185 protein-coding genes, 5 pseudogenes and 2 riboswitches (1 of these 192 cut by a window edge) are annotated in these 230,686 nt (G+C 47.7%); of the genes and pseudogenes, 51 read left to right on the top strand and 139 right to left on the bottom strand.

Annotated elements, in window-relative coordinates; translation table 11 throughout:
* The 11 genes from A7K91_RS12465 to rfbH form a co-directional block, all read right to left on the bottom strand.
* Nucleotides 1-492: the 5' portion of a GAP family protein gene (locus tag A7K91_RS12465; RefSeq protein WP_211274524.1), read on the bottom strand. It extends 246 nt beyond the left edge of the window; 492 of the gene's 738 nt are visible here — the first part of the coding sequence; it begins with the start codon at nucleotides 490-492; the stop codon falls past the left edge of the window.
* 17 nt (nucleotides 493-509) lie between these two features.
* Nucleotides 510-983, bottom strand: a complete 474-nt coding sequence (locus A7K91_RS12460) for a hypothetical protein (RefSeq protein WP_068683104.1) — start codon at nucleotides 981-983, stop codon at nucleotides 510-512.
* A complete protein-coding gene (locus A7K91_RS12455; protein WP_068683102.1) occupies nucleotides 967-1,746 on the bottom strand; it encodes a MerR family transcriptional regulator in 780 nt (259 codons plus the stop codon). The genes A7K91_RS12460 and A7K91_RS12455 overlap by 17 nt, the downstream gene beginning before the upstream one ends.
* 111 nt (nucleotides 1,747-1,857) lie before the next feature.
* The gene (locus tag A7K91_RS12450; protein ID WP_068683100.1) at nucleotides 1,858-2,637 is read right to left on the bottom strand and encodes a hypothetical protein; all 780 of its coding nucleotides are present in this window, start codon (nucleotides 2,635-2,637) and stop codon (nucleotides 1,858-1,860) included.
* Nucleotides 2,638-2,659: 22 nt separating this feature from the next.
* Complete coding sequence (locus tag A7K91_RS12445; RefSeq protein WP_068683098.1) at nucleotides 2,660-3,265, bottom strand: TetR/AcrR family transcriptional regulator; 606 nt, start codon at nucleotides 3,263-3,265, stop codon at nucleotides 2,660-2,662.
* Nucleotides 3,266-3,482: 217 nt separating this feature from the next.
* Nucleotides 3,483-4,190, bottom strand: a complete 708-nt coding sequence (locus tag A7K91_RS12440) for a hypothetical protein (protein WP_068683096.1) — start codon at nucleotides 4,188-4,190, stop codon at nucleotides 3,483-3,485.
* Nucleotides 4,191-4,409: 219 nt separating this feature from the next.
* Nucleotides 4,410-6,710, bottom strand: coding sequence for a glycosyltransferase (locus A7K91_RS27380; protein WP_082967422.1), 2,301 nt, complete (start codon nucleotides 6,708-6,710; stop codon nucleotides 4,410-4,412).
* A 17-nt stretch (nucleotides 6,711-6,727) separates the two neighbouring features.
* Entirely contained in the window at nucleotides 6,728-8,503 is a 1,776-nt protein-coding gene (locus A7K91_RS12430) for a thiamine pyrophosphate-binding protein (protein WP_068683094.1), read from the bottom strand.
* Nucleotides 8,500-9,609 carry a CDP-glucose 4,6-dehydratase gene (rfbG, locus tag A7K91_RS12425; RefSeq protein WP_211274523.1) on the bottom strand — a complete coding sequence of 370 codons (1,110 nt, stop codon included), beginning with the start codon at nucleotides 9,607-9,609 and terminating at the stop codon, nucleotides 8,500-8,502. The genes A7K91_RS12430 and rfbG overlap by 4 nt, the downstream gene beginning before the upstream one ends.
* A gap of 3 nt (nucleotides 9,610-9,612) precedes the next feature.
* Nucleotides 9,613-10,395, bottom strand: a complete 783-nt coding sequence (gene rfbF / locus A7K91_RS12420; RefSeq protein WP_068683091.1) for a glucose-1-phosphate cytidylyltransferase — start codon at nucleotides 10,393-10,395, stop codon at nucleotides 9,613-9,615.
* Nucleotides 10,392-11,720, bottom strand: coding sequence for a lipopolysaccharide biosynthesis protein RfbH (gene rfbH / locus A7K91_RS12415; RefSeq protein WP_245697468.1), 1,329 nt, complete (start codon nucleotides 11,718-11,720; stop codon nucleotides 10,392-10,394). The genes rfbF and rfbH overlap by 4 nt, the downstream gene beginning before the upstream one ends.
* A gap of 244 nt (nucleotides 11,721-11,964) precedes the next feature.
* Between rfbH and A7K91_RS12410 the strand changes: the two genes are divergently transcribed.
* The 3 genes from A7K91_RS12410 to A7K91_RS12400 are packed head-to-tail and all read left to right on the top strand — an operon-like array spanning nucleotide 11,965 to nucleotide 15,805.
* Nucleotides 11,965-12,789 carry an aldo/keto reductase gene (locus A7K91_RS12410; RefSeq protein WP_068683089.1) on the top strand — a complete coding sequence of 275 codons (825 nt, stop codon included), beginning with the start codon at nucleotides 11,965-11,967 and terminating at the stop codon, nucleotides 12,787-12,789.
* Nucleotides 12,790-12,810: 21 nt separating this feature from the next.
* Nucleotides 12,811-14,295 (top strand): glycosyltransferase, encoded by a 1,485-nt coding sequence (locus tag A7K91_RS12405; RefSeq protein WP_068683087.1) that lies wholly within the window; start codon nucleotides 12,811-12,813, stop codon nucleotides 14,293-14,295.
* On the top strand, nucleotides 14,204-15,805 hold the full coding sequence (locus A7K91_RS12400; RefSeq protein WP_156739510.1) for a glycosyltransferase: 1,602 nt from the start codon (nucleotides 14,204-14,206) through the stop codon (nucleotides 15,803-15,805). Before A7K91_RS12405 ends, A7K91_RS12400 begins: the two co-directional genes overlap by 92 nt.
* 67 nt (nucleotides 15,806-15,872) lie before the next feature.
* Here the strand turns inward: A7K91_RS12400 and A7K91_RS12395 are convergent, their stop codons facing one another.
* The gene (locus A7K91_RS12395) at nucleotides 15,873-16,616 is read right to left on the bottom strand and encodes a sugar phosphate nucleotidyltransferase (RefSeq protein WP_068683083.1); all 744 of its coding nucleotides are present in this window, start codon (nucleotides 16,614-16,616) and stop codon (nucleotides 15,873-15,875) included.
* A 215-nt stretch (nucleotides 16,617-16,831) separates the two neighbouring features.
* On the opposite strand from A7K91_RS12395, the gene A7K91_RS26065 reads away from it, so the two are divergent.
* From A7K91_RS26065 to A7K91_RS26060, 3 genes and pseudogenes are all read left to right on the top strand, one after another.
* Nucleotides 16,832-16,972 (top strand): dTDP-4-dehydrorhamnose 3,5-epimerase family protein, encoded by a 141-nt coding sequence (locus A7K91_RS26065; RefSeq protein ID WP_082967420.1) that lies wholly within the window; start codon nucleotides 16,832-16,834, stop codon nucleotides 16,970-16,972.
* A pseudogene (locus A7K91_RS26445) lies at nucleotides 16,965-17,120 on the top strand (dTDP-glucose 4,6-dehydratase); the annotation flags it as partial. The gene A7K91_RS26065 and the pseudogene A7K91_RS26445, both read left to right, overlap by 8 nt.
* Before the next feature lie 100 nt (nucleotides 17,121-17,220).
* The gene (locus A7K91_RS26060) at nucleotides 17,221-17,688 is read left to right on the top strand and encodes an SDR family oxidoreductase (RefSeq protein WP_245697466.1); all 468 of its coding nucleotides are present in this window, start codon (nucleotides 17,221-17,223) and stop codon (nucleotides 17,686-17,688) included.
* A 69-nt stretch (nucleotides 17,689-17,757) separates the two neighbouring features.
* Here the strand turns inward: A7K91_RS26060 and A7K91_RS12390 are convergent, their stop codons facing one another.
* The 5 genes from A7K91_RS12390 to A7K91_RS12370 form a co-directional block, all read right to left on the bottom strand.
* Nucleotides 17,758-18,378 (bottom strand): DUF4652 domain-containing protein, encoded by a 621-nt coding sequence (locus tag A7K91_RS12390; protein WP_082967419.1) that lies wholly within the window; start codon nucleotides 18,376-18,378, stop codon nucleotides 17,758-17,760.
* 146 nt (nucleotides 18,379-18,524) lie between these two features.
* Nucleotides 18,525-19,862, bottom strand: a complete 1,338-nt coding sequence (locus A7K91_RS12385) for an alpha/beta hydrolase family protein (protein WP_068683178.1) — start codon at nucleotides 19,860-19,862, stop codon at nucleotides 18,525-18,527.
* 109 nt (nucleotides 19,863-19,971) lie between these two features.
* Nucleotides 19,972-20,403, bottom strand: coding sequence for a DUF3021 family protein (locus A7K91_RS12380; protein WP_068683079.1), 432 nt, complete (start codon nucleotides 20,401-20,403; stop codon nucleotides 19,972-19,974).
* Between the two features lie 15 nt (nucleotides 20,404-20,418).
* On the bottom strand, nucleotides 20,419-20,865 hold the full coding sequence (locus A7K91_RS12375; protein ID WP_245697464.1) for a LytTR family DNA-binding domain-containing protein: 447 nt from the start codon (nucleotides 20,863-20,865) through the stop codon (nucleotides 20,419-20,421).
* 227 nt (nucleotides 20,866-21,092) lie between these two features.
* Nucleotides 21,093-22,052, bottom strand: coding sequence for an alpha/beta hydrolase (locus A7K91_RS12370; protein WP_156739508.1), 960 nt, complete (start codon nucleotides 22,050-22,052; stop codon nucleotides 21,093-21,095).
* Between the two features lie 148 nt (nucleotides 22,053-22,200).
* On the opposite strand from A7K91_RS12370, the gene A7K91_RS12365 reads away from it, so the two are divergent.
* Nucleotides 22,201-23,070, top strand: coding sequence for a deoxyribonuclease IV (locus A7K91_RS12365; protein WP_068683075.1), 870 nt, complete (start codon nucleotides 22,201-22,203; stop codon nucleotides 23,068-23,070).
* A gap of 97 nt (nucleotides 23,071-23,167) precedes the next feature.
* Here the strand turns inward: A7K91_RS12365 and A7K91_RS12360 are convergent, their stop codons facing one another.
* Nucleotides 23,168-30,115 carry an immunoglobulin-like domain-containing protein gene (locus A7K91_RS12360; RefSeq protein WP_068683073.1) on the bottom strand — a complete coding sequence of 2,316 codons (6,948 nt, stop codon included), beginning with the start codon at nucleotides 30,113-30,115 and terminating at the stop codon, nucleotides 23,168-23,170.
* Between the two features lie 454 nt (nucleotides 30,116-30,569).
* On the opposite strand from A7K91_RS12360, the gene A7K91_RS12355 reads away from it, so the two are divergent.
* From A7K91_RS12355 to A7K91_RS12345, 3 genes are all read left to right on the top strand, one after another.
* The gene (locus A7K91_RS12355; RefSeq protein WP_068683071.1) at nucleotides 30,570-31,541 is read left to right on the top strand and encodes a WD40/YVTN/BNR-like repeat-containing protein; all 972 of its coding nucleotides are present in this window, start codon (nucleotides 30,570-30,572) and stop codon (nucleotides 31,539-31,541) included.
* Nucleotides 31,542-31,965: 424 nt separating this feature from the next.
* Nucleotides 31,966-34,704 carry a glycoside hydrolase family 9 protein gene (locus A7K91_RS12350; RefSeq protein ID WP_068683069.1) on the top strand — a complete coding sequence of 913 codons (2,739 nt, stop codon included), beginning with the start codon at nucleotides 31,966-31,968 and terminating at the stop codon, nucleotides 34,702-34,704.
* 14 nt (nucleotides 34,705-34,718) lie between these two features.
* Nucleotides 34,719-37,721 carry a glycoside hydrolase family 48 protein gene (locus A7K91_RS12345; protein WP_068683067.1) on the top strand — a complete coding sequence of 1,001 codons (3,003 nt, stop codon included), beginning with the start codon at nucleotides 34,719-34,721 and terminating at the stop codon, nucleotides 37,719-37,721.
* Between the two features lie 165 nt (nucleotides 37,722-37,886).
* On the opposite strand, the gene A7K91_RS12340 is transcribed toward A7K91_RS12345, so the two are convergent.
* On the bottom strand, nucleotides 37,887-38,600 hold the full coding sequence (locus A7K91_RS12340) for a hypothetical protein (RefSeq protein ID WP_068683065.1): 714 nt from the start codon (nucleotides 38,598-38,600) through the stop codon (nucleotides 37,887-37,889).
* A gap of 117 nt (nucleotides 38,601-38,717) precedes the next feature.
* Nucleotides 38,718-39,305 (bottom strand): TetR/AcrR family transcriptional regulator, encoded by a 588-nt coding sequence (locus tag A7K91_RS12335; protein ID WP_068683063.1) that lies wholly within the window; start codon nucleotides 39,303-39,305, stop codon nucleotides 38,718-38,720.
* Nucleotides 39,306-39,453: 148 nt separating this feature from the next.
* Between A7K91_RS12335 and A7K91_RS12330 the strand changes: the two genes are divergently transcribed.
* Complete coding sequence (locus tag A7K91_RS12330; RefSeq protein WP_068683061.1) at nucleotides 39,454-40,398, top strand: ketopantoate reductase family protein; 945 nt, start codon at nucleotides 39,454-39,456, stop codon at nucleotides 40,396-40,398.
* Between the two features lie 164 nt (nucleotides 40,399-40,562).
* On the opposite strand, the pseudogene tnpC reads toward A7K91_RS12330, so the two are convergent.
* From tnpC to A7K91_RS12255, 17 genes and pseudogenes are all read right to left on the bottom strand, one after another.
* Nucleotides 40,563-42,101: pseudogene (tnpC, locus tag A7K91_RS12325) on the bottom strand (IS66 family transposase).
* Between the two features lie 97 nt (nucleotides 42,102-42,198).
* Nucleotides 42,199-42,558, bottom strand: a complete 360-nt coding sequence (gene tnpB, locus A7K91_RS12320) for an IS66 family insertion sequence element accessory protein TnpB (RefSeq protein ID WP_068683174.1) — start codon at nucleotides 42,556-42,558, stop codon at nucleotides 42,199-42,201.
* Nucleotides 42,548-42,904 (bottom strand): IS66 family insertion sequence element accessory protein TnpA, encoded by a 357-nt coding sequence (gene tnpA, locus A7K91_RS27465; RefSeq protein ID WP_425415660.1) that lies wholly within the window; start codon nucleotides 42,902-42,904, stop codon nucleotides 42,548-42,550. Before tnpA ends, tnpB begins: the two co-directional genes overlap by 11 nt.
* Nucleotides 42,905-43,341: 437 nt before the next feature.
* On the bottom strand, nucleotides 43,342-45,615 hold the full coding sequence (locus A7K91_RS12315) for a hypothetical protein (protein ID WP_068683059.1): 2,274 nt from the start codon (nucleotides 45,613-45,615) through the stop codon (nucleotides 43,342-43,344).
* A 17-nt stretch (nucleotides 45,616-45,632) separates the two neighbouring features.
* Nucleotides 45,633-47,903, bottom strand: a complete 2,271-nt coding sequence (locus tag A7K91_RS12310) for an ATP-binding protein (protein WP_082967416.1) — start codon at nucleotides 47,901-47,903, stop codon at nucleotides 45,633-45,635.
* 189 nt (nucleotides 47,904-48,092) lie between these two features.
* Nucleotides 48,093-53,408, bottom strand: a complete 5,316-nt coding sequence (locus A7K91_RS12305; protein ID WP_068683055.1) for an FtsK/SpoIIIE domain-containing protein — start codon at nucleotides 53,406-53,408, stop codon at nucleotides 48,093-48,095.
* A complete protein-coding gene (locus tag A7K91_RS12300; RefSeq protein ID WP_068683053.1) occupies nucleotides 53,405-54,949 on the bottom strand; it encodes a methylation-associated defense system protein MAD7 family protein in 1,545 nt (514 codons plus the stop codon). Before A7K91_RS12300 ends, A7K91_RS12305 begins: the two co-directional genes overlap by 4 nt.
* On the bottom strand, nucleotides 54,942-56,780 hold the full coding sequence (locus A7K91_RS12295; protein ID WP_068683051.1) for a hypothetical protein: 1,839 nt from the start codon (nucleotides 56,778-56,780) through the stop codon (nucleotides 54,942-54,944). Before A7K91_RS12295 ends, A7K91_RS12300 begins: the two co-directional genes overlap by 8 nt.
* 139 nt (nucleotides 56,781-56,919) lie before the next feature.
* Nucleotides 56,920-57,228 (bottom strand): annotated as a pseudogene (locus A7K91_RS27055) (DUF6997 domain-containing protein); the annotation flags it as partial.
* 12 nt (nucleotides 57,229-57,240) lie between these two features.
* Nucleotides 57,241-57,804: a hypothetical protein gene (locus tag A7K91_RS27050; protein WP_245697460.1), complete on the bottom strand. Its 564-nt coding sequence runs from the start codon at nucleotides 57,802-57,804 to the stop codon at nucleotides 57,241-57,243.
* An 86-nt stretch (nucleotides 57,805-57,890) separates the two neighbouring features.
* Nucleotides 57,891-58,766, bottom strand: coding sequence for a hypothetical protein (locus tag A7K91_RS12285; protein WP_068683049.1), 876 nt, complete (start codon nucleotides 58,764-58,766; stop codon nucleotides 57,891-57,893).
* A gap of 4 nt (nucleotides 58,767-58,770) precedes the next feature.
* The gene (locus tag A7K91_RS12280; protein WP_068683047.1) at nucleotides 58,771-62,247 is read right to left on the bottom strand and encodes a hypothetical protein; all 3,477 of its coding nucleotides are present in this window, start codon (nucleotides 62,245-62,247) and stop codon (nucleotides 58,771-58,773) included.
* 10 nt (nucleotides 62,248-62,257) lie between these two features.
* The gene (locus A7K91_RS12275) at nucleotides 62,258-63,136 is read right to left on the bottom strand and encodes a DUF4007 family protein (RefSeq protein ID WP_068683045.1); all 879 of its coding nucleotides are present in this window, start codon (nucleotides 63,134-63,136) and stop codon (nucleotides 62,258-62,260) included.
* Between the two features lie 1,164 nt (nucleotides 63,137-64,300).
* Nucleotides 64,301-65,710 (bottom strand): 23S rRNA (uracil(1939)-C(5))-methyltransferase RlmD, encoded by a 1,410-nt coding sequence (gene rlmD / locus A7K91_RS12270; RefSeq protein WP_068683172.1) that lies wholly within the window; start codon nucleotides 65,708-65,710, stop codon nucleotides 64,301-64,303.
* Nucleotides 65,711-66,268: 558 nt separating this feature from the next.
* Complete coding sequence (locus tag A7K91_RS12265) at nucleotides 66,269-67,180, bottom strand: diacylglycerol kinase (RefSeq protein ID WP_068683170.1); 912 nt, start codon at nucleotides 67,178-67,180, stop codon at nucleotides 66,269-66,271.
* Nucleotides 67,181-67,199: 19 nt separating this feature from the next.
* Nucleotides 67,200-67,970 (bottom strand): sirohydrochlorin chelatase, encoded by a 771-nt coding sequence (locus tag A7K91_RS12260; RefSeq protein ID WP_068683043.1) that lies wholly within the window; start codon nucleotides 67,968-67,970, stop codon nucleotides 67,200-67,202.
* 12 nt (nucleotides 67,971-67,982) lie between these two features.
* Nucleotides 67,983-68,273: a YerC/YecD family TrpR-related protein gene (locus A7K91_RS12255; RefSeq protein ID WP_068683041.1), complete on the bottom strand. Its 291-nt coding sequence runs from the start codon at nucleotides 68,271-68,273 to the stop codon at nucleotides 67,983-67,985.
* A 198-nt stretch (nucleotides 68,274-68,471) separates the two neighbouring features.
* Here A7K91_RS12255 and A7K91_RS12250 point away from each other — a divergent pair, with 198 nt between their 5' ends.
* Nucleotides 68,472-69,215, top strand: coding sequence for a hypothetical protein (locus A7K91_RS12250; RefSeq protein WP_068683039.1), 744 nt, complete (start codon nucleotides 68,472-68,474; stop codon nucleotides 69,213-69,215).
* A gap of 118 nt (nucleotides 69,216-69,333) precedes the next feature.
* Here A7K91_RS12250 and A7K91_RS12245 read toward each other — a convergent pair whose 3' ends face one another.
* The 9 genes and pseudogenes from A7K91_RS12245 to A7K91_RS26045 form a co-directional block, all read right to left on the bottom strand.
* Nucleotides 69,334-70,332, bottom strand: a complete 999-nt coding sequence (locus A7K91_RS12245; RefSeq protein ID WP_068683037.1) for an inorganic phosphate transporter — start codon at nucleotides 70,330-70,332, stop codon at nucleotides 69,334-69,336.
* Between the two features lie 24 nt (nucleotides 70,333-70,356).
* Nucleotides 70,357-70,968: a DUF47 domain-containing protein gene (locus A7K91_RS12240; RefSeq protein ID WP_068683035.1), complete on the bottom strand. Its 612-nt coding sequence runs from the start codon at nucleotides 70,966-70,968 to the stop codon at nucleotides 70,357-70,359.
* 237 nt (nucleotides 70,969-71,205) lie between these two features.
* Nucleotides 71,206-72,312, bottom strand: coding sequence for a DUF3048 domain-containing protein (locus A7K91_RS12235; protein ID WP_068683033.1), 1,107 nt, complete (start codon nucleotides 72,310-72,312; stop codon nucleotides 71,206-71,208).
* A 243-nt stretch (nucleotides 72,313-72,555) separates the two neighbouring features.
* Nucleotides 72,556-73,371 carry an alpha/beta hydrolase gene (locus tag A7K91_RS12230; RefSeq protein WP_068683031.1) on the bottom strand — a complete coding sequence of 272 codons (816 nt, stop codon included), beginning with the start codon at nucleotides 73,369-73,371 and terminating at the stop codon, nucleotides 72,556-72,558.
* A 291-nt stretch (nucleotides 73,372-73,662) separates the two neighbouring features.
* On the bottom strand, nucleotides 73,663-75,069 hold the full coding sequence (locus A7K91_RS12225) for a sensor histidine kinase (RefSeq protein ID WP_068683029.1): 1,407 nt from the start codon (nucleotides 75,067-75,069) through the stop codon (nucleotides 73,663-73,665).
* Nucleotides 75,066-75,305 carry a winged helix-turn-helix domain-containing protein gene (locus A7K91_RS27460; protein WP_425415659.1) on the bottom strand — a complete coding sequence of 80 codons (240 nt, stop codon included), beginning with the start codon at nucleotides 75,303-75,305 and terminating at the stop codon, nucleotides 75,066-75,068. The genes A7K91_RS12225 and A7K91_RS27460 overlap by 4 nt, the downstream gene beginning before the upstream one ends.
* Nucleotides 75,306-75,623: 318 nt before the next feature.
* A pseudogene (locus A7K91_RS26840) lies at nucleotides 75,624-76,022 on the bottom strand (response regulator transcription factor); the annotation flags it as partial.
* Between the two features lie 20 nt (nucleotides 76,023-76,042).
* Complete coding sequence (locus A7K91_RS12210; protein ID WP_068683027.1) at nucleotides 76,043-77,500, bottom strand: FG-GAP repeat domain-containing protein; 1,458 nt, start codon at nucleotides 77,498-77,500, stop codon at nucleotides 76,043-76,045.
* Nucleotides 77,501-77,585: 85 nt separating this feature from the next.
* Nucleotides 77,586-78,713: a polysaccharide deacetylase family protein gene (locus tag A7K91_RS26045; protein WP_082967415.1), complete on the bottom strand. Its 1,128-nt coding sequence runs from the start codon at nucleotides 78,711-78,713 to the stop codon at nucleotides 77,586-77,588.
* A gap of 257 nt (nucleotides 78,714-78,970) precedes the next feature.
* Between A7K91_RS26045 and A7K91_RS12200 the strand changes: the two genes are divergently transcribed.
* Nucleotides 78,971-80,686 carry a sensor histidine kinase gene (locus A7K91_RS12200; RefSeq protein WP_068683025.1) on the top strand — a complete coding sequence of 572 codons (1,716 nt, stop codon included), beginning with the start codon at nucleotides 78,971-78,973 and terminating at the stop codon, nucleotides 80,684-80,686.
* On the top strand, nucleotides 80,664-82,277 hold the full coding sequence (locus A7K91_RS12195; RefSeq protein ID WP_068683023.1) for a response regulator: 1,614 nt from the start codon (nucleotides 80,664-80,666) through the stop codon (nucleotides 82,275-82,277). The genes A7K91_RS12200 and A7K91_RS12195 overlap by 23 nt, the downstream gene beginning before the upstream one ends.
* A gap of 186 nt (nucleotides 82,278-82,463) precedes the next feature.
* Here A7K91_RS12195 and A7K91_RS12190 read toward each other — a convergent pair whose 3' ends face one another.
* From A7K91_RS12190 to A7K91_RS12105, 17 genes are all read right to left on the bottom strand, one after another.
* Nucleotides 82,464-84,161, bottom strand: a complete 1,698-nt coding sequence (locus A7K91_RS12190) for an extracellular solute-binding protein (protein ID WP_068683021.1) — start codon at nucleotides 84,159-84,161, stop codon at nucleotides 82,464-82,466.
* 174 nt (nucleotides 84,162-84,335) lie between these two features.
* Nucleotides 84,336-85,214, bottom strand: a complete 879-nt coding sequence (locus A7K91_RS12185) for a carbohydrate ABC transporter permease (protein WP_068683019.1) — start codon at nucleotides 85,212-85,214, stop codon at nucleotides 84,336-84,338.
* Between the two features lie 18 nt (nucleotides 85,215-85,232).
* A complete protein-coding gene (locus A7K91_RS12180; RefSeq protein ID WP_068683167.1) occupies nucleotides 85,233-86,108 on the bottom strand; it encodes an ABC transporter permease in 876 nt (291 codons plus the stop codon).
* Nucleotides 86,109-86,506: 398 nt separating this feature from the next.
* A complete protein-coding gene (locus tag A7K91_RS12175; RefSeq protein ID WP_082967413.1) occupies nucleotides 86,507-87,664 on the bottom strand; it encodes a glycoside hydrolase family 5 protein in 1,158 nt (385 codons plus the stop codon).
* Between the two features lie 301 nt (nucleotides 87,665-87,965).
* The gene (gene purD / locus A7K91_RS12170; RefSeq protein ID WP_068683017.1) at nucleotides 87,966-89,228 is read right to left on the bottom strand and encodes a phosphoribosylamine--glycine ligase; all 1,263 of its coding nucleotides are present in this window, start codon (nucleotides 89,226-89,228) and stop codon (nucleotides 87,966-87,968) included.
* Nucleotides 89,229-89,850: 622 nt separating this feature from the next.
* Nucleotides 89,851-91,398, bottom strand: a complete 1,548-nt coding sequence (gene purH, locus A7K91_RS12165; protein ID WP_068683014.1) for a bifunctional phosphoribosylaminoimidazolecarboxamide formyltransferase/IMP cyclohydrolase — start codon at nucleotides 91,396-91,398, stop codon at nucleotides 89,851-89,853.
* Between the two features lie 704 nt (nucleotides 91,399-92,102).
* The gene (gene purN, locus A7K91_RS12160) at nucleotides 92,103-92,711 is read right to left on the bottom strand and encodes a phosphoribosylglycinamide formyltransferase (RefSeq protein WP_068683012.1); all 609 of its coding nucleotides are present in this window, start codon (nucleotides 92,709-92,711) and stop codon (nucleotides 92,103-92,105) included.
* The gene (purM, locus tag A7K91_RS12155) at nucleotides 92,711-93,754 is read right to left on the bottom strand and encodes a phosphoribosylformylglycinamidine cyclo-ligase (RefSeq protein WP_068683163.1); all 1,044 of its coding nucleotides are present in this window, start codon (nucleotides 93,752-93,754) and stop codon (nucleotides 92,711-92,713) included. Before purM ends, purN begins: the two co-directional genes overlap by 1 nt.
* Before the next feature lie 663 nt (nucleotides 93,755-94,417).
* Nucleotides 94,418-95,899, bottom strand: coding sequence for an amidophosphoribosyltransferase (gene purF / locus A7K91_RS12145; RefSeq protein WP_068683007.1), 1,482 nt, complete (start codon nucleotides 95,897-95,899; stop codon nucleotides 94,418-94,420).
* Nucleotides 95,884-98,127, bottom strand: a complete 2,244-nt coding sequence (purL, locus tag A7K91_RS12140) for a phosphoribosylformylglycinamidine synthase subunit PurL (protein WP_068683005.1) — start codon at nucleotides 98,125-98,127, stop codon at nucleotides 95,884-95,886. Before purL ends, purF begins: the two co-directional genes overlap by 16 nt.
* Entirely contained in the window at nucleotides 98,105-98,800 is a 696-nt protein-coding gene (gene purQ, locus A7K91_RS12135) for a phosphoribosylformylglycinamidine synthase subunit PurQ (protein ID WP_068683003.1), read from the bottom strand. Before purQ ends, purL begins: the two co-directional genes overlap by 23 nt.
* Nucleotides 98,801-98,804: 4 nt before the next feature.
* Nucleotides 98,805-99,050, bottom strand: coding sequence for a phosphoribosylformylglycinamidine synthase subunit PurS (gene purS, locus A7K91_RS12130; protein WP_211274525.1), 246 nt, complete (start codon nucleotides 99,048-99,050; stop codon nucleotides 98,805-98,807).
* A 55-nt stretch (nucleotides 99,051-99,105) separates the two neighbouring features.
* Complete coding sequence (locus tag A7K91_RS12125; protein WP_068682999.1) at nucleotides 99,106-100,002, bottom strand: phosphoribosylaminoimidazolesuccinocarboxamide synthase; 897 nt, start codon at nucleotides 100,000-100,002, stop codon at nucleotides 99,106-99,108.
* Between the two features lie 110 nt (nucleotides 100,003-100,112).
* Nucleotides 100,113-101,408, bottom strand: a complete 1,296-nt coding sequence (purB, locus tag A7K91_RS12120) for an adenylosuccinate lyase (protein ID WP_068682997.1) — start codon at nucleotides 101,406-101,408, stop codon at nucleotides 100,113-100,115.
* Between the two features lie 7 nt (nucleotides 101,409-101,415).
* On the bottom strand, nucleotides 101,416-102,705 hold the full coding sequence (purK, locus tag A7K91_RS12115; RefSeq protein ID WP_082967412.1) for a 5-(carboxyamino)imidazole ribonucleotide synthase: 1,290 nt from the start codon (nucleotides 102,703-102,705) through the stop codon (nucleotides 101,416-101,418).
* Complete coding sequence (gene purE, locus A7K91_RS12110; protein ID WP_068682995.1) at nucleotides 102,702-103,187, bottom strand: 5-(carboxyamino)imidazole ribonucleotide mutase; 486 nt, start codon at nucleotides 103,185-103,187, stop codon at nucleotides 102,702-102,704. Before purE ends, purK begins: the two co-directional genes overlap by 4 nt.
* A gap of 68 nt (nucleotides 103,188-103,255) precedes the next feature.
* A complete protein-coding gene (locus A7K91_RS12105; RefSeq protein WP_068682993.1) occupies nucleotides 103,256-103,468 on the bottom strand; it encodes a hypothetical protein in 213 nt (70 codons plus the stop codon).
* 144 nt (nucleotides 103,469-103,612) lie between these two features.
* A riboswitch (purine riboswitch) is annotated at nucleotides 103,613-103,711 on the bottom strand.
* A 357-nt stretch (nucleotides 103,712-104,068) separates the two neighbouring features.
* Here A7K91_RS12105 and A7K91_RS12095 point away from each other — a divergent pair.
* Nucleotides 104,069-105,352, top strand: a complete 1,284-nt coding sequence (locus A7K91_RS12095) for a LysM peptidoglycan-binding domain-containing protein (protein WP_068682990.1) — start codon at nucleotides 104,069-104,071, stop codon at nucleotides 105,350-105,352.
* A 394-nt stretch (nucleotides 105,353-105,746) separates the two neighbouring features.
* Here the strand turns inward: A7K91_RS12095 and A7K91_RS12085 are convergent, their stop codons facing one another.
* The 7 genes from A7K91_RS12085 to A7K91_RS12055 all read right to left on the bottom strand — a co-directional run bounded on the left by A7K91_RS12085 (nucleotide 105,747) and on the right by A7K91_RS12055 (nucleotide 110,945).
* Complete coding sequence (locus tag A7K91_RS12085) at nucleotides 105,747-105,953, bottom strand: hypothetical protein (protein WP_068682986.1); 207 nt, start codon at nucleotides 105,951-105,953, stop codon at nucleotides 105,747-105,749.
* Nucleotides 105,954-106,050: 97 nt separating this feature from the next.
* Entirely contained in the window at nucleotides 106,051-107,241 is a 1,191-nt protein-coding gene (locus A7K91_RS12080) for an IS701 family transposase (RefSeq protein WP_156739506.1), read from the bottom strand.
* 235 nt (nucleotides 107,242-107,476) lie between these two features.
* A complete protein-coding gene (locus A7K91_RS12075; protein ID WP_068682984.1) occupies nucleotides 107,477-108,061 on the bottom strand; it encodes a nitroreductase family protein in 585 nt (194 codons plus the stop codon).
* Between the two features lie 34 nt (nucleotides 108,062-108,095).
* On the bottom strand, nucleotides 108,096-108,506 hold the full coding sequence (locus tag A7K91_RS12070) for a YxeA family protein (protein WP_068683157.1): 411 nt from the start codon (nucleotides 108,504-108,506) through the stop codon (nucleotides 108,096-108,098).
* A gap of 31 nt (nucleotides 108,507-108,537) precedes the next feature.
* Complete coding sequence (locus A7K91_RS12065; protein WP_068682982.1) at nucleotides 108,538-109,266, bottom strand: ABC transporter permease; 729 nt, start codon at nucleotides 109,264-109,266, stop codon at nucleotides 108,538-108,540.
* Between the two features lie 12 nt (nucleotides 109,267-109,278).
* A complete protein-coding gene (locus A7K91_RS12060; RefSeq protein WP_068682980.1) occupies nucleotides 109,279-110,031 on the bottom strand; it encodes an ABC transporter permease in 753 nt (250 codons plus the stop codon).
* Nucleotides 110,028-110,945, bottom strand: coding sequence for an ABC transporter ATP-binding protein (locus tag A7K91_RS12055; protein WP_068682978.1), 918 nt, complete (start codon nucleotides 110,943-110,945; stop codon nucleotides 110,028-110,030). Before A7K91_RS12055 ends, A7K91_RS12060 begins: the two co-directional genes overlap by 4 nt.
* A 252-nt stretch (nucleotides 110,946-111,197) precedes the next feature.
* On the opposite strand from A7K91_RS12055, the gene A7K91_RS12050 reads away from it, so the two are divergent.
* On the top strand, nucleotides 111,198-111,911 hold the full coding sequence (locus A7K91_RS12050) for a response regulator transcription factor (protein ID WP_068682976.1): 714 nt from the start codon (nucleotides 111,198-111,200) through the stop codon (nucleotides 111,909-111,911).
* On the top strand, nucleotides 111,912-113,351 hold the full coding sequence (locus tag A7K91_RS12045; RefSeq protein ID WP_068682974.1) for a sensor histidine kinase: 1,440 nt from the start codon (nucleotides 111,912-111,914) through the stop codon (nucleotides 113,349-113,351).
* A gap of 172 nt (nucleotides 113,352-113,523) precedes the next feature.
* Here the strand turns inward: A7K91_RS12045 and msrB are convergent, their stop codons facing one another.
* The gene (gene msrB, locus A7K91_RS12040; protein WP_068682971.1) at nucleotides 113,524-114,495 is read right to left on the bottom strand and encodes a peptide-methionine (R)-S-oxide reductase MsrB; all 972 of its coding nucleotides are present in this window, start codon (nucleotides 114,493-114,495) and stop codon (nucleotides 113,524-113,526) included.
* Between the two features lie 305 nt (nucleotides 114,496-114,800).
* On the opposite strand from msrB, the gene A7K91_RS12035 reads away from it, so the two are divergent.
* The gene (locus A7K91_RS12035; protein WP_082967411.1) at nucleotides 114,801-116,021 is read left to right on the top strand and encodes an amidohydrolase; all 1,221 of its coding nucleotides are present in this window, start codon (nucleotides 114,801-114,803) and stop codon (nucleotides 116,019-116,021) included.
* A 277-nt stretch (nucleotides 116,022-116,298) separates the two neighbouring features.
* On the opposite strand, the gene A7K91_RS12025 is transcribed toward A7K91_RS12035, so the two are convergent.
* From A7K91_RS12025 to A7K91_RS11990, 8 genes are all read right to left on the bottom strand, one after another.
* The gene (locus A7K91_RS12025; protein WP_068682967.1) at nucleotides 116,299-116,820 is read right to left on the bottom strand and encodes a hypothetical protein; all 522 of its coding nucleotides are present in this window, start codon (nucleotides 116,818-116,820) and stop codon (nucleotides 116,299-116,301) included.
* Between the two features lie 47 nt (nucleotides 116,821-116,867).
* Nucleotides 116,868-117,626: a DUF4253 domain-containing protein gene (locus A7K91_RS12020; protein ID WP_169833403.1), complete on the bottom strand. Its 759-nt coding sequence runs from the start codon at nucleotides 117,624-117,626 to the stop codon at nucleotides 116,868-116,870.
* A gap of 49 nt (nucleotides 117,627-117,675) precedes the next feature.
* On the bottom strand, nucleotides 117,676-117,999 hold the full coding sequence (locus A7K91_RS12015) for a DUF5713 family protein (protein ID WP_068682965.1): 324 nt from the start codon (nucleotides 117,997-117,999) through the stop codon (nucleotides 117,676-117,678).
* A gap of 175 nt (nucleotides 118,000-118,174) precedes the next feature.
* A complete protein-coding gene (locus tag A7K91_RS12010; RefSeq protein WP_245697458.1) occupies nucleotides 118,175-119,206 on the bottom strand; it encodes a carbohydrate kinase family protein in 1,032 nt (343 codons plus the stop codon).
* A 3-nt stretch (nucleotides 119,207-119,209) separates the two neighbouring features.
* A complete protein-coding gene (locus tag A7K91_RS12005; protein WP_068682963.1) occupies nucleotides 119,210-120,682 on the bottom strand; it encodes a glycoside hydrolase family 32 protein in 1,473 nt (490 codons plus the stop codon).
* Between the two features lie 16 nt (nucleotides 120,683-120,698).
* Nucleotides 120,699-121,532 carry a carbohydrate ABC transporter permease gene (locus tag A7K91_RS12000; RefSeq protein WP_068682961.1) on the bottom strand — a complete coding sequence of 278 codons (834 nt, stop codon included), beginning with the start codon at nucleotides 121,530-121,532 and terminating at the stop codon, nucleotides 120,699-120,701.
* Nucleotides 121,529-122,419, bottom strand: coding sequence for a carbohydrate ABC transporter permease (locus A7K91_RS11995; RefSeq protein WP_068682959.1), 891 nt, complete (start codon nucleotides 122,417-122,419; stop codon nucleotides 121,529-121,531). The genes A7K91_RS12000 and A7K91_RS11995 overlap by 4 nt, the downstream gene beginning before the upstream one ends.
* A gap of 61 nt (nucleotides 122,420-122,480) precedes the next feature.
* Nucleotides 122,481-123,866 carry an ABC transporter substrate-binding protein gene (locus A7K91_RS11990; RefSeq protein WP_068682955.1) on the bottom strand — a complete coding sequence of 462 codons (1,386 nt, stop codon included), beginning with the start codon at nucleotides 123,864-123,866 and terminating at the stop codon, nucleotides 122,481-122,483.
* Nucleotides 123,867-124,050: 184 nt separating this feature from the next.
* Here A7K91_RS11990 and A7K91_RS11985 point away from each other — a divergent pair, with 184 nt between their 5' ends.
* Nucleotides 124,051-125,049, top strand: a complete 999-nt coding sequence (locus A7K91_RS11985) for a LacI family DNA-binding transcriptional regulator (protein ID WP_068682953.1) — start codon at nucleotides 124,051-124,053, stop codon at nucleotides 125,047-125,049.
* A 105-nt stretch (nucleotides 125,050-125,154) separates the two neighbouring features.
* Here A7K91_RS11985 and A7K91_RS11980 read toward each other — a convergent pair whose 3' ends face one another.
* From A7K91_RS11980 to A7K91_RS11970, 3 genes are read right to left on the bottom strand one after another with little or no spacing between them, the layout of a single operon-like run.
* Complete coding sequence (locus A7K91_RS11980; RefSeq protein WP_068682951.1) at nucleotides 125,155-127,080, bottom strand: AraC family transcriptional regulator; 1,926 nt, start codon at nucleotides 127,078-127,080, stop codon at nucleotides 125,155-125,157.
* A 59-nt stretch (nucleotides 127,081-127,139) separates the two neighbouring features.
* Nucleotides 127,140-128,000 carry an amidohydrolase family protein gene (locus tag A7K91_RS11975; RefSeq protein WP_068682949.1) on the bottom strand — a complete coding sequence of 287 codons (861 nt, stop codon included), beginning with the start codon at nucleotides 127,998-128,000 and terminating at the stop codon, nucleotides 127,140-127,142.
* Nucleotides 127,987-131,172, bottom strand: coding sequence for a GNAT family N-acetyltransferase (locus A7K91_RS11970; RefSeq protein ID WP_068682947.1), 3,186 nt, complete (start codon nucleotides 131,170-131,172; stop codon nucleotides 127,987-127,989). The genes A7K91_RS11975 and A7K91_RS11970 overlap by 14 nt, the downstream gene beginning before the upstream one ends.
* Before the next feature lie 172 nt (nucleotides 131,173-131,344).
* On the opposite strand from A7K91_RS11970, the gene A7K91_RS11965 reads away from it, so the two are divergent.
* Both A7K91_RS11965 and A7K91_RS11960 read left to right on the top strand, forming a co-directional pair.
* The gene (locus A7K91_RS11965; RefSeq protein WP_082967407.1) at nucleotides 131,345-131,776 is read left to right on the top strand and encodes a hypothetical protein; all 432 of its coding nucleotides are present in this window, start codon (nucleotides 131,345-131,347) and stop codon (nucleotides 131,774-131,776) included.
* Nucleotides 131,776-132,849, top strand: a complete 1,074-nt coding sequence (locus A7K91_RS11960; RefSeq protein WP_068682945.1) for a phosphodiester glycosidase family protein — start codon at nucleotides 131,776-131,778, stop codon at nucleotides 132,847-132,849. The genes A7K91_RS11965 and A7K91_RS11960 overlap by 1 nt, the downstream gene beginning before the upstream one ends.
* 21 nt (nucleotides 132,850-132,870) lie before the next feature.
* Here the strand turns inward: A7K91_RS11960 and A7K91_RS11955 are convergent, their stop codons facing one another.
* The 6 genes from A7K91_RS11955 to A7K91_RS11930 form a co-directional block, all read right to left on the bottom strand.
* Nucleotides 132,871-133,986 (bottom strand): TolB family protein, encoded by a 1,116-nt coding sequence (locus tag A7K91_RS11955; protein WP_068682943.1) that lies wholly within the window; start codon nucleotides 133,984-133,986, stop codon nucleotides 132,871-132,873.
* A gap of 124 nt (nucleotides 133,987-134,110) precedes the next feature.
* Entirely contained in the window at nucleotides 134,111-135,577 is a 1,467-nt protein-coding gene (locus A7K91_RS11950; RefSeq protein WP_068682941.1) for a sensor histidine kinase, read from the bottom strand.
* A gap of 1 nt (nucleotide 135,578) precedes the next feature.
* Complete coding sequence (locus A7K91_RS11945; protein WP_068682940.1) at nucleotides 135,579-136,268, bottom strand: response regulator transcription factor; 690 nt, start codon at nucleotides 136,266-136,268, stop codon at nucleotides 135,579-135,581.
* A complete protein-coding gene (locus A7K91_RS11940; RefSeq protein ID WP_068682939.1) occupies nucleotides 136,265-137,278 on the bottom strand; it encodes a 5-oxoprolinase subunit C family protein in 1,014 nt (337 codons plus the stop codon). Before A7K91_RS11940 ends, A7K91_RS11945 begins: the two co-directional genes overlap by 4 nt.
* A gap of 83 nt (nucleotides 137,279-137,361) precedes the next feature.
* Entirely contained in the window at nucleotides 137,362-138,114 is a 753-nt protein-coding gene (gene pxpB / locus A7K91_RS11935; protein ID WP_245697456.1) for a 5-oxoprolinase subunit PxpB, read from the bottom strand.
* A 47-nt stretch (nucleotides 138,115-138,161) separates the two neighbouring features.
* Entirely contained in the window at nucleotides 138,162-138,920 is a 759-nt protein-coding gene (locus A7K91_RS11930) for a LamB/YcsF family protein (RefSeq protein ID WP_068682937.1), read from the bottom strand.
* Between the two features lie 389 nt (nucleotides 138,921-139,309).
* Here A7K91_RS11930 and A7K91_RS11925 point away from each other — a divergent pair, with 389 nt between their 5' ends.
* The 4 genes from A7K91_RS11925 to A7K91_RS11910 are packed head-to-tail and all read left to right on the top strand — an operon-like array spanning nucleotide 139,310 to nucleotide 141,611.
* On the top strand, nucleotides 139,310-139,786 hold the full coding sequence (locus A7K91_RS11925; RefSeq protein ID WP_068682935.1) for an RNA polymerase sigma factor: 477 nt from the start codon (nucleotides 139,310-139,312) through the stop codon (nucleotides 139,784-139,786).
* A complete protein-coding gene (locus tag A7K91_RS11920) occupies nucleotides 139,783-140,112 on the top strand; it encodes a zf-HC2 domain-containing protein (RefSeq protein WP_068682933.1) in 330 nt (109 codons plus the stop codon). Before A7K91_RS11925 ends, A7K91_RS11920 begins: the two co-directional genes overlap by 4 nt.
* A gap of 18 nt (nucleotides 140,113-140,130) precedes the next feature.
* Complete coding sequence (locus A7K91_RS11915; RefSeq protein WP_068682931.1) at nucleotides 140,131-140,841, top strand: ABC transporter ATP-binding protein; 711 nt, start codon at nucleotides 140,131-140,133, stop codon at nucleotides 140,839-140,841.
* A complete protein-coding gene (locus tag A7K91_RS11910) occupies nucleotides 140,838-141,611 on the top strand; it encodes an ABC transporter permease (protein WP_068682929.1) in 774 nt (257 codons plus the stop codon). The genes A7K91_RS11915 and A7K91_RS11910 overlap by 4 nt, the downstream gene beginning before the upstream one ends.
* 683 nt (nucleotides 141,612-142,294) lie before the next feature.
* Here the strand turns inward: A7K91_RS11910 and A7K91_RS11905 are convergent.
* Nucleotides 142,295-143,680, bottom strand: coding sequence for an NCS2 family permease (locus tag A7K91_RS11905; RefSeq protein WP_068682927.1), 1,386 nt, complete (start codon nucleotides 143,678-143,680; stop codon nucleotides 142,295-142,297).
* 121 nt (nucleotides 143,681-143,801) lie between these two features.
* Nucleotides 143,802-143,902, bottom strand: a riboswitch (purine riboswitch).
* Nucleotides 143,903-144,215: 313 nt separating this feature from the next.
* Between A7K91_RS11905 and A7K91_RS11900 the strand changes: the two genes are divergently transcribed.
* Both A7K91_RS11900 and A7K91_RS11895 read left to right on the top strand, forming a co-directional pair.
* A complete protein-coding gene (locus A7K91_RS11900) occupies nucleotides 144,216-144,593 on the top strand; it encodes a BlaI/MecI/CopY family transcriptional regulator (RefSeq protein WP_068682925.1) in 378 nt (125 codons plus the stop codon).
* Complete coding sequence (locus A7K91_RS11895; protein ID WP_068682923.1) at nucleotides 144,590-146,887, top strand: M56 family metallopeptidase; 2,298 nt, start codon at nucleotides 144,590-144,592, stop codon at nucleotides 146,885-146,887. Before A7K91_RS11900 ends, A7K91_RS11895 begins: the two co-directional genes overlap by 4 nt.
* Before the next feature lie 69 nt (nucleotides 146,888-146,956).
* Here the strand turns inward: A7K91_RS11895 and A7K91_RS11890 are convergent, their stop codons facing one another.
* Entirely contained in the window at nucleotides 146,957-147,418 is a 462-nt protein-coding gene (locus A7K91_RS11890; RefSeq protein ID WP_068682921.1) for a hypothetical protein, read from the bottom strand.
* Nucleotides 147,419-147,583: 165 nt separating this feature from the next.
* Between A7K91_RS11890 and trhO the strand changes: the two genes are divergently transcribed.
* Both trhO and A7K91_RS11880 read left to right on the top strand, forming a co-directional pair.
* Nucleotides 147,584-148,477 (top strand): oxygen-dependent tRNA uridine(34) hydroxylase TrhO, encoded by an 894-nt coding sequence (trhO, locus tag A7K91_RS11885; protein WP_068682919.1) that lies wholly within the window; start codon nucleotides 147,584-147,586, stop codon nucleotides 148,475-148,477.
* A gap of 175 nt (nucleotides 148,478-148,652) precedes the next feature.
* Nucleotides 148,653-150,335: an S-layer homology domain-containing protein gene (locus tag A7K91_RS11880; RefSeq protein WP_068682917.1), complete on the top strand. Its 1,683-nt coding sequence runs from the start codon at nucleotides 148,653-148,655 to the stop codon at nucleotides 150,333-150,335.
* A gap of 87 nt (nucleotides 150,336-150,422) precedes the next feature.
* Here the strand turns inward: A7K91_RS11880 and A7K91_RS11875 are convergent, their stop codons facing one another.
* From A7K91_RS11875 to A7K91_RS11865, 3 genes are all read right to left on the bottom strand, one after another.
* Entirely contained in the window at nucleotides 150,423-151,682 is a 1,260-nt protein-coding gene (locus tag A7K91_RS11875) for an MFS transporter (RefSeq protein ID WP_068682915.1), read from the bottom strand.
* Between the two features lie 112 nt (nucleotides 151,683-151,794).
* Nucleotides 151,795-152,514: a FadR/GntR family transcriptional regulator gene (locus A7K91_RS11870; RefSeq protein WP_068682913.1), complete on the bottom strand. Its 720-nt coding sequence runs from the start codon at nucleotides 152,512-152,514 to the stop codon at nucleotides 151,795-151,797.
* 153 nt (nucleotides 152,515-152,667) lie between these two features.
* Complete coding sequence (locus A7K91_RS11865; protein WP_068682911.1) at nucleotides 152,668-153,048, bottom strand: VOC family protein; 381 nt, start codon at nucleotides 153,046-153,048, stop codon at nucleotides 152,668-152,670.
* A gap of 466 nt (nucleotides 153,049-153,514) precedes the next feature.
* Between A7K91_RS11865 and rsgA the strand changes: the two genes are divergently transcribed.
* Nucleotides 153,515-154,588 carry a ribosome small subunit-dependent GTPase A gene (gene rsgA / locus A7K91_RS11860; protein ID WP_068682909.1) on the top strand — a complete coding sequence of 358 codons (1,074 nt, stop codon included), beginning with the start codon at nucleotides 153,515-153,517 and terminating at the stop codon, nucleotides 154,586-154,588.
* The gene (locus tag A7K91_RS11855; RefSeq protein WP_068682907.1) at nucleotides 154,585-155,610 is read left to right on the top strand and encodes a phosphotransferase; all 1,026 of its coding nucleotides are present in this window, start codon (nucleotides 154,585-154,587) and stop codon (nucleotides 155,608-155,610) included. The genes rsgA and A7K91_RS11855 overlap by 4 nt, the downstream gene beginning before the upstream one ends.
* A 104-nt stretch (nucleotides 155,611-155,714) precedes the next feature.
* On the opposite strand, the gene A7K91_RS11850 is transcribed toward A7K91_RS11855, so the two are convergent.
* The 4 genes from A7K91_RS11850 to A7K91_RS11835 form a co-directional block, all read right to left on the bottom strand.
* Entirely contained in the window at nucleotides 155,715-156,374 is a 660-nt protein-coding gene (locus A7K91_RS11850) for a copper amine oxidase N-terminal domain-containing protein (RefSeq protein WP_068682905.1), read from the bottom strand.
* Nucleotides 156,375-156,405: 31 nt separating this feature from the next.
* Nucleotides 156,406-158,286 (bottom strand): M56 family metallopeptidase, encoded by a 1,881-nt coding sequence (locus tag A7K91_RS11845; protein WP_068682903.1) that lies wholly within the window; start codon nucleotides 158,284-158,286, stop codon nucleotides 156,406-156,408.
* Nucleotides 158,279-158,650, bottom strand: a complete 372-nt coding sequence (locus A7K91_RS11840) for a BlaI/MecI/CopY family transcriptional regulator (RefSeq protein ID WP_082967404.1) — start codon at nucleotides 158,648-158,650, stop codon at nucleotides 158,279-158,281. The genes A7K91_RS11845 and A7K91_RS11840 overlap by 8 nt, the downstream gene beginning before the upstream one ends.
* A 135-nt stretch (nucleotides 158,651-158,785) precedes the next feature.
* Nucleotides 158,786-159,286 (bottom strand): MarR family winged helix-turn-helix transcriptional regulator, encoded by a 501-nt coding sequence (locus A7K91_RS11835; RefSeq protein ID WP_068682901.1) that lies wholly within the window; start codon nucleotides 159,284-159,286, stop codon nucleotides 158,786-158,788.
* A gap of 97 nt (nucleotides 159,287-159,383) precedes the next feature.
* On the opposite strand from A7K91_RS11835, the gene A7K91_RS11830 reads away from it, so the two are divergent.
* From A7K91_RS11830 to A7K91_RS11805, 6 genes are all read left to right on the top strand, one after another.
* Complete coding sequence (locus A7K91_RS11830) at nucleotides 159,384-160,253, top strand: hypothetical protein (protein ID WP_211274522.1); 870 nt, start codon at nucleotides 159,384-159,386, stop codon at nucleotides 160,251-160,253.
* Nucleotides 160,254-160,412: 159 nt separating this feature from the next.
* Complete coding sequence (locus A7K91_RS11825; protein WP_068682899.1) at nucleotides 160,413-161,117, top strand: lantibiotic protection ABC transporter ATP-binding protein; 705 nt, start codon at nucleotides 160,413-160,415, stop codon at nucleotides 161,115-161,117.
* Nucleotides 161,118-161,852: a lantibiotic immunity ABC transporter MutE/EpiE family permease subunit gene (locus A7K91_RS11820; protein ID WP_068682897.1), complete on the top strand. Its 735-nt coding sequence runs from the start codon at nucleotides 161,118-161,120 to the stop codon at nucleotides 161,850-161,852.
* The gene (locus A7K91_RS11815; protein WP_068682895.1) at nucleotides 161,845-162,597 is read left to right on the top strand and encodes a lantibiotic immunity ABC transporter MutG family permease subunit; all 753 of its coding nucleotides are present in this window, start codon (nucleotides 161,845-161,847) and stop codon (nucleotides 162,595-162,597) included. The genes A7K91_RS11820 and A7K91_RS11815 overlap by 8 nt, the downstream gene beginning before the upstream one ends.
* A gap of 35 nt (nucleotides 162,598-162,632) precedes the next feature.
* Nucleotides 162,633-163,292: a response regulator transcription factor gene (locus tag A7K91_RS11810; RefSeq protein ID WP_068682893.1), complete on the top strand. Its 660-nt coding sequence runs from the start codon at nucleotides 162,633-162,635 to the stop codon at nucleotides 163,290-163,292.
* Complete coding sequence (locus tag A7K91_RS11805) at nucleotides 163,283-164,731, top strand: HAMP domain-containing sensor histidine kinase (protein WP_068682891.1); 1,449 nt, start codon at nucleotides 163,283-163,285, stop codon at nucleotides 164,729-164,731. The genes A7K91_RS11810 and A7K91_RS11805 overlap by 10 nt, the downstream gene beginning before the upstream one ends.
* A 98-nt stretch (nucleotides 164,732-164,829) precedes the next feature.
* On the opposite strand, the gene A7K91_RS11800 is transcribed toward A7K91_RS11805, so the two are convergent.
* The 5 genes and pseudogenes from A7K91_RS11800 to A7K91_RS11785 form a co-directional block, all read right to left on the bottom strand.
* Nucleotides 164,830-165,609, bottom strand: a complete 780-nt coding sequence (locus A7K91_RS11800; RefSeq protein ID WP_068682889.1) for a class B sortase — start codon at nucleotides 165,607-165,609, stop codon at nucleotides 164,830-164,832.
* 19 nt (nucleotides 165,610-165,628) lie between these two features.
* Nucleotides 165,629-173,308: a DUF7601 domain-containing protein gene (locus A7K91_RS11795; RefSeq protein WP_245697455.1), complete on the bottom strand. Its 7,680-nt coding sequence runs from the start codon at nucleotides 173,306-173,308 to the stop codon at nucleotides 165,629-165,631.
* A gap of 485 nt (nucleotides 173,309-173,793) precedes the next feature.
* Nucleotides 173,794-173,982, bottom strand: a pseudogene (locus A7K91_RS26040) (GMP synthase (glutamine-hydrolyzing)); the annotation flags it as partial.
* Nucleotides 173,983-174,132: 150 nt separating this feature from the next.
* Nucleotides 174,133-174,777 (bottom strand): TIR domain-containing protein, encoded by a 645-nt coding sequence (locus A7K91_RS11790; protein ID WP_068682887.1) that lies wholly within the window; start codon nucleotides 174,775-174,777, stop codon nucleotides 174,133-174,135.
* A gap of 16 nt (nucleotides 174,778-174,793) precedes the next feature.
* On the bottom strand, nucleotides 174,794-176,242 hold the full coding sequence (locus tag A7K91_RS11785) for an SIR2 family protein (protein WP_068682885.1): 1,449 nt from the start codon (nucleotides 176,240-176,242) through the stop codon (nucleotides 174,794-174,796).
* 466 nt (nucleotides 176,243-176,708) lie between these two features.
* Between A7K91_RS11785 and A7K91_RS11780 the strand changes: the two genes are divergently transcribed.
* The 3 genes from A7K91_RS11780 to A7K91_RS27450 all read left to right on the top strand — a co-directional run bounded on the left by A7K91_RS11780 (nucleotide 176,709) and on the right by A7K91_RS27450 (nucleotide 177,670).
* Nucleotides 176,709-176,903 carry a hypothetical protein gene (locus A7K91_RS11780; protein ID WP_156739501.1) on the top strand — a complete coding sequence of 65 codons (195 nt, stop codon included), beginning with the start codon at nucleotides 176,709-176,711 and terminating at the stop codon, nucleotides 176,901-176,903.
* A gap of 366 nt (nucleotides 176,904-177,269) precedes the next feature.
* Entirely contained in the window at nucleotides 177,270-177,515 is a 246-nt protein-coding gene (locus tag A7K91_RS27455; RefSeq protein ID WP_425415658.1) for a tyrosine-type recombinase/integrase, read from the top strand.
* Entirely contained in the window at nucleotides 177,512-177,670 is a 159-nt protein-coding gene (locus A7K91_RS27450) for a tyrosine-type recombinase/integrase (RefSeq protein WP_082967427.1), read from the top strand. The genes A7K91_RS27455 and A7K91_RS27450 overlap by 4 nt, the downstream gene beginning before the upstream one ends.
* A 5-nt stretch (nucleotides 177,671-177,675) precedes the next feature.
* Here the strand turns inward: A7K91_RS27450 and A7K91_RS11775 are convergent, their stop codons facing one another.
* The 7 genes from A7K91_RS11775 to guaA all read right to left on the bottom strand — a co-directional run bounded on the left by A7K91_RS11775 (nucleotide 177,676) and on the right by guaA (nucleotide 184,511).
* Nucleotides 177,676-178,533, bottom strand: a complete 858-nt coding sequence (locus A7K91_RS11775; RefSeq protein ID WP_068682881.1) for a hypothetical protein — start codon at nucleotides 178,531-178,533, stop codon at nucleotides 177,676-177,678.
* Nucleotides 178,496-180,418, bottom strand: coding sequence for a DUF2326 domain-containing protein (locus A7K91_RS11770; protein ID WP_068682878.1), 1,923 nt, complete (start codon nucleotides 180,416-180,418; stop codon nucleotides 178,496-178,498). Before A7K91_RS11770 ends, A7K91_RS11775 begins: the two co-directional genes overlap by 38 nt.
* Nucleotides 180,388-180,873: a hypothetical protein gene (locus A7K91_RS11765; RefSeq protein ID WP_068682876.1), complete on the bottom strand. Its 486-nt coding sequence runs from the start codon at nucleotides 180,871-180,873 to the stop codon at nucleotides 180,388-180,390. Before A7K91_RS11765 ends, A7K91_RS11770 begins: the two co-directional genes overlap by 31 nt.
* 45 nt (nucleotides 180,874-180,918) lie before the next feature.
* A complete protein-coding gene (locus A7K91_RS11760; protein WP_156739499.1) occupies nucleotides 180,919-181,650 on the bottom strand; it encodes a hypothetical protein in 732 nt (243 codons plus the stop codon).
* 362 nt (nucleotides 181,651-182,012) lie between these two features.
* Nucleotides 182,013-182,171 (bottom strand): hypothetical protein, encoded by a 159-nt coding sequence (locus A7K91_RS26435; RefSeq protein WP_156739497.1) that lies wholly within the window; start codon nucleotides 182,169-182,171, stop codon nucleotides 182,013-182,015.
* A 240-nt stretch (nucleotides 182,172-182,411) separates the two neighbouring features.
* Entirely contained in the window at nucleotides 182,412-182,699 is a 288-nt protein-coding gene (locus A7K91_RS11755) for a site-specific integrase (RefSeq protein WP_068682872.1), read from the bottom strand.
* Between the two features lie 273 nt (nucleotides 182,700-182,972).
* A complete protein-coding gene (gene guaA / locus A7K91_RS11750; protein WP_068682868.1) occupies nucleotides 182,973-184,511 on the bottom strand; it encodes a glutamine-hydrolyzing GMP synthase in 1,539 nt (512 codons plus the stop codon).
* Nucleotides 184,512-184,698: 187 nt separating this feature from the next.
* Here guaA and A7K91_RS26430 point away from each other — a divergent pair, with 187 nt between their 5' ends.
* On the top strand, nucleotides 184,699-184,860 hold the full coding sequence (locus A7K91_RS26430; RefSeq protein ID WP_156739495.1) for a hypothetical protein: 162 nt from the start codon (nucleotides 184,699-184,701) through the stop codon (nucleotides 184,858-184,860).
* Nucleotides 184,861-184,969: 109 nt separating this feature from the next.
* On the opposite strand, the gene A7K91_RS11745 is transcribed toward A7K91_RS26430, so the two are convergent.
* From A7K91_RS11745 to A7K91_RS11730, 4 genes are all read right to left on the bottom strand, one after another.
* Entirely contained in the window at nucleotides 184,970-188,251 is a 3,282-nt protein-coding gene (locus A7K91_RS11745; RefSeq protein ID WP_068682866.1) for a transglutaminase-like domain-containing protein, read from the bottom strand.
* Nucleotides 188,238-189,662, bottom strand: coding sequence for a DUF58 domain-containing protein (locus tag A7K91_RS11740; RefSeq protein ID WP_068682864.1), 1,425 nt, complete (start codon nucleotides 189,660-189,662; stop codon nucleotides 188,238-188,240). Before A7K91_RS11740 ends, A7K91_RS11745 begins: the two co-directional genes overlap by 14 nt.
* Nucleotides 189,659-190,774: an AAA family ATPase gene (locus tag A7K91_RS11735; protein WP_245697453.1), complete on the bottom strand. Its 1,116-nt coding sequence runs from the start codon at nucleotides 190,772-190,774 to the stop codon at nucleotides 189,659-189,661. Before A7K91_RS11735 ends, A7K91_RS11740 begins: the two co-directional genes overlap by 4 nt.
* Before the next feature lie 163 nt (nucleotides 190,775-190,937).
* Nucleotides 190,938-192,455, bottom strand: a complete 1,518-nt coding sequence (locus tag A7K91_RS11730; protein WP_068682862.1) for a polysaccharide deacetylase family protein — start codon at nucleotides 192,453-192,455, stop codon at nucleotides 190,938-190,940.
* A 263-nt stretch (nucleotides 192,456-192,718) separates the two neighbouring features.
* Between A7K91_RS11730 and A7K91_RS11720 the strand changes: the two genes are divergently transcribed.
* On the top strand, nucleotides 192,719-193,264 hold the full coding sequence (locus A7K91_RS11720) for a hypothetical protein (protein ID WP_068682857.1): 546 nt from the start codon (nucleotides 192,719-192,721) through the stop codon (nucleotides 193,262-193,264).
* A 140-nt stretch (nucleotides 193,265-193,404) separates the two neighbouring features.
* Here the strand turns inward: A7K91_RS11720 and bcp are convergent, their stop codons facing one another.
* From bcp to A7K91_RS11700, 4 genes are read right to left on the bottom strand one after another with little or no spacing between them, the layout of a single operon-like run.
* On the bottom strand, nucleotides 193,405-193,869 hold the full coding sequence (gene bcp, locus A7K91_RS11715) for a thioredoxin-dependent thiol peroxidase (protein WP_068682855.1): 465 nt from the start codon (nucleotides 193,867-193,869) through the stop codon (nucleotides 193,405-193,407).
* Nucleotides 193,870-193,926: 57 nt separating this feature from the next.
* On the bottom strand, nucleotides 193,927-194,718 hold the full coding sequence (locus tag A7K91_RS11710) for an ABC transporter permease (RefSeq protein ID WP_068682853.1): 792 nt from the start codon (nucleotides 194,716-194,718) through the stop codon (nucleotides 193,927-193,929).
* A 4-nt stretch (nucleotides 194,719-194,722) separates the two neighbouring features.
* On the bottom strand, nucleotides 194,723-195,517 hold the full coding sequence (locus tag A7K91_RS11705) for an ABC transporter permease (RefSeq protein WP_068682851.1): 795 nt from the start codon (nucleotides 195,515-195,517) through the stop codon (nucleotides 194,723-194,725).
* Nucleotides 195,514-196,548 (bottom strand): ABC transporter ATP-binding protein, encoded by a 1,035-nt coding sequence (locus A7K91_RS11700; protein ID WP_068682849.1) that lies wholly within the window; start codon nucleotides 196,546-196,548, stop codon nucleotides 195,514-195,516. The genes A7K91_RS11705 and A7K91_RS11700 overlap by 4 nt, the downstream gene beginning before the upstream one ends.
* A gap of 578 nt (nucleotides 196,549-197,126) precedes the next feature.
* On the opposite strand from A7K91_RS11700, the gene A7K91_RS11695 reads away from it, so the two are divergent.
* The 4 genes from A7K91_RS11695 (at nucleotide 197,127) to A7K91_RS11675 (ending at nucleotide 201,573) form a co-directional block, all read left to right on the top strand.
* The gene (locus A7K91_RS11695) at nucleotides 197,127-198,395 is read left to right on the top strand and encodes an LCP family protein (RefSeq protein ID WP_082967401.1); all 1,269 of its coding nucleotides are present in this window, start codon (nucleotides 197,127-197,129) and stop codon (nucleotides 198,393-198,395) included.
* Nucleotides 198,396-199,366: 971 nt separating this feature from the next.
* On the top strand, nucleotides 199,367-200,677 hold the full coding sequence (locus A7K91_RS11685) for a glutamate-1-semialdehyde 2,1-aminomutase (RefSeq protein ID WP_068683141.1): 1,311 nt from the start codon (nucleotides 199,367-199,369) through the stop codon (nucleotides 200,675-200,677).
* A 162-nt stretch (nucleotides 200,678-200,839) separates the two neighbouring features.
* A complete protein-coding gene (locus tag A7K91_RS11680; RefSeq protein WP_082967400.1) occupies nucleotides 200,840-201,349 on the top strand; it encodes a GNAT family N-acetyltransferase in 510 nt (169 codons plus the stop codon).
* A 5-nt stretch (nucleotides 201,350-201,354) separates the two neighbouring features.
* Nucleotides 201,355-201,573, top strand: a complete 219-nt coding sequence (locus A7K91_RS11675; protein WP_068682845.1) for a hypothetical protein — start codon at nucleotides 201,355-201,357, stop codon at nucleotides 201,571-201,573.
* A gap of 84 nt (nucleotides 201,574-201,657) precedes the next feature.
* Here the strand turns inward: A7K91_RS11675 and A7K91_RS11670 are convergent, their stop codons facing one another.
* The 10 genes from A7K91_RS11670 to A7K91_RS11625 all read right to left on the bottom strand — a co-directional run bounded on the left by A7K91_RS11670 (nucleotide 201,658) and on the right by A7K91_RS11625 (nucleotide 213,502).
* Nucleotides 201,658-202,668, bottom strand: coding sequence for a FecCD family ABC transporter permease (locus tag A7K91_RS11670; RefSeq protein WP_068682843.1), 1,011 nt, complete (start codon nucleotides 202,666-202,668; stop codon nucleotides 201,658-201,660).
* The gene (locus A7K91_RS11665; protein ID WP_068682841.1) at nucleotides 202,661-203,671 is read right to left on the bottom strand and encodes a FecCD family ABC transporter permease; all 1,011 of its coding nucleotides are present in this window, start codon (nucleotides 203,669-203,671) and stop codon (nucleotides 202,661-202,663) included. The genes A7K91_RS11670 and A7K91_RS11665 overlap by 8 nt, the downstream gene beginning before the upstream one ends.
* Nucleotides 203,671-205,614: an ABC transporter substrate-binding protein gene (locus tag A7K91_RS27375; RefSeq protein WP_082967399.1), complete on the bottom strand. Its 1,944-nt coding sequence runs from the start codon at nucleotides 205,612-205,614 to the stop codon at nucleotides 203,671-203,673. Before A7K91_RS27375 ends, A7K91_RS11665 begins: the two co-directional genes overlap by 1 nt.
* 138 nt (nucleotides 205,615-205,752) lie before the next feature.
* Nucleotides 205,753-206,994 carry a PQQ-dependent sugar dehydrogenase gene (locus A7K91_RS11655; RefSeq protein ID WP_068682839.1) on the bottom strand — a complete coding sequence of 414 codons (1,242 nt, stop codon included), beginning with the start codon at nucleotides 206,992-206,994 and terminating at the stop codon, nucleotides 205,753-205,755.
* A gap of 234 nt (nucleotides 206,995-207,228) precedes the next feature.
* Complete coding sequence (locus A7K91_RS11650) at nucleotides 207,229-208,083, bottom strand: inositol monophosphatase family protein (RefSeq protein WP_245697451.1); 855 nt, start codon at nucleotides 208,081-208,083, stop codon at nucleotides 207,229-207,231.
* A gap of 198 nt (nucleotides 208,084-208,281) precedes the next feature.
* A complete protein-coding gene (locus A7K91_RS11645) occupies nucleotides 208,282-209,100 on the bottom strand; it encodes a sulfite exporter TauE/SafE family protein (RefSeq protein ID WP_068682836.1) in 819 nt (272 codons plus the stop codon).
* A gap of 16 nt (nucleotides 209,101-209,116) precedes the next feature.
* Nucleotides 209,117-210,139, bottom strand: a complete 1,023-nt coding sequence (gene uvsE / locus A7K91_RS11640) for a UV DNA damage repair endonuclease UvsE (RefSeq protein WP_068682834.1) — start codon at nucleotides 210,137-210,139, stop codon at nucleotides 209,117-209,119.
* A gap of 3 nt (nucleotides 210,140-210,142) precedes the next feature.
* Nucleotides 210,143-210,460, bottom strand: coding sequence for a hypothetical protein (locus tag A7K91_RS11635; RefSeq protein WP_068682832.1), 318 nt, complete (start codon nucleotides 210,458-210,460; stop codon nucleotides 210,143-210,145).
* A 303-nt stretch (nucleotides 210,461-210,763) separates the two neighbouring features.
* Complete coding sequence (locus A7K91_RS11630) at nucleotides 210,764-211,960, bottom strand: D-alanine--D-alanine ligase (RefSeq protein WP_068682830.1); 1,197 nt, start codon at nucleotides 211,958-211,960, stop codon at nucleotides 210,764-210,766.
* Between the two features lie 141 nt (nucleotides 211,961-212,101).
* Nucleotides 212,102-213,502 (bottom strand): amidase domain-containing protein, encoded by a 1,401-nt coding sequence (locus tag A7K91_RS11625; RefSeq protein WP_245697445.1) that lies wholly within the window; start codon nucleotides 213,500-213,502, stop codon nucleotides 212,102-212,104.
* Between the two features lie 278 nt (nucleotides 213,503-213,780).
* On the opposite strand from A7K91_RS11625, the gene acnA reads away from it, so the two are divergent.
* The gene (acnA, locus tag A7K91_RS11620; RefSeq protein ID WP_068682828.1) at nucleotides 213,781-216,492 is read left to right on the top strand and encodes an aconitate hydratase AcnA; all 2,712 of its coding nucleotides are present in this window, start codon (nucleotides 213,781-213,783) and stop codon (nucleotides 216,490-216,492) included.
* Nucleotides 216,493-216,575: 83 nt separating this feature from the next.
* On the opposite strand, the gene A7K91_RS11615 is transcribed toward acnA, so the two are convergent.
* Entirely contained in the window at nucleotides 216,576-217,319 is a 744-nt protein-coding gene (locus A7K91_RS11615) for an IclR family transcriptional regulator (RefSeq protein WP_068682826.1), read from the bottom strand.
* Nucleotides 217,320-217,599: 280 nt separating this feature from the next.
* Here A7K91_RS11615 and A7K91_RS11610 point away from each other — a divergent pair, with 280 nt between their 5' ends.
* Nucleotides 217,600-218,643, top strand: a complete 1,044-nt coding sequence (locus A7K91_RS11610; protein WP_068682824.1) for an alpha/beta hydrolase — start codon at nucleotides 217,600-217,602, stop codon at nucleotides 218,641-218,643.
* Between the two features lie 72 nt (nucleotides 218,644-218,715).
* Here the strand turns inward: A7K91_RS11610 and A7K91_RS11605 are convergent, their stop codons facing one another.
* From A7K91_RS11605 to A7K91_RS11570, 8 genes are all read right to left on the bottom strand, one after another.
* Nucleotides 218,716-219,414, bottom strand: coding sequence for a metal-dependent hydrolase (locus A7K91_RS11605; protein ID WP_068682822.1), 699 nt, complete (start codon nucleotides 219,412-219,414; stop codon nucleotides 218,716-218,718).
* Between the two features lie 35 nt (nucleotides 219,415-219,449).
* Nucleotides 219,450-220,043 (bottom strand): GTP cyclohydrolase I FolE, encoded by a 594-nt coding sequence (folE, locus tag A7K91_RS11600; protein WP_068682820.1) that lies wholly within the window; start codon nucleotides 220,041-220,043, stop codon nucleotides 219,450-219,452.
* Nucleotides 220,044-220,078: 35 nt separating this feature from the next.
* Nucleotides 220,079-220,318, bottom strand: a complete 240-nt coding sequence (locus tag A7K91_RS11595; protein ID WP_068682819.1) for a YneF family protein — start codon at nucleotides 220,316-220,318, stop codon at nucleotides 220,079-220,081.
* Nucleotides 220,319-220,389: 71 nt separating this feature from the next.
* A complete protein-coding gene (gene queG / locus A7K91_RS11590) occupies nucleotides 220,390-221,553 on the bottom strand; it encodes a tRNA epoxyqueuosine(34) reductase QueG (RefSeq protein WP_068682817.1) in 1,164 nt (387 codons plus the stop codon).
* Nucleotides 221,554-221,555: 2 nt separating this feature from the next.
* Nucleotides 221,556-221,990 (bottom strand): ribonuclease HI, encoded by a 435-nt coding sequence (rnhA, locus tag A7K91_RS11585; protein ID WP_068682815.1) that lies wholly within the window; start codon nucleotides 221,988-221,990, stop codon nucleotides 221,556-221,558.
* A 49-nt stretch (nucleotides 221,991-222,039) separates the two neighbouring features.
* A complete protein-coding gene (gene lepB / locus A7K91_RS11580) occupies nucleotides 222,040-222,567 on the bottom strand; it encodes a signal peptidase I (protein WP_245697443.1) in 528 nt (175 codons plus the stop codon).
* The gene (locus tag A7K91_RS11575; protein ID WP_068682812.1) at nucleotides 222,564-223,121 is read right to left on the bottom strand and encodes a DUF402 domain-containing protein; all 558 of its coding nucleotides are present in this window, start codon (nucleotides 223,119-223,121) and stop codon (nucleotides 222,564-222,566) included. The genes lepB and A7K91_RS11575 overlap by 4 nt, the downstream gene beginning before the upstream one ends.
* A 118-nt stretch (nucleotides 223,122-223,239) precedes the next feature.
* Nucleotides 223,240-223,662 carry a GNAT family N-acetyltransferase gene (locus tag A7K91_RS11570; RefSeq protein ID WP_068682810.1) on the bottom strand — a complete coding sequence of 141 codons (423 nt, stop codon included), beginning with the start codon at nucleotides 223,660-223,662 and terminating at the stop codon, nucleotides 223,240-223,242.
* Between the two features lie 288 nt (nucleotides 223,663-223,950).
* Between A7K91_RS11570 and A7K91_RS11565 the strand changes: the two genes are divergently transcribed.
* From A7K91_RS11565 to A7K91_RS26835, 3 genes are all read left to right on the top strand, one after another.
* Nucleotides 223,951-224,475, top strand: a complete 525-nt coding sequence (locus A7K91_RS11565) for a tubby C-terminal domain-like protein (protein ID WP_068682807.1) — start codon at nucleotides 223,951-223,953, stop codon at nucleotides 224,473-224,475.
* Between the two features lie 96 nt (nucleotides 224,476-224,571).
* Nucleotides 224,572-225,183 (top strand): superoxide dismutase, encoded by a 612-nt coding sequence (locus A7K91_RS11560; protein ID WP_068682805.1) that lies wholly within the window; start codon nucleotides 224,572-224,574, stop codon nucleotides 225,181-225,183.
* A gap of 502 nt (nucleotides 225,184-225,685) precedes the next feature.
* On the top strand, nucleotides 225,686-226,756 hold the full coding sequence (locus tag A7K91_RS26835; protein WP_156739493.1) for a hypothetical protein: 1,071 nt from the start codon (nucleotides 225,686-225,688) through the stop codon (nucleotides 226,754-226,756).
* A 258-nt stretch (nucleotides 226,757-227,014) separates the two neighbouring features.
* Here A7K91_RS26835 and A7K91_RS11540 read toward each other — a convergent pair whose 3' ends face one another.
* From A7K91_RS11540 to A7K91_RS11530, 3 genes are read right to left on the bottom strand one after another with little or no spacing between them, the layout of a single operon-like run.
* Nucleotides 227,015-227,929 (bottom strand): phosphotransferase, encoded by a 915-nt coding sequence (locus A7K91_RS11540; RefSeq protein ID WP_068682797.1) that lies wholly within the window; start codon nucleotides 227,927-227,929, stop codon nucleotides 227,015-227,017.
* Nucleotides 227,930-227,963: 34 nt separating this feature from the next.
* The gene (locus A7K91_RS11535; RefSeq protein WP_068682795.1) at nucleotides 227,964-229,076 is read right to left on the bottom strand and encodes a S1C family serine protease; all 1,113 of its coding nucleotides are present in this window, start codon (nucleotides 229,074-229,076) and stop codon (nucleotides 227,964-227,966) included.
* 12 nt (nucleotides 229,077-229,088) lie between these two features.
* Nucleotides 229,089-230,378, bottom strand: a complete 1,290-nt coding sequence (locus A7K91_RS11530; protein ID WP_068682793.1) for an FxLYD domain-containing protein — start codon at nucleotides 230,376-230,378, stop codon at nucleotides 229,089-229,091.
* Between the last annotated feature and the right edge of the window lie 308 nt (nucleotides 230,379-230,686).

Raw genomic sequence — 230,686 nt, 5'->3', positions numbered from 1 at the left:
TATTAGACCAATTGCCGCCAGGTAAGGCAGCATTGTCCCTAGCTCCACTACAACTGCGGTTAATGCTAACCCAATAAGCATAGCCACAGAGCCACGATCAGAAGAATCTCCCATAATGCGGTTCCTCCACTTTAAGATACGTCCCTCCCCTCTTTCAGCACGTTCCGCAGCACGGGCACGAGCTTTTTTCGTGTCCATAAGCTGGCTAATTACCATTAGCACGATTCCTAAAGCGATTTGCCCATAAAGAAAGGCATTGGATTCCAGCACAAAATTGTATTTCCTCAGAATGGTGTCAGCACTTAACATAATGATCAAGCCTGCCAAAAAATAAAGTCCCGCAACCGTGGACAAATAAACAAAAAAGCTGCCTATTCGAACACGTGTAGAAGTCATAAGTAACCAAACGGGTATCAACAATGTGCCAAAACTGGTGGAATCAATAAGGGCCAGCACCACAAGGGTTGACAGCAAAACAGTAAATAGCATCATGATCCCTCCTATCTTTTTCAGCCAGGACCCAAGCGGAATTTTTTCTCACAAACAGCCTTTGCGCCATTTCCACGAGATTTATGAGTCGCTACTACTTCTCCGTCATAAAGAATGGTGCAGCTAATCCAACTGGCACCCTCAACTGCTTCTGCTTCGACACGAGTCGAGGTCAACGGAATAAACACGTCTTTTGGAATCATAAATTTTTCGTTAAAGGGAACTTCAATGGAATCCAAATAAACACTTTCCGGATTTTTTTTCGCATTTATGTCTGCCTCAAACCGAGTTGCCGAGTCTCCGTCGCTTTCGATTCGAACTTCTACAGTAATGACATCAGCATCCTTGCTCATTTCCTCTGACGAATTCTCACCCGTCATTCCATCGTTCTTTGCCATTCCGCAAGCTGACAATATTAGAAAAGCGCAAGTCAATACAGTTAGACGGCCTGCAAGCTTTCTCATTTCTTGTCTATTTTTATTTATAATGTCCACCCTCCCTTCCCTTTAGAAAAAAGCTGATCATTTCATCTATATAGTCCATAAATTCACTGTCCATTCCCATTACTATAGACTCCTCGCCATTAGCAGGCCGTATCAGTTCCCAGTATTTATCTAACAGCTTGTTATCTCCTTCAAATAGCTCTAATGTCTTCTCATACAAATGGCCAGCAATGACTTGAGCCTCTGGTGAGTAAGGCGATGAAGTCATCATACTGCTTGCTTGCTGAAGAATCGCCAATATTTCCTCCATCCGCTTATCCTTGCTTCCCAGAACAGGCAATCTGTTTAGAATACTCTTTTCCCGTGGAGTTAAGGGCAAATCTTCACTAAATTGGGCCGGAACTATACCTTCCACAAGAGGGCGGTCATTCATTGCCTGAATAATCTGCAACAAATCGTTTACGCCACTCGTTCCCTTCAACTGGATGGTATGAAGGGCCGATCTAAGGTAATATTGCTTGCGGCTTAGTTCCTCTTTTTTTTGTTCAATGAGCTTTATCTGCTCATTTAAAGAACTGATCCAGCTATCATTTTCATTGGTTTGATGCTGAAATAATTCCTTAATCTGCTCTAATGTATAACCAATGGATTTCATCAGCATAATTTTTTGAAGGTGTAATAAGGCATGCTCGTCATAGTAACGATAACCATTTTCCGAAACAAGTGTCGGGTGCAGCAATTCAATTTGTTCGTAGTAATAAAGCGTACGTTTGCTGATATTTGCTTTTTTTGCTAATTCACCAATGCGGATCATGACTCATTGCTCCTTCCTCTAAAACATTATAAACAATAACGTATACGTTATTGTAAAGCTATTTTCTTGCCAGCTATAATCTAACAAAACCAAAAAGCTGGACGGAGAACATTACGTTCTTCCGCCCAGCTTTTTATCAGATGGATTTTTTTGATAGCTGTTTTGAAATTCATCCTGAATGACATCTGCGATGCCATCAATGTGATAAGTGACATCCTCTTCCAGTACCCGCACCCGATAGATCCAGCCGTCCGGCAGGTCCAATCTTGATCCGAGATCATCTAGATCCGTCAGACTCAGCGTCTGGTCAACCTCGCGAGAAGCAGACTGCATCGTATACACCTCGTTCTGGTCAGACACCAGTTCATAAACCTTCTCGCCTTTTTTGAAGGTATACGTTGTTTTCCGGATAACCTGATGCAAACCGTAGGGAGTGCGATTGTTTAAATCTGAAAGAGAGAGATTTAATATGCCAGGCTGATTCATGCTGTAGCCGGCAATCGTTTTTTCAGTTCCATTGTAATAACCGGTAATTTCATCCATTACCCAAAACCTGGGCCCGTTCTTCAGCACCGCCATTGCGCCAAACTGCTTTTTTACCGCTTCAGTATCAATAGCGGCAAATGCCTCCTCGCTAATCAACGTCTTGCCGATATCGTTATACACGCCGGCTCTGATATGATTAAAGTATCTGTAAACGACGAGAATCTCGTTATACGTCTGCCCCCTGACCGCACGGGGCTCCGGGCGGCTAATCTCGGTCTGAGCAATACTGTTGTATTGCTCTTTCGTGTTTCCTCGTACCAGGGGAAACAAAAAGGCAAGAAGCACGCCTGCCGCAAGAAGTATGATCATTGCTTTAATTTTCTTGTTGCTTATCCTCATGTTCATCTCAGCCTTACCTCCTGTTATTTTACCCCACTGTACGTATTACCCGGATTCTCAAATCATAGACATCCATAATGGTTTCAATATCCATCGGACGAGAAATATAAAGCATAAGCAAATCTCTGTTGTTCAACTCCAGAATATTCATTAGCTCCTGAAAATAAGGGCCGTCATAGCCGGATTTTTGTTGCAGCTCATTCAAGCGGTATTCAAGCAATTCTCCCCGTATCGAGCTGAAGATCGCTTTTAACTTCTGCTGAAGACGATAATTCAAGCCAAAATACATATTTCTGAAAAAAGCCTTATACTCTCCATCGGATAACAGCTGAAGATTATAAACGAATAATGAGCGATATACAGAATAAATATCCTGTGGCTGAGACGCCATAAATTGCTTTAGAAACGTATAGGCCGTTGCTTTAATAATGCTCTGAATCGTAAAAAAATAAAGATCGTCTTTATCCTCAAAATATTGATAGAAGCTCCCCCTTGAAATATCCGCCTCCTTAATAATTTGATTAATGGAGGCATTATTGAACATTTGACGGGAAAACTCATTTATTGAAGCTTCCATAATGCGGCTTCTCTTTCCATCCGGTATGGAAAAAAACAAATCCTTGGGCATAATCATCTACCTTTCACCACTATAATGACAACCTGTCACTTTATAAAGAATTGTAAATGACAACATGTCACTTGTCAACGAACTCAAAAACATATCAATCCACACTCAAGGGAAAGCAGCCGTTTGACGCATCGCCTTGGCCAGAAAAACCAAAACAGGACAGCCCCCTTTGTAACAGGTGCTGTCCCGAAGCTGTTCAGTGCCACTGGATTTTGAAAAGCTTTTATTCTGACGCAATAAACCGTGCAGGCTGCTCGGTGAACTGTCCATCGACGAGCTTGTAAGGAATTTCAAGATCGCCTACAACCATTGCAGGGGAAACCTGTACCGAAAGCACAGCCACAATTTCGTCATCCTCAACACGGTAGGATAGGCTTTGGCCTACAACTGCTTTTTCAAACCATTCTATGGCATCCTCTTCCTTAAACGTAAACTGGCTGCTTTGCCCTTCTACGGTTATGGTGTAACTTCTTTCTTCGCCGTTTTGATCCAGCGAATCTTCTAGTTTGCTATGGGCATTATCTAGCGGATTAGGAAACGGTATTTCGGTAAAGTCTTTTTTGAGAACATGTACCTCGCTATCTTTTATGCCTGTCCCATATCCAGTCGTCAAAACGATGATTAACTCCTGCTCCTCATCATTATCCAAGTCCATGGCGATTAGCTCCGGATAATACGTTTCGTTGGATACATTTTCCCAGTTAAACGATTGATTGGTTTCGCCAATCTGTACAATAAGCGGTTCAATCATACCACTTGACGGCTGATTTACACCGGAAATTTTTATGTCCAATTCCTTATTTTCAACCAATACCAGCTGCTCATTTTCATTAGAAGATTTTTTCTCCGGACCCTTGTTTCCTTCCTGCACCGCACAAGCAGACAATACTAACACTCCAATCAGCAAAAGAAAAATGGTTACCCGCTTCATTCGACTTCCTCCCTCACGATACAAATAGTTTATTCAGCCTACATAATTAGACAGTAAAAGATCAAAAAATGTTCCACATCATTCAAAGTAATGAAGCTATTTCCATTATTGTTCTTCAGCAGCATGGCGGCACAATTTACAAAAAAAACCTCTACCGCTGCGCGGAGAGGTTAATAGGCCAGCGACGGCTTGCCGCTACGTTGATATGACCGTATTTTACTAAGGAACAGGTTTATACTCTATACGCTCCCCTAACTTAGTTTTAAAGTATTGCTTGTTAAAAAGCATACTGGGGTGTGTTGGATGATAGGATAAAGCCTTCTCATTATGCTCATTAGCCTTCTCGAATAATCCCATACGATCGTAGCACACACATAACTGCAAATGGGGATTCCAGGTATAATCCATTTGGTTTGCGGCACCCCTATGATTTTCGTCTTTCCCGCTTTTTATTGCTTCTGTAAACCAATATATGGCGTTTTCGTATTGCTTCTCTTCTAAAAAATATCCGCCTAGCGCACAACAAAATCCAGCTCTTGGCTTATCAAAAAGAAGAGTCATACACAAAGCTTCAACCCGCTTTTTCTTGTCGCCCAATCGCCCGTAGCATTCTCCCAGCCTCATGCAAGCCTGTATATTGTCCTCAACCGATCCCTGCTTGCCTTCCAGAAATTTTCTGTAATTTTGAATCGCATCTTCATAGCGAGCATGATCAAGGAGCTCGTTAGCAAAATGGTACAAATCCCTTGCCGTGAAAACTTCTCCTGCCTGCTCTCTCTTCAAGTACATTTGCAGGTTGCGGTCGGTAAAGGTTTTATTTTTGCTATTATTAATACTCACTTCACTGTGTCGAATAGTTCCCCATACAGCTAAATATTCATGAACGTTACCAATCCATTGAAAATTCCGATCTCTACGAACGAGGCGGTTTTGCCGCACGCTGGAGGTCACATTTCCTTTTTCATCAAAGGCGCGGTTATAGTGCATGGTAATACTATCAGCCTCAAAGTCGAGGGTTTTTTTGAGCTCCAGAAACAGCTGCCGATCCTTATCACTGATATAATCATCGGCGTCCAACCATAAAATATATTGTTGGGTTGCCTGACGAAATGCATAGTTGCGAGCAGCCGAAAAGTCATCGTTCCCCTTAAAATCCAATATACGGTCAGTAAATTGAGCGGCTATCTCTTTTGTGCGGTCCGTTGATCCTGTATCGACGATTACAATTTCGTCTGCAATGTCCTTAACAGATGACAGACATTTTTCCAACTCTTCTTCTTCATTTCGCACTATCATGCACAAGCTGATCGTAATCATTTTTCTGCTTATCCCCAACAATCCTTCATAACTCCGAAAGCCCGCTTCTCTTCTGAACATATAGCGTAATGGCGGAGCGTCACCAGCCTCTGCTTTTTCATCATCTGCCGTTCCTACATCAGGGCTTCTAAAGCTAATCAGATCCTGGCTCTCGTCCATTGAAAACCTCAAGCTATATAATTTTTTAATATCATGGATAGTTAAAACCTCGTCCTGCCGCATAAAAAACACATATTCTTTTGTTGCCTGATCCCATGCATATCTGTACGCTTGCAAAGCATCTTCCTGTTCAGCAATGCTGTATACATGAGGGGTGTACTGCTTAGCAATCTCCACCGTTTGATCGCAAGAACCTGTATCGATGATAATGATCTCATCAACATCATCCTTCACGGATGCGAGGGATTGTTTTAGAGTGCCTTCAGCATTCCTCACAATCATACATAAACTCATTGTTTTCCCTGGGGTATAAATAAGCTGATGAATGTCATTGCCCCACTTCTCGGATGCTTTCTGACGATTCTCAGCCAGCAGCTTATTCAGGTTGGATCGCTGCAGGGTGTGCATAGTCGCATGACCGACGTGGTGGATAAAAGAATCCAAGACTACCCGCAGCGAATAGCCGGCTCTCAGCGCTCGCAAGCAAAGGTCATCGTCTTCATAGTTGCCTAGACCGTATCGTTCATCAAAGCAACCAATCTCATCCAGCACCTTGCGTTTGACTAATAAGCAAAACCCGATCAGTCGGCGCACCTCAAGATAACGGCCTGCATTCTCCTGGAGATGATGTCGCGCGAACTCATCCAACCCGCTTATGTCGCTATAGGGAACCGGAATACATTGATGACCGCTAGAACGATTCGTAACAGGGCCAACCATGCCTACTCTTTCATTTTCATATAGAACACGCAGCAAATTCTCAAGCCAATGCGCTGCCACAATAGTATCATTATTTAAATAGAGGACATTATCGCCCCTAGACAGCTCGGTGCCTTGATTACACCCTTTGGCAAAGCCAAGGTTCTCTTTATTGATAACAACCGTCAAATCTGTCTGCGTTTCCAGGTAATCAACCGTACCGTCAGTCGATCCATTATCCACAACAATGATTTCATAATCTTTAGTATGCTTCCGAATGCTGTCTAAGCACTGTATCGTTAAAGGCAGCTGGTTATGTGTCAAAATCACAATACTTGTTAACACATGTTCACCCCTTTCATTTAAAAATCCGGATCCGCAAGCGGCTCTATAAGCATCGAGGCTTCCAGCTCACTCCGTTCGAGATGCGGCGACATGTCTTCAATCGGCCGGCCTACAGCAAGCTTGGGATGAACGTTTGTGTGAGTCTCCAGGTTAACCTCGACCAGGAAACAGCCCTTTGCTTGCAAAGCCATATCGATTTTGGATGATGCCTCATCATTCGTTTCAATTTTTAAAGCAGGTATATCAAAGGCAAGCGCCACCTTCACAAAGTCAGGACAGCCATACCCTTTCACTGTAGATTGCTGACGGCTGTCAAAATACATATCCTGAAACTGCCTTACCATCCCCAAATTATGATTATTCATGACGAAAATTTTAATGGGCAGACCCAATCGGGCAATCGTGTGAAGCTCCTGAAGATTCACCTGGATGCCTCCATCCCCCGCGATGACGATTACCTGGCGTTCCGGAGCCATCATGACGGCGCCGATGGCGGCTGGAAGGGCAAATCCCATTGCTCCCATCCCCCCGGCATTCAAGAGACGCTGACCCTCAAGCAGCCGGAACGATTGACTGGCCCACATTTGATGCTGACCTACATCAAGCACAATAATGTCGCCTTCGCCGCTGCGGGAAGATAACAGCTCCATGAAACGGTTTGGCTCAATGGCCTCAGGCTTTGAGGTCGTTCCCCCGCTAGGGTAAAGCTGCTTATACCGATGAATCACTTCATACCATGGCGTATAATCCGATAAGGTTTTTCCAGAAATAGCTTTGTTGATATCGGTGAGAAATCGCTTCACATCCACATGAATCGTTAAATCCGCTCGCACCTTGCCTATTTGCTCAACAGCCTCCACATCTACATGAACCTTCTTAGCTGCTCTTGCAAAAGATTCCGGCTTAGTGCCTGTCTGCCGGGTATCGAGTCTTGATCCTAATATGAGTAAAAAATCACAGTTCGCCAAAGCGAGGTTGCCGTAGCGGTTTCCATATGATCCGATGAGTCCCGTGCTTGAAGGATGAGCTGCCGGTAATACATCGAGACCCATTAACGAGCTTACTACCGGAATTTTTGTCATTTCTACAAATTCGCGTAATTCCTTGACGGCATCGGCAGCCCGAACTCCGCCACCGACGAGAATTAATGGGCGGTCGGCCTGTTCAAGAAAGCGGATGGTTTGCTCTATATCTTCCGATGCGCAAGGCTGCTTGTAATCGGTATACCCGCGAAATTCTTCACTGTCAAAAAAGCTCTCTAATGCGGCTGGTTCAATCTGAGTGCGCTGAATATTCATCGGGATATCTAACAACACGGGGCCGGGACGGCCATGCTGAGCCAGGAACACCGCTTTTTCCAAGGCATATCGTATTCGCTCTGCATCAATGATCATTTCGGCAAACTTTACAATCGGCTTTACAATACTAACGATGTCCGTTTCCTGAAAGCCAATCTGGCGCGCTGGCTTATCGAACTTATATTCATACGTATTTACCTGACCCGTAATGAACAAGCAAGGAACTGAATCAAAATAACAGCTCCCCACCCCGGTCAGCAGGTTAAGCGCTCCTGGACCGCTAGTCCCCATCGCAACACCGAGCTTGCCGTTGATCCGGCTGTAGCCTTCAGCGGCAAAGGCTGCTGATTGCTCATGATGAACGGAGACGCACGCGATATCTTTTCTGTCATAGGTTGAGTCCAGCAGATGGACGATGGCTCCACCCGTTAATTCAAATATATGCGCGACTCCCTGTTTACTTATAAAATCGATAACATAATCCGAAAGCTTCACCCGGATCCCCCCTGCTTTTCAGCACCAGTGAGCGAATACTCCGCCAATTGGTCTAAACAAACCTTTTTCATATCCGCTTGCTCTTGATAGTACCGGTACCATTCCACTGTTTTTTCGACTGCCTTTTCGACCTTCCAGTTGGGCTGCCAGCCCAGCTTTTCTCTAGCCTTAGAGCTGTCGAGCTTGAGATTAAACGCTTCATGGGGATGATTACCCTCTTCCAGCTCATAGTACTTATCCTCTCCCCAACAGCTGCCTATCGTCCTGACCAGCCATTCCACGCTTCGCGTGCCCTCCTCCAAGGGACCGAAATTCCATGCTTCCGCAAATTCCGCTCCCTGCTCTACCATCCGCTCAGCCAATAACAAATATCCTTGCAGGGGTTCGAGAACATGCTGCCACGGACGCGTTGCTGCGGGATTGCGTATGCGCAGCCTATTTCCTGAAAGCAAAGCCCGCATGCCATCGGGGACAATCCGGTCCTCCGACCAATCGCCGCCTCCGATTACATTGCCAGCTCTGGCCGTAGCTACGCTAAGCCCGTGAGAAGCATAAAGCTTCGGGTTAAAATAACTATTTCGGAATGATGATGTGACAAGCTCCGAGCATGCTTTGCTGCTTGAATAAGGATCCAGACCGCCAAGACGGTCAATTTCACGGTAGCCCCATAACCATTCCCGATTTTCATAACATTTGTCCGTCGTTACATTAAGCAAGGCCTTGATATGGATGCCCTCATCCAGGGCAATTCGAACCGCATCCAGAAGATTTACAGTTCCAAGGACGTTTACGCTAAACGTTTCTACCGGATTCAGATAGGAATACCTCACAAGTGGCTGGGCGGCCATATGGAAAATAACTTCAGGCTTTGTATCTCGTATGGCTTGGAGTAGAGATTCCTTATCCCCGATATCTCCTGTTATGGAACACATCGTTTGCTCTAGTCCACACAAGGTAAATAGATTCGGCTCGCAGGCAGGTTGAAGCGCATAACCGGTCACATCCGCTCCCATGGACTGAAGCCACAGGCTAAGCCAGCTCCCTTTGAAGCCTGTATGGCCAGTAATCATCACCCTTTTGTTACACCAGAAGACGCTGTTTGGCATTATTTATTCCCATTCCTTTTTCCAGGAGGCTTTTCCCGTCTTCCATAGCTCCTCCAGATAGTTTTTGTCACGAAGCGTATCCATTGGATGCCAAAACCCTTTATGCTTGTAAGCCATCAGTTGACCTGCCTTCGCAATATGCTCAAGCGGCTCTTTCTCCCATACGGTTGCATCACTTTTAATGTATTGAAACACATCGGGCTGCAAGACAAAAAATCCTCCATTTACCCATCCGCCGTCTCCTTGAGGCTTTTCTTCAAAACCAAGAACTTCACTATCGCCAGCCATTTGCAAAGAGCCAAATCGGCCAATTGGCTGAACGGCTGTTACCGTTGCCCATTTCCCATGAGATTGATGAAATTCGGCCAATTTTTTAATATTCACATTCGCAAGCCCGTCTCCATAAGTCAGCATAAAGGACTCATTTCCTATATACTCCTGAACTCGCTTCAATCTTCCGCCGGTCATCGTTTCTTGGCCTGTATCCACCAAGGTCACTTTCCAAGGAGCTTGATAGCGGTTATGAACCGTCGCTTCATTGGTTTCCTTGCCGAAATCGAATGTCACATCGGAGCCGTACAAATAATAGTGCGCAAAATATTCTTTGATCACGTTACCTTTATATCCAAGGCAAATAATAAACTCTCGAAACCCATAGCCGGAAAAAATATTCATGATATGCCAAAGCATCGGTTTGTCACCAATTTCAATCATGGGCTTGGGCTTCAAATAGGTCTCTTCACTAATTCTTGTGCCATACCCCCCGGCCAAAATGACAACTTTCATGATGAGGCACTCCCTCCCAAAAGCTTATGAAAAACATCTGCTACATATTTCAACATTTCCTGCGTAAGACCCGGATACACGCCAATCCAAAAAGTGTGGTTCATTATCCGATCCGAGTTATGCAGCTCCCCGACAATCCGGCACGTTATGTCTTTATACGCTGGCTGACGAAGGACATTTCCCGCGAATAATAACCGGGTACCCACGAGGTGTTGTTCCAGCGCCTGCACAAGCTCATTGCGTGTTAACGGCGAGTTTTCCTTGACCGTAATGGGAAATCCAAACCAGCTTGGATCGCTTCCGGGCGTAGCCTTAGGTAAGATAAGAAGGTTCTCCAGCGGCTTTAACGCTTCCTCCAGAAAGGCGAAATTTTGCTTGCGTTTGGCAATAAATCCATCCAATTTCTTTAACTGGGCAACACCTACGGCTGCTTGCATGTCCGTTACCTTCAAGTTGTAGCCTATATGGCTGTACGTATATTTATGGTCATAGCCTTGAGGAAGATCTCCTAGCTGCCACTTAAATCTTCTGCCGCATGAATTATCCTTGCCGGGATCGCACCAGCAATCTCTTCCCCAGTCGCGGAACGATTCCACTATTTTTTTGAGCCTTGGCGAAGAGGTTAACACTGCTCCTCCCTCTCCCATTGTGATATGATGCGCGGGGTAGAAGCTAACCGTTGCCAAATCACCGAAAGTTCCCACTCTTTTCCCTTGATGCATTGTACCTACCGCATCACACGTATCTTCAATTAACCATAGGCCATATTTGTCAGCAATTCGTTTGACCTCATCAACGCGGAACGAATTGCCCAGTGTATGCGCAATAATGATCGCTTTCGTTTTTTCACTAACAGCAGCTTCCAGCAAGGTGGTATCCACATTGTAAGTCGGGATATCGACATCTAAGAAAACAGGGACTAATCCGTGCTGGAGAATAGGATTAATCGTCGTGGGAAATCCGGCAGCCACTGTAATGACCTCATCTCCTGGTCGAAGCCTGCGCTCCCCTAATTGGGGAGAAGTAAGCGCCGAGACGGCCAATAGATTGGCGCTCGAACCAGAGTTTGTTAAAATCGCGTACCGGCAATTCATGAATGAGGCAAATTGGCTTTCGAACCGGCGGGAATAACGGTCTGCAGTCAATTGAAAATCAAGGGATGCATCAATTAAACAAGCTACCTCCTCTTGATCAAACACCTTCCCGCTGACGGGGATATAATCTACACCTGCTCGAAATTTTTTCTGATTCCACTTTTCCGAATAAAACGCCGCCGATAGCTCTAATATCTGATTTCTAAGATTTTTTTCGGATATATCCCTCAAGATGAAATCCTCCTGCTCTTACTTAATTTAATAAATAAATACAACTTTCCATCCCACCCAATTATCTGATGGCATCTATTGTAGTAGTTTAGTGATAAATCCGTAGACTTATTGACCCATTGCTCTATTTATATGCTCGCGGTAAAAAATGGTTAGCTCATTTTCAAAAAATGATGCATAAACATATTTAACGCTGAGCCCTATATATTTAGTAAAGAAATCAGGAAAAAGGATGGGACAACATATGATTACAAGCATGCTGGATAAAGCCTGTCTCAATAATGGAGTTGAAATGCCATGGTTGGGGTTAGGGGTATGGAAAGCCAAAGACGGGAATGAGGTTATTCATGCCGTTCAAACAGCGATTGCATCTGGTTATAGGAGTATTGATACGGCGGCTATTTATGATAATGAAGCTGGTGTGGGGAAAGCCATTAATGAATGCGGCGTGCCAAGAGATGAGCTTTTCATAACGACCAAGCTTTGGAATACGGATCATGGATATAAGCAAACCGTGGATGCATTTCACAAAAGCCTTCAAAAGCTGGGACTGGACTATCTTGATTTGTATTTAATTCATTGGCCGGTGAAAGACAAGTATAAAGAAACATGGGAAGCTTTCCTGGAGCTCCATGAGCAAGGAAAAGTTCGAGCGATCGGTGTTAGTAATTTTCAGGAACATCATCTCACTGAACTTGCTTCCTTCAGTGGCATTACCCCCGCGGTGAATCAGGTGGAGCTTCATCCGCTGATGACTCAAAAGCCGCTTTTGGCGTTTTGCCAGAATAGAGGTATTCAGATTGAGGCCTGGAGTCCGCTCATGCGAGGGCAATTTTTGGAGCATCGCCTATTAATTGAGCTAGCTGAACGGCATGTAAAATCTCCTGCCCAAATCATCCTTCGTTGGCATCTGCAAAATCATGTGGTGAGCATACCGAAATCGGTCACCAAGCAGCGGATCATAGAAAACACAAATATTTTTGATTTTGAGCTTTCTGTGGAAGAAATGACATCCATTGACGCCCTCAATCAAAATCGAAGATTCGGTGCTGACCCTGATAGCTTTTAACTATAAAAAGGAGGTTGTACCTTGACTTTATTTATCACACCGGAGCTGGCTGCCCGGTTTCAGCAATTTGGGAGAGACACCTATATTCAAAGCGGCGGTTACTTCAATTCCCCAGAGCAAATAGCGATTGGAAATGGTGTATTCATGCGCTCTCCCTATCAGTTTGATGTTATGCCAAGCGTTAAGGAGCCACCTGTAATTAGTGTCGACGATGGCTGTCAAATCAATCTTGGACTGAGGATAAAGGCAAAAAACAGAGTCAGATTGGAACGCAACGTCTTGATCGGACCTCATGTGTGCATTAGTGACGAGGTGGACCTTAAGCTTGATCTCATTCGGGATGAGTTCATTCCGGGCATAAACGCGGGAGAGGCTGGCGGCCAGGTAGTTATTGGGGAAGGCGCCTGGATTGGCGCAAACGCCATTATTCAAGGCAATGTACGTATCGGCAACGGCAGCATAGTAAAAGCGAACAGCGTTGTTTTAAGTCATGTCCCTGATTATTGCGCCGTATCGGGATGTCCTGCGAAAATCGTTCAAATTTACGAGCCGTCTTCATCTAGTTGGATCGATGTATCGAGCCCGGAGCAAGCCGCTGAGCTGCTAAGCGCTCGCCGTCTAAATCCTTTGCTGTCGATTTGCATTCCGACCTATAATCGCGCGAATCATCTGGAGCATTGTCTGGATTCGATCTACTCACAGATTGGGAATAATGAACTGTTTGAGGTCATCGTTTCTGACAATGCATCAACGGATGCAACACCCGAAATCGCCCAGCGTTATGCTGCTCGCTACTCTAATATGAAGTATATCCGCAACGCCAAAAATATCGGCGCCGACCCGAACATCTTCCAGGTCATGAAGCTTGCGCGGGGCAAATTTGTAAAAATACAAGGCGATGATGATTTCTATGTTGAAGGCACACTGTATCCTTTGCTTAATGTTGTGCATAGCCATGGAGATTGCGGGGTTATTCATATTTACGTAAGAAACGGGGATGGGAGAATTTGGACCGGGGAAGGAATGAGCGCTTACCTTGAAGCAACATCTATTTACGCAACCTTCATCACCTCCACCATTTTGAGGCGAGATGAGCTTGAGAAGATTAAAACACCTGATTTATTTCTCCAGTCTTCGTTCAATCAACTCTACCTCCAATACGCCATTATGGAGAATAATCCGCGATTCTGCGTTATGAACAGCTGTATGTTTACCTACGCCGGTATTTCTTCTGATGCTTACAATTTTGGAGAGGTGGTTCTCCGTAGCTATCAGTCGATCTTGCAGCATTTTGTAGGCAGAGGGTTAACGATGGATGACTTTCTTAAGGAAAAAAAACGAACGCTCTATAACTATGCCATTCCTTGGTTCAGGCAGATTATCACGACAAAAATGATTGCGGACACTGACAGATTTGAAGAAATTTATTCAGAGCTTTATAGAGACGAACCTTATTATGAAGATGCTTTGGCCATCATCGCCTCCGTTCGAAATTCCCAGCCATAGTATCGAAAGGAGAACTAATATGTCGTTATCCATTGACCCGCAAACAGCATCCACCTTTTATAGATATGGCGAGGATTCCTTTCTGGATGCAGGCGGCCAGTTTCACAACCAACAGGAAATATCGATTGGCAGCGGGGTAACCATTCAAGCGCCTTATTGGTTAAACATTATTGCTCCCGGCTCGGGCCATATCCCCAAAGTCATAATCGGCGACGGCTGCAAGTGTGATTATGGCTTCATTGTGTCCGCCCTGAACCGGATCGAACTAGAACGGAACGTGATCGTTGGCCCTAATGTGTATATTTCGGATACAGATCATGAATATCGAAGTGTTGGCAAGCCGGTATCAGCGCAAGGGCTTGCTTACACCTCCGGCGAGGTATTTATCGGTGAAGACGTTTCAATTGGTGCAGGTTCCGTTATTATTGGAAACATTCACATTGGAAGAGGGAGCATCATACGACCAGGCAGCGTGATTGAGCAAGACATTCCCGAGCGTTGTGTGGTTAGTGGTTCTCCGGCAACAATTGTGCAAACTTACGATGCGGCGCTAGAGCAATGGGTAAACGTAAGCAGCAAAGAAAATAGTCCCGCTCCGCTAGTAAAGCCGCAACAAGCTCCCCCGCTATTGTCCATATGTATTCCGACCTATAACCGTTCTTCCAATCTTGACCGCTGCTTAAGCGCCATCCTGACCCAATTGACAGATGATTCTTCAGTCGAAGTGCTAGTATCCGATAATGCTTCTACTGACGACACGCCGGAGGTTGTTAACCGATACGCCGCTCGTTATTCCTGTCTGAAATATTTTCGTAATGACGAAAATATAGGGGCAGACCGCAATATCTATCAAATAATGAGCCGAGCACAAGGGTCATTCATCAAATTGCAAGGAGATGACGACTACTTCGTAGAGGGTACACTTATGCCGCTCATCGAAATCGTGAACAATCATCGTGAATGCGGGATTATCCATATTCATGTTCATAATAATGACAGGCGTGTATATACGGCCGAAGGCATGCAAGCCTTTCTCCAAGCATCAACTATCATGTCCACATTTATTTCCGGGATGATTTTGCGAAAAGAAGATTTGGAACAGGTTGAGGAGCCTACCCGGTTTATTGAGTCGTCCTTTAATCAGACGTACCTGCAATATGCCATTTTATCGAAAAACCCCAAATTTTGTGTTGTCAATCAAAGTATTTTCTATTATGGCGGGAATCAGCCCAGCGGTTACAATTTTGGCGAGGTGGTCTTTCGAAGCTACCAATCCATCTTGCGTTTTTTTATTGGAAAAGGCCTGACCGAAGACGATATTCGCGCAGAAAAAAGTCGATCGTTATTCCAGTTTATCCTTCCTTGGTACAGAGGAATTATGGCAAATCGTTATAAAACAGATACATCTCGATTCGAGGAGATTTTCACCGAGCATTATCATGATGAACCTTACTATGAGCGGGTTCTGAATGAAATTCGCACCATTTCTGTTGAAGCCGGAAAGGGCTAACGATCTCACTGAAAATACCACCCGATCCATTAAAGGTCAGGTGGCATTTTCATCTTAAGGGGGATACCTACAATTTAAGCCTGCCAAATTCTTCCCCAAGATGTACATCCTTTGCCATTTCATTAGCTTGTAAGAGGGAATCATACGTCCCCGCATCCGTCCACCAACCAGATAAAATATCATACGTTAATTCATCAGAGGCGATATAAACATTGTTCACATCCGTTATTTCCAGTTCATTACGCAAAGAAGGCTTTAATGTACGGATAATGTCAAAAACTCGTCTGTCGTACATGTAGATTCCGGTTACCGCATAATTTGTTTTGGGTATTTTAGGTTTTTCTTCGATAGAAATGATTTTTTCACCTTGTAAATTGGGAACTCCGTAACGGTGTGGACATAGCACCTCACGAATCAATACTTTTGCACCGCTCCCTTGACTACGAAAGTTCTCAACAAAAAGAGAGAGATTGTCTTCAAATACATTATCGCCCAATATCACCACCATAGGCTCTTCATTTACAAACTGTTCTGCTAATCCAAGCGCCTGTGCGATACCGCCAGCTTCATCTTGCACCTTATAAGTAAACGTCAGATTCAAGTCATGTCCGCTGCCAAGAAGATTAACAACATCACCCATATGCTCTTTTCCTGTAATAATTAGAATATCTTTAATGCCCGCTTGCTTCAGCTTCGCTACCGAATGAAAAATCATCGGATATTTCCCAACTGGAAGCAAATGCTTATTGGTCACTTTAGTTAAAGGAAAAAGACGAGAACCAGTACCGCCCGCCAGAATAATTCCTTTCATCCATTCCCCTCCTGCTATCCCTGATCATTTTTGAAGGCATCTATTTATTCACTTTAAGCATATGCTACTAATTGACTATGATTAACCCTTACTGAAAAAAAGGGCTGCCTAAGCATATTTATAATGACGCTCAATATATTTTATATAATCGAATCCGTTTGATTGCTGTGGAATCCCGAGAACGCCTGATCAACAAAAAAAGGAGACTTCGATCGATGAAAATAACTAATACTACATTTAAAGAAGTACTCATTATTGAACCAGAGGTTCATGAAGATACACGCGGCTTTTTCATGGAAACGTATAATAAACAAGCCTTCAAAGAGTTTGGGCTTCCTGTTGTGATTTGGGCATGATCTCCGTTATGCTATTGATGCAACAAAGATTACAACAGAACTAAACTGGTCACCTAAATACACCTTCGAAACAGGCATAGAAGAAACAATAAAATGGTATATAGATAATCAATCTTGGTGGGAAACGCTTAAGGGGGGTAACCCATGAAAATTATGGTTACTGGGGCGAGCGGGCAATTAGGTACGGATCTTGTTTTCCAATTGAAAGCAAGTGGATTTTAAATGATGAAGCCTTTGCCGTTGACGGAATGGTGCATAAACCTTATGTGGAATCCGATACAGTTAATCCTCAGAGCATTTACGGTAAATCCAAGCTGGCGGGAGAGATGTTTGTCAGGCAATGGGTTCCTGAGCATTATATACTAAGAACGTCCTGGTTGTTCGGAAAGCATGGAGCTAACTTTGTTAAATCCATGCTTTCACTCGCCGAGCAACGAGACCGAATTAGTGTCGTTTGCGATCAATTTGGTTCTCCTACTTATACTGTTGATCTCTCAGAATTCATTGTGAGACTTCTGGATCAAAAGGTATATGGCACTTATCATGTATCCAATACTGGTTCATGCTCATGGTATGAATTTAGCAAGGAAATATTTAAGCAGTCTGCACCTAGACCGCCCTATTCAGTTATGGATCATATGGGGATTCGACTAAATGGTCTTCAAGATTTGAGAAATTGGAAAGAAGCTCTATCCGACTATCTTTTGAATTCATAAATTTCATTTCACAATGCGACTTTCAGTCCCTGGGATAACTGATAACTGCGCTTGCCAGAAATCACTTCTTTATTCGTTTGCAATGAAATCCCTAAAATCCAACGTCCTGCCTTCTGAATGATATTCTGTACTCTCTTCATTATAAGTTGCAATATCAAACGAAATGGTTTTATCATTGTTTATCTTTACATTGCGTATATCTTGACTATTTTCAACTTGTAATAGCTGCTGGAGTTTATTGTCTTCAATATTTAATAAATAAAGGGTATGGTTTGATGAAATTGTTCCAATTGTATATCCAATCAAGATAACCATGTGTTCGTTATCAACCCAATGGATATAGCTGGCAGAGCTGCCTTCTCCGGCTTGATCATGACTGAATATTTTCCTGTTTTCATCTTTTAATGCGTCATACAGCCATACGTCTCCGGCCATTTCAAATTCGTAAGGAGAAATAAATGCAAGCTTTGTTTTGTCAGCATTGATTTCCGGTTTAGACGGGTAATCATCTATCTTACTGATTTCCTCCCATTTACCTTCCCTTTTGATTTTAATAAAAGGAGGTTCATTCTCCGGATATAGAACGCTCTCATTTATAATGAGCTCTGACAATGGGTTAGTTGAGGGACCCTGACTACAGCCGGTTACAAACAAACTAATAAGGATACTGAGACAAAATAAACTTCGCATTAAAAATCACCTTCCCTAGAGAAAAGTTAAGATAGATTAAATGACAAAAGCCTGTCACTCAGCCTGCTTATTAGACGGGAAAAGGTCAAAAAAAGTTCCATTTGTTTCAAAGTAATAAAACGATATCCATCCTTTATTGCGGATAATTAATAGACCGCTTTTGGAGTAAACGAACCTTGATTTTTTAGGGCATGGTCAAAAAAACGGAGGATAAGTTCATTCTGCGTTTCAATCGCGTAATATTTATCGATACTGGCTTTTCTGCCTCCTTGCAGCAGGTTTGCCAATATAGGCGAAAATAAAGGCAGATCAGTTAAGCTCAAATGCTTCGCGCCTTTAAAATGAACGGTGTATGCCCCTTTAAACGCTTCATTTGAAAGCTGGTTTGCTGCATACACTGGACTGCTATCAAGCTGTATCCACACGTCGTCAGAATAAAGGTTAAGGAGCGAAATGGTGTAAGCTTCGGATTTGGCAGTTAATTCATCTGTAGCTTTATCATACTTAAGCTCGCTAAAAAACGGAGCATCTATATTGACTACGGCGTCAATATCATCGCGTTCCCTGCTCAGCGCTACGCTTGCCGATCCCCCCATGGAGTGGCCAAACACTCCTATTTTTTGTGTATCGATACGTTCATAAACAGAGTCTCTTTTTTGCTCGGAGTCGTTTTTTTGCCCGGCTTGCTCCAGAACCGTATCTATAACAAAATCCATATCGTCCGTTCGCACTTTCATCCATTTTTGAAAAAGCTCAAAAATATCGCCAAGGGAATAAATCCCTTCTTTATTTGCATTATTCACTTCTTTCATATAACCAGAATCAACCGTCACGACCTTTCCATCCCCGGAAACGGTATAAAACGAATGATAGGGATGGTCAATCGAAGCAACGACATAACCGTGGCTCGCAAGCTCTGTAAAGGTAGAAGCATTGCTGCTTTTGATCCCATATGCCCCATGAGAGAAAACAAGCAAAGGATAGGTGCCTTCAGCCTGCTCTGGATACCAGAATTCCACGTTAACAAACCGCTTTTCTCCCTGATCCGTAAATGCCTCAATACGATTTTTGTCTACATAGCTGTGTGTGGCGGTTGCAACTGGATACGGCCCCGTTACTTGCGGAAGCCTATGCTGCGGAAAAAGGATAGCCGGAATAAGGGTAATAACTACAGTCAATGCCAATAAAAGAGATTTCCATATCGTAGGAAAAGCCTTGTAACGCGGAGTGGAATTGAGATTGGGTTTGGGCTTGCGCAAGAGGATAACCATTTCCTTAGCCGCTAAAATAACGAGCAAACCTGCAAACAGCAGCCAGGTGTAGCTCCAGTCTACATATTTCACCAAAATCAGCAACAAGAATCCTATAAACATCGCTATTCTCGTCCAGCTCTTCAGCTTGCTTTGTCTTTGCTTGGTTACCATGGAATAAAGGGCAATCACCAGCTCGAGGGCCAATGCAACAACAAGTACTATCATCTCCATATGATTTTCCCGCTCCTTCGCCATCTTTTTATGAGCTCATCATAATCAATGGCAGAGCAGGTGTATATGGATAAACGATAAGCTGTAGCTGAGAGCCGATAAGTTGTATTTAAACTTCTTCTTTTTTTAATGCTTTTAGTCGTTCATTGATCCTTTGAGCTTCTTTTTGGTCATTTTTATACGCCAGCAGGCGAACGATAACGTAGGCTGCGGCAATTTGCAAAGCCAATACCAATATGCTGAAAAGACCGTTTACAAGCTTCAACAGGACCGCCAGAGATAGTAATAAGGCCTCCAGAAAAATGAAATGTAAAATCACTCGCAGACGCATTATGTTCTCGCTAATCGCTTCCGTTGGATATAACACAACTCCAGTCAAAGCGCCTACAAAAGAAAATGCCATAATGATAAAAACCGTCCTTAGCTCGAAGCTTTCATCCGGATCAAAGATTAGCCGCAAAACAGCGATAATGATTATGATGGAGGCAAATATGATTAAAAAATCTCTAACGATTTCTTTTATACGCTTGGAATCATTCATACTAGCTCCCCCTTCTTATAAATCAAGCATATGCTTAAGCGTTGGCACATACTGCCGCGATATAACTACCTTTTCCCCGTTATCCAATAAGGCTTGAAAGCGGCCGCTGATCGACGGATGGATGCTTTCGATTTTAGCTATATTCAGAATGGTTGACTTGGAGGCGCGAAAACAATGTTTTCCTTTGCAAAGCTCCTCCAGCTCGTAAAGCTTTTGTTTAACTTCATATACGCTGCTTTTGCCATAGGCAAATACCTTTCCGTCAACCGCTTCAAAATAATAAATATCGGAAAGCTTGATACGGCTGATTTGATCCTCCTGATAACCAAGTAGAATGAGCGTTTCAGTTTTGATTGTATGTACAAGCCTGTCTATTTCTTCGCCTGCCTGGTGACACCTGATTCGAATCTCCTCTTCTTCTGTTTTGTCTATTACTTCGATGGATATTTTGATCGAAATCACCCTCGGATATTCAAAATAATATATTCAATATAATCACTAGGCGCCTGTAACTCCAACGCTTATTTCCAATATACACTACGCATAAAAAGCACAAAAGCCCAAGCGCCAACTTCGCTTGAGCTTCCTATGGAAAAATACAGATACGGTTTTAAAAAAGTGCGAATCGTAGCCAAAAGAGAGCCAAAAGGGAGCTCTTACCTGAGCATTACTTCGCCTTCTTACTTTCCTCACTTGCTTTTGAACAAATAAGGAAGAAAATGATATAGAAATTGATAAACTGATTCATAGGAATGAACTTCATCTTTTTCATGAAGGAAATGGAAATTGCCCTTGGTATGGTCGTCATTATACACGAAAACCTCCGGGTACTTTTTCATTTCGTTTACCTGCATCGTCAGAGGTTCCGACGCAGCGTCTTTTGTGCCGGTTGCTACACGAATAAAAAATTCGTCCGTGCCATAGCCTGATTTAACTGCGCTTTCCCTTAATACCTTTACGGTTTCAACCGGCTTGCTTAAGCCACCCATTACTTCTATGGCCCAGCAATCTCCGCTTAATGGAACGAACTCCGAGAAATAATCCAGATGATTAATAAATGCGAACCACGTTGTACATCCGCCCATCGAAAAACCGCTTATGCCTCTATGCATTCTTGAAGCAATTAAAGCCTCTTTCGTCACATCTTCAGCATACGTATGATAAGCGCTTTCAACTGCGGGCAAGAGTTCCTCTACTAATTCATTTTGAAATAAAAGAACATTGTTTCTTTCCCGCTCCGCATCCGGCGCACCTGCCCTGGGAACTTTTTCTTTGTAGTATGAAGGAAATACAACAATTAAAGGCTGTACCTCTCCCCTGTCTATTGCATAATCGAGCATATTTTTAACCTTGCAGCAATCCAGCCAGGAATCCGGGTTTCCTGCACCGCCATGCATAACGTAAAGAATATTGTATTTTTTCTCCTTGTCAGCAGCGTCATAGCCATGCGGCAAATAGACGTTGGCATATTTATCGCGCGGCTCTCCTTCACGATTGGTTGTCACATAAGTTATCCTCTCTAGCGTACCTCTCATAAACACATCATGATACTGATGTCTTTTCATCTCGATACCTCCCGTTTCACGTTTGTTTTGCTTTCTTGGGCTACACTTTCCATCACAAATACTCAACGCTTTTTCCTTATTCAATTATAATACGAATATAGGAAAATTTAACCTGACAAGCTGTGGCGATTTTACCTGTCCATATTTATGTATAATCTGGTTTTCTCCCGCAAATGCTGAACTATACTCTGTTTTTTATTTTGTGAAATCGTCAGATTCGAGGGATCAATAAATGCTAATTGGCAGCCACGTATCGATGGGTGGGAAGGAAATGCTGCTCAAGGCCAGCAAAGAGGCCGCCTCCTACGGAGCCAACACTTTTTTGATATACACAGGCGCTCCGCAAAATACCAAACGTAAACCGATTTCTGATTACAATATTTTAGAAGGCCATGAGCATATGAAGAAACACGGGATCAGCAATATTGTCGTGCACGCTCCCTTTTTGGTCAATTTGGCCAATTCTATTAACAATCAAATCTTTAGCTACAGCATTGACTTTATGCATGACGAAATGGAACGAACGGCAGCGCTCGGTGCAGAGCAGCTTGTCATGCACCCGGGCGCGCATGTTGGCGCAGGCGTGGATGCAGGTATCAATAAAATTATAGAGGGACTTAATGAGCTGTTTACGCGAAATAAAGAGGTTCAAATTTCATTAGAGACGATGGCGGGAAAAGGAACGGAGTGCGGCGTTACGTTTGAAGAACTGGCTCGTATTCTGGATGGAGTCGTCTACAATGAATGCTTATCGATTTGCTTGGATACATGCCATGTTCATGATGCCGGATATGATATCGTCCATTGCTTTGACGATGTGCTTGATCATTTTAATCATATCATTGGACTTGATCGGCTAAAGGTGCTTCATATCAACGATTCCAAAAACGAGCGCGGCTCGCGAAGGGATCGGCATGAAAACATCGGACACGGATTTATCGGCTTGCAAGCGTTGGATTATATTGTTCACCATCCGCAGCTTTCCGGTATCCCCAAACTACTCGAAACCCCATCCATTGGCCCCATTAAATACAAAAATCCTCCTTACAAACATGAAATCGCATTACTAAAAAGAGAACGGACAGCGCCAATAGAAAAATAACAAAACAACCTTAACGTTCTTAGCTTGGCACGCCACACATTCAAAAGGCATCCTGCCTGTCCCCGAAGGACGGATAGGATGCCTTTTTCATTAGTGATTAAATGAGTTCAAGCTTCTTCAGCAGGTTATAAATAACGGAAGCTGCTTCGCCTCTTAACGTTGGTTTGCGAGGCGCAAATTTATTGCCGTCTCTACCGATCATTAGCTCCAGCTTTCTTGCCGCATATACATCTTCATATGCCCAAGCGCTAATGCTATCTGTATCTGCAAATTCAGCTATAGACTTAAGATCTTCATCGGTAAACGATACATCCTTATATTTCCTAAGCGTTCGAATAATGATTGCTGCCATCTCTTGTCTGGACACCACTCGCTCAGGCTCAAAGCTGCTATCGCTCACACCCTTAACAATTCCATATTGTTGAGCGGTCGTAATGTACGCTTCATACCACTCATCTGTTACATCGGCAAATTGACTTGCTGATTCATTAATTGGAAGATTTAGCATTCTTACAATTAGTGTAGAGAACTCAGCTCTCGTAATACCCATGTTAGGATTAAAGTTTCCTTCGCTGTCGCCTGCAATAATTTGTCTTGCTGCCAGGAATTCAACAATATCCTTTGCCCAATGTCCATCAAGATCTTTAAATGCCTTTTTGTTTTCCATTAAAGCGATTGATGCCGGGGAATCCAGTTTAATCGTAACCGTATGATTTTGAGCATCAATAATGCCGCCAACGGAGACCCAGCGTTGCTTAGCCTCATCGTACATGTAAACAGCAAGCTGGTTCAAGTTCGTAATCTCACTTGGAACGTACTTCATTTGTACAACGATTTGTCCAATCGGTGCATTGGAAGCCGCTTCGATTGTATAGACTTTACCCACAATATTCATTTGTGGTTCCTTCTTGGACACCATAGCTTGATCTTTGTTTTCCTTAATCAGGTAACGATCCTTCTGGCTATCCAAAATAACAACCGGCAATGCTGTCTCCCCTGCCGCTTCTTCAACGGGGCTAGCGAAGATAGGCGAGCTATAGGGATTATGGACAATAACCGTTCTTGTAACCTCAGACTGATTGCCATTTACATCCGTAATAAGATAACGCAGAATGTAGGTTCCATTTTGTGATGTATCTACAGAACCTATCAAAATAACTCGTCCAGTAATATTGCCATCCTGATCATCAGTAGCCGTTACACCTTGCTCAATATACGCGCTGCCTTTCGTTACATATACCGTACTAGGACCAGAAAGGGTAATGACTGGCTTCACGGTATCCGTAACAATTGCATTGTGCTTATCATTTACGCTCGAAATGACTTGCGCGCTAAGCGAAGGATACGTATAGCCGCCATTTGGCTTTTTATTAATGATGTCTTGAGCTACAGCGTCTTTATGAACATCCGTAAATGCATCGTACTTATTCATTGCTTCTTGTTCAAAGTCCATATCCGGATCTTCAATAATGCTGCGCACTTCCTGGATCGTAATAGGAGTTTTGTTCAAAATATGAGCCAGCTCTGCTTGCTTCTGAGCCTTAGTCGCACTCATAACCGAATAAATACTAAGATGATTGGTTAATAGTGTCATGTTGCCAGAAGCCCCATCATAGCTGCTTCTAATATACTCCCACTCTTCTGATGCTTCATTAAAGTAGAAGGTCATAAATTTCAGCTGCTCATTTATGTTCGTACCAACAGAAATCGTTAAAACGATATCCTCTGTTGTTTGGAAATTTTTAATATCCTCTGTACGAGTAACATTACCTTGAGAATCTTCTTCGATCACTCTCATCTTAAAGTCAAAAACCTTATTATCGTAAATTGCAAAATTCGCATTCATGTTTTGAATAGCGGTTACTAATACCTGGTTTTCTGCTTGAGCAACATCCACCTGCTCGATCACTAGCTCTAATCTTGAGTTTCCTGTGAATTGAGTTAAATCCAGATCGCGAATCGGTACAATAATGGAAGCATTGTCGGTACGAAGCTCCATTTTTGTATGCTGATCGTATGCTGTTTTTAGTTGATCCTTGCTAATGCTAACTTTCACAGGAGCACCATTTTCAACTGGCTCGTCAACAACAAGTACGATCTTGCCTGCCTTTTGCTTCCTGGCTTCTTCCAATGCATTTCTAACCTTATTGTCTGTAGAAGTTTGATCGCCATCTACTTGAATAATGGTGCTGGCCGGAACGGATGGTTTCACAACCGTAACAGTACGCTCTACTTGCGTTTGGTTACCCGCTTTGTCTGATACGGTATAGATTAATGTGTATACACCAATCGTTTTAGTATCGATAAATCCGCTCATAACCACTTTATCCGTAATGTTCCCGTCTATGTTGTCAACGGCTTGAACGCCCTGCTCCACATAGATTTGGCCTTGTTCTACAATGACGTTACTGCCGCCATTTAATGCGATAACAGGCTTGACCGGATCTGCCTTAACTAGCACAGTAAAGGTCTTTTCCAGCGTAAAATCGCCTTTAGTAATCTTGGCAGTTAAGGTTACTTCCGTATCGGCCGAAGGGGCTGTAACTTTGCCGTCATGCGATAAAATATCCTCGTGACTGCTTGTCCACTCGATTTCGCTATCGAAAAACCCTTTATCCCTCAGCGATATATCAGTCGATACCCATTCAGGATGATCACCTGGAGCAAAGTCTAGCTCTAGCGCAGCAGTGTCCTTATCAACCGATTCTTTGTCATAGTCTACTACAAACGTGATAACCGTACTATTGCCCGCAGCATCCGTTACAACAAGGGTATATTCCCCATTGGCTTCAATCCTGGCGCCGCTCTGGAATGGCACGCCGTTTAATGTAGCTGATGTAGCTGTGCCGTCTTCAAAGCTCACTGTCGGATATTCCTTGTAAATCTCATTATTCTCAATACCGTTTACCGCCGGAGGTATGTTGTCAACAGTTACCGTCGCCTCACTAGGTTCTGAAACATTGCCTGATTTGTCGATCACATAAATTTTATACTCTCCATCCAAAGCTGGCGTTACGATTCCGGTTGAACCACCAGAAGCTTTTGTCATGCTTTCGCTTTCAGTAAACCAGGTTGTTCCGGCTGGCGCTAACCAAATGGTATCTTCGCCATCACTGGAAGGTTGTATCGTAATCAACGTGTTGCCTTGAGCAACGACATCATCTGCAAGAACTTGATTTTGGTTGGTAGGCGCCGTCTTATCAATATTAATTACCTTTGTTGCAGTAACTTCATTGCCGGCCCTGTCTCTAACCATAATTTGAATGATGGTTGTTCCTTCCTGCGTAATATCAAATGCTCCCGTATATTCTACGTATTCATTCAAACCGAGGCTAGGAATTTTGTAGTAAACAACGGAATTTTCACCCTCGTCCTGATGCTGTTCATCAAATGTTTTGGTAATGGATACTGTTACATTCTCATTACTAAATGCTTTGTCAGGTGAAATACTTACCGTCGGGAATACCGTAAGCTCTCGATTAATGACAATCGTACGTACAGCAATATCGCTGACATTCCCTACATCGTCATAGCTTCTCGTTTCGATTGTGTACGTGCCATCCTCAGTAAGCACTAAAGCTTCAGCTTCATTGTATGGCGTCCAATTAACCTCAATAGCGCCTGTTATACGATATTCGGTATACGTTGCTTCTGTTACAGTGTCTTGACCAGGCGTGATTGAAATCGTGTAGTCACCGTTAAAGAAATCCCGATCAGGCTGAAGCTGTATAACAGGTGGAGTTGGCTTCTCCTTGTCAATATTGGAAATTTGGATAAGCTGAATGGTCACATTGCCCGCATGATCACGAACATAAACCGTATATTCGCCATTCGTATCAACTTCAAAGCTGTCGTCATTTACAGAGATACCATTTGCTATGAAATAGTTAGCCGTTTGATGGCCACTTGCATACTTCACTTCAGCAATTCCACTGCCATCGCTATCAGTAGCATCAACCGTTATGACAACCGAGTCATTCACCCAGTCTGTTGTATCTGGAATCAATGAATTAATCGTTGGCTCAATATTATCGACAACAATTGTGGCATTACTAGGCTCGGATACATTGCCTGCCGCATCCCTAATATAGACACGATAGGTTCCGTCAGTTGTTGGCGCATGGATTGATTCATAAGTTCCTGAAACACTCGTAATCGTAGTCCCATTTGCGATTAAATCTTCCCATGCTGTTCCATGGGGTGCTATAAAGATAGTCAAACCTTCACCGGCTGCTGCATCAAGCGTAATTACTGTGTTGCCTTTAACCGCTTGATTACTGGAAAGCACATCATCCTGGTTATTAGGCTTAACGGTAGCTTTTTGAACGTTTTGCTCGCGCTCTACACTTTCATTGCCTGCTTCATCAATGACTTTTACTATAACCGTAATTGCCCCATCAGCTACAGCGCTAATATCGCTAGGATCAATGCTCCATTCGCCATTTTCATTAGCATAGGTTGTAATAACGATTGTTTGTGATTGTTCATCTTTAAACGTTACTTCAACTTTTGCATCCTTTTCAGCTGTACCAGAAACGACGAGCTGTTTAACCTCGTAAGCGTTAATAACGTTGTCTCCGGCTATTGGTAATTGAATATCAGCCATATTAGGAGGCGTATTATCTACGATGACTGCATTTTCAGAAGCAGCGGATACTTTACCATAAGCATCCATGACATACAGGTAGTATGTTCCTTCTGCCAGAGGTGTCACAATAGTGTCACCAGAGCCATCGCCAGCTAATTTCGTCATTGTCGTGCCTTCTTGAAAACTTGTTGTACCACTCGGTGCTAACCAAGCTGTTAATCCTACAGCAGGCGCATCGGATGTAATTTTAATGCTTGAACCCGGTTTAACCGTTTGAGATTCTATACTCGGTCTATCTGGAGCTGGCCTTTCAACGACAGTAACCGTAAAGGTTTGCTGTACAGTCATATCGCCATCACTAGCTGACAATGTGATTGTGACATTGCCCGATTGTCCAAATATAGGCGTAATAGATACAACACGGTCCTTTCCATTGCCGGTAACAATGATATGTTCATTGGGAATAACGGCTGGATTAGAAGAGGCTCCTGTTACCGTTACACTATAAGGACCCGTTTCTTCATCTTTAACCTGGAACGGAATTTCTTTCGTTACTCCTTCAATAACCGTTTGACTGCCGATGCTGGAAATCTCAGGTTGACTGTTAGGAAGGATATTCAAAAAGCGACTAAAGGTTTCTGACCACGTACCACTTTGATTTTTTGTTCTTAGTGATATCTTATACGTACCAACGCCATTGCTAGTGAAATCAAGCTTAGGCGAGCTGCCTGTATAAACAACATCATTATTTTTAGTTACGGTCCATTCCTGCTCTGTCAGGTCCGCACTACGAGGATCATAGCTTGTATTTTCAATTTGTATCGTACTCTCCGGCCATATCAACCGGTTGGCGCTTAACTCAAAATCGGCGATTGGTTTTCCTGCGCCCGACTGTGTCGACTGATAACGTGAACGAGCCGTACTCCATGTGCCTTGATAGTCCTTAACCATAAGCTGAATGATGTAATCCTGATTAGGCACAAAGCTTGCAGGCTGGCCGCTTGTCCACTCTTCGTCAGTCGTAAGCTTCCACTTCCAGATGGCCTCCTGGATGCCATTATTTTGAGCCGGAGTATCGTGGTCATACGATAAATTCGTTAAGGTAACCTCGTTATTTCCGTTAACCTCAACATCAAAGCGGCTCACTGGTTTTCTGTGTACATATAGTGTTTTGACAAGCACATCTGAATAATAAATATCGTACCGTCCAACTTTATTGAAAGTTGGAAGGAAATCATCCAAGTATTCTCCGCTATACGGGACAACCCCTGTGTTATTAGCATAAACGCTTGGGTCATGCTGGATTCTCCATTTGCCTTGCGGCCAATTCTCATCCTTCGTATTCGTAAGCTCGGATGCTGGAGAAACAATTAAATCGTAATTTTGACCTAGCTCCAGATATTCATTGTTAGCTTCACTGCGCGAATTATCCGCAATATAATCAGCCATTGCATCTACTTGCTGCTGATAGGTAGAACCTGTGCGATTAACAAACGTGCCTTTATCGTTGTTTTTTCTAATAAAGGATTCTGCCTGATTTTGTGTTAAATCGCCCGCTCCTGCACCATCGCTGTCTTCGCCCCAGCCAATGTAATGGATTTGGTCGTTGTCCATTCTCGTCATAATTTCGCCCAGTGCAATGGAGTCGTCAAAATCCGGCACTGTCTGGTCATTCAGGTTAACGATGTATTTTCTAGCTGAAGGCCTCCAATCCGGTTCGCGAAGAACCTCCATGAAATCCTTTGAAATAACCTCTACCTCTTTACCTGGAAAAATGGAGCCATTATTAAAATGGAAGTCCCAAGAATCCTGGTTACGCTTAAAGCTGCCAAAATAAAATTTAGTGGTTACAAACCCAGAGTATTGAATGATTTCTTGTTTCACGTTGTTTACTGTTTTGTTCAAATACATCGTGGATGTGTCCGAACCTTCATATGGATTAATGTATACTTTAAGCTCCACAATATTAGCTGGAATTGTATCCAGACTTAACGTAATTATCTCACCGGTGCCGCCAACTCTATCATCATTGTTCAAAGTGCTGCCATATACGGCTAGCTTTCGATATGATAACTCATCTACTGCGCTTTCTGAACTCCAGAACTCAACGTGAGCATCCATATCTATATCTGGACCTGGCCAGTAAAGTTTAAGCTCAAACTTACCCTCTAAAATATTTGTTTCGTTAACTTGCACAGATTGAATGTTAAGATTGCTGGCATTTACGCCTCTAAGCTCTAATGCACTCTGAAGATCCTCTTTGTAGGTGTCAATATTTTGCGTGGAATTATCTACTGCCAGCACGACATCGACATCATAGGCCTTCTGTACATCGATTCCAATCTGAACCGCTTCTGCTGCACTAGAGTGAATTGGAAGTGCTGTCGAGATTAGCGATACAATCAAAGTAAAGCTAAGCATGGAAACTCCTAGCTTTTTCAGCCACCGTTTATTCACTGCTTTCCCCCCTGTTGTTTAGGTTTGCTAAAGCCATTCATTCCTTTATGACTTCTTTCCTAATACTAGCATTCAGCGCTAAACATATTCTAAACATTCCGATTTTTAGGCACATTTCAATTTAGGTCTAATGGACTATTTGAAACTGTTCTCAGTTAAAGCAAGCACAGGCCAAAATCAAATGGCTAGAAGTACAGGTAAACTTGCTTAAAAAGGGGGACGTTGCCCCTCTTTCCTTTTTCGCCAATACACTCCTACTTTAATTGTCCTTCTGCACCAACAGTGAGCAGCGCTCCACACATTTTGGTTCGACGCAACCTTTCCATCTTTTGGATCGTCATATTCGTGATGCCTAGTTGGAAATTATGCTCGTCATCAGATAAAATCGCTCCCATGCAGAAACCGAGTCATCGTTTTGGGCATTATCAACGAATTTAGGGGAGGTACGCATACGATGAGAAGGTTCAAATCCATCCTTGGTATGAAAAAGAAGCGAAATGGCCTTACGCTTTTTTGTTTCGTTGTCCTCGTGCTCGGCCTTTTGGCTGCTTGCGGCGCAAACGTTACGAACGGCAGCCCAAACGTTACAAACGGCAGCGCAGCATTTAAACCTGGAACGATCTATTCTATTAATTCCAGTGGGCGGCAAGTGCTTGTGAATGATACAGGTAATGCATATTCCATTGATAAGAAAGGTCATGTTTCCATCTCTTATCGGAATGGAGAAGTTACCGCGCAATCACCAATGAAATTAAATATGTCCAGGGATGCGTGGGACAGAGGAATAAGCAGTGGCGGATTTTTTATATCCGAGGATAAAACGGCCATCGTGTATAATCCCGAACCTGGAAACCTATCTCCACTCCATGTCCTGATAAGTGACGATATGGGAGAAACGTGGAATGATACGATCATTCAAGGGGCAAAAGGAGATGAATTGTTTATTGGTTTTACGTCCAAGACGGATGGCTGGATGACAAGCGGTGCTTCCCACGGCGTAGGAAAGGCATTGAATTATGTGTTTCAAACCGCTGATGGCGGGAAGACATGGAAAGAGGTAGGCAATCCGAATGACGTTTATTCAGAACATCTAACAGGGGCAGGCTTTTCAAACAAGGATATTGGCTTTTTGGGATTCCGCTACTATAGGGATGCCGGCCCTGAAATTTATTGGACCAAGGATCAGGGAGCTTCATGGAAAAAACTTGAGATCAAGCTGCCAGAAGAATTCAATGACTATAATAAGACGCCACTGTCCCCCATTTTCAACGGAAAAGAAGGACTTTATCCCATTCTGCTGACGAATCAAGAGAACGGTGCAACGGTAGGAATCATCTATTTTTACAGTAAAGACGAAGGATTAACATGGGATTATGACGGGAAGCTAGATAACTTCAAAACTACTAATTATGAAATAGAAAACTGAAAGCTATAGCCTTCTAGGGTGTGTCTGAAAACTCCGCAGGGAGCAGATGTTGCCGAATTTTTGTTTCCTGCAAGGGGCGAAAAGGCGGTAATAGATGCCCTTGAGCGAGTTTTCAGCACGCCCTAAGTATCCATTCGTCATTTCCACGCCACGCACCCCACCTGTGACGACTATCGACCGCTGAGCAAAAGGCCTAAATGAAGGCCTCTCAGCGGACGACAACACCAGACAACAATTTTTCCCCTCCTAAAAAATTTTGGATACTTTATGATATTGTTGTAAATTTTTATCAATATATGATATATTGTGAACAGGAGCCTCGCTCTGTAAATAGACACAATTCTGCTCCTCTACTTTTAACAGGGAGGTGAACAGAAGCTTTTGTCCGCATTTACTTTGCTATGAAAGGAGAAGGAAATCTACTATGGGTAAAAGATTCAAGAAAAGAAGTGTTTTTCTACTCAGCATTTTGTTAGCGCTTACAAGTGTTGGTTTTGGAACAATCTCAACTTCAGCTTCTACTTCAGGTTCTTTCTCGGCTTCTACTTACAACTACGCGGAGGCACTGCAAAAATCTATCTACTTCTATGAAGCGCAGCGTTCCGGGAAATTGCCCGAGGATAACAGGGTGGAATGGCGAGGCGATTCAGGGCTCCAGGATGGAGCGGACGTAGGAGTTGATTTAACCGGCGGGTGGTACGATGCAGGGGACCACGTAAAATTTGGTTTCCCGATGGCTGCAACAGCCACGATGCTTGCATGGTCTGTGTATGAGTATCGTGAGGGCTATGAAAATGCCGGACAGCTAGATGCAATACTCGATAATATTCGGTGGGCTACGGATTATTTCATCAAGGCGCACACAGCTCCTAATGAGCTATGGGGGCAAGTGGGGAATGGAACGGCCGACCATAACTGGTGGGGGCCTGCTGAAGTAATGCCAATGGCCCGGCCAGCCTATAAAATTGACGCAGCAAATCCCGGCTCGGATCTGGCTGGAGAAACAGCTGCAGCGCTTGCGTCCTCCTCGATTATTTTTGCTGATAGCGATCCGGCTTATTCGGCCTTGCTGCTCCAGCATGCCAAGGAGCTGTATCAGTTTGCAGATCAATATCGGGGAAAATATTCGGACAGCATCAGCGATGCTCAGGCCTTCTATAATTCCTGGAGCGGATATGCTGACGAATTAAGCTGGGCGGCTGTATGGCTTTATTTAGCTACAGAGGATGAGGATTATCTGGATGCTGCAATTGCCGCCAGTGATTATTGGGGAACCCTTCAGGGAGGCGGCTGGGATTACAAGTGGGCGCATGCCTGGGATGACAAGCATTATGGGGCCCAATTATTGCTTGCGCGAATTACTAATGATCCCCGTTTTGTTCAATCAACCGAAAAAAATATACAATACTGGACGACAGGAGTAGCCGGTACGGGAGAACGAATTAATTATACGCCTGGCGGACTGGCTTATCTGGATACATGGGGAGCGCTGCGCTATGCTGCCAATCAGTCCTTCCTCGCCTTCGTCTACTCCGACTGGGTTACTGATCCGGTGAAGAAGCAAACGGCTAAATCGTTTGCAGAAAGTCAGATTTTATACATGCTGGGGGATAATCCTAGGCAAAGCAGCTATGTGATTGGTTACGGCAACAACAGTCCTCAGCACCCGCATCATCGTACTTCTCATGGCTCATGGAGCGACAGTCAAACCAACCCGGCCAATCACCGGCATATTCTATACGGGGCGCTGGTTGGCGGACCATCGGTAAACGATAGCTATACGGACTCCATTAGCGATTTTGTATCCAATGAGGTAGCTACCGACTACAATGCCGGCTTCACCGGGGCGCTTGCCAAAATGATGATCGAGCATGGAGACGGCGACTTGCCGCTTGCCTCTTTCCCTGCACCGGAGGTACGGGACGATGAAATGTTTGTTGAAGCCTCCGTTAATGCCAGCGGCAGCAACTTTATCGAAATCAAGGCTTTGCTCAACAATCGTTCGGGCTGGCCGGCACGCTCCAGCAGCTCACTTTCTTTTAGATACTATGTTGATCTTGAAGAAGTAATAGCCGCAGGCTACGGTCCTGAAGATGTGACGGTGACTGCCGGAGGCTACAATCAGGGAGCTGTCGTATCCCAATTGATTCCGTTTGACGCAGCCAACCATATTTACTATACCGAAGCCGACTTTACGGGAACCTCAATCTATCCTGGCGGCCAATCTGCATTCCGTAAAGAAGTGCAATTCCGCATCTCTGCCCCACTCCAAACCTCCTTCTGGAATAACACAAATGATTTTTCCTATCAAGGTCTTCCGCCTTCAGGCTCCACACCAGTCAAAACGTCTTACATTCCTGTGTTTGAAGCAGGAACGCTTGTATTTGGAGAACAGCCGACAGGCACTCCTGGCGGTCCTGCCGTACCGGCAGCTCCCAAAAACGTATCGGCTATAGCCGGAGATGAGGTTGTTCAATTAACCTGGAGCGCTGTAAGCCAAGCAAATGAATATGCAGTGAAGCGTTCATTAACTAGCGGAGGCCCCTACACGGACATTGGAGTTACCTCCGGCACCTCCTATACGGACAGCGGTCTTACAAATGATACAACCTATTATTATGTGATTTCCGCTAAAAACACAATTGGAGAAGGCCCCAATTCCAGCCAGGTGAGCGCTAAGCCGAGGGAGCTTCCAGCTCCGGTGGAGGGTGATCTGGAGCTGCAATATCGCGTCAATGATACGCAGCCTGGAGATAATCAGATTCGGGCACAATTCCGTATTGTCAATCACGGAGAAGAAGCCATTCCCTTAGATCAAATCAAACTCCGCTACTATTATACGATTGACGGGGACAAGCCGCAGCAATTCCATTGCGACTATGCAGCGGTAGGAAGCGGCAATGTTGCAGGAACGTTTGTCAGCATGCCAGTCGCCGCCGGAGGCGCCGACTATTATGTGGAAGTGTCCTTTAGTGCAGGGGCTGGCAGTTTGGCTCCGGGCGCCAACACAGGCGACATTCAAATCCGGATGAATAAAAATGATTGGACTAACTACAATGAGCTTGATGATTACTCCTACGATGCCACTAAGACCAGCTATGCGACATGGGACAAAGTTACCATTTATCAAAATAATACCCTGGTATGGGGAATTGAACCTTAATTTATTTTGAGAGGATGATTAAATTGGTACTTTCGCGTTCGTTTAGGAAAACCGCTTCATTCCTGCTCTTGGTAGCGTTGGTATTTTCGGTCTCTACAGGAGGAGTGCTCGGAAATGGAGTTGAGCCGGTTAAGGCCGCCGCCTCCACGGAAGAGGCTCGTTTTCTTCAGCTATATGACCAGCTGAAAGACCCGGCCAACGGCTATTTTTCACCTGAGGGCATCCCCTATCACTCCATTGAGACGTTAATCAGCGAAGCTCCGGACTATGGCCATATGACAACCTCGGAGGCGTACAGCTATTGGATGTGGCTGGAGGCGCTATACGGGTATTACACCGATGATTGGTCTCAGCTTGAAGCAGCCTGGGACAACATGGAAAAGTATATTATCCCCGTCAATGAAGGCGACGGAAATCAAGAGCAGCCTACAATGAGCTATTACAATGCAAGCAGCCCTGCCACCTATGCCGCCGAGCATCCGCAGCCGGATTTATATCCAAGCCTGCTTAATGGTCAATACGCGGCAGGCAGCGATCCGCTTGATTCGGAATTGAAAGCGACCTATGGCAACAACGAGACGTATTTGATGCATTGGCTGGTGGATGTAGATAATTGGTATGGATTTGGCAACCTGCTTAATCCGTCGCATACCGCCACCTATGTCAATACGTTCCAAAGAGGCGAGCAGGAATCGGTATGGGAAGCTATCCCCCATCCTTCTCAAGATGATAAATCCTTTGGAAAAACAGGGGAAGGCTTTATGTCCTTGTTCACTAAAGAAACAAATACGCCTGCTCCTCAATGGCGTTATACCAACGCTACTGACGCAGACGCCCGTGCCATCCAGGCTCTGTATTGGGCCAAATCGTTAGGTTATGATAATGATGCCTATTTTGCAAAGGCCAAAAAAATGGGCGACTACTTGCGCTACGGCATGTATGATAAATATTTCCAGCAAATTGGAAGCGCAGCCGATGGAAGTCCTTCAGCAGGCACAGGCAAAAATGCCAGCCATTATTTGATGGGCTGGTATACTGCTTGGGGCGGCGGACTTGGCAGCACGGGGAATTGGGCTTGGCGTATTGGCTCCAGCCATGCTCATCAGGGCTATCAGAACGTAGTTGCTGCCTATGCGTTGTCTGATCCCAATGCAGGCTTAACTCCAAATTCACCAACAGCCGGCGATGACTGGGCGAATTCGCTTACTCGTCAATTGGAATTCTACACCTGGCTGCAATCCAATGAAGGAGCCATTGCCGGGGGAGCGACCAACAGCTACGATGGCTCCTACCATTCATATCCTGCAGGCACTAGCACCTTCTACGGCATGGCTTATGATGATGCTCCCGTATACCATGATCCTCCGTCCAATAACTGGTTTGGCATGCAGACTTGGGGCGTTGAACGTATCGCTGAGCTGTACTACATCCTGGCTGCTAGCGGCGATACGACTTCAGATAACTTCAAAATGGCCAAGCAGATTATCCAAAACTGGGTAGACTGGTCAATAGACTATGTGTTTGCCAACAGCCGCCCGGCAACGGATGCAGATGGTTTTTATCTGGATGGGTTAGGCAATCGAGTGCTGGGGGGCAACAACCCGCAAATTGCTACCGTATCCGCACCAGGCGAGTTCTGGGTTCCAGGCAATGTGGAATGGTCAGGACAGCCAAACACCTGGAACGGCTTCAACAATTCTACGGGCAACGCCAATCTGCATGCAGTAACAAGAAACCCCAATCAGGATATTGGCGTACTCGGCAGCTATATTAAAGCGCTTTCCTTCTTTGCGGCAGGAACAAAAGCAGAGTCAGGCAACTTCACAACACTTGGCACACAAGCCGAGCAGCTTGCCAAAGACCTGCTGGATGTAGCCTGGGGCTACAATGATGGCATTGGTCTTGTTACAGCCGAAGAACGTGGAGATTACAACCGCTTCTTTACAAAAGAGGTCTATTTCCCTGCCGGCTGGAGCGGCACGTTTGGTCAAGGCAATACCATTCCAGGCAGCAACACCATACCTTCCGATCCTTTAAAGGGCGGTAATGGGGTATACGCAAGCTATACCGATATTCGTCCGGACATTGTTAATGATCCGCAGTGGTCGTACCTGTTAAACAAATACAACACTTCATGGAATGAGCAAACCCAAACATGGGACGATGGAGCGCCGGAATTTGTTTACCATCGCTTCTGGTCACAAGTAGATATTGCCACAGCGTATGCGGAGTATGACCGCTTGATTCAAAATGGCGGAACGGGCCCTGTAGAGCCGGTTGCGCCTAAAGCCCCAACAAACGTTAAGGCTGTTGCCGGCGATGGCGTAGTTAACCTTAGCTGGAATAACGTCACTGGAGCCGATAGCTATACGGTGAAGCGTTCAGAAACGAGTGGCGGGCCTTACACAGATATCGCAACGGTAACAAGCAATGCGTATACCGATTTGAGCGTCATAAATGATACAACCTATTATTATGTCATTAGCGCAACCAATTCAGTCGGGACAGGCCCGAACTCTGCGGAAGTCAGTGCAACGCCAACAGATGTACCGATTCCAACAGGCGAGTTGAAGGTACAATATCGTACTGACGATACAAATGCCAATGACAATCAGATTAGAGCCCAATTCAAAATAGTGAACAATGGAACACAACCTGTTTCGCTAGATAATGTAAAAGTGCGTTATTACTATACGATTGATGGAGAAGTTGGCCAGCAATTCCATTGCGATTATGCTGCCGTAGGCAGCAGCAACGTCAGCGGCAGCTTCGTCAAGCTGAGCAATGCGGTACCTGGCGCGGATTATTATTATGAAATATCGTTTGGCTCGGGAGCTGGAGTTCTTCAGCCAGGAGCGGATACAGGCGATATTCAAATCCGGATCAACAAAACCGACTGGTCAAACTATGCAGAGGGCGATGACTATTCGCGCGACGCAACCAAATCCTCATATGCCGATTGGAACAAGGTAACTGCCTATCTCAATGGCACTCTGGTATGGGGAATGGAGCCTTAAATCGTTGAAATATGTTGAAACAGCAGCAGGTCCCGAGAATCGGGACCTGTTTGTTTGGTTTAGAAATTTGACAGGAAATACTGTATTGGTTTTAGAAGCTGCGACGATTTTTTTGCTTTCATTAAAATTGACTATGTACACTCCAGCGAAGATGCAAATTAGTAGTTAATGAACCGCGCTAATCTGGTGAATTGTGTACTTCCCTTCATCATCCAAAACTAGGATAAAGTCCGAATCTCCCGTATTGATTAATACTTCTGATCCGTTATTTCTAATTTCCTCAAAATAAATATGGTCATCATGTCTGTATAAAATTTCTGTTTTGTCGTCGTAAACAAATGCAGATTCCATCTGTTGTTGGCTTATTAGTGAAGTAAGCTCTACCTTGTTATCCTTAGTTATGGCTATACTGAACATTTGTATCCCTGTTATATTGGACACTCTATAATCAGTGGCATATACATAACAGACATCATTCGTTCTCTCTACCACATCGTCAATTTGCATGCTCCCGTTATGATCAAACTTTTCAACTACACCATTATAAAGAATAAAATGGTAACTAGCCTTGCTACTAGAGCCGTATATTTCTGGATTCTCCAGATACTCAACTATTTTAATTCCCTCAATCTCAAAAACATTAATGGAGCTAGATAATTCTTTTAATCGATCGGAAGAAATTCCAGGTTCTCTTGAAATAAAGTCCATTAATGCATTTATCGTCTTATTTTTTTGATTATCTGAAATTTCTTTATTATCCCAAGCATTCAGCATTACTCTCAAATCGGCATCAGTGATTTTTTCTTGGCTCATATATAGCCCAATTGCTGTCGCAATTACTGCTAAACAAGCTAACGCACCGGCATATCTTCTTTTCATATAAGACTAAAGCATCCTCTCTCTTGAGATTTCTTTTTCAAAAAAGTGCCCACACCCAAAATGAGTATTGGTAAATATCGATCTACCACTCCATTCATTCTCTTTCTTCTCGCCCCCTTACTTTTTATTCGAATCTAACCGCGGATTAACCTTGCCAAAGATATGATACGGTGTTATCCCATTTGCAAAAAGGCTATCTACCAGCTTGAGCAGCTCTTCCGACGATAGATCCTTGTCGTTACGTATCCAAAGGCGAAACATAGATATTAATGTCGATATGTAAAACTCAATAATGTATGGTGCTAAGACATCATCTGTTGGAAAGTCCACGATCAATCTCTCAAAGGCAATTTCTCGTTTCAGGCGTTCAACAAAATGAACAGAACCATAGTCGCCCAAAAGGGCTTTAAGAACTGAAATGTCCTCGGCATTTTCCAAGCATTGAAGTGCATCTTGAAAAGTATGTGTCGAAAACTCTCTGCTTGCCATTTCCTCGTTAATGGATTCCAAGACACGCCCTTCAATGCAATCCAACAACTCATAGATATCTGTAAAGTATTGATAAAAGGTACTGCGGTTATATCCTGACTTGTTAGCAATCTCTTTAATGGATATTTTATCAATTGGTTTTTGGCAGTATAAATCACAGAATACATGTATAAAGGTTTGCCTTGTTTTATCCGTCATTTCAGGTTGCTTGTTCATGATTTACCTCTTTTCTGTTCAAACGATTATCCGACAGATATTAAAAATCTGATGGTTGATGGCCGTATAGCTCATGCATACAATATCATTATACAACACGTTGTTGGATTATCGGCAAGGATTATCAACAATTTTCGGGAGGCTGACAATGAGAATTTTATTTTTCGGAAGAGGTGTAATAACGACCCAATATGCGTGGGCTTTTGAACAAGCAGGGCATACCGTTGAGTTTTACGTTAGAAAAGGAAGAAAAGAAACCTTCGGAAGCAGCATAGATCTGGAAATGTGGGACGCACGAGGAGGGAAAAAGCTGATAAAAGAAAGCTGGAACATCAAACTGCATGAGGAGATACTTCCAAAGTATGATCTCATTATTGTGAGCGTCAACACGGAACAGCTTCCGGAAGCAGCACAATTCCTGTCGACTGCTGCTGGAAACACCCCTGTCCTCATATTCAATAACATTTGGCAAGATTTGAAATCATCGATTGCACCCTTGTCTATGAGCAATGTTGTCTTTGGCTTCCCCGGAGCAGGAGGCGGCATAACGGAAAATAGGCTTAGAGGCGGCTTTTTGAAAATGGTATTTCTTGAAAAACCACGGGAAGGCACTGAGTCTATTAACAACAAGGTCAAAGAGCTATTTGAAAGTGCCCATTTTAAAATTAGCTGGGTAAGGGATATGCAAAATTGGCTATGGATTCACTTTGCCATGAATGCTGCAATGGAGGCCGAGGTGTTAAAACGGGGAAGTTTTCCAGCGCTCATGAACCATAGTGACTCATTCTCAACTGTTGGTAAGCATATGAGGGAAATGACCCCTTTACTTAATGCAAGAGGCGCAAAGAGTGATATGATTTTGCTACTGCTGACTAAGATTCCGCCGGCACTTCTCAGCATCCTTTTTAACAAGGTCATTTTTGCAAAAGGCAGCTTGGCACGACTTTTCGTGGAATACAACAATAGTAAAGCAGGTTTTGCGGTGCTTGAGGTTGTGAGAGAAGCAAAAAAGTTAGGTATACCCTTGCCACGTCTTACTGTGGCACTTGAAAGCACTGAATATTACAATGCTGTTGAAAATTCCATATCATAAAAATTGTGATGCGTATTCTGCCAATAACTATTGACATGCGTACTCCGTTTTGTATTACAACTGCTTGTAAATGCTAAAAAAACTGGGACTGTGCGTAAGCGTCTAATAACCAAGTGTATTAAAAAAGAAAAGTCCATGGTTCATGAGAATCCATAGGCTCTGCGTTATGTACAATGTTGCCTAACTGCTGGACTCCATGGAAGGTACTCATCAAGCAACTCCGGTTGCTGACGAAATGCAACCGCCGGTAACAACTGTTGCAACAGATAGACTAGATATTTGTACGGGTTCAATCCATTTGCCTTTGCGGTCTCTACGATGCTGTAGATCGCTGCACTTGCGGCTGCACCCCGTGGACTCCCGCTAAACAACCAATTTTTGGGACCAACTGTAAAGGAGCGAATGCTGTTCTCAGCTAGATTGTTCGAGATCACACAGTTCCCATCTTGTAAATAATTCATCAACTCTTGTTTATGGTTACGTGCATACCTCAGCGCTTCGCCTAGCTTGGATTAAGGAAGGATTTTACCTTTGGCTATTTCTACCCATGACCAAAAACCATCGAGTACAGGCTTTTCCTGCACCAGACGTTGCTCCTTTCGCTCTTCGGGAGGATGTGAGGCAAGCTGTGCCTCTAGCTCAAATAGCTTGTTGCAATAGGCTAACTCTTCCGTGGCAAGGGTCCCTTCCGGATTCTTCGCCTCCGCTGGCAATGCCTCAACAAACTTACGCCGGAGATGCGCCCAGCATAGGCATGAGATGGTTCCAGCTAGATTCGCATATCCAGAGTAGGCATCGCTATGTAAATATCCCTTGAATCCTTTCAGGAACGCTTGCGGGTATCTCGCCCCTCGTCCTGGTTGGTATTCAAAGATCCTTATGGGATGCGTACTATGCTGATCGCTGCTGTAGATCCACATGTAGGAGGAGGTCGTGTTCTTCCGCCCCTTCTCATTCATGACCTGCAAGGGTGTTTCATCCGCATGCAAATATCGCTCTTGTACAAGCAGTTCATGCAGTCGATTCACCAGTGGCTTCAGCCAGTCTCTCGTAGTCGCGATCATCCAGTTGGCCATCGTAGCCCGACTCAGATCCAGACCGATGCTCTTCCATTCCTTCTCCTGACGGTACAGCGGCATGCTGTTCACAAACTTCTGGTACATCACCCAGGCCACGGAGGAAGCGGAGGCTAACGAATGCTGGATGACCGGTGCTGGAGTGGTCGCCTTTTTCATCTAAGGCTTGTCCGCTTTCCGACAGGTCCGGCACTCTAAGGTTTCTCTGTAGATATCAATGGCTTGAACGCGGGCAGGGATAAACTCCACTTCCGTACGAACAAACTCTTCGCCTACCAAGACAAGCTCACTATGGCATACGTCGCAACAACGATCCTGAACCTGAAATAGCTGCTTTTCATGCGGAAGATCTTGAAGCAGCTCCGCTCGTTCGCCTACCTGCCTCTTTCGCTGGTAGCTTTGAATGTGCTCGATGGTTGGCTCCGGCGCAGTGCGTGAAGCTGCCGTTTCTGGCTCATCAAATAAAGACAGCTGCTCCACCCCTACTGGGAGGGAAGCTGTTTTCTCGGAGCTTTTGCCGTACAGCTTCTGCGTTAGAAACTGCACGGTTTCCTGTAGCCGTTTATTCTCTTTTTCCAAGTCGCCGATGCGACGCTCCATCTTTTGCAGCTGTTCCAAAGGGCTCATGAGATACCGTTCCTTCACTGTCTTCTATACCTATTATTATACCATAAAAGCAGGCATGAACCCAGGTTTTACAAGGGTTTTCGACTCCTTGTTCGGCTTACATAGAAGGGGTGAAAGCAAGCTTCTTGACCGCTTTCGACTGATGGAGCGACAGACCTTCCAGCAACCACCGAAACTCCTGGGGCGTGATCGAGAGTACGGCCTCGGCATCCATGGGCCACTGGTATTGACCGAATTCCAGTCGTTTGTACAACAGGACGAATCCATCACCTTCCCAGTACAAGGCTTTCATCAGATCACGCTTGCGACCGCAAAACAGAAACAAATGATTCTGAAACGGGTTCAAATGTAGCTGATGATGCTGCACCAAGTGAATCAGGCCGTCAATGGATTTTCGCATATCCGTATATCCACAGGCGATATACAGCTGATCGGCCTTCGAGATGTCACCGAACATACTGAAGGATGCGAAGCGTCTGTTCGAGAAGTACGGTAGACGCATGCTGATGAATTTCGATCGTAACGGCATCCGTACGAAGGATGATCGCCGCTTGTTCATGACTCGCTTCGGAACGTAAGGCGTTCGTCCGCAAAGATGGATGAACCGGTACGAGAGTTGGTTCATTCGGGGATGAGAAGGCGGGGAGAGATTCACAAGCAGCTTCACGAATTTTCCGAAGCCAGTAGTAATAGCTTTTCACACTAACTTCGTGATCGGAACACCAACGAACCACGGTCTGACCACTGGAACGGCAATCACGAATGATCTCCGTCCATTGCTGGAGTCGATAGCGATTTCTCATCTCTAAAGTTTGCAATTGAACACACACCCATTAGAGTTTTTCGAGTAGAGTCGAAAAACTCCAACGATTACTCTAACGGAATTGTCTCAAAAGCTAGACTGCGATGGAATACACCTTCTTGTTAGACGCTTACGACTGTGCGAAATACACATCCCAGTTATCCTCCAATAATATAATCCTGTTTATTTTGTCAGTAATCAGTCATTTATTTCCGAGCTTGAGATTAAAATTCTAATCCCAATTTCACTATCCCGCGCCAACAAAGCCACCGATTCAACGTGCACTGTATGCGGGAACATGTGAGGGTTGGTTGGGATCTGTACTAGTTGGTCAAAACCCTTGATTTATAAGGGTTTTGACCGTGGCATGTGGTTCTTTTTGTTTGTGTTTTGTTGCTTGTTGACGGTGTTCGTCAACAAGATCAAATTTAATCATTCCTACTGTTTTGCAGCTGCTGCTTCTTCTTCTCCTAACTTAGGACGAATAAAAAGTTTTGTACCTTGAATTTCAAAATTCATATCAGGGTGTTGGCTTGTTATTATATAGTATAGTCTGTTTTCCTTGTTTTTTATTGTAAGTACCTTTTCCTTTATTGTAGGATATCCCTCAACATCTTCTTTAGAGATATTAAACGTTATATCCTGAGCAGTGATCCTAACCGTACCAATTTGTGGTGGAATATCCTCATCTACTAAGATAATATTGCTGAAGTGCCCCAGAGTTACTTGTAAAAGCAGCAAGTTCTTATCAAAATTAAATCTGATATTATTCTTCTGAAGAAATTGATCAGTGTAAGTTGGTATTGTTGTTAAAGATAAAAGTTCTAACCCGGAAGAAGCATAATGAAGCGTTGTTAACTCATTCCTGAACATTAGCTCCTCAATAGTGTCATAGTTAGCGCAACCTTTATACAATGACAGAACAGATTGACGCAAAGAACTAATATCAACTGCTACTTCTGTCCTCGTTTCCTTATCAAATTTAGTATAGAATGAACAGTCAAACTCATGGCCGTGTATACTAAGCTTTCCCGGTTCCTTTACATAATCATCCATAAAGTTCACACTCATAGGTAAACCTATTCTACCGCTCCATGATTGTGAAATTTGTAAAATATTTAGTGCATATTGATTCTCCAATCTGGCAATCCTTTTTATTTTGAATCTGACTACTTTATTGTCATCCTCTGTTAAAACCTCGAATGGCACCCATACTCGATTTAATTCTATAATAGATTCATTGGATTCTAGCCTTACCTCAACGTCTTTTGCTAATGAATTTACGAGACTAACAATCCTCTTTGAATAACCCGAGCTCCAGTTTCGATTATTAGGAATTTGCTTAACAAGATTTTCACCTAGTGCAAAACCAGCTTTACCATCCTTATTAAGTGATACCAAGTCTAAAACATCCATTGGAAAACTTATATTATCGTCGAGATCAAACGTAATTTCGTCAAAATCCCAACATTGAATTGGCACACCAGATACTCTTCCTTTTTTTTCGTCATTTTGAACAGCTAACTGTGCTAGCTGCCCTGATCTATCCCCACTACCTCTAATAGCCAACGTACATGTTTGTGTTAATAGTATTGCACGTAAAATTTTATCTTCATACTCGATTTCAAACACATCACCAAAATCTACTGGGGCGTGTCTTCCGTTAACACCCTGATCCCACATATCCTCAGTTGCAATTTTCCTTATCTCAAAATCCTCGTGTAGTTCATGGAATATGCTTGACCATTTGTTGATCTGCTCCAAACCATCATTTACCTTTTCCCAGTTGGAATCAACGCGTAACGCATCTTTAGCGACACGACCAACTATCCAATTTAATAAAAAGGTTGGGTTTGACTCTCCTTCTTTGGATACTTTTCTTGATATTATTTCATTTAAAGATCTTGCATTTAACAACCTAAATCTATTTAGCACTTCATTACTGCTGGTATGTATTATGTCTTTTACTTCTTCAAGCAACGAATAAAACATTTTTCCGCCAATAAAGTTTTGCAACACATGAGTTAACTCATTAATAATTGAGTCTTTCTGGAGGAACTTTGATTTATGTATAAAATCATAAAGACAGTTTTTGTAGTCAGCCTCTTTTCTAAGCAAGCTAAAATACTTTGATTTCTCAAGAGGCTTTAGCATATCAAGAAAGAGCTCTTCTCCTTCCTTTTGTACACTAAACGTTTTATTGGTACTCATAAAAACTATGGACCAAGGATTCTTTACTACCTCATCACTAAATTTCTCGATACACTTTGAGTAATTTTCTGAATCTAAAGGACTTCCTTCTAACCTATAGTCCAAAAAAAGGATTTTGTCATTTTCAAATTTAAAATTTGAATCTACACTTTTTTTAATAATAACGTTATCAGAACCAAAAATATCGTTAAGAAGTTCTGTGAATAAAGATATATCTTGCTGAAACTTATCTTTAAAAGAAGTGACTCCCTGTAGAAATTGTATGATGCTTTCTATATCTTCGTCATCGACAACCATATCTATGGCTTCCTTTAGCGTATAGCCAGTTTGTTTTTCCAACTCTTCTCTAAGATCAAATTCCTCTGTATGATAGCTACTTTCATCCTCCAGAATTTTCAAAACAATATCATTCACTTTGTTTTCTACCTGGTCGTCAATCACAATGGCACCATTAATCCCATTTCTTTTAAACAAATCTGATAAACCATTAGTATCCGGCATTGACCTTTCCTCCAGTTTTAATTTATACGACAATTAGAAAAATCTAAGATGAATTTATATTTATTACCGTAATTATTCTTTTCTTCACTTAACGAAATCTCTGAATTATGAAAGGACATAATATCTGAGATTATATATAGTCCTAACCCTCTACCGTCTTTTTTTCTAGAGAAAAAAGGTTCAAATATAGCTTCCGAATCAATAGAGGGGATTCCCCTTCCGTTATCACTAAACTCCAAAATCCCAGATTGATATATATTAATATCAATTACCGGAAGAAAGTCTTCATCTTCTTTGCAGTATTGTATCAACCAAAAATGCGAATTATTTAATAGATTATCAAAAACTTGAACAAGCATACCTTGATTTACTTTTAGCCAAAGCTCCGCGTCAAATTTAAGATTTATATTTATTTCTCTAGTCCCTTCTTGCCTCCATACTTCTCTCTTGCTTGATACTAACTCCTCAATCAAATTCACTATACGTACTTTGCTTTTAGCTCTTCTTCTTGTTATAGCCTGAGCGTCCAATCTTGAAATAACAGAATCGATTGACTTCGTGTTACTAATCAATAATGAAATCATTTCCTTTTGAGAAGGAATTCTCTTCTGAAGATCATTTAGATAGCCAAGCATCCTATTAACATAACTTCTTAATTCATGTGCCACCGTTTCAGCCATTAGTCCTATACCAGCTAGATCTAGTACCATGCGTTGTTTTCCTTCAATTTCTACAACTCTCTTTTCAAGCTCATTAACGGCAGTCCTTACTTGATAGTAGCTGTTTTCAAATTCAATGTAATCATTATGTAGAGATTGAATTGTATTTTTAAAATCTTGTCCCTCAATGGTGGTATACTTCGTTATCCCATCGATATTGTTTTTTATACTTTCAAGTTTTGACTGTAGCGGAGAAAGTGCCTGGTTCACAGAATCCGTAGTTAAAGGTGCATTGTATTTATGACCTTTTGGGTAATACTGATCTATTTTAGCTTTAAAAGATTTTAAAACTGCTCTAAGGGCATCGTATAAATTGTTAAAAGCACTATTATGAATTAGACCTTCGCGATTAGTTTGATCCCGCAGATTGTAATTAAAGAGCGTCGTTATGAATATAGCGCCTACCGTCTGTATGGTGTTAAACCTTATCCCTTCAGAACGAAATTGATCTTCTTTATCCATATCAAGCCAATCATCCCCACGCTCAGCGTAGGGCAATACTCTAAAATTATCGCGGTAGATCATAATTCCGCCGCTGTATTGATCTAATAATTTCCTAATGTCGGTCACCTTTGTGTAACCTTTAATTTCTTTTAATCTATCCCCTCTTCTATTAAAAAAATAAAACTCAAAGTCTATTGGCCCAAAATCTTCCTCACCTACTAAATTGATACCCTGCAGATCACTTAGATAAGTGTTTAATTCTCCTTCAAACTCTCTTCCATCAGCACCTTTAATGTAGTATGAGCTTTTTAAATCTTTGCCTACAATTTTCCCGCTGAGCTTGTAGTGTGCTTGATCAAGCAATTTTCTATCCAGTGTTTCAGGCGTGAATCTGAAGAATTCACCACTCTCCGAGGTTATCTCTAATCTTATTTGGAACCCTTTATTGGGGCGAAATGGGTTCACATATTTCATAAAATGATCTCTATAAAAGGTTTCAAACTTTTTTCCATCCCATATTCTTTGATCGTAAAAATCCTTTATATCGTATAATTTAATTAGAGTAAACGAAGGAGTTATATCATCCCAATATCCTTTATTCTTTAATTCTTCCCCATTAATATCAAACAGGTGAACCCTTATCTCCTCAAGTGTTTTTGTAGAATCGTTCCTACATTGATTCCAATCCACCATAAGTAAAGCACCATCAGAAGATCTTTTTGACTTTGATACCATTAATAACTTTTCAGCCAATTTCATTGTTGCAAATCTTCCTAATCCCTTTTCTCCCAAAGGGATCCTAGACGACATCTTTTGTTGTATTTCTGATTCATTATTTGAAAGCTCTAGTTGTTTATATTCTTCTATTATGGACTTCTGTTCAATTAACCTATTATTTGTCCCTATAACTAAGAATTTTTCTCTTATGTCATTTTTAGACATCCCCTTGCCTCTATCTTTAATGACCATTGTTTTTTTCTTTTGATTTATACTAATCTCAACTTGCTTAGAGCCCGCATCATAAGAGTTTTTAATAAGTTCAAGAAGCGCTACTGCAGAACTACTAATTAATTGATCTCCTAAATGTGACAACAACCTGGCCATAGCTGTAAATGATTGCATCATCCCACCTCCACCTTATATTTTACTAGAAGCTTTGAAAGTCAGTCTAACACTATTCATGCGATAAGTGATTTTTTATACCTTTAACTTATTATGTAGTAACCCAGCATTTTTCTACAATATATGAAATTGTGTTATAGGAGATGAGCAAAATATATTCAAGGAAAGTGCATTACACACTTCCCTTGAGTTTTAAATATGCAGCAATTCGATCAAATTAGATAAGCTTGTGCTAGGGAGATACGGCACTTGACCAAAAATCAACCCTGACTCTCCCTGAAGTCTTGCAGCCAAATGCCCCTTACCAAGCAACTTCTCCGCACCCTTTTCCCCGAGAGAAATCTCAGAGGTCCCTACACTCTCGACCCGAAGTATTAACCGATTCCCCAAGTTATCCCTTAACTGGACCGGCAAAACGTTTGCGTCTGGACGCTGTGCTGCGAAGATCAAGTGAATTCCTGCCGCGCGTGCTTTTACCCCAAGACGCTGAACGATGGAGGAAACTGCGCTCTTATATTCATCGACGAGCATCCATTCAGCGAATTCGTCGTGTATTAGGAATATCAGTGGAAGCTTTTCGCTGTCGGATACCTTGGCATTATAATCTTTCAGGTTGTTTACTTTGATTTCTTTAAACTTTTGGTACCTGTCATTCATCTCAACGACAAGGTCCTCTAGTATCTGTGTTGCTTTATTCTGGTCGTCGATAATGCCTTCGACAAGGTGTGGTAATTCCTCAAGATGCATATAGTCGACACCATACTTGGGATCAATTAAATAAATGTGCGCAAGATCCTTGCTATTGGTTACACAGATATCAAGGATTAGATTTTGCAACAAAACAGATTTACCACTACCTGTTGCACCCGCGATGAGTGTGTGTGGAGCATGCTGAGCTCCGCCTTCAAACTCGCCACCTAAATTTAGGTAAAGTATTTCCCCATCACTTTCTTTAACACCAATAACAAAACTCATGTTTAACCCGGATGCATTGGTTTGAACTTCCCTTACCTTCCATATATCCACCAATGATATGATTTGCCTATTCGGGCGGGCCAAAGAAACAACAATCTCCCCAGGTTGGGCCATTATGTTTATGACATTAAGGGCATGTGTCGTAAGAAGAATAGATCTCCTCTTCTCGATATCATCAACTTTTAACTGGTCTGATCCCTTTAGCTTTATAACAACAGCATTTGGAGTCAATCGAAATCCAACCACTTTAGCTTGTAAGTTATAGCTGATTAAAGCCATTCTAAGTTTATTTACCGTTTCATTAACCCAGGATTGATCCTCATTGGTTTCTTCTGTGCTTTGTGCATTCTGTAATATCCATGTTGCTAACTGAGTATTCGCCCATGGAATTTCACTACTCATTTCCATGTTTGATTCTGCATCCTCACTATCGGCCACAGGAGGATCATACTCCTCATCCCTCCGTGTGACTTCATCCGGCTCAAAATCAAAATGCACCTGATTGTCGCTAGAAGAATTAGAACCATTACTTTGACCAACACTGAGCCCATTATTACTCGCGACAACAAAGTTGATTCTTGGAGCGGGTAATTTAGCATCACTTAATTCCCAAGGCTTACTATCGTCAAGCTTCTCCCTGACTTCGATAATGGGGTTCCCGTGATGATAGGCTAAGACTAGCTCTCTTACAAGCTCCCTAGTAAACACTTCTTGATAGGAGTTTTTAGCGTTAGTAATGGGATTTCTCTCACTATCTACAACTGTATCAGGTAACGAAGACATAAATACATGCGAGTAACCCTTGATCTCAACGGGAATTTCCCCTGCCCGAATACCCTCACGTAACTCTTCAACAGTAAACGGAGAATTCGGAGCTAATTCAATACCGTCATTTAACAAATCACTTAATCTAGATAGCCATAAATCACGGTCAAGTCGTCCTGGATCGCCAAAAAGTGCGTTATCCATTCTTGAGATGGTATCGCGCAACTGTTTTGAAGAATTTTTCCTTGCCTCAGATACACCTTTGGCATCAACATACTTTGCCTCAGAAACAAATACTTGAAGATGCGGCTTATTTTCGACCATTTTGGGTGCAAGCGCTAAAATATCTGCGATCTGCTCTTCTTTTTGTCCAAGCCAATTTGCATAATCATCAAGGAAGAACCAACCTACTGCCTGTTCTGTTCCCATCTCAGACTGAAGGATCATCTTACTTAGTACGACACCAATTAATTCACCCGCAAACACGCCTCGTTTTGCAGCACGAAGAACGATGTCGCCTGATATTGCGTTGGCATCATCAATAAACCTCTCCGTGAGCTGCACCAATTCCGCTTCAGTTAATCCCAGGCCTAAAGCGTTCAATCTTCTTTTTACGAGTACATTCAAAAGGTTTAATTGAGATTTTGACGAAACAACAACGTTTGAACCGTGGGATTTATTGTGCTGGTATTTTATTACCTTCACCCCAAGATTCCTAAGCTGTCTTCGTTCTAATAATTCATCATAATTTACTACCCATTCGCCGAGCTTGTGTGCTTCATCGAAGATGGCCTTCACTTTATCATTTTGGAACGAAATTTGCCTTGCCGGTAAAAAGAATGTTCCAGGGTTAACATCTTTCCCCTTAACAACTGAATAAACCGATGATAAGTAAGACCATCCAACTGAAGGTTGGCTTGGGCATGCCAAGTACACCGTAGATTTAAGTTCATCCTTCGCCGTAGACCTTCTTTTTGCCCACCGCGGAGGATAGTGATTAAGTAATTCTGGCATCTGCCTCACCTGAACTTCATCCCATTCAAGATTGGCTTGCCGCGAGATAACATCTTGCAAGAATACGATATCAGCTAGCTTTCCCTCTTTGGGGTCTAATGCAGTAGCCTCATGTGCCATGACTCCTACACGGAGGCGTGCCATAAAATCACGGGTTACCTCGCTTGCAACAAAGGAATCGGCATCACTATCCGTACTCTCTATCATTTTCATATATAATTCATTTAATTTATTTGTATCCCGATGCCTCAAAATCACCTGACAGCGAACTTCATCTTCAACTTCGTGCATTGCGGCTAGTGAATTTACAATTGTCTCCGGAAGTCTTGTGGAATCACAGTTGTACAAGACCAAGCTTAGATTCGTCTTTTCGTGCGGTTGAAGATCCAAGTAACGTTCAACTAGGCTAAGAAGTTTATTGCTTGCTTCTTTTGGATCTTCATTCGTCTGCATTTCTTCTTCAGTACGTACTGGGCTTTCCATTAAGGTGTAATCATTCTTAGCATCTGTAATCGAAAGAAGCACCGGTTCATGGCCCTTATACCATATTGCAACTTCAGGATAATACGGACTTACTATTTCTTCATTGAGATCCGTAAAGAACAAGCGTTGATCACCAAAGTCAACTTGGTACGACGTTAAAACATAGTTTAGTAAACCAATGACTTGCCGAGCCTTAACTGCCTTTGCTGCCATTCGCATCGGTTGCCATGGAGCCACAATAGTCATCGGCTTATTTTTATCTCCATCCACTCTAATGTTCCCAATGTCCAGAACAGGCTGCACGATATGGATTCGATTCTTATCACCCAAAGCATGCTCTTGTAGGGCACGTAAGAACTTATCGTACAGTTCACTTTGCTCAATCATTGAATTAGAACTAATACCATCGATTAGCCAATCATTTATAGACTGCTTGTACTTAGTTGAAAAGTTAGCCCACGTTTCTTTTAGAGCATCATAATCGCTCTGAGAAAGTCTGGCTTCTTCAAGCAACTTCTTCAGGTTATTTAAGATTAGTTTTTGCAAGTCAGTTGTTTTTGCATATACTCCAACTAGTGAACCCCTATCTTGTCCGAATACCGCTTGAATTGTAGCGACATCGCTCAAAGATAACCCCTGTAACTTACCTTTTTTGCTAATAGGATTTTGTGATACACTAGAATAAGAGAAAGGGTGCTCAGCAAGTCTCCTTAAATCATCGTGAAGCTCAAACCCAATTTCTTGAGGGTTACCTTGCCACACCAGTTTCACTTCATTTTTTTGATTTGATCCCTGCAAGTCAAGGTAACTAAGCTCTATGTAGAATACGATCTGAATAGCCGCTTTTGCCGTTGAGGTGTTCTTTTTGTAGCCATTCTTCTGTTTAGCCTCTGATACTAACTCATCGTATTTAAACAAATAATAAGTTTCCCAATTCACTTGCCAGTTGGTTAACTTCTCAAGCCCCCTGTAAGCAGTGCAAAACGCCATACCTATATCTTCATTTAGGTCCAACCAAGCTTTTTTACTCGTTGTCTTCTGTGTCCTGATTCTTAGAGTCTTCTCCCCAATAAAACTATCGCATTGAGCAAAGAGGCGCTCAATTGCCTCTATTAAACCAACTAAAAAATCAGTACATTCAATTGCCTTTCCATAAACGAAACGATCCCATTCTGCCTTTAGTGCTTTGTCTGTCTCCAAATTATGACGGTGTTTATCGTAAAAATCCTTATCTTCCTCTGTGGCTTCCTTCGCTTTTTTCTTTTTAAAGAGTTCGTTTAGATTATAAAGATAAAGATTCTCTGCATCCGTTAAAGTATCTGGAAACTCATCATCGTATAATTGCCGAGTTTTTTCCGCCAGATTTACTTTCATTGGTTTCAATTCGAAAAACAGAAGGTTGACCTTATCCATCTCCCATTCTAACTCCGAAAGGTTCTCCGCGGCGGTAGACCAGCTCACATTGGATTCAATGAACAATTCCATAATTGGCTGAACAGACGGATCGATTTGGCTTTTTACCTTTTCGTAAGAAGCCTGAATCTCACTGTTCTCGATGATTTGACGATTCGGATGTTGCTTATATAGATAACAAGCCCTTTTGTTATATGCATCTGTAAAGAGCTTCTTCCACCTACTAGCATGGCCCAAAGCATTCTCTGGGATTGCATCAAAGTAATAAGAATCACGTGGAATGCGAAGTGCAGGTAACGCCCAGCCAAGCGCCCTAACAACAGGAATGCCATTCTCCGCAATTATTTCACGTACTTTTACAGTAAACTCACTAAATTCCTCAAGGCTGCATTCATTTGCCTCTTGCAAACCTTTCAACGCTTGTTGCCAATGCTTTTTTTGCTCATCGCTTAGAGGGAGGTCGTTACTTGCCACTTGAACCCATATATCCGGGTTACTCTTGAGATCCCCTGCCCCAACCCTTGTTATATCTCTTAGCGATTGCACTTGATCATCGTTCGTGTTCGCTAATAAGATAGCAGGCTTATCACAAGAAGCATTTCTCCAATAAGTTGTCTTCTCGTCAGTAACCATTTCAGAAGGCAAACTGCCGCCTTCAACTAATTTCCGAGGGACTTTTATGGCCATAGTTGAGACTAGCTGCATATCTTGGCTTATCGTTTTACATATATTGGTGACCTGATCTCCGGTAAGGCGATCCAATAAGAAACGCGCAATTCCCTCTTCAGATTGGCTATTTTGTAATTGCCGGCGAAGATATTCAGTCGCTACCTTTCCAATTAACTCTAGTTGGTTCATGGTAATACTTCCTCCTGAATCCCAAAGGGATTTTCTACATATGCGCATGCATCAGATAATCTGCGTAGTAACCCCATACTTGCCAATCGTTGCTCAAGTCGTCTTGCATTGTCAGAGAACGCTTCTAAATCTGCTCTCCCAGCCTCCGTCAATTCAAGAGCCTGCTTATCGCCAATGATAAAACCATATTTTTCATACAATTTATCTAAGAAGTCTTGGAATTCCATTCTCTTCGGAACAACGCACAGTACCAAAGATTTCAAAAGCATATCTTGGGGAGCATAACGTAGTCTTCGTGCGCCTCTTCTTGACGAGAGTCCTATTTCTTTTCCCCAGACACCGTGAAATTTATTAACGTGTTGCTTGTGTCTATTAATTGCTGCAGAAACAAACATATTAATTAAATCATCGGGTGAATTCACTAATTCAACCTCACTCTCTTTGTTATCTTTCGGCCAAGCATATTCATTTTTCAGTACAGTGATTGCCTCATGTATGTCCGTAACTTGATTCCAAGACTCCGTTTCGATAACCTGTCTGATATATGCCTCAATAGCTCTCCGAGACATATTGTTGTGCTCAATGAAAGAATCAGAAGATAGTTCTCTGATGATTGTTTTCTTCGGAGAAACAATCTCTAAGATAAATGTTAGTTTGTTAGTATCACCTAAGACGGCCTTCGCCCTGTTTAAACTGTACATTATCAAATGAAGTCCGGTTATGTTTACAAGGTGCGGAATCGCATCGTAATTCGGAATATTGCTTTCTAATAAACTTAACCAATCATCCGCGAGTAATTCATAGCCAGCCAATTCTGGATAAGGCAAATAAACTCCTGTTCGAAGAGGAGATGAACTTACCACGTCTTTCGGTTCTAGCGCTGCAACTAATCGATTAAACTTATTTGATGGGTTTAAGACGCTTTTCTGTAGGTTTGCGAGTATTTGAACCCCTTTGCCGCTTCTCGTCAACATTAAATACAACAACTCGCCAGTTCTACCAAAAAATCTTCGATCATTCGTGAAGCCATTATCTTTTACATTAAGGTCTTCATACAAACAGTCCGGACCGTATGGAAAAATAAATTGTGAGCTCCACCGTTTGTTGTTCTCACCCTCAATTGTTGTTTCTCGAAGAAACTGAATCACCGATGCGAAATCCCCAAAGTTTGAGAACCTTTTCTCTAGGTATTTGAAATCGGCGTTAACTATGCCGGCTTGTCCCTTTCCCATAACTTCGTACCACTGTAACCAGGCTTCTTTATCATCGTATCTATACTTACTTGATATTAGAGTTAATTGAGGGTTATTAAACAAGATGTTCCGTAAGTAGAGTCTTGATTTGGGTGAATACGCCAATTTGTTTGGTTCGGATTCAACAAATGCTCGGCCAGACTCAAGTTCAGATTGAAGGACATTTAAAAATTCCATAAAACAAAGCCATGGGGTTTGCTCATCATATAATCTGTGGCCCCAGATCGCCTCATCTACCCACATATCTGCGTCAATCTTTGTCGGGCGCGGAAGTCTTTCATTATTCATCGTAGTTAACCTCCACGATTCTGTCGTCAATCAAGCCGTCTTGATTTAGTCGAATGATTCTAAAGGATAAATCACTTTCATCATCCGAATCTTCCTCATCTATTCTACGGCGCTCCTCTAGTCTTTTAAGAAGCTTGCTTTTAAAACCCAGGATATCTTCATAACACTCCCTGGAAAAACTCCCTGGCAATGCACCCTCGGCAACCCGCGAAAGAAACTCATAGCGAACCAACTGGAGCGGTAGTTCAACTGTAGCAACAGAAGATGATAACTTCACTTCTATCACGAGTGTGCCATTTGCATTCATTCGGATCTGCATGCTTTCCCCGCGTTTTTTCGGTACCGAAATACTTTCTTCAAAAATTCTACTTACCTTCGCTTGGGAATGGCTTCCAGACGTAGCCAAAATCAATTCATCATTGTTCTTTGCTAACAGACCTGTAAAAATTCGATTTAACCCCTGGGAAATCCTCGAAGTTATTTGCGTAGCTACTTTGCCGTTTTTAGCCACTCTGTAAACATCAGACAAAAATTCCCCAGCGTATTGGAAGGTTGTAAGATGCCAAAGTTTAAGGTCATTCTCTTTTTCTCTAGGGATTACAAAAAACAACCTTTGCCTTTGGGATCGGAGGGATTCTAAAAAGTTTACACCGCTATCTAATACGCCTTCTAGGTATTCTTTTTGATTAGCACGGAAAGTCTGGTCGGCACCGTAGTATGTATCGTTTAGCACAAGATCTTCGTAGTAAGGTAGAAGTTCAGGGTCGTCCTCACCAAAGATTAAGATGTTATCGATCGTATTGCTTGTCTCGTAACCAATACCAAACTTTCCGAGTGCAGCAAATACATCAGTAGATTCGCGACGTCTTTCTGTGAGATTATCACCCAAAATATTTCGGTAAACACTTGCAAGCGATGTTTTATTTTCCTCAACTATTTTGGCAGCATCAGAACACGACATAAGTCGATCCTTGGCCTCCGGATGACCAAGAAGCATGTTTGATACTAAGAGGAGTAGTTGTCTTATAGGAAGGTGCACACCGTTGAACTCGCATAACTCCAAAAGATCGGTGACTCGCGATCGAATCAGTTGTTCGTCTTTATTCCCTTCGAGACGATTACGGTTCTCCCATATAGGACACGTCCTGCCCGTTTGAGCATCTTCTCTCAAAGAGCACTGGTTACAATCATTCCATCCGGGATGTTGGAGTACAACATCCACAATTTGAGGAAAGAGTCTCGCCGCGCTTATTTGGCTTAAATTGTATAGTCTTAGGTTGAACCCGCTTTTTTCTTTAATTTCAGTAACCAACAAATCTTCCACGCATTGTTTTACTTGTACAGTTAGTGGGTCGGTGCCAAGATGCTTCCAGGCTTCAATAAGCTGCCCATCGTTTGCAGCAACTAAAAACACATTACCATCGTTTGGATTAAGGACTGAGTTAACGAACTGATTTAAGATGCCTCTTTCCTCATCCTTCAGCTCACTTAAATCCTTAATAACATATAGTTTTTTAAAATTTAGTAGATCTAATTCCTTTACCTTATCGTCATTCTGCCACTCCTGAAGTGAACCGTTTAGTGCTAACCAAACCTCTCTGCAGTTGAATGTCTTCCCATCCCCAGCAGTCCCGGTGAGTATTACAGACTTAGGATTAGGGGAGTTATAATTCTCAATAAGCTCACTTAAATAAAACGAATCAACGATAATTGGCTTGATATTTTTCCGCTTTATGATTCTATGAATTGCTTCATCGTACATGTTGTCATTACGCGGAATTGGTCCGTACTGTCGAAGAAAACTAATCCATTCCGATTGAACAATAGTCATTATGTACTACCACCTTATTTGAAAATGGTCCTTCTGCTTCATTCGACATCTTCCAAGTAATTTCCTGTTTTTATTAAATATATTTCAACATTACGATGACGATTTGATAAGAAAATTTGTCCTTCTGAGTTATGCAAGGTTAAATTACAATTGACTCTAAATCAAGAATGAGGTGTGTATATTTCTTTATCTCTAATTCATCGTAAGCTACAATTTGTAATCTAGGATCCGGAATACTGCATTCTACAATGTGGTAGTGAATCCCAAGTTGCGACGTCTTTATTTTAATGTACACAGGAACTATCTCTATGCCCTTAGGAACACTACCTGAAATTCCCAGAATGGGATATAGTAACTTGTGTTTTGCCAACGATTTGTGACTGGTATCGCTCTTTGCCTCAACAACAAACAATGTCTCTTTTCCACCTCTTTTTTCTAGTAACATGGCGTCAACCTCAACTTAACCTTTGTTATGAATAAATATGTCCCTTATCTGACTATGTGGTCTAAATTGAAAAGTGAATGTCGAGTTGCAACTTGCTGGGGGAAATATTGGTCTTATATGATCAACGCCGAGAGCGTAGCTTATTAAACCAGATGAGAATCCAAGATTTACGTAAGATTTTTCGGTTAAAGACGGCAAGATTGAAAAAACTCTTAACTGATCAATATTGACAATCGGGATATACTCAATTCCTTCCGACTTAAAAATCTCATCATCTTTTAGGAAAAAGTCATCTAATTTATCTTGCACTTTAACTAACGCAAACTGAGTGCCTGTCCCACCTTGTGTTTGCCCTAACCTCATAATCATAGCGGAATGTTTTTTTGCAGATTGATGTAAACGTTCATATGAATCTATCGATATCGCTGCGGGTGTTGCCCCCGTCTTAGGTATTCCGTTATTTTTCAAGTAATCTATGAATGAAATTGGTCCAAAGGTAGCAACCTGCTTGTCCTTTATTGTATTAAAAGCCGGTTCGAAAACCTGACTTATCCCTTGCTGCTTGTTTACAAATTCCATGAAATTACCCCCTTTGCTTTCCAATATTATATTACACGAAAAATAAAAATCGCCGGAATATTTCCGGCGAAAGGGAAGGCTTTGTATTATGAAAATGAACATACACAAGGAATATCTGCATCTGCTTTAAACAAAAATTTTTCGAAACCTTCCGCTTCCATCACTTCGCGAAATTGTTTCATGGTATAAGACCCACCATTCTTTTTCAGAATGGAAACATCCTTTTGAAGTTTAGCCCTAAAACGCTCTTCCATATCTTCTTGTTCCCGATAACGTTCGGGCCATATTGCGTATAATAGAGCATAATGCTGATAACCTCCACGCACACACCTACCCGCACAGTTCGCGTGGGAAAATCCCTTAATACCATTTCTTACAGCAATTCTGGCGTTCTCATTTCCTTCATCCGCTAGCTGCTCAGCAATGTTATACATTCGAGGTAACTCGATACCCCATTCGTCACGTATAATCCCCTTGGCGTCGAGATCCTCCCTGAACAATTCAATCAATGGAAACCGAGTCTCAATAGGTTCTAATGGAAAATGAGCATAAAAATCCTTTAAGTTCTCGGCCCGATGCTTCTCGTGAGGACCAATCCCGAAATACAAAATGGGTTCTAGGTTTCTTTCATTCCTTAATTCCTCTTCCAAGAAAATAATGGTTTGCCTTACTTTCAGTTCTTCCGAGCACTTGGCCAATCGCGCATTACCAAGAAATCGTTCGTCGTAGAATACTTCTTCTGGAGTTCTTCCATCGAGTCTCTCCGTAATTTCCAAACCAATATGGCTCGATACTTCCTCCATAAACCGGTAATTGTCTTCATCTTCCCATAAAGTGTTTGTGAAAAACAAAATACAGTTCTCCTTACCGTAGGTTTGCACCATATGATAAGCGACATACGCACTCCCAGCCCCGCCGCTAAACATTGCCACATGTACAACCTTTTTCTCTTGGGTGTCCATTGTATCACTCCGCTTTGACTACGTAATTTTCAAACAACTGATAGATAAGGTACTCAAGTTCTTGCCGCGGCACATTTTTCCCTGCCGCGTTAATCATTCTTTCTAAATTTGAATAGACAGTCGCCGATTTCACAGACAGATCGACCTTATTAATCAATTTCCTACTATTGTTAAGTTGGATTGAGACTACATTTAGGTTGCTTTGTTCAATCTTCTGCTCAGTAAGCTTTAGTTCCTCTAAGTCGTGACGTAGTTGTGCAAAGAATAAATCATAAGTGGTATCAGACCAATCCTCCACTTTAACTCCGACGTAATTTCCGAAAAAATGCTCTATCAAAATATCTTCATTATCACTGGAAAGAGAGTTGTAAATTTTTTCTGGCAGCTTATTAATCGAATAAGAACCGCTGTCACGCTGTTCCTCGACCCAATTCTTTAACTCTTTGAAGTCTCTAACCCCTATAACTTGCAACAACTTCTTAGCCAGTTCTTTCTTTAGTAGTACAGTAAAGTTTTCTGCGTATTGCTTAGTGGCTAATAACTTATCCATGTTTTGTTGGTAGAGCATTAATAGCTTTGCGACCGATTGTTGAGGATCTACCTCCGACCTCTTTATGAGATCCCTAAATTCTCCAAACTCTTTATCCACGTTAACCGAAATTTGCGTAATTTTAGGGAGCGACCGCAGCCATTTCAATAATGTACCGCAAATAAAGATTAGTCTAGACTGGTTGTTTAAGCGCGTTTCAAGCGAATCAGCAAAGCACTTTTCAATACTGTTAAAGAATTCAACATAATTATCATTTATGTGCTCGTATGCGTAATGGTAGTACTCCGCCCCCATATCCACTATGATTTCAAAGAGCGTCTCACCATCAATACCGGGAACAAACATACCGTTGCGATACAACATAAATTCGTTCCAACGATCCCTCAGCAATGCAACAAAAAGAATAGGGATCAATGGCTTCCTAATTCCAAACGGTGGAGCCGAAAACATTTCAACAATATCTTTGAAGTTACCAGTCGGGTTACTTTCTAAAACCTCAATCAGTCTTAATCTAAGCGTAGCGAAAGATTCATTTCTAATGTTAGAGTAGTCTAATTTATTGACATTCTCATCAAGCCTATCATTGTTTTTAAAAATGGCTGCAAACAAAGCATAATCAGGCCCATTGCCTTCAATTCCAAACTGCTGTTTACGTCGATCCTCAATAATTTTTTCAATCAGCTTAATTGCTGCATTTCTTTGTACACCTGTAACCGCGTTCCTATTAAAGGAGTCATTTAAAATCACAGGTGTACACTTGAACAACTCATAACATTTATCGGACAACATTTCCGTAACATCACGTTCTGAACGTATTGTCACTTGATCTCCTGCAATGTACCAGGCTCTCCCATCTTCGTACGAAGCTATTTCTGATAAATATTGAGAGATTCTATACTTGGTTTCATTGAATAAGATCTCTAATTCTTCCTTAACTCCCTTATCTTCCGCTAGTAAAGTTTTATTCCTTCTCAATGAGTCCAAACCTAGATAATTGTAAACCTCAGGTATTATGCCTATTACAGGTTTGGAATGGAGGAAGAATAGCGTCCTATCGTTTTCCTGACTCAAATTTTGTAAGACGGGATCTAGTGATTCGTGAGTCTCTAAATCTTCCGCTAGAACATAGTAGACTGAAAAATCGGAATGTTGAGTCTCTTGAATCAACTTTCCTTCAATAATTTCTTTCCCATAGACAACTTTTACTGCAGCGAATCTTGTCATTCCCTTGTCATCATTGTATCGTTCTGGAAAATAAAATCTCTTTACGAGATTATCGTATAGAACTTCAATCTCTTTAGATTGATCTGTTTTTAGCGACTGTTTCTCATGTTCCAACCGTTCGTGCAAATCAACTGAGCTTCCTGCAAATAACTCCCAGTAGTCGTTTACTCTGTTAAACCTAATCACTTTATGTTTGTCTAGTACGGGTAAAATATCCGAGAGTTCATCTTCGTTCAGTTGTGTCGCAAATTGTAAGAATTCAGTGTTGAGCTTCTGTTCGCTTTGTACTGTGCACAAGTTCCAAAGAGTTATGAACTTTACTAAGTTCGTTGCCGATTTTTTATTTAAGAGCTCCTCAGGAAGACGAGCCATCGCTTTTTTATAAAGAAGAATGTGTTCCGAAACATCATCATTCCCAAAATCATTAGAGTCGGGAAAGAAAAAATCAAACAGTTGATGGCCTAAATAATACTCATTGCTTTTGCCTATATGATTTAATAATCCGCCCGTCTCTAGACTTTCTAGAAAAGTAAACAACGATCTCTCATTTTGTCCGAATACTCGAGTTAAGTGCGGCAGAAGGAAGATCGATACCGGGTGAAGCGGGAACATGCCTCGAACAACCAATTCATCTCGTTCCGTCTGATTAATACTCGGAAAGAGGGGGTACTTTCTCAACATTTCACGTGTTTTTGTAAAAGCTGCATCGCTAATTACTGGTTTCTGATTTATATTCTCCGTCAGTATTAATTCCGAAATTCTGAGAAAGGTGGCTTGGTCACTTTTCACCAAATATTGATTAAATCGCTTTTCAATACGCTGAAATTCTCTAGCTACCTCTTCATTAGAAGCACTGAAATAAGATCGTAAACTTTTATGGGTAATTAATAAAAAATGTATTGAATTCGTTCTGTTTGCCAACTCGGCAAGATCTTGAATATCTTGCATAGACTCATTGAACTTAGTAGCATTCATGCCCTGCAAAAATCGAGCGAATTCATCATATACAATAAAGATCCCCAAGTTATTGTCTTGCAAAACGGTTGTCAAGTACTCCATCTGCGACAAAAAACTATGATCATAATCGATATCAAACGAAGCACCAGCTGTGAGAAGCGGGTACATTTCCGAAAAATATTTTATTTCGGTTTCGTTCTGCTTTTTTATTTCTTCAACCCATTGATTGAGTTGCTTCCCATCTTGCTCTAACCGTAGACGAAACTTGTCATACGTATCGGGGAAGTCTTTCTCCCATAAAACAATAGAGTTAATTATTTTTGCTGCCAGTCCGGGTAATACAATATCAATGCCCTTCTCTTTGAGTTTCTTAACAACGCTAGATATAATTGAATGTCTGAATCTGCCTTCGTTACCACTCAATAAGATTGGCAGGTAAGGCATCGTTAGTTTACTTGCATCTCTAATCTTTGATGCAACATGGTCGCCGACATGTTCAAGCTTTTCAATTAACGCGTCCACTGCCATAGAACTCGCCATTTTTGACACAATACTTCCGATAACGTTAGCTAACAACGACTTCCCAGTACCATATGGTCCGATAATAATATGAGATCGGTTAGCCCCTTCAGCGAATCCATCAATGATCCCTTTCATGGCCTCCGCGTGAGAAGGTGTTGGAATATAACGATTAAATAACTCTGCATTTCCAATATCGAATTTAATGTTAATACTTGACTTGAATTCCATCTCTAGTTGGTCATCCTTTCAAAAGCTCGCCTTTTATATAATCAACAGATGAAATCGCCGGCACTCTAACATAATCCAAATTATTTGTTCTAATGTATTCTATCGGATATTTATCATGGGTGGTTAGACTATTTAGGACTTCGACAACCTTATTTCGAGTTAAATTAAATACTCTTCCCCAGAGGTTGTCAGAATTCACAATCTCATCAACACTAATAAGGCGATCCTCTGATATCCGGTCATAGTCGAGTAGAACGTAGTAAAGAGACGAGATACCTATTGTAGAAATTTCAGGAGTGACTTTCCGAATTGTGTCGTCCCGTTCTCCCGAACGTTCGCTTCTCATTAAGGATAATTTGGAGAATGGACAGAACAACACGTCTTCCGGATCATTCACATCAGGTACTTTCGTATAAAATTGGATCAAACAATCTATGTCTCGCTTGAGAGAATTCTGCGACACTTCTTTCATTTCATTTTGGCTAACCCAAGTGGAAAACGAATTAAACAAATCACCCTTACTAACCATCGTTTCTTTGTACTTGTTAAAGTACCAATCGAAAACAGTCGAAAGATCCTTCTTGTTCCTCACCAAATGGTAGTGAAGTATGGATAACGATTCGTTCCTCTGAAGAAGTCGATCACTATCGAACAAAATGTCACCAAGTTCAGACAATACATGTACCCGCTGACCCTCTTCTGTTCTTTCTTCAAGAACGTCAAAAGCTAGCAGCCAATACTTCAAAGACTCAAGCATGTTTTTGCCCAAGCCAATTGTTTCAAAAGCAAATTCATCAAAAAAGAATCTCTTATTTTGCTTTACTGCCCTTAATCCCTTACTAAACCATCTGTCCCTTATATAGAAGCTTTGGTGTCTAGCATATGCCATGTATGTAGATCATCCCTTCATGAAAATACAAAATTACTCCTGGAGACTTATCTCCAGGAGTAATTATACATCAAAACAGCGGAAAAAGACAACGAATTCAGGAAACATGCGTTCCCCTACTTATTTAATTCCTCCTTAGCTGCTCAGAATATGTATAGAATGTACAACCACTAAATACTTTTTCACAAGTAGAGTCATCTAGGGTTTGTACATGCGTTATAGATTGAAGCCGCAGGAAAAACAGTTTAATTCCCTCATTACGTTTGATAACTTTTTCAAACGCGATTACATATTTTTTTCTAGTTTCCTTAACCTTGAGGCATGTCCTTCTTCATTTTTTAAGATCGCCGTAATTTGAATATTGTCTATAAAGAATGAATTTATGAAAATACGTTCTCTTTCAATTACTCGCTCAACTTTAAAGATTACAAATCTTTGTTCAATTTGTAGCACTTTATTTATTTTATGGCATAAAACAACCATATCCTCAAATGATATCACACGACCAGATTTAACTTTGGTTATTGCTTACAGGAATCCTTCCTAGATTAATTCTTAATTTAATTGGTTTCCTAGGGTTCGTAGATATATATAAGATCTCCCATCTCGTTCAGCAGCAGGATGCCTAGTTTGGGTAAACTTAAGGCAGTTATGCCTACCTCTGTCACGCCATAAAAAAACTCTGTTATTCTAGGTAAGTTGGAGTGGTGGAATTGTACAAGAAGGGCAATGCACTTTTGGATTTCGGTTTGTGGGTACGAGTATTTAAATGATTTCCAATTGGTTCGTCAAATACTTATTCATAGGATTTTCGATTCAACAAATGCCATATCCTCCGTTACAGCTTTCCACCATGGATGTTCCCCGGAAATGAGCTAGTCATTAAAATTACAAACGACCTTATGGTCTAGTCCTCTACCTTGATTCAAATAATAAATAAAAAGCAAAAACCCGCTCATATAGCAGGTTCTCAATATGGAAACAAGAGAGGGGATCAAACCACTACTGTCCTAATATGAAATTGCCTGATTCAAGAAGTCGGTCTTCTCGGGATTTAATCTATTTCTTTCGTCAACAATCAGTCAACTCTACTAGTTTCGGGCTTCTGTTTGATACTTTCATCTCATCTGTACTAAGCCCCAAACCCACTCCACGATTAAAATCTCAGCGATCTGTACCATCCCGCACCAACAAAGCTACCGATTCTACGTGCACGGTATGCGGAAACATATCCACCGGAGTCACCTCAACCGTCCGATACCCGCCATCCTCCAGTATCCGCAAATCCCGCGCAAGCGTGGATGGATTACAGCTCACATACACAACCCGCTCCGGCTGCATCTTCAAAATGGTATCCAGCAGCTCCGGATCACAGCCCTTGCGAGGTGGATCAACCACAATCACATCGGCCTGAATGCCTTCCTTGCGCCAGCGGGGAATAACAACCTCCGCAGGTCCCGCCTCAAATTCGGCGTTCCCAATGCCGTTCAGCTCGGCGTTGCGCTTCGCATCCTCAATTGCTTCCGGTACGATTTCTACCCCGTACACGCGGCCGGCCGAACGAGCCAGAAACAGCGAGATGGTGCCGATGCCACAATAGGCATCGATTACATTTTCCGTACCCGTCAATGCCGCATACTCCAGCGCCTTGCGATACAGCGATACCGTTTGCGTCGGGTTCACCTGGTAAAAGGAACGAGCCGAGATTGCAAAGCGGATGCCGTCCAGCTCGTCATAAATCACTTCGCTTCCCCAAACGACCCTGGTTTCATCGCCAAAAATAACATTTGTGTTGCGTTCGTTAACATTATGCACAATGCTTTTTAGACCCGGCAAGGCGGCTCTCAAATGCTCGATCCATTCCGGCTGGCGCGGCAGTCGGCTGCTGTTCGTAATTAGCACAACCATTTTTTCGCCTGTCACCACTCCGACGCGTACCATCACATGGCGCAAAATGCCTTCGCCCGTTTCTTCGTTATAGGGCTTCACACGCAGTTCTCGAGCAATTTGCTTTACAACTCTGATCATTTCATCATTTTCGCGATGCTGAATGAGGCAATCGTCCATATCAATAATCCGATGGCTTCCCCGTTCGTAAAAGCCGGCAATAAGCCCGCCATCAAAACCGGATACGCCTACAGGCACAGCCGCTTTGTTCCGGTACCTCCATGGCTCATCCATTCCGATGGTTGGCATTACTTTAATGCCGCCTTCCTCTATGCTTGAAGCTGTTCCCGTTGCAAGCAAATCCCCTTGCTCCTCGCCCTGAATGTGAAGCTTTCCGATTCTGCGCAGGCTGTCCACCACATGCTGCCGCTTCCACTCCAACTGTGCGGCATAGTCCAGATGCTGTAGCTGGCAGCCGCCGCATTTATCGTAAATAGCGCAAGGCGGCTGCAATCTGTCGGGACTTTCCTCAAGGATAGCCTCCAGTCGAGCGTAGCCATATTGCTTTTTGGTTTTCATAACCTGGGCCTTGACCTTTTCGCCCGGCAAAGCGCCCTGCACAAAAAGGGTAAAGCCATCGGCACGGCCTACCCCTTCCCCATCATGCGTCAAGCCGATAATATCCATTTCGACCTGCTCATTTCTATCAAAAGCGGTCTCAAGCTCAACAGGGCCGCTGCGGCCTTTGCCCTTGGATAATTTAGCGCTTTTTGAAGAATGACTCTGCGCAGTCTTTAGGGCACTTTTCGACTCACTTTTCAAGCTACTTTTCGCGATACTCTTCACGCCGCTGTACGCTGATCTGGAATCGCGTTTTTCACTGCTTGCAACCGCTCCCGCATGACGCTTCTCGCTGCCCCGAACCGCCTTATCTTCAAGCATCGCTTTGCCTGTTGCTTTTCTCGCCTTGCCTGCCGCTTGCCCGACTTTCCCCGCAGATTGCCTTGCTTTACCCGACGCATGCCCTATCTTGCTCGCCGCTTGTCCAGCTTTGCCCGCTATTTGCCCGGCTCTACCTATCGCTTGTCCGGCATTGCCCACTCTTTCCCCGGCTCTACCTGCCGCTTGTCCGGCTTTGCCAGTGGTTTTTCCCGCTTTGCCTACCGCTTGCCCCGCTTTACCCGCTTGCTTTCTTTTCATGCAAATCTCCGTTCCATCCAAAAAATCGGACTTATTCCTTCATAATTAACCCTTATAGGTCGAAACGCCCGTTTCGTCCGTAAAAATTTGCAGATGCGACGGCAGCACCGAGAAGGTGCATGGCAGCACGCCGCCATATTCGCCGTCCAGATTAAGCTGGACATAGTCCGGCGATGTTACCTTCAGCTGATTGGTGCGGAAGTGGATAACGTGAGGATCGTTCAAATGCTCGCCGCGCAGCGCCAGCGACACCAGTCGGATAAATTCCGCCAGGTTCATTTTGCGGATCAGCAGCACATCCACCAGACCGTCATCCAGCTTGGATTCCGGGGCCAGACGTTCAAAGCCGCCTACCGAGTTGCTGTTGCAAATGAGGAACATCATAAACTCATCATGGAAGCTGCCGACACCGGCCGCCTCAAAAGAAAGCTCCGTCGGACGAAGACGGGTCATTTTCTCCAGGCCTTTCATATAATAGGCCATCTGCCCGATCATCGTTTTCAGCTTGCTGGGCACGTCATAGGTCAACTCCGTCAAGGAGCCGCCGCCCGCAATATTGATAAAATATTTTTCGTTGGCCTTGCCAACATCAATAGGCCTGGTGTATTGGCCGATAATGAGGTCGCACGCGTATTCCCAATGCTTGGGGATACCGGTCGCCCGGGCAAAATCGTTTGTTGTCCCGACCGGCAAAATGCCAAGCGGCGGACGGTTCGGCTTGTCAGCCAGCCCGTTGATAACCTCGTACAAGGTTCCATCGCCACCGGCCGCGATGATCATATCGTAGCCGCGATCAGCCGCATCGGCCGCTGCAAGCGTGGCATCGCCTTCGCCTATCGTTGCGTGACAGGTCGTTTCAATGCCTCCTTGATCCAGACGCTGCAAAATATCGGGCAAGCGCCGTTTCATTTCCTCGCGGCCCGACGTTGGATTATAAATTAATCTGGCCCGTTTCATCCCGATTTTATCCCCTTTCTCAAACACGCGGCGATAGCCACTCCCGGAATTGCCGCTCCAGCCAACGCTCGATGGCGGGATTAGGAAGCATAGCTTTGCCATTATACCGGTAGTCTGCCCCAGACAGCCTCTTAGGAATAACCTTATCCGTAAAATAACCCTGACTCAAAAACAACGGAACGACGATTACGTCCTCCTCCGGGTTTTTCTCCTTAAGCTCCCGCAATACAGACATGGCCTGATCCGGGAGCAGCATCGCATAGGATACGCGAGCGAAGGCGCTCATTGCAGAAAGCCGCGCCGCCATGTCTTGCAGGCCTTGCGACCAGCGCTCATGAAAACCCGGCTCAATACTGCCGTGTCCGATCAGAAGCAGCGCTTCGCGGGAAGGGTCTTGTGAAAGCTCCGCAATGTTGGATAACAGCAGCTCCGCGATTTCGGGATCATCATCGATCGGCGCGCCAAAAAACACGTTTGCAGACACCCGAAAGACGCCCAGCTCGTTTTCTGCTTCCGAGAGCTGCGGCAAACCAAACGCCCCTCCAATTTCGTCCACATGCGTGCTGCCGGAGGAAATAAACAATGGAACAACCAGCATATCCGTTACGCCTAAACTCTCAAGCTCATTTATTCCATCCTGAATAAGCCTGCCATCCACAATTTCTAAAAATGCGGACACGACAGGCACAGTGAAGCCTGCAGCTGCAGCCTTCACGGCTTCATCCACCAGCTTAACCCAACGGGGCTCCTGCGAGCCATGGCTGATGACCAGAATACCGTATGTTTTCACTTTTATATCACCCTATTTGCCTATTCTCTCCAGCGTCATTTTATACCCGTCATTGCCGTAATTCAAGCAACGCTTAACGCGGGAAATGGTCGCCGTGCTTGCGCCTGTTTCTGCTTCAATCTGGTTATATGTACTTCCTTTGCCCAGCATTCTCGCAACCTCGAGACGTTGGGACAGGGACTGAATTTCGTTAACGGTGCACAAATCGTCAAAAAATATGTAACATTCCTCTACCGATTTTAAAGTAAGGATAGCTTCGAATAGTTGATCAATTGCTTTATCATTCAGCTTTTTAAGCTGCATTTGCATTCACTCCCATGATTACTCGATGTACTTATTGTAGCTGTTTGTGGGCATTTATTCAAACATTACCGTGTTCACGCATTGAAGGCAAATAGAAAGCCGGGCCAATAACCACATTTTTTTGCAAAAGTCGGGACATCAGTCCAATCCTTATGTTTGCCTACACCATAAGCTAATAAAAAAAGGGTTGTGATTCTGTTGAATGATCCTCGTTACCCCGGACCTCGACATCGCCAAAACAACGGCCAGGGATACGGGCAGCCAGGCGGCCAGCGTCAGAGTCAAAGCTGGCCTGGCGGCCATGAGCAGACATATGGACAGTCCCGCGGATACGAACCGGGATACGCAGAGGCCAGTAGCAATGGTCATATCGGGCAGCCAGGCGGCCATGATGGAGGCTACGCCCATTCCGGCAACCATCGCCAGGGACAAAGTCAGCACGGCTCTCATTACCCTGGCCTGCATGGCCATTTCGTCAATCAAGGCGATACGCAGAGGCAATCGCCCCAGCGAGCCCATATTTCGAGCCAGTCGAGCCAAAGCTATCTGCCCGCCGTTGTGCCTCAACAGCACAGCTTGACGGAGGTAACTCCTCAGGCATCCGCCTCATCTGGCGGAGGAGGTTTTTCACTAGCCAATCAGCTGGCCAAACTGCCTAACCTGACGGAGATTAAAGGCTTTGTCGACCGGATGGGCGGCATTGACGGTATATTGACCACCGTAACCAAGGTGCAGAAGGTGGTTAGCAGCGTGACTCAAATGGCCCCGATGGTCAAAGTGCTGTTTGGCTCCTTCGGCAAAAAGTCGTCAACGGCATCCGATGCCAGCTCCACCATTCAAAATCCGAGACGCCGCAGACGGCGGCGAAGCGGCTCCGGCGGCACAGGACGGCCTCGTACGGGGAGTGGACGCAGGCGCGGCCGTAACGGGCGGCGGCGGTAATGCCGCCCCGCCAGCGCTCCATCCGCCCCGTTAACGGCGGCAACAAGCAAAGGACAGCTCCCCCCGATAAGCCATCCGCTTATTGGGGTCATGCTGTCCTTTGCAAATTATTTCGTCGTTAAATCAGGAAAAGCGCATGAATGAGCCAGAACACGAGCATCGCAACAACTACTGTAATCGGGATGGTTATGATCCATGCGATAACGATGCGTCCTGCCACCGACCACCTCACTGCCGAAAAGCGCTTGGCGCTGCCTACGCCCAGAATGGAGGACGTAATAACATGCGTCGTGCTGACCGGCAAGTGAAGAAGAGTAGCCGTAATAATAACCATCGCCGAACCCATGTCTGCTGCAAAGCCGTTAATCGGTTCGATTTTAAAAATTTTGGTGCCCATCGTTTTGATGATCTTCCAGCCGCCAATGGATGTACCCAACGCCATTGCTGTAGCAGCGGAGATTTTCACCCAAAGCGGAACCTCCATTTCGTCCTGCAGCCCGGCAGCAACCAGTGCAAAAACGATAATGCCCATCGCTTTTTGCGCATCGTTAGTGCCGTGCGAGTAGGACTGGAACATAGCAGTAATGATCTGACCGGAACGGAACCCTTTGTTGATCTGATGCGGACTGGATTTTGCAAAGACGCGTTTTAGAATCCACATAATAATAAAGCCTACGGTAAAAGCGATAAGCGGCGAGATCAAAAGGGCCTTCATAATGTCAATCAAGCCGCTTGAGTTAACGGAGCTAAGGCCTGCTCCTGCGATAACTGCGCCTGCAAGGGAGCCGATCAGCGCATGTGAGGAGGAGGACGGAATGCCGAACCACCAGGTGACAAGGTTCCAGATTATCGCCGATACCAGGGCGGCAATAACGATTTCGACGCCGTATTGCAGATCTGCGGGATTGGCTACCCCGCCGCCGATCGTTTTGGCCACGCCAGTAAACGTCATAGCGCCGGCAAAGTTCATGAAAGCCGCCATCAGGATAGCTACTCGCGGTTTAAGCGCGCGAGTGGACACAGATGTGGCAATAGCGTTTGCCGTATCGTGAAATCCGTTAATAAAGTCGAATGAAAGAGCCAAAAAAACGACGATCCAAAGTACATACAATTCCATATTAACGACCTCTGCTCCCTTAGATTAGCTGTTACGCATAATGATCGATTCCAGCGTGTTTGCAACGTCCTCGCAGCAGTCGGTCGTTTGCTCAAGCCTTTCGTAAATTTCTTTACGCTTGATCAGCTCGATCGGGTCCTTCACATTTGTGAACAAGCTGGAAATGCAGACGCGAAGCAAATCATCCGCCTGATTTTCCAATTCGTTCAGAGAGATGCAATGCTCGCGCATTGGGAGCAGCTTTTTCTGGGTCAGCAGGTAAATGGCGCTTTTAATCTGATGAGCGGAACGGACAAGAATATCTGCAAACAACGTAATGTATTCGTCTTTTTCCTTAATATGGTACATATCAAAGCGGGATGCGCAAGCCTCAACACCGTCCATAACATCATCAAGTGAAGTGGTCAAAGCCATAATGTCCTCACGCTCAATCGGCGTAATGAACGTTTTGTTCAATTCCTTCAGTATCGTATGTGTGTACTGGTCGCATTCGCTTTCCATTTCTTTCATCCGTTTGGCAAATGCCTTAACATCGGACAAATTGGATACACCATCTGCGAAATATTCAACAGCCTTGACCAGCGTATCTGCCATTTCTTCCAGCGTCTTGAAGAAAATATCCTTTTTCTTGAACATGTCAATCCCCTTATCAACTTGAGAGTTAGGTATTGCGGTGCTTTCATCGCGCCTCATTCAGTTTACATCCCATTTGTTAACGCAATGTAAACATTCATGAAAATTTAAGCATATTTTTTTGCAATTCACAACTATCCTTCGACAAATATTGCAGAATCGACAAAAAAAGAACGATTTCGTTTCCGAAATCGCCCCATAAAGGTCCTTTTGACCCTCTTGTGCCACAGCTTCAGTCCCTTAATCGCTAGTATTGCCCTTCTCCAAGTTTTGTACCCAGCTTACATGCTCCTGCAAAGCCGGCTTGCTTGGCACAACATGAATATAGGTTTTTCCAGGCACTAGCGAAATTTCAGAGCCGTCCTTAATAAAACGGACCATGCCATCCGATGCGCGAAGCCATTCAATATCGATCTTTTTCCCGCCCTGGAACAAATAAGCCGGCCCTCCGGCTTTTAAGTCAACCGCAAGCCTTCCTACATCATCCAACGTTTTGTGGCTTGTCTCGAACACAATCAGATTGGCCGCGCTTAGCTGCTCCGAATTGTTAAGATCGATATGAGGCTCGCCGTTAATCGTTCTGGAATAAAGTCCTGTCGCCTCGTCGTAGGTATAGCCCACGTTGTAGCTTTTCAGCAAAAAGGAAATGGTTATTTCCTTGGCCGCCTCTGCCATGGAATCAGCAATTGCCGTCCCTTGCTCCGGAGCGGCTGCAAACGTATAGCTTCGCCGCGGCTCCTCATTTCCATATTTTTTCTTTCCGGCAGCGGTACGAAGCTTGTCCAGACTGGAATACAAATTATGCGGAGCTTTTCTCTCCTTGCTTCTCCAGAAGGCGGCGCCCGCATTTGTAATTTCATCAAGGTAAGGCTTGCGCTGCCCCTGCAGAATACCGTAGGCCTCGGGACTTCCGCCGGCATGAGCCATAACCGCTCCATAGCTGTCCGCTATATCAATGAGATAAGCCCGGTTGCTCCGGATTGGACCGACCGTGTCCTCCAGCTTATCCGTGCTTTGGAAAATAGCGACCAGCCTTGTTATGCCGCCCTCAGCCAAAACCTCCCATACAACGTCAGCATTCGTCAGACCGGATTGCGGCCTTGCCGCCGAAAAATTATTGATCATAACCGCTAGAGGGCGTTCGCCAGCTTCGGTCTCGCGCTGAATCCCGGTTAGCGGAGCCGCAAAAGGCATCGGTGTTGGTTCCGGCGATGACGTCGGCTCCAAGCTTGGAGAAGGCGGAGCGTCTGATTCCTCCGGTTTGCCTTCCCCGCCTGCGCATGCCGTTCCTACAAGCATAATCATGACAAAAAGTGCAATCAGGTATCCTTTATATGTTTTGCTCATTGCTTTCCCGCCTTTGCTGAATATGAATAGTTTGCCGAATTATGTATCCCTATTCTATTTAACCACAGCTAGGCGGGCTTGTCTCTTCTATTCTGGTTACAATTGGATTACAGATTTGCCTTGCTGCAACATTTTTCCATTGTCCAGGCCGCCTTTTCCTCCGGTATGGCTGCATCCCCGGAGCAAATGACGGCTTATCTGACATGCCGCAATAGCCTTCTTGCCATTGGCGGCTGTTGCGAATTAAATCGACCAATGATGCCATTCTTGCTGCTGGCGATCCAGTCCGCCCAGCCAACCGGAGGTTACTCGGATTGCTTCCTCCTGGTGCGCTCTGGCAGAGTAGGTATGATTGGCTTGAAAAATGATTTCCTTATCGCATAACCCTTCATTGCGGGTCCAAAACACTTTCTGGTACAGGAAGCTGTAGTCTACGGGAATCGCTTCGTCGCTAGTGCCGTGCACAAGTAGCACCTCGCCGCCAAAACGGGATGCCGCCTGAAACGGCTGATGCTGCATCAGCGAATCAAAAAATACCGGCTGCAGCGTATATCCCGCATAATCTGTGCTGCCTGTCGTGACGGCTTCATCATAGCTGCTCCTGCCCACAATTCTAACGATGTCGTTATAGGGATAAGCCACCGGCGACCACATAACAAGCCGTTTAACCCTCTTGTCACGCACTGCCGTCATCAGAGCTACCGCGCCTCCCAAACTATGGCCAAGCAGCACAATGCGCCTCGGATCTACACAATCCATCGTATAAACATAATCAATCGCAGCACGGGTCTGATCGATCATGGAGTCAAACCCTAACGCTCCGTAGTCGCCGTTGCTTTCGCCGCATCCGCCGTAATCAAAACGAAGGACGTAGGAGCCTTGCGCCGCAAGCGCCCTCGCCGTTTTGACGAATAAACGATCAACGCCTACACGGCTGCCAATAAACCCATGGCAAATAATAATGGCTTGCTTCTTGTCTTCCCTGTCGCTGCTTGACGGATAATGAAGCGTAGCCGTCAGCTCCAAATCCTCATGCTTGATTATCAATTGCTTCTCCAAGACAGCAACCTCCCCGCTATATATTATATAATTCTTACCTGTATACTTGGAATTAAGATTAACCTTATCGTACCATCCCGGGCAAAGTGCTGTCAACGGGCAGCTTGTGTATATACCGCCCGTTCCTGCACACAATGATAAAAGACCTAAAAAGGAGGAGGGAAGAGTCATGCCAATCTGGATTGCCTGGATCAGGGATCATTGGCTCTCGCTTATGCTTGGCGCCGGAGTCATTATTGCCGTCCTTTTTGTGTGGGCTAATCGCCAGCTGCTGTTTTACAAGGAGTAGCGTTATTCCTTGCCCTTGTCCCTTTCCAGCAATGGAAGCCTGATATTCACCGTTGTTCCCGAGCCCTGCCGGCTTGTAATCAGAATGCTTCCGCCATGCAGCTCGATGATTTCCTTGCAGATGGCAAGGCCGAGACCGGAACCTCCCTTGCCGCTGCTTGCTTTAAAAAACTTTTCCATCACATGAGGCAGATCCTCCTGCTGGATGCCGCTTCCCGTATCGGCGATCGTCAGAAATGCCTCGTTATTTTCCGCTTTTGTCTGTACCGTTATCGATCCCCCGGCAGGCGTAAATTTAAAAGCATTATCAATCAAGTTGATCATGACCTGCTTCAAGCGGTTTGCGTCGCCATTTACCATAATCGGCCTAACGCTTAACTCGGAAACAATTGTAACGCCCGTTTTTTCCTGCCGGACAGCCAGCTGGTTTACCGATTCTTTAACGGGACTGTTCAAATCCAGTGTTTCCTTGCTCAGCTCCATTGTTTTGGCCGAAAGCTTGGAGAAATCAAGCAAGTCTTCTACCAGACCGGAAAGTCTGTCGGTCTCCTTGCTGATGATAGACAAGCCTTGCTTCATCTCTTCGCCGTCAGAGGGTTCGCTGTCCTTCAGCGTTTCGCTCCAGCCTTTGATGGAGGTTAACGGGGTTCTTAGCTCATGCGATATCGAGGAAATAAAGTCGTTTTTGAGCTTTTCCCTTTTGTTAAGCTCCAGCACCATAGTATTAAATGTTTCGGCAAGCTGTCCGATTTCGTCCTCGCCCCGCTTGGTGGCCCGCTTCGTCCAGTCTCCCTCCGCCATATATCTTGCCGCACGGGTCAAATCCAGAATCGGCCTGACAATACGCCCCGCCAGAAAAAGACTGAGCCCCAGAAACAGCAGCACAACGGCGAAACCGATTACGGACGCCATGCTTATCAGCAAATTAACCATGGAATCCACTTGCTCCAGCGATGACGTATAACGAAGCAGCGACACAACCCGCGCATCATTCCATAAAGGCACCGTAACGGATACAACCCGCTCGCTAAAAAAGGGATCAACGCCCGTCCAGGTGCCGGTCACTCCCGTCATCGCGGCCTTGACATCGCCCGTTGTATACGTGATATCAGGAGCAAAGCCGTCGGAATCGATTCTGACAAGGCCAGAAGCGTTAAGCAGCTGAATCCGGGTCGGGCCAACCTCTGCCAAATATTGCAGCATGTACGCCGCTTGATCCTGCAGCTGCAGCGAGGACATGGAGCGCCCGTGAAGCGTAAGCGCAGTTTCCGCCCGCTGCTTGACGGAGCTTTCCGCGCTGCCGTAGTAATAATTCCATATCAGCACCGCAAAGGTAGCTCCAAGCACGATCACGACAAGGACAATGAGCAGCAAATAGCTCCACACCATTCTTGTTTGCACTTTTTTCATGATTGTACGCTCCGTTTCCAACGGTAGCCAAAGCCCCAGACCGTTTCAATGACGGAAGGATTGGAGGGATTGGATTCAATCTTTTGCCGGATGCGGCGGATGTTGACGTCCACGACCTTCAAATCCCCGACATAATATCTTCCCCATACATCATTCAAAATCTGGTCGCGGCTTACGCTGGTTCCTTGCCTTTCCATCAGCAGGCGGACAAGGGTCCACTCCGTTGGCGTCAGCACAATTTCCTGTCCATCCTTCCACAGCTTTCTCTCCGGAACCGACAGCCTGAAGGGGCCGCTAAGCAAAATAAGGCCGGATTGCCCTTCCCCGCCGTCTGCATCAAAAGAAAATCCGCTTCCCGGCTCCAAAATGCGGCTAGTACCGGAATCACCCTCGGTATTCCCTGAATCAGTACTGGCAGCATCAAAAGCAAGTCCGTTCCCGCTTGTTTGCGCGTTGGTTGACGACAGACCGAGACCTGCCTCCCCGCCCGTTATGCCGGCAAGCTCTCCACGCGACAAAGCTCCCGTTCCTTCTGTTGCCGCATTGCCATCCAAAACCTCCTTTGGATCGACAGCCCGTGTCCGAACGGCGCCCATGCGCCGATGCAGCGACTTGATGCGCGCAATTAATTCCCCAGGACTAAAGGGCTTCTGAATGTAATCATCCGCTCCAAGCTCCAGGCCATATATTTTATCCTGCTCCTGCGCCTTTGCCGTCAGCATAATGATGCCCATAGAAGGAAAATCCCGCCTGAGCTGCTCGCACACTTCAAAACCGCTAATGGTTGGCAGCATTACATCGAGCAGCGCGATGTCAAAGGGTTCCCCCGCATAAGCATAAGCCAGAGCATCCTCGCCATTTTCCGCTTCAGTCACATCCATCTCATTACGCTTCAGATTAATGCGCAAAAAGCCGCGTATCGACTCCTCGTCCTCCAGCAGCAATATCCGCATTTTTTCACCTCCATTCAACTCTAATCATTTTTAATCGCCAAAAGATCTGAAAACCGGTCCTGCGCCTTAAGCATTGCGTTATACTCATTCTTTTGATCATCGTTTAAGCTGTCTGGAGCATTCCGCGCAAAGGATACAATAATCATGTTGCCGCTGTTTGTGGCCAACACCTTGTACGGGCGTTTTTCCTCGCGCCAAACCGATTCCACGCCGGGCCATTGCCGATTGGGCACAACATAAAGTGTCGCCAGCTCCTCCTTGATTTCCTTGTCCTTGTAATAATAAAAGGTAGCGATGCCATAGGAGGTTTTTGGAGGTTTCGCCATCGTATAACGGTTGCGCCATTCATCCGGAATATCCAGCTCCAGTCCATAGGTAGTGTCCATAAATTGCTCCGCCACCTTGGTGAAGGACTGTTCTAAGCCGTCCCACTGAATCCAGTCGTTAATATAGAGCATCTCGGAATATGGGACCTCATCATTGCCCGGCGCTTCCCTCGTCCGATTAAGCTCGATAATTCCGTCGCTATTCATATCTCCGCTTTTTGTAGGCCGATCGCTAAAGCCGCCGTCGTCCAGACCTACGATTCGGGATGGATAGACCATTTGCAGCGCTCCACCCTCCCACGCATACATGTAAGTTAACATGCTGTGCGCTCCGGTTCCGCCCTCCAATACAAGGCCTTGAACACCGTTGGCCACTTGTCCCAGCAGCATCCGTTCAAAGGAATGCACCCCTTCGGGAAGCTGGAACGTATCTTTTATCGTTATATTGCCTGGAGCCCAGGAATAAATCGTCAAAAAATAGCTGGCAGGCTCTGATTCCCCGCTTCTTGCGGAAGCAGAAATAACGGCAATTTCGGGATATCCGTCGCCGTCCAGATCGCCTGTCGCCGCCAATTGGTAAGGAATGGACTGTACCGGCTTCAGCTTAAGCCTGCCCTTGTCATTCCGCTCCGCCTTGCTCTGAAAAGAATACACTTCCAATACGTTAGGGCTTTCGATGGACCCTACCCAGCCCACCAGCAGCTCCAGCCAGCCGCTGGAGTCCAGATCCTGAAGCTTGATCCAGGCAATATCCCGCGCCATCGGCTGCTCGATCATCACCCATTGCCGCCAGCCGTTTTCGCTCTGCTTCAGAACAACAACCTCCGGGGCGCTGTATTCATTGTAATAGGTAACCAAAGCCTCCTGTTCTCCGTCGCCATCCAGATCAAGCAGACGGATCGCTTCCCTGTAATCGTCGGAATGCGGCAGCATTAGCTTGCTGTAGCGCGGGAGCGCTTTAAGAATAGCAGCGGTCAAACGCTCCATCTCATCGCCAATGGAAGGTTTCTCAAGCAATTCGGCGGGAGCAGCCGTGTAACGGCAGCCGGCTGCCAGCACAGAAACGAAAAGCAGCATGGCCAGAACCAGAAAAAACCTTCTCGCTCCCATGCTTGCTTTTGTTTGACTGTCCCACGTATTCCACTCCTTCATATGGCTCCCCTTTCGCGTTTCCGGTTTTATTTCAACGCAAAGCCGGCACAGGGAGCCTTTTGGCTCCATATGCCGGAGTAGCGTATTATTCGACTAGCTCATCCGCAGTAACGAATGTATAACCTTGCTTTGTTAAATCATCAATGACATCCGGCAGCATTTTTACTGTATTGGCAATATGCTTGCCGCCGAAGGAATGCATTAATATTATACCATTAGGCTTGCTGTTATTGGAAATCACTTCCCGCATATCCTTAATGGAGGTGCCAGCCCAGTCGCGCGTATCCACCGTCCATCCAACCAGCTTGCGGTCCTTCTCTTTCAGTGTCTTCTTTAACGTTTGCGACAATGCGCCGTAAGGGGCGCGAAACAATTCCGGCTTGTAGCCCAGCACGTCCTCGATGGCCGCATCCGCCTGGTCGATTTCTTTAGCGATTTGTTCTTTGGTCAGCTTGCTCAAATCTTTATGATTTTGCGAATGATTGCCGATAGCATGGCCTTCCTCTACAATTCGCTTCAAAACGTCAGGATACTTCTTGACTTGCGTGCCTACGACAAAAAATGTTGCTTTTACGTTCTTTTCCTTCAATATGTCCAAAATAGCCGTTGTATAACGGGTATCCGGTCCATCGTCGAAGGTTAATGCGATTTTGCCGCCTGTTTGCTGCGGCTTGCTCTCTGCGCTTCCCGGTTTTTCAGCCGCAGCCGATCCCGAGGGCTTGCTGCTTGTTCCGCCTGCCGGCTTTTCGCTTGAGGCGTTGCCTCCTGCTTCGCTCGCGGGTTTCTCAACCGTTGGCTTGCCGCTCGACTCACCTGTCGGCTTCTCGACTACTGGCTTGCCGCCTGTTTCGCTCGACGGCTTTTCAACCGTTGGTTTTCCGCTTGCTTCGCTCGCGGGTTTTTCTCCCGAGGAATTGCCGTCCGTATGGGCTCCCGGCTTGATGCCGGCTGCATCCTTGCCCGGCACGTATTCTGCGGTTTCGCCTGCCGTTTCATTTTTGCCCGGCGCTTCCCCATGTTTGCCTGGCTCTTCCTCATTCAGCGTACCTCCGCCTGACAGGACCTCTTCAGCAGGAGCCTTCTTCCCATCACCTGGCCCTAGCGCCGACAATCCCAGCGCAACACCGGCCGAACAACCAACAACCAACACAATCATGACTCCGAGCATTAACAAAATGCCCCATTTTCCTGCACGCTTTCTGCTTTTCCTCATTAGGTCCACCTTCTTCCGCTGATGTATTCATCTTAACGAATTAGTAGACTAAGAGAGTTACAAAATAGTAACATCATCCCCGAACAATCGCCAGCAAATTCTGCTATTTTTCGAACAAGCCGGTTATAGACTCTACTTACCCTTCAGACGTAAAAAGAAACCAAAGAGTTGTCGGTTTTTATAAAAAAACGCCCAAATCGGCTGTCCTTTTTTGTAGTAAACTAAAAGAGTGTCGCATTTTGTTTTTGGAGGTAATCATGAAAGCCGGCGTATCGCTTTTTCAGAAGCTCATTTTGGCTCTGCTCATTATGCTCTCCCTGATTGTTTTAGTTTTTTGGCTCATCTATCGATTGAACATCCAGGAAATTCAAGGCGAGCTGAAAAAAAATAAAATTGCAGAGGTTAAATTTATGACCTCGCAATTAAGCAATCAATTCGAGCAAATTCTTATGAATACCATTGTTTTGTCCGAGGACCAGTCGGTTCGGGCTTATCCCAATATGCTAAAGTTCGGAGATGAATACAGCAGATATGAAACAAAATTAAACATTATCGACAAGCTTGCGCTGAACAGCGCATCAACGCCATGGAACAATACAGTCATTCTCTATTTCCCTGATCTGAACGAAACGGTTTCCTCTGATCCGTTTTTTTCATTTAGCGAATTTGTCCTGCCCGATCAGCCCTTGCATGTATGGACCATCAAGCAGGAGAAAAAAACGGGTGAGTATTACTATTCTTATTTGGTCAAAAGCCATAAAAGTCCGCTATATATAGAAGTGCGGATTCAGCTAAGCCAAATCCGGAAGGTTATGAGCCAATACACCTCCGGAACGCCTTTGCTTTACGATGCCAGAAATCGCATGCTGATCCAGAATGATTCCGCTCCGCTAAGGAATGAAGCCGCCAAATTGATTGTTCCGCTGCTGCAGGGCGACGACGGATTCCTTTCGGTTGACAACAATGGCACTCCTTATTTGCTCAATTATATGAAGCTGGATATGATGGATTTTTACTTCATTGATTACCATCCCATGCGTCAATTGATTGAACCGATTTCCCGCAACAACAATTACTTCATTGTTGCTATGGTTGCTTTGCTTCTGCTTTCTCTTGTTTATATCTTTCTGCTGCACCGTCAGGTTCAGCTGCCCATTCACAAGCTGCGAAGGGCGATTGAAAAATTCGACCAGGGGGATTTCTCCAGCAGGCTGACAGATATGAACGAATATGATTTCCGGCTGCTTGGCAGCTCATTTAACCGAATGGCGGAAAACACTCAGGTATTGATTGAACAAGTGCTTCACGGCGAGCTGCAAGTCAAGGAAGCGCGGCTCATGCAATACCAGGCTCAGATCAATCCGCATTTTCTTTACAACTGCTTAAACTTTATTCAAAGCAAAGCGAGCGTAAACGATACCGCGGCCGTTTCGTCCATGACCTTACATCTGGGGGCTTATTGCCGCTACATTCACAAAATCGAGCAAGTGGATGCAACGCTGGAGGAAGAAATCAATTCGGTTGAGCATTATTTATCCATCATGCAGCTAAGAAAAAAAACGATATCCTTTACTATTGAGGTACCGAAGCATCTGAAAGCATGCCGATTGCCTCGAATGATTCTGCAGCCGCTCGTTGAAAACTGCATCATCCACGGCATCGAGCCCTCCGAGCAATCCGGCCATATTTCAATCGAGGCTGCAGATTTGGGGAATGAATTTGTGCTAACCGTTCGGGACAATGGCGTTGGCATGGAGCAGGAGCGCTTGCAGAGCGTTTTGCGCTACATGGACGAGATCTTTTTTTCAGAAATGCCGATTGGCATCGGCCTGCGCAATGTGAATCAAAGAATCAAGCTTTATTATGGAAAAGAGCATGGCTTGCTTATTAATTCCGGGCCGATGCAAGGCACAACCATTTCTATAAGGATCGATAAACAGGAGGAGCATCATGTTTCAAATATTGCTGGTTGATGACGAGACCTACGTTGTAGACGACTTGGAAATCGCCTTCCATTGGGAGAGCTGTTCAATAAGCAAGGTTTTCAAAGCTTATTCCGGCAAAGAGGCGCTTCACATCATTCAAACAGAACGAATCGATATCGTCATAACGGATATATCCATGCCCGGCATGAATGGATTGGAGCTTATCCAGTCTATCCGCGACGCGCAGCTCAAGATCAAATGTATACTATTGACGGGTTATGCGGAATTTGATTATGCAAAGGAAGCCATTCATCAAGGCGTTGTTGAATATCTAATTAAACCTCTGGATCATGCCAGGCTTCATGCCTGCCTGAAATCCACTGTACAGTCCATCGTTGATGAAATGGAACAAGCAGCCTCCTATGACCACGCCATGCGGGCATTCAAGGAGCATGTGCCTCATCTCAAGGACAAGCTGCTAAATGAGCTGATTGAGGGGTATCGCTTTTCCGATGAGGAGCTTCAATATAAGCTGCAAAGCTATGGACTGGATTTTGAGCTGAACGATACGTTGTTTATGCTTATGATCAGGCTGGAGGAGCGTTTTTCCCGCCTCGGCAACAGCAATATGAACCTGTTTCAATTCGCGGTAGCCAACATTGTTACGGAGATGCTGAATGAATCGTTTACACTATGGCATTGCAGCGATGCAAACAATCATCTTGTGTTTCTGCTAAAGCCAATAGGCGCAGCGTCCGGGCCGGAGTTAACGCAAGCCGGCAAATTGCTCTCCAGTCTTATTGAGCTTATTCACCGCAATGTTCATGATTATTTAAAGGGCGGCATCTCTATCGTTTCCACCTATCCCGGATTATTTACGGGGGATATTAGCGAGATGTACGACCAGTCCATTCTGGCGCTGCGCAAGCAGGCCGGCAAGGAGCATGGCCATTTGCTCCAGCTTGCAGAAAGGCCGGAAACGGTAAAAATCCGGCCATTAAGCATGCTTTATGCCCCTCCAACGTTTATGCATTTGCTTGAAACGTCCCAATGGGAGGAATTTTCCAAACGCTTATTGAAGCTGAGGACTGTTTTTAACAAGCTGCCTGAACAAACGGAGGAGCATCTGGAGGAGGTCAAAAGCGTCCTGCTTTCATCCTTTCATTATGTAGCCCACAAAAATCACGTCATGCTGTCGGAATGGAGCGGCCAGCAAAGTGTCCGGCTATCGGATATGCGCTCTTTTGCCCAAATTCAGGAGTGGGCCGAAGCCTTGATTTCTCTTATTCGTGACAAGCTTGAAAAGGATGTGGATTTGCATCAGCAAAGCCTCATTCAGGCCATCAAAAGCTATATCGACAGCAACCTGGCGATGGTTAGTCTGCAAGCCATTGCGGATCATGTATCTCTCCATCCGGTTTATGTGTCCAAGCTGTTCCGCAAGCTATGCGACATCAGCATTAGCGATTATCTTCTGAAGCTCAAGATGGAGCACGCTTTGGCCTACCTGCGCGATACAGGGGACAAGGTATATGAAATATCGGAGAAGCTTGGTTATTCCAACTCGCAATATTTCATTAAGGTTTTTAAGGATTATTATGGAATGACGCCTCAGGAATTCCGGGAAAAACGCCAATAGGCTATTCGTCCAGACTGAAGCGCGTTCCAGCGGCCTGGGCGCGCCCAGCACTATAACGACTCGCAAAAAAATCCTCCAAAACCGTTTTTCACACGGATTGGAGGATTTCTGTTTGTTGCTTGTTTGGATTGTCGTTTTGTCGTTTTGTCGTTTTCGGCTTATTGCCTGTTGCTTATGGCTTATTGCTTATTGCTTAATCGAAGAGTACCATTCATTCACTTCTTTTTTGAATTGCTCGCCGCCGGAGGATAGATATTTTTCCACAAAGGAATCAAATTCATCCACGGAAGCTTTGTTATAAATGATTTTGTTCAGTACTTCCTTCTCCAGCTTCTCCAGCATATCTCCCTTGGATAATTGGGTTTTTGTCGGGCTGCCTGTAAACTTGTTCATCATGACGGAATCCTTTTGATCAACTACGATTTTTGCCGCCTGGATTTGCTCGGGAATGGTTCTGAGCATCGCTTTTTCATATGGCGTAACCGCCTCTTCGCCGTTGGCGATTTTGGCCAATGTATTGATGCGCAGTTGCGGAATAATCGCTCCGTCATAGGTCAGCGTATACCGAATGGCGTCTACCCATCCGCCTTCGATTTTGTCGCTGTCCTGCTCGCCATACAGCTCTCCGTTTGGACCAACGCCATAATCATAGCCTTCCGCGAACCCTTTGGTAAATGGTCCGTCGTCAGTTGGATTTGCCCAGTTGTCGAACAAGTAGTTTTGATAAACAAAAAACGCATCCTTGTTTTTCATATCCTTGTTAATCAGCACGGCTCCGGCATTAACCGATGTGCCTCTGCGGCCGATTTTTCCGTCTGGTCCGGCGGGAAGAGGATATGGCTTGTATTCGGCTCCAGGCACGTTGGCCTTCAAATCCTGCAGCGGCCAGCCCGTCATCCAGTAAGGGCCTACGATAATACCCGCTTTGCCTGCCGTAAACGCCTCGGAGGCTTTAACCTCGTCATACAGGCCTGCTTCCTGCGAGATATACCCCTTTTTCATCCAATCCTGCAGCTTGGCCAAAGCAGGCTTCATTTCCGGCTGGATCGAACCATAAACCAGCTCGCCGTTGGCGTTTTCATTCCATTGATTAGGCATTGCGCCAAACATGCCGAAGATCCAGCCGGCATCCGACATCCACGTTGCCAGATAGTTTTTGAAGCCGATGGAAAGAGCAAGCGTATCCTTTTGGCCATTTTTATCCGGGTCGCCGTTTGTAAAGGCTTCCATTACAGCTTCAAGCTCATCAATCGTTTTTGGAGCCTCCATGCCGACGTTTTTCAGCCAGTCCTCGCGAATGTACATGACGGCATCGTTGTTGTAGGCATTGTCAAGCAACGGAATCGCCATTCTTTTGCCATCGCGAATGTAGGGATTCCAGACGTCAGGGTCTTGAGCCATCGCTTCTTTATAGGTATCGGAGGCATATTTATCGAACAGCTCGCCCGCATCCGTAAATTGTCCCGTTTCAATAAGATCGCTAATCAAGGTTTGATCTCCGCGGAATGAGATAATATCCGGCATCTCCTGCTTGGAGGTCAACATAAGGCGCAGCTTGGTCTGATAGGCATTGTTTTGGTCGCTGACTGTCCATAGATATTTAATATCAATGCCGAGCGTGTCCTTCGCCCATCTAGTATGCACGTTATTTTCAATGTTTTCGCCATTTTTAAACTTCAGATTGCTGCCGATTGGAAAAACGGTAGTAATGCTGACCGGCTCGACGTATTTGCCATTTTCAAACTTGGCGGAATAAAATTCAGTTGAGGAGGCCGTGTTGTCACTATCGCCGCTATCTTTGCTTTGTCCGCAGCCGGCAAGCAAGCCCGTCAACATGACTCCCGCCAGCAAACTTGCTGCTGTTTTCTTCATTGTAAATGCCATTGTGTCTTCCCCCATTGTAGATGTACTTGTTAAGCTTATCTCACACGTTGCGACATGACCATAGGAATAATTTCCAGACATGCACCTCCTTTATGATATATAAGTTCAACTAATGATTGTCGGCAGGAGTCCGCCGTGGGAATGGTTCTTCCGATCGCAGTTGTTCCCAAGGCTCTACTCCTTAACAGCGCCAAGAACGATGCCTTTGACAAAAAAGCGCTGAAGGAATGGATATACGACCAGGATCGGGGCCATGCCGATAAAAATTTGCGCCGCCTTCACCGTTCGTTGCGATATATTTTCCAAGTCCTCGGGTCGTACGGTAACCTTGCTGAAGTCCTGCTGGACGATAATGGTTTGCAGGAAGGTGGCCAGCGGATAATTTTTATGGTCCGTCATAAAGATCAAACCATCAAACCACGAATTCCAATGCCCTACCATCGCAAACAGCGACAGGGTTGCCAGCGCCGGGAGCGACACCGGCAAATAAATGCTGAACAGAGTCCGCAGATGTCCCGCCCCGTCAATAAAGGCCGCCTCCTCCAGCTCCTTCGGAACGCCGCGGAAAAAGTTCAGCAGCAGGATCATGTTCCAAACCGAAACGGCTCCGGGAAGGATGAGCACCCAAATGGTATTCATCATGTTCAGCTCTTGAATGAGCATATAAAACGGAATCAATCCGCCATTAAACAGCATCGTAAACACGAAAAACCAGGTGTACAGATTTCTTCTTTTAAATTGGCGTTTCTCCTTGGATAACGGATAGGCAGCGAGCACAACTATCAGCATGCTCAATGCGGTGCCAAATACCGTTCGTTGCACTGCCACCCATAAGGCGCGAAGAAAGTTTTCGTTAGCCAGCGTTTTGTCGTAGGCGTCCAAGGTGAACTGTACGGGCCACAAGCCTACCAGATTGGCATTGGCAGCGGCCTTTCCGCTAAACGACACCGCAAGAATATGAATAAGAGGAATAACGCAAATGATGGATAGCACCAGCAAAAAGGTGTAGTTCAGGCCGGTAAATAGTTTGTACGGCTTTGATTTGTAATACATAGCTGCATGTCTTCCCTTCTAAAATATCCGGTAGTTGGCAAGCTTGTAGGCGAGACGGTAAGCGGCCACAATAAGCACAAATCCGACAATGGATTTAAACAGGCCAACTGCCGTTGAAAATCCGAACTTTCCGTCCACAATGCCGACCCGGTACACAAAGGTATCAATGATATCTCCTTTATCCATGACCAGCGCGTTGTACAGATTAAAGATTTGATCAAACCCTGCGTTTAGAACATTGCCAAGCGCCAAGGTGCCAACAACAATCGTAATTGGAATCATGGCCGGGATCGTAATCGAAAGCGTTTGCTGCCATCTGTTGGCGCCGTCTACCTCAGCCGCCTCGTAAAGCGATGGGTTAATGCCGGACAAGGCTGCCAGGAATACGATAGCGCCAAAGCCGAACTCCTTCCAGACGTCACTTACAACAACAACAAATCTAAACCAGTTGCCGTCGCCAAGAAAGAAAATGGGGTCTATGCCGAACAGGGCGCCCAATGCTTGATTGACTAGTCCATCGCTGGACAGCATGTCCAGCAGGATGCCGCCGAGAATAACCCAGGAGAGGAAATGCGGCAAATATACCATCGTTTGAACCGATCTTTTAAAACCCGATGATCTGACTTCGTTTAGTAGCAGGGCAAAGGTAAATGGAGCAATAAGACCTGCGATTATTTTCATAGCGGCGATAATAAGCGTATTCCAGATGACCTGCACATACTCCGGCGTAGAAAATAAATACTGGAAATGCTCCAGGCCAACCCACTCCGATTTGGCAAAGCCGAGCCACGGCTTAAAATCCTGAAAGGCTACGACAAGTCCTCCCATCGGAATATAGGCAAAAATCAGGGTCAGGATAACAGCTGGCAGCAGCATGGCATCTAGAGCCAGCATACGCTTCCAATTGCCGCGGGTTTTAAGGGGCTTTTTTTGTTTCCCCGGTACCGCCACCACATTTGATGTTTGACTTGTTTGCATCCTTCTGCTTCCTTTCTCAATCATGGCGTCCACTTTGCTGCAGCTGCGGCGTGCGTGTTGATATGACTTTATTATAAAAGCGGCTTGTCGAAGGTTATATGATAAATCAATAGCATGGATAACAAATAATTAACCTGCGGCTATTCACTTCTGTTATTCCCTACTGTTATTCCATACTCTTATTCCATACTGTTATTCGATCTCTTATCTCGTCCCCTGTGCCTTGCCCGTTATCGAAAAAAGCCTCCACCCTCCGCAAAAGCACGGATAAGTGAAGGCCGAAAAATGGATCAAATTAAAATGGATCAAATCTATTACGAGGGCAAAAGGGCTTTCGTCAAGTCCTCTCTCCACGCCTTGGCGGATCGGTCATACAGGCCAAAGGACGCGCCAAACTCCCAATAAGCCCATGTCATGCCCAGACGTTCAGCTTCACTCCGAACCGTTTCTGTCCACTGGATTCGCGAAGCCATATCCGCTGTGCTGTAAGCGCCAAATTCGCCTAGAAAAATAGGCCGGTCATTAGCTTGGCCCCATCTGGCGGCACGCTCCAGATCGTGAACAAGCGCTTCCCTGCTGGCAGGGTTGGACGCCCCCGTTTTGGAATTGTATTCCCGGAAAAAGGAGGCGACCCAGCCCACGTTCTTGGCTGCCTGAACCGGCTCTACCGGGTTGGCCGGAGGCCCGGGCCAGGTCAGGCCTGTTGTGCTGTATTCCTCCGTCATCCATTCAGCGCCTTGATGCGTAAACAAGATAGGGCCATAATAATGGATCGTGGCAATAATATTGCGGTCGTGCTCCGGCAGCTCCAGCTCCAGCAAGCCGCCGATTCCGTTCCATTCCGCACCTCCGATAATTAACGTCCGATGCGGATCGTTGCCTCGAATGACTGTAATAACCTCTTTTACATACTCATTCCACAGTTCTGCTGTAAGCGCCCCGTTCGGCTCATTCAACACCTCATAATAAACCGATTCCGGCCTATCGCTATACCTCTTTGAGAGCTGATCCCAAATGGAAAGAAACCGTTCCTTTTGAGCCTCCGGCTCCGTAATCATTTCTTCGAAGTGATGCAGGTCGATGATAACGGCAAGCTCCTGCTTAAGAGCCTCGTCTACAGCCCAATCCACCCGTTTCAAAAAAGCTTCATCAATGGTATACGGCGCTGCTTCCGTCGTTTTATTGGAGAAGCGGACCGGAAGACGAACGGAGTCAAAGCCTTTATCCTTGATCAGCTTAAAATAAGTCTCCTCCAGCACCATATCCCATGCCCCTTCATACGGCGCATCAAGCGCATTGCCCAAATTGATGCCTCGGCCAAGCGCCTTTGCTTTTTCGTATATATCAGGATTCATATCCAGCACCTCCAGCGCTTTTGTATCCTGCGCCTTGCCCTCTATATCAGCTGTATTCACTTCCCCCGTGCATCCCGCCAGCAGCACAAGCGCAACCACCATACCAATCAGCCTCATACCTGCTACCCCCTTCTATAATCAGTACTTTCAACATTCATTATTATAGTAGTGATGATAGCGGTTTCAAATGATAAAATAGTGTCCTTATAACAATTTCGAAGCTTGTTGCTCAAAAACCTGTCACTTAACTTCTACGGCTTCCTCTTCCTCTTCCTCAGACTGAGTGTTGGAAGAACCATACGTAATGTAATTTGAAAAAAAACACTGTTTGTACCCATAACGGATGCAAACAGTGTTGAGGTATATTCTTCTGATTTCTAATCCTACAAATATTAAACACATTAGCAATAAAAAATGCCTACAGCGCTTTTGCCGCAATATCGCTACGATTCTGCATGCCTTCAAACTCAATGACGCTAACCGCCTCGTAAGCGCGCTTGCGGGCTTCAGCGATGTCGCGGCCAAGGCCAACAATACCCAGCACGCGTCCTCCGCTAGTTACCAGCTCGCCGTCCTTGAATGCAGTGCCTGCATGGAAAACAAGCGCCCCTTGGGCTTCTGCCGCTTCAATGCCGGTAATAGCGCGGCCTTTAGGATACGAGCCTGGATACCCCTCCGAAGCGGCAATGACGCAAACCGCAGCTTCGTCGCTCCATTCGATATCCATTTCGCCCAATCGTCCATTCATGGCGGCCAGCACAATATCGACGAGATCCGTTTTTAATCTTGGCAGCACAACCTGCGTTTCGGGATCGCCCATACGCGCGTTAAACTCGATTGTTTTGGGACCGTCCTTCGTAATCATCAGGCCTGCAAACAACACGCCGCGGAATGGACGTCCTTCGCTCACCATCGCTTTAGCGGTTGGAATAATGATATTGGCAATGGCATCATCTACAATGCTTTGAGGAATATGCGGCAGCGGCGTATAGGTGCCCATACCGCCGGTGTTAGGGCCTTTATCGCCGTCAAAAATCGGCTTATGATCCTGAGCCGGAACCATCGGTTTAACCGTCTCGCCATCCACAAAGGCCAGGATGGACATTTCTTGTCCCTCCAGGAATTCCTCGATCACGATCTGGTTGCCGGCATCGCCAAAAACTTTGTCGACCATTGCCTCGCGAAGAGCCGTTTCGGCTTCCTCACGCGTAAACGCAACCGTTACCCCTTTGCCCGCAGCAAGTCCATCCGCTTTAATAACGATTGGAACCTCCTGCTCACGCAAATAAGACAACGCCGCTTCATAATCCGTAAACGTTTCGTATTTGGCGGTAGGGATATTGTATTTTTTGAGCAAATCCTTCATAAAAATTTTGCTGCCTTCGATTTCCGCAGCCAGCTTATTCGGGCCAAACGCCGGAATGCCCGCCGCCTCGAACGCATCAACAATGCCGTCCGCAAGCGGATCATCCGGACCTACAAACACAAGATCAATCGAGGCATCCTTGGCAAAAGCCGTCAGCTCATCAAACTGCGAAACCGCAAACGGCACGCATTCAGCTAGCTTGGCGATTCCCGCATTGCCCGGTGCGCAAAACAATTCCTTTACCTTTTCGCTCTTTTTAAGCGCCCACACGATTGCATGCTCGCGGCCGCCCCCGCCAATGACCAAAATCCGCATTCCTGCATCCCCCTTTATATTGTTTAATCAAGGTTCAAAAAGTCCGGTTATTAGCATCGGTTAATACCGGAAAGTTGGCTTGAAGCTAGAAATCGAGAACCGGAGCGTAGTCAAAGCTACGTGAGGATCTCAAATGTTTCCGGAGGAAACATACCTCGTAAGCATACGCTGATTTCGGCTGAATGCCATATTCGACGCCGGCCATGACGCTAGTCATGACTCGTAATGGGAACCGGACTTTTTGAACGACCATTAAAATGAAGGTTCAAAAAGTTCGGTTTCCAGTACCGAGAAGATGGCTTGAAGCTAGAAACTGAGTAGCGGAGCTTAGTGGGAGCTAAGTGAGCAACGGAAGTTTCGGCTGAATGCCATATTCGACGCTGGCCATGACGCTAGTCATGACTCGTAATGGAAAGCGGACTTTTTGAACGACCATTAAAATGAAGGTTCAAAAAGTTCGGTTTCCAGTACCGAGAAGATGGCATGAAGCTAGAAATCGAGAACCGGAGCGTAGTCAAAGCTACGTGAGGATCGGAGATTTCGGCTGAATGCCATATTCGACGCCGGCCATGACGCTAGTCATGCTTCCGTAATGGGAACCGGACTTTTTGAACTACCTCTATCAGTGTTTGAAGTGGCGGATGTTGGTGAACACCATAGCAATCCCCGCTTTGTTGGCTGCCGCGATGGACTCCTCGTCCTTGATGGAGCCGCCTGGCTGAATGATTGCTGTAATGCCGGCTTTTGCCGCCAATTCAACCGTATCGCCCATCGGGAAAAATGCATCCGACGCAAGCGCCGCGCCAACCGCTTTTTCACCAGCTTGCTCGATTGCAATACGAGCTGCGCCTACGCGGTTCATCTGGCCTGCGCCAACGCCAACCGTCATATCGTCTTTTGCCAGCAGGATGGCATTGGACTTAACATGCTTAACAACCTTCCAGCCAAAAAGAAGCTGCTTCATTTCTTCAGCAGTTGGCTTGCGGTCGGTAACAACCTGCAAATCCTCTTCCTTCAAGGAATGAACGTCGCTTTCCTGAACCAGCATGCCGCCGTCCACGGAAGTAACAAGCCATTCCGGCTCGCGCTCTGCGGCAGCCTTCAGCTCACCCAGCTTGAGCAACCGGATGTTCTTTTTCTTGGAGAGGATTTCAAGGGCCTCCGGGGTATAATCCGGCGCAATGATGATCTCCAGAAAAATAGCGCCCAGCAGCTCGGCTGTTTCCGCGCCAAGGGTACGGTTAGCCGCTACGATACCGCCAAAAATGGATGTAGGGTCGGCCTCGTATGCTTTTTGGTAAGCCTCGTGAATCGTTGCGCCAATACCTACCCCGCAAGGGTTCATATGCTTGACAGCAACAACTGCCGGCTCGTCAAACTCCTTAAGAATCGACAACGCCGCGTTGGCATCGTTAATGTTATTGTAAGAAAGCTCTTTGCCATGCAATTGCTCTGCTGTTGTAATATTTGCACCGGAAGCCAGCGGCTTTTTGTAAAATGCTGCTTTCTGATGCGGGTTTTCTCCGTAGCGCAGGCCTTGTACCTTTTCATAGGTAACGGTATAGGACTCAGGCAGCGGCTCGCCGGTTTGCTTCGACAAATAATCGGAGATAAGGGCATCGTAGGAGCCTGTATGACGGAATACTTTGGCCGCCAGACGTTTGCGCGTTTCCAGAGTCGTGTCACCGCCAGCCTTCAGCTCTTCCAAAACGGCGTCATAATCGCCAGCATCCACAACAACGGTAACGAAGGCATGGTTTTTGGCAGCGGAGCGAAGCATGGTTGGACCGCCGATGTCGATATTTTCGATAGCTTCCTCGTAGGAAACGCCCGGCTTGGCGATGGTTTGTTTGAACGGGTACAGATTAACGACCACCAGATCGATGTAATCCAGGCCCAGCTCTTCCATCGACTTGCGGTGCTCCTCGTTGTCTCTTACCGCCAGCAGCCCGCTATGAACTGCGGGATGTAGCGTTTTGACGCGTCCGTCCATAATTTCAGGAAAACCTGTTACATCAGATATGCCGATCACCGGCACGCCTTCTTTTTCCAGTAGACTAAACGTTCCACCCGTCGAAATAATTTGCACGCCTTGCTTGGCCAATTCCCTTGAAAACTCAACGATGCCCGTTTTGTCGGATACGCTGATCAACGCTCGTTTAATCGCCACCGTAATGCCCCCTTATTTTGAATAAAACCAACTATAATCGTTCAGCCGCAAACCCTGCATGTACACTCGTTTGTATGAAAATTCATACAAAACCCACAAAGTAACTGCCTTCACATGGCTGTTTGTACGATTTTTCATACAAACTACCGCCTGGCGCTACTTTTACACAGCTGTTTGTTCGATTTTTCATACAAACTACCGCCTAGCGCTACTTTTACATGGCTGTTTGTACGATTTTTCATACAAACTACCGCCTGGCGCTACTTTTACACAGCTGTTTGTTCGATTTTTCATACAAACTACCGCCTAGCGCTACTTTTACACAGCTGTTTGTACGATTTTTCATACAAACTACCGCCTGCCGCTACTTTTACACGGCTGTTTGTACGATTTTTCATACAAACTACCGCTTGCCGCTACTTTTACACGGCTGTTTGTACGATTTTTCATACAAATTACCGCCTGGCGCTGCCTTCACATGGCTGTTTGTACGATTTTTCATACAAACTACCGCCTAGCGCTACTTTTACACAGCTGTTTGTACGATTTTTCATACAAACTACCGCCTAGCGCTACTTTTACACGGCTGTTTGTACGATTTTCCATACAAATTACCGCCTGGCGCTACTTTTACAGGGCTGTTTGTACGATTTTTCATACAAATTACCGCCTGGCGCTACTCCCACACACTTACCACTTACCACTTACCCGATTGTCACGTTTCTTCCGTCCAGCGAAACGTTGCCGCGAGCGATTTGACCGATCACATACGGGAGCAGAGCCTGCTCCACTGCATGAATCCGCTCCGACAAACTGTCCCGCGTATCCCCATGCTCCACCTCAACAACCCGCTGAGCAATAATGGGACCGCTATCCAAGCCGCCGTCTACATAATGCACCGTCACGCCAGTCACTTTTACGCCGTACTCCAGAGCTTGTCCGATTCCGTCTACACCTGGAAAAGCCGGCAGCAGCGAAGGATGGACATTGATCATCCGGCCATAAAAAGGCTCCACCAGCACCGGCGTCAAAATACGCATATAACCGGCAAGCACGATCAGCCCGATGCCCCGCTTCTCCAGCTCCGCAAGGATAACTCGCTCGTAGTCCTCTCTTGAAGCATACTCCTTTGGCTTGAACAAAAAGGCTTCAACGCCGGCCTTCGCCGCCCGCTCCACAACGGGAGCGCTCGGCTTGTCACAAACAAGAAGCCCGATTTCGACATCGAGCTTCCTGTCCCGCACCGCATCGGCAATGGCTTGAAAGTTGCTTCCTTGTCCGGATGCAAATACCGCAATGCGCAGGTTAGCCATTACACCTCAGCTCCCGTAAAGGTTACGATACGGCTGCCTTCCGTAATTTTGCCGATGGTATATGCTTTTTCGCCAAGGCTCTCCGCCACGCGCACCGCTTCCTCCGCTTGCTCGGCAGGGACGACAATAACAAGGCCGATGCCCATATTAAACGTTGTAAACATATCGCGATTCGTAATCTCGCCTTTTTTCTGCAACAGCTCAAAGATTGGCAGGATCGGCCACGAGCCGTATTGGATGTCCGCGTTAACGCCTTCCGGCAGCACGCGCGGAATATTTTCGATAAAGCCGCCGCCTGTAATATGCGCCATGCCTTTTACTTGTACCTTGCTGATCAGCTCAAGCGCCTGCTTCACATAAATGCGGGTTGGCTCAAGCAGCACGTCGCCCAGCTTTGCTCCGCCCAGCTCTTCAAGCTGCTGGTCCAGCGAATAACCTGCTTCTTCAAGCAGCAGACGGCGCACCAGAGAAAAGCCATTGCTGTGAATGCCGCTGGACGCAAAGCCCAAAACGACGTCGCCTGGAGCAATTGTGGAGCCGTCGATCATTTTTTTTCTGTCGACGATGCCAACGGTGAAGCCTGCGATATCATATTCCTCCTGGGAATACATGCCCGGCATTTCCGCCGTTTCGCCACCGATCAACGCACAGCCGGACTGAACGCAGCCTTCGGAGATGCCTTTAACGATAGCTTCGATTTTTTCGGGAACCACTTTGCCGCAGGCCAGATAGTCCAGGAAAAAGAGAGGCTCCGCGCCTTGCACGATGATATCGTTGACGCACATCGCAACGGCGTCGATGCCGATTGTATCGTGCTTGTCCATTGCAAAAGCAAGCTTCAGCTTTGTGCCGACGCCGTCCGTGCCGGATACCAGCACAGGCTCCTCGTATTTGCTTTTGTCCAGGCTGAACAAACCGCCAAAGCCGCCAAGCTCCGCCAGCACCTCCGGACGGTATGTCCGCTTCACGTGTTTCTTCATCCGTTCGACCGCTTCATTGCCCGCGGCAATGTCGACGCCGGCTTTTTTGTACGCTTCTGACACGATCATCGCACCTTTCGTTTTTGGCTCATGTCAAAAACAGGAATTGACTTCATAGTATGCGGGGAGGCTGCGGGGCAGAGGGTTCTTCCGATCGCAGTTAAAATCAGATTTTCATTGAACAATTTCTCAGTGGTTGAAATCTGATTTTACAAGCGAACACTCCGTTTCTACAGAATCCCTCTGCCCCTCCGCCTGTTGCATATGCCGTCAAAAACTGATTTTTGTTATTGAGCCTTTGTTTTTTCAATAAATAAATGGAGTTGAACAAAAGATTTTCAACTGTTTAGAGAAGGGATTAGCCCTCAGTAAACCTGCAGCTGATTCTGCCTGCGGTTAAGTCCCGGTTAACTCTACCTACGGTTAAACCCTGCCTTCGGTTAAGCCCCGATCAAGCGGCGGCAAGCCTATGTTGAGCCGCGTCCGCTTTTTTACCTTTAAACAAAAGAAATGTAGCGACAGGCCAGAGTGTGAGGGGTTCTGGAGAAATGCGTATGCTTACGAAGCAACGTTCTTCCAGAACGTTTCAAGCGTTCGCTTGTGTTTCCGGATTTCACCATTTAAACATATAATTCAGGGAAATCTGGAAACAATTGCGATCGGAAGAACCCTTCACACGCCGGCCCACGCCGCTGAAACTCTTTTGTTCCACTTATATAACAAGTATTAGCAGCTGCAGCTTTTGTCGGACTCTTCGTCTACGACGGTTGGGTAGTCGTTGTCGAAGCAGGCCAGGCACATGCCGCGGTTATATGCGCCGTCGTTGCCGCCTACTGATTCGACAAAGCCTTGGTCGGTCAGGAAGGAAAGCGAATCGGCGTTGATTTCCTTGCAAATTTCCTCCACCGTCCGGAAGGATGCGATCAGCTCCTTGCGGTCCGGGGTGTCGATGCCGTAGTAGCACGGATTTTTGAACGGCGGCGATGTGATGCGCACATGCACCTCCGTTGCTCCGGCCTCGCGCAGCAGGTTGACGATCCGGCGGGACGTTGTGCCCCGGACGATGGAATCGTCGATCATGACAACGCGTTTGCCTTCAACGACCTTGCGAACGGCGGACAGCTTCATTTTGACGCCTTTTTCGCGCAGCTCCTGGGAGGGCTGGATGAAGGTCCGTCCGGTATATTTGTTTTTGATGAGCCCCAGCTCGTATGGAATGCCCGTTTGCTCCGCATAGCCGATAGCGGCGGAAATGCTGGAGTCCGGCACGCCCGTTACGATATCCGCGTCCACGAAGGACTCAATCGCGAGGCGTTGGCCCATGCGCTTCCGCGCGGAGTGAATGTTGATGGTATTAATATCGCTGTCCGGTCTGGCAAAATAAATATATTCCATCGCGCAGGTCGCACGGCGTTCGATTTCTGCATAACGATCCTCGGTCATGCCCGTGGAATCCAGAATCAGCAGCTCGCCAGGCTGGACATCGCGGACATATTCCGCGCCGATGGTTTCAAACGCGCACGTTTCCGACGAAAACACATAAGCGTCGCCAATACGACCCATAACCAGCGGGCGAAGCCCGTGGGGATCGGATGCGACCAGCAGCTTGTCGTTGGTCATAATCAGGAATGCAAAGCCGCCAACGATACGCTGCAGCGCTTCTTTGGCCGCCGTTACAAAATCCTTCGGCGAACGCGCGATCAAATGCGCGATAACCTCCGTGTCGCTGGAGGTCTGGAAGATGGAACCGCTCATCTCCAGCTCGCGGCGAATTTCAGGCGCGTTGACGATATTGCCGTTTGTCGCAACGCCAAGATCGCCGTCGCGATAGCGGAAAATTAGCGGCTGCGCGTTAGCAAGCTGGCTTGCCCCCGACGTGGAGTAGCGAACATGCCCGATGGAGCGGTCGCCCGCCAGCATATCCAGCTTTTCCTTGTCGAACACTTCCTTGACCAGTCCCATGCCGCGGTGATAGTTAAAGGCGTTGCCTCTAGCCGTATCTACCGTACAAATGCCAGAGCTTTCCTCGCCCCGGTGCTGCAGCGCATGCAGACCATAATACGACAGTCCGGCAGCATCGGGGTGGCCAAACACCCCGAATACGCCGCACTCCTCGCGAAGCTTGTCAAACATATCATCCCGGCCGATGCCCTCGTTATAATGGTTGCCCGTCCACAGACGGGGAAGGGTCATCACTTCATGAGACATGGAATCGCATCCTTCCAAACCTTCTCCAGTTGTTGTACTGGCGAGTTAATGCCAGTCTTGCCGTTTACGTTAATGGTCAGAGCGTTTCCTTTTACTGTGCCGATTGCTGCATGGGCTACGCCTTGCTCGCCCAGCCAAGCGATCAGCTTGTCTGCCAGCTCCGGCTTTGCCGATAACAAGATGCGGGATTGCGATTCGCTGAACAAAAGATGGTCGGCGCGCAGCTCGCTGCTGAGAGCAACCTCTGCGCCAATGCCGCCGCTGATGCAGGATTCCGCAAGAGCTGCCGCAATGCCGCCTTCCGACAAGTCATGTGCAGAGGCTACAAGGCCTTTTTGAATAGCGCCAAGCACAGCGTCCTGCACCTTTTTCTCGATTTCCAGATCAATGGCCGGCGGACGGCCAGATGGAGCGCCGTTCAGCACGTATTGCAGCTCGCTGCCGCCAAACTCAGCTTTCGTATCGCCGATCAGCACGATAACGTCGCCTTCGTTTTTGAAGCCTTGTGTCGTGATATGGTCATGATCATGCACCAGACCAACCATGCCGATAACCGGCGTCGGGTAAATCGCGCCTTTGGCATTTTCGTTGTACAAGCTGACGTTGCCGCCGATTACCGGCGTATCCAGCTTGATGCAAGCCTCGCTCATGCCGTCAGCCGACTTTTCCAGCTGCCAGAATACTTCCGGCTTTTCCGGATTGCCGAAGTTCAGGTTGTCCGTGATCGCCAGCGGCTCGGCGCCGGAGCAAACGATATTGCGCGCCGCCTCCGCAACCGCGATACGGCCGCCTACTTCAGGGTCCAGATATACGTAACGTCCGTTGCAGTCCGTGGTCATCGCCAGCGCCTTGCGCGTGCCGTCAATCAGCACAACCGCAGCGTCGGAGCCGGGCTGAACCGCCGTTGCCGTACGAACCATATAGTCATATTGGTTGTAAACCCATTCCTTGCTTGCCACCGTCGGAGATGCCAGCACCTTTTCCAAAGCGCCGTTCAAGTCCGTAATTTCTGCAAAATCGGAGCTGTCCACGTCAGCATTCTCGCGGTAGTAAGCCGGCTCAGCGGAAGGTTTGTTGTAAACCGGACATTCGTCAACCAGCGCCGTAACCGGCATATCGGCCACTTCCTCGCCCTTGTGGAACAAGCGCAGACGTCCGTCATCCGTTACTTTGCCAACCTTGGCGCAAATAATGCCCCAACGGTCAAAAATTTCCTTCGCCTGCTCTTCATGCTGCGGCTCAACAACAAACAGCATGCGCTCCTGGGATTCCGACAGCATCATTTCATAAGGCGTCATGCCCGTTTCGCGCTGCGGAACCTCGTCGAGGTACAGCTCCAGGCCGTTACCCGCCTTGGAGGCCATCTCCGCGCTGGAGCAAGTCAGACCCGCTGCGCCCATATCCTGAATGCCAAGCACGATGCCGGAATTGATCAGCTCAAGCGTTGCTTCCATAACGAGCTTTTCCATGAAAGGATCGCCGACTTGAACCGCCGTACGTTTCTCCTCAGATTCCTCCGACAGCTCCACGGATGCAAAGGTTGCGCCGTGAATGCCGTCGCGGCCGGTTGCCGGGCCTACGTAGAAAACAGGGTTGCCAACGCCTTTGGCGACGCCGCGCTGGATTTTGTCATGATCGATCAAACCAACGCACATCGCGTTAACAAGCGGGTTGCCTTCATAGCTTTCGTCAAACATCACTTCGCCCGCTACGGTCGGGATGCCGATACAGTTGCCGTAGCCTGCAATGCCTCCAACCACATGCTCGAACAAATATTTAACGCGCTCGCTGGCCAGATTGCCGAAGCGCAGACTGTTCAAGAGTGCAACGGGGCGTGCGCCCATGGAAAATATGTCGCGGATAATGCCGCCAACGCCGGTTGCCGCGCCTTGATACGGCTCTACCGCGGAGGGGTGGTTATGCGATTCGATTTTGAAAACAACCGCCTGATTGTCGCCAATGTCTACGATGCCGGCGCCTTCGCCGGGACCCATCAGAACGCGCGGGCCTGTCACCGGGAATTTTTTCAGAATCGGCTTGGAGTTTTTGTAGGAGCAATGCTCCGACCACATGACGCTGAATACGCCAATTTCCGTATAGTTCGGCTTGCGTCCCAGAAACCCGCAAATCAGCTCGTATTCATGGTCCGTCACGCCAAATTGCGTATAAATCCTCTGATCGGCGATTTGGTCCGCCGTTGGTTCCTTAGCCGTTAACTGCTGCGCCATGCTGTTCCCTCCATGCATTCAAAATCGATGTAAACATGCCTTTTCCGTCCTCGGAGCCGAGAAGCTGATTGACGGCGCGCTCGGGATGCGGCATCATGCCGACCACGTTGCCCGCTTTGTTGCTGATGCCCGCAATATTTTCAACGGAGCCGTTCGGGTTGGTATCGCACGCATAGCGGAAAACGATCTGATTGTTGGCTTTAAGCTCCGCCAACGTCTCATCGTCGCAGTAGTAGTTGCCTTCGCCATGGGCGATTGGAATATCAATGATGTCGCCTTCGGCATATTGGTTCGTAAACGGCGTAGCCGCGTTAACGACCTCAAGATTCGTGGAATGGCAGCGGAATTTCAATCCGTTGTTGCGAATCAAAGCGCCTGGCAGCAGACCCGCTTCCGTCAGGATCTGGAAGCCGTTGCAGATGCCAAGCACGTATTTGCCTTGCTCGGCCGCTTTTTTTACTTCGTTCATCACATTGGCAAACTGAGCGATTGCGCCGCAGCGCAGATAATCGCCGTAGGAGAAGCCGCCTGGCACGATAATCGCGTCATATGCCGAAAGATCCGTAGCCGTATGCCATACGTAATCGACGGATTGGCCGATGGTGCTTTCTACCGCCTTGTAACAGTCAATATCGCAGTTGGAGCCCGGAAATACGAGTACCGCAAACTTCATCGCTTTATCCCTCCAGCTCGAAACGGTAATCTTCTACGACAGTGTTGGCAAGAAGCTTCTCGCACATCACTTTCAGACGGGCTTCAGCTTCAGCGCGGTCGTTCGTATCCAATTCCACCTCAAGGTATTTGCCGATGCGAACCTTGTTGACTTCTGCAAAACCCATGGAATGAAGCGCGCCTTGCACTGCGGTTCCTTGCGGGTCCAAAACGTTTTCCTTGATCGTAACGTAGACGGTTGCCTTCATAATTGCCTCCTGATATATGGTTAGTTTAGGGTTGAGCTCATATTTCCAATTTCTGCGGCTACAGCTCCGCGCCGGTCAAGCGGCGGTAGATTTCACGGTAGCGTGCCGTCGTTGCAGCAACCACGGGCTCCGGCAGCGGGGCTGGCTTGCTGTCGCGATCCCAATCCGAGCCAAGCAGATAAGCGCGTACCGGCTCCTTGTCCATGCTGTCGATTTCCATGTCATAAGCGTAATTGTCCTCCGCCCAAAAACGTGAGGAATCCGGCGTAAAAATTTCGTCAATCAAAATGACTTTGCCGTCGATAAGGCCAAATTCAAACTTGCAATCTGCAAGGATGATGCCGCGCTCCTGGCAATAATGATGCGCCAGCTTGTACAGCTCGATGCTTCGCTCCCGAAGCTCCTCCGCCAATTCCCGGCCAACCAGCTCCGCCATCCGTTCAAAAGGAATGTCCTCGTCATGGCCTACGTCGTTTTTGGCTGCAGGGGTGAAGATAGGCTCCGCAAAATGCTCGTTTTTGCGCATGCCCTCCGGCAGCTTGATGCCGTTGATTTCGCCGGTGGACTGGTATTGGCGCCAGCCGCCGCCGGTAATATAACCTCGCACCACGCATTCGATATCAATGCGCTCCGCCTTGCGCGTCACCATGATCCGGTTGCGCAGCAGCTCCGGTTCTGTAATGATATCGCCAAGCTTCTCCACATCGGTATGCACAACGTGGTTCGTCTGCTCGTCCTTCGTCAAATCAAACCAGAAGGCCGACAGCCGGTTCAACACATTGCCTTTGTCCGGCACGGCGGGATCCAGCACATAGTCGAACGCCGAAATCCGATCCGTTACAACAATGAGGAAATGCTCGCCAAGATCGTACAGCTCGCGGACCTTTCCTTTATAGACCAGCGGAGCCTTTACGTAATCGACCGCTGTCGATATCGCTTGCGATTGCCCTGTCATAAGCCCGTTGCCCCCTTAACGTTTTGTCAGTGCTTAAAACCAAATATCGCCGGAAAGAACGGACTGCACCGCTCCAAGGAGGAGCAGCCCTTTCTTCTGGACACGGTCTTTTAGATCAGGCCTAACCGTTTAAAAATCGTATCTACGTTTTTCAGATGCCATGCCGGATTAAAGCAATCGTCCAGCTCCGCCGCCGAAAGCACGCTTGTGATTTCTTCCGTTTCGTCCACGATGGAGCGGAATTGGCGCTGCGTCTCCCAAGCCTGCATCGCGCGCGGCTGAACCGTATCGTAAGCCTGCTCGCGGCTGAAGCCTTTGTCGATCAGCTTTGTCATGATGCGGCCGGAGAACGGAACGCCATAGGTCGCGCTCATGTTGCGCTTCATGTTTTCCGGGAACACCGTCAGGTTTTGGATAATATTGCCCAGGCGGTTCAACATATAGTTAAGCAGCATGGTGGAATCCGGCAAAATAACACGTTCTGCCGAGGAATGGCTGATGTCGCGCTCATGCCACAGCGGCACGTTTTCGTAGGCGGTCAGCATATGGCCGCGAATGACGCGGGAGAGGCCGGACATATTTTCCGCGCCAATCGGATTGCGCTTATGCGGCATTGCCGACGAGCCCTTTTGACCTTTTGCGAACGGCTCCTCCACCTCGCGGAATTCGCTTTTTTGCAAGCCGCGGATTTCGGTTGCGAACTTGTCCATGGACGTAGCAATCAGCGCCAGCGTCGCCATATATTCCGCGTGACGGTCGCGCTGCAGCGTCTGCGTGGAGATCGGAGCCGCTGTAATGCCCAGCTTGCGGCATACAAACTCTTCCACGAAGGGATCAATATTGGCGTAGGTGCCAACAGCGCCAGACATTTTGCCGAATTGCACGCCGTTTGCCGCATGCTTGAAGCGCTCAAGGTTACGCTTCATTTCTTCGTGCCACAGCGCCATTTTGAGACCAAACGTAGTTGGCTCCGCATGTACGCCATGCGTCCGTCCCATCATCGGCGTATCCTTATATTGAACCGCTTTTTCACGCAGGATGCCGATAAAACGTTCGATGTCCTTCAACAAAATTTCGTTGGCCTGACGCAGCAAATAGCCCAGAGCCGTATCCACAACATCCGTTGAGGTCAAGCCGTAATGCACCCATTTGCGCTCCGGTCCAACTGTTTCCGAAACAGCGCGGGTAAACGCGATAACGTCATGGCGCGTCTCCTGCTCGATTTCGTAAATGCGGTCGATGTCAAAGGTTGCCGATTTCCGAAGCGCCTCCACGTCCTCCTTGGGAATGACGCCAAGCTCCGCCCAAGCCTCGCAAGCGCAAAGCTCAACCTCCAGCCAGGCTTTAAATTTGTTTTCTTCCGTCCAGATCGCTCTCATTTCCGGTCTGCTGTAGCGTTCCAACATTTAACCTTCACACCTTCCGGCTTTTGTTTTCTTCATTCCAGATGCCGCTTTCCTCAATCCAGCGAAGCGCAGCCTCCGTGCTGTCGGCCAATACGTTGACATGGCCCATTTTACGTCCCTTAACGGCATCTTTTTTGCCGTATAAATGCAGCTTCGGCGTGACGCCAAGGTCTTCCGCAGCTTCATCGCGTATAGACAAACGCGCAACTGTCGGCTCAACATGCTGTCCCAGCACGTTTACCATCACAACAGGCGTCAGCAGTCCTGCATCGCCCAGCGGCAAGCCGCAAATCGCGCGAATATGCTGCTCGAACTGCGACGTTTTGCTTGCTTCCATCGTGTAATGCCCGCTGTTATGGGGACGAGGCGCCAGCTCGTTTACGAACAGCCTGCCATCCTCCGTTACGAACATTTCCACCGCGATCAGCCCGACCGCGCCAAGACCTTCCGCAATGGCAACTGCCAGCCGTTCCGCCTCCTCTGCAACCGAAGCTTCAATTCGCGCTGGAACGATGGACAAATGCAAGATGTTGTTTACATGTATATTTTCAGCTGCGGGAAAAGCTTTGATCTCCCCGTTCGAGCTGCGGGCCGCAATGACCGAAATTTCCTTTTGAAACGGGATAAACTGCTCCAGCACCAGCTCCGTGCCCGCTTTGGACAATGTTGCATAAGCTTCCTCTATTTCGTCCGCGCTTCGTATGACCCATTGGCCTTTGCCGTCGTAACCACCGGTTGCGGTTTTGAACACTGCCGGCAGGCCAAGCTCGGACACCGCTTGAGCAAGACTTTCGACGCTTGTAATCTCCCGATAGGGAGCAACCGTTGCTCCGGCAGCTTCGATCGCCCGTTTCTCGCGCAAGCGATGCTGGGTCGTATGCAGAAGTGCGCTGCCTTGCGGCACGTAGGCTTCCTTCGTCAGCATCGCGGCTACGCCCGCGTCTACATTTTCAAATTCATACGTAATGACGTCGCATTGCGCCGCCAGCTCTCTTGCGGCAGCTTCATCATCGTAAGCCGCCGTAATCTGGCGGGACACCTGTCCCATCGGACAATCCGGCGTCGGGTCCAGCGCCACAAAGCGATAGCCCATTGCGCTGCCGGCGTTTGCCAGCATTCTCCCGAGCTGTCCGCCTCCCAAAATGCCGATGGTGCCGCCCGGAGCAATCAGGCGTGGCGTATGACCGTTTTTTCCTGTCACAGCCGCGCCTGCCCCAGCCGCGCCTTGACCTGCTGCGTTATTACCGGCTTCGTTGTTTTCTGCCCTCACGCCAGCTTTGTCAGAGCCTTGACTCATAACGTTTCACTGCTTTCCAGCACCTGCTGCTTGATAGCCTCGCGCCGCGCTTCCACTCGCTCTTGCACCTCAGGATCAAATGCGCCCAGCATTTGCGCCGCCAGCAAACCCGCGTTGGTGCCGCCAGCATTGCCAATCGCTACAGTTGCCACTGGAATGCCGCCCGGCATTTGCACGATGGATAGCAGTGAATCCAGTCCGCTCAGGCTGGAGGATTTCACGGGCACGCCAATAACCGGCAAAATCGTTTTGGAGGCGACCATGCCGGGAAGATGAGCGGCTCCGCCAGCGCCTGCGATAATAACCTTCAAGCCGCGCTGCTGAGCCGTTTCCGCATATTGGAACATCAAATCAGGCGTCCGATGCGCCGATACTACCTTTTTTTCGTACGGAATTTCCAGTTCGTCCAGAACGTCGCAGGCCAATTTCATAGTGTCCCAGTCCGACTTGCTGCCCATAATGACGCCCACCTTAGCAGACATGTTCTCAAACCCACTTTCTATATTTTCATTATTATCTTGTAACGCAACATTTAAAAAGGCTGCCGCAATTAAAAAAGGTCCCTTTCAGCCATTGAAAATAGAGGTTGCTCAAAATTCGCCGCAATTTGCCGCCGCTCTTTTTGAACACGTACTATTACACGCTGCAGGACCCTAGCCAAAATCAGCACCTTCGAGCTGCAAGAAGCAGCGAAAGTCATCATCTTTAACAAACCGGACAACGCCTCAGCCGCCACGCTAAAGACAACATAAGGCTGCTCCATCCATGAAGCAACCTCTATATGACTTAGGCAATTGTGACTCTCGTCACGACGAAATGCCGGCATCGCAAGATGCGAAGCTTCGGCAGGCTTGTCTGTTAGAGGACATTCAAAACATCGTATTCCAGACATTTTGAACTCACACTTTTGTCGGTTTATTAGGCTCGTAGTCCAGAAATTAAGGTTTCCGGGTAGAAACATTCGGGCCTCTCCCGAATATATACGAGAAAAAAATGAATGGGCGGAACTCTCCGCCTCAAACCTATTCCAGTTTATCGAATTGGCTCTATACTGTCAACAAAATACGAACGTTTTCTGCAAATCAAATATTAAAGTTCGCTTTTGGCAAAAACCTCTTCGCAAAAAGCTGGTTTTTCGCTCTCCGCCAAGCCATTAATTCCGGAAGCTCGCGCGAGACTACATTAACTGTCGGCTGAATACATATGAAATAAGCGATGGTATGGCATATCAGATGCTTTTCCTCATCATAAATGATTGGCATATCCCTGTCGAGGACCCAAGCAGCCTTCCTTCCGTTTGACAGGGCAAAGCAGGCTTTTTAATCATATTTTTTTGAATTTATTCCATAAGGAGGGGTAAGCTTTGCGGATTTACAGTGTAAAAAAAGGGGATTCCCTCTGGGCGCTAGCCCAGCGCTTTGGCGTGTCCCTGGATGATCTGATGTCAGCGAACGGCCTGCAGGATCAGTCGGTGCTTGTTATTGGGCAAGCGCTCATTATTCCAGGCCCGCCATCCGGCTCCGCGCATGTAGTTCGGTCAGGCGAATCATTGTGGAGCATCGGGCAGTTGTACGGAGTGTCCATTCAAGAGCTGGCGACAGCAAACGGAATAACCAATCCCGCTCAATTGGCGATTGGTCAAAATCTGATCATTCCCCAGCCGTCAAGGCCTGTAATCGAGGTAAATGCCTATACGGAAAAATTCGATGAGCAAGGAGCCGCGCTTGTGAGAGAGGTTGGGGAGCATTTGACTTATTTAAGTCCGTTCAGCTACCGGGTGCAGCGCAGTGGACAGCTTCAGCCTCTAAATGATTCCGCTGTTATTGAAGCGGCTTACAGCAAACGGGCCGCGCCCATGATGGTCATTACCAATTTTGAAGGCGGCACCTTTAATCCCGAAATCGCACATTCCGTTTTGGCCGATCCGGACGCGCAAAATGCCCTTCTTGAATCCATCCAATCCACTATGCGGCAAAAGGGATATATGGCGCTAAACGTCGACTTTGAATACGTTCCGCCCGCTGACAAGGAGTTGTACAACGCTTTTTTGCAGCGGCTTGTCGACACTCTGCACCCGGAGGGCTGGCTTGTCTCCTCAGCGCTCGCTCCCAAAATTTCCGCCGATCAGACTGGAACCCTGTATCAGGCCCATGATTATGAAGCGCATGGACGCATTCTGGATTTTGTTGTGCTTATGACCTATGAATGGGGCTGGTCGGGAGGTCCGCCGCGCGCAGTTGCGCCCATCAACGAGGTCGTCAAGGTGCTGAATTATGCGCTGACTGTCATTCCCGCCTCCAAAATCATGATGGGTATGCCTCTCTACGGCTATGACTGGACGCTGCCTTATGTACAGGGGGGACGCTGGGCGCCAACCGTCAGCCCGCGGGAAGCCGTCATTCGTGCAGCTCGCAACAATACTTCCATTCAGTATGATGAAACCTCGCAATCCCCTTTTTACCATTATTATGACGACGAAGGACGCGAGCATGTCGTTTGGTACGAGGACGCCCGCAGCGTTCAGGCCAAATACGATATCGTAAAAGCCTACAAGCTGCGCGGCGTAAGCTATTGGGTGCTCGGCGTGCCGTTCCCGCAAAACTGGTTTGTGCTAAACGCCAACTTCACCACCAAAAAGCTTGTTTGAAAAACAACGTTGCGTTGAGGCGGACGCTTTGGAGCGGCATTTCAGCGCTCGCGGCGTTCCTATGCTCGCGGCGCTTTGCACTCACACCGTTTCTTTGCCTGCGGCGCTCTGCTCTCGCGGCGTTCTGCACAATTGCCGTTCTACGCTTATGCGTTTCTTTACCCGCAGCGTTCTGCGCTTGCATGCATGGCCTTTCTGCACTCGGACATTTTGCAACGGCACCTTTTTCGTGAAATTTCCAAGGTCAAAAGCTGTGCCGTATCCAACTAAGTGCTACGGACATCCGTGACCTTTAGAGCCTATTTTTTTAATGCCGCTATTTGAGACTCTAGCGGTCATAAGCGACCGCTAAAAGCAGGGATGAGTCAATGCCCACTGTTTAAGAAGGCCTTGCTTATTTTTCAAGCATTTGACTAATTGGACAAATTTCCGGCTGTACGCTGTCATTTGGAGCCTTTTCATAAGGCTCGTCTTTTTGCTCCAGCTCCTTACAGACCTTCTCATAAACCGAAGGCAGCAACACGCCTAGTGAAACAAAGCAGCATAACAGCATCACTGACAATCTGTTTCTGGTCATCACGGACAGCCTGTTCCTGGTCATTGCCTTCTTCACCTCTGTGCAAACGTATCCTTATTACTATCTGTACTTGCCAATAATCGCTTCAAATATTTGTAAGTTAAAAAATCTGACAGATTCCCTATGCGACTCTGAGCCGCGTTTTAATTTGCTCTAGTGTCGCCCCGCGCTGAGCTTGGTTGAAGATATATTCAATCATGTCGTGCTTTTTCTGCAGGTGAAAGCCATGTATCCCATCAATCAAGCTTCCATGGCTACGATACGCACAACACAGCGCAGCAAATAGAAGCAGGGTCAAGTAACGGTCAATGGCCTGAACCGAGCGAACCTGGTAACGATCCATGGCCAGCTGAACCTTCGCGGTACGAAAGTAGGTTTCGATCGCCCAACGTTTGCTGTAATAGCTCAATATTTCTACATTACTCAGGAAAACATCCGTACTTAGAAAAGCCTTCATATGCTTGGGGTCAAAGCCTTCTCCATCTTTCCAACATAGAAGCAAAGCGGCATTTTCCACGACATTGAGCTTGCCTTCATAGCGATATACCCGATAATCGGAGGAGCCGATGGTCACCAGATCGGTATCCGTTTTCGAGATGTAGGAAGCAAAGTCTTTGAGCGATTGGCGGATGCCTTGCGGATAGAAAATACGATTCGTTTTCAAGCCGCTAATGACGTGAAATCCACGCTCTGCACATGTTTGAAGTACGGAAGCAGATGGATACCACGAATCCATCAGGACATAGGTTCGGCAGGAAGACATCGGGACAGCCTGAATCATATCACCCGCGAGTTCGATTTTACTTTTTCCTTGTGGATCGTAACGCGCGGTGGCAAAAGGAAAGACCTGATCCCCTGAGCGAAGCAATGTTTGAACGACAGCGTGCCCGTAAACATGCCGCTGTCTGAGATGAGAATGTTGAAACGAAGCCCCTTGAATCGGGTGTGTAGCCTGTGACGAAGGCTTGGTTTTTTCACACACGGTGTCATCCAGAATAACAAATACGGGGCTACCTTCTCGCCGAGCGCACGCCTCCGTTTGCTGAAAAGCAACACGTTGAACCAAGCGTTTTAAGTGAGAATCATCCCAGTTCCCATGAGTTAAGAAATGACTCAATGTCCGGCGATCTCGCTCTTGCAGGCTTTCGCGGTGAATATCCGTTAACGTCCCTGTAAAACCGGTGGAAAGCATCCCATCCACGAAGTGCTTGATGTGGTGAAGAGCAGGTTTGGAGAAATATAGCGGAAGTTTCCACTCGGCCAACCGATTGTTCCAGTGCTTTTCTTGTGATAAAGTGGACGTATGAGACATATCTTGTTCTCCTCTGCGTGGGGTGGTTGGTGGTACTTCTATTTTACGCAGAGAGTCAAGTGTGTCTCTATTTACATTTCATGGAACTAATTTTGGGCAAGTACACTTACTATATCAAAGCTTAATGAACAAATGATGAAATTTGTGTAAATTTACACCTGGACAATATACAACTTAACGCAAAAAAACACTCCAAAGAGTGTTTTTTCAAAGCTATCGCATCAAGCGCAATGCATTAATCCAGCCAAATCGTTTTTTCCAAAATATCGGCGCGCTCCGCCTTCAGCGGCTTCATATCGGGATGGCCCAGATAGATAAAAGCAACGATTTCTTCATCGCTGCGAAGCTCGAAGGCTGCTTTCATCGCCTCATGAAACATAGGAGCGCCAGAGCGCCAAATCGCGCCAAGGCCTAATCCGTGGGCAGCGAGCAGCAGGTTTTGCACGGCTGCTTGAGCGGCGGCCCGTTCTTCTGCCGCAACCGCTCTTGGATCGTCGGCAGGCGAGCAAATAGCGGCGATAACAACCGGGGCCCGGAACGCCTTCGCGATTTCCTTTTTCCGTTTTTCCTGGACTTCTTCTTCGGAAAGCCCGGAAGCCTCGCTTAACGCAACATCGGCATACCCTTCTCCCAGCTTGTTTCGGCCTTCGCCCGTCATGACGACAAAGCGCCATGGCTGCGTATTATGGTGGCTTGGCGCCCATCCCGCTGCTTGAAGCAGCTGGATGATGACGTCACGCTCCACCGGTTCGTTTTTAAATCTGCCTATGCTGCGGCGTTCGGCAATGGCAGTCAGCACATCCGGTAATGATTGGCTCATCGTTGTAGTTCCTCCTGGCCTCCTGAAATTGAAGTCAGTTTACCCCACTCGCCGCTATCCGGTCAAGCTCCCGTATTAATGGCTGGTTGTTTAGCTGCTTATTCAATTGAAGAGCCGATTTGCCAGGCACGTCCTCTGGCGAAACTACTTCATAATAGGTAACGCCGCGCAGCCAGGTGTAATACAGCTTGACATAATTGCCCTTTTCCAGCTCCTTACCGCTTGTAAAAGTCAACTCTTTTTTCTTGCCCTTTGCATTAAAAGCATCATGTTTGTATTCGTATCGTCCGTTAGCAAGCTGCTCGCCAGAGCTTTCTATTATCGTAAAATAAACATTTTTGCCCGCCCGGTTCTCCGGGTCAAGCTTGTCCGGGTTATAGAACACAATAATGAGACAAACAGCGGAAGCAAGCAGCAAACCTGCGATCCATATTATTTTTTTCAACTTAAAGCCCCCCTTTTTAAAATAAACCTCATCAGGAAACAATATCTTTGCGCTTTAATCTCGATATGGACATGGCGGCAAAAAGGAGGATAAACCCTGTGCTGGAGACCCAAAACATAACATGCTGAAAGCCCTCCAGCTTGTTCTGGCTCAATACGCCCATGCCAATGGTAAGCAGAGAAAACGGAAAAAACAGGCCCAGCTTTGCAACGTAAAATCCGAGACCAGCAAATACCGCACACAAGCAAATGCCGATTGGCGTTGCAAAGCTGCGCATTTTTAAGGAAAGCGCCAGCTGCAAAGCGCCAATGGCTAACGAAGCATACCAGCCCCGCATGATCCAACCGACGGTTTCCGGCGGAAAGCCGCCTTCCAGCGCCAACAGATTCCCGGCAAGCCAATACAACAAAACAAACAAAATCTGTGCAAGCAAAATCAGCAGCCCGGCCACAAACCATTTGGCGAAAAAGACGCTTGCGGGCGATACCGGCGAGCTCATCGTCATATTCCAGTTGCGGTTTACATGCTCCAGCCGCGCCAGATAGGAGCAGCAAATCGCAATTAGAATCGGCAGGAAAAACTCGCCGTAAAACAGGCTGACCTGCGTCCAAAGACTATACCAGCCATTGCCCAGAACACCCTGGTTAGCGTAATAGTTGGCGCAGCCAATGAGCAAACTGACAACCGGCAGCACCGCCAGCAGCAGTCCGATCCGGGAATGACGGAGCTTGAGCCATTCCGCCGAAATACTTCTTATCATGTTGTCCCCTCCTCAAACTTCCTGACGCGTTACGGTCAAATTTCCGGCGGCATAAAACAGAATAGCCATTATAACAGCCGCCGCCACAGCGCCGGCGCTGACTTGCTGAATGAGATACGTCCCGTTGTTCTCGCCGTACTGATAGGCAACCGGCCCTAAATCCATATAATAGGACCAGATCAGCAGGCGTCTGAAGGCTTCCGGAAACAATCCGGCGGTCATTCCGGCAAAGCCGCCAAGCATGCCGAGACATAACGCAAAGGCCTGATTTTTGAAGCCCAGCGAAAGCCATTGCTGCAGCGCCGCAACAGCTAATCCCGTCAGCATGGAGCCTCCGGCGAAACGAAGCAGCAAATCAAAGGGAATCGCTCCGTCAAACCCTTTTATCCAGCCGAGCAAAATTATAAAAGCGCATTGGGCCAAAACGCCCAGCAGCAGCAGGCTCATGGCGCAAGCAAATTTAGCGCCGTACAGGCGGCTTCGTTTGACGTTGGTTGCCAGGAGCATTTTCCACGTTGCTCCCTTATGCTCCATATCGCAAATGCGCGAAATAACAATAGCCGTCAGGATGGGCATAAAAAGTCCGTTCATCGAGGATATCGAAAAGATGGCGGCTTCCCATACGGCCTGATCCGGGTTTTTGGCAATGGCCCGGCTGACGGACATAAACACCCATAGCCATTCCACGGTCAGAAACATCAGCAGCATCAGGCCGATTTTTTTGCGCCTTATTTTATAAAACTCCAATGCCAATGCGTTCATCACAAGCTGCGCTCCTTTCCGGTCAGCTCCAGGAATATGTCCTCCAGACTTTTTTTGCGTCTCTCGATGCGGGTTACCGGTATATGCTGCTCCACCAGCAGCCGATTGAGGGCCGCCACCTCGGAATCCTCCACATTATCAAGCCGCAGACGGGTGCCATCCGCCGCGACATTGTATCCTTTCGTAAGCAGCAGCCACTCCGCCTGGGCGTTGTCGCCGGTTTTGAACGTTACATGCGAGCGGCTCCGCGCTCTGAGACTATCCATGCTGCCCTGATACAGCATGGCGCCATCGCTGATAATGCCTACCGAAGTAGCAACCTGCTCAATTTCGGTCAGCAAATGGCTCGACAACAGGACGGTTATGCCATATTGCTCAGGCAGCGACTTGATCAGCTCGCGGATTTCGCCAATGCCGGCAGGGTCAAGCCCGTTTGTTGGCTCATCCAGAATAAGCAGCTTTGGAAAAGAGAGCAGCGCCATCGCAATGCCAAGCCGCTGCTTCATGCCAAGCGAATATTGATCGGCTTTTTTATGCTTGTGGTTTTCCAGACGGACAATGCGAAGCGCCTCCTCCACGTTTTTCAACGGCACGCCTCTTAGACGCTGCATCACCTTCATATTTTCGAGTCCGGTTAAATGGCCGTAATACGAAGGCGATTCAATCAGGGAGCCCGTTCGCTTCAGAATGGCGGAGCGGTGTTTGTCCAGGCTTTGCCCAAACAGGCTGATCCTTCCTTCCGTGGGCTTGACAAGCCCCAGCAGCATTTTTAGTGTAGTTGTTTTCCCTGCTCCGTTGGGACCGAGAAAGCCATAAATATCTCCTTCCTTTACCTCCAGATTAACCTCCCTCACCCTGGACACCGCTCCATAACGTTTGGTCAAATGTTGGGTTTGTATAATTGCGTCAGCACTCATGTCAATACCAGCTCCAGTTCTGTATTATTGAATTTGGCCAAACCAATATAATTCTGGTTAACGTTCATTTTCACTTTCGCTCCACTTGGCTTTCTTTCCATTTGCACGATGGTTCATAAGCTTTTCCCGCATTTCAACTGTATCCTCCGCGCCTTTCCTCATCCTGAAGCTTACCTTACGCCTGCCTTAAATCTCTCCTTCCAAAAGAAGCTGCCAACACAATTCATGTATAATAAAAACGGGTGATGAAGCTTGGATAATATGAAGGACAAAAAAATACTGATTGTAGACGACGAGCCCGACATCAGGGTTATGATTGAACGATTTTTGCGAAAAGAAGGCTTTTTCCGCATCTACACAGCGGGCGACTGTTCGTCGGCTCTGGCGGCCATAGGCGCAAGCAAGCCGGATATTGCCATATTGGATGTTATGCTGCCGGACGGAGACGGCTTTTCCCTGCTTTCCTCCATTCGAACGATGTCAACCCTGCCCGTCCTGTTTCTGTCTGCCAGAGGCGAGGATGAGGACCGACTGCTGGGCCTTGGCCTCGGCGCCGACGATTATATCGTTAAGCCGTTCCTGCCGCGTGAGCTGCTGCTCAGACTAACAGCTATTCTCAAGCGGGTGTATGCATCGCCCGTCAACAACCGGTTGACCAGCTTCCGGCTGGGCGATTCCGTCATTGATCTGGACAGTGCAGTCGTGCGCTGGGATCAGGCCGAGCTGCCCCTTACAGCCAAGGAGCACGCCATCCTGACCAAGCTATATGAAAACAGAGACCGAATTGTAACGACCGACGCCTTATGCCAGGCAGCCTGGGGAGACGACAGCTACGGCTATGAAAATTCCTTGATGGTTCATATCCGGCGTATTCGGGAAAAGGTGGAGCAGGACCCTTCTGGTCCAATCCATCTACTCACCGTCAGAGGTCTTGGTTATAAGCTGGTGACGAAGGAGAACCCGTAAATGCGAAGCGTCATCGCCATTCTGCGCCGCTTTGTCGCTTCCACCCTTCTCGTATCCATCGGTTTGCTTATATTTAATTTTATTTTGCTGGGCACGCTAGTTTTTAAGGAAATGAATCAAAGCCAATCGCCTGAAGGCGTATTAAAAAAAGTGGCTTCAAAGCTGGACAAAACCGGAAGCGGCTATGTCCTGGAGGAATCAGGGAGCAATTTGCTGCGGGAAAACGACGCATGGGCCATGCTGTTGGACGGAAACGGCGACGTCATCTGGGATTCCGGCCTGCCCGGCGAAATACCCCGCTCCTATTCGCTGACGGATATCGCCAAGCTTTCACGCTATTACTTGCTGGACTATCCCGTGTACACCTGGGAAAAGGACGAGGGCTTGCTGGTTATGGGTTATCCCAAATGGAGCTATGGCAAATACCAGTTTCAATTCCTGTACGATTGGGGCCGATCCTTGCCGCTTCGGCTAACGGTTCTGCTCTTGCTTAACGTGGCCGTGGCTCTGCTTATTTCGATTGTCATCGGAATGCGAATGATGCGGGGAATCCGTCCGCTTGTGGAAGGGGTCCATGGCCTCGCCCGTGATGAGGAGGTTAAGCTGGATACTGCAAAAGGCTTATTCGGTGATTTGGCCGGCAGCATCAATTCCGCCTCCTCCATGCTTCAAAGCCGGACGGCGGCCCTGAAAATGCGAGACGAAGCACGCTCCAACTGGATTGCCGGCATTTCGCACGATATACGCACCCCTCTTTCTATGGTATTGGGTTATTCCAGTGAATTGGAGGAAAACGCAAGCTTGCCGGAGGAGCAGAGAGAGCAAGCCGCCATTATAAGAAGGCAAGGTGAAAAGCTGCGTTCTCTCATAAGCGACTTGAATCTGGTATCCATGCTGGAATACGAAATGCAGCCGCTGCATTTGAAGCCGCTCAGGCTGGCGGCTCTGTCCAGACAAGCCGTTGCCGAGCTGCTGAACAATCGGCTGGCCGAGCGGTATCAGATTGACTTGGAGCTGAAGGAAGTAGCCGTTCAAATAAACGGGGATGAAAAGCTGTTAAGCCGGGCTATAGGAAACTTGCTTCAGAACAGTGTAAGACATAATCCGGATGGCTGCCGGATTGCGGTGGAAACCTTTCTCTCAGAGGATCGTTCACGATATGCCGTCAGAATACGAGACAACGGCAAAGGAATTCCGGAGGAGCAGCTGGCCGATGTTACGGAGCTTCCTTATTCCTCCAAACGCAAAAAGCCCGCGTCGAATGGACACGGACTTGGATTGCCTATGGTTTCCAAAATAGCGCAGGTTCATCACGGGCAGCTGCTTTTGGAGCGCAGTGCCGCAGAAGGCGGCTTGAGCGCAACGTTGTTATTTCCCGTTTTTGATCAACAAAGCAACAACAAGACCGGTTCTGAAAGAGCTGACAGGCCAGTGTTTTGAAGCAACGGCTGTCCGGTACCCCATTTGCCGGAGGGGCTGGTCGTCACCGCGTTTGGCCTTCTCTCGAATCCATATCGCCAAAAGCAGCCGCCAAAAAAATCCGCCCCCGTCTATCTGCCATTACTGCAGAGATGGAGGCGGTTGCTTCACCTAATGGTTATTCAGGAATCATTTATTCAAACAAATGCTTATACTCCCCATAGCCTTCCTCTTCCAGCTTTTCCTTCGGAACAAAACGCAGGGAGGCGGAGTTGATGCAATAGCGCAAGCCGCCTTTATCGCGAGGGCCGTCGTCAAACACGTGGCCCAGATGGGAATCCCCTTCCTTGCTGCGCACCTCAACCCGCACCATAAAGTGGCTGGTATCCGTATGCTCCATTATGGCTGATTTCTGAAGCGGCTTGGTGAAGCTTGGCCAGCCGCAGCCTGCATCGTATTTGTCCAGGGAGCTGAACAGCGGCTCGCCCGAAACGATATCGACATAAATGCCGTCTTCCTCGTAATCCCAATATTCGCCGGTAAAGGGGCGTTCCGTCGCATTATTTTGCGTAACCTCATATTGGATAGGCGTCAGCCTTTTTCTGAGCTCATCCGTATCCTTTGCTGCCGTCCAGTGCTTGGCAATAAACGCGTCGCGTCCGGAGCCCTTGCGGTACATTTTGTAACGGTAAGGGTTGGTATGGTGATAGCCTTGATGATAATCCTCTGCCGGATAAAAAGGACCCGCTTCCGTAATTTCGGTTACGACAGGTTTGTCGAAGCGGCCGCTTTTTTCCAGCTCCTCCCTGGATTTCTCCGCCAAAACACGCTGCTCCTCGGTGTAGTAGAAAATAGCGGTGCGATACGACTCGCCCCGGTCATGAAATTGCCCGCCGCTGTCGGTAGGGTCAATTTGCTGCCAGAAGATGTTCAGCAGCTTGCTGTATGGGAAAATTTGTGGATTAAATTCGATTTGAACCACTTCCGCATGGCCCGTCGTTTCCGAGCATACCTCTTCATAAGTCGGGTTTTCGGTATGTCCGCCGGAATAACCGGAGCGAATGCTGATGATGCCCGGCATTTCTTCAAACGGAGACACCATGCACCAGAAACAGCCTCCTGCAAACATAGCGAGCTCTTTTTGGGATGTTTCCTGCTTATCCATTCCGTATCTCCACCTTTCATCGACAGCCGATTAAAATTCGGCTTTTCCTTATTATACCGAAGAAAGGCGTAATGTAAAAAAATTGCGATAATGCAATGTTATATGGCGTGTACTTCGGACAGGGTTCAAATCCCCTCGCCTCTACCAACAAAAGCTTTAGCGAGTACTGCTCAACGGGAGTGTTGCTTGTTTGTTTATTTTGTTTTTTACTCAAATGCGATGCGGCCATAATAGTGGTACCATAGAAGTTGATTAGGAATAAAGATGGCGCGAATCTAATTTGGGTAAAGGCAGGAGATGATCGGTTGAACGCTTCTTATTGGTTAACGAATGTAGGATTAGAACAGGGTTATGATATGGAAGATGGACTGGTCTCTGGTACGAAAACGAAAGTTTGTCATATACGAATTGAGAACGGTACTATTGCTGAGATTATAGGGGCAGAACGGGATATTCAAAGTGATGTTGCTAAATATGATTGTAAAAAGTTATTGATGCTGCCTTCGTTCGAAGAGGCTCATATTCATTTGGATAAAACGTATTTTGATGGACCGTGGAAAGCGGTAAGGCCAGTATCGGGCATCTTCGAGAGGATTGAGGAAGAGAAAGTATTATTGCCTAAGCTGCTTCCAATGGCAAGGCAACAAGCCGAGAGCATTTTAACTCTTATACAGGGATATGGAGCTACTCATGTACGCACCCATTGTAATATCGAGCCTACTAGTGGACTGCAACGGTTAGAGGCGACTAAGCAGGCACTAGATACTTTCTCAGGTAAAATTTCATCGGAAATTGTCGCTTTCCCCCAGCACGGGCTTTTGCTATCGGATTCTGTTCAACTCGTAAAGCAATCTTTGGCAGAGGGGGCAACTCATGTTGGCGGAGTAGATCCATTCTCAGTGGATGGAAATATAGAGAAGTCTCTGCAGACCATCGTAGAATTAGCGGTTTTGAATAATGCCGGTATCGATATTCACTTGCATGATAGTAACGATGCGGGCAAGCAGACTCTGATTCGTTTAGCTGATCTGACCGAAGAGGCTCGTTTGCAAGGAAAAGTAACGGTTAGTCATGCGTTCTGGTTTGCAAGTGCGCAGCCACAAGAGGCGGAGGAAGTTGCTGAACGGATGGGATCGCTTGGCATGTCCGTTGCTTCGACGGTTCCGATTGGCAAGACAACGATGCCGCTCCCGATGTTAACTAAAAATGGAGTAACAGTAAAATTGGCAACCGATAGCCTTACAGACCACTGGTCTCCATTCGGGAATGGAGATCAATTAGAAAAAGCAGGTCGGTTCGCAGAATTGTATGGGTATAATGATGAATTATCACTATCTCAAGCCATCAGCTTTATTACAGGAGGGATAGTGCCGCTTGATTCAAAAGGCCAGCAGGTGTGGCCTAAGGTCGGGGACGCCGCGAGCTTTGTACTATTGCACGCAAGCTGCACGGCGGAAGCGATAGCGCGAAGAGCGCCGCGTCAAGCGGTATGGTACCAAGGGCGGCTCGTGAGTGGATCGTTGTAAGCATATTGTAGAGATATACGACGGCGAATTGTGGTTTTGCATAACCACGGTTCGCCTCCACCAGCCTTACTCAAAAAGAACATTTTTTTCTTGGTGGATTTGCAGTAACAAATTGGTTCAACTAACGAAAAAGCAGCTAGACGATGAAACCCAGTACAGTTGGTTTGCAGAGGACATAGCGATACAACTGTATTATTTATTGGTGGAAATGATAAAACGGTGTTGCGAAAGGAACAGGTCCACCGGTCATTTCATTAAATCTTTCGATTTGACTTTCTCATAGAACGTAATACCCTTTCTCCCCGATGCCAATCGTCCAGAAATGGTTCGACTTCCGCAAATCGTTCTCAAGCCAGTCGCGATCTTCCTCATACGTACCTTCGGCCTTGGCTTCCTCGATCGATTCCAGCAAATCCCCCGGTGTTGATTCGCGATAAATGCCAACACTGATTTCCAGGAACGAATAGCCATGTTCAGCTTCCGTATCGTCGATTTTGCCGTTGTTTTTTTCGGCTAACAATGCGACCAGCGCTTCGCCAGGCAGCTCAAATAGCCGTTCCCCGTAGATAAGCGGGATTGTCTTCTCGCAAAACGGACCGTAGATGCATTCAATAAAATCAACGCGGTCCTCATCATTCAAATCAATGCGAAGCTCGAGCTCGTCGTAAAAGAGTTGCTTGTCATATGTATTTGATGGTTCACCCAGCAGTTGCTTCACCTGTTGTGCCGTTTGTCCAAACGCAACATAACCAACTCCATTCACATCCATGCCTTGCAGCGGTTCTAAGCGATGCAGCATCCTGAGACATGATTCCAACTGTCCGTAACGTTTAGTAACCTATTGAATCAATCCCACCAAAAATACCAAATCTCATTGCATTTTAAATAGCTTGCATATTGCCCAACTGAATCAAAGGAATCTAGTACATACTGACAGAACATAAAATGCTCTTTGGCCAGCTGCAGCGCTTCATTATCCGTTGCGGGAAGCCTTCCCGCGCGAACCACCCATGTATTCTGCGTTACCGCAAGCGGCATCATCTCAAATTCATCCTGCCAGTGCTTGAACAAGGCGGCTTGATAGAGGGGCTGCGGGCACTCGTTATAACCGTCCATCGGTACGATTAGGGGAGCATGGTATCGTTCATCTGCTTTCATCGGCAACAGCAGCGCCCCATCCTCCATACGAGCCTCTATCCAGTCCGCATTGATTTCCGGATAAGCATAAGATGAGCTTGTCTGTTTTTCGTCCAACAGCTCATTCCCTTCCCATACGCGGGCATAAGCAGCATAAACCTCTTCAAAACTTTTGTCGTCCATCCGCTTAACCTCTGGCGGTAAATCGACATACGCCAAATAAGCGCTTACGATATGGCGCAACGCATCAAGCTTGGTCAGAGAATGCACTTGCTCCAGCTTCATCTCGACAAATAAAGTCAGCGATGCTTCCTCTTCCAGTGCCTCCTCCATCATCTCCAGAATATTATCACTAGGCAAAATCAACAATTGCCCCGTCCCATCTGGGCCGCTGACTGGAAAGGTCAGCTGCTCTATGACCGCCATTGTGCAGGAAAAAGGTTTTAATAGTGCCCGCATATCTTCCATCGTGGTCCGCACCTCCTGCACCATTCTATTTTTTGATAGAAATCTCCGATTACCAATCTCTTTCCCTGATGGCCGTCTCGATATCGATATCCACCTGAAACGAATTCAGGATCGCTTCTACGGTCGTCCCGATGGAATCCCGTGCCACGGTTTCAATTTCGCTGTCATGCTCCTCGAATTCTTCCTGCAGATCGTTGATGGCGATGGTCATCTTATCCAGCTCGTTCTGTATCGCTTCATTCGAATGAGACCCGCTTTCCAAAAACCGTACCACTTCCATGATCCGCTCCTTCACCTTATCCACTAATAAATCAGGGAAGTAGCCATCGTTATACATGTCTTCCAAATAAATAAAATCAGCATCCAATTTCATTACTTTGCCGCCTTTCTATGTTTAATTGTTTTGAGACATTTCCACTGTGGTATTCCCAAGCCCTACCAAGTTTATAATAATAGAACACGAAGATCAATCCGCCAAAAAAACCAAAAAAAGTGAACAGGGGCATATCACCTGCGCATAATATGCGGAAGCGAAATGCCCCTTATATTCACTTCATTTTCACGTTTATTTTACCCTGTATCAACTGTTCCACTTCTTCCAAGCTTGGCATGCTGGCCATTGCTCCCTTGCGAACAGTCGCCAAAGCTCCAACTGCGTTGGCAAACGCTGCAATCTGGTCGAGCTGATGCTGCTGCAACCCGGCAACACCCGACCCGAGTCCCAGCAAAAGCAATTGATGCAGCACCCCGCCCAAAAAGGCATCGCCCGCTCCCGTCGTATCCACAGCCTGCACCTGATACCCCGGCACCAGCCCGGTCAGCTCGCCGCATCGGTAATAGCAGCCCTTTGCGCCAAGCGTAACAAAGGCAAGCGAAATAGAAAACGTGCTGCACAAATCCTCAAGCGCTGCCTCCATGTCCGGTTTATCCGTCAGAAAAAGCAGCTCCTCCTCGGAAAGCTTGACGACATCGGCAAAACCAAGCGCCTTGCGAATCATATCGCCGGCATGCGTCAGACTATCCCATAACCTCTCCCTCAGATTGGGATCAAAGGAAATCAGCTTGCCAGCCTGCTTCGCCCGTCCGGCTGCATACAAGGTAGCCTCCGCCGCAGCTTCATGCGTAAGCGACAAGGAGCCAAAATGAAAGATGCGGCTGTTTTCAAGCAGCTCATCGGCCACCTCCGCCTTCATCAGCGTTGCATCCGCTCCGGGATTGCGATAAAAGCTGAAGCTGCGATCCCCGCCGGAATCCAAATGCACAAACGCCAAGGTCGTTGGCGTTTCCGCCGTAAAAACAAGTCCTGAGGAATGAATGCCCGCAGCCTCTAGCGAGTTCCTCAGGAAATGACCAAAGGAATCATCCCCCACCTTTCCGATAAATGCCGTTTTCCGCCCCAATGCGGATAAGGCTGCCAGCACGTTGGCCGGAGCGCCTCCGGCATTTTGCACAAACCGCGGATTTCCGCTCTCCATTTTGCCCTCGGGGGTAAAATCTATCAACAGCTCTCCTAAAGCTGCAACATCGTACATATGCTTAACCGCTCCGATTTCGTCTGCATTCATTTTATGATCCCGCATGATCTATTCTGCCTGTCCAGCTAATTGCTCTGTCTGCTCAAGCAAAAACGGGGCGTATACAATTTGGGCAATGGAGCATGCCGAAGCCGCAGAGATAGATAACCCTCTCCCCTGCTTCTCATAAGAGGTCGTCGTCCATACCTTTTCCCCATTGTTTAAAAACAGCTCCACGGAATAAAGGTCCATATAAATATCCAGCTCCACGGTCCCTAGTCTGGACAGCTCCAGCGCAACTGGCTGCTCATCTCCATAATCAGAGCTTAATTCCAGCTTGCCACACCGCCTGTCCACCAGCACCCGTACCGCTTGATTCCCGCTTTTGCGCAGCTCTATCATAAACTGCCCCTTTTCATCAGCAATCTCCACATGGATATGCCCCATATCACCTTCCGGCAGCGGTAAAATCTCATCTTGTAGAAGAGAAACCTCCTCAAGCGTAATGGCGGCCGCAAAATAGGATTGAATGTGCTTAACCGGCCGTTGAATAAGCTGATTCCCTCGTACGCTCAGCTCTCTTGGCAGCGACATCATGCCATTAAAGAGCATTCCCTCCGGCGGAGCCGCTTGCGTCCATTTTTGCATCCAGCCGATAAGCAGACGTTCTCCAAATTCTCCCTCCGTCGTTTGAGGCGCATAAAAATTCGAGCCATAATCCAGCAGCCCTTCGCTTTCTACAAAAAATCGGCCTTGCCCGTAAACCAGCTTGCCGATGGCATAGGAGGTTTTATGAGAAATATCTCCCTTGTATTGAGGATCGCATGGCATCGTGGAAAACAGCAATACGTCCTTGCCGTCAACCTTAAAATAATCCGGGCATTCCAGCAGCAGATTGTCCTCCGGTTTACTCTGATAAATCGAGGAAGCGAATGTCCACTCTATTAGATCGGAGGAGCTGAACATCAAAATTTCTCCCCGGCGATTGGTATTGCGGACAGCCAACACGCAATAATACATATCGCCTTCCTGCCAAACCTTCGGATCACGGAAATCGCAGATGAGATAACCCTCCGGCAGCTCCTGTTCGGCAATGACGGGATTATTCTCATGCTTGGCAAAAGAAATCCCGTCCTCGGACACTGCAATACATTGATATTGCCTGATTTGCTCCTCGGCCTTAATCCCATTCAAATTGGGGTCAATATGGCCCGTATACATCAGATACAGCTTGCCGTCCTTCTCGATGGCGCTGCCGGAAAAGCAGCCGTTTGCATCATAGGACTTGTCGTTTGCCAGTGCGGTTGGCTGGTAGCTCCACCTGATAAAATCAGTAGTTGTTGCATGCCCCCAATGAATATTGTTCCACACCACGTCATAGGGGTTGTGCTGATAAAAAAGATGATAGCTTCCTTTGAAAAAGCTAAAGCCGTTTGGATCGTTCATCCAGCCAATTTCGGGAGTAAAATGAAAATGCGGCCGCTTGTCCACCTTTCCTATATTTTTCTTAATATAATCGGAAGCCTCCAGTATCTTATCCAATATGTTTCACCCTTTTCTATTTAATACCGCTGCGAACTACGCCATCAATGATGTACTTCTGGAACACAACAAACAGTAGAACGATCGGAATCGTCACCATCGTAAGCGCCGCCATCATGTGGCTCGTAAAAATATTGTAGGTGTCGCTGAAGATGGCATTAAGCGCTACCTGAATCGGCATTAAGCCAGAGTTGGAGATGGCCATGACCGGCCACAAAAAATCGTTCCAGGAGGCAAGGAAGGTCAAGATACCAACTGTCACGTACATCGGAACGCTAGAAGGAACAACAATTCGGCAAAAGGAGCCAAATTCCCCTAGCCCGTCCACCTTGGAGGCTTCGATAAGCTCGCCCGGATACGACATAAAATTTTGCCTGAACAAAAAGATGTTCATGACATTTACAAAAAACGGCAATAAATACCCAGCCATCGTATTAATCAGACCCATATCATGCACGACCAGAAATAACGGCAAAATAATGGCCTCAATAGGTACAATCATTAACGCAATGATGAACAGCATCACTACATTTTTGAAGGGAAAATGAAATCTGGCGAGCGAATATCCGGCAATCGAGTTGATAATGAGTCCCGCCAAAACCGTAATGGACGCATAAATCAGGCTATTAAACAAATTTTGAAAAATATTATAATACCCCAGCAGCTCCTGATAGGATTTTAAAGTCAAATCCGGGAAATGGGGCACAACTGCAAAAATCGTTCCCAAATCCTTATAAATGGTGTCGTCGATTTTGAAAGAGGACAAAATCATCCAAACAAGCGGAATGAGAAACTGCAGCGCAAGCGCAATGGCCAACAAATAGAATAACGCCTTTTTAACACGCTTCATGCCTTCTCCTCCTTAAACAGCCGCTTGATCACCATAGAAACAGCAATCAAAAAGATAGTAAATACAAGCGTAATAGCGCTGGCATACCCAATGTTGCGGTGACGATAGCCATATTCATAAATGTATTGCAGCATCGTCATGGTGGAATAGTCGGGGCCGCCGCCAGTCATGACCATTGGCTGTACAATGAGCTTAAACGCCTGAATGGTTGTTGTAATGACAAGGAACATCGTAATGGGCTTTAGTCCGGGCAGCGTAATATGCACAAATTTTTTGAAGCTCCCGGCGCCGTCAATATCGGCAGCCTCATACAGGCTTTTGTCGATGTTCGTCAATCCGGCCAGAAAGATCATCATCTGATAGCCGCAGCCCGACCATGCGGATATAAACACAATGGTGGGCATCGCTTGAGTGGTGCTTGTCAGAAACGGCTGTGCCGGCAAGCCCAGTCCAGTCAATATTTCATTAATCAGACCAGAGGTGGGATTCAGCATAACCGTCCACAAAATCGAAATGACAACTAGCGACAAAACAGCCGGGGAAAAATAGGCCGTTCTAAAAAAGGCGTTGCCAATTACCTTTTTGCTCACAATCATAGCCAGTCCCAGCGCCATGCCAAGCTGAAGCGGAACGACCAGCACAACGAATTGCAGCGTATTTAAAAAGCTTTTGAGGAACACCTCATCCGTCGCAATACGGTAGAAATTGTCCAGTCCGATAAAGGCCTTGTCATCCGGCTTAAGCAAATAATAGTCGGTAAAGCCATACGTAAACGCTCTGCCAATTGGGATGACAATAAACAACAGCGCAAGCACGATCGCGCAAAATAAAAAGCAATACGCCGTAATGACCTCGGCCCTTTTGTAAGACCGATTACGAAACCCCATAGCTGCACTCCCCCCTGCAAAAAAAATGGCGAGGACTAGCCTCGCCCCTGATCATGCCTGCTTATTTCTTGTATTTTGCAAATTCCATATCCAGCTTTTTAACCGTGTCATCCAAATATTTCTGAATCGTTTCGCTATCTGCGGCTTGATTTTGCGCAATTTTCAGCAATACATCCTTGGCAAACGTTTCTGACAAATACGGGTAGCCAACAGACACAGGGCGAGCTTTGTTTGTTTTCTCAACCTGATATTGCATAACCGTCCATGCTTCATTGTAATAAGCATTGTCTGTATTGGTATTAATGACGGAAATGGCATTTTTGCGTGATGGTATTGCGCCATTTGCAGCGTAATATTCTTCTGCGGCTTGATCATTAGTCAGCCATTCCATAACCTCAACAACCTGCTTGGACTTTTCTTCATCCGTTATTTTTCCGCTTTTCACAAAAGTCCAGCTGCCCGATGGCGTATAGGAGCCGCTATAGCCTTCGCTCATTTTCGGGTATCTGACCGTTCTGTATTTCAGATTCGGGTAATTATCCTTCAGCTCGTTTACATACCAGAAGCCTGCCACCGCCAACGGCGCTTTCCCCGTATGAAAAGCCTTCTCCGGTTCGGAAGCGCTTGCAAGCGGGTCGCCTGCGAACAGCTGCGCATAGCTTGTCAAAGCCTGCAAGCTTTTTTCGCCATTTAAAACGCCATCAACCGTCAGCCCATCCTCCGCTACAATGTTGCTGTCATTTCCCCACAAAAGCGGTGTAAAATAATACGTTCCCGTCTCATAGCTTCCGCTTGCAATATCCGACAGCAAGGTGCTGACCGCCAGCTTGTAATCAGCAAATGCTGCATCCGAGCTGCTTTTGGCGTAAGTATCAATGTCGCGGGCAAGCGCTACAAATTGCTCCCATGTCCAATCCTCGTCAGCAGCCGGCACCTTTGCCTGAATGTCGGCCGGCAAGGCTTTAATCATATCCTCGTTGTACATAACCGCAACCGCTGAATCAGAGTAGCCCATCGCATAAAACTTGCCGTCGACCGTACCCTGCTGAATAATCGAATCCGTAAAACCTTCCTTGAAGCCATTGCTCATATAGCTGTCAAGCTCGCCGATGACGCCAGCATCAACGTACGCTGCAACGTCAGGGCCATCAAGGGTGAATATATCCGGCATATCATTGGCGGTAATTGCCGCATTCAGCTTGTCAATATACCCCGAACCCGCGCCGGCTCTTGTAATATTCTGAATTTCAACCTGAAGCTTGTCGGGATTTGCCTCGTTATAACGCTCGACTCTGCTTGCGAACATTTTGCCCTCCGGGTGGTCCGCAGCAGCTTGTGTCCACACGACGATTTTGTTATTTCCGTTTTTGCCGGAGCCGGCCGAGCTGCAGCCCGTTGCTTGTAGTATAAAAATAATGCAACCCAGAACAACCAATATCTTCTTCATTGAGATCCCCCTTAAGAATAATTACTGAATACGTATTCACAATAAAAATACTATATAATAAAGTTATTATTGTCAACACATGATCTGATAATTGTGTATAATATAAAAGTATACAAGAATTCGTATTCAGATATAAATAAATGATGATGATTGATCTCAGGATATAGAGGAAAGGAGCTTCACTATGGTAAAAAAAATGACAATGCGCGAGGTAGCCAAGCTGGCCAATGTTTCACAGCCCACTGTCTCCCGGGTCATTAATGGAAACAAAGATGTCAGCGAGGAAATTGTTAAGCGGGTCATGCAGGTGATCGAGGAGGTTGGATTTGTTCCTAACAAAACGGCTCAGACCTTAAAGCGCAACCAATCCAAGCTGATTGGCATTTGCGTCACCGAAATTTACAATCCTTATTTTGTTGAATTAATTGATCACCTGGAATCAGAAGCTAAAAAGCGCGGTTATAATATTATTTTGCATAACTCCAAGCATAACTCGATTCTGGAATGGGAGAATATTCAAAATTTTATGGCGAGGCAGATTGACGGCTTTCTCCTTGTTCCAACCGGGGAATATAACCTTCCTAGAATAAGCAAGCTTCCTATTCCGTCTGTCGTGATTACACAAACGATTAAGGGATTCGATAGCGTCGGCTTAAATCATCTCAAGGCCGGACGCCTTGTTGCGGAGCAATTTATGCGGGCCGGACATAATACCTTCGGCTACATCGGAATTGACGCCGATGATAAATTTCGAGGCTTTGAAAATACGTTGTATGAAAATCAGATCCATTTTAACTCCGATAATTTTATTGCCGTCCCGGATGGCGAGAACAGCAACCTGCTTATCCGAAAAGCGATTGAAGGTTATTTGGAGCAAAATAATGAATTTCAGTTTAGCTGCGTTTTTGCTTCAAACGATGTGATGGCGTTGGAATTTATGAAGATAGCACAGGAAAGAGGCATTCGGATACCGGAGGACATCAGCCTGATTGGTTTTGATGACACGTATTTGGCTAAGGTTATGGGGATATCCAGCATTCATCAACCCATTGAAGAGATGATTACAACCACGCTGACGCTGTTAATTAATCGCATTGAGCAAGAGGTGGCATCCGAAACGGTAAGCATTCAGCTTGAGCCTACTCTGATCGAGCGCAGCAGCTCCAGACATCGCCGAACGTAAAGCGCTCGCCAAACAAACAAGGACATTTCACCCCACATGACAATGGAAGCGAAATGTCCTTCATTAGTGGAGTCCCTATTGTTCTTTTCTGTTTAATGGATTGCTTTATTTGTTGCCTTCCATCAGCAAATCGGCGATAATGTCCAGCTGCTTGTCTACCGCAATGGGATCGCTGGGAAGGAATTCGTCAAAATCAATAGAATAGACCTTACCATTTTGTCCTGCAGGTGTGCTTTGAATCAGCTTTTCAACCTTCTTCAGATTTTCCTCTGCCCCTTCATTGACGGCAAGGAACAAGCGGTCCCCTATGAATTCCGGTATCACCTCGGACGATATTTCCCAGGTTTCTCCGTTAATCACGTCCGATTCCACCTTGGCTGTTGGCTTCAGCCCCAAATACTTGTAGATGATATTGCCCCCCATATTGCTGTCGCCATAAATAAAGATAGCTTCTGAACGCACATTCAAAATGGAGAACGTTTCATCGGCTCCGACATACGGACTAATTTTCTCTTTGTATTCCGCTATCTTCGCCGTAAACTCCTCATTCCATTGCTTGGCCTCCTCTTGCTTGCCCAGAATATCTCCGAACATTTCGACATCCTTGATCGGGTCGTTATTTTGCTCGACAACAATCGTTGGCGCAATTTGGCTAAGGGCCTCGTAACCGCCCTCTGTAGCTTCGGCAAAAGCCGCGGTAGTAACGATCAAGTCGGGCTCCAGCGCCAGCATTTTCTCCAGATCAGGCGGAACGCCCACATCCGTTATATCGGATACATCGCTAATAAACGGATTTTGCAAAATAAAGGTTGTAGCGCCAACCGGCTTTACACCAAGCGCGATAAGCTCTCCCAGGTGAAAAAGACTAACGACGCGCTGCGGCTTCGCAGGAATTTTGGTTTTACCCTTCAGATGCTCATACATACGCGTTTCTCCCGCTCCGTTCTCCGTGGCGGCAGTTGCCGCAGCCGATGCGCTGGCCTCAGGCTGCGCCGCAGCCGCTGTTGGACTGCTCGACGGAACAGGCGCCGCTGCCTGGCATGCGCTAAGAAGCAGCGTTGTGCATAAAAGCATCATCGCTCCAAACGCCGGTCTTGAAAATCTAAACATGGATGTTTCCCCTTCCCTATCCCATTGATAATAACTCTCGTTCTCATTATGGTGAAGGGGCCAAGACGTTTCAATAGATGATTTTGACAGCTGCAATGGATTATACTGAACAACCCGCTGGTTTTGCTCCCTATATTGAAGCGGCGAAAGTCCGGTATGCTTCTTGAACAGGCGGCTGAAATAATAAACATCGCCGTACCCTACGCCGCTCGCAATTTCCTGAATGCGGGCCTCCGAGTCCAGCAGCAGTTGCTTTGCCTTGAAGATGCGTACATGAATCAAATAGTCGATTGGACTAATGCCAAGTTGATTTTTAAACAAGCGGGATAAGTAGCTGGAACTGCAATTTTGCCTGCTTGCCAGATCTTCCGCCGTAATCGGCATTTTATAATGCTCGTTCAAGTAACGAACACTTTCGGACACAATATCGGGCCTACCCTTTTCTGCCGCAGCCGTCCGGGCTTGCCGCAACACCTCATGCACGAAGGGAAGGAAAAGAGACTGTGCCTGCAAACGCTCCAGCGGGTCGGACTGCCGCCATAAGCGCTCCATGCTTTGGCACATCTCCTGCAAAATTAGCGATGCATGGGGAGTAAATGCATAAGGAGTATGAAGGCTATTCTGGCCTTCCCCAGAGGCGGCAACAACGTCATACAGAATCAGATAGCAGGAAAACGTATCGGAAAACGCCGCGAAGCGCAGCTCGGCCCCGCTTCCTCCATGCAGAATGTGGGGAGAACGAGCCAGGCAGGCCGTTCCCGACAGGCTCGCCTTAGCTTCACCTTGCGTCGTGACTACAAAAAAGCCGGAATGCGCTATAAAACCGCCGGGAATGTTTCCAAGCTTGACACTGCAATGGCGGATATCCTGCAGCCGCACGGCTGCTGTGCTCCATTGCCCGATGTGGGCCTCCCAATCCATAAGCTCTCTCCCCTCCATTACACTAGATGCCCAGCGGCAGAACCAGCTTCAAACACACACTATAACTCTAAACGCTGCCGAATTCGGGGAAATACATTAAGCGCCGTGCGATAGAAAACATCCTCATGATAAGCCTCGGGAATCAGCTCCTTTACGAACTGCAAATAAGGCTCTACGGGTGCAAGCGGCCAATCGGTGCCAAACAGCATTTTTTCATAATTATCGCAAAATACAAGCGCATGGCGAAGATGGGAAAAGAACAGCGGCGAATCCTTGAGACGAGCGCATTCAGCGGCATCGCCAACCATCAGGCCTGACAGGTCCGCAAACACATTGCGGTTTTTATAGACGATCTCCGCACCGTCCAGCACCCATGGATCGCCCAGATGCGCCATCATAAAATTAACGCCGCGATGAGCAACAGCCACCTCGTCAATCGCCAGCGGATGGGAATATTTAAGCAGTCCGCGCTCTGAATAGGTATCACCCGTATGAAAAACAACGGGAACGCCATAACGCTTTGCCAATTCGTACACAGGCTGGTAGAGGGCATCGTACGCATAAAAGGGATAATACCCCAAATAAATTTTAATGCCGACGGCCTCTGGCTGCTGCAAGGATTTCTCCAGTGCATCCAGTCCTGCATTATCCAGCGTAAACGGGTTTACCCCGGGACAATACACGATCGACTTGGGATAGGACGATACCATATCCAGGCCCATGGGCGTTGGAGCGTCCCGGTCGGGGAAGCCTTCCCCGGCTGTTTCCGTCACTCCCATGCCAATTCCCAAAACAATGCCTTGGGCTTCATATTCCCGCAGCAGCCCCTCTACCGAATAATCAACAAAGGAACGTTCCGCCGCCGTTTGTTTAAAAGAGTCGATATGGGACAAATGCATATGCGCATCAATAATTTTCATTTTCCAGCTCCATTTCTACAAGACTTTCACTCCACTGTTGATGCTTTGGGTTAGAAGGAAAGAGGGTATTGCGCAACGCTTCAAGTCCTCCCTCCGGCAGCAGCTTGTCGCTGAAAACCAGGAAAATCGGCGCCGTACGGTGCCCCTTCCCGTGGGGAATGCTGACAGAGCTTGCAAACGAAAGGCTGCACAGCTCCGGATTCCCGTAAATCCACGGCGCATTGGCGGCTTCCTGAGTCACGATATGCATCAATCCATTGTGCATGTCCGAGCCAAATACATAATCTCTCGTCTCACGCACCCCGACCTCCCCTTTTCCAATGGGATAAGTAACCGGGCGTCCATCCAGATCAAAGGTTCTGATCCAGCCGCTTCCAAGCTCGGAAGTGGTTTCTTTCGCACCGCCAAAATGCAAGCTCATTTGGCTGCTCAAGGTTTCCAGCAGGAATGAACCCGTACATTGCCGGATATCTGTCATTATAGCAAGCACAGGCGCTCCTGGCAGCATCAAATAAAAGGTATCCATCGTGATGCCCTTTAGCTTGTCATGCTCGAGAATATGCTGGCGGACGGCGATACCGGACCAGATATTTCCTTTGTCGTCGGCGATGCTTACGGAGCTTGCGGCATGTTTCTCCTTCAGCAAGGAAGCCGCGCTTATGCCGCCGATGCCGCTGGTAAACCCGCCAATCCAGGGATTCCACCAGGATTTTGGACTATGGTTAGGAAAGCCCGAAGCCAGCCACTCCCTGCCCTCGACGCGAATGGAATGAAGGCCCGGGAAATAGTCCGGCGCCGCGGAAATAGACAAGCATCCATTGCTCGCATGAAATATCGGGCAGGCTGCGTCGCCTTGCTTCTCAAACCTTACCTCATCGCCGGATATCCGGAACAATACGCTGCTGAATATGTTGTCCTGCTGACCGAGCCTTGCATGCGCCTTGACTGCCTCAACAGATGCATTCGGGACTGGAAGAGAAAATACGGCTTCAGCCGCTCCATCCTCCGGCTTGAGACTGACCGTTTGCGAAGCGTCGCCTTCTTCCCCGCAAGAAGCGGCAACCTCCCCCTCCCAAACCACTTGCTTGGTATCCCGCAGCACAGCTTTTATCTCCTGTGTTTCATTACTCACAAAAGGATTGCCGTCATGAACAATCCACTCCACAGGGTTAACGGTTATCGGCGGTATGCCCGTCTGTGGCTCCGCCATGGCAAACTCGCGGAAGCTCGTCCAATCGGCAAATGCCCCCATGGATAAATAAATGGGCTTTAATGCCTTTTTCTCGCCAGCTCCTACATCCATAATTCTGCCTTCCAGCTCCATATGCCAATCGCCGAATCCAACAGCATAGTCAGTGCCCCAGCAGATGCCTACCGGCGTTTTGCCGCCTCGAACAAACAACCACGGCTCGTGGAAAAAGGAGTCGTCCCATGCATCAATTTGACTGCCAATTGAGTTGTTATTAGACAATAGCTGTCCACGATAAGGCGCTATCATTCCATATAGACTGGCCTGGATTGGCTGAGAAACCCAGACCTCGCGCGTTAGCGGAGATGCCGAATCGTTCCGCCATTCATGCCACAGCTTTGCCGTTCCGTCCGCATAGAGCAGAATGGTTGTATAAAAAACAAGCTCGGGTACTGCCTCCGCCCGATACGAAATGCGAAGACCGATACCCGCCGCTTCCTCTATCGTTTCCACAGCAAGAGGCTTCTTCCGCACAAACTCGCTGGAATACGGCTTGCCCAAAAGCGGCGCGGGCAAAAAAAGGCGTTCACCCTTTCCATTGACGCCAACAAGAGCAATCCCGTTTTTATCCTTGTTGTAATGCAGCTCGCAGCCGCCGTTCCGAACTACCAGGCCTTTAGCCGTTTCCCCCGCATATTTGGCGCCAGGTCCTCCAAAGCCCGCATGGACATGATGAGTGAAAGCAATGGCGCGGCCATCCTCCGCAACAAGTCGCACCTCAAGCTGCTCATGATAAAAGCCGTAATCCAGCAGCGTATAAGGAACGGCCAGCGACGCCTTTTCCTTTGCCGGGAGCGGCACACGAATTTCACGTTGCCCCCACTCCAGCCATGAAAGAGCCGGCAGCTGCAATGAAATGGTTGCCGGTTGCGGCAGATGATTATGAACATCCAGGTACATGGTGTAGCCGCAGCCAGGCCGATGCGCGGCAACCGGCACATTCAGCGCCAGATTGGCCGGGAATTTGGTTGCAAGACCTATTTTGAGCAAAACATCCCGTCCGTTGATTGTTACCTTTGTCCGAACGCCGGGATAGGTGCGCCAATCGCTCTGCTCCTCGCCGATTTCGTTCACATAAAAACGAGCGGCAATAATGCTCTCCTGTTCCACCTGCTGAGAACTTTCCCACTGGAACGCTATATGCTCATCACTTTCGCCTTTGAAATCCATATGCAAGGGAGCGCCGGATTTATTGACAATGCGATATTCCACGTTGTAAAAATTGCCAAACAACGGCTCGGCCTGCTCCGCTTTAGCAGAAAGCACGTAATCCTCTGTTTCGATCAGGCAGATGCCATGTCCCTTGCGCTCAAAATCAACGCGAAGCTTTTTACCGTCCTTCTCCCACAGGTAGGTGTAGGTTTCAAAGCCGTTATCCTTGACGCCATCCGGCTTCATTTCAATTTCTCTCGCCAAATCGCCATACCAGTCAAATTCCCGGAAATAAGGAGCAAGCGCGGGACTGGAAGCCACCTGCGGCATAAAATTGATGAAGTGAACGGCATGTTCCCGGTTTTCCCAGAAAAAGCCGCATTTTTTGTAGAGAGGAACGGCTTTCATATTGCCGCCCCAGGTGTATAGATCAATACGCGGCCGTCCCATGGCAAACGCTTGCTCAACAGCCTGCTGCATAAGCTTTTTACCGACCTTTTGCCCATGGAAATCAGGCCGGACGTTCAGCCATTGAACATAAAGAACACCGCTCTCCTCCTGAAATTCCCCGATGCTGCAATAACCCGCAACCTCGTTTTTGCATATAGCAAGCAGCACTAGCAGAGCGTCGGATTTCTCCTCATCCTCCCGGACCTGCTCCGCGGATCGGATGGAAGCGCCGCCGCCCCATTCCCCGCTGCTCATATTCCACATTTTGGCCAGGTCCTCCGCGTATGACGGTTCATATTGCACAATCTCGATTGAAGACATTTTCATTCCCCCTCCCCTTATTGGAAATTATAACCTGTCCCGAGCCGCGAGAAAAGCGCATGGACAAGCGCAACCTTTTGAGGGTTGAAGCGTCTTTACAATATAGCCAAGCAACTGTTCGTTCATCTAGCTGCGAGCACGAATCAATTCCATACGAGGTGAATGAATTTAAATGAGTGATTTAGGCGTTGAGCCGGCTATGACCGGCAGACAGGCGTCCAGCTCCCGCAATAAGCGGAGAACGGCCGCCTTTATTGTGTTTGCGGGCATTTGGCTGCTGCTGATCGGCGGCGGCATTTACGGCGCCAAGCTGTACACCGACAATATGAGGCTGACGATTACGCATGATATCGAACGCCAAACCTCGCTGCAGGTCGAAGCCATGCAGAAGGCCTACGATGAAAGGCTAAATCAGCTTGAGGCAACCTACAGCAGCGATATTGCCGCTCTGCAGGAAAAGGTTGACGCGCTGAACGAGCTGCTTACCTTTACGAAGGACAATGCGGACAACAAAACCGATAACAGCAACAAGCTGTACACCCAACTGAATGAGGTCAAAAAACAGCTTGCCGAGCTGAAGAAAAATTTGGATGTGCTTAAATAATGAATCCGGTCAAGCTGCTAAACCGTACCGCTCTATTTGCCGTCACACCCTTTTTGGGCATTCTGATATGGCTGTTGTCCTCCAATATTGCAATTACACTTTCCAGCGGCGATATCGCCATGCCGGAGATGCGGCAATCCGCCCAGTCCTCCGACTCGCTAGGGAAATTGGCTTCCGGCCTGGATCAGGCTCAGGAAATAGCCGCCCATACCGGGGAGTCGCTTCGGAAGCAGGTGGAGCTCTACGACAAAACAAACGCCGAGATGGCGGAGATCGGCAAGCTGGCTGCCGCTCAGGCAGGCAGGCCGCTTGCGATATACGACGCCAAAATTACGGCGCGGCTTGGCAAGCCCAGCACAACCATATCGTCGAACAAGCTGCGTGCCCAGCTGTTTTATTTGAAGAACGAACAGTTTAGAAGCTATGCTGTCAAAATTCAGCTCAAAGACCCCGACGCCATGGACATGGTATTGGGAGGCTCGGAGCTGGGACAAGCTATGACTACCCTGCAGGCCGTCAAAAAACACGGCGCTGCCGTTGGCGTCAATGCAGGCGGGTTTGCCGACAGCAAAGGAAGCCGGTATCCGCTTGGCACAACGATGGTGAATGGCGAATATGTAGCTGGCTTTCAGCCTACCTATCTCGATTTGTTTTTTGTCGGCCTAAACGAAAGCGGCAAGCTGATTGGCGGAAAGTTCGATAAGCAGGAGCAGCTGGATGCCAAAAAGCCAAGGTTTGGAGCTACCTTTGTGCCGATCCTGTTAAAGGGAGGAGCCAAACAGGAAATCCCCGCCAAATGGCAAAATAGCCCCAAACGGGCGCCGCGCACCATTATTGCCAACTATAAGGACAACCAGCTCTTGCTGCTGGTGACGGATGGCTATAATGAAGCCGGCAGCTCCGGCGCAAGCCTGGCAGAGCTGCAGGATTTGCTTCAAGCCTACGGCGTCATTGACGCATACAACCTGGATGGCGGCGGTTCATCCTCGCTTGTTTTTAACGGCAAGCTGATCAACAAACCGTCGGATGGCTCCTTACGCAAACTCCCCACCCACTTTTTGTTTTACAAATAGCGGGCGGGGAGCCCTCTTCCTTTATTTTTGAAGCGAAAACTTCAAGGTTACAATACTGCTGTTATATTGGCTTCCGGTCCATTCCGCATAAGCCAGCTCCTTGCCTGACGGGCTCCAGGAGGTAAAGGCTTGCCCGACATTCACCCCAATCTGGGTCGATTCGCCTGTCAGCAGGTCGAATACATACAAGCCGTTAACGGCCGCGCCATTGGCGTCGGCCTTTTGGCTATAAGCAATCATTCGCTGATCCGGCGACCATGAAACCCCTCCAAGCTCTGCTCCTTCCGCAATGCTTTTGGGATTGCTGCCATCCAGATTGCATAAAATAAGCGTGCTTTTGGAGCCGTTGTACTGCAAAACAAGCAATTGCTTGCCGTCCGGAGAAGGATAGACGCCATACACATTTTCCAGGCCCAAACTCGTTTTTTCCTTCGTATCGAGATCCATCGCTCTCAGAGTACCGTCAGCGTTTGTATTGTAATACATTTTATTGCCAACGACCTTGGCGATGACCAGCAGCTCCTCCTCCAGACCCGGCACAATGCCGATTTCTCCCGAAGCGGTTGCCCGGTATGCCCCTCCGCTGTATGCCGCTCCGATCGCTGAACCATCGCTGCCCCATCCCGCACTCATCGCTCCGCCGATTGTGCCGCCTGATAGCGGAATCGTGTCGAGGGTAGCCAGATCCATCATATAAAAAGTGGGATCGCCCAAGCTATATGCCTGATACAACAAATGCTTTTTGTCGGGCGACAAGGCTGCGCCGCTTAAATGGACGCCGCTTTGCTCCTTCAGCAGCTCGAATTGGCGAGTGCCGGCATGATACAAATAAAGACTTCTGGGATAAGCGTCCGCGACCTCTGACATCGTCATTTTGTCCAATGATTTATTTTCCATTGAAACAATCATCGTGTCGTTATCCAGCCATGCCGATATCTCCACATTTTCGTGCTTTTGAATGTCCTCTACCGAAATAGCCAGTTCGCCGGTTTCTTTAGCAGAGTCCTCCACAACCGTAATCGTTTTTCCCGGCTCCTGAATGACCACCCGGCCTCCATCATTGTTTGTTGCGCAAGCCCCTATACTCATTGCCAGAACCGGGACGGCAGCCATTGTCAGCCATTTTGTTTTTTTCATATCTTTCTCCTCCTTGATAATAGAGCGTGTCTTGACACACCCTAAAGGTATCAAGAATATGTTCCAAAAATACAACGGTATGTTTCAAAAATGTAAACAAAAGCATCCGGCATGTTAATTCTATCTATATCGACGGCGCATTGTATGCCGGAAGCGTAACCCGGAAGAGGGTTCCCGTTGAATCGGTTCGCACCAGCTCGACGGCTCCTCCCTGAACTTCCGCATGCTGCCTGGCCAATGCAAGTCCAAGGCCGGCTCCCCCGTTTTCGCGCGCTCTGTTTTTGTCAACGGTATAAAAGGGCTGGAACACCTTGTCGGCCAATTCCCCCGGTATGCCTATTCCGGTATCGGCGATTTCGATCCACACTTTACCTTCCCGCACGCCATTTCTCACAGTAATGACGCCGCCAGGCTTGTTGTATTTCACCGCATTGTCCAGCAAATTGACCAGAACGATGGTGAAGCTATCCCTGTCCGCCTCGGCGAAGGCCTCGTTCAACTCGCTTTGCAGCGTCAAGCCAAACTTGCTGATTTTGCCCTGCAAGCCTTCCAACACTCCCAAAATGACACCCCGTACCTCCACCTTCTCCTTGCTGAACTCAAAGGCATATTTTTCGAGCGCGGATAGCTGCAGCACCTTTTCCACCATTTCATAAAGCCGCCCGGTTTCACTGCCGATTGTGCCTATCGCCGTTTCCAGCAGCCTATTGTCATCGGGATACATGTCCAGCAAATCGAGATAGGCTTTAATAGAGGTGAGCGGCGTTTTGAACTCGTGCGTAACATTGCCGATAAATTGTTTTTGCCGCTGGTCCAGCAGGGACAGCTTTTCGACGGCCAGCGTCAGCTTCCTGCGCTCCTCCTCCATCGCCTGAAGCGTATCGCTGATCGTATCGCTCATCGCCTGGATGCCTTGGCTCAGCTCTCCGATTTCGTCCCTTCTTTTCAGAACCTCGCCGCTATAGCTGCCCTCCCGGATTTTGTTTACGGTCCGTTTGAGACTAATGATGGCATTGGCAAAGGAATTGAAATAAAAATAGGCCAAAATAAAGCTCAATACAAAAACGCCTGAGCCGATATACATAAACAGCTGTTTAATTTCATTATAAAATGCCGTATTCTCCGCAAGCGAATAGTGGAATTGGACAACCCCGACTTGTTCGTTACCTACCTTGAGCGGAGACATATAATACAAGGCGTCGTTTTCTACCAGGAACGCTGTTTTGTTAGTTAGCGCAAACGAAAGCGTACGGCTTATCCCTTCGGAGACAGTGTAAGCATTGTTTCGATTCAGGGCGGCGCCGCTGCTGTCATACAGAATAACCGACTGCCCGCTAATGAGCTCCAGCTGCTCCGCAAATTCCCGCCCTTGAGCAGCCAGATAGGTTTGAGGCACTTTATGATCCAGCGATAATATCGTCTGCATAAAATAAATGTTGGCGGTTTGGGCTTGCTGGGCAAACAAGGCCTCGTACTGGGCCTGCTGGTTTTTCTTGATTCCTTCCAGCACCAGTACGCTTATAATAACTACCGTGAGGAGCAGCAAAACAGCCAGAAACATGCTGAATTTGATTTTGATGCTGGTTTTCACATTAGCCCCCCGTCCCCATGCCTCTATACCCGATGCCATGCACCGTTTGGAGAATATCGCTATGAACCGGTCCCAGTTTTTTTCGGATTCGCTGCACATGAATGTCCACCGTGCGGGTCCCGCCAGCGTACTCCATGCCCCACACCAGATCAAGCAGCTGCTCGCGCGTATAAACCCGCCCGGGGCTGGAGGCCAGCAGCGCCAGCAGATCAAATTCCTTTGGCGTCATATCCAGGCTTGCTCCGCCAACAACCACGCTTCTTTTGTCCAGCCGCAGCTGAATTCCGCCAAGCTCAACAAGCTCCCCCTTCTCCGTCTCCCCCGCCGCCTGCATTCTTCTCAGCAGCGACTTCAGCCGGGCAAGCAGCTCCCGCATATCAAAAGGCTTCGTCATGTAATCATCCGCGCCAAGCTCAAGCCCCAGCACCTTGTTGACGATATCCTCTTTGGCCGTTAGCATGATTATGCCTATCTTCCCTCTGCTTTGAAGCTTTTTTAATAGCTCATATCCGTCCATGCCGGGGAGCATCACGTCAAGAATAATAGCGTCGGGACGAAACTCCTGCAGCCGCTGCAGCGCCGTTCCTCCGTGATAAACGGCTTCAACCTCATACCCTTCTCTCTTGAGCGCGTAGGCGATAGCATCGGCAATTGTTTTTTCGTCTTCCACAATCATCACTTTTTCATTCATAAGCCCACCTGGACGCCTTCCCTGATTTTCAAGCCAACCGCAGCCTTCAGCAGGTTAAAATCACGCTCCGATTCCAGCAGCAGCTCCTCCGCCTCCCTATGCGAAATCAACACAAAGCGCAGCTTCGCTCCCGGCATCAATTGGGCAAAAACGGGAATATCAACGGTGGCGACAGATAAAATTCGGGCATATCCGCCAGTTGTTTGCCGGTCCGCAAGCAGAACAATGGGCTTGCCGCCCGAGGGCAGCTGCACGGTTCCCGCAGTTACCGCCTCTGACAGGAGCTCCTGACTGCCGTCCAGCTCCAGCCGTTCCCCTTCCAGACGGCAGCCCATTCTGTCCGACTGCACGCCGACGCGAAAGACGCTGTCCAGCAGCAGACGCCGGGAAGCCTCCTTGAGCATCCCAAAATGAGCGCCTTCCATAGCGCGCACGACGGTAATATCCCGGCTTACTGCAGCAAAATGCCCCGCATGCCAGGTTGTTGCAAACCCTCCGGAATGGAGCTGTGCCATCAGCCGCTCACCTCGCGTGCCCTCATCCAGCGGCAATGCCCGAAGACGATCCCCTGCCATCAATGCCCGGCCCTGAAACCCGCCTATTCCCGCCCGTGCATATGTGCTGCGGCTATCCAAAACAAGCGGCACATCAATGCCTCCTGCAATCGCAACATAAGAGCGATAACCCGATATAGCCTTGCGAAAAAGAAGACGGCTGCCCGCTCGCATCAGAAACGGGCGCCACATCGGACAAACCTCTCCATCCAGCAGCGGCTCCATATTCCCGCCGCATATGGCCACAACATAATCCCGCTCCGCTTCCAGCTCGGCCCCGGCCCAGGTCAGCTCCAGCAAAGCCATATTTTCGTCATTCCCGACCAAAATATTGGCAGCCCGCGCCGCGGCAGGATCAGCCGATCCTCCAACCACAACGCCATGACGCTGATAACCGAATCTGCCGGAATCCTGAACGGTAGCAAACAGTCCCGGCTTTATAATAAGTATTGACATATTCAAGCTCCCTTCAGACGGTACTTTACAAGGCAGCATGTATTGAGACATGCCACCATGCTTATTCAGGCTGCCGCCATTCCTTACATCTGCGTATCTATTTCATAAAATTCCTTTTCACTAATAGGCTTGAAACGGACAATATCGCCTGCTTGAAGCAAGCTGGGCCGGGACATGTCTGGGCGAAAAAGCTTGATCGGCGTTTTTCCGATTAGCTGCCACCCGCCCGGAGTGGCAACAGGGTATACGCCCGTTTGACTGCCGCCTATGCCAACGCTGCCTGCCGGCACAAGCTGACGGGGCGTTGCCCTGCGCGGCACCGCGATTTCCTGCGGCATGCCGCCCAAATATGGAAAGCCGGGAGCAAAACCAATCATGTGCACCAGATAGCTCGCGCTGCTGTGAATAGCGACGAGCTTCTCTGGAGCAATACCGGCATGGCTTGCGGCCTCCTCCAGATCGGGACCATGCTGCCCGCCGTAACAAACCGGGATTTCAACGCACTCTCTCCGCTCCGGCTGAAGGTTTTCGTTATAAGGACCAGAATCCTTCAAGACCCTGCGCACCCTTGCCGCCACCGTTTCAAAGATGGAGGCGTGCGCTCCCTCTTCCCGGGTTCTGCTTCTGAAAATTCGCCACGGCTCATAATGCAGCGCCACTGATGCATAAGCCGGCACATATTCGCTATACCCCAGCCATTCCCGACACGCCTCCAATCGGGCAATAAGTCTGCTGATGACAGTATGCATGGAGGCGTGCTCTCCTGAATCCATCCTTGGCGTAATCAACAGGGCGCTGTCGCCCAAAGGCTCCATGCTCCATTGCTTTATGTTCATGCTGCCGCTCCTTTCCATTCCGCCTGTCGTTTCAATAAGTCCGCTCCTTATCGCGGCGGGGCAACTGCGATGCCAAGCCGTTCAAGCTCCGCGCGCAATACGGCGGCGTGGCGGGCAGCCCCAGCCGTGTCGCCATGAATACAAACAGTGTCAGCCTGAAGCGGCAGCATATGGCCTTCCCTCGTTTTAACCTTTCCTTCCGTCACCATCCGATGGACCTGAATCGCCACTTCATCGCTCTGGCTCAGCACTGCGCCCGGCTTGTGTCTTGGCGTCAAAGTGCCGTCATTTTCATAGGAGCGGTCGCCAAATACTTCTTGAATAGCCCGGATTCCCAAACGCTCCGCCGAAGCAACAAGCTGGCTTCCCGACAGGCCGTACAGCATCAGATTCCCATCCGCCTTGTAGACCGCTTCTGCTATCGCATCTGCAAGCTCCCTGCTTTTTGCCGCCATATTGTATAAGGCTCCATGAGGCTTCACATGGGACAGGCGGACGCCTTCCCCCGATGCAATCGCCTGTAGGGCCCCAATCTGGTAAAGGGTCATCTCGTAAACATCATCAGGAGTAACCTCCATAATCCTTCGGCCAAACCCGGCCAAATCGGGCAAGCCGGGATGGGCCCCGACTGCAACCCCATGCTCCGCCGCCAGACGGACAGTCCGCCTCATCACGGCCGGATCGCCGCCATGAAAGCCGCATGCAATGTTTGCCGACGTAATATGCCGTATAATCTCCGCATCCTCCCCGACGGTATAGATGCCGAAGCCTTCTCCCATATCGCAATTCAAATCGATCACAAACATGTCTTCCGCCGCCAGCCTTTCCCAATTTGTGCCTTCTATTTTTATTATAATACAGCCCGAACGTCCGGCCTATCCTATTTGGATTCGTTATAATTGGAAGATCTATATAAGTTGAACAAAAGAAAAGTAGCGACAGGCCAGAGTGTGAGGGGTTCTGGAGAAAAGCATATGCTTACGAAGTAACGTTCTTCCAGAACGTTTTAAGCGCTCGCTTGTGTTCCCGGATTTCACCATTTGAACCTATCATTCAGGGAAATCTGGGAACAACTGCGATCGGAAGAACTTTTCACACGCCGGCCTACACCGCTGAAACTCTTTTGTTCAACTTATATAACAAAAAGATTGAAACGTTTTGATGCAAGCGGGGTCTTATAGAGGGAGGTGAGGAAGTGAAGGAATTCGGAGAAATCTATAAGGAGCATTTTTCCGATGTGTATAAATATGTGCTGACTCTTTGTCGAAACGAAGAAATTGCGGAGGAGGTTACGCAAGAAACCTTTTTTAAGGCTCTGCGAAATATCGAGCAATTTAATGGAAGCTGCAAGCTATATGCATGGCTTTGTCAGATCGCCAAAAATACATATTTTTCACTCTACAACAAACAAAAGAGGCTGGTTGGAGACATAAAGATTGATTTTCCGGACGAGGCATTCGATTTAGCAGACACGTACTTTGATAAGGAGGCCTCCCGAAGCCTGCACATTTTGCTTCACAATTTGAAGGAGCCTTACAAAGAAGTGTTTACGCTGCGAGTATTCGGAGAGCTGCCATTTGCTCAAATAGGGGAGCTGTTCGGCAAAAGCGATAGCTGGGCAAGGCTCATTTATTACAGGGCAAAAAAACAACTCCAGGAGGCGATGAAATGAAAATATCGTGTGAAATCATCAAGGATTTATTGCCGTTGTATCACGATGGCGTATGCAGCGACGACAGCAAAGCTATAATCGAAGAGCATCTGGCCTGTTGCGATAGCTGCTCGGCAGAATTGCAGGCAATGGACAGAAATTGGCCTCTGACCAATACGGAGCAAAATTTGAACGAAGCGGAAGCTGTAAAAAAGTTGTCTAGGAGATGGAGAAAAGGGATGAAAAAAGCGTTGGTTAAAGGGATTTTATTGACGATTGCGGTCATTGTTCTTTTTTCCCTTTTGTTATACAGCTTTCTGGATTTTAAAATCATAACCACACCTTGACGAATTGGAGTGATTTCGATGGGCAATCTCCTTTTATCAGCGGAGCGTATACATAAGGCGTACAACGGAAAGGTCGTTTTGCAGGATGTCACTCTTCAACTTCAAAAAGGCGAAATTTATGGTCTGCTTGGCAGAAATGGTTCCGGTAAAACAACGTTGTTTCGTATTTTAACAGGGCTTATCCCCCGGTTTAACGGCACGGTTTCCCTTGCGGAGGCTGGGGGGCGCAAAATCAAGGCCTCTGCGGTTATAAACTTCCCGTCGCTATTTCTTAACATGAGCGCTTATGAAAATATGAAGGCGCAAGCCTTGCTGCTAGGTATACGCGACGACATTTTAATCAAACAAACCCTTAAAACGGTTGGGCTGGCAGACTGCAAAGGAAAACCGGCAAAAACATTTTCACAGGGCATGATGCAAAGACTGCGATTAGGAATTGCCCTGCTGGAAAACCCGGATATTCTTATTTTAGACGAACCGTTGAACGGGCTTGACCCCGATGGTATTGCGGAATTGCGGGAGCTGCTGCTCCATTTAAATCAGGACAGAGACATGACCATTTTGATTTCCAGCCATATTTTAAGCGAGCTCCAGCATGTCGCGACCTGTTTTGGTATTTTGCATAATGGAATACTTGCCAAGAAAATATTGATGAAGGACTTGCTGCAGGACGGGATTTCGTTGGAGGCCATGTACATGCAGTCCACCAGGGGAGGAGTCTCGCCATGACAGCTATATGGAGAAGCGATCTTTACAGATTGGGCAAAAGCAAGCTGCTTTACGCGATTACAGCCGTTACATGCTGCATTGCGCTTTTTCTTGTTTTTCTGATGCGGCTGGATTTTCGTTTGGGTATTTCTATTTTCGGGAAGCTAACCGCTTTTAAAGGGGTACACGACATTATCGGGATGGGCCTGACGTATCAAAAAGGATTGGGGATATTTATTGCAATATTGATATCCGTTTTTATCGGTCAAGAGTACCAATGGCAAACGTGGCAGCAGAAATGGATGACAAGCAAAAACCACAGCTGCATTTACCTGTCAAAAGCAGCGCTTTCGGCAATAGCCTCCGTCGCCATCTTCCTGCTCTTTCAACTTGTTGCGCTGTTGGGCTCGGGACGGATACGGGAGCTGCTGTCACTGAACTACGGGAGCCAAATGATAAGCGGCGTCTTTATTTATGGGGCTTTGGGAACGGTTATTTGTATGCTCGCCATGTTGTTCAAAAGCAATACGGCATCCGTTATTGGTTGTCTGGGGTATGTGCTGCTTGGCGAAATGGCGGCATCTCTGGCCAGAAACTTAAGCAGCTTTTCCGATTCGGCTGCAACGCTGGTTGAGTGGATAATTCTGCATTCGATCTACGGAATGTCAACCCTTGCGTCCAGCGCATCGTTTTCATCGGGCCTCGCTCCCGGCATTATTTTTAACGCGCTTGCAATCATGCTTGTTTCCACGGCAATAGGCTTGTTGCTTTTTCGGAGATACGAATTATAAAGAGCTGCTTTTTGGCAGCTCTTTAGCAGCTATTTTGCCAGGCGACCTTGTTCAGGGTTGTGTACTAATGAGTGGATCTAATGATTTGCGCTAATGTGTAGCTCTAATGAGCGAACCTATGTGTGACTCTAATAAGTAACTTTAATGTGCGAACCTATTGTGTGACTTGACACTAATGGGCAACTCTAATGCGCGAACCTATTGTGTGACTCCAATAAGTGACTCTATTGTACCAACCTAATGTGTGACTCCAATAAGTAACTATAGTGTGTAAACCTAATGTGTGATGTGTGACTCCAATGGAGCCTATGCTTAACCGGACAAAAATGTCCGTTAGGTAGGACAAAACCCAACTTTCCTCATTGTAACGGACAGAAACTTCCGTTACGTGCTGGAAAATGCTCCAAATCGCATGATTTGCTGCTGTAGCGGACATTTATGACCATTGGACATGCCAAATGCTTAAAAAATGGTCGCTAACGGACATTTTTGTCCGGCAGAAGTGGCCTCCGACTGTAAGGCAACATTCTACGACAAAAAAAGAGCTGCGCCGGATTGGCGCAGCCTCAAAAAGATCTTCAAATCAAACTTCTCAAATCAAGCTTGCTTCTTAAATCAAGCTTAAGCTTCTCAAATCAAACTTCCCTTTTACAAAGAGTCCTCCTGCCTGGAACGACCCCTCGTTACTCCCCGCCCATTAATACATAACGGGCGATGATCAGAACTGCCAGTATCCACATAAGCCAATGAATCTGGTATTTGCCCTTTTTCGCAACGTTGGCAACGGCTGCCAGCACCACATACGAAACGATACCAAAGGAGATACCGTTAGCAATGCTGTACGAAAATGCCATCAGCGCAAACGTAAGGAAGGAAGGAATAGCATAAACCATATCGGTGAAGTCAATTTCCTTCACGGATTGCATCATCAGCACGCCAACGATGATCAGCGCGGCCGCCGTAGCGGAGCCTGGAATCAAAGCGATTAGCGGTGACAGGAAAATCGCAAGCAGGAAGCAAATCCCTGTTGTAACAGCCGTCAGGCCCGAACGTCCGCCTTGGGCAATACCTGCGGAGCTTTCAACATAAGCCGTAACCGTGCTTGTGCCAAGCAACGCGCCGCCGCTGACGCCAATTGCGTCAACCATCATCGCTTTGCCGATTTTTTTCTTCCCTTCAACAGGATTTTTCATAAATCCGGCGCGAGTGGCCGTTCCGACCAGCGTACCGAAGGTATCAAACAATTCAACAAAGGTAAAGGTCAAAATAACCGTAACCAAACCAACCTCAAATACGCCGGCAAAGTCGAAATCGGCAACATGCATCGTTCCAAAATCAGGAATCCATGTTTTGTTTTCCAGCGCGGTGTTAATGTCAACATGTCCTGTAATTAACGCAATAACCGTTGTGCCAAGAATACCGAACAAAATGGCGCCCGGTACGCGAAGCACCATCAAAATCGCAATCAGGAAAATTGCGATACAGGTAAATACGACCGTTTCATTGTGGAAGCTTCCAAGCTGGATAACCGTTTCGTTAGCGCTAACCGCCGTAAACGAACCTTGTTCAATATCTGTAAAGCTGTCTACAACGATGGTCATCAAACCGCTATTTTTCATACCGATTATCGTAATGAACATACCGATACCAACCGTAATCGCATGCTTAAGGCTATCGGGAACCGCCGTAATCAACATCTGGCGCACTTGTGTCAGCGTCAGAATGATAAAGATAATACCGGAAATAAATACCGCTGTCAGACCCATTGCCGGAGAAATCGGCTTGTCCGTTGCGGCGGAAGCCAAAATAACGGAAGCAAAATAAGCGTTAAGCCCCATGCCGGGCGCAAGCGCCACAGGGAAGTTGATAAACAGACCCATTGCAATCGTAAAAATACCCGCTGCCAAAGCTGTAGCCAGGAAAACACCTGTCCAATCCATTCCGGCATTTCCCAGAATCATTGGATTGACAGCCAGAATGTAAGCCATCGTCATGAAAGTCGTCAGCCCCGCCATAATTTCAGTTCTGACATTTGTTCCGAGTTCCTTCAAGCGAAAGAAACGTTCCATTTTGATAATACCCTCCCAAAATTGTGTTGGAACAAACAAAGAAACCTGTCGCGAACGCACTAAGGCATTACGGCAGGCTCTGCAAAAAGGGGAACAGCGCCGCGCGAGGCAGCCATGTCAAACACCGTTCCACTCTTCTCGTAGCCTGATCATTTACGGTGATCCAGTAGAGACTCTCAAGCCGATTCTTGAGATTATACGAAAAGGGTTATGCTTTTTTTGTTTTCCGTTATTCATTCTAAAGATAGTATGCTTAGGTTGTCAATGATTTTTACGAATGATTTTCTATACACCGGGAGAAATATTCGTATTTACAGCTTTTTCACACAATTTCCACTTTTGAAATCGTTTTCGTTTTCTTTTTTATCACAATTGAGCCAGGAGCAACTCGTTGTTCCGCGATACAGGTAAGCCAGACTCAGCAGACTAAGTTAAAGGTTTCCATGTCACCCAAAACGGTTGACTTCTATTGTTTACAGTTGTAAACTATCAACATCGTTTACATGCGTAAACAAGAAAAGGAGGCAACGTATAGATGAGTGAAAATCCCCGAATTACGGATGCGGAAAGCGAAGTCATGAAGCTTCTGTGGCAGGAGCAGCCCCTATCCGCAGGCGATATCATTTCCCGCTTGTCGCAGGACATGCAGTGGTCGCAGCAAACCATAAAAACCTTTTTAAACCGCCTGCATAAGAAAAAAGCTATTGCTTTCCAAAAGACAGGCAGGAACTATCACTATTATCCCCTGGTTTCTCACGAGCAATACCTGAAAATGGAAAACCAAACCTTTTTGGATAGAGTATACAATGGTGCTGCCGGAGCCCTTTGCGCCCATTTTATTCAGGAAACACCCCTTTCCGAAGATGAAATCGATGAGCTACGGGAGCTGCTTGAGCGGAAGAAAAACCTATGATCTCTCCAGACTTTATTTTTAAGGCTTTTGTAAGCTCCTCATTGTCAGCCGTAATCATTTTGGTCCTTATTTTACTGATACGCAAACAACGCTGGCATCGTCCAAGTCCAAAGGCCATACAGCTATTATGGATGCTGGCGCTGGTTAAGCTGCTGATTCCCGTAGCGCCGGAGAGTCCTATCAGCCTGTTCAACCTGCTTCCGCAGCCTATTGCGGAATGGCAATTGGAAAATCAGACGTCCATGCTGCATCCAGGTTCGACCTCTGCATTCCTTGTGGGTACGGAACAAAGTACAGCAGAAGCACAATCAGCCAATGAGCTTCAGCAGTACAGCCCGCAAATAGCGGCTGCACATGCAGGTGCTGACAAGCATATAGCGGCGGGTTCTCAAACAAGCAGCAGCTATGAGAATAGTCACAAGCCCTTTTCCTGGTTTAAAGCCGCAGGGTGGATATGGCTTTGCGGCATTCTGATCATTAGCTGCTATTATTTATTTGTCCATATCCGGTTTCGCAGAAGATTGCTCTCCAGCCGAGAGCTTGCCGGAGCTCAAGCCTCGTCCGTTTTGGAGGAGGTCAGGAAAGGACTTGGAATAACCAGACCTATTCCTGTTTATGAAGCGGAAGACATTCGCAGCCCTTTCCTGTATGGCGTATGGAAGTCTGCAATTTATATTCCTAAAGACATTGCCGCCATTGCGAATGCTAGACAGCTCCGCCACATTTTTGCCCATGAGCTTAATCACTATAAACGCAAGGATTTATGGCATAACCTGCTCTGGATGCTGGCAGCGCTTGTGCATTGGTACAATCCGCTTGTGTGGCTTGCAGTAAAAAAAGCATCCGGCGACCGCGAAACGGCTTGCGATGCAAGCACGCTAGAGGCTTTGGGCGAACGCGAGGCAACGCCCTATGGCATGACGCTTCTGATGATGTCACGGCTGCTGGCCCGAAACACGGCGCCAAAGGTCAATCTGTCCCATTTTTATCACAATAAAAACGAACTGAAAGAGAGAATATCCATGATATCGCAATTTAAAAAAGGCGCAAACAGACTTACGATAATTTCCGTGCTGTCCGCGCTGGTTATAGGCGCCGTATTGTTGACAAATCCGCTGCAAAATTCAATCACCAGCTCCGTTAAAGCGCAAACGGCGGCGTCCTTTGAGCTTATACGGCCTATCAACTCGTACAAATATTTTTCGAGTCTGGACAGGTCCCGCGCATTTACGGATATGGTCTTCAAGGTGCCTGATTATTTGCCAGACGGCTACCAGCTTGAGAATATAGATTTGCATCAAGGCTATTTGAATGGAAACAAAGATGTGCTTACCTTCACTTTTGCCGCCCGATATGGTCAGGAGGATGAACGAATCCTTGAGCTGGTTATAGCCGAAGGCAATCCACTCGACCGGAACGAGCTGCTTATCGGAACCTACTCTCTTGCCCCCTATTCCTGGGGAAAAGCCTATGATTCCGCCTTCAAGCAAAATCCGGCAACTGTTGGAGGCATCCAGGGCGCTTTGCTCACAGAAACACAGTCCTTCGAAAAGCACAAGCCGGAGATTGCCAAAAGCTTTATGTGGCAGGATGATGGGAATTGGTACGCCCTTCAGTATTACAGTGAAAACCATAATATGAAAACAGGAGAGCCCTTCTACAGAAGGAACATTTCAGAAGAGGAAATGGAGAAAATAGTGTCCTCCTTCACTCCGCCGGAGCAGCTTAAGCAAACACGCTACGATGGGGATCAAAAATCGTTTGAGCTATACAATGAAACCGACCTGGCTCAAGCAGTAAAGCTTCTCGGCTTTGATATCAAATTCCCATTCCAGCTGCCGGGTACGCCACTGGTTTTGTATGACGCCAGCCTGCAGAGAGGTGCGGACCGGCATCCCGACTACGCCTATAAAACGGAAGCAGATGCTTTAAGGAACGCATACCGCGTCACAAAATCTACCCTAGGCTTCGGTTTGAACGATGAATTGAACTTTTACCAGAGCAAGGCGGCGCCGTTTGATACCTCCAAGCTGAGTTTTCAGCGCAATCTGAAGCTGGACGGCTACGGTATTGGCGTTTATACGGATCCGGGTTTTGTCTATCACGGTCCAATTCATGAAGACGGCCATTTTAGAGACGCCAGTGGAAATACAGAAAAAAAATCGCAAACCTATTACCTTTGGGAACATAACGGCATCCATTATGCCGCCGTTTTTCTGGGAATGGATAATGATCAGGAAGGGAAGCTTAAAGCGTTGCTTGAAGCGCCGCTGGAACAAATGTATAACAATTAACATTCTTAGGCTTTTGATTATCCGGGGTTGTCCTTAAAAATGGTTACTTTTCGGGCAGCCCCGTACATCCTAAGCGGTACCGATGGAAATGATGCCAACAAAAAGGGCAAAAAACAATAAAGGAATCATCAGGCTTAACGCTGCAGCAGAGCCTTTTACTTTTGAGCCGAATTTGGATAACAAGCGATCTGTCAGGAAATAAAGAACAGCGCCGGGCAAGCTAAACCATAATAAAACAAGCCCAAACACAAGATGCAACGAGCCGGAAACCATAATGTCCAGTCTGGAATCGCCGCTTTTTTGGGCAATCCAGCTCCCCGCTTTATCACTTAGTAGCGAGGTTATAATCCCGTAGGTAAACATTGCCGGAAAAACATAGGACATATACACGGGCGTCGTGGTCATAAAGCTCCAGAAGTAACCGTCTTTCACCGACTCCCCAAAAGGAGTTGGAAACAGCAGTCCAAGCAAAATGCTATGAAGCGTTGCAGCAATCGAAGCTGCTGCGATTTTACGGTACAGAACAGTCATTTTCCCATCGCCCCCTGTAAAATTCACTTCAATCCAACCTTATTATACCATCTGCCTCAAGATGAGGGGCCTTTTCACGACATCTGTTGTGATCATCGGCACACTGGATTACAATAGGTAGAGTAATAACCTCTCGTTACAGAAAGGACAGAAAGGAATAGAGAAATGAGCGATACTAACAACTACCGCATCCTGCTGTATTATAAATTCGTTGCCATTCCCGAAGCGGAGCAATTTGCAACAGAACATCTGGCATACTGCAAGGAGCTTGGCGTGAAGGGACGAATTCTGATCGCCGACGAAGGCATCAATGGCACCCTTTCCGGGACCTTCCAGCAAACGGAGCAATACATGAACGATATGAAAGCCAACCCGCTGTTTAGCGACATGGTTTTCAAAATCGATGACGCGGAGAACCATGCCTTCAAAAAGATTTTTGTCCGCTACAAAAAAGAGCTGGTCACGCTGCGCTACGACAAGCCGCTTGATCCCAACACCCTGACAGGCACGCACCTCTCTCCAAAAGAGTTCCATGACTACCTGCAAAGAGAGGACGTCATCGTGCTGGACGGGCGAAGCGATTATGAATATGACCTTGGTCATTTCCGTAATGCGATACGCCCCGACCTCAAAACGTTCAAGGAATTTCCGGAGTGGCTGCGCGAGAATATGGCGGACTTGAAGGACAAGCCTATTTTGACCTATTGCACCGGCGGCATTCGCTGCGAAAAGCTGACCGGCGTCATGCTGAGCGAAGGCTTTAAGGACGTCTACCAGCTCGACGGAGGCATCGTCACTTACGGTAAAGACGAGGAAGTGCAGGGCAGGCTGTTTGACGGCAAATGCTACGTTTTTGATGAGCGAATCTCCGTTCCCATCAACCGTACGGACGAAGCCGTTGTTGTTGGCAAATGCCACCACTGCGGTTCGCCCGCAGACACATATATCAACTGCGCCGACGATACATGCCACCGTCAACATATCGTTTGCCCGGATTGCGAGGAATCGCATCATGGCTTCTGCTCCGAGGAATGCGAGGATCATGTAACAAGCGTTTAAATAGAAAACAGCAACAAAAATTAGGGCTATCCATTGCCGAATTACGGCGGGGCAGCCCTTTTGTCGATTTTTCCGATAGAAATAACTAAATCTCCTGTTCTATCTATGCTACAATAATCCTCAATGCGTAAAATGTTCCAATATAAGCATTGATCCCAATAATGAGGTGAAATTATTGTTACTTAGCAACAGATCAAAAAAGCTGGCGCTTTGTTTGGCGCCAATGTTATCTCTCTTCCTGTTTTTACAGCCGCTTGGCGATCTGACAATGGCAGCAAATGAACCGGATTTTTCGGATTTACACGGTCACTGGTCCGAAAGTGTTGTCCGGTCCGCAATTGCATCTGGCTATGTGGAGGGTTATGAGGACGGGACCTTTCGTCCCGACAAGCAGATCACCGGACAAGCGTTTTTGACCATGCTCGCGAAAGCCATGCAGCTTCCGGTAGGCGAAGCTGAGCAAGGCTCGGGATGGTTCGCCCCTTATGAAGCGGCTGTTCGGGAAGCCAAGCTTTACGACAACGACTATGCCAATCCCACCAAGGCGCTAACTCGCATGGAGATGGCTTCGACAGTTGTGAGGGCTACTACTCCTCAGAGCCGGGAGCTTCTTTACAAGGAGCTTATTCAAACCACACACAGCGTCCAGCGGATCAAAGCAATGTTCCCTTCCATCGATGCGGACATGGCCAAGCTAAAAAAAGAACCCACGATGAATGTGGATCTCACCGTTTATGACACTCCCCGGAAAACCCTGGATGAGTTGCGCGCATGGTACAATGCCCGCGTTGAGGAATACCAGGCTGAAAATCTGGCGAACGGAAAAAGCTATTGCAGCGTCGAAGCCGAGGATTGGTTTATTGCAGAACATGATTGCGTTAATCCGCGACAGGCGCTTATTAATGACGCGCTCACTCGGGTCGACAATTTTTTCAGCTTGCTGCTGAACGCTGGACCAACCGTCAACACGCTGATTAACCCTTATTTTAATAGCCTGAATACCAATGCCAAGCAAGATTTGTTCGAAGCGGTGCGCCGCGGCCTCATTCAAGGTACAGGAAACGGCGAGGTTTCGCCAAACGGCGTCACGACACGAGCGCAAGCCGTAGTCGTTATCCAACGGGTCTTGGAGTTCAATAAAGGGGAAAGCCTGCCCGTAGACCACTATGCGCTACAAAAAGCAGAGGTCGATTGGCATCAAACCAACATGTTCAGCGTATGGCCCCATTTCCTTGGCATATACAACGCCAACAAGATCGATACCGCTAAATTCCGTTTCGAATCACCTTGGTACAAAGGAGAGTTAACGGGTTATTATATCATTGATTTGGATGACCCCAAAAGCCCGTATCGGAGTAAAATCGGATATCCGCTTAACGAGCTGTACTACAAGCCGCAAGGCTATGAAAAGGACATCCCGCTCGCCAAGCAAAAAAATGCATATTTGTTAGTCTATACATATAGCAAAAATGAAATAGCCGCTAACAAAAACGTTACCCTGAATGCAGTCTTTCATGGCATTGGCGAGGGATACTCTAACTTGCTTTATAGCGCATACGGGATTCCCCAGGCAACCTATGATCAGCGCGAGCGAATGTCGAAAGGCGCCTTGGAGGTCTATACGCCCATTTATTACTTAAAAAATCTTTCGGACCGCTCCACCTTCAAGTATCTAAAATTTGGTGTACTTCCCAAAGAAAACGTTAGAATGGAAGATAGAATCGAGCTGCGGCTCACAACCGGCGTCATCGGCGACAGCGTCGCTCGTAAAGCGCTCCAATTTACTCCAGACGGCACACGTAATCTGCTTCCCGAAATTATAGATCAATATTTACGCCTGATCGACAAACTAGATTAACGGATGAAGCTTCAAGCTTCTGCTCAAAAAAACGGGGTTGTCCTGACAGTCAGTCAAAACTGACCGCTGGACGCCCCGTCCCCCTGCCTAGTCCTCGTTCAGCCTCAATGCCTTGTCTGTTGGCAGAAACACCGCAAGCAAGCCCAGCAGCGGCAAGAAGCCGCTCAGCTTGATTACAAATGAAATGCTTGTTGCATCCGCCAATGCGCCAAGTACAACGGAGCCGATTCCTCCAAGTCCAAAAGCAAGTCCAAAAAACAGTCCCGACACCATCCCGACTTTTCCAGGCAGCAGTTCCTGGGCATATACGATAATGACCGAAAAGCCGGAAAGCAGAATAAACCCGATACAAACGCACAGCACACCCGACCAGAACAAATTGGCATAAGGAAGCAGCAGCGAAAAGGGCGCCGTGCCAAGAATGGAGAACCAGATCATATTTCTGCGCCCAAAGCGGTCGGCGAGCGGCCCCCCAAGAAACGTTCCTGCCGCTCCGGCGATAAGCAGAGCAAAAATAAACACCTGCGCGTATTCAGTCGATATGCCATGATGCTCGATAAGGTAAAACGAAAAAAAGCCCGTCATGCCGGCTACATATACAAACTTGGAAAACAGCAGCAAAATAAGGATCGTCATGGAATAAACAATTGTCCGTATTGGCAGCGGCTCTCTTTGCTGCTTGCCCGAATGGACGGCGTTTTTACGAACGGCATGGGCTTTGTACCATTTGGCGACATAGAGCTGTACGACAAAGGCCGCAGCAGCCGCAATGGTAAACCAGATAATGCCGAATTGACCCAAAGGAACAAAGATCAGCGCCGTAAATACAGGCGCCAGCGCCTGACCTACATTGCCTCCCGTCTGAAAAATGGATTGCGCCAGCCCCTTGCGCGGACCCGCAGCCAGATGAGCTACCCTTGACGCTTCAGGATGGAGCACAGCGGAGCCAAGTCCGATGAGGATAACGGATAAAATGACCCATTCGTAAGCGGAGGCGTATGCCAGCACCACCATGCCGAGCAAAGAAAACAGAACGCCTGCGGGGAGCAGCAGCGGCTTAGGCCGTGCATCGGAGTACAAGCCAATAAGCGGCTGAAATAAGGATGCCGTTACATTCAAAGTAAAGGCGATCCAGCCTATTTGAGCGAAGCTCAGGTTCATGGATTGCCGCAAAATCGGAAAAATTGCCGGAATAACCGACTGGATGGAATCATTCAGCAAATGAACGATGCTAATAGATAATAAGATGGAATACGCCGTATTCGCCGCCAGGCTTGTTGTTGGGCGGCTTGATACTGCGGCTGTCCCGTGTGGCGGAGCCGCCTTGTGCTGAAGCTTGCTGTTCAATTTCTCAACCTCCGTTTACATTCATCATATCATCTGATGTTTAATGATAAAAAAACGCTCCGGGCAGTCCCTCCTCGTGCCTGCTAGCCTTGCCACGACGCTCTGGCTTAAGTTAATTTCCGTTCTCGTCGCGCTCGCGAAGCTGACTGACGGTTCCGTTCAGATTTTGAAGCGTCCAATGCTCCGCGGCTTGGACATCCTTGGTCTTAATTGCCTCATAGAGCCTGTTGTGACATTCCGTATTGGGGTCGTGACCGTCCTCCTCCATTTCCAGCTTGCCCAGCGCATTTCGCAGCACAGATGAAAAGGTTCGATACAAGTCGATGACGACATGATTTTTGCTGGCGGCAGCAACCGCAATGTGGAACTGAATGTCGGCGTTTAAATATCCTTCCCGGTCCCCCGCCTCCAAAGCCTCGGAACGCTGCTCCAAATAGGAGCGCATAAGAGCAAGGTCATCCTCGTCCCGCCGCATCGCAGCCAGCCGTGCAATTTCAAGCTCTAGCATTCTTCTGACCTCGTACACCTCGAAAATTTCCGCACGACGCAGCCGATGCTCAAGAGGCTCGCGAATTATCTGCACAGAGGAAGCCAAATACGTGCCAAAGCCCTGTTTTTTTTCCAGCAATCCCGCATGAACCAGCACCCGGACGGCCTCTCGAACGGTTGAACGTCCCACTCCGAACTGCTCCATCAGCTCAGGCTCCGTTGGAATTTTGTCGCCTTCCTTTAGCTCTCCCCCGGTAATTTTCTGCTGCAACTGAATAACAACATCGTCAACCAGCTTCGTGCGGTGTACAGATTGAAAAGAAACTCTGGATTTTGAATTCATCAGATCATCTCCCGTTATAGACAGATTATAAAGGCGACATTACGACAATGCAAGCCAAAGTAGCTTCGGAAACAATAATATTTCCCCTGATGCTCCGCCCCCCCCCCCTCATCCCATCACGTAATGTTGTAATGAGTTATTCAATTGGCTTATTCATACGGCAATCCACCAAAATACCCCGAAGCGGTCAATCAGATTGGAGCAATAGGCATTCCAAGGGCATGAACCGGGCGGGTCGATCACGGTACCGCCTTCCTTCAGGATGTCGTATGCCTGCCGGACTGCTTCTTCGCTTCCCATGTCGTACACATTAAAGGCCATCGTCTGCCAGATTGTTTTTTTGCTTGTATCACATGCCTTTGGCGCTTCGCTAACAGCTATAAACAACTCGCCGTTTCGCATCAGCTCGCAATGCTCATATTCATTTTGTTCTTCGTTTAGGAATGCAAGCCCTTTCTCCAGGTTGAATGCCCGACAATAGATGTCGACTGCCTCCACGCTGCTTTTAACATAGACTTGTGAACTGATTTTCATCCTTCTTTTCACCTCTCTCTTCCCCTTTTCGGCTACTTAATAGTAGCGTAGTTAATAAATTCTGGATATGTTGTTCGTCATAACAAGAAAGCACTTCAACATTTTGTTATGGTTTTTCCTCCCAAAACATGTTATCCTTTACTTGCTTTACGAAAAAATACGTTCCTTACACGAAGGGAGAGGTTTTGAATGGCAAACGCAACTACTATGACTATGGTGGTTTCGACTTAAAACCAAATAGCGGGCATACCTGAGAAGGTGCAAGAGCAAAAAAGCGGGGAAAGCTCCGTTTTATTTGGTATGCCATCCAAAGTAACCTTTCGTGAATAGTGCTGTTTGTGAGATACGATAAAGGTCGTATCTTCTTTGCGTATCAAAATGCCGCAAAACAGCAGCTTCAGTCGAGGCTGCTTGTTTGCGGCATTTTTGCGCCTAAAAACGAACTAAAAGGAGCTAACCAACAACCATGATTGATTTAAAAGCTTACGGACTTACAGAAATAAATGAAATTCCTGATGGACTATTGGCCGGCAGAGTGACGGAGCTTCGGCGGGAGCGCTTTACGGTCATGACCGAGCGCGGCGAGGTAAACGCGGTGCTTAAGGGCGCGTTTTATCATACGGCAGAAACGCGCGTGGATTTTCCTTGCGTTGGCGATTTTGTGCTGGTTCGCTACAACGAAAGCGGGGACTCGCTCATTGATACGTTATTGCCGCGCCGTTCCAAGTTTTCACGCGCAGATTATTCGGGCCATGCGGCAGGCTTTGCCAAAACGATTCTGGAGCAGGTTGTCGCAACCAACTTTGATTATGTTTTTATTTTGTCCTCGTTGAATCTGGATTTCAACGTCACGCGCATCATGCGTTATTTGACGCAGGCCAGGCAAAGCGGCGGTCAACCGGTCGTTATTTTGACCAAGGCCGATCTTGTAGATGACTATACGCTCCCGCTTGCCGAGGTCGCTCAAAGTATGCCGGATGTGCCGGTTCACGCCATCTGCAGTCATACAGGCATGGGCTTGAACGAGCTGGAAGCCTACCTGACGCCAGGTAAAACGGTTGTTTTTCTCGGCATGTCCGGCGTCGGCAAGTCCTCCCTGCTTAATGCCTTGATGGAACAGGACGTAATGGCTGTTCAGGCGATCCGGGAAATTGACAGCAGGGGCCGTCATACAACGACGCACCGTCAATTGTTCATGCTCCCTTCCGGCGCAATGGTCATTGATACGCCTGGGATGCGCGAGCTTGGCCTGTTTGATGCGGATGAAGGCATCCGTATAGGCTTTGCCGATGTGGAGGAATGGTTCACGCAATGCCGGTTCACGGATTGCCGCCATCAATCCGAGCCGGGCTGTGCCATTCTCGCCGCGCTTGCCAAAGGCTCGCTGTCGCATGAACGCTGGGAGCGTTATCTTTCACAACAGAATGAAAACCGCTTTGTTCAGGATAAAACAAGCTACCTCATCGAAAAAAATGCTCGAAACAAATATACGGCGATGTGGAGCAAGCAAACAAGAAAAAACGGAGGTCATAAAAGATGACAATGAAACTGTATAAACTAAACGAAGCATTAAGCCAATATTTTAATAAAAGGATTATCTCCGCCGACAGCCAAACCGCTTCATTGCAAGGGGGAACGGTGGGCAATGTTTATCTGGTTACGGGAACAGCCGAAACGGACAAAGGCGAAAAATTGCCGTATCGCATTGTTCTGAAACGCCATAAGGAATATGATCGCTATGGCGATTCCGGTTCCTGGCGCCGGGAATATGACCTTTACAAATCCGATCTGGCATCCACCTTTAGCGATACATTCCGCTGGCCGGCCTGTTATTACGCTGAGCTTATTGAAAATGAAGAGGAGGAGGATGCTGAAAGCGTGCTGTGGCTGGAATATATCAATGGCGTGTCCGGCCTGGATTTGACAGCGGAGATGTATGAACAGGCTGCACTGGAGATTGGACGTTATCAAGGCAGGCTGCACGCGGAGCAGCCGGATGTGCTGAAAAGCCTGACCAACCTGAGCCATGCCAATCTCATGATGGATACGTACCTGCACTATCGTTCATGGCCTGTCGTCTACGATTATGTCCGCTCGGAGGATTGCGCCTTTCCAAAGCATGTGCGGCAAATGTTCATCGACCTTGACGCAAATTCCGACGAAATATTCGAGCGCATCAAAAAGCTGCCTATTGTGCTGAGTCACCGTGACTACTGGGTAACTAACCTGATCGTCGCCGATGGCAAAATAGCCATCATCGATTGGGATACAAGCGGCTGGGGTTATCTCGGCGAGGATATTGCTAGCCTGATTGCGGATGAAGCGGATATTGAGCACATGGTCCAGTATTACCAGCGCTGTATTCCTGCGTATTACAGAGGTTTTTCGCAATATGCGGAGGCATCCGTTGAAGATAACTGCGTATATGAGCTAATCCTGATTATGTTTGGATATCGGCTTGTGGAATGGTATCTCCATGCAGAGGACGAAGACATAAAAACACAGCATTCCCTTGCTCTACAAAAAATTAGTGAAATGAAAAACAGCCCTTTGCAATTTTAAATTAGCCTCAAAATAAAACAAACGCCATGAGTGCCGCAGCGTCGGCATTCCTGGCGTTTGGCTTTTCCTGCACACTTGAGAGCATTCTTGTCCTTCTATGACTATTACTCAGTAAACCTCGCGGTCCGTGTCTTCGAATCCCACTCCACATCAATACCGAGGATTTCTGCAAGCTGCCGGATCGGTAAAAACGTCACGCCTTTTTTAATCGCAGGTACCGTATCTTCCAGCAGCACCTTTTTCCCGTCAACCAGCATCTCAGACTTTCCGATGTGCATGACGATGCTCTTCTCTTCTTTGGTCAGCGTAATTTTCTGTTCGCTTGCTTTCCAATCCACTTCGAACCCGAATACATCCGCAATGGCCCGCATCGGAGCCATCGTTCGTCCATTCTCGATATAGGGCCATCCTTCGACCGTTGCGCTGACATGCAGATATAGCCCGTTCACAACAACCAGGACACGGTTTTTCTTCGCCTCCGCGCATGTAGGAATATCCTGTTCGATCTTCTTGCCATCCACCATTATTGTGAACATGCTCCCCCCTTCAGAAGAACCTTCGCTGGAAGCCCTTTCGCTGACAGTACCATCCCAACTGCCGGTACATGATGGCATCGGCACTGATTCCGACCAGAAGTAATCACTGCTCGCATACGCCGTATTTGTGAATACCAGTACACAAAGCAAGCCGAGCGCACTGTACTTCAACTTTGATATTAACATTTGAATCAGCTCCATTTTCCAAATATTATGTAAATATTTCATTGGGAACCCCTTCTTGATAAGCGGGGATTTGCTATCGGAGAATGACTGGAAGGAAGTCATTTGAAGGCTGCCGGGTTTCCTCTTCCCCGCTTTTATACGTAAAAATCTCGACCTTCGCCTTATCCTCCCCTTCTCCGCTTGCCACAATCTTATAAGATCGGTTCGCACTGCTTTCCCCAGGTACAAAGATAGATCGTGTACCGCTTTGTGCTAAGGGATTCCAGTAAGCTACACGACCGGTTGCCTCGTCTATGACGGCCAGACTAATGGTTGGCGATCTATCCGTCGTTTCTTTGACATCCATGGCCAAGGTTTCTCCACTTTTAATAACAAAGACTTTTCCAAGCTGAACCCCTTCAGAGCCGTCCGTCATCCGGTCAAGTACAGATCTGGGAAGCTTCGCGCTGCCATTGAAAACATCCGTAATTTTAGCTTTCTTGTCATAGGCCGTTAGCAGTTTGTGACCGGTGATATCGCCGTTTTGCATATTAGATAGCAAGAATGTAAATTGTTCTGGAGGCAATATTTCATTAATTACATAAACTCCGCGTTGGATAAGCTCGTCAATAAACGCAGCATGATCATAAGCAAACCTCTTGTTCTCGTACTCCAATTCAAATTCAATTTGGTTCGTAATCATTTTCTTAATGACGCTGTCGTTCTTATAGGCTGCTGCCTTTTCACCAAAAGCGACCGTTACCGTCCGATTCTGAATCGACAATGTGGTTTGGGTCAGGGCTGCTACGCCTGAGTTGGTTTTGTCCTGCCACTGAATACCCACCTTGTAGTAAGGGGCTGTGGTGTTAAAAGAATCCACCTTCAACCCATTCTCATCAATATACAGACCTGCAGGATAAACACCCACTGAGGCATTCCCCAGTGCGGATTGCACATTATCTTCTAACGTTTTGTCTGTATTGTAATAGGTCTTGATTCCGCCGCTGTACTCCGTAATCGGTTGAGGTGCCTTCGCAAATACCAAGGATGATGAGAAAAGAGCTACGGCAGCAATCATTACGGCGGTCACGATGCCGACAAGTGTCTGGCCTCTGCCAGTACTCCGGCTCAAAATAAGCTTGAATCTTCGATATAGTTGTTTCTTAGGCTGAGCCAGGCCGCTGTTGAAGGCTGGAGACGACTGGGAAGCAAAGTGTAAAATCATTTCGCTGTATCGCTTCCTGTCCGTGGAGTTCATCGATTTGGACAAAGCCTCATCCACGGAGTATTCACAGGCTTCGCTTATATTGGCCAGAGCCAGATAAGAAATCGGATTAAACCAATGCAGGCAGTTCACGATCACGGCAATCAACTTGAGCCACGCATCTTTTTGCTTGTGATGAATCAATTCATGCTTTAACGCTAACTGATAATCCTCCATACTCATGTGCTTCAAGGGAAATACAATTTGAGGCTTAAAGAACCCGATAAGCATAGGCGAATGCACATGTTGGCTGGCCATCACATTCAAGCCTTCCGCATGATCAATCCGCATACCTTGAAGCGCCTTGCGCTTGAATCGAAAGTAACCTAAGAAATAAAAGCTCAGCATGACGACAAAACCGACGACCCAGATCCCGATAATCCAGGCTTCTGCAGATCCAGCTGGAGAATGAACAGCTCCTGGCGTCGCGAGCCCTTCAGCGGAAGAAACGGCCAGCTCTTGCACTTTCGTCTCTGCGGCAGCAGCCGTACTTCCGTTAAAGGAAGCTGCACCGGATTCCTGAATGAAGGACTGGGGATAAAGGGCAGGCACATTGAATTGAAGCGGCACCAGGAACAGCAGCAGGACCGACAGACTGACATAATAGTACCAGCGTCCGCCGCATTTTGCGGCAAGCTTTGTTTTAAGAAGTATGAGACACAGGCTGGCGATGCTGCCGGCCAGGGTGGTCATTAGCAGCCATTTAATCATGGAAATCAGTCTCTCGGTTAATAAATTCACGGAGCTCTTCAATATCCTTTTTAGTCAGGTTCTCGTCTTGGAACAAGGCACTGATCAGGCTTTTGGCAGAGCCGTTATGAATCGAACGTACAAAGCTCTGCGTTTGCATTTTTTGGTATTCAGCTTCGCTTATGGCCGCCCAATACTCATGAGCATGTGATCGTCCGAGCTTGATGGAATTCAGAGCGCCTTTGTCAATCAGTCTTCCGGCCAGAGTGAGCAGCGTTGTAATTTTTTTATCGGGCAGCTTCTCCGCGATTTCCTTGGTGGTCATCCTTGAACCGTTTTCCCATACGACCTGCATAATCTCCATTTCCGCCTTGGTAATTTGCATAGAATCAACTCTCCCTTCTTTCGTTTCTACAATATGTTTTTTATTTTACACCTTGTAGAATGAAAGGTCAATATATCCAATTTTCTTTGTTATTTAGCACATAGTCCAGTATTACCAGCGCTGTATTCAAGCGTATTACAGAGGTTTTTCGCAATATGCGGAGGCATCCGTCTCCTCCCGCTCCACTCCGGAATACAACTTGGTAATGAGCTGATAAAACAGATGAATTTCTTCATCCGAATAATCACTGAATATGCCATTTAATTTTTCCGTATGCAGGGCAAAAACTTTATCCGAATAGCTGACAGCCTTTTGCGTTAAGGAAAGTGACGTATTTTTTTTATTGCCTGCTTCATGGCTGATGGTAATAAAGCCTTTTTCCTCAAGCGCTGCAGCCAGCTTTTTTACATTTTGCCTGGAAGAGCCCAATAAATGCCCCAAATGAGTAAATGTCGTAACCTCATCCGAATGCTTTATCATCATCACCAGCATAAATTGCTTCAGCGTAAGCGCCTCGTCCGTTTTATCAAATATGGTTTGCAGACGATTTTGCAAAATGGATATGCTGGAAAAAATGCCCCTTATCTCGTTTTCCCTTTTTCCTGCAAATGCCTCAATCATGTGATCGATTTCCATAACCAACCTCCCTGTGTCTTCTTCGTTAGTTGCATTATAGTAACTAGTTGCTATAATGTAAATGAGTAACTAGTTACCAAAAGAAAGGGATACAGCTATGACTATAAAAAGAATAACAACCATCATTGTTGGCTCAATCGTCCTGTTAGCGGCAATCACAGCTTTATATGGAGTGTTTTCCAATCAATCCATTAACGAGCATCAGGTTGTTCAGTCGATTTTTGGCGAGTCTGTTCAATTGTACGGAAAAGGCTTGTATCATAATGAATCCGTCTCAATGGCTTCACAGGTAATCGCCCAGGAGATCGTCACGTTAGCGGTTGTTGTCCCCTTTTTGCTATATTCTCTGCTCCTTGCCAATCAAGGAAAACGAAAAGGCGAAGTGCTGCTGGCGGGCACATTGGCTTATTGTCTCTATATGTATGCAACGTATTGCTTTGTCGCCGTGTACAATCCTTTTTTCCTGGTTTATGTTGTATTAATGTCATTGTCTTTTTTTGGCTTTATTATTACGATGTATGGACTTATCTCAAAAAGGGACACCCTCCATTTCTCCAAGCTTCCAAACAAATATATCGGCTATTCCACTGTTGCATTAGGCTCCATCATATTGCTTATGTGGCTGGGCCGATTAATTCCCCCTCTGCTGCAAGGAAGCACGCCAAGCGACCTGGAGCATTACACGACCTTTCCAATCCAGGCGCTTGATCTTGGCATTGTAGTCCCGCTTGCCATCATTGGGGGAATCGCTTTTGCCCGCAAAAAGAACTTAGGTTATCTGCTGGTGCCTGTTATTACGATCAAAGGAATTGCCATGCTGCTGGCCATCGACGCTATGATTGCTTCCATGCTGATAAACGGGATTTCTATTGACGTTGTAGAGATGTTTGTTTTCCCACTGTTTACCGCGCTCTTTTGCTTCAACTTAGTTGTTGTCATGAAAAATCTGCAGGAGCAAAAAATATAAAATGAATTATTGAACATACCCCTTAACAAAAGCGATATAGAAATCGGAGCCGGACCCTTTTATTGTCAAAGGGATTTCGGCTTTTTTGCTTTCATCTTAAAGGAATCTTCAAACTTAGCTGTTACTCTACCATCATCACGATACAAGAAGGGACTTTTGATGATGGATATGATTCTTCAAACAACCAATCTGTGCAAAAGCTTTAAAGGGCAGCTTGCGGTTAATAACGTATCTCTTCACATTCGGAGAAACGCAGTATACGGCCTTTTAGGTCCAAACGGCGCCGGCAAATCGACGATTCTAAAAATAATTGCCGGGATGATCCAGCCTACCTCCGGCAGCATTGAATTTAACGGACATACATGGAAACGCAGCGACCTGGCGGACATTGGTGCCTTAATAGAAAGACCGCCGCTTTATGATCATTTAACAGCCTATGAAAATTTGAAGGTCCGAACACTGGCTTTAGGCTTGCCCAAGCAGCGCATCCAAGAGGTGCTGGATATAGTGCAGCTTAAAAACACAGGAAAAAAACGAGCCGGACACTTCTCCTTAGGGATGAAGCAAAGATTGGGAATCGCCCTGGCTTTGCTATCGCAGCCAAAATTGCTTATTTTGGACGAACCAACAAACGGGTTGGACCCAATCGGTATTCAGGACCTGCGAAAGCTGATCAAATCGTTTCCCGAAAGGGGAATAACCGTTATTTTATCCAGTCATATTTTATCCGAGGTTGAACAAATTGCCGATCATATCGGCATTATCGCCTCTGGATATTTAGGCTATGAAAATGAAATACAGCCGGGTACCGATTTGGAGAGTACTTTTATGGAAGTGGTCGGCACGTACAGGGAGGTTAACTAGATGATGATTGGAATTATACGATCCGAGCTGTTGAAAATGCGCCACACCTTTTCTTTAAAGCTGGTGTTTTTGGCGCCGGTTATAACGGTTTTAATAGGGTATGTATTAAGCCCGCACGACTTCCAATATTCTGCTTACAATTGGTGGTACACGATGCTTCTTCCCATTATTGTTGCAATGTGGTCGGCTAATACGGTTATTCAGGAAAAAAACACCGCTATGCAAAACATAGTTTGCTTGCCGGTCAAATCGCAGAAGCTATGGATGGGCAAAATAGCCGCTCTTTCTGTCCTGCTTCTTTTTTCAAATATGCTCTTATGGTGTATAGCTTCATTGGTTGGCGGCATTACAGCCGCAAGCCTTCCGCTTATGGACAGCTTTATAGGCTGCTTGCTGCTAGTGCTCACTTATTTATGGCAATTGCCTGCTATAGCTTGGTTAGCCCATAAATCGGGATATTTGTTTGCCGTATTGGCGTCATCTGCCGCAACGATCATTTTGTCGGCTGTCAGCGCTACAAAGCCCTGGTTTATGTTGAATCCATTCGGCATTCCGGCTCGCGTCGTTACGCCTTTTTTTAACATGCACCCTAACGGCATTCCTTTAGAAAACGGCTCTCACCTGCTAGATACCGGGATAGTTTTGCCGGCTATCGGCATCAGCTTATCGCTTGCCGCCGCTCTTATTTGGGGATGTTCAAAATGGATCGGCAGCGGAGGCCCATCCCATGCTTAATTATGTCCGTTATTTAAAAAGCGACCTTTACAAGCTTTATCATTCCAGCTTTTTTGTTATTCATCTGTTGATTCCAACATCTGGAGTCGCTATGCTGTTACTGTTTGCGGTAATTTCCAACAGCGATACTCCCGCCAAGCTGGCTGCCTTTTGTCAGTTTATAGCTATCGCTTTTCCTTTTATTATCAGTATGGTTTGTTTTATGCTGGTTGAGCAAGAGGCCAAAGCCGGCCACTTTCAAAACATCCTTTGTCTGCCGGGCAGAAAAGCCGTCCTTTTATCCAAATTAACCATTTTACTGGCTTCCGGCCTTTTCTCTGTGCTGTTGACCAGTACATCCTTTAGTATCTTGTTCCCTCTCGTTAGCGAAGCAGCGGAAATCCCGATTGGATTTTATACGTTGATCCCGTTGGTTTTGTGGGGAAGCCATCTTTTCCTTTATTGCTTTCACCTTTTGATCGCATTCCGTTTTGGAAAAAACGTGGGAATAGGGCTAGGCGGGTTAGGAAGCCTGCTGGCGGCGCTGCTTTATACGGGGTTGGGCTCGGGGCTTTGGTTTGTTGTTCCTTATGGGTGGGGGATACATTTTTCGATGTATGCACTTCAAAGCCTGCTGGGAGTTATCCCTTCTGATCTAGCAGAATTTCGATTGGGCTTTGTTTTTTCCGCTCTGTTTACTTGTGCAATAATCGTAACACTTCCCGTATGGTTCTCAAGATACAATGGCAATAGAGCATCTGATTAGGGCAGGCGCATATGAAATTGAAGGGGGAGTTACGAATGGCCCATATCCTGGTTGTTGATGACGAAAAACCAATGCTGCAGCTTGTCAAAAAAGTGCTGGAAAAAGATAACCACCTCGTTACCGTACAATGGGATGCGGAGGCTGTTGCGGCCATGGATTTTTCAAAATACGACTTGATTTTGCTGGACATTATGATGCCTAAACTAGATGGCTTTAAGCTATGCAAGCAAATACGGGGAGGCGTGGATTGCCCTATCATTTTCTTGACCGCAAAAACGCAAGAAAAGGATATTGTTCAAGGCTTGGGCTTTGGCGCGGATGATTATATTACGAAGCCATTTGGAACAAGCGAGCTGTGTGCAAGGGTGAATGCCCATTTGCGGCGCGACGTCAGAGAAAAAACAAACGCTTTTATGTGCTCCGGCGTTATTTTTCATATCGGTGCCAGGGAAGCCGAGGTGCAATCCGCCAAAATCCCTTTTACCAAAAGCGAATACGATATATGCGAATATCTTGCTTTACACCGCGGGCAAACGTTCAGCCGGGAGCAAATGTATGAAGCGGTTTTTGGCTTTGATGGAGAAAGCGATGCTTCCGTCATTTCGACTCATATCAAAAATATTCGTTCCAAGCTATCCGTCTTTGATCTGACAACAATTGAAACCGTTTGGGGCGTGGGGTATAAATGGGTGTAACAAAGCTTCGTTCCATATTTATGAGATTTATTTTGTTCCTTATTGCCGGAGCCGGCTTCATTGTTGTGCTCAATTTAGGACTTTATCTATATGGAGTAGATACAGGCCATATTTATCCGTTACATAAAATGACTGCCGAAATGGAACAGGCCAAAAGCAAGCTGCAAACGGTGAACGAGATTACGGATGATATCATCCCTTCGTTCAGTAAATATGCCCTGTATACAAAGGAAGGCGAATATATACGCGGCTCTGTGAAGGCTAAGGATGCCCCATCCATATGGGAGCGAGCCGTCCAAAATAAACAAATAAGCAGCAGCTCCTTTCTATATACGGTCATAAACCGGGATCAGGAGGTAGTGGTGCTAAAATATCTGATGACCGCTCAATTTCATAATCCGGTTGTTCAGCGCTTCATTCCATCTGCAGATTTATTTGTCATCCTTGTAGCCTTATTAGAATTATTAATACTGCTGCTTTGTGTCTCTTATTCATTTGGCAGCTATTTTAAGAAAAGGATGGATACATTGCTGACCGTTGTTCAAAAGGTCGAGCATCAGGATTTGGACTTTGAAATAAAAAAAACGAAGTTATTTGAAATCGACCAGCTGCTTGATGCGCTGGAGCAGATGAGACAAGCCTTAAAAAAATCGTTAAGCGAGCAATGGCAAGCCGATAAAATGCGGCAGGAGCAAATTTCCGCCTTGGCTCATGATTTGAAAACGCCATTAACTATCATTCGAGGAAATGCAGAATTGTTGTCCGATACAGAGCTATCTGATGAGCAAAGGGAATACGCCGACTACATTGGAGGCAGCTCCATTCAGGTCCAAACGTATATTCAGACATTAATGGAGGTCGCAAGGTCATGGGACAGCTATCCCCTGCAATTTTCTCCAACCAGCCTGGAGCCATTTTTGGCCGAGCTTGAAAATCAGGCAAAAGGGTTATGTTTTGTTCAGCATATTAACCTGGAATGGGAGTGCCAGCATCAATCCTTGCGGATCGATATAGATCGGCATTTGCTCATGCGCGCGCTTGTCAATGTGGTCGCCAATGCGGTTGAGCATACACCCGCCGGAGGAACCATTGCCATTAACGTTGATGAGCAGGATAATAAGCTGTTGTTTATTATTACGGATACCGGTAACGGCTTTTCGGATGAAGCCTTGAAATACGGGGCGGAGCCCTTTTTTATGGGCGATAGCAGCCGCCACTCCAAATCCCATTTTGGCATAGGACTATTCGTAGCCCATTCGGCTTGCCAAAAGCATGGTGGAGAGTTGATATTGGAAAATCGTTCTGGTGGCGAATGCGACGGGGTTAGTGAGAGCAGCGTGTATGGCAATGGTGGCAGCAAAAGTGGTGGAGGTAGGGTCACTTTGGTTGTTCCTGTTTATAAAAGATCATTAATTAATAGAATTAATGAAATTTCTTAAACTCCTTAATCTCATTAAGCACCTCTAATTAAGGGTGAAAAAAAGAGCCGAAACCCGGAGGAAACTGGGTTTTTGGCTCTTTTGAATTTATTTCTACGTTATTTCAGCCTGCGGGCGATTACCGCTAAACGACCATTTTGAGTCGAGTACTCGCATGTAGACAAAATCATAAGCGTATCGCCAAATTGAGCCGTTACGCCCGTGTCGTATAGAGCAAGCTGCTTAATGTTTTGAACATATGAATCGAACTCTTCGGGTGTACTTACATTCTCAATCTGATAGTATTTAAAAACATCGTCCGATTTACGATAAACTTGTGAAAGAATAACGGCAATAATTTCATATTCCTGCTTTTCGTACAGCGTGCTGAACTGGAACGTTGTATGCTCTTTATAAAAGCTTTCCTTTTTATACTTCATTAAGTCTTTAAACATCCAGCCGCTTTTCATGTGGTGTCCATGAATCAGCGAGATGTCCGTTCCGTTGGTTCGGCTATGCTCGTCTAAAAATGGGAGGCCGCTTTGATTTTCCAATTTATCGAAATCATGATTGAGATAATAATCCGCATCCTGTAAGTTCTGCATGACCGGATATTCGATCCGGGTGCCTTCCACCTTTAGCCAGCCAACGATGTCCGAGTTTCTCTCGTAAAGCTCTCGGAATTCTGGAAGCATAACCGGCTCTTTCGGCTTGTCGGTCAAAAGAGAAGGGGATGCATTCCCTTCTCCTTTATCCAACTCTTCCTTTAAGGTGATTCCCAGCTCTTCGATTTTCTGCCGCTCGTCATAATCCCTAAGAAATATTCTCGTCAGATTGGCTAGCGAAAATACCAGCATAAGGAAGGAAACAGCGATAAGAATTTTTTTGCTTTTACTCATTTTCTTACCGCCCTTCACATTATTGACTAAGCTTTTTCTTCTTGTTGCTGAGGAGACAAAGCCCTATCGTTAATAAGGACGCCAGCGCCAAAATCATATAGCGGATGGGCGATGCATCGTTATCTCCGGTTTTTGGAACATTGTCAAGCTCGCTGCCGACATTGCCAGCTCCGTCAGTACCGCCTGAGCCGTTAGTGGAGCTATTGTCGGTTTCACCGCTACCGCTGCTGGTTTCGCTGCTACCGTTGTCGGTTTCGCCGCTTCCGTTGTCGGTTTCACCGCTTCCGTTGTCGGTTTCACCGCTTCCGTTGTCGGTTTCACCGCTTCCGTTGCCGGTTTCACCGCTTCCGTTGTCGGTTTCACCGCTTCCGTTGTCGGTTTCACCGCTTCCGTTGTCGGTTTCACCGCTACCGTTGTCGGTTCCGCCGCTACCGTTGTCGGTTCCGCTGCTACCGTTGTCGGTTCCGCTGCTACCGTTGTCGGTTCCATCGCTTCCGTTGTCAGTTCCACCGCTTCCGTTGTCGGTTCCGCCGCCGCTTCCGTTGTCAGTTCCGCCGCCTGAACGGATCGGCTTCATTGGCACGTCATATCTTACGATGTCGAAGTCGACCGAAATCGTTTGACTTCTGTGCGTCTCGTAGCCTTCCTTCGTTACGATCAAATAGTAGTCCGCCTCAGGATATACCATGTACGCATAGAATCCGTTCGCATCGCTATCCTGCTCCGGGCTCTTATTGTCATGCGGCGGGAAGTTGTGAACCGCAGGAAGCGTTACTTTCGTATCTGGCGTGCGACCGTTATCTCTGTTCCGCTGCGTATCCGCATAATACAGCGTAACCTTCGCTCCAGTGATTTTTGTGCCGGTAACGGCATCTCCTGTTGTTTCATCATAAACCGTGCCGTAAGGGTCGACCAATTCCTCCGAAATATTCAGCTCTCCATTAGCTTTTACGTCCAATTGCGCCACTTTCAGGAGCAGCTCTTCGCCCGTATCGGCTTGATAGCGAACTTCCATCGTGTAGTTTTGCTCGCTCAGCCCCTCCACGGAAAAAGTCCCGTTCGCAGCCATCGGAAACGCCTTAGGATGGCCATTTTCCTTCAGGTAATTGCCGTCCTTATCCTTCAAATAAATACGCATATGGCTGGTGAACGAATGGTCGAATAGCTCCGTTGCTCCATTTGGCTGTTTGAACATCACGATGCCTACCGCCGTAATATCTGCCGGAACGGTTTCGTCCGTCACACTGCCGGCCACATTTGCTTTTTGCGTGAACTCAACTGGAACCTCGGTTCCGCCTATCTGATACCGCTTTGTATACGTGATCGTATAGCCGGTACCTGCTGCGGCCGGAAGAGAATATTCACCCTTCTCGTTCGTCACCGCCTGTGTTTGCTGGCCTGTCTTCAGATCAGTCACTGTAATCGGTGCATTCGGAATGGCCTCTCCCGTATTGTTGTCACGCAGCACGCCTTCCAGATAGGGGCGAGTGTTGACAAAGTGTGCCTCAGCCGCTATATTTTCCGGAACCGTACCCGTAGAGACAAAACTTTCAGGCTCCGTCACATAGCCATCCGTCGTATAATCCTCCTGTGTAACCTTATACTGAAGATACGTCGGCAGTCCTTGCACAACGAAGGTTTCGCCATCTGCAAGCTCAAAGCTCTCTCCGCTCTTGATCATGCCCGTGCTGCCATCTGACTTCTCATAGACGTAAGATCCGTCCGATCCCTCGCCTGTAAAAACAACCGTGTACGTAAACAGCTTCTGCTTGTCATCAGCTTTACCTTTAACCGTGTTGCTGATGAGCAGTCCGCCCTTTATGACCCGGGTGTTCGTAAACGGGATAACCTCATCCTCGCCTTTTATCACTCCGGTGCCCTTAAGCTCCTGTGGAAACGTCACGTATCCATCGGCTGTGTAGTCTGTTTGAACGACTGTATAGTTCAGATGCTCCGGCAGATTCAAAATAGTTAACGTTTCTCCGTCCTTGAGCCTGAAGCTATCGCCGGACTTAATGAAGCCCGTGCTGCCATCCGACTTCTCGTATACATAGCTTTCGTCTTTGCCTGCATCCTCGAAGCTGACGGTATACTGGAACTCCCTAGACTTATCTCCGCCGTTGCCCATAACCTTATTGCTGATGGTCAGATTGCCCAGCTTAGGCAGAGGCTTCATTGGCACGTCATATCTTACGATGTCGAAGTCAACCGAAATCGTTTGGCTTCTGTGCGTCTCGTAGCCTTCCTTCGTTACGATCAAATAGTAGTCCGCCTCAGGATATACCATGTACGCATAGAATCCATTCGCATCGCTATCCTGCTCCGGGCTCTTATTGTCATGGGGCGGGAAATTGTGAACCGCAGGAAGCGTTACTTTCGTATCCGGCGTGCGACCGTTATCTCTGTTCCGCTGCGTATCTGCATAATACAGAGTAACCTTTGCTCCAGTGATTTTTGTGCCGGTAACAGCATCTCCTGTTGTTTCATCATAAACCGTACCGTAAGGGTCGACCAATTCCTCCGAAATATTCAGCTCTCCGTTAGCTTTTATGTCCAATTGCGCCACTTTCAGGAGCAGCTCTTCGCCCGTATCAGCTTGATAGCGAACTTCCATTGTGTAGTTTTGCTCGCTCAGCTCCTCCACGGAAAAAGTTCCGTTCGCAGCCATCGGAAACGCCTTGGGATGGCCATTTTCCTTCAGGTAATTGCCGTCCTTATCCTTCAAATAAATACGCATATGGCTGGTAAACGATTGGTCGAATAGCTCCGTTGCTCCATTTGGCTGTTTGAGCATCACGATGCCTACCGCCGTAATATCTGCCGGAACGGTTTCGTCCGTCACGCTGCCGGCCACATTTGCTTTTTGCGTGAACTCAACAGGAACCTCGGTTCCACCTATCTGATACCGCTTTGTATACGTGATCGTATAGCCGGTACCTGCTGCGGCCGGAAGAGAATATTCACCCTTCTCGTTCGTCACCGCCTGTGTTTGCTGGCCTGTCTTCAGATCAGTCACTGTAATCGGTGCATTCGGAATGGCTTCTCCCGTATTGTTGTCACGCAGCACGCCTTCCAGATAGGGGCGAGTATTGACAAAGTGCGCCTCCGCCACGATATTCTCCGGAACCGTACCTGTGGAGACAAGACTTACAGGCTCCGTCACATAGCCATCCGTCGTATAATCCTCCTGCGTAACCTTATACTGAAGATACGTCGGCAGTCCTTGCACAACGAAGGTTTCGCCATCTGCAAGCTCGAAGCTTTCTCCGCTCTTGATCATGCCCGCGCTGCCATCCGACTTCTCATAGACGTAAGAGCCATCCGATCCCTCGCCTGTAAAAACAACCGTGTACGTAAACAGCTTCTGCTTGTCGTCAGCTTTACCTTTAACCGTGTTGCTGATGAGCAGTCCGCCCTTTATGACCCGTATGTTTGTGAACGGAACACTTTCATCTTGGCCTTGCATAATTCCGGTGCCGTACCGTTCCTGCGGAGACGTCACGTATCCGTCGGTTGTGTAGTCCGTTTGGGTAACGGTATATTGCAATTGCTTAGGCAGATCCAGAATATCCAGCGTATCTCCGTCCTTGAGCCTGAAGGTGTCGCCGGACTTGATCGTACCCGTGCTTCCGTCCGACTTCTCGTATACATAGCTTTTGTCCTTGCCCGCATCCTCAAAGCTGACGGTATACTCAAAATCCTTCGACTTATCGCCGCCATTGCCCATAACAAGATTACTAATGGTCAGCTTGCTGACGATTCGTTCATTAATAAAGTCCGCCTTGTGATCGCCTTTATTCTCGATCGTGCCGGATAATTCTCTCGTCTCCGGCGTGGTCGTATAACCGTCAACCGTCGTATAATCGGCTTCGGTTACGGTATAGACCAGATCTCTGGGCAATGCCGGAATCGTTACGGACTCCTCATGCTTCAAGGTAATCTTGTCACCGCTCTTAATCATGCCGAATGTATTGTCCGGCTTCCTATAGACGTATTCTCCGTCCTTGCCTTCGCCAGTAAAGGTCACTGTGAATTCAAAATATTTAAGAACATCGCCGCCGTTGCCTTCAACTTTATTGCTGATGGTCAGCTTTCCTTGCGCCGGCGTAGGCACAATCAGAGGGTCGTCGGAGGTTACTTTTACGCCATCAACCCAGATAGGCTTCCCGGGCGTATTCCCGACGTATACCTGATAAATCCTTGTGGTTGGCAACCATGTTGTTGTATCAATATACGTTTCCTTCAGCTCGTAATACCCCGGGTCCGGGAACAACAGATTAAGCCTTCCGCCATTGCCCGTTGTTCCTTTGGCGATTTCAGTACCGTTGTCCTTTTTGAAGAGCGTAAACACTACGCCATTCAACGGATTGCCATCGGGATCTACCTTTTTCATGGGCAGAAGGGCATTGGAGGTTGAACTGCCGGCGACGTCGGAGCTATCCAGCGTGCTTTCACTTCTGGCGCTGACGGATTTCAGCTTGTCATCGCCCTCCAGCTTGATCACATTGCCCATTTTGTCACCGGGCTTTGCTATCGTTGGATCGACCTCGGTTTGGTATACAAACTGATAAAACTTGTTTGGATCGGTCATTTTGAAGGTTAGCACCGTCGTGCCATTGTCACCCGGCACTGCTTCTACCTGAACTTCGGCATTCGGGTCGCTCAGATCCAATGCCGCGCCAACTCGCTGCAGCGCGCCGCTTGGCGTAAGCTCGGCAGGATACACGGCCATGCTAGGCGTCGTAAGCACAAGCTTTCCGTTTACTTCATAGCGCGGATTCATGCCTGCGCCCAGGGTGTCCTGCAAATAAACGCCTTGCTCCATATTAAATGGCGGCGTATAATTCACTGTCCATTCCAGAACGCCTGGCACCGGCTTGGTCACCGATTTGCCCAAGGTCTGTATAGGCACGATGATTCTGCGTTGCTCGGTGTGAACCATTTCCTCTCCGCCCCATGTCATATGAAGGTCGGCCTTGTTACTCAGCACCTGTTTGTCCGTGCCGTTAGTCGTATATTCCTCCAAATATTTCTCTAATGCTGCATTGGATGGTCTAGCCTTTACTAAAATGACATAAGGGCTTTCCAATTTGGAGAAGGTGAAGGTTCCTACGTTTCCGCTATGGGAGAAGCTTACTACATGGGCATTCGAGCCTGGTTCTATGATCGTTTTGACGTCGTTTTTAACGCCGTATTCGGTACCCGAGCTATTATCCGAGTAGCCTTTCCAAAGCTCAAAGTATTTGTCCTCGGAAAACGGAACGAATTCCCAGCCTTCCGGCAGCGTATCCACTAGCTTGATATTGCTTATAACTCGGCTTCCGCCATCCTTGGCCATTTCGTCCGTGTTGTACCCCGGCATATTCACCCCTAGACGGAAGGTAACCGTTTTGGTTGTCCTGTCATAGCCAGCAATCGTCCATGCTTCGTTGCTATCATTTCTAATATAGCTGCCGGGATGATTGGGAGTCACACTTTCGAATGTGCCATCCTCTTTCAATGGCCTTGATGCAAAAAGCATATCCTTGTTCAGCATACGGAGATGAAGATTAACGGAGTTTTGCGCCGTTTTGACGCTTGCTCCCTCAATCAGCACAGCCCGGTTCCAGTGTGTTTTTCCAGCGCCAGCATCCTGCCTAAAGAGAATATCCGGCCTGGTCTCAAGCGAACGGAAGCTGAAGGATGCAGCGGTGTCGGTGTACCCGGTCGCTTTGATCAAATCCGCTACGACTTCGCCGTTCACCGTCAAAGGAATGACCTTCAAGGTTAAGCCGCTTGCGCTCTTTAGGGAACCCTGGTGATATTGCTTCCAAAGCTGGGCTGTATTAATGCCCCCCTTGATTTTCGCAATTGTGTCCGCGCTAACCTCGCCGGTTTCATCCACGGCGTTGTTCAGGACATTCAAATCCCCGCCGTGTACCAGTACATCATATACCGCTGCATTCGGCAGGGCATATTGCGGCGTTAGATTAACGGTCCACGTGATGCCGCCCAGATTATAATCCTCCATCGTAATCGCGCCTGCTTTTGTAAACGTATGCGCACCGATCGTGATGATTGCTTCGTCAGTTACAGTAGCAGGTCTTAAACCTGTTGTTACATCATTATTCTGAATGCCATCCGGAGTGTCCAGATTCCAGTTGGCACGCGGGTCGATTCTAAAGCTGGAGCCGCTTGTTACCTTACTCTTAATCACTAATTCTACTTTGCCGTTAATAGCCCCAAAAGAATAAACGCCGTTTAAATCCGGAGTGATTTCCGTTACGTCAGATACAACGCCATTTTCCCATGTTTGCCACTCGGCAGATAGAAACTCCAGCCCAGCAGGCAATACATTAGTAATCGAAAGGTCCTTTAAACCTTTTTTGTTATATTGGTTTACAACAACTCTCCAAGAGATGGTTTCATTGGGATGGTCATAAGAACCGGAGGCTTGAATCCAGTCGGGCGCAATCCACGATTCCCTTACCGCACTGGCCTTTACATCAGCGCTCGAATCCCTCAGTTCGACTTTTGGATCAAAACGTTGCCCGCCATCCCGACCGGGATCGATGGCCACATTACGATACTCTTTATAGAACATATCCTTATGAAACCAAGCTTGATACGTAACCTTTGGCTCAACCCCCGTTCCCGCCGGGAAAACGTAGCTGAGACCGCCGTCTGCATCAATGTCCGGGTCTGCCTTAGTGCCGTTTACCTCGAAGGACCCAGGTACATAGACCATACGATAATCGGAAGGCTTCGTATAAAACGTCATCCCGTCGAGCGTCAGCTTGATTTTTTCATCAAGCACGTCAAAAGACGATGGAGTAGACTCGATAGTCAAATAACCATCCTGATAACCCGGGACGGTGACATACCACCAGGTCCAGCTTCCATTCTTCGGCCAGTTGTTCCCTGCCAGGTTAATTCGGTATCCCGGCGTAACATCCGGATTCTTCAGCTCGTAAGCTCCTCCGAAAATCGAGATGGCCTTTGTTTCACCATACGCCATTCCCGTTACATCTGCATCGGCAGTCGTTTCAAAGGTGAAGCTGACACCTCGTCCAACCCCATTGAAAAAGTTATCATCGCCGTTAAATACAATCCTGATACTATTAGGAGTGAAATAGACGGTACCGAGCTGTCTTGTGCCTGAATCCGTTAGTGCATTCAGGGGTCTAGCAGCTGTCGGCAGGACCACTTCCTTGAAGTAGTCGTCTCTTTTTAGCTCAATCCAGTCTCCCTTTTGGATGTAACTTTCAGGATCTGCATTAGTTGGGTCCGTATCATCGCCATTCACAGGTACCTTAAGATCTGCCGATTTGAGAGTAAACGGCTGTCTCCCCTGAATCGTACCGCCTGTATGAACAATGGCGCTTCCCTGTGTCACTTCCAAGGGAAAGGCTGAATTAGCCCCCATAAATACCGCGGTTTTGTCCGTCGGACCTACCGCCATTAATTGAAAATTGTTCAGCGTGTCGGGTTCGTTCGCCACTTCCGTTTCGGGGTCGTTTTGCACACTCTCCGCATCGGACTCAGAAAAAACCTCTTCCTCATTCGGCAAGTCTGCTTCAATGACCGTTTCCGTTTCGGATTCGTGTGGGACGCTCTCCGCGAATGCGGCAGCAGGGAGCATCACCGTCTGCAAGACAAGCAGAAGCGCCAAAAATAATGGCAGCAACACTTTGCTCACATTGCTATTTCGTTTCGACACCAAAGTCTCCTCCATTCCACTACATCTGCGCTCTAGTTTGTTGACAGTAGGATGATCCTTCGGTATAACGCCTCACGCGAATAACCCCATGCTGTTTGCCCGGCAGCTATGTAAACCATCGGAAACTCAAAAAAACAAGCAGAAATGGTGCACGCCAGGTACGCAAAAGGGGATCTGTCCTTCGTATTTCCTCCTCCTTTCTCTTCAGGAATCTTCGTCATAATGCATACCAAAATGGAATAATGCACCAATTGTCAATGCGCATCCACAATTATACTAGGCCAATCTGTACAAAAAATAGACATGGCTCGCCATAGTGCCTTGGGCATAAAAAAACTCCCTTTTATTTGCGGAAATAAGCAAATAAAAGGGAGTATTTTTGAACATCTATTTGTTGAAGGTAAATTGGAAAATCCATCATGCCAATGTCAGAAACCTTATAAGTCAAGGTTTCGGTTCATTAGTAAGTGAGAATATTTACTAATCTATTCCCACTCGATCGTTGCAGGCGGTTTCGACATAACGTCGTACACGATACGGTTAACGTTTTCCACTTCGTTGACGATACGAACAGAAATTTTCTCAAGCACATCCCAAGGGATACGCGCCCAGCCGGCCGTCATGCCGTCGATGGATGTTACGGCGCGAATGCCTACCGTGTAGGAGGAGGTGCGTATTATAGAATTAATTACTATTCATTTTCTACGTTGTTCGGTATATCAATTGTAGTGGGTAAAATGACCAATATAAATAGCAAAAGATATCACAAAAAGCTGAGTTATGAGGATTTTCATAACGCAGCTTTTTGTTTAAGTTAAATGTATTCACCATGGTGACCACCAACTCTGTTGAGTTTTAATTGTTTTTGTAATTTCGAAATCATTAATCCGTTTACTCTTCTCATATGCATTTTCGATATACGTATTCGGACTTTCGACAAAATCATCTTCAGTTACCAAGGATATATACGAGCCATTTAGAGAATCTACACTCTGGCAATTCGGGCAAGCATATACAGGATCTTTTTGGTTTGTACGATTCTTGATGATAATCTCATACAACTTGCTTTCATCAATGCTTCTTGACTTGCAACCATCAGAATTTGTAACCGAACTAAGAATCCACCCAGATCCACCAAAATAATAATCTTTTTGGATTACCCCTACAATGCCATTACTTCTTGACGTTCTGTCTTCTCTAGTAATCTCCTTCAAAGAGTATTCAATTTCCCAATCAATCCAGTTACTCTGCTTCATATTTGGAGAGATAACAACAATAGTTACCGAAGTATCAAAAATCATGCTCTTAAGATGATTTTTAATGGTTTCTGTCTTTCTGTCTGCCAAATTAGGTGAGGTGCTGGTTTCACCTTGATAATAACGAGCATCTGCGCCAAGAGCCTTAATTATTCGATCTCTTGTATTTTGAGCTTCGCTATACTTATAAGAAATGAATGTTTTGCGTGCCATACCTGAACCTCCCCCATTATTGCCTTTTTCTTTTTTCAAGCATATTCACAATCTCAATTACAGTGTTAATCAACACTTTGTCAGTCTGGCTCACATCGCCCAGCAATTGATATCTATCTTTCAGTCCAACATCGGAAACATACCGTTCAAAATCATTAAAGACAATCTCCCATATTTTTTTAGCAGTAAAGTCGGTCGCACCAATGGGAATGGGTATTACGCCGAGATTCACGCTTATTTCGAACTCTTTAATCATGCCATTTGCTTCTACTACAGTACCAGTTAAAGCATCAATTTTATTACCAAACATAAAAATGGAAATCCCTACATTTTGAATCATGTTATTTCTGTGCTTAGTCCACGATTCCTTTATAGGGATTTGACCAGTTGTATTTTGGGGAAAAGGTCTCGAAATCAGACGCTCTTCTACCCGCTGACTTCTCGTTTTATAGATTTCTTCCAACGCACCCGAGACTACACAACTGCCCACTCCGAGACCAAAGCCAGTCACAATATTGTTCCCGTTTTTGATTATTGCTTTACTGAGGTTACTTGCGAACTCTAGACAGCGCTGCTCCCCCCAATTTCCATAGTCAGAAGCACTACCGGAAACAAATAAATTTCTTCTCTTGTATTGCTGTTCCACTTCCTTAAGTATGGCCGTAATATCCTCATATTGATTTACCAAAAGCACTTTAATGCTATATCTTTTCAGATCATTCACTTTTAACTTCTGCTTTATCTCAGCATATAAAAAATCCGATTCTTCCTTAAAATCATCTCGCTGCACCTGCTTCATAAAGCAATAATGAGTGCGTTGATTCTGACCCAATAGGATTCTTATACGACTCAAAATATATTCTATGTTGGGATCATCAAAACTAAATCCAATAAACATCATTGTTTTTGAAACGAGGTCTCCTTGAAGAGCCGTTGTAAATAGCTGCCGCTTATTGTTGTAATTTTCATAATCATCTTTAGTTAAAACTGCTTCATGAGGCAATGAAATATCCCCATGCATTTTATAAATCTTGGCATCACTATTGGGTTTGGTTACCGCTAAGTTTTCGGTCGTTATTTTCGAGTCGATTCTTTTTCCCTCAATCTTCAAGGCTTCCTCGATTAGATCATCATAGTTGGTTGTCCAATATGTATCTATAGGCAGCCTTGCTAAAACTTTATGATTATCGGTGATTTCAGCATCCTTTGTAAATTCATCAATTAATGCCTGATTTATTTTCCCTCTGTTTCCACCGTTCTCATTAACATGGTACTGCGCTACTGCTATAAGATCATTTTCTTTATCAATATTTAAATTGATTTCTTCAGCGATATCTCGAAGCAGTTCCTTCCAGTTCACGAATCCCGCAGGTTTAGACAATCCTGCGCCCGCAAATACAGCCGCATTAGACTCCTCAATAGCAGTTTTATAAGTTTTGAGAAATTCGGCAATATCTTTATCCATAGATAATCCTCCTGTATTCACGATTCAAACCAGGGCTCTAAAGTAACTCCATTTGATTCTCCTTGCTTATAAACACCCCACTGTCCATCAGCAACTTGTTCTATGTAATTGTATAGACTGTAATATTCCCTTTCATCCCAAGTCGTATCTTTATACAAAAGTGGGAGGATAACTATTCTATCCATTCCTTTCGCTCTATCAGCTAGCCCAAGCTCCCATGGTATCCCAATTGATTGAATGCTGCCAATAACACGAATTTATTTGAACCGTTTATTCTTTGTTTCAACTTCTTAACCGTCTCAGATGATGTCCTGCATTACAATGTAATGAATGCAATCGAAAAGTGGGGACATCTGAGCGTCCCATCTCTCAATAAACAAATGTCGGGCAAGCGTCCTCTGAACGCTTTAAACAAGGCAACAAGAGAATTAACAGCGCGGGGCTGGAGACACGCGGACGCAGCTTTTTGCAGATGGACATCGCTCGAACCATTTGGGCATTCGATCAAGATGGACTTTTCGAAACGCTTGGCTTTGAAGCTCAGCCAAGTATTAAAATGCTTGATTGCGTGGTCAAAGACCCAAATCCGAAAGCTTTAATCGTTGATTACGATTTGAACCATGAAAAGTCGGGAACTGGCATATTTGCACGTTATATTTGACCAATTATAACGCTTCTTTTGCGACAGCTTATTTAATAAAAAATGCTGAATAACATAGGCCTTGATGAACGAATTTCACCTTCATGGCTCTGTCCGCATATATGCAAAGTCGGTCTTTACCACGGACAATTGCAGCTTCAACTCTCCGGCATTCAACAAGTCGTGCAATCGCTGCCTTCGCAGCGTTTAAAAGCTGCTCCTATGTTCTTGGTAGGCATTCAATTCCCTGTGCAACGTAAAGCCTTGCACACGGCTCCCAAATCGTTATCTCGAACAGAACGGAACAAACTGCTTCGAAATGTAGAACGCATGATGGGAATCTACGGAACATGCCAATAGTCAATCCCCTACTCTTTACTGCATTGCGTGAGCGAGTTGTGTCAACTGAACCGCACCGATTTGAAGTTAAGCAACGTCCCGGCTCAGCAATGGCAAGGTAACATTGCACGAACGGTACCGCTACCGGTAGATGCCAGACACTATATCTCCAAATACCTTGAAAACCGAACGGATGCTGATACGTTTCTTTTCCTTAGACAATACAAGCACCGTACCAGCGTCCGTTCTGTTCAGCACATGTTGCAGAAATATAACATTATCCTCATCAGCTGAGACACACCTACTCCCGTGAACTTGTAAATGCCGGAATCAACATTTCTTCCATCGCCGAGTTTGCTGGCCATGCTTCTCTGGTAGTTACGAGGCGATATAGTAAGCCGAGTCATGTTGAACTTGAGGAGGCTATCAGTCAGGCTTTTGGGTTCTAGAATTCCTAACGTCTAAATGGATAAATTGAGTTTAACTTTGCTTCTTTTTCTTTCAAATATCCTTCGGCCCAGTCAACACCGGTATTAATCGCATCACTCATATTTCCAATACCGTAAGTAAAACTTTTAATGTTAAGGAAACTAACTTCATAATCTCCCTGCATCCAGGTATCGCCTTTCCCCTCTTCGCTTAGCCATATTCCAACTAACCGATTAGTTGCGCAAATATGGGCCTCATCAATATGGCCAGATGGCTCAGATTTCTCAATAACAACAAATCTTGATACGGCAGCATATGCCAACATTTTTTCTTCATTAGTTAACGGTCCGATATCTGGTTGATCCTTTATTAAATAGGGGGAATACCCCATTTCTCTTAATGCATCACAAATTCTCGTAAGTTTATCCCATGCTTCAGGGGTATTATCTTTTCCTAAAACAAGTACCATTGATCTCTTCCAATCAGCTAACCAATCTGAAAAGGAAGTATCCTTTAATCTTATTCCACTTTGTTCATAGCATTCTTGCACAATTTTCTCTAATTTGTTTTCAGCTAAAGGTTCCTTTATTCCTAAATCACCAAATTCCTGATATATTCTTGTCCGAACATACGTAGGAGACTCAAGAAGCACAAACAGTCTTTCGTACAATGACCTTTGATTAACCATCTCAACAAATGAGCCACATAATTGCTGCTTAGTCATACCCTTTCCAACATAATCTTCCTTTTCTAAATTCAGCATTCGCCCTAATGCATAAATTTCTTCTTCAGAGTATGATTGCTTCAAGAAATTTATCAACCTTTGTTGATTTACGGGCATATTATCAAAATGTAAATTCAAAGAGTTTTCCTTTGTCTCCATTATTATTTAACTCCAATCTGACATAAGGATCATCTGCTAGCTCATCGGGCATTAATATGGTTGTAATAATATACTGAAAATCTGGTTCTGAATCATTTTCAACAAATGGCTTTTCCAATTCATCTCTAACATACGTAAATATTCTGTTATAAACAGATGGGTCAATATCATTAATATTAGGTGAGTCATGAACAAGTAATCTTGGGTGTGGTGTATTCGAATTTATAGCTAATTTTAATAACGCTAGGTCGAATGCTATAACCGCTAAGGTAATCGCTGCTGCACCAGTATCTCTGCCCTCACTCAAATTAAGATACCTAATAGTAGCTTCAAAGTTTTTCGCAATCTTGCTTAACTGAAATGAACCTATACGATTCCCAAAGTACAAATACGAAACAACTTCCTGATAATAATTTTTCAAACTTTCTGTATTATCATCCATTTGTTGTTGTATTCGATTGCGATTAGCTTTTGCAATTGTAAGGTTGTCTTTCGCTAAGCCATGTTTTCTTCTATAATCGTCATGATCTCGGAAATACTCTAAATCCTGCTTTAATCCTGTTAATTTTTCCGTTAGTTCTTTTTGCTCTCTTTCTATTTCTTCAATATTTTTTAATATCTCATTAGCATCTTCTGATATTTTAAGATTTAAACCCGCTATTTTGCTATCAATCTCAACTGCCTTCAATTGGATTTCCTCTAAAGTATGATTTAGTTCAGCAATAGCTTGTATTAAGTCTTGTCTTTCGTTTGACAAAATAGTCTGCATGGCTTCCAAAGCTCTGTCTGAGTCCTCTTCATTGGATGTACTTCGAGGGCATTTAAAAGACGGGTCGCCTGTAATGTCTACTAAACATACAGGGCATTTTTCATATTCATAAGTATCTAGTAGCAGATGTGCATAATGAGCTGTTTCTATATTTTCTTTTTCAGTTTGCACTTCATTTAAAGTAGCTTGGAAACTATTAATCCTCATTCTAACTAAATTCTCTTCTTTAGAGAGACTTAGTTTTATTTGGAGAAACTCCTGCTTTTGCTCAACTCGTTCATCATTTCTTTGTTGTAGCAAAATTAATTGTTGTTTTAGATCAGCTACTACTTCATTATTAACTTGAATTTGCTCATTCACTGCTGTTGCTTCTGATCGTATAAGCTCTTCAGCTTGGTTAACCTTATGGATGACATATTTCTTTATGATATCGAAAGCCTTTTTAGCTTCTTTTTCAGCTTCCTCCGCATTACTAACTTGTATATCGGCATTCAATGTCTCGGCGGTAGTTAGCCCTGAAAGATATTGTTGCAGCTTACGTTTAGCCTCTGCGTTCGAAGAATAGTTCCCCGTCTTATCAATCGATTCAAATCCTCCAACTTGATCTCTAAAAATGATTTGCATAATATCACGGAACGATATAAATTTCTCGCCTTCAAAAATATTAGTTCCTGAAAATAACTTAGATTCCATAAAATTTCTATAGTCTTTTATTGCGAATCTTTCTCCATTTTTTTGCACACCATTTAGTAGATCATCGATAATCCATTCTCTATATAAAATACATATGTCACCTTTAACTAAGTTTCTCTGGACAGTAAATTGTTCATCTCCGATTCTAAACTCCATTAATAAATCATGCGACTCCAATGACTTACGTCCAAGTGCCTTGTCCTTATTTAAAAAAAGGCTCTTACCCAGCCCATAGTCCAACATATGGGCAAAAGTTGTTTTTCCGACGCTATTACGTATTCCAGGTTGACTATCTTTTGAATCTTCAGAAGTTTCGCTTATCAGCGTAGCACGAATTACGTTCAGGCCTGCTCTAAATGTGACATCAGTTTTCCCTTTAGGCGGGTTTACCGCTACACGGTTGATGAAGAGAAAATTTCCCATTGTTCTTCTCCTACTATTCGTGATATTTTTTCATTAAGTATTGAAATTTCTGTTCTCTTTACAACAAGACTAGAAAAATAAGCTTTGTTTTCGATGCTCGTGATCGCATCGCTTTTTGATGGAATTTCTATTGAAGAAGTCAGGCGGACATCTTCACCTTCGATACTAATTAGACCTCTAGCAAATAACTCTTTTATACCTCGTATAAAACGCGTGTCATATTTTTGATTAATATAAGGGACAAGCAGTGCATCCAAATTTCCAATTTCCCATTCCGGAACAAATTCATTAAACTTCATTTCTTCTTCCTTAGTTAAAAGTCTGGCAAGAATTTTAGGGAAGCGTACCAGATATAAGGAACAAGCTACCTGGTTCATAGTGCATTTCGAAAAAAATTTCAAAAGCACAAGTAATATAAATCCATTGAAAGAACTGCTCTCATCCATATCATACATAGCTAGCTCATGTTCAATATTACGCGTAGACAGAGTGACTCACCTTCATTCATTAAAGATGTAACAATCGTATGTTGTATCGAAAATAACTCCAGTTATTTGTTCAAGACATTCATCGTAATACTCCCGAATTTGCGCAGGAAGTTGTGCATATAAGTGCTCAAGCAATCGTTCGAATCTATAATCTGCCGGAAATTGATTAGCTGGATAGCTGTCACAAATCCGGAAGTATAGATACATGACCTTCTTTTTTAACATGTTGTATTTACGATAGCCCAATTTTTTTGCTAATCGATGAAGGACTGATATCTCTGTCCGGCTCCTCAATGCATGTTCTTGCTTATCCTTAGAAAACTTTGCTTTATTAGCAAGTTTATCTTTGAACTCAGTCATATCCGCGCTGTCAATATCTGCTGTGTATTGTTCTAACTCAGAGTCATCCATCTGTTCAAGTGCTTTCAAAAGTGAAGTAAACATATTGCCAAATTGGTTTGCCAAGTCTGCATCTATTGGTCTAAACTCTGAGCCGTCATTTATAGTTCTCTGAATGGTTAACTCAAACTCTGCCACTAGGCTAGAAGTGACGCTTTTTTGCACTGACCGATCTACTAACGCATTTATTGCCTGGATTGTAGTAGAACGCTGCGGGTAAACATCGTGAGGATGCTCCTTAAGAACTACACGACACACTCTTTCAAGTTGTTCAGTTGTAGGACACATCTCCTGAATTTTATCAATAATTAATTGCTTCTCCGGTTCGCTTGGACTGCGCATCACCACCGCTAATCACCCACCCTATAATCGCCCTATGCTTGCAAAATTATCTGTCATTTATTTTTGATATTCGACATATTACCAGATTCTCCTCTATTTTTCCTAAGACTTTACAACTACGTTTATCATTCATGACACAATGAAGCAACAGGCTTTGCTTTAAATCCTAACCTCAGCTATTTTTAATCACTATCAAAAGGACATACAAACAACATAAACTTCTTTATATCCATCTATTTAAATCAATTGGTTGTGTCAGTTGTTTTGCTTGATGGAAGAACAGTCAGAATTCTTTCATCGTTGCGGCTTCCGAAAAAAAACAGCGAGCCATTACTAGCCTCGCCGCTGCTTTCCAATTAATTCACTTACAGATCAAAAGTATTTTTATCCTCTTCTTCCTCCTGAAGCGTGATTCCCGAAATATAACGAATCTGCTTTCCGTTAATGCGCGGCTGGAATTCATTTTTCTCTCGAGTGATTTCTGTCTCTCTATAAAGCTGTTTGAAGAAATTGATGGTATTCATAATGCTTCATCCTGTTCGTTCGCACACTTACGGTAAGCGTAAACGATTTTTCCCTTGGATACACTGTTTGTACGATCTTCCGATTATCATGCAAAATGCATTCATCTTCGAGAAAATGAACAATGGGATTGTTCTCATATTCGAAGATTTCCATCTCTTTTCGAACAGATTTACTTTCCTAAATCGTATATTTGCTTCAAGCCGCCGTAGGCCATCCAACCGCCAGGACTAACAAGGACTCTAAATAGGGAGTCGAACCAACTTCGTATCAAGTTCAACATCTTCATTGTTAAATATAACAATAACGGCCTTCTCTTCTTTGAGATTCTTGATAGGGCACATCGGATTGCTTTGCTCGTCGACAAATTCTTCGCCAACAAGGTACTGGAAAAACACCTTCAGGGTAGCAAGGTTGTTATTCAACGTCTGGTTCACTTCAAGCCCTAGACGTTGCCGCTCTTGAATATACTTTTTGATGTGAAGCTGACTTACATCCTCCACTTCTACAATCCCTAATTCATTCTCCATAAACCTTTCCCAACGTTATAAGCGGAACATACACAAATCAACGTACCTTTTCACACGGCCCAAAATTTCTAAGTTGAGCTTGATATCCTGAATCAAATCCTTAATTTTGGTCATAGAAAATACTCCCTTCTATTTGCTGAACAACGCAGATAAAAGAGAGTAATTTTTAACACTCTATAGTTGTACATCAATTGGAAGTCATTATGTAGTTAACGCCGAAAGCCCTTATGTATCAAGACTTTTCGGCATTTGACTACATCATTTCTATCCAATTCACTCCCACTCGATCGTTGCTGGCGGCTTCGACGTCACGTCGTACACGATACGGTTAACGTTGTCCACTTCGTTGACGATACGAACAGAGATTTTCTCTAATACGTCCCAAGGGATACGCGCCCAGTCGGCTGTCATGCCGTCGATGGATGTAACGGCGCGAATGCCTACCGTGTAGGAGTAGGTACGGGCATCGCCCATAACACCTACGCTCTTCATGTTCGGCAGTGCAGTGAAGTATTGCCAGATTTCGCGGTCAAGACCAGCATTGATGATTTCCTCGCGAAGAATTGCATCGGATTCGCGCACGATGTGCAGCTTGTCCTCTGTTACCTCGCCCAACACGCGAATAGCCAGACCTGGTCCAGGGAACGGCTGACGCCAAACGATAGCTTCCGGCAAGCCGCACTCCTCGCCGACCTTGCGAACCTCGTCCTTGAACAGCGCTTTAAGAGGCTCAACCAGCTTAAACTTGATGTCCTCCGGCAGGCCGCCGACGTTGTGATGGGACTTGATCGTTTGAGCTGTTGCCGTACCGCTTTCCACGATGTCCGTGTAGAGCGTGCCTTGCGCCAGGAATTCGAAGTTTTCCAGCTTGTCCGATTCTTCCTGGAAGCAATATATAAATTCGTTGCCGATAATTTTACGTTTTTGCTCGGGATCGTCTACGCCCTTCAGCTTGCCAAGGAAACGTTCTCTGGCATCGATTTTGAGCACCTTCATATCGAATTTGCCCACAAACGTATCCATGACGCTTTCCGCTTCGCCTTTGCGCAGCAGACCGTGGTCGATAAACATACAGGTCAATTGATCGCCAATCGCCTTATGAAGCAAAATAGCAACAACGGAAGAATCCACACCGCCGGACAAGGCGCAAAGCACCTTTTTGTCTCCAACCTGCGCACGAATTTCCGCAATCGTATCTTCGATAAAGGTTTCCATGGACCAGTTGCCGTCGCAATCGCAAATCTGATACAGGAAATTCCGGATCATTTCATTGCCGAATTGGGAGTGACGTACCTCCGGGTGGAACTGAACGGCATAGAAGTTGCGCTCGGGATCGCTCATGCCCGCAATCGGAGCGTGCTCTGTTTTGGCATCGACCCGGAAGCCGGCTGGCGGCTCGATAACGAGATCGCTATGGCTCATCCATACCGTCTGAACGCGGTCAAGACCGTGGGCGATATGGCTGCCCTCCAGAAATTCAACTTCCGCTTTTCCGTATTCCCGCTTGCCTGCGCGCTCCACCTTGCCTTTAAGCTGATGGGACATCATTTGCATGCCGTAGCAAATGCCCAGAATTGGAATACCCAGGTCGTAAACGGCTGGATCGACCAGAGGAGAGTTTTCCTCGTACACGCTGGCAGGACCGCCCGAAAACACGATGCCTTTAGGCTGCAGCTCGCGAATTTTTTCTACCGGGGTGTTATATGGCAGCAGCTCGCTGTAAACGCCTAAATCACGAATCCGGCGCGCGATCAGCTGATTGTATTGCCCTCCAAAATCGAGAACAACGATAATTTCATTTTGCTTCGTCATGACCGAGCCTCCCTCAATTGATGTAGTAATTATATATAAGCCTCTTCAAGGGAGTCAAGGCAAAGAAACAGCCAGCGGAGCTAAGGGTCGAGCAAATCCGGCCGCTGTCCAGCATACCTGTCCTTTTTCTACTTTAAAAAGGGATGTAAGCTGCTGAAGCTCTTCGGCAAGGGGGGCAAATCCGCTGATGAAGAAGCTACCTGCTGCATGGATGCCAGTTGCTAATTGCTATTTTAAAGGACAAGTTTGTACTTTACAGACAGGATTATTAGAATTTTCCATTTCTAATGGTCAAAAAGGGCCGTTGCAGCCCCAAAAACCTCGAATTGCATGTTCAATCATGCCGTAATGGACAATTTTTTCCGTTACAAATTATATTTTGCTAAAAAAGATGGCTAACGGCCGCGCGCGACCGTTAGCCGAATAAAAGCCTAAGTTTGAGACGCTTCAGCAAACGCTTAATACTCTGGTTCCCTTTTGCCAAACGGAATGGGCTTGGATTTTTTAATCAGCAACTTGCATGTCTGCTTCAATTCCTGGGGAGATGGTGCGTCAAAGGATTGTCCAGGCCTTCCAAAAGCCGCCATTTCACCCCAAGAGTTCAGCCGACGAAGCTCCATTCGTCGCTCGGCCTCTGTAATCCTGGCCTCCAATGCATTCATTCGCTGCCTGGAGGTTAGGCCGCCGCTATCGCCGTCTCCTTCCAGAAGCGCCATAACTGCTGCTGCTGCTTTTACCATGCAGACGCGTATGCGCTCACCATTTGCGGCCGATCTGCTTACTTTATCTGCTTTACGAACTTTACCTACTTGGTCTACTTGAGCTATTTGAGCTACTTGTCCGGCTTCAATTACACTATCCGCTTTTCCTGCTCCTGTTGCTTTTCCTGCACCAGTTGTTTTGTCACCCTTGGCAAGCCGCAACGTTTTTCGGGAGTCGGAGGATTGTTGAAAAAAGCCCTTCTTTTTGCTGGCAAGGCGGCTAGGCAGGCCTTCTTCGGAAATGTGTAGATCTGCGAACAGTCGTGATGTGCTTTCTGCGCCAGATATACTGGTGACAGTTACGGTGGCGATAGTGCGTGAGTTGTCACCCGGGCCAGATACAGCGGTGACAGAGCGTGAATAGTCGCCTGGGACTGATACGGCGGTGACAGAGCGTGAATCGTCGCCCGGGCCTGATACGGCGGTGACAGAGCGTGAATCATCGCCCGAGCCATAACTGCTGGCGGCAAAAGCGGGCTTGATGCCCGGGGCTGCGCTGTACCGCGCATAGGCCGCTCCATAGCGGCGCAGCGCTAACGCCAGCCGCAGGCGCAAGCGAAGCTGCTTGCGCTGCGCGATCAGCGCGCATGCGGCGCCAAGCGCCAGCGCGGCCATGCCCGCGGCGACAGCAGCTGCCGCAGGCGCAGCGGCGGCGGCCGCAACGGCGCTGCGCGCCTCCTGCGCGAGCGTGCCTGCCGCTCGCGCCACAGCTTCGGCGGCGGGCTTCGCAGCCGCGCCAAGCCAATCCGCGAGATGCGCCAAGCTCATCTCGCCCCAGCTCGCGGCGCCGGGCCCCGCCGCGAGAGCCGCCGCGCCGCCGGGCAAAGCGGCGGCGGCTGTTGTGGCGCCCGCGCCGCTCATTCCCGGCGTGGGATCAAACGGCACCCAGCCGGCGCCGTCAAAATAAACCTCAACCCATGCGTGCGCATCGGAGGCGCGCACCTGATACGCCGTCATGCCGCCATCGGCGGCTGACGTCTCCGAAGCGGCTTGCCGCAGCGAGCTGCCCTCCAGCACGTCGCCCGGCGTAAATCCCTTCACCCAGCGGGCGGGTATGCCTTGCGAGCGAAGCATAACAACCATCGCGCTGGAGAAATGGACGCAATAGCCGCTCCTTTGCTCAAACAGAAAATGATCAACAAAATCGCTTCCCGACGGCGGCAGCTCGCTGTCCGTTTTTGTATAGCGATACGTTGTCTCCAGATAATGCTCCACGGCTTTAACCCGCTCGTACTGCGAAGTCAAACCGCCGCCGGCTACCTCCGCCGCCAATGCTTCAACGCGCTTCGGCAAAGTGTCAGGCAGCTGCAAGTACCTCTCAAGCTCTTCGGCATCCAGCTTGCTTTCATCAGCTTGGGCGGGAGTCGCCTTCCCTTGCACCCTCTCCCGCTTTTGCCCGCCATTCCCTGCCATCGAAGCGCTCAAATTCTTTTCCCCAAAAGAACCTGCGCTGGCGCTTTTCCCCATTTGCTCTGCTAATGCTTCCTCTAAACGTCCAAGCTGCTCGCTATCGGCGAAGGGAAGGCGGCTAACAACCGTATATCTCTCCACCTTGGCTCCTTCGGTCCCCGCATAAATGACGTCAATATCTTCATTCCGCAGGAAGCTTCCCAGCGTCCTGCGAGGATCGGAACCAATCAGCTCCGAGGCCTCCGCGCCAAGACCGGATGCAAACAAAGGCATAAATGCGGCAGGCCGGTTCCACACGACCGTTTGCACCACCATTGCTCCTTGCGCCCCGCTGCTGTTAAGCTCTCTATCCCCCAAGGAGCTATCTCCACTTCCGTAGATCGCTCCATCCTGAGCGAAGTCATCACCGTTAGCGTCACCTGTCTCACCTGTCTCACCTGTCGCCCCTTCTTCCCCTGAAGCCTCGCCCCCTTTACCAGGCGGTCCGGCATTCGCCTTGCCAGCTTCGTTGTTGACGGGGTGCAGGCTCAAGGCGCCGGAGATATTGCTCCAGCCGCTGCCGTCATAAACCGTTTTGGCCTCGCCTCGCCAATACGCCCTGATCGGCGAAAACCCGATAAATAACGGCTCATCGTTTTCCTCAATCGGCAGGCCCAGTTTGGAATCATCAAAGCCATACCCGGTCAAAGCGCCCCCAAGGCTGCTTGCCTTGGTGGAACGAACGGCAACCGGCGCAGCATGCTCGCCGCCCCAGGCAGAAATAGTGCGCGTCATACGGCTTCCTACCTCCCTGGTCCAGCCAGCAGGCTCCTGGCCTGTGTCGCGCCCCGCAGAAACCAGCAGCCCGCAGCCGACTATAGTCATCGTAAGAAACATTGCGCCAGCCAGCCAGCGCTTGTCGAGATGCTGTATCCGGTCCCACCCTGCCGCCAGCCAGCCTGCTCCAAGTCTTGCTTTTGCCCGGGGCAGCGCGGTTATGGATGCCAGCAGCAGCCCCTCTGCTGTAGACCTGAGCAAAGCAGTCATGACATCCATGCCAAGCCACACATGAAGAGTGACCAAATAAGCCAGCGTGAGGGCAAGCATGCCCAAAGCCGTATGCCGAAGCCAGAGCAAAGCCTGTAGAGCAGGCACCAGCATCGCCCAGCCGATCAGCAGCAGCAGCGTTTGAAGCTCCCCGCCCATTGCCCAAAGGCCATGATCCAGCAATTGCCGGATATTCTCCATGATTAAGGCTGGAAACTTGGCGATCCACTCCATCAAGCTTTGCGCCTCGCCTTTATGAAGCCAGGTTAAACAGAGGAAGCTAAGCAATACGTTGACGCAGCCCTTCGCTATCACAGGCAAATCAAACAATCCAACCATAAGCAAACCGCCAATAACAGCCACCAGAGGCCAAGGATCATGAAGGAGCGCCCATTGCCCGGCTCCAGTCCATGGGAGCAGCCATTCAAGCAGAAGTCCGAACAGGAGCAGGCTGGTTACAAGCCTGTATCCCCAGGTCCCTTCCAATGCCAATGGTTCATCTCTTTCCATGTCCGCATCGTCCTCCCAATTATCCTGCCACATACGCCAGCCCCCCAACACCCGTCACCCTGACGGCCCGCTCCGGGCTTTGTCCCGGATGAAGCCAATATACGCGAATGCCCCGTCCTTCCAGCCAATCCTGCTGCTTGATCATCTCCGTCGTGATGCCGTTATCGTCGATCGCAAAATAAAGCATCAGCTCGCCGCCCGTCTCCGCAAGCATGTCTGAAACATCTCCCCAGCGCAATCGGCTCTCCCAATCCGCGCTAAAAATGGCAAGCTGGTCGCAAGCCCCCATTTCCCTGCATACCTCTGCCAAAATAGCCCCGCCTTTATCGTTGTCCGGCTCCATCCGGGCCATAAGCGAAAGCAGGTCCTCCATACCCCGGCTTTGTCCCGGAGCCAGCTCGCAGCGCCATCGGCTGCTGCACACATGCACGACGGACGAGGACAGCTCCTCGCGCGTCATCCTTAGTGCGCCGCTAATGCAGCCGTCAAGCAGCTGATCATCCTTTTGTCCATTTCGTTCAGGGATAAAGCCGTCGATGACAATCCATGCCGCCGGTGGAGATTCAGACTGGGCAAGCCTGGCAAACAATCCCCTGCCGCGCGCGGCTGCGCGAGCATCCAGATGCCGCGGCGAATCCTCGGGCCGAAAGGGCCTGCTGTCCGGCCCCATTCCTGCAGGCATGCCCATACTTTGCCACGCCCAGCCCTCCTCGCCGATCCGGTGAAGCCTGTAGGAGGAAAACGACTTTGCTTGACTGCTCCAGCTATCCGAAGAATGTGAGCTTCTCCGTTCCTGATCCAGCGCCGCCTTCTCCGCCTCCGTCGGCAGAACCAGCCATTCCTGATGACGCGGAATGATACGCCGGATAGCGGTAAGCCCCAGCCAATCTCCCGCACACAGGCGCAGGGGCGCAGATAGATACGTGCCGCGCCCAAGTCCCGACACTTTATAGGAAAAAACCATCTGCTTCCGAAACCCCGGAACAAGCAAGGCCTGGCATCGAAACCGGCGATTTGCTGCGCCTCCGGCATGATCTCCCCCATCCTGAATGGCCAGCCAGGTTAAAGGCAGAGGCAAGGTCCGTGTAAGCAGCAGCTCCACCACGATATCCTGGCCGGCGTCCACCACAATTCTCTCTTTTGGGATGGTTGCTCCCTTAAGTCCATAACCGTCATTGTCTTCAGATTCAGGCAGCTGAGAGCCTAGGTTCATCGTCCCTCTTGAAGAAGTTATTGCTCCCCGTTCACTAACCTGAATGCCAATGATGGACAATGCCGGAAGCAATCCGCTCGTTAGCGCCACTGCCAGCAGCATGGCGCAAACAAACCATTCTACCGCGCCGCCGCGAATCAATGCCGCTGACAAGGCTGCGGCAAGAGAAGCCAGCAGGACAGTCCACGCTGCAAAACGGGTCCCGTAATGAAACGCTCTGACAGGCTTCATCTGCGCTTCCTCCCGCCTGCAGCGGCTTTTGTTTCCGCCGGAAACGGCACCGCAGCAAACGCCTGGCGGATCAAGTCTTCCGCAGCGGAACTGCCCGCCAGCTCCGCCGCGCTGCTGTAACGGCCGCGCAGGCTCAGGCGGTGGGCAAGCGCTGCTTCGCCCGTCGACAACAAATCATCGGGAATTGCATAGCCTCGGCCATCCAGATAAGCGGCAGCCTGAGCGCATCGAAGCCAATCCCGCAATGCTCTGGGACTTAAGCCAAGCTGTACCTCCGGCGAGGAGCGTGTAAACCTGGCCACGCCAACCATAAATTGCAGCAAGCCTTGATGGACATAGCACTGGCGTGCCTCCGCTTGCATTTGCAGCCATTCCTGCAGCGCAATGACCGGACGAAGCCTATCCGGCTCAATCCGTTTGCCGTCAGCAAATTGCGCCAGCATGTCCTGTTCGTCGGCGTCGCCAGGGTACCCGATCCCAAGCCGCATCATAAAACGGTCAAGCTGCGCCTCGGGCAGCTTGCTTGTCCCTTCGAAGCTAAGCGGATTTTGCGTCGCGAGCAGCATAAACGGAACCGGCAAACGCCGCGTTTTTCCCTCTACGGTTATTCGACGCTCCTCCATCGCTTCAAGCAGAGCCGATTGCGTGCGAGGCGACGTCCGGTTTATTTCATCCGCCAAAACAACGTTAGCCATAATGGGACCCGGCCGGAAAACCAGCTCCTGGCTGCCCGCATTAAAAACAACGCTTCCCGTCACATCGCCAGGCAGCATATCTGAAGTAAATTGAATCCGTTTGAACTCCCCGCCGATACATCTTGCAAAAGCTTGCGCCAGCATCGTTTTTCCCGTGCCGGGGCGGTCCTCCAGCAGCACATGACCGCCTGCCAGCAGCGCGGTAAGGCATTGCCGGATTACTTCCGGCTTGCCCATCAGCGCTTGGCCTACCTTTGCCTGCAAACGCGCCAGCAGCACCTGCGGCGGCTCCGGCCAATGCCGCAGCTCTCCGCCCCCCCTGCTTTCCGCTTCCTCTATCATCTCTGCCGATTCCGCCGTTCCCGATGCTCCGTTTTTACGATTCATGACGCTATTGAATAATTGGGGAGATATCATATCATTGTCGCCTCCTGAAAAATAAATCTATCTATTTTTCAGTCTCCCCACCATTTCAAAAGTTTAGACCTGCTAGAGTCGCGCTCCAAGTCATTTTAGGCGGCTGGGGCTGAGCATATCCGTTGTCCGCTGTCCAAATGACACTTGTTTGCATTGCAGGCTTTTAGCCCTTAATCCAAATTTCTCTTCTCTCCTTGCCCATCTCATAATCCGAGATTTCCATATCGAACAATCCCAGCGTCGACCTTATTGGCGTCAGTCCCAATTGCCCCTCAGAAGACGCTTGCTCCCCCGTTGCCTGAATGCTGCTCCAAAATAATGCCTTTCCATGCAGCGATGCTTCAACTATTCCGCTTTTGCTGTCCTGCTGGTAAGTGCCGCCAAGCCATGCCATCAGACGATCAAAAGGCACCTGGATGGTTCCGTTCTCCAGCGTATAGCTGGCTCCATCCAATTCCAGCACGCCGTTTCCGTAATGGAGATACAGCATCGGCTTTACAGGCTGCGGGTGCGGGTTATATTTTTCAGTGACGCTTCTTGCAGCAGCAAAGGACAACAAGTTTTCGCGATCCATCTTTTTTACGGTGGGCCTTGTCCATTTCAGCTTAGACGCTATCGTAAATTGCATCGGCTTCAGCTGGCTGTCAATGGCCTTGAAGGCATAGCCAAGCCCCTTGTAGTAAGCAATGATTTGAGGCAATGCCTCTATCAGCTCCCCATGCCCGCTGCTGTCATGCAGCAAAACGTTCAAAGAATCTCCGAGCCTCGATTTTTTAACGTTGCTAACGATTTCCGAGGCCGGCACGCCTCTTCTTTTGGAATCGCCGCTGTCTACGTTCCAATCGTGTACGATATAGCCTGCATCCCCAAGCGCGTCAAAATAGCTCTGATCAAAATTCCCGTGCGTGCCTCCCGGAGCTCGAACCAGATTGGTTCTGACGCCTGCCGCTGCATAAATCGCATCGTCTGTTTTCATAATTTGATCCGCAAAAGCCCCGAAACCTCCGTATAGCTGACTGTAAACGTGGTTATAAGTATGATTGCCGATGCTATGCCCTTCCTCCACAATGCGCCGGGCGATATCGGGATTGCGCTCCACATTTTCGCCCAGCACAAAGAAGGTAGCCTTGATCCCTTCCTCCTTCAAAATATCCAATACGGCTGGCGTATGCTTGCTTGGTCCATCGTCGAAGGTCAGGTATACGGTTTTTCCGCCGTCCGGCATTTGGAGTTTAGCGTTGTTTCCCCCGCCGGCCGCTGCCGCAATTGATTCAGTGGTTGCGGGCAAACGTTGAATTCCAGCCTCCTTTTGCCGATGTGCCATACGGTCGGCATCCTCAGACTTGGCTAACTGATTTTTAACTGATGGAGTTTCTTCTAATGCGGTTCTCCCAGACTGGGTTCTCCCTGATTGGGTTCTCTCTAATTGGGTTCTCTCTAATTGGGTTATCTCTAATTGGGTTGTCTCTGGCTGAGTTTTATCTGGGTCGGCAATCGCAGCTATACTCTCCGTTACGGCTAAAACTTCTCCTGAAGCAGCTAATAGTTCGCCAAATTCGGTGGCTACCTCCTTGGCCGCATCCTCGGCATGTCCTATTCCTCCGCTTAAGCCTCCTCCGTATTCCAGCACTCCAAACCACACTAATGCCACGCAAATTGCCACCTGAACCAAACGCCGCATACGCCGCACCCTCTCTATCATGAAATCAAAAATGATTTTTTAAGATTGATAGAGTATATGAAGGTCGGTCCACGCAAATACCTGCTTCCTCAAAGAGATTTATGGCATTTACAAAATCCCTATAGTTGTCCCCTGTTTGACCTGCATCTCCGCCCGCCACAGTTTGTTCCTTTTCAGCTATATATCTGATATATAGCTGAAAATGTAACTTTTTCCCTTCCCCTAGCGTCATAATCTACAACTTCTCAAAAAGGCGGGATATTATGGTAAAAGCTTTTGCACTCTCTCTCTTATTATCATCGTTTATAGTTTTGTCAGCATGCGGGGTCGAAGCTAAGCCGCCCATAGAGGCTGAACCAGCTGCTAGCGACCACAATCCAGCTAACGATCCGGCACAATCGGAGGAACCAAAAGCTTCTTCTACTTCAGACCCTGTAAACTTTAAAGCCAAGCTGAATGTCGACTTTACATCTGTTGAAAGCGAGCTAACTGAAAAAGAGCTCCCTGCGCTAAAGGTGCTAAAAACCAATCTAAATGCGCTAGTCAACCATGATCATGATGCTTTCAAGGCCGGATTTGTTACTGAAAAGCTGGCGGAGGACCTTGATTTTTATTATGGCGACAATTTTCAATACAGCTTTACAGAACTGGAGCTATTCGAAAGGCATACCTACATTGAAAACCAGGTGCATTTTACAATTACCGGCGAAAAGCTGAATACGGATACTAATGAAATACAAGCCGAAAAGCTAATGTACGCCATTCGTCAAAACGAACAAGGGGTTTGGGCCATCTATAACTTGGATTAGTACTGGAGCTGTTTGCATACTCCCCGATGACGCGCGCCAGCTCCTCTGAATTCAATATTCTGTTAGTATTCAACGCAAAAAGGAGCCTTGCACCCACAACGAGCGTGGATATAAGGCTCCTTCAACAATAATACAACAACTCACAGTAGGCTGACCGCCTCCAGGACCGCATCCGCATGCCCCTTCACCTTTACATTGCGCCATTCCTGCACCAGCGTGCCTTTGGCGTCAATAAGAAACGTTGACCGGACGATTCCCATATATTCGCGGCCATACAATTTTTTGAGCTGCCACACTCCGTAAAGCTCGCAAACCTTATGGTTTTCATCGGCCAGCAGCAAATACGGCAGCTCCTTCTTTTCAATAAAGTTGCGATGCGATTTGATGCTGTCCCCGCTTATACCCAGCACCACAGCCCCCATTTTCCGAAATTCGGCATAACGGTCCCTCATATCGCAAGCTTGCACCGTGCAAGTAGCCGTCATATCCTTTGGGTAAAAAAAGATAACCACCGGAGCCCCGCGCAGCTCCATCAAGGAAATGGTCTCTCCATTTGATGCGGGCAACTTGAATTTAGGCGCTTTTTTCCCTAACGCTACCGTCATTCATCAACGCCTCCTCTCTCATTACTGCAACCCCGCCTGCCGTTACTTGTATCCTGCTTACGAGCCTGCTCCCCGGTATCTCTTAACGCCGTGATTCCAGAACGCCAGCCCAAGGCCAAATACGATCAAGCCCATAACCGGCGTCAGCAGCGCCAGCTGAGACAGATCATCCGCTTTTTTCTCCAGAAAATACGAAGCCGGAATGACGCCTACAAACGCAAACGGCAGCAGCCAGGTCAGCATGAAACGGATGATTTTGTTATAAATATTAACCGGATAACGCCCGTAATTCTGAATGTTGTACATCAGCGGCACAATGCCCGTTGGAGCGTCGGAGTAAAAGGAAATCGCGCTGAGCGCCGTATACAGACCGGCATAAATCAACGCCGCTCCGATGATCAACATTAATAAAATAAACAAATCGCTGATTGCAAACGGCAAGCCCAGCTGGCTCCAGCAAAGCGCCATAATGCCGGCTCCAACCGCAGAGCCGATCAGGGACGGCGGATCAACATTTTCGAGCAGCACCTGAAACAGGCTATGGGCGGGACGCGTCAGCACGCGGTCCATCTCGCCTTTTACGATATAACGTTCACTGAAATTCCAGATGCCAAAAAAAGTGCTGAATATGCCATACGGAATCATAAAAAATCCGTAAACAAACACGACCTCGGCCTCCGACCAGCCGCCAAGCGATGGCGTATGCTGGAACACGATCAGAATAAAGATCAGGTTCATGCCTTGGAACAGCAGGTCCGAAAGAACCTCGATCCAGAAGTCGGCGCGGTACGTAAGCCTTGTTTTGGCATAGTTCTTAATATATTCCCAAAATAATGATGCATATCTCATCCCGTTACCCTCCCTGCACGAACAGCCGCTTGCGGGCCGCGCGCCAAATCAGCCAGATTGGAAGGAGCAAAATAACAAACCATAGCGCCTGCAGCCCAAATACGCCCGCCGCTTCTTTAATTGGCGTTCTTCCCGTAAACACAGAGCTTGGCAGATACGTAATCGCTTGAAACGGAAGCCACTGCATAATGCCCGTCAGCCAGCCCGGGAAAAACGCAATTGGCACCACAACGCCGGAAAACAGGTCCACCATGACCCGCTTCATACGCATCATTCCTTCATTATTTTCCACAAAAAACGCAAACAGCCCCGTCAAAATATTAATTTGCGAATTGATGAGGAAGCTGAAAAACAGCATGACGGCATAGATGAGCCACACCGTCGGCTCCTTGGGCAAGGAAACCGGAAAAATCAGACAAACGATAAACAGCCCCGGCACCATAAACAGCAGCAGGCGGAACAGCCCTTCGCCAAAGCCCTGCATCATTTTGACCAGCAGATAGGAATACGGCCGGATCAGCTGCACCGCTACGCTGCCGTCGCGGATTTCGTTCGCGATTTCACGATCCAGATTGTTAAAATAAAACGCCCGCGCCATCCACGAAACGGCGATATACGTGGTCATCTGCGGCACGGTAAAGCCGGCGAGCGATTCCTGGCTGCCATAAATGGCCTGCCACAGGAAATAATACGCTCCTATATTAATGGCATAAATAATTATGCCGCTGTAATAATTGACGCGATACGCCAGCATCATTAAAAAGCGGATGCGGATAAAATCAATATATGCGCTAATCATCCCGAAGCAAGCTCCTTCTTGGCTTCATCCGCATCAGCAGTGCCGGACTGGTAGATGCCGCGCACGATTTCGTCCGTATTGGTTTCGATAATTTTGATATCGCGAATATCCGCTCCGCCTACCACTCTTGCCATCGCATCGGAAAAGCTGACGGAATGAGGCACAAACAATCTGGCGCTTACGTCATTTTCGATGGTCCATTCCGTATCCAGATCGCTTGTCAGCTCCTGAAGCTTCGCCAAAGGCGTCTGCTTCCCAAACTGGAATACGATTTCCCGGCCCTTGCTCCACTTTGTTTTCAGCTCTTCCAATCCGCCATCATAAATAATGCGCCCGTCGTCCAGCATCACCACTCTGGAGCACAACGCTTCGATATCCTGAAGATCATGCGTCGTGAGAAGAATGGTTGTGCCTTCTTCCCGATTCATTTCCATTAGAAAATCGCGGATTTCGGTTTTGACCACGATATCCAAACCGATGGTGGGCTCATCCAGAAACAAAATTTTGGGATTATGCAGCAGCGAAGCCACCAGCTCGCAACGCATGCGCTGACCCAGGCTCAGCTTGCGCACAGGACGGTTCAGCAAATCTCCTAATTGAAGACGTTCCACCAGCCGGTCCAGCCGCCTGCGGAAGTCCTGCTCCGGCACACGATAGACCTTACGGAGCAAACGGAACGATTCGATTACGCCGATATCCCACCATAGCTGGGAGCGTTGACCAAAAACAACGCCAATTTCGTTAACGAATTTTTCCCGGTCACGGTAAGGCACATAACCATTCACCTTGATCTCTCCCGCCGTCGGCACAAGAATGCCGGTCAGCATTTTGATCGTTGTTGATTTCCCGGCTCCATTTTCGCCGATATATCCGCAAATCTCGCCCTGTGGAATTTGGAACGAAATGTCCTTAACCGCCCTTACTTCCCTGTATTCCCGCTTAAACAGATCCTTTAGCGCGCCAGACAAGCCTTCGCGGTTTTTCTGCACGCGAAAATCCTTTCGCAAATCTTTGACATCAATAGCAAGCATCGTGCTGTGGACAGCTCCTCTCGTTTCGACATTTCCCCGGAAATAATGGAATAACTCCGGCAATCGACAGAATGACTTCTGGCAATCCCCGCCGCAATTCCGGACTTGTCGGAAAAACAAATAGTTGAAGTTGGAAGAAAAACCCTTTTAATAAGCCAGCTTTATGAGAGTTTTCTAATCTCAACATAAATTTACTTTCAAGTTGACCAGCATTATCTTACAATATTCTCGTTCCATTTCTTGCATGGTCATGTCTTAAACCTCGCTGGAGCGGCGACGTGCACCGCTTTTTTGTCCCTTGCCGACACGTTAATCCTCGATTAGCTCCTGGATTAAGCCATCGAAAAGCGCCTGGCCTGGGGCAATCATTCGGCAATATCTGCTCCTTGCAGAAGTTTAGACATCATTATTATTGCAAAACTTGCAACAGGTCTATCTTGAGCTTTATAATTTTATGATATGTAATCATACATCAGTTATCGTCAGGCGTAAATGTCTATGTAAGGTTGCTCCAATGACCTGCCGCTTGCCGGCCTGCCTGTACTGACCCACATGCCCGAAAGGAGATTGCACACGCAATGCGTACAAAAAAATTCCGCTGGAAGTGGGTTATTATTAGCCTGTCCACTGTAGCGGCAGTCATTATTGGCATCACCATTTATTGGGGAGCCGGCGTCTACAGCGCATTGAATGACTTTCAAAAACCGCCGGAGGAATCTCGCTTTCAAGAGATCGAGCCGGAGAAAACAGTCGAAATTCCGAAATGGGAAGGGAAAGAACGAGTCAACATCCTGCTGCTTGGCGGAGATGCCCGCGATGCCGCGGAAGGAGAGGTCGCACGATCTGACTCCCTGCTTGTCGCTTCCTTTGATCCTGTAACTAAAAAAGCACATTTATTCTCGATTCTTCGGGACACCTATACGGATATAGAGGGATATGGACGCGGACGCATCAACACGGCCATTACGGTCGGCGGCCCTTCATTAGCCATGAAATCGGCAGGCGATCTGCTGGGGCTGGAAATACAATATTATGTATACACCGATTTTGAAGGCTTCAAATCGTTGATTGATACAATCGGCGGCATCTGGTTTGATGTCGAAAAGAATATGAGGTACCGCGACAACGCTGACGGAAACCGCTACGACATCAACCTGGAGAAGGGATACCAGCTGCTTGATGGCGACAAGGCTTTGCAATATGTGCGATTCCGTCATGATGCAATGAGCGATTACACGCGCACAGAACGCCAGCGTAACTTCCTGAAGGCAGTGGCCGACAAGCTGCAATCCGGATGGAACCTGATTCGCATGAAGGAAATTTTGGACAGCGTGTCTCCTTATATTGAAACCAATCTGGCGGTCAGCGACATGCTGAAGCTTGCCCAGCTTGGCGTAGAAAGCCATGTTGGAGGTACAGCACAGGTTCCGCCAATGGAGCTCGTCAAGGAAGAAACCATCGGCGGCGCGTCCGTCATCAGCATACGGGATGAAGATGCCTTGCTTGGCTATGTCCAGGAAATACTATCCAAAGACGATACTGTGCCGCCTCCTTCAGAGTCTCCTGACGGAACAGGCGAACAAAGCACAACGGATGGAGCCAGCTCCACGTCCGATGGCGGCTCGGCATCCAATGGCAGCTCCACTTCCAGTGGCGGCTCCACATCCAATAGCGGCTCCGCAAGCCCAAGCCGCAATGGCTCCGCCGGCGGCACCAGCATCTACAATGGCAATCGTTCTAACGGAGCCGATAGCTTAAATGGAGGTTACCCCGGAACATCTCGTATATCGGGAGGCAGTTCGTCAGGGAGCAGCAGTTCCTCCTCCCGTTCAGGAAGCGCCAGCTAATACAAATTCCTGATGAGAGCGAGCACCCCCTTTTATGTAAGCTCGTTTATGGTGGCTTGTAGATACAAACTCACTAAGGGAAGCTTGTTGGTGCGCGGTTGCACATATTGACACGATAAAGCTGACTTGTTGGTGCGCGGTTGCACATATTGACACGATCAGGCAGACTTGTTGATGCGCTTTTGCACATATGACACGATAAAGCAGACTTGTTGATGCGCTTTTGCACATATGACACGATAATGCAGACTTGTAAGCGCAAATTTGCATTTTATTAGGCTTTTGACTGCTAACTTCTTTTAATGCTTCCTCTTCCCGGCGACGACGGACGAGGACTTGAAAAACATGTTTCCGGCGCCGCTGCATAAGCGGCGCTTACTCATTTATGAAGTTGGTAATAAAACGTATCAACTAGAAAATAGAAATAATTTCAGGATATCAATCGCTCAATTAAACCTCCAAGCTCCAAACCCTGAAGAGGGGCATAGGGGCATCATGTGAATGATTAGCTGACACAAATCTTTCATTTTGTACGAGGAAACGTACAAAATGCCGATTTTCGCGCGGCCTGCCCCTTGTTTTGTACGAGGAATCGTACAAAATACCGATTTCCGTGCGGCCAGCCTTTTGTTTTGTACGAGGAATCGTACAAAATGCTGATTTCCGTGCGGCCAGCCCCTTGTTTTGTACGAGGAATCGTACAAAATACCGATTTCCGTGCGGCCAGCGTTTTGTTTTGTAAGACAAATCGTACATTTTCCTCCATCAGCACAGCGGGCGGGGATTCATTCCAACTCTTTTGGGCCACCGCCTCCTGTAAAATTGCAGCTTTTTCATGCGGAGCGCTCGCATTTTTATGAATGTTGCCTCTAGTTTAATGCGGGTGTTTCCACTCCACATGTCTCATAATTCCAATTGCTGATTTCTGAATAGAGCAGCTTTTATTAAAGCTTATAAGGAGTATGAATATGATGACTAATCAAAGACCAACCTCGCAGGTGTTGTATGAAACGGCGCTGCAGCATATTGTAGGGGGCGTAAACAGCCCCTCCCGCTCCTACAAGGCCGTTGGCGGCGGAGCTCCCGTCTTTATGAAACGGGCGGAGGGCGCTCATTTCTGGGATGTCGACAACAACCGCTATATTGATTACCTCGCCGCATACGGGCCTATCATTACTGGTCACGCCCACCCCCATATTACGGAAGCCATCGTTAAAGCTGCCCGCGACGGAGTTTTATACGGCACGCCAACCGAGCTTGAAATCAAGCTGGCCATGATGCTTAAGGAAGCCATCCCTTCCATGGACAAGGTTCGTTTTGTTAATTCAGGCACCGAAGCCGTTATGACAACGATTCGTGTCGCAAGAGCTTACACCGGACGCAGCAAAATCATCAAATTTGCCGGCTGCTATCACGGTCATTCCGATCTAGTGCTGGTTGCCGCAGGCTCCGGCCCGTCCACGCTTGGCATTCCGGATAGCGCTGGTATCCCGACTACCATCGCTCATGAGGTGATCACAGTGCCGTTTAACAACCTGCCTGCCTTGAAGGAGGCTCTGGAGCGCTGGGGCCACGAAACCGCTGCAGTCATGGTTGAGCCTATCGTCGGCAACTTTGGCATGGTCATGCCGCATGAGGGTTATCTGGAGGGGTTGTGCAGTCTTGCGCGGGAGGCAGGTTCATTAGTGATCTATGATGAAGTCATCAGCGCTTTCCGTTTTCATTATGGCTCCGCGCAAACCTTTAGCGCTTTTCCGGATCATGACGCCATTCAGCCGGATCTAACCGCACTGGGCAAAATTATCGGGGGAGGCCTTCCCATTGGAGCTTACGGCGGGCGAAAAGAAATTATGGAGCAGGTTGCTCCGCTGGGTCCCGCTTATCAGGCGGGCACAATGGCTGGCAATCCCGCTTCCATATCCGCAGGCATCGCTTGTCTGGAGGTGCTGCAGGAGTCCGGCATATACGACCGGATGGATGGTCTGGCAGCCAAGCTTGCCCACGGCTTACAGGAGGCTGCGGACCGAAATGGCGTACCGTTAACCATCAATCGCATACGCGGTTCGTTTTCGGCTCATTTCTGCAATCATCCTATTACCAATTATGATGAAGCTCAAGATACAGATGGCGAGCAATTTGGGCGTTTTTTCAAGCTGATGCTGGATCAAGGCATTAATCTGGCGCCGTCCAAATATGAGGCCTGGTTCCTGACAACGGCGCATACCGAGCAGGACATCCAAGTAACGATAGCAGCAGCTCAAACCGCTTTTGCCCAGTTATAACAGAATCAGTATAGAGCCAGGATAGAACCAGAATAGAGCCAAAATAGAGCCAGCCCAGCACACCGTGCTGAGCTTCCCGCCTGGCGGACTACTGCCAGCAACCACTAGTTGAACGGATATAGCAGCAATGATAAGACAAAATATTGTAATGGAGGCGTTATTTTGCTAACGACAAGACTTTCCGAAACCAGAGATTTGCCGGATATGCTGGCGCTTGACAGTAAAGTCTGGAATTACGACAATTCACCAGCCGACTTAACCAAACAAACAACGCTTGAGCAATTTGCCGAACACAACCCTCCCGGTTCACAACTAGTTGCGGAGCTTGATGGTGTTTTTTGCGGGTATGTGGGCATGCGTCCTCCAACCTCCCTTCTGTCCAACCGCCACGTAGTCGAGCTGGCTATTGCGGTAGATTCACGATTCAGAGGCGCAGGCATCGGACGCGCGCTTCTGGAGGCTGCTGAACAATATGCAGCATCGCAAGGAAAGAGAAAGCTTTACTTGCGCGTATTATCGAGTAATACGGGAGCGATCGCTTTTTATGAAAAATGTGGTTTTATCCTTCAAGGAAGAATGGTCGAGGAGTTTTTCATTAACGGAAGGTACGTTGACGATTTGCTGATGTACAAGCCGCTCCAAGCTGGGAAGCTGCCAACCGTTCTAGACTGACCAGCATGGCTAACCGCAGAGGAGCGGTTGTGTTAAGCTCCGTAGGAGCGGCTGCGTTAAGCTCCAAAGGAGCGGCTGCGTTAAGCTCCAGAGGAGCGGCTGCGTTAAGCTCCAAAGGAGCGGCTGCGTTAAGCTCCAGAGGAGCGGTTGTGTTAAGCTCCGTAGGAGCGGTTGTGTTAAGCTCCGTAGGAGCGGCCGCGTTAAGCCGCAGATTTTATCGCTAATAACAATCTGATCGTTTGTGTTAAAAAAGAAGCTGTCAACCGCTGTCATGCGGAAGGCAGCTTCTTTTGGCGAAAGAAAAGTCATCAGGGAGCAGAAATGCTTCTTTGTCTGGTTTTGAACAGCAAAAAAATAAAAAAAGGAGCGCCAACGCCGGCGGTAAAAACACCGGCGGGAATATCCAGCGGCATAAACAGCATTCGTCCTCCCAAATCCGCAAGAAGCAGCAAAGCTGCCCCGGTCAAGGCGGACATTGGCAGCACCAGACGGTAGGAGGCCCCGACAAGCAGCCGCGACAAATGAGGAGCCATTAAACCTATGAAGGACAGCGTCCCCGCAACGCCAACGGCCGCTCCGCATAAAGCCACGCATATCAATAGCGCAAGCAGCCTGCTTCGCTGCAATGAGCTTCCTAGCCCGATTGCGGCGGGCGCTCCTAGCGATTGCACGTTTAGCTCCCTGAACAGCAGCATGGCGCAGGGCAGCAGAATTACAATCCACGGCCATAACATTTTGATATACGTCCAGTTTGTCCCGTAGATGCTGCCCGTCGTCCAGCTTAGCACCTGCGTCGCCAGGTAAGAAGGCCCGCTGATGAGCAGAAACGTCGTCAACGCACCCGCAGCAGCAGATAAGCCGATGCCAATAATGACAAGCCGCGATGGCGATATGCCTTTTTTCCAGCCTAACCCGTACAAAAGCGCTGCGGCAGCCAGCGCGCCCGCAGCGGCGACAAAGGGTATCCAATGAACGCTAAAGCCTTTGACCAGCGTCATAAACGCCACAACACATACGGATGCTCCTCCTGTTACGCCCAGCACGTCGGGAGAAGCCAAAGGGTTGCGCACAACGCCCTGCAGCAGGGCTCCAGCAACGCCTAATGCGGCCCCGACCATAATCGCGGCAAGAATGCGCGGCAGACGAAGCTGAAGGACAATCATGCTGCTATCTACTTCCCCTCTGCCCGCCAGCGTCGCCAGCACCTCCATGAATGACAGCTTTGTAGTTCCCAGACTGAGCGAAATCAGCGCGATAGCAATGACGATAGCCAAAGCTCCGCCTACAATTGCTCCGCCTGCTTTGCGGCGGCTAATCATGCTTTCGCCTCCTCGCGATGGCAATCAGAAACGGTACGCCGAGCAAGGCGGTTGCAATGCCTACGGGAACCTCGCGCGGCATCAGTACAAAACGCGACAGCAAATCGGCTCCAACCAGCAAAAGCGCGCCTGCAACGGCACTATACGGCAGCAGCCAGCGATGATCCTCACCGGCTATAGCCCTGCACACATGCGGAACCATCAGCCCGACAAAAGCAATTGGCCCGGCAGCGGCAACCGAGCTGCCCGCCAGCAGTATGACAGCGGCGGCGGCCAGGGACTGAACAAGCTTCAGCCTCATCCCCAGCCCTTTCGCATTGTCGTCTCCCAAGGCCATGACATTAAGCGAAGGCCCAATGCCAAGCGCAACCAGCCAGCCAAGCGACATATAAGGCAGCACCTGCTGCAAATGCTCCAGCTTCCTTCCAGATACGGAGCCGATCATCCAGAACAAAGCGTCTTCGAGCGCCTGACCATTCAGCAGAATCAATCCGGAGGTCAAAGAAGCGGAAAAAGCCGCAATTGACGCGCCTGCAAGCGTCAGCCTTGCCGTATCGAGCTTTCCGCCTCCCAGGCTTCCTAATACAAAAACAATAACGGCCGTTACGGCAGCCCCCGCAAGCGCAATAGGAATCATCCCGCCGATTGTGAGCGACGAGCCGTAGAGAACAAGAGCCGCTACAACGCATAAGGAAGCTCCGGCATTAATGCCAAATACGGAAGGAGAGGCCAGCGGATTGCGGGTCAACACCTGCATGATAACACCGGCCATAGCCAGACTTGCTCCAACAGCAGCCGCAATAAGAGTGCGGGGCATACGCACCGTCGATATGAGCAAATGCTCATTCGATCCGTCGAAAAGGGCGTACGCCTGCCAAAGCTCCCGCACCCCGAACGATTGAATGCCGCGCAAAACACTAAACAACATGACAAACAGCAGGACCGCAACACCTGTTGCCAGCCCTGCCAAAAGTTTTGGATTCCGGTTGCGCTTCGAGTGCATTAATTCGCCTCAAAATAATCCAGGATTTCATCAAGCAGCAGGTTTGCCGCCTCGTATCCCCCGGCCGTATTCCAGATAGCCTCATCCACCTTGACAACCTTGCCGTTTTTGGAAACCTCCAAATTTTTGAATAACGGATCCTCCAGCCATTCCTGTGCAACCTTGGAGGCTTCATTGTCCTCCTGCGTTTCCGAAACAAAGTAGAACATGACGTCGCCGTCCATGCTGGAAATAGTCTCCTTGGACAGCACTTCAATAAAGTCGTCCTTGTCCTGGGAGGCCGGCCGAGCAAAGCCAAGCTGGTCAAGCAGCACGCCCGAGAATGTTTGCTTCAAGTAGATGCGGACCTGGCTTGGGGTAAAGCGGACGATGGAGATTTTGGAATCCAGCTTGTCCGCCAGCTTGGCTTTTGCTTCCTCGACGCGGTGGTCAAAAGCCTCCATCAGCTCCTTGCCTTCCTCTTCCTTGTTCACTGCTCTGGAATACAAGGAGAAGTTGATTTTCCAATCTCCGGCCAAATCCTCGGAAAATATCGTTGGTGCAAGAGCATTAAGCTGCTCGTAAATTTTTTCCTGGCGCACCTTGTTGCCGATGATCAAATCCGGCTTCAGGCTGGCGATCAGCTCGATGTTGGGCTGGAGCTCATCTCCAACAACTACAACATCCTTCATGTCGCCGGCAATGTGATTGTACCAGGGGTCCTGATACCAGGACTGAACTGCTCCGACTGGCTTGATACCAAGCGCCAATAGCGCCTCCGTGCCCTCATTTGTTAAAATGACGACTCGTTCAGGAGTACCAGACAGCGTCCTTTCACCCATCGCATGCTTGATTGTTCTTGATGAGTCCGCCGGGGTTGACTCCGCAGACTGGGAAGCTGTTGGCGACGAGCTAGCAGCCGGACCCGCAGCCTGATTGCCCGCTCCGCCGCCACATGCGCTAATCACCAGCGTAAGACAGATTACGAGCACGGTTAGCATTTTTTTAGATTGAAAGTACATGGATGAATCTCCCTCTCCCCTATATTGATAATGATTATCAAAGCCAATATCAATATAACCGGAGTTGCCCCATTGAGCAATGGACGATGTAGACATAATCAATGGATCATCTGGACGAAGGTTTTTTTCGCGGTAGCTGGCCGGCGACAGGCCAGTATGCTTCTTAAACAGCCTGCTGAAATAATAGCTGTCGGCATAGCCTACGCTTTCCGCAATCGTTTTGAGCGGCATGCCTCTGTCCGTCAACAGCTCCTTCGCTTTGCTCAGTCTTAATCCAATGACATAATCAATAGGCGAGGTATGAAAAGCCTCCCGGAATTTACGCATCAGCTGTCTCGGGCTGCAATCCAGCAATTCCGCAAGCTGCTCCAGCGTAACCGGTTCACGATAATGCTCTTGTATATAGTCCGCCGCCTGTGCCGCAAGGTCAGGCTGGACATAGCGTATTTCGTTCCGGCTCAATTGTCCCGCGATTTCATAAACCCATTGATAAAACAAAGCTTTGGCCATCAGCTTGTTCAAATCGTTGGCCTTTTGCCACTCGGCATAAATACGCTTCGCCTTGTCGAGCAGATAAATGGGCTGGTTTGCGCGAATGACATATTGCGCCTGGAAAGGCGACTCCTGCTGCATGATATCCATCTTTTGGCGGCTGCGCTGCGGCAGCGTCGTTTTGTACAAGATGACGTAATACCGGCACTCGCATTCCGGCACCATATCAAGCTGCATGCCTTTTCCGCCATGCAATACAGAATAAGGCTTAAGCGTCCGAAGCCTGTCATCCATTCGGACCTTTGCCGTCCCGGCGGCAAAATACAAATAGGCGCTGGCAGGAAGACGCCAGCGCTCCTCTCCTTGTCCAGCCCGCAATACGTGCAGCCTGACATCCATAATTTGCAGATGCGCCGCATTGAGCAGCTTGATGTGCGCTTCCAAATTCATTTGTTAATAAACCTCCTTGCACCAATCCGACGGCAACCATGAATACGTGCCTAACAACGCTTTCGATCAGGCGATTCCATTACACGTATTTTAATTGATAACCGTTTTCAATGCAATGCATGCCGGGAGGCCTATTCATCAGGAATAATCCATAACGACTAGCCGATCATCCTTCTGCAAAGGATTGCCCCGCCCGTCTCTGTTGTTCGTAATGAAGTACAGGCGTCCGTCCTTCAAATGCAAATCGCGGATACGGCCTTCGCCTTCATGCCACTTTTCCATCTCCCCGGTGGAGGGCGTATACCGATAGATGCCTTCCCCTGCCAACGCGGCGATAAGCAAACGTCCCTCCCCGTCAACTATCGTGCCGGACGGCGCAATAGCCTCATCTCCGGTGTGGTAGAGCGGCGGAACCATTCCGGGGCGCGTCTGATCTCCAATAAGCTCAGGCCATCCATAGTTAGACCCTGGCGTAATCCTATTCACCTCGTCATGGCCGCCGGGGCTGCCGGAGGGGCCGTGCTCGCTGCTGTACATCGTCCCGTCGCTTGTCCAGGCCAGCCCTTGCGGATTGCGATGTCCATAGGAATACATGTAAGAGGATGATGACGGATTGTCCGGTGGGATGCTGCCGTCCAGGTTAAGGCGCAATATTTTGCCCGCAAGAGATTCCTTGTCCTGGGACAGACTCGTTTGAGTTGCGTCGCCTGTTGTTACGTACAGAAGTCCGTCCGGGCCAAGCTCCAGCCTGCCTCCGTTATGATAGAGACTTCCGGGGATACCTTCCAGCAGCGCTTTTTGCTCGACCCATTCAGCGCCCTCCAGCTTCAGCTGCACTATCCGGTTGAGGGTTTTGCCGCCGCTCCTGTACGTATGATAGGCAAAAGCCGTTTGATCCGAAGGGAAATCCGGAGACAGCACAAAACCTAAAAACCCTCCTTCGGCTTCGTGGTGAACGGCTTCTTCAAGCCGGACGGACATACGCGTCATGCCGCCGTTGTCCACCTTCACGATCCCGCCCTTGCGCTCGCTGATGTAGATAACGTCGCCGTCAAAAGCAATGGACCATGGAATATCCAACCCTTCCGCCGCAATTTCGTAAGGCGCCGCTTCCTTGGACGGTGTTGCCGCCGGCTCTTGGGACGCGCCGGAGGACTCGCTCGGAGTCCCGTTTTCTTCTCCTGACGGTAAGCCTTCACTGCTGCCTGAGGCCTCGGGATAATCTGCGAGAGGAGAAGGAGAGGTGATGCCTGAAGCGCCGTCCTCCGGGGGTTTGCCGCTACAGCCAGCAATCAGCATGGCAAGCACGGTTGCCGTTGCCGCTAAGATTGCTGCTTTGCTGGTTTTTTTGCTTTTGCCGAGTTTTCCGAATTCCTTCATTCCTTCACTTCCTTCCTCATTATTGCCGGAGCATCTATATAATGCCGCTACAATACAATTAAACACGCCGTGCTGCAGCCAAACGCCATGCTTGTTGTAAAAAAGGCCAAGCCTTAATCATCTGGCCTGGCCTCAGCTATTCAGCTTGATTAAAACACGATTTTTATTACTATTTTGACAGATTCTTCCCAAAACTACCCAGAACTACTCCTTGCCGAGGCAAACCCTCACGCCTTAGCCCGCAGCATCCGCTTCCGCTAATGCTCGAACAAGTCCGTCATGAATAATTCCATTGCTGGCAGCGACATTGCGAACGCCAAGATGGTAAGGCTCGCCTTTGGTATCCGTCACGCGTCCGCCTGACTCCTGAATAAGCAAGGCGCCTGCAGCCAAATCCCAGCTATTGAGGCCAATCTCCCAAAATCCGCTGAGCCTTCCCGCTGCCACATAGGCCATATGGAGAGCGGCAGATCCCGCGATTCTCAGGTTTCGCGTTTGCGGCGCTACGGCAGCGATACCCTTCAAATTAACCGGCAGCGCATAGAGATGATCGGCTGGCAGTCCGGTGGCAATAAGGCTTTCGCGCAAGCTTTCCTCCCGCGATACCTCCATCCTTTTGCCATGCACATAAGCCCCTTTGCCCTTTTCCGCTACAAAAAGCTCATCCTTGATGGGATCATAAACTACGCCAACAATGACCTCGCCCCGGTAAGCAAGTGCAATGGATACACAAAAAAACGGGAAGCCGTGCACAAAATTGGTCGTTCCGTCAATGGGATCGACGATCCATAAATATTCCGCGCTGCTGGCGTCAGCCAGCGCTTGCGCCGATGCCTCGGGCCCCGGCTCCACCCCTTCTTCTCCCAAAAAGGAATGCTGCGGAAAATGGGTGGCGATCAATTTGCGGATCAGACTTTCCGAGCCTTTGTCCACCTCGGTAACCAGATCATGAGGCGACTGCTTTATATCAAGGCTGGAATGTTTGCCAAGCTTTGTCCTGATCCATTCCCCCGCCTTGGCGGCGCAGTTGATAGCTACGGCGGTAAAGCTTTTTCCCCCGACGGCGTAGCCGCCTTGTCCTTCATTCACATCTCTCACTCCTCGCATAACATAAAAACGATAGTTTAAAAGTCCGATGAACAACCTTTGCAGGTTTGCCATTAACAATATCGTAATGCAATACGGCCCCTTAAGGTGACAAGTTTCGTATATTTGATGAACAAGCCCTTTGTTTATCATTATATTCCCGTTCCATACGAAGGGGAGGGTAGAACAGCCGAACAACCCTTACAAGGCCGCAAATCCGTCATACATCATTTTGGCGGCCAGCGCCAAAAGCGTTGCTCTGAGCAGCCACATCAGTCCTTTTCCGCTTATGCGGACGGCGATGGCGGCTCCTATGACGCCGCCCAGCCAGGCTCCAGGAGCCAGCGCCAGCACAAGCAGCCAGTTCACCTCGGAGAGCGCCGCATGCATGCCGCTTCCAACAATGGACGACAGAAAAATAACGAACATGGAGGTGGCAGCTGCGACATGGGGCGGGAAGCGAAAGAGCAGCACCATAACCGGCACAAACAAGGAGCCGCCTCCGATGCCGAAAAGCCCCGAAATAAGCCCCACGCAAGCGCCAATTGCGAGCATAGGCAGCTTGCCATAGCTATAGCTATGAAGCTGTCCGCTGGAATCGGTAATGGTTCGCTTGATGGCCCATTCCTTGGTAAACGGTTTCATCCTATCTCGGACAATTAGCAAAACGGCCATAAACAGCATAAAAAATCCAAAAGCCAAATTAAAGCTGCCCGCATTCAGCTTGCCCGTTAAAGCCGCTCCCGCTACAGCCGCGGGCCCGCTGGAGGCAAACAGCAGCAGCCCGCTGCGTAAATCAACAATGCCGCGTTTGTTGTAGGATAATGTAGAGGCCAACGCGGTTACGATCAATACAGTGAGGGAAATGCCCGCTGCTGTAGCATGATCCAGCTGCTCCCCGATTAGAACGGGCGAAACAAGCAGCAGGGCGGGCACAATAATAATGCCGCCGCCCAAACCAACGATGCTGCCGAATACGGCAGCAATCAAACCAAGAAGCACAAGTAGCAGCCATTCCATGATGTCATCTCACCTTTCAGTACGGAGCAATTTCCGCTGCGCCGCCATCCAGCACTCGTACCCCTTCTCCTCTTGCCTCAAGCTTCCTGAATTGATCCATCAGCCGCAGCAGCGCCGCATCCTTAGCTTTTGCTTCCAGCATACAATCCATATAGTTGCAGGAGCCCGCAGCGCGTCTCAGAAAATGAAGCAGCGGCTCCGCCTCCACGTCATCCGCATGCCCCCTTGGATCAGTGACGCTTTTGGGACTGGAGGCATGAATTTTGGGCGGTAACCCCTTCTCTTCTCCAATGCCCAGACGAGCTCTTTCGCGCTCCCACGAAAGCTGAATGCGCGGCCAATAGTCCTGCACCAGCTCGTCCCAGCCCACCTCCCCCGGATTGACAGCATGGTGATGGATATCCAGCACCATGGGAACCTGGGTAGCCTCTGCTGCCGCTACCGTTTCGGCTACGTTAAAGGTTTTATCGTCATTTTCAAGCGTTACGCGATTGCGGATGCCAGGCTCCAGCTCTCCGAACTGGGCAACAAAGCGCTGGCCTGCCGAGAGCTTGTCCCCGTATGCGCCGCCCATATGAATGTTGCATTTGCTCTCTTCATTAAGCCCCATAGCCTCCAGCATCCTGACATGATGCACAAGATCCTTAACGGAATTAACAAGTACCTCCGGCCGGGGCGTGCTGAATACGCAAAAATGGTCGGGATGGAAGGACGTCCTCATGCCATGCTTTTTGGCATAGTCGCCAACCGCTCGAAAGGCTGGAGCCAATTTTTCATATGGCGACCAATCCGCAAGCGCCGCATGTGTTGCAAGAGGAATCAGCTTGGATGAAAAGCGGTACATCCCGATATCATGCCTCTGGCAATGCTTCAATATGCGAAGGGTGCTGTTCAGATTATCCTCCGCTATCGCCTCCAGTCTTTGAAGGGCGAGTTCCCTGTTTTCCTGCTTGCCAAACGTGGCGTAGGTCATGGTGCGGGATGGCGTAATGCCTTCAAGCAGCGTTGTCATGGCAACAAACCCAAATCTGACAATCATGAATCAGGACCGCTCTCCAAAAAACATCTCGTAAGCCAGCGACGTTTGAACCGACGACTCCTGCTCGGTCAGCTTGCGGACAAGCTCCATCTCCACCTGGGTTACCTCTTCGCCTTGAAAATTGATCTCTGCGATTGACGCTAAAATTTTAACGATTGCGATAGCCTGGTTATCCGGCGTATAGGCAATTACCTTTTGCCCCGTTGGATAAACGCGAAATCCCTTTTTCACCATTTTCCCCTTGCCATATTCCAGCAATTCATAAAGCTCCTGCTCCGACTTGAATTTGCATACTGAGTTAAATTCGGTACCAAACCCCATGCTGATTCCTCGCTTTCGTTTCATACAAGTTGAACAAAAAACTTCATCGAAAGGCCGCCGTGTGAAAGGTTCTTCCGATCGCTGTTTTTCCCAGATTTCCTGAATAGTAGGTGTCAATGGTGAAATCCGGGAAAAAAGGCGAACGCTCCGCTTCTCCAGAACCATTCACACTTTGGCCATCCGCCAGTTTCTAATTTGTTCAACTTGTTCATCATTTAATTTAACAGACAGGCCGCTCTGCTCCTTTGAGCGTGCGCAGGACGAACGGCCTTTCCGGTTATGCGCCTTTTGCTCCCGCGACAATCAGTTTGCGGACTTGGAATCGCCCGTAAAATCAATCCCCTGCTTGGCCGCATGACGGTCAACCGCAAGCTGAATGAGCGTATCCAGCAGCTCGTTGTAAGGCAAACCGCTTTCCCTCCAGAGCAGCGGATACATGCTGAACGGCGTAAAGCCCGGCATTGTATTCACTTCATTAATGAACACAGCGCCGTCTTCCTTGCGCAAGAAAAAGTCCACGCGCGACAACCCGGAGCCGTCAATCGCCTGGAATGCCTGAACGGCAAGCTCCCTGATTTCTTCCGCCGTTTCCGTAGGCAGATCTGCCGGAATCATCATGCTTGATTTGCCATCAATATATTTTGCTTTATAATCATAAAATTCATTAGACGGCAAAATTTCGCCAGGAACAGATGCTTTCGCTTCGTCATTGCCCAGGACGCTGACCTCGATTTCCCGCGCATCTACAAACTCCTCTACAATGACCTTGCGGTCGAAGCGGAATGCGTAATCCACGGCGGCAATCAGCTCTTCCCGGTTTCTGGCTTTGGAAACGCCTACGCTTGAGCCCAGATTAGCCGGTTTAATAAAGCATGGATAACCGAGGGAAACCTCGCATTCCATCACAAAAAATGCAGCGTCCTTCGCCCACTGCGTCCGGTTGAAATACCGGAAAACGCATTGCGGCAAGCCTTCCTGGGCAAAAATTTTCTTCATCATGATCTTGTCCATTCCCACAGCGGATGCCAATACGCCTGCTCCGACATAAGGAACGTTGGCCATCTCAAACAGCCCTTGAATCGTTCCGTCTTCGCCAAAGGTGCCATGAAGCAGCGGGAACATGACATCAATGCTTTCTTGCCCGCTTTGCAGGCTGACGGCATGCTCTCCGCTAATTTGAGCGATCTCTGCGTTATTTGCCTTTATGCCTGCCGCGTCATGCCCGTCATTGCCCATATCCAATGCGTCAAAAAGAGGCGCAAGATAAGCGCCTGAGCGTAACGGATCATCTCCGCCGAAACGCAAGCTTTCCACGTTTGCCGGAGGAGAGAGCAACAAGCCCCCGGATTTCCATTCGCCTTGCTTCGTAATATAAAAAGGTTTAATTTCGTATTTGCTGTAGTCAAACTGGTTCATAACTGCATAGGCCGTCTGAAGGGATACCTCGTGCTCCCCGGATTTCCCCCCATAAACAAGACCTATTCTTTTTTTGCTCCCCATGGCACATCCTCCGGTACGATAATAATGACATCCCTCTGCCGCCTTCATAAAGGCTGTTCAAAAAGTCCGCCAACATTCGCGAAGCATGACTAACGCCGTGCTGAAACGAATAACCGGGCTTTTTGAACAGACACTTATGACTTATAACAGGTCTGGAATGTGGAAGAAACGGTATTTCGTTCCGCTGGTCCAGGCATAAGAATCGCGATAATCCCAATACCTGTGCCTGCTTGGCACGGTATTGGCATTCACCAGCGGCTGTCCCGCGGAATCAAAAGCCGTTACAATCGTTGTATGCTGAAACCTGCCTTCTCCGTTCCAGTCATAGGCAATCACGTCGCCTAGCTGCAGTTCATCCGCCGAAGACACGATCACCGCTCTCAAGCCGCCTTTACGGGCTGCGGAAAGGTAAGCCGCCATGGCATTTGCCACAGCCCAGCTGTAGCTCCAGTTCTCCCGGTTGCCAGCGCGCCCTTTGTACCACCATCCGCTTTCCCTTCTACCAGTATAGTTCATCGGGGCATTGCCTGCAAAGATACACTGGGAGACGTAATTGGTGCAATTCACGTCAAACAGCTCAAAGGAAGGATTGCCTTCGTTCCACCATCTGTCCGCATATGCGGCAGCCAGCTCCCTGCGGTAAGGGATGCCTCCCTTCCATCGTTTAAATCCCGGCATCAGCTCATAATTTAAATAAGGGGCAGAGCCTGACAGCATACTTTCGGTTTCCTCGGGGAGCAGCGTGTCGGAGTCCTGCTCCTGCAGCTGCGCGGAAATACCGTATCGCGGGCGGCGCTCCGATACAACGGGCTCAACCTGCAGCACGGTCCAATCCCGTCCGTCGCGTCTAAGCCATAGACGCTCCGTCTCTTGTCTTTCCTCCATGTAATACATGCCTTTTTGCTCCATTTTCCGTTTCACATGAAGCCTGACCAGCACCGACACCTCGCCAGCGGATTCATTGACCCGAATCAGCTCGGCCTTGGTTTCGCTGCCTGCGGGTATGGCCCCTCTCAGCAAATCCCGCTCCCGCAGCCGGTCGGTCCGCTGTTGCAATCGCTCGGCGTGAAGAGCATCCGCGACATATTGACTCAAATCCCGGGCGTTCTGCTCGCTTTCTGTGCGGTTAAACAAGCGAACATAGCGCTGAAGCGATGACTTCCATTCCGATTCGTCGCCAGGCGAAGGCTTCCTTGGCAGTGACGTGCTTTGCAGCAAGGAGCTTAGCTTGGGACGCTCTTTGACTTGTGTTCCTGTTGGCGTATTATCCTCCGCCTTCAAGCTGCGGTGCTCCGTGGAAGGTATCTTATCCTCCCTTTGATTCATTGCTGTTTCGGTTAGCTCCATAAAATCCTTTTCTGCACTTCCGCTCCGCGCTCCTGTTGCCTGTTGCTTAACTGCGGCGCCCGTGCGTCCAGCCCCCCGGTTTTTTTTGCTTCCGCTCGTATTTGCCCTCACGCTGGCGGACTGGCCGGGCCGGGATGGCGGCGGGACATTGCGGGAACGAAGCGCAGCATAATGACGGCCTTCTTTTTTTGGCATCGGTATCCCCTCCGGACATCGTTCATTATAATTAGGCAGCAATAACTGCTTCATTATATGATCGTCACTTACAAATCATGTAAGATAAGCCTGTACGAGTTATAGAAGAGAAGGGCAGACTAATGAAATCCTTTGAAATCGTTTTAAAAAAGGGGGGAATTGGACTTTACGATGAAAGGCAATAAAGCTATACTATAGATATACGGTTTTTGAAATCATGTTTCATCCAATGAAACTGATTGCTGATTTGGCTTACTTTATTGCAAAGGAGTTTGACAATGACTAAACAAAATCATTATTCCGTTCGCACGACCCTGGAATCAGGCGGCAAATCGCATGCCTACTATTCTCTTCCAGAGCTTGAGAAGCAAGGCCTTGGCGATATTTCCAAGCTGCCTTTTTCGATCAAGGTGCTGCTGGAAGCCGCTGTTCGTCAATTTGACGGCCGCGCCATCACCACTGAGCATGTAAAGCAGCTGGCTAACTGGGCCAATGGCCGCGAAGACAAGGAAATCCCGTTTATTCCGGCCCGTATCGTATTGCAGGATTTTACCGGCGTGCCTGTGGTCGTTGACCTTGCAGCCATGCGCGACACTGTAAAAAAAGCCGGCGGAGACCCTAAGCAGATCAATCCCCTTGTTCCCGTCGACCTTGTTATCGACCACTCTGTAATGGTTGACGCTTTCGGCAGCCCCGAAGCGCTTGAGTACAACACTAAGGTGGAGTTTGAACGGAACGAAGAGCGTTACCGCTTCCTGCGCTGGGCGCAAACCGCTTTTGACAACTTCCGCGCCGTTCCTCCGGGAACAGGTATTGTTCACCAGGTTAACCTGGAGTATCTCGCATCCGTTGCAGCGACCAAAACCGTAGACGGCGAAACCGTCGTTTACCCGGACTCGCTCGTGGGCACAGACTCCCATACAACGATGATCAACGGTCTTGGCGTAGTCGGCTGGGGCGTTGGCGGCATCGAGGCGGAAGCCGGCATGCTGGGCCAGCCGTTGTATTTTGTAATGCCGGAGGTTATCGGCTTCAAGCTGACGGGCAAGCTGGCTGAAGGCTCGACAGCTACCGACCTGGCTTTGACCGTTACCCAAATCCTCCGCAAAAAAGGCGTTGTTGGCAAGTTCGTCGAGTTTTTTGGACCCGGCCTCTCCAACATCAGCCTTGCCGACCGCGCCACTGTTGCCAACATGGCGCCTGAATATGGCGCAACCATCGGCTTTTTCCCGGTTGACGGCGAAACGCTTGACTTCTTGCGCCAAACCGGACGCCAGGAAGATCAAATCGCGCTGGTTGAAGCTTATTACAAAGCGCAAAACATGTTCCGCACAGATGAAACGCCGGACCCTGTATTCAGCGATGTGCTGGAGCTGGACTTGTCCACAATCGTTCCATCCCTTGCCGGACCTAAGCGTCCGCAGGACCGCGTAGAGCTGACCTCCATGAAGGAGTCGTTCAACGATATCATTCGCACGCCAATCGACAAAGGCGGCTACGGGCTTAGCGATGAAAAAATCGCTCAAACCGTACCTGTTACGCATGAGGACGGACGCCAATCCAAAATGGGTACCGGCGCTGTCGTTATCGCAGCTATTACCAGCTGTACAAACACTTCCAACCCTAGCGTTATGCTGGGCGCCGGACTTGTTGCCAAAAAAGCCGTCGAGCGCGGCCTGACCAAGCCAGCTTATGTAAAAAGCTCCTTGACTCCGGGCTCCCTCGTCGTTACGGAATATTTGAAAAAAGCAGGTTTGCTGGAATCTCTCGAAAGCCTGGGCTTCCATGTGGCGGGCTATGGCTGCGCAACGTGCATCGGCAACTCCGGCCCGCTTCCGGACGAAGTCAGCAAAGCGATTTCCGACAACGATATGACGGTTGCAGCCGTATTATCCGGCAACCGGAACTTTGAAGGCCGCGTTCATGCTCAGGTTAAAGCCAACTATCTGGCGTCTCCGCCTCTCGTAGTGGCTTACGCCATCGCAGGAACCGTCAACATTGACCTGACCTCCGACCCGATCGGCTATGACCAGGACGGCCAAGCCGTTTACTTGAAGGATATCTGGCCAACTAACGAGGAAATCAAGCAAGCGGTGTCCGCTTCCCTTAACCCTGCCATGTTTAACGATAAATACGGCAATGTATTTACGCAAAACGAGCGTTGGAACGCCATTGACGTGCCTGAAGGCGAAAGCTACGAATGGGATGCCAAATCGACTTACATCCAGAACCCGCCGTTTTTCGAAAATCTGGGTTCGGAATTGTCCGATATCGCCGATATCCCGTCCGCAAGCGTGCTTGCACTGATGGGCGATTCCGTTACAACCGACCATATTTCCCCTGCCGGCAACATTACGGTCAATAGCCCGGGCGGCAAATATTTGGTGGACAATGGCGTAGAGCGCAAGGACTTTAACTCTTACGGCTCACGCCGCGGCAACCATGAGGTGATGATGCGCGGAACGTTCGCGAACATCCGTATCCGCAACCAGGTTGCGCCTGGAACGGAAGGCGGCGTAACCACCTACCTGCCAACTGGCGAAGTGATGTCCATTTACGACGCTTCTATGAAATATCAGGCAGAAGGCAAAAACCTGGTTGTTATCGCAGGAAAGGAATACGGTACCGGCAGCTCCCGCGACTGGGCGGCAAAAGGCACCTACCTGCTTGGAGTCAAGGCTGTTATCGCTGAAAGCTTCGAGCGTATCCACCGCTCCAACCTAGTTGGCATGGGCGTACTGCCCCTGCAATTCCAGGAAGGCCACGGCTGGAAAACGCTTGGCATTACAGGTACGGAAACCTTCGATATTTCCGGCTTGTCGAACGATATTAAACCAGGCGAAACCGTAACGGTCAAAGCAACGCGTCCAGACGGAAGCAGCTTCGAGTTTTCGGCGCTGGTACGTCTCGACTCCCTGGTTGACGTCGACTACTACCGCAACGGCGGCATCCTGCAAACCGTATTGCGCCAAATGATCGCCAATATGTAACCAATTCTAGTATTAATAAAAGGACTTCGGCTCGCGCACATGCGCGAGCCGAAGTCCTTTTTGCCGCTTGGAGCTTTGAAGGTCTAACGAACCATCGTGCTCATAACTCTGGCGGCTTCCATCATAACAGGAGCATATTGCTCCATTTTGTCCAGTGTAAGTCTGCTGGCGGGCCCTGAAACGGATAATGCCGCCGCAAGCAATCCGGCGCGATCGAAGATTGGCGAAGAGATGGCGGCTACTCCCGTCTCCCGCTCCTCAAAGCTGGTCGCATACCCTTTCTCCAGCGTGTCCTGCAGTTGGCTGCGGTAAAGCTCCATATCCGTAGAAGAGGCCCACTGATGCGAATTCATAATACTTTCCTGCACCAGATTGTCGGCATAGGCCACCAGCACCTTGCTGGAAGCGCCCGCATACAGGGGCAGCCTTACGCCAACTGGCGCTACCCGCCTGACGGGATGATTGCTTTGGACCGCCTGAATGCGTATCCGCTCCGAGCCGTCCCTGACATAAATGCTGACGGTTTCGCCCAACTGGTCTCGCAGACGGACCATCTCCGGCAGCCAGATTGTCGCCTGATCATCGGTTCGGGACAGATTAGCGGACAGCTCCCACACTTTAAGGCCAAGATGGTAACGCTCCGTATTTTTATCCCGCTCAATAAATCCTTTTTCCTCCAAGGTGGCCAGCATCCTGTGAACAGTGCTTTTGTGGAGCCCCGTCCGTTCTGCAATTTCCATCATGGCCCAATCCGTCTTTTCTGTAAAACAAAGTAAAATATCAAGCGCCCGATCTACGGCGCGAACAGTCGATTTTCCCTCTTCCATCTACAGCACCTCCACCGCCTGGAACGGAATCCAGCTTCTTCCGGCAGGCAGATAGTATATAAAGGTTTCATCAAATAAAACCCGATTCCAAAATGAGTGAAATCAATTCTCAATTAGTATACATGATAGAGGTCTTTTCCGTAAAGTATCCATTTATATTACGTTTAGATTACAAGCTGTTACAGACGAACAACATTGAATAAATACCGATTGACGCCCGCCCGAAACGCCTCTACCATTAAGAGATAGACCCGAAATGGGAAGCGGAGGTGGAGACATCATGAGTAGTATATTGCAACCTCTTGAGACAGCGCTCTCCGCAGCTTCCGGCTTGCAGAAGCCGCTATCACATATAGCGCCGCAACTGCAGCGCCGCAGCCGCCGCAAGCATATGGCTGCCGCTTCAATGGCTTCCCTGCTTGCAATGTGCTTGATTGCCGTTCTTATCTTCCATGGTTATGTAGCCTGGATGCTGGCTTATCCATACGTTGCCCCGTTGGAATCCAATCCCTCTCAAGAGCTGGGTTTGCCATATGAAGACGTTATTTTTCCAAGTAAAAGCGGCGAAACGACTGTCAGCGGCTGGTTTATTCCCGCGGATGCCCCGCAAGGCAGCGCGGAAGACGCTGTGGCAACCCGGACAGTTGTATTCAGCCATGGATATGGCGCCAACCGGGAGGAAAGCTGGGTGCCGATGTATGATCTGGCCGAGCTGATGCATGATCTTGATTATAACGTTTTGATGTTTGATTACGGGTACGCTTCAACGGCCTATAAAGCACCTGCAACGGGCGGCCGCGAGGAATCCCAGCAGCTCCTTGCAGCTGTCGATTACGCCCAATCACGCGGCGCAGAGGATATCATCGTATGGGGATTCTCCATGGGAGCCGGGACAGCCCTTCAAAGCGCGCTGGTAACGGACAAAATTGACGCCATGATTCTGGACAGCCTGTTTGTCCCCAGTCCCGAAGCCTTGTTCGACAATTTAAACCAGTTTGTGCCTCTGCCCCGCTTTCCATCATTGCCTTTGATAAGGTCAATGATTCCGTTGTGGACGGGAAGCAGCTTTGGCTCCATACCGGTCAGCGAGGTTGTATCGCATGCCTATAACATCCCGATTTTTATCATTCACGGGACTAACGACAGCAAAGCGCCTTACACCGTGGCAGAAAGCATTGCCGCAAACCAGAGAAACAGCTTGTCGCGTTCGTGGATCGTCCAAAACGGGCAGCATGAGATGTTGTTCCGCATGGGCTCTATGGAATATATCCAGCGCACTGCGCTGTTCCTGAGCCAGGTAAACGCTCAATTGCATGATGGCTGAATCATACCCATGCTAAATCCACCTACTAAAAACAGGCTGCCCGCAATTGGGGCAGCCTGTTGCTATGTTCTATTACTTATTTCCAATTTCAAAATATTCGCCAGGCGCAAGCGCCATCCCTTCGATTCCAAGCTCGCCCAGCCTTCGGACAAATTCCTCCGCATCCTGGCGAATTGGCTCAAACGTATTGTAGTGGATGGGCACAACCAGCTTGGCCCCATACCACTGGGCTGCCTGAAGCGCTTCATCCGGTCCCATCGTAAAATGGTCGCCGATTGGTATAAACGCCACGTCAATGGATTCCTGCTCTCCGATCAGCTTCATATCGCTGAACAAAGCCGTATCCCCCGCATGCAAAATCGTCAAGCCTTCAGCGCGAATAATATAACCTCCGGCAATGCCGCCGTAAAGAATGCTTTTTGAGTCTTCGTCAATAATTCCCGAGGTATGTACCGCCGAAATCAGCTTGGCCTGGGCAAAGCCCAAATCAATCGTTCCGCCAAGATTCATAGGATTGGTACGCGCACCCTTCCAGGACATATACGCAGCCAGCTCAAAGTTAGCGACGATTTCCGCATCGTTGGCGATGGCAATTGGCGCTGCATCCAGAATATGATCCGCATGCGCATGCGTCAGCAGCACAGCCTGCACCTTGATATCCTCCGGTTTGGTTGCCGCCCGTTCATTTCCGCTAAGAAACGGGTCAATAATAAGCGATTTGTCATTTACTGTGAGTTGTACGGCAGAATGTCCATGATAAGTAATTAACATAATGCTATCTCCTCCTCATTAATAAAGCCGCTCATCTATTGCTTCAGCAATGCCAGAAATTCGGAGCGCAACGCGGCGCTTGTCCGAAATTCTCCCCGGACTGCCGAGGTGACGGTTTTGCTGCCCGGCTTCTTCACGCCTCTGGCGCACATGCAGAGATGCTCGCCTTCCACAACGACCATAACGCCGTGGGGCTTTAATTCCTGTTCCAGAATATCGGCAATTTGCGAAGTAATTCGCTCCTGCACCTGAAGTCTGCGCGTAATCGCCTCAACCAGTCTTGCCAGCTTGCTTAAACCCGCTATTTTGCCGCTTGGAATATAGCCGATATGCGCTTTTCCAAAAAAGGGAGCCATATGATGCTCGCACTGACTGTAGTAAACAATGTCTCTGACAATAACAAGCTCCTCGTGCTGCTCGTCAAAGGTAACGCCAAGCACGTCGCGGGGATCTACGCTGTATCCGGCAAAAATTTCCTCGTACATGCGCGTAACGCGGGCCGGCGTTTCAAGAAGCCCCTCCCGTTCTACATCTTCCCCGATCAGCTTTAAAATCTCTTTCACATGATACTGGATCTGCTCCCGGTTATCGGCTACATTGGAATTTAAATAGTCTTTTGCTCCGGCCACCGCTGTCGCCCCCCCTCATATTTTTACCGACGATTTTATTTACGCGAAGATTTTGTGTTTTTCATCATGTTTTGGTTTTTCATCATATTTTGAGCACGCGCCATTTGCTGCTTGTTCAAGTTGTAGCCCATTTGCTTCGCCATGTTTTGCAGCATTTCAGGGTTGTTTTGCATATTTTCAAGCTGCTTCCGCAGGTAATACACGCCTCCGAAAAAACCGCCTACTGCGCCAACAATCAACGTGACGACAGGAATTACATAATTATACCATTCCATCCAGTCTACCGCACCCCTTCTATCAAAAGAATTCATCTAAAAATGTGATCTGCACACTGTATCATAGCATGTCATAATGGAAATTCGCAATCGCGGATCGGCACTTCCAGGCTCTTCACCGCTTCCGATATAGCAGAGAGAGCTACTTCGTCCTGCTCATTGTTCAAAGCCTCTCGCAAAGCACAGGCAGCTTCAGCGCCCCCGATCCGGCCTAGCGACCATGCTGCTGTTCCGCGTAATACGGGGCGCGGATCATCTCTCAGCACCTTGATCAGATGCGGAATAGCCGAGGCATCCTTAAAATTGCCAAGCGCAATGACAGCGTTTCGCTGGATTGGCTTCCTGCCTCTCCATGCGGAGGACGTGCGGCCATACGCCTCCTTGAACTGCCGGTTTCCCATCTCCAGCAAGGGAACAAGCAGCGGTTTTGCCAGCTCGTTGTCAGGCTGCAGCTCCGGCTGATGCGTCCAGTTTTTCCCGCGGTTGACAGGACAAACTACCTGACAAGTATCGCATCCATACAAGCGGTTGCCGATTTTCCGCATGAACTCATCCGACACCATATCCTTCGTTTGGGTCACAAATGAAATGCATCGTTTGGCGTTCAACTCTCCTGGCCCGACTAAAGCTCCGGTGGGACAAGCGTCGATGCATTTGGTGCAGCTTCCACAGCCCTCTGTAACGGGAACATCCGGCGGCAGCGGAAGGTTGGTAATCATCTCACCAAGGTAAATCCACGAGCCCAGCTTTGGCGAGATAATAGCGCAATTTTTGGCGCTCCAGCCGATACCGGCCCGCTCTGCAACCGCCCTGTCGGACAACGCTCCCGTATCCACCATGCTCTCCACTCTTGTACCCGGCACCCGTTCCTTAAGCCAGCTCTCCAGCTTGGCCAAACGATCGCGCAAAACATGGTGGTAATCCTCGCCCCAGGCGGAGCGCGCCATGATGCCGCGCCGTTCGCCAGGCTCGGATTTAGGAGGATCAACAAGCTTGGAGGGATAAGCAATCGCTATCGCAATGATGCTTTGGGGGTCCTCAAACAGCAAGGCTGGGTTTGTGCGGCGATCCAGATCCGGCTCTTCAAAGCCGGACTCCCTGCCAAGCTCGCGATGCCTTATCAGCCTCTGCTTCAACGTAACAAAGGGATCAGCGGACGCCACGCCTATATCGTCAATGCCCAGCGCCGTCGCCGCAGCCTTCATTTCTTGCTTAAGCTTGCTCCAATCCATCATCGTTACAGCTCTCTGATTGCCTGCCGCGCCAATTCATCGCAGCGGTTATTCCACTCATTGTCGCTATGGCCCTTTACCTTGATATATTCCACCTTGTGTTTGCCCATCAGCGCCCACAGCGCTTTCCACAAATCCTGATTTTCGACGGGATCTTTTTTGCTGTTTTTCCAGCCATTGCGCAGCCAGCCATGAATCCAGCCTTTCTGGAAGCAGTTGACCACGTACGCGGAATCGCTGTATACCTGAACGCTGCAAGGCTCTTTAAGCAGCTCAAGTCCCTTTATAACGGCCTGGATCTCCATGCGGTTGTTGGTTGTGTCCCGTTCCCCTCCGTAAATTTCCTTTTTATGCGGACCAAAAAACAATATCGCTCCCCAGCCGCCCGGACCCGGGTTGCCGGAACAGGCTCCGTCCGTATAAATCATGACCTCTTTCATGAATTGGCCTCCTCCATAAATGCTTGGTCAAAAAGTCCGATGCAACAGGTCATAGTGACCGTACTTGCGAATATGGCCATAAAATAAAATCGGCCCGTCCCCGAATCAGTTCCTTCGGCACAGCTCCGAAGGTGCGGCTGTCAAGACTGGCCCGGTCATGTCTGTTGTCGCCCATAACAAAGTAATGACCCTCTGAGACAACCTGCGGCTCAAGGCCGTTGCCTTCGATCGGCACATCCGTATAGGGCTCGTCCACCAACTCGCCATTGCGGTATAAGCGCTGGTCCTTAATTTCAATCACATCGCCAGGCAAGCCTACAACCCGCTTAACAAGCAGCTTCTTTTCCTGCCCCATCCAGCCCGGCTCCTCCAGAATAACAACCTCTCCCAGCTTGGGACTTCCCGTCAAATAAACAAACTTGTTGACAAAAAGCCACTCCTCTTCCTTAAGAGTAGGCTCCATAGAATGACCGTCGACCGTAGACAAATTAAATACAAAATAATGCAGGATCAACACAATAACCAGCGCAATCGCCAGCGTTTTGATCCAATCCCATAGTTCCGCTGCCAGTTTCATAGCTCCTCCTCGCCGAAGCATTCCAGCCACTCCCGGTAATACCGCTGGGCAATTTCGTCATGAAACGGCTGCTGCCCCTTCTCCATTCGGCCCAGCAAGGCATGCAAACCTTGCCTCACCTTGTTCTGGACATGCTGGGGATAATGATAAAGCTGCTTGTGCTGTTCATATTCATCCTGGTCCACTACGTGACGGTTGCCGTCGCTCGTGCGAATAACGTCCAGGTCATAGTCGATGTAGGTAAGCACCCCATCATACCGGTAAGGCGGCGATGCTACGTTACAGTAGTAGCGGACTCCGCTATTTTCCAGCAGGGCAACTACGTTAAACCACTCGCCAGGCAAAAAAAACGAAACGGCCGGCACTCTGCTGATCCATTGCTTGCCGTCGGACTCTTCAATTGGCGTCTGGCGGTTAATGAGCACGATGATGGACTCCTCGCGGTGCTGTTCCGTTAACGCTTCGCTGGGAACGACCCAATTTTGCCGCCAGAGCCTGTGAATATGACCATTGTGTTTAAAACTTTTGATCACACACGGTTCATAGTGATTCATGATGCTCGCGCTCCTCGAATTCCTTATCATAATAAGAAAAGCATATCTCGCCGCCAATTGCAATGGCAGGGTAGATATGCCCTTCGATGGTAAACAATGTCTTGATCTCTATCCGGTTTTACCCTGCTACGATACTAAGCTTCTGAAACGAACGGAAAAAGTCGCTTGCCACGTATCCCATGGATTCGTAAAGCGGCAATACAGGCTCGTTATGTTCGTCTGCGGTTATAAGTATTTTGCTCACGTTCCGCTGTTCAAATCGCACGCGCAATGCGGCGACCAGCGCTTTGCCGACTCCGCTGCGCTGATGCTCCGGAGAAACAGCTATACGATAATAATAGCCCTTATTGTCATCGATTGTACCGATAATCATACCTGCAATCTCTGACCCCTTGACAGCGACAAGCACCAAATCGCTATCCCATGACAATTGACGCGCAAAAGCTTCCATTGTTTGCTCATAACATTCTTCAGTCAAAACTTCCTCAAGCAATGCCGTGAGCGGTTTGTAATCGGACAACTGGAAGGAACGGACGTTCATTCAATTAACACCTTCTACCATGTCATAGTCTCGTACTTTTTCTATCATACGACGAAATTCCGCGAAATCCTACTAAAATCTTTATGAAAATGATAGAAATCGCCTGTTTTCTCCTGAAAGCGCTTAATATTAAGCGCTTTCAAACATATTCGCTCCATCATTTGTAATTAGTGGTTTTGTAAGGATGCATGAAAACGACAGAAGCATGAGGTAATTGGAACTATTTTCAAAATCCATGTACACTATTAATTACGTTAGAGAGAGACTTACTGATGGAGCTGATTTGTTATGAAGGTTTACACTTACGCCCCTCCGAAGCTCAAAGCATCAGCCAAGAGAATAGTCGTTAGGGACGAAACAGGCGCTATGGCCTGTTCATTTCAAAGAGTTTATGCCAATAAGGTCGTCCAAGCAGGCAATTATTTGTTTGACATTGACTGGTCGGCTCAAGTGGATGCTTATTCACCAGACGGAAAGCTATTGTTTCAGTGCAGAAAAACAACGCCTTGGCTTGGGAGGCCCCGGTTTGCGGTACATTGCTGTGATTCGCTTGACAGCTACCCGGTTACTTTCACAAGCTGGCAAAAGCTCGCCCCCTCATTCGAAATCATTTACGACGGCCAGCGTTTCTTTATAAAAAAGGAGCTTCTGGACCGGGCAGCGTTTATGCTAGGCAATCAAGTATTGGCGAGATGGAGCTTCAAGCCAGTAGACGGCTTCAAAGCAAGGCTGGAGATCGAGGCTGAATGTCCGATTCAGGAGCCTGAATTTTTTGTCGCTTTGTTTCATTGCCTTTTCCATATTGGAAATTAAATACAGGACTTTTTAAACACCAATGTTGATTTATTCTGTCGGATTTGGGATAATGGACATGATCAAACTACAACAAATTTTGGGAGGTTTTTTATAATGGCACATCAATTGCCCGCATTGCCTTATGCACACAATGCTCTTGAACCGCACATCGACGCTACAACAATGGAAATTCACCATGGCCGTCACCACAATACTTACGTTACCAATTTGAATGCTGCCCTGGAATCCGCTCCTGAGCTGCAAAACAAATCGCTGGACGAACTAATTAGCGATCTGAACAGCGTACCTGAATCCATTCGCACCGCTGTCCGCAACAACGGCGGCGGCCATGCTAACCATAGCCTGTTTTGGGAAACAATTGGACCAAATGCCGGCGGCGCTCCTACTGGCGCTTTAGCGGCAGCCATCGACAGCGAGCTGGGCGGCTTTGAAGCTTTCAAGGCTGAATTCGCAAAAGCGGCTACAACTCGTTTCGGCAGCGGCTGGGCATTCCTTACGGTTGCCAACGGCAAACTGAAAGTATACAGCCTGCCTAACCAGGACAGCCCGATTTTTGAAGGCGAAACGCCAATTCTCGGCCTGGACGTTTGGGAGCATGCCTACTACCTGAACTACCAAAACAAACGCCCTGATTACATCGCCGCTTTCTGGAATGTTGTGAACTGGGCAGAGGTTGGCAAGCGTTACGAAGCAGCTGTTAAATAAATATTGCTTCGCTTGCTCGCAATCAAACGCTGATATCTGATTTTAATAAGCATTAGACAAAATAATCTCCGGCACGCCATCGCGGCGAACCGGAGATTTTTTGTTGGGCTTGCCGAATTGTTTCAAATGACTTCCCCCTGTTTATATATGAGCAAGCAGATAAATGAAGCCTTTACATGTGGAAAAGGCCAGTATCTGCAAACTATAGGAAAGAGGTGCAAGTTGCTATGAGCACAACGAATACTTCTTATCGTACAGGTGATTATGTACAGCAGCCGGGAGATTATATCTGTGAGGCGGGCCGACGCATAACGTTCAAGGAAGGTGACAAGCTTCCTTACTGTCCAGTGACCGGCCTTGACACCACCTGGTATTACGCGGAATAACGAGCTTATGCACCGATGAACGCCAACCCAATCCGGCGTACACGACTTGGAAGAAGCCTGCATAGAATACAGCAGGATAAACGCCTAATTTTCCAAGTGAAGGATTGGAGGCCTGTATGAGCGATTTTGTTAACGATCAGCCATTGTGGGATGCTGCAACTCTGAATGAGACGCAGCCAAGCATCGGATTTGCCGAAGCATCGAACTGCGGCTGCAACGGAGAAAGAGCCCTGCTCCCTATCCCCGGAGGCATTGGGGGCATCGGAGTATTCCCTCCGGGTCCAGGTCCATGGGGACCTGGACCTTGGGGACCTGGACCTTGGGGACCCGGACCTTGGGGACCCGGACCCTGGGGACCCGGACCTTGGGGACCTGGACCTTGGGGACCCGGACCCTGGGGACCCGGACCTTGGGGACCCGGACCTTGGGGACCCGGGCATGGGCCAGGTCCGTGGGGCGGACCGGGGCATGGACCTTGGGGGCCCGGGCATGGCCCTGGACCGGGAGGGCCCGGACATGGGCCTGGACCTTGGGGCGGTCATGGGCATGGCCGTATTGAAGACGAGGAACAAGACGATAGCGCTCATGAGCTGGACGGTCAGCTAACCGCAATCGCGGACTTCCGCCCTCAGCAAAGCTCGGGAAGCGGTTCTGGTCATGGATATGGACCTGGACACGGCGGAGGTCCCGGACATGGGCACGGCCCTGGATACGGCGGCGGCCCCGGACATGGACATGGGCCTGGATACGGCGGCGGCCCCGGACATGGACCTGGACACTGGCACGGGCCGTACCCGCCGCCACGGCCGCCTTTTTACCCCGGGCCGTGGTTTGGGCCAGGTCCGGGGCCCATTCCAATTCCCGTACCGGTGCCGCTGCCTGTCCCCGTCCCGCCCGTCCAACAAGGCTTTGTTACCGTTGTCGTTAACGGGGGATCGTCTTTCCCCAATGTGACAACGGGGTACACCGTGCCTTACCGCCCAGGCTTGACGGTTGGCGGGGCTCTGGCAAGCACCGGCGTTATAGGCTCTGGGCCGGCAGGGCAAATCGTTACGATCAGCGGCATTCCGATCGGCGGCAACATAAGCTATCAGGTGAGGCTTAACGGCAGGCCGATCCCCGTAGCTTTGCTTGGCACGCCTATACAGGCAGGCGATACAGTTACGGTTGATTTGATCGTAGTTTAATGGCATAAACCTTCTTTCAAACAAAGCTTATAAAAGAGTTGCGCAAAAACAGGCTGCCGTTATGATGACGGCAGCCTGTTTTTATAAAGGTTATGTTAAATTCTAATGTTGATAGTTGGCCATAAGAAAACCGCCTTCGTTGAAAAGGCGGCTTATTGCTATCGTGTCCGGTAGCGTAACGGCTTACTCTGTTGAATTTCGTGTTCCTCAACATAAAGCAGCATTTGAGAAGGCGGATCGTACCTTATCGCGGTGAGCCTAATCCGACAGTGCCCGCATGATGTTGGATTTCGCCTCTGCCGCAATCACTTCATTCCCGTCATCGACCGCTTGCATTAAGATCAGTATGGGGATGTATACCGCGATCAGCCGCGCCAGCAGCTTCGTTTCATCGTCCGCTCCTCCGTACGTTTCAAAAAACACGCCGCGAGCGTAAGGTGGTAAAAAGCTATACGCAACGCTCAAATCGCAAGCCGGATGGCCTACGCTCAGATCGCCCCAATCAATAATGCCGGAAACGATGCCGTTCTCATCCACAAGCATATTTTTGAAATGAAGATCGCCATGCAGCAATGCATTCACTGCCTCGACACGTTCCTTTTGCAGCCCGCTAATATACGCTTCAATCACACTGGACTCCTCCGGTGACAAATGTTCAGCCAGCTTCGATAGAAAGCCCTCCAATTTCACTTTGCGCGCTGCTATGTCCGTCAAGCTTCGATGATCTTGCTGAACTCCGCACTTCAGCGCCTCCTGCACCGGAAACTCATGCAATCTCCGCAAAAATTTCGCCAGCGCCTCTGCCGATAAAGCCCGGCTTTCTTCCGTCAAACCGATTGGGAAATCTCCTTGCATGTAGGCATAGCCAAGAAATGGTGCCGGGTATTCGTCACTTGCTTCGCCGTAAAACAACGGTTTCGGATAAGGGATGGTCAAATATGTCTCCAGCTTCGGCAGCAGCTTCCCTTCCATACGAATCGAGCCAACTGCAAACGTTCTTCTTGGAAATCGGAACACGTACTCGTCACCGATGAGAAAAACCGTATTATCCCAACCCCAGCCCAATCGCTTCACCTGCTTTGATGACAGCTGAGGGAATTGTTTGCCTATCAGCGTCCGCGCCTGCTCTTCGTTAACCTCCCACTCCGCATCCCATACATTCGTTCCCCCCATGGATTGTCTGCCCCCTCGTTCCTTATGGTTGACTTTATTTGCGAATTGCCTTGCCCTTCCCGCTGATCAGCTTAAGCTGATCGTTTTCATAGCCGATTGTATAGGTTACCTGGTATTTGCTAAGCATATATTGTCCGTTTTTCCGTTCGTCAACTGAAATAATGGCCGTTACTGTCGCTTCGTCCGTTCCGGCATTGGCGTAGATATCGTCAATAACGACATTGCGGGTGGACAGATAGCCTTCGCGGAATTTGACATAGCTCGTGCCTTCCTTCCAGTTCCCTCCTAATAATGAATAAGCATAAACGTAATCATGATTGTTCAAGCTGTCATAGAAATGCCGGACCAAATAGTCCGCCATCTGATCCAGCGGCGTACCGCTAAGCTTGTCTTCGCTTTCGTCAGTCAAGGAAATACCTGGCAGCATGCTCATCGGCTCCATCGACCAGCCCTCCGCCATCGCAAGTACATTGCCAATCGGGATGCTGAAGCCAATGCCGCCTTCCTCCAAACCGGCGGAGTTGATACCCACTACAGCGCCGCTTTTTAAATCAACCAAAGGCCCGCCGCTGTTGCCTGGAGCTATCGATGCAGAAATCTGGTAAAGATCCTTGTATTCATATGGCTCGATAGTAAAGCTCCGGCCAACTCCGCTGATCATGCCTGTTGTCGCCGTATTTTGAAAGCCGAGGGGACTGCCGACAGCCAGCACATCATCGCCTACCTCCGCCCGTTCATAACGAACCAGCGGCAATGGCTCCATGCCCTCCAGCTCCTTTACCCTGACGACGGCAATATCCGTGTCCGTGCTGATGCCGATAACCTCGCCTTCCAGCTCGCGGGCATCGGAGGTTTTTACGCGCACATGCCTCACGCCTGCCACTACGTGCGCATTCGTTATCAAATCGCCCTTCATGTTGTATAGAAAGCCGGAGCCCTGCATGCCCGTATCCGCTTCAATCATGACAACCAGCTTTTGTGTTTCAAAAATAGTATCCTTTAATGACTTCTTTATCTCGCCAACGGCCAGCAGCGGCTGCCCCGTCAACTGGCGCGGCACTTCCTGGCGCACAGCATACACCGACGCCGCTCCCGCTCCTATAATGAGGGCGAGGGAAAGAAGCCCGATCCATATTCTTTTGGCCATTGCCGCACCTCCCTAGTCCAGATACCAAGTTACATGGTCGATAACCATTTCCGTGTCTTCCGAATGAACGCCGTAAACCGTTTCAGTAAAGCTCATTTCTTCGTCTGGCTCAACATAGTTCGGTGTGGCCGTTATATGCCCTTTCGCAATAATTTCGCCTTCAGCGGATAAAATGGAATAATCCAGCGCTACAGAATAAATCGCCCGCGTAGCCACATTTCGCAAAACGCCCGTAATCGTCAAGTCTCCAAATTCATCCAGCGTTTGCTCCGTGGATTCCACCTTCACAGCCTCCGTCTGATTAAGGAGATCCTCGGCCGCCGCCTCCTGCATCGCCCGCTCGATACGGGTTTGCTCCGCTGCTTCGTATTTGGCTTGCTCTTGTTTGATGCGCTGCTGAAGCGCCAGCAGCCCCGCATCTTCCTTCACCCATATTAAAGCGCGGCTCACTTCAGCAAGCGCCCCGGTAAAGTTTTTGCGATTCATAAGCGTTTCCGCATTCCGTGTTGCCAGGCTGCGAATACCTTTGACAATCTCTTCACGCAGAGCGGCCGCTTCCTCGCCAATTAAACCGTTGACGACATTCAGCATTTCCCCATACTCTTTTATGGACGTTAATTCATCCACCCGATCGCTCAGACTAAGCAGCGTAACCTCCATGCTGAGCTCGTCCAGTCTCCCCTTGAGACGGTCATAAACCGGCTCCTTGCGGCCTCCGAGCTCACCCTTCAACTGATCAAGCCCGGAATGCGCCTCGGCAAAATTGCCCTTCTCCAGCATTCTGTTCAAATCGCTCGACATTCGTTCAAGCTTCATAACGTGTTCAATTATGGCTTCGTCCGCCGCAAGTGGGGCAAAATCGGGACGAATCGCCATCCCCTCCGAGAGCAAGGAAAGCGCCTGCTCATATTCTCCGGCAAGCGCCGCAGCCTTGGCCTCCGATTGAAGGCGAAGCACATTTTCATTTCTATCTATTTCATATTGATAGGTCCAATAAACCAATATAAGCATAGCCGCAGCCGAAACAACCAAGCCGCCAGTCAGCAGCCAGTTCATTGACGCTTTGCGAGCCGTCTTTTTGCCGACAACACTTTGGGCCGCCGTTGTTCCCTCCATTATTCCTGCTGCACTCTCCAGGATTGTTCCGGCAGCCGATTCCAATGCAGCGGTTTCTTCATCGCCGTTTTGCGGCAATAAGGCAGGTTTTTCCTCAGTCACATTAATGTAATGAAGTCTTCTTCCGCATTGGCTGCAAAACCTGGCGTCATCGGCAAAGCTTCTGATGCAATGATGACAATACAATGCCTCCATCTCCCGCCTTGATTCTCTCGGACGAGTCTCAACACTCTGCAAGTTTGCAGTCGAGTTGGACGACAAGCCCTTATCTATTCTATATCAGGAAGTCAATAATCTCCATTTCGAAATTAACCCATTTATTTATGTACGATTCAAACAATGGATGGTGTCATTTAAACATAGCCCTGCCAATCATTACCCAAAGCAGCATCGTACGAAACATCACAGAGGATGCAAAAAAAACTACGACTGACCAATTAACATACAGTATTTATTTTCTGCCGCTTCAAGGTACTCTTGTGGGTTGCGCCGGA

It is taken from the genome of Paenibacillus oryzae, from assembly GCF_001675045.1.
Classification (GTDB): domain Bacteria; phylum Bacillota; class Bacilli; order Paenibacillales; family Paenibacillaceae; genus Pristimantibacillus; species Pristimantibacillus oryzae.
Note: the sequence above shows the minus strand (reverse complement) of the source record. Positions and strands in the feature narration are given on the sequence as shown.

Coding starts and splice junctions, on each gene's coding strand:
- A7K91_RS11905 (WP_068682927.1), bottom strand. CDS start 143,680: ATGGAACGTTTCTTTCGCTTGAAGGAACTCGGAACAAATGTCAGAACT.
- A7K91_RS12340 (WP_068683065.1), bottom strand. CDS start 38,600: ATGAAAAGAAGATATGCCGGTGCGTTAGCTTGTTTAGCAGTAATTGCG.
- A7K91_RS12330 (WP_068683061.1), top strand. CDS start 39,454: ATGAGAATTTTATTTTTCGGAAGAGGTGTAATAACGACCCAATATGCG.
- A7K91_RS11830 (WP_211274522.1), top strand. CDS start 159,384: ATGACTATAAAAAGAATAACAACCATCATTGTTGGCTCAATCGTCCTG.
- A7K91_RS26835 (WP_156739493.1), top strand. CDS start 225,686: ATGAGCGATTTTGTTAACGATCAGCCATTGTGGGATGCTGCAACTCTG.
- purQ (WP_068683003.1), bottom strand. CDS start 98,800: ATGAAGTTTGCGGTACTCGTATTTCCGGGCTCCAACTGCGATATTGAC.
- A7K91_RS11975 (WP_068682949.1), bottom strand. CDS start 128,000: ATGAAAATTATTGATGCGCATATGCATTTGTCCCATATCGACTCTTTT.
- A7K91_RS12455 (WP_068683102.1), bottom strand. CDS start 1,746: ATGATCCGCATTGGTGAATTAGCAAAAAAAGCAAATATCAGCAAACGT.
- A7K91_RS11745 (WP_068682866.1), bottom strand. CDS start 188,251: ATGTGGCAGGATAATTGGGAGGACGATGCGGACATGGAAAGAGATGAA.
- A7K91_RS11630 (WP_068682830.1), bottom strand. CDS start 211,960: ATGGGGAGCAAAAAAAGAATAGGTCTTGTTTATGGGGGGAAATCCGGG.
- A7K91_RS11810 (WP_068682893.1), top strand. CDS start 162,633: ATGGCCCATATCCTGGTTGTTGATGACGAAAAACCAATGCTGCAGCTT.
- msrB (WP_068682971.1), bottom strand. CDS start 114,495: ATGGATAAGCAGGAAACATCCCAAAAAGAGCTCGCTATGTTTGCAGGA.
- A7K91_RS11840 (WP_082967404.1), bottom strand. CDS start 158,650: ATGCAAATTACCAAGGCGGAAATGGAGATTATGCAGGTCGTATGGGAA.
- A7K91_RS11615 (WP_068682826.1), bottom strand. CDS start 217,319: ATGGAAGAGGGAAAATCGACTGTTCGCGCCGTAGATCGGGCGCTTGAT.
- A7K91_RS11770 (WP_068682878.1), bottom strand. CDS start 180,418: ATGGGAAATTTTCTCTTCATCAACCGTGTAGCGGTAAACCCGCCTAAA.
- guaA (WP_068682868.1), bottom strand. CDS start 184,511: ATGACGAAGCAAAATGAAATTATCGTTGTTCTCGATTTTGGAGGGCAA.
- A7K91_RS12245 (WP_068683037.1), bottom strand. CDS start 70,332: ATGGAATTGTATGTACTTTGGATCGTCGTTTTTTTGGCTCTTTCATTC.
- A7K91_RS11965 (WP_082967407.1), top strand. CDS start 131,345: ATGAGTGATTTAGGCGTTGAGCCGGCTATGACCGGCAGACAGGCGTCC.
- A7K91_RS11710 (WP_068682853.1), bottom strand. CDS start 194,718: ATGAGATATGCATCATTATTTTGGGAATATATTAAGAACTATGCCAAA.
- A7K91_RS11910 (WP_068682929.1), top strand. CDS start 140,838: ATGACAGCTATATGGAGAAGCGATCTTTACAGATTGGGCAAAAGCAAG.
- A7K91_RS11670 (WP_068682843.1), bottom strand. CDS start 202,668: ATGATTAGCCGCCGCAAAGCAGGCGGAGCAATTGTAGGCGGAGCTTTG.
- trhO (WP_068682919.1), top strand. CDS start 147,584: ATGAGCGATACTAACAACTACCGCATCCTGCTGTATTATAAATTCGTT.
- A7K91_RS12395 (WP_068683083.1), bottom strand. CDS start 16,616: ATGAAAGGAATTATTCTGGCGGGCGGTACTGGTTCTCGTCTTTTTCCT.
- A7K91_RS11845 (WP_068682903.1), bottom strand. CDS start 158,286: ATGATTAAATGGCTGCTAATGACCACCCTGGCCGGCAGCATCGCCAGC.
- A7K91_RS26430 (WP_156739495.1), top strand. CDS start 184,699: ATGAAGAAGCTACCTGCTGCATGGATGCCAGTTGCTAATTGCTATTTT.
- A7K91_RS26435 (WP_156739497.1), bottom strand. CDS start 182,171: ATGAATACCATCAATTTCTTCAAACAGCTTTATAGAGAGACAGAAATC.
- A7K91_RS27050 (WP_245697460.1), bottom strand. CDS start 57,804: ATGGAATTTGTAAACAAGCAGCAAGGGATAAGTCAGGTTTTCGAACCG.
- purL (WP_068683005.1), bottom strand. CDS start 98,127: ATGGCGCAGCAGTTAACGGCTAAGGAACCAACGGCGGACCAAATCGCC.
- A7K91_RS12240 (WP_068683035.1), bottom strand. CDS start 70,968: ATGTTCAAGAAAAAGGATATTTTCTTCAAGACGCTGGAAGAAATGGCA.
- A7K91_RS12175 (WP_082967413.1), bottom strand. CDS start 87,664: ATGAGGCTGATTGGTATGGTGGTTGCGCTTGTGCTGCTGGCGGGATGC.
- A7K91_RS12015 (WP_068682965.1), bottom strand. CDS start 117,999: ATGAAATTGGATGCTGATTTTATTTATTTGGAAGACATGTATAACGAT.
- A7K91_RS12085 (WP_068682986.1), bottom strand. CDS start 105,953: ATGACCAGGAACAGGCTGTCCGTGATGACCAGAAACAGATTGTCAGTG.
- rnhA (WP_068682815.1), bottom strand. CDS start 221,990: ATGAAAGAGGTCATGATTTATACGGACGGAGCCTGTTCCGGCAACCCG.
- A7K91_RS11900 (WP_068682925.1), top strand. CDS start 144,216: ATGAGTGAAAATCCCCGAATTACGGATGCGGAAAGCGAAGTCATGAAG.
- A7K91_RS11815 (WP_068682895.1), top strand. CDS start 161,845: ATGCTTAATTATGTCCGTTATTTAAAAAGCGACCTTTACAAGCTTTAT.
- pxpB (WP_245697456.1), bottom strand. CDS start 138,114: ATGAACATAAAGCAATGGAGCATGGAGCCTTTGGGCGACAGCGCCCTG.
- A7K91_RS11870 (WP_068682913.1), bottom strand. CDS start 152,514: ATGAATTCAAAATCCAGAGTTTCTTTTCAATCTGTACACCGCACGAAG.
- purK (WP_082967412.1), bottom strand. CDS start 102,705: ATGAGTCAAGGCTCTGACAAAGCTGGCGTGAGGGCAGAAAACAACGAA.
- A7K91_RS11895 (WP_068682923.1), top strand. CDS start 144,590: ATGATCTCTCCAGACTTTATTTTTAAGGCTTTTGTAAGCTCCTCATTG.
- A7K91_RS11540 (WP_068682797.1), bottom strand. CDS start 227,929: ATGGGGGGAACGAATGTATGGGATGCGGAGTGGGAGGTTAACGAAGAG.
- A7K91_RS11835 (WP_068682901.1), bottom strand. CDS start 159,286: ATGGAAATCGATCACATGATTGAGGCATTTGCAGGAAAAAGGGAAAAC.
- A7K91_RS11980 (WP_068682951.1), bottom strand. CDS start 127,080: ATGGATTGGGAGGCCCACATCGGGCAATGGAGCACAGCAGCCGTGCGG.
- A7K91_RS11685 (WP_068683141.1), top strand. CDS start 199,367: ATGACTAATCAAAGACCAACCTCGCAGGTGTTGTATGAAACGGCGCTG.
- A7K91_RS11790 (WP_068682887.1), bottom strand. CDS start 174,777: ATGGCACGCAAAACATTCATTTCTTATAAGTATAGCGAAGCTCAAAAT.
- purB (WP_068682997.1), bottom strand. CDS start 101,408: ATGTTGGAACGCTACAGCAGACCGGAAATGAGAGCGATCTGGACGGAA.
- A7K91_RS11855 (WP_068682907.1), top strand. CDS start 154,585: ATGACAATGAAACTGTATAAACTAAACGAAGCATTAAGCCAATATTTT.
- A7K91_RS12080 (WP_156739506.1), bottom strand. CDS start 107,241: ATGTCTCATACGTCCACTTTATCACAAGAAAAGCACTGGAACAATCGG.
- A7K91_RS12280 (WP_068683047.1), bottom strand. CDS start 62,247: ATGGAATTCAAGTCAAGTATTAACATTAAATTCGATATTGGAAATGCA.
- A7K91_RS11960 (WP_068682945.1), top strand. CDS start 131,776: ATGAATCCGGTCAAGCTGCTAAACCGTACCGCTCTATTTGCCGTCACA.
- A7K91_RS11825 (WP_068682899.1), top strand. CDS start 160,413: ATGATGGATATGATTCTTCAAACAACCAATCTGTGCAAAAGCTTTAAA.
- A7K91_RS12450 (WP_068683100.1), bottom strand. CDS start 2,637: ATGAACATGAGGATAAGCAACAAGAAAATTAAAGCAATGATCATACTT.
- A7K91_RS12210 (WP_068683027.1), bottom strand. CDS start 77,500: ATGAAGGAGTGGAATACGTGGGACAGTCAAACAAAAGCAAGCATGGGA.
- A7K91_RS12195 (WP_068683023.1), top strand. CDS start 80,664: ATGTTTCAAATATTGCTGGTTGATGACGAGACCTACGTTGTAGACGAC.
- A7K91_RS26060 (WP_245697466.1), top strand. CDS start 17,221: ATGGTGCATAAACCTTATGTGGAATCCGATACAGTTAATCCTCAGAGC.
- A7K91_RS11755 (WP_068682872.1), bottom strand. CDS start 182,699: ATGGAGAATGAATTAGGGATTGTAGAAGTGGAGGATGTAAGTCAGCTT.
- A7K91_RS11805 (WP_068682891.1), top strand. CDS start 163,283: ATGGGTGTAACAAAGCTTCGTTCCATATTTATGAGATTTATTTTGTTC.
- lepB (WP_245697443.1), bottom strand. CDS start 222,567: ATGAAACTGGCAGCGGAACTATGGGATTGGATCAAAACGCTGGCGATT.
- A7K91_RS12310 (WP_082967416.1), bottom strand. CDS start 47,903: ATGATGCAATCATTTACAGCTATGGCCAGGTTGTTGTCACATTTAGGA.
- A7K91_RS12075 (WP_068682984.1), bottom strand. CDS start 108,061: ATGAGCCAATCATTACCGGATGTGCTGACTGCCATTGCCGAACGCCGC.
- A7K91_RS11955 (WP_068682943.1), bottom strand. CDS start 133,986: ATGAAAAAAACAAAATGGCTGACAATGGCTGCCGTCCCGGTTCTGGCA.
- A7K91_RS12055 (WP_068682978.1), bottom strand. CDS start 110,945: ATGAGTGCTGACGCAATTATACAAACCCAACATTTGACCAAACGTTAT.
- purF (WP_068683007.1), bottom strand. CDS start 95,899: ATGTCTCATGAAGTGATGACCCTTCCCCGTCTGTGGACGGGCAACCAT.
- queG (WP_068682817.1), bottom strand. CDS start 221,553: ATGATGGATTGGAGCAAGCTTAAGCAAGAAATGAAGGCTGCGGCGACG.
- A7K91_RS12190 (WP_068683021.1), bottom strand. CDS start 84,161: ATGGCATTTACAATGAAGAAAACAGCAGCAAGTTTGCTGGCGGGAGTC.
- A7K91_RS12125 (WP_068682999.1), bottom strand. CDS start 100,002: ATGACAGGGCAATCGCAAGCGATATCGACAGCGGTCGATTACGTAAAG.
- A7K91_RS11695 (WP_082967401.1), top strand. CDS start 197,127: ATGCGTACAAAAAAATTCCGCTGGAAGTGGGTTATTATTAGCCTGTCC.
- A7K91_RS12045 (WP_068682974.1), top strand. CDS start 111,912: ATGCGAAGCGTCATCGCCATTCTGCGCCGCTTTGTCGCTTCCACCCTT.
- A7K91_RS11890 (WP_068682921.1), bottom strand. CDS start 147,418: ATGACTGTTCTGTACCGTAAAATCGCAGCAGCTTCGATTGCTGCAACG.
- A7K91_RS12350 (WP_068683069.1), top strand. CDS start 31,966: ATGGGTAAAAGATTCAAGAAAAGAAGTGTTTTTCTACTCAGCATTTTG.
- A7K91_RS11775 (WP_068682881.1), bottom strand. CDS start 178,533: ATGGAGACAAAGGAAAACTCTTTGAATTTACATTTTGATAATATGCCC.
- A7K91_RS11990 (WP_068682955.1), bottom strand. CDS start 123,866: ATGAAGAAGATATTGGTTGTTCTGGGTTGCATTATTTTTATACTACAA.
- A7K91_RS26065 (WP_082967420.1), top strand. CDS start 16,832: ATGAAAATAACTAATACTACATTTAAAGAAGTACTCATTATTGAACCA.
- A7K91_RS12105 (WP_068682993.1), bottom strand. CDS start 103,468: ATGGAGCAGCCTTATGTTGTCTTTAGCGTGGCGGCTGAGGCGTTGTCC.
- bcp (WP_068682855.1), bottom strand. CDS start 193,869: ATGACGGTAGCGTTAGGGAAAAAAGCGCCTAAATTCAAGTTGCCCGCA.
- A7K91_RS12410 (WP_068683089.1), top strand. CDS start 11,965: ATGATTACAAGCATGCTGGATAAAGCCTGTCTCAATAATGGAGTTGAA.
- A7K91_RS12295 (WP_068683051.1), bottom strand. CDS start 56,780: ATGACTATTGTTCAATCGGAATGGATTAGTTTTCTTCGACAGTACGGA.
- acnA (WP_068682828.1), top strand. CDS start 213,781: ATGACTAAACAAAATCATTATTCCGTTCGCACGACCCTGGAATCAGGC.
- A7K91_RS11605 (WP_068682822.1), bottom strand. CDS start 219,414: ATGTTAATTACTTATCATGGACATTCTGCCGTACAACTCACAGTAAAT.
- A7K91_RS11785 (WP_068682885.1), bottom strand. CDS start 176,242: ATGGATAAAGATATTGCCGAATTTCTCAAAACTTATAAAACTGCTATT.
- purN (WP_068683012.1), bottom strand. CDS start 92,711: ATGGCTAACCTGCGCATTGCGGTATTTGCATCCGGACAAGGAAGCAAC.
- A7K91_RS11610 (WP_068682824.1), top strand. CDS start 217,600: ATGAGTAGTATATTGCAACCTCTTGAGACAGCGCTCTCCGCAGCTTCC.
- A7K91_RS11930 (WP_068682937.1), bottom strand. CDS start 138,920: ATGTTTGTGATCGATTTGAATTGCGATATGGGAGAAGGCTTCGGCATC.
- A7K91_RS11765 (WP_068682876.1), bottom strand. CDS start 180,873: ATGTATGATATGGATGAGAGCAGTTCTTTCAATGGATTTATATTACTT.
- A7K91_RS11665 (WP_068682841.1), bottom strand. CDS start 203,671: ATGCACTCGAAGCGCAACCGGAATCCAAAACTTTTGGCAGGGCTGGCA.
- A7K91_RS11570 (WP_068682810.1), bottom strand. CDS start 223,662: ATGAACGTCCGTTCCTTCCAGTTGTCCGATTACAAACCGCTCACGGCA.
- A7K91_RS11625 (WP_245697445.1), bottom strand. CDS start 213,502: ATGCCAAAAAAAGAAGGCCGTCATTATGCTGCGCTTCGTTCCCGCAAT.
- purD (WP_068683017.1), bottom strand. CDS start 89,228: ATGCGGATTTTGGTCATTGGCGGGGGCGGCCGCGAGCATGCAATCGTG.
- A7K91_RS12265 (WP_068683170.1), bottom strand. CDS start 67,180: ATGAAACGGGCCAGATTAATTTATAATCCAACGTCGGGCCGCGAGGAA.
- A7K91_RS11595 (WP_068682819.1), bottom strand. CDS start 220,318: ATGGAATGGTATAATTATGTAATTCCTGTCGTCACGTTGATTGTTGGC.
- A7K91_RS11865 (WP_068682911.1), bottom strand. CDS start 153,048: ATGAAAATCAGTTCACAAGTCTATGTTAAAAGCAGCGTGGAGGCAGTC.
- A7K91_RS11995 (WP_068682959.1), bottom strand. CDS start 122,419: ATGGGGTTTCGTAATCGGTCTTACAAAAGGGCCGAGGTCATTACGGCG.
- A7K91_RS11645 (WP_068682836.1), bottom strand. CDS start 209,100: ATGGAATGGCTGCTACTTGTGCTTCTTGGTTTGATTGCTGCCGTATTC.
- A7K91_RS12390 (WP_082967419.1), bottom strand. CDS start 18,378: ATGCGAAGTTTATTTTGTCTCAGTATCCTTATTAGTTTGTTTGTAACC.
- A7K91_RS11920 (WP_068682933.1), top strand. CDS start 139,783: ATGAAAATATCGTGTGAAATCATCAAGGATTTATTGCCGTTGTATCAC.
- A7K91_RS27375 (WP_082967399.1), bottom strand. CDS start 205,614: ATGAATTTGGAAGCGCACATCAAGCTGCTCAATGCGGCGCATCTGCAA.
- A7K91_RS11635 (WP_068682832.1), bottom strand. CDS start 210,460: ATGGGGTTTGGTACCGAATTTAACTCAGTATGCAAATTCAAGTCGGAG.
- tnpB (WP_068683174.1), bottom strand. CDS start 42,558: ATGTTCGGTGACATCTCGAAGGCCGATCAGCTGTATATCGCCTGTGGA.
- A7K91_RS12380 (WP_068683079.1), bottom strand. CDS start 20,403: ATGAATGATTCCAAGCGTATAAAAGAAATCGTTAGAGATTTTTTAATC.
- A7K91_RS11970 (WP_068682947.1), bottom strand. CDS start 131,172: ATGTCTTCAATCGAGATTGTGCAATATGAACCGTCATACGCGGAGGAC.
- A7K91_RS11850 (WP_068682905.1), bottom strand. CDS start 156,374: ATGAAATATTTACATAATATTTGGAAAATGGAGCTGATTCAAATGTTA.
- A7K91_RS11985 (WP_068682953.1), top strand. CDS start 124,051: ATGGTAAAAAAAATGACAATGCGCGAGGTAGCCAAGCTGGCCAATGTT.
- rfbF (WP_068683091.1), bottom strand. CDS start 10,395: ATGAAAGTTGTCATTTTGGCCGGGGGGTATGGCACAAGAATTAGTGAA.
- A7K91_RS11565 (WP_068682807.1), top strand. CDS start 223,951: ATGAAGGTTTACACTTACGCCCCTCCGAAGCTCAAAGCATCAGCCAAG.
- A7K91_RS12285 (WP_068683049.1), bottom strand. CDS start 58,766: ATGGACACCCAAGAGAAAAAGGTTGTACATGTGGCAATGTTTAGCGGC.
- A7K91_RS11735 (WP_245697453.1), bottom strand. CDS start 190,774: ATGATATCTCCCCAATTATTCAATAGCGTCATGAATCGTAAAAACGGA.
- A7K91_RS12315 (WP_068683059.1), bottom strand. CDS start 45,615: ATGCCGGATACTAATGGTTTATCAGATTTGTTTAAAAGAAATGGGATT.
- A7K91_RS11655 (WP_068682839.1), bottom strand. CDS start 206,994: ATGAAGGAATTCGGAAAACTCGGCAAAAGCAAAAAAACCAGCAAAGCA.
- A7K91_RS12440 (WP_068683096.1), bottom strand. CDS start 4,190: ATGAAGCGGGTAACCATTTTTCTTTTGCTGATTGGAGTGTTAGTATTG.
- A7K91_RS11675 (WP_068682845.1), top strand. CDS start 201,355: ATGGCTAACCGCAGAGGAGCGGTTGTGTTAAGCTCCGTAGGAGCGGCT.
- A7K91_RS12235 (WP_068683033.1), bottom strand. CDS start 72,312: ATGAGCAAAACATATAAAGGATACCTGATTGCACTTTTTGTCATGATT.
- A7K91_RS11940 (WP_068682939.1), bottom strand. CDS start 137,278: ATGTCAATACTTATTATAAAGCCGGGACTGTTTGCTACCGTTCAGGAT.
- A7K91_RS12365 (WP_068683075.1), top strand. CDS start 22,201: ATGCTAATTGGCAGCCACGTATCGATGGGTGGGAAGGAAATGCTGCTC.
- A7K91_RS12025 (WP_068682967.1), bottom strand. CDS start 116,820: ATGCTGCATCGCTTAGAACCGCTGCAAGGCATGGATGTGAATGGAGTT.
- A7K91_RS11740 (WP_068682864.1), bottom strand. CDS start 189,662: ATGAAGCCTGTCAGAGCGTTTCATTACGGGACCCGTTTTGCAGCGTGG.
- A7K91_RS12185 (WP_068683019.1), bottom strand. CDS start 85,214: ATGTATTACAAATCAAAGCCGTACAAACTATTTACCGGCCTGAACTAC.
- A7K91_RS12255 (WP_068683041.1), bottom strand. CDS start 68,273: ATGCAGCTTAAAAAGCTGAATGATAAAGCAATTGATCAACTATTCGAA.
- A7K91_RS12065 (WP_068682982.1), bottom strand. CDS start 109,266: ATGATAAGAAGTATTTCGGCGGAATGGCTCAAGCTCCGTCATTCCCGG.
- A7K91_RS12445 (WP_068683098.1), bottom strand. CDS start 3,265: ATGATTATGCCCAAGGATTTGTTTTTTTCCATACCGGATGGAAAGAGA.
- A7K91_RS11720 (WP_068682857.1), top strand. CDS start 192,719: ATGGTAAAAGCTTTTGCACTCTCTCTCTTATTATCATCGTTTATAGTT.
- A7K91_RS12000 (WP_068682961.1), bottom strand. CDS start 121,532: ATGAAGCGTGTTAAAAAGGCGTTATTCTATTTGTTGGCCATTGCGCTT.
- tnpA (WP_425415660.1), bottom strand. CDS start 42,904: ATGAGAAATCGCTATCGACTCCAGCAATGGACGGAGATCATTCGTGAT.
- A7K91_RS12355 (WP_068683071.1), top strand. CDS start 30,570: ATGAGAAGGTTCAAATCCATCCTTGGTATGAAAAAGAAGCGAAATGGC.
- rlmD (WP_068683172.1), bottom strand. CDS start 65,710: ATGGATATTATCGGCTTGACGCATGATGGGGAAGGGGTAGGCCGTGCC.
- A7K91_RS12180 (WP_068683167.1), bottom strand. CDS start 86,108: ATGCTGGCTCTAGATGCCATGCTGCTGCCAGCTGTTATCCTGACCCTG.
- A7K91_RS11705 (WP_068682851.1), bottom strand. CDS start 195,517: ATGATTAGCGCATATATTGATTTTATCCGCATCCGCTTTTTAATGATG.
- rfbG (WP_211274523.1), bottom strand. CDS start 9,609: ATGCCAAACAGCGTCTTCTGGTGTAACAAAAGGGTGATGATTACTGGC.
- A7K91_RS12225 (WP_068683029.1), bottom strand. CDS start 75,069: ATGAAAAAAGTGCAAACAAGAATGGTGTGGAGCTATTTGCTGCTCATT.
- A7K91_RS26045 (WP_082967415.1), bottom strand. CDS start 78,713: ATGAGGAAAAGCAGAAAGCGTGCAGGAAAATGGGGCATTTTGTTAATG.
- A7K91_RS11560 (WP_068682805.1), top strand. CDS start 224,572: ATGGCACATCAATTGCCCGCATTGCCTTATGCACACAATGCTCTTGAA.
- A7K91_RS11700 (WP_068682849.1), bottom strand. CDS start 196,548: ATGCTTGCTATTGATGTCAAAGATTTGCGAAAGGATTTTCGCGTGCAG.
- A7K91_RS12300 (WP_068683053.1), bottom strand. CDS start 54,949: ATGAATAATGAAAGACTTCCGCGCCCGACAAAGATTGACGCAGATATG.
- A7K91_RS11915 (WP_068682931.1), top strand. CDS start 140,131: ATGGGCAATCTCCTTTTATCAGCGGAGCGTATACATAAGGCGTACAAC.
- A7K91_RS12020 (WP_169833403.1), bottom strand. CDS start 117,626: ATGGAAGATATGCGGGCACTATTAAAACCTTTTTCCTGCACAATGGCG.
- A7K91_RS11800 (WP_068682889.1), bottom strand. CDS start 165,609: ATGAGTAAAAGCAAAAAAATTCTTATCGCTGTTTCCTTCCTTATGCTG.
- A7K91_RS11820 (WP_068682897.1), top strand. CDS start 161,118: ATGATGATTGGAATTATACGATCCGAGCTGTTGAAAATGCGCCACACC.
- A7K91_RS12385 (WP_068683178.1), bottom strand. CDS start 19,862: ATGGAGATGATAGTACTTGTTGTTGCATTGGCCCTCGAGCTGGTGATT.
- A7K91_RS12345 (WP_068683067.1), top strand. CDS start 34,719: ATGATTAAATTGGTACTTTCGCGTTCGTTTAGGAAAACCGCTTCATTC.
- A7K91_RS11535 (WP_068682795.1), bottom strand. CDS start 229,076: ATGGCCAAAAGAATATGGATCGGGCTTCTTTCCCTCGCCCTCATTATA.
- A7K91_RS11945 (WP_068682940.1), bottom strand. CDS start 136,268: ATGAATGAAAAAGTGATGATTGTGGAAGACGAAAAAACAATTGCCGAT.
- A7K91_RS12010 (WP_245697458.1), bottom strand. CDS start 119,206: ATGCGGGATCATAAAATGAATGCAGACGAAATCGGAGCGGTTAAGCAT.
- A7K91_RS11730 (WP_068682862.1), bottom strand. CDS start 192,455: ATGCGGCGTTTGGTTCAGGTGGCAATTTGCGTGGCATTAGTGTGGTTT.
- rsgA (WP_068682909.1), top strand. CDS start 153,515: ATGATTGATTTAAAAGCTTACGGACTTACAGAAATAAATGAAATTCCT.
- uvsE (WP_068682834.1), bottom strand. CDS start 210,139: ATGATTGTCAGATTTGGGTTTGTTGCCATGACAACGCTGCTTGAAGGC.
- A7K91_RS12275 (WP_068683045.1), bottom strand. CDS start 63,136: ATGGCATATGCTAGACACCAAAGCTTCTATATAAGGGACAGATGGTTT.
- A7K91_RS12305 (WP_068683055.1), bottom strand. CDS start 53,408: ATGAACCAACTAGAGTTAATTGGAAAGGTAGCGACTGAATATCTTCGC.
- A7K91_RS12200 (WP_068683025.1), top strand. CDS start 78,971: ATGAAAGCCGGCGTATCGCTTTTTCAGAAGCTCATTTTGGCTCTGCTC.
- A7K91_RS12335 (WP_068683063.1), bottom strand. CDS start 39,305: ATGAACAAGCAACCTGAAATGACGGATAAAACAAGGCAAACCTTTATA.
- A7K91_RS11575 (WP_068682812.1), bottom strand. CDS start 223,121: ATGAATCACTATGAACCGTGTGTGATCAAAAGTTTTAAACACAATGGT.
- purE (WP_068682995.1), bottom strand. CDS start 103,187: ATGTCTGCTAAGGTGGGCGTCATTATGGGCAGCAAGTCGGACTGGGAC.